This is a genomic window from Hoeflea sp. AS60 (genome assembly GCF_038900115.1).
In the GTDB taxonomy this organism is placed as follows: Bacteria; Pseudomonadota; Alphaproteobacteria; order Rhizobiales; family Rhizobiaceae; genus Hoeflea.
Genome location: NZ_JBBMQP010000002.1, coordinates 967,514 through 1,193,974 on the forward strand (window position 1 = coordinate 967,514; position 226,461 = coordinate 1,193,974).

A 226,461-nucleotide genomic window follows, 5' to 3' on the forward strand; every position below is an offset into this window, starting at 1 on the left:
GAGATGATCGAGAGGACGTCGGGTTCGCGGTGAGGCCATGTGTCAATTCACTCCGTTCGGCCTTCCCTTACCAGCAAGCCCGGATCAGGCGCAACTACGGCGAAGGGTCTTGGCTCAGGAGATATCGGGCAGCGTTACGTCAACTGGCCCGCCCTTGCAGGAATCAGCCTCAGAAGGTAACCAGTTAACGGGCTGTAAACGGGAGTTTCATTTGACTGGGCTGATTGCTGGCACGCTGCGACGCTGCCGCTTGTCGTTATTATTGATCTTGGTGATGGCGGCGGTTTCCGGCTGCGCCTCCTCCAGTGGATCCATTGAGGAAGCTGTTGCGCCGGTCGCGCCGACGACCGAGAAGTATGCTGCGATCGTGGTCGACACCAAATCCGGCGAGATGCTCTACGGCGCCAATATCAACGAGTTGCGTTATCCGGCCTCGCTGACCAAGATGATGACGCTTTATCTGTTGTTTGAAGCCATGGACCAAGGTCGCGTCAGCCGCACGGACCTCATTCCGGTGTCACGTGCTGCAGCAAGCCGGCCACCCTCGAAACTTGGTCTCAAAGCCGGCCAGTCGATCCCGGTCGACACCGCGATCCGGGTGCTGGTGGTCAAGTCCGCCAATGATGTGGCGAGCGCCACGGCCGAATTCCTCGGTAACGGCTCTGAAGAACGCTTCGCCCAGATGATGACGGCAAAAGCCCGTGCGCTTGGCATGAGCCGGACCACGTTTACCAATGCCTCTGGCCTGCCTGACAGTCAGCAGGTGACTACAGCGGCCGACATGGCTCGGCTTTCGATCGCGCTCAGACGCCAGTTCCCGCAATATTACGGCTACTTTGCCCAGAAAGAAGTCACGGTAGCCGGACGCACCATCAAGGGCCACAACAAGGCCATGGACATGATCCCCGGTGCGGACGGGCTGAAAACCGGCTACACCCGCGCGTCCGGCTTCAATCTTGCGACCTCCGTCAATCGTGGCGGCAAGTCAGTGGTCGGCGTGGTGATGGGCGAGAACACAGCCGCGATACGCAATGCAAGGATGGCGGCGCTGATGTCGGCCTATGTGCGGAAAGCCAAGTAGCAACCCCACTCAGCTCAGCTTTCAGTCGCAACGATCAGGGCCCCTCGCAGGTGATGCCGATTGGCGGCTCTTCCTCGATCTGCACAAAGCCGATCTGCAGCGGCGCTTCGTCATGCTCGCCGCGCAGCAGCCTGATCGCCGCCACGCGTCTTGTCACCTGCGGGTCGACAAGATCGATACGGAAGACCTCGCCATCATCATAGGCCTGGGCGATCTCCAGCGGTTCTCCCGGCAGGCCCTGCCCGGTGGTGAACTCCCGTCCGCCAACGGACAGCGACACCGAGAACACGTTTGGAACCGGCCCGGCGCCAAGCACGATCTCGAGACTGGAATCGAACTTCATATCGGTGCAGGAAATAAACACTGTGGCATGGGCTGGAAGTGAGACCGTCAACGCGAGTGCGGTGACTGCTGTGAATTTTGCAAATGTTGATCGAATGGGCATCGTCTGATCCTCCCTGGGCGTCCATCTCCACTCGCCTCTGCCGGCCACTCCGGAAGCCTATGCAGCCCGAGCCAGGCACCACACGGTGAGAGTGTCTCAAATTTGCGGTTTCGCGACAAGGGCGCAACAGGGCGCGCACCGGGGGCGCAGCCGTCAGCGCGCCCGCGCGGAAAACCGCCGGGGTGTTGGATCATGCTGATGTCCGGAGGGCCGCACGCGGGCTTTGCCTCAGGTAGTGAAGTGATAAGGGTGGCGCAACCCGCGCACGGCCCGAACGTCGCCGGATGATGTCCGCATCCGACAGGCGGCACCTGGCCCCACCGCGACAGCCGGACGAGGCCTTGCAGCAAGGTTTGAAACGCGCTCCGGCACGAACCCCATGGCCAACACGGCCATCAAATCCGCCACAGGCCCGGCTCGCTGTCCAATCCATATTTCCGCCCGAGGGCAGAAACCGAATTCGAGGACGATCCGGTGGCTGGCTTGGCCTCTTTATCCCGTGAAGGACAAACAGGCTGCCAGCGGAACCGCGTTGGCTTCCGCCTCCCCTCATTCCCCGCCACACGTTAGGGCGAGGCCCGAGAGGCTTTCCTCCCGCCTGGTCCGTTACGTTCGCGATCCATCCGGCGGCGGGAGTGCGAAGATGATGGCATGGGTGGATAAGGTGGGGATGAAATGTGGGTGGGCTTTGGGCTAATGAGTTGGATTTGCTCAATCCAATGTGGAAAATCTTGCACCGTGATGGCGCGTGTTGCACTGGACTTGACCAGTCGGCAGACCGTTTACAAAACGAAGCAGATAGGTGGTTTGCGGTTTTTGCTCGTAGAGCCCTCACCCGGACCGCGTCCTTCCGTCACGGCTCTGGACGAACCCGCCTGCATCTGCCAAAAGCCATTCCGGGACGCGACTGCCGTTATCTATAGAACGGGGTCGGGCTGTAGATTGACGTCACGCAGCTGCCGCGAGGACACGCTGGCCGTCCTGTATTTTCCCGGATTAAAAGTTCGGTGACAGTTTACTTTGACAAGTCTGTTGTCAGACCAACGACTTATGGGAAGCGTAAACTGTCATCGCTCCTCCCCAACAGTCACACCACCGGACGCTGGCCGAGCTCATCCTTGCCCTTCGAGGTCAGCAGATCGGTGTCGGGTTGCTGCTGGCGTTCGTCGTCGACCTTCTTGAGGACGGCGTCGTCGACGGCTGTGTCGGTGACGGGAACGGCGTCGGTGACTTTTACAGGTTTGGTTTTGGCTTGCGTCTTTTTGGCGGCGGGCTTGGGCTGAGGCACACCGCCGATTGGCAGATCATTGTCGATGAGCAGCCGGTAGATCGGTTCGGGCAGCGCGAAGCCGGCATCCTCGAGCGCGGTCTTGACGGTGCGGATCGCCTCGGAGCGGGCCTTGACGAAATCGGTCTCGGTCTGGTTGATCCAGCCCGAGACGCCAATCAACACGTTGGAATCACCGACTTTTTCAATCCAGGCACCGGGCTCGGGGTCGTCGAGCACGAAATCGAGGCTCTCGAGCGTGTCGTGGCAGACAGCCAAGGCGTCCTGCAGCACGCTGGCCGCATCGATGCCGAGCTCAAACGAGAATCGGCGCTCGGGATTGCGGGTGTAATTGATGATGTTGGCCTTGAACACGGTGGCATTGGGGATGCGGATGTGGTTGCCGTCGACATCCATCAGCAGGGTAGCGCGGGAAGTGAGCCGCACGACGAATCCTTCCATGCCCTCAAGCGCTATGAAATCGCGCGGCTGGAACGGCTGCCGGATCGACAGCAGGATTGAGGCTATGTAGTTCTCGACGGTGTCCTTGACCGCAAAACCGATGGCGAGACCAATGATGCCGACGGCGCCCAGAATGGTGCCTAGCACCGCTGTTGCGCCCAGAATGTCGAGCGCCATCAGTGCACCGAACATCAGGAAAGCGAGCCACACGGTCTGGCGCAGCAGATCGGCAATGAAGGCGTTGGGCGTGAGCCAGTCCCACGGCTGCTTGCGGGTGGTGACGAACCAGCCCAAAAGACCGATCAGCAGCCAGACCATGGCAGCAACCAAGAGCAGTGGCAGGTAATCGAGCGATTGCTGCAGCCGCGTCTCGAACCGGCCGATAACCGGCTTGAGGCGTTCGGTGACTGCGGTCTGTTCCGTGAGCTGGTTTTCGATGGCAACCACACCGGCGACGCGACTGACCAGATCTTCAGCCTTCTTGGCAAGCGCCGCTTCCTCGACCTGGCCGCTGAGTGTGACCACGCCTGACGTCACCGAAATTCGAACCTGGGCCAGCCCGTCGATTTCGCGGAATATGGTCTGGATGCGGTTGCGGATCTCGGCATCAGCGGTAACCGCATTGCCGATCTCGATGGTGGGACCGGACGGGGCGACCGTTTCCTGCGCCCGGGTAACGCCAGACATAGAGGCAATGCCGAAGCTCAACATGACCAGGCTCAAGACAAAACTGGCCACACGCAGCGGACGAAGAAGATTGGGACGGGTTGCGATGTTGCTGACCTCCTGGCCGCCGGTTCGAGGATGCACAGCAGCAATGGCCGGCAGGATTGTATGGCATTCAACCTAACCCGATAAGAACGCATCCGCCAACGGCTTCGTGCGGGCAAAGTTGCCTTTGTGATCACGGCACGTTCAACCGGGGCAAAGGCAACGCCTGTCACACCTGAGCAAAGCATGTATAGGGTGGCCCGTCCGAGGCCTGCAGCGCAACGCAGCGCTGAGCGGGCGGTTCAGGGACACAAGGATTGCAATGATAACCGGCATGACGAAGAAACGACAGTTCTTGAGACTGGCGCTCATAGCCGGTTTCTATCTATGCCTGATTGCCGGCGGTCGATGGCTGGGAATGACTATCGAAGAGCAGCTGCAGCTCTCAAACCTTGCGCAGGCCGACATGCCTTATCTTGGCACGCTAGCAGCGGTGCTCGCGGCTTACATTGTCCTCACGGCCATTCCATTCGTACCGGGAACAGAAATTGGTGTGGCGCTGCTGATGGTGTTCGGGGCGCCGGTTGCCGTGGTTGTCTATCTTTCGACGATCACGGCGCTGACGCTGTCATTCACGCTTGGGCGGCTGACGCCGGAACGGAAGCTGGCGGGATGGCTAAAGCGCCGCGGCCTTGTCCGCGCGGCGGCGCTTATCGAGGCTTTCGCGCGGCTCGGGCCTGAGGGCCGCGACCGCTATCTCACCCAGAATGCGCCGCGATGGCTCAAGCCATGGCTGGTCAATCACCGGATGATCACCTTCATCGCGCTGATCAACCTGCCGGGCAACACCCTGCTTGGCGGTGGTGGCGGCATTGCGCTGGTCACCGGATTGAGCAAGCTGATGTCGTTCCCGCAGTTTTTTCTCAGCGTGGCGGTTGCAGTGGCGCCGGTGCCGATTGCGGTGGTGCTGGCGGGGTGGATCGGCGGGTGACAGATAGGCTGTCACCATCCTTGTGGAAGCAACCCGCTCGCCTGCAATAGACATCAAACCAAGCGGCTTTGCTCCAGCGCTGCCTCGATGAAGCTCGCAAACAGCGGGTGCGGCTCCAAGGGCCTCGACTTGAGCTCGGGGTGGTATTGCACGCCGATGAACCAGGGATGGACGTCTAGCGGATATTCGATGGTTTCGGGCAACAGGCCGTCCGGCGAGATGCCGGAGAAGATCAGGCCGGCCTTTTCCAGCTGGTCCTTGTAGGCGATGTTGACCTCGTAGCGATGGCGGTGACGCTCGGAGACTTCGTTGGAGCCGTAAATCCCCGCAATCAGCGAGCCGGACTTGAGCGGGTGCGGATAGGCGCCCAGCCGCATGGTGCCGCCGAGGTCGCCATTGGCCACGCGCTTCTCAAGCTGGTTACCCTTGAGCCATTCGGTCATGATGCCAACGACGTGGGTGCCGGTGTGGCGGTCAAATTCCGATGACATGGCGTCTTCGATGCCCGCCAGATTGCGCGCGGCATCCAGCACCGCCATCTGCATCCCGTAACAGATTCCGAAATAGGGAACCTTGCGTTCGCGGGCGAATCTTGCGGCTGCGATCTTGCCTTCCGCACCACGCTCGCCAAAACCGCCGGGCACCAGAATGCCGTGGACCTTTTCGAGCCAGGGCGACGGGTCTTCCTTCTCGAAGATCTCGCTTTCGATCCATTCGAGCTTGACCTTGACCCGGTTGGCGATGCCGCCGTGGTAAAGCGCTTCGATCAGCGACTTGTAGGCGTCTTTGAGGCCGGTGTATTTGCCAACGATGGCGATGGTAACTTCGCCTTCGGGATTGTGGATCCGTTCGGAGACGGTTTCCCAGGCTGCCATGCGCGGCGCCGGTGCCGGGTCGATGCCAAAGGCTGCGAGCACTTCGGTATCCAGACCTTCCTTGTGGTAGGCGATCGGCACATCGTAGATCGACGGTACATCAAGCGCCTGGATGACGGCGGAGGCGCGCACATTGCAGAACTGCGAGAGCTTGCGGCGTTCCTCTGACGGAATTTCGCGATCCGCGCGGACCAGCAGGATATCAGGCGCGATGCCCATGGCCTGCAGTTCCTTGACCGAGTGCTGCGTCGGCTTGGTCTTGAGTTCTCCGGCCGCCGCTATCCACGGCATCAGCGTGAGGTGCACATAGACCGCGTTGCCGCGCGGCAGGTCGTTGCCAAGCTGGCGGATCGCCTCGATAAACGGCATCGCCTCGATGTCGCCGACGGTGCCGCCAATCTCGCACAGCACGAAATCATAATCATCGTTGCCCTCAAGCACGAAGTTCTTGATTTCATTTGTGACGTGCGGAATGACCTGGACGGTCGCGCCGAGATAATCGCCGCGGCGTTCCTTGTCGATGATGTCCTTGTAGATCCGGCCGGTGGTGATGTTGTCGGACTTGACCGCAGAACGCCCGGTAAAGCGCTCGTAGTGACCGAGATCGAGATCGGTCTCGGCGCCATCATCGGTGACGAAGACCTCGCCGTGCTGGGTCGGGCTCATGGTGCCCGGATCAACATTGAGATAGGGGTCGAGTTTGCGCAGCCGCACCCGGTAACCACGGGCCTGCAGCAACGCACCAAGGGCGGCCGAGGCAATGCCTTTTCCAAGCGAGGAGACCACGCCGCCGGTTATGAAAACATATCGCGCCATGGGATTGAACCGATACCTTTAGAGAACTGATTCCGCCACCCCAAAATTCGAATGGCGCATTTTAGCGGTGCATAACAGAGCAAATGCCTGCAAAACCACATGAAAAAACCGGCGGAGGCTTTATGGCCAACCGCCGGTCATCTTGAATTCTGGCCTTACTGACCGGACGGAACGTCCGAGGCAGGCGCCGCGGGCGCTGCCGGAATGTCGCCTGCCGTACCAGCGGCGGGCGCATCAGCCGGAGCCGTTGCCGGCGTTGAGGCACCGCCAAGCTGATCGAGAACGCCCGAGCCCGTTCCTTCAGTCTGGGTTGGGATCCGGTCGAGAATGTCAGTCGGGCTTTCGCTGTAACGGGCGAGAATGCCCAGCGCCAGCGACGTGACAAAGAAGGCTGCGGCGAGAATGCCGGTGGTCCGCGTCAGCGCATTGGCCGCACCGCGTGCCGACATGAAGCCGGAACCGCCGCCAATGCCCAGGCCTCCGCCTTCGGAGCGCTGGATCAGCACGATTCCGACAAGCGCCAGCACGATCATGAGATGAATGACAATCAAAACGGTTTGCATCGGGTTCTTTCCTGCCCTTTAGGGGCGCAATCTAAGTCCGGTTTGGCGGCTCTTTACACGAGGGCAGCCAGCTTTCCAAGTCCCGTCTGAATGGAACGAGCACTGTCAGACGTTCAAAATCAGTCTCCGGTCAGCCCAAAAGGCTGCGGCACGCCTTACAGATGGCGAGGAAGTCATTGGCTTTCAAGCTGGCGCCGCCGATCAATGCGCCATCGACATGGGCAACGCCCAGAAGTTCAGCCGCGTTGCCCGGCTTGACCGAACCGCCATAGAGAAGGCGCATGTGAGCCCCCTCACCGGCAAACCGGTTTTCCATTTCAGCGCGGATGAAGGCGTGGGCTTCGGTGACGTCGGCAACGGTTGGCGTCAGGCCGGTGCCGATGGCCCAGACCGGCTCATAGGCGATCACTGTGTCGGCGGCGGTGGCGCCATCGGGGACTGAGCCCGCAAGCTGGTTTTCGAGCACCTTCAATGTATCGCCTGATTTGCGCTCGGCTTCGGTCTCGCCGATGCAGATCACGCGGGTGAGACCGGCAGCCTTGGCGGCTTCGGCCTTGGCGCGCACTGTCTCGTTGCTCTCTTCATGCAGGGTGCGGCGTTCGGAATGGCCGACCAGCACATAGTCTGCCAGGCAATTGGCAATCATTTCGGCCGAGATATCGCCTGTAAACGCGCCGCTTTGCTCAAAGTGGCAATCCTGCGCACCGATGCCGAGCGGCGTCCCATCGGCGATTGCGGTGGCCACATAGAGAAGTGTCGCGGGCGGACAGATCAGCGCGTCGATCTTGTCGGTGAGATCCGAACCGAGCCCATCGGCGATCGCCTTGATCTGGTCAAGGTTTTCGCGCGTGCCGTTCATCTTCCAGTTGCCTGCCACAAGCGGGCGAATGTCAGGTGTCATCGGTTTTCCCCGTTTCAGTGATCGTGGTTGGGGCTTAGCAGACCGGGGGCGAATTGCAAACGCGCGCCCGAGGTGGCTCTCTCGGCGCAAGGGTGCCCGCACCAGGTCACCTGACGCGGAAAGCGCGCAACACAACATATATTAATGACAGATCCTTAGAGCTTGCTTATATTTTCTCCTCAATTCGGAGAACACACTTGCCTGACGCCAATCTCAGACATCATTTACGCCACGCCTCTTCTGCCCTTCACCAGCAACTGGACACCTCGCTTGGCGAGCTCACCACCAAGCTCGACTATTCACGCTACGTGCAGAAAACACATTGTTTCCGGTTTGCTCTGGAGCGGGCTCTTTTATCCGCTGATAGCGTGGATTGGCAGGTAGACCCGATCAGCGATCTGGCGGCTGAGGATCTGGCCGATCTTGAGGTTACCAGCCTGCCGCATGCTAATGTTCCGGTGCGGGAGTGGACGCGCAGTTCCTATCTCGGGGCACTCTATGTGCTGGAGGGTTCATCGCTGGGCGCCCGGCTTCTGTTCAGGCGGGCCGAGGCGCTGGGCATGACAATGGACTTTGGCGCGCGCCACCTTGCCCATCTGGCGGCCGATCATCAGCGCTGGCGCAATTTTGTCGAGATTCTGGAAACGATCCCCGTCGAGCAGCATGAAACAGCGCTGGATGGTGTTCTCGACGTCTTCCGATTCGCTCTCTCCATCTATCGGGAGCCAGCCCATGAATGTGCATAACACAACCAATCTGACCAATTGCGATGTGGAGCCGATCCATATCCCGGGGAGCATACAACCACACGGCTGCCTTCTGGCCTGTGATGCTTCCGCCGGCTCGATCGTGCGTCACTCCGCCAATTCGCAATCCATGCTGGGAATCGATGGCGACCTCAACGGCAGGAAGCTAAGCGACATCACCGGTGCGCCATTCGCGCATGACATTCGCAATGCGCTGTCGCGAACCCAGGACGGCGGAAAGTCAGCTTTGCTTTTCGGGCAGGCTCTTGCGAACGGGCGCCGGTTCGATGTTGCCGTGCACCGCTACAAGGGCTACGCGATAATCGAATTGGAACCGACGGAAAGCGATGTCGCCGAACCGCTTGAGTTATCGCGAACAATGCTCGGGCGAATTTCATCGATGCCAACCACCGAGCGACTTGTGAGCGGCGCGGTTCGGCTGATCCAGGCCATGCTCGGCTATGACCGGGTGATGATCTACCAGTTTGGATCCGACGGCGCGGGCAAGGTGCGCGCTGAGGCCAAGCGCCCTCACCTCGAGAGTTTTCTCGGACAATATTTTCCCGCCACCGACATCCCGAAACAGGCCCGCGAACTCTACCTGAAAAACCCGATCAGGATTATATCGGATGCGAATTTCGAACGCATTCCGGTTGTGCCGGTCATCGACGCGTCAGGCGAGGCGCTCGATTTGTCATTTGCCCACCTGCGCAGCGTTTCGCCGATCCATTGCGAGTACCTGCGCAACATGGGCGTCCGGGCCTCGATGTCGATCTCGATCATTGTTGACGGTGAACTCTGGGGTCTGATTGCATGCCATCATTATGAACCGCGGACCCTCTCGATGGCGCAGCGCGTGGCGGCCGAGATCTTCGGAGAATTCTTCTCCCTTCATCTCAATGCATTGCGGCACAAGCAAACGCTGGACGCTGCGACAACTGCACGTCTGACCCTGGACAACCTGTTGCAGGCAGCAGTCAAGGTTAAAGACATCAATGAACTGTTGAGCAACAGCCTTTCCGATTTCGCCAGGCTCATTCCGGCCGATGGTCTGGCCATCATGCTCAAAGGAAAACTGACTGTCCTGGGCACTGCACCGCCGGAAGCCGAAATCTCGTCTCTCGCGCGGTTTTCGGCCAACATGACTGATGGCAAGATCTGGGCTACCCACAAGCTCTCAAACTTTATCGAGGGTGCCGCGCACTACGCCGATCGTGCAGCGGGCATGCTTGTGGTTCCGTTATCGCAGCGCCCCGGAGATTACGTGTTCTTTTTCCGCAAGGAAATGGTTCAGACACTGAACTGGGCCGGCAATCCCGAGAAGTCCTATGAAACAGGGCCCTTGGGTGACCGCCTGACTCCGCGCAAGAGTTTCGCCATCTGGAAGGAAACGGTTCACCAGCAATCCGAACCCTGGACGGAAGAAGAGCGGCAATTCGGCGAAGCCGCGCGCGCAGCACTGGTGGGAGTCATCCTCGAGCATTCGGAATTGCTGGCAGATGAAAGGGCCAAATCCGAAGTCCGCCAGCGGATGCTCAACCAGGAACTCAATCACCGGGTGAAGAACATTCTGGCGGTCATCAAGTCGCTGGTTACCAACCCGACGGCTCAGGGAACAACGCTCGAGAGTTATGTCGAGGCCCTGCGCGGACGGATTCAGGCGCTGTCGTTTGCGCATGATCAGGTTATTCGTGGCGAAGGTGGTGGCGGTCTTGAGGATCTTCTCAACGCTGAGCTTTCTCCCTATCGCACGGCGTCCACCACTATGGAGCTGCAGGGACCGAATGTGTGGATGGACGCGCGGTCTTTCTCGATCATGGCGCTGGTCCTGCACGAGCTGTCGACCAATGCAGCCAAGTACGGCGCCTTGTCGCGACCCGGCGGCCAGCTTTCTGTATCTTGGAGCGTCGATCCCTTCGGCGCGTGCGACATAAGGTGGATCGAGAGCAATGGCCCCCGGGTCAACCCACCAAGCCGGCAGGGTTTTGGGACAGTGCTCATTGATCGCAGCATTCCTTTTGATCTGGGCGGGGAAAGCAACGTCGAATACAATCCTGAAGGCGTGACGGCGAGCTTCCGGATACCGGCACGATTTGTGTCCACCCGCGCCGAACGCAAGGCTCCGATCCCGGCCAGAGCCCCGGCGACGGTGGATCGTACCGTTGATCGTGGCGGCAAACGGGTGATGATCGTTGAGGACCAGATGCTGATTGCGCTGGAGCTGGAACAAATTCTCGAAGAAGCCGGGCTTGAGGTCGTCGCCACCCTGACCTCCCCGCGGGAATCCATTGCCTATCTTTCCAACAAACCACTGCCGGACGCGGCCATTCTCGATGTGAACCTTGGAGATACCACCTCGGAACAGATCGCGCATGTGTTGAAGCAGAAGGGCGTGCCGTTCATGTTCGCCACCGGTTATGACAACGGCAACGGGGTGCCGGCTGCTTTTGCCGACGTCCCGGTCGTTCGCAAGCCTTACTCGGAAGACTGCATTCTCAAGCAACTCGACACACTGCTCGCGAAAAAATAGCTGCAGTGTCCGGCACACAGAACCGGGGCAAAATGGTTCAACCGTTGCTTGGTCATGTTGATGTGCCTGACGGCTGCCAACCGGTGTGCCATCATTTTTTGGCGAGGAAGCCACAAGCTACCTGCGAGTATTAGGGAGAATGCGGTTGTATTTTTGGGATACTTTCGGTCTCAACCGCCGGGTCGGTCCGGGCTCCAGGCTGGCGATCGATTTGACAAGGTTTTCATTGAGGATTTCATCGAACTGAACTGCGATGATGAAGGAGCCAACGCGCCGGATCCTGCCGGTGCAATGGGTACCGGTCCAGGGAACATAGATGCGGCATGCCTCGTCAATAACATCAAACAGGGAATCGCCTGGCTTGCGCCCTTCCCTGTTGGCCCATGGCATCTTGTCGTTGGAGAACAGGCATCCGGTGACAGAAAGATTCACGATGACACCGGTCAGCGCAATGAAGTGCTTCCTGTCCTTGAAGATCAGTTCAACAATGCCAGGACAATGGGCGCTGTAACGGACATCCGATTTGCGATTGTACCCATCCGTGTCATGATCAGACGTCTTTGCGGCTTGCGAATTCATGCATCATCGCCTCTGTACAGCCAAAGGAGTTTCATTGGGTGTAGTGGAGTACAATGAAAAATGGGTAAACCGACCACACCAGTGCCAAATCGCGCTTTTGGAATCTGCACTGAACAGGAAAAGTCTTGCGCAGAGTTGCAAAGCAGTCTGACCCGACGCAGTTGACCTCAGCGCTTGAAGATATTCCATTCCCTCTTCATTTTCGGGGTGTAGACTTTCAACTGATTGCGACCGGCCTTTTTTGCCTCGTAAAGCACCGTATCAGCCCTTTGATATAGCTCTTCCGGACCGGATGCGTCGCCGGCCATACAGAGACCGAAAGTCATGGTGATGCGCCCGCAATCCACACCGTCGGTGTGGTTTTTCAATGGGGTTGCCTCAATCGCGCGACGAATTTTCTCAGCGGTGTCCCTGGCTGAAGCGAGGCTGGTCTCATCAAGGATAACCGCGAATTCCTCGCCGCCGGTCCGGGCGACGAACACATCCTTGCCCAGCGTGGTCCGCATAATGACCGCGGTCACGCTCAAGACCCGGTCGCCGACCTGATGACCGTAGTTGTCGTTGAACGCCTTGAAATGATCGATATCGGCAACCAGCAGCGCATGATACATCGCACTTTGCTTGTCTTCGTAAATGGCAGCCAGTCGTTCATCAAAGGCCCGACGATTGGACAGCCGTGTGATGGGGTCAATCGTGGCCAGCCGCTTGTACTCTTCAAGCTCCGACTTGAGGCGTGACATTTCCTTGGCGCGCACCACCATCTGGCGGACGATGGCCTGGCTTTTTTCCATGGTGGCGCCGGTTGCCGACGAGAGAACGTCAACAAGATCGTCCATAATGTCCCCACTGGCCGCACTTGTTTCAGAAATGCGTGACGTGGTTTCCCCAAGCACACTTGAGTATTTTTGAAGCGTGGACTGATCCTGCTTGAACAGGCGGATCATGCCCTTCATCTCATCTGAGATGCGTTCTCGGTTCAGCTCAACGGCATTCGATGCATGATGATGAGGCAGAAATTTCTTTCCGATTTCATCCAGCTGCAATTGGGTCGGGCGTTGACCGAGCGCCGCGAATTCTTTGATCAGGACCGCGTTGGACGTGTTCAGAAACTGATAAACGAGCTCATAATTGCGTGGCAGCGAGGAAATTCCCCGCTCTCGCATTGTCGTTATCACCGTCGTTGCGGGATCGACGTTATCAACATTCTGCGACTTGACCACGATCTAAGCTACCTGAAAAATATCAATAATTTCAAATCAAGTTAGACAGCAGATAGGTTGAGATTTCTCTAATAACCGATGACGCGATTCAACCGGGAGAACAACCACGGTTACGCTGCCAAATCCGCGACTTAGGCTGGCCTCGCCGCGCTGGAAATGACCGGCTCGTCTTGTTGTGGGTTCGTGTCGCGAAGTCAGCACCACCCCGGATTCGGGCATCCGCCAAAATGCCAGACTTTGCACGCAGTCCAGAGACAACACGGCGCGCCTTGTCCACCTGCCAAACAACACAGCACGCAGAAACCTGCAGCAGAATGATTGAAACAATACCCGTAACGAGAGGAATCATAGATGCCGATACATTCCGACGACAACTGGAGCTTCAACTTGCCGCATGAGCAGAGCAAGACTTCATTTGGAACGTCAATCGCGTCGCCCACTCTTCATTTCGCCTCAGCTTTGGTCTAAAGGGACGTTTGAGAGGTTTGCGGGAGGTGTTGTTGATCCACCGCTACCGATGTTGTTGATGCCGCAGGAGCTTTGATGCTTGATATTTTGCGTAAGGGTGCCCAGGGCTGGGTTGCCAAATTTCTCCTCGTGATGCTGGTCGCCTCATTCGGCGTCTGGGGCATTTCGGGCTCCATGCTGAATGCTGGCAGCAATGCGGTGATAACCGTGGGTGACACGGTGGTGACACCCAACGAGTTCCGCCTTGCCTATGACCGGCAACTCGCGGTGGTCGGACGGCAGATCGGGCAGCGACTGACCACCGAGCAGGCCCGCGCCTTCGGCATCGAAAACCAGGTCTATTCGCAGCTGGTTGCCGGCGCATTGCTCGACGAGCAGGCGCGCAAGATGAACCTTGGCCTTTCGGACGACCGGCTTGCTGCACTGATTGCCGAAGATCCGGCGTTTCATGATTTCAACGGCCGCTTCGACCGCAACAATTTCCGGCGGGTGCTCAGCTCGGTGGGCATGAGCGAGGAAGACTACCTCAAGAGCCGCGGCCAGGTGGCTGTAAGAACCCAGATTGTCGAAGCTGTTTCAGACGGTTTTTCTGCGCCGGACGCGTTGATCAAAGCGCTGGCCCAGTACGACAAGGAAACCCGCGACGTCGATTATCTGCTCTTGAGCAAATCCACCATCGATCCTGTGGCGGCGCCCAGCGACAGCGAGCTGTCAAACTATTTCGAGGAAAACAAGGCCAGCTATGCCGCGCCTGAGTATCGCAAGATCACCTATGTGAAGCTTCAAAATCAGGACATCGCCGATCCGGCCGCGATCACGGCGGAAGCCGCTCGTGCCGACTACGAGGCGCGCAAGGACCGCTACACGACGCCGGAGACGCGGACGATCGACCAGCTGGTGTTTGCCGACCGCGCCGCAGCCGACGCCGCTGCTGGAGAGCTTGCTAGCGGCAAGAGCTTTGATGATCTGATCACCGACCAGGGCCGTACCGCCCAAGACGTCCGGATCGGCAGCTTTGGCAAGAGCGCGGTGCCTGATCAATCGCTGGCTGATGCTGTGTTTGCCGTTGGTGACGCGGGCGGCACCACCCCGGTTGTCGATGGCCAGTTCGGCCCGGTGATCCTGCGGGTCGCCGAAATCACGCCTGAATCCTCAAAGAGCTTTGAAGAGATGGAGCCGGAGATCCGCGAGCAACTGGCGCTGGCGGAAGCTTCACAGATGCTTCTCGACGTCCATGACGCCTATGAGGACGCCCGCGCGGGCGGCATGACACTGGCCGAGGCTGCAGCACAACAAAAGCTGACGCCGGTCACGATCGAAGCGATCGACCGCAGCGGCCGGACGCCGGACGGCACCGTGGTCACCGATATCCCGGAATCGCAGTCCCTGCTCAGGGACGCGTTCGAGACGGAAGTCGGGGTCGAGACCCCACCGATCAACCTCGGTACGGATGGCTTTGCCTGGTTCGAGGTCATTGACATCACCCCTGCCCGGGACCGCACTCTTGACGAAGTGCGCGATCAGGTTGCGAGTGACTGGACTGTGATGAAAACCGCTGAAGCGCTGGGCGCCAAGGCTACCGAGATCAAGGACCGCCTGACCAAGGGCGCAGAGCTGTCGGTGATTGCCGAAGAGCTTGCCGTCGCGGTCGAAACCAAATACGCGCTGACCCGCAATGGAGCGGACGCGGTGTTTGGCGAAGCGGCCGTCGCTTCCGCCTTCTCGGGCCCCAACGGCCTGGTGGAGGTCGCCAATGACGCGTCGGGCGAGAACAAGATCCTGCTCAAGGTGCGGTCGGTCAATGACGCCTCCACCGTGACAGCCGATTCGATTTCGGCAGACCAGCGCCGTCAGGTGTCGCAGCAGATGGCCGATGACATTCTTGATCAGATGGTGGCACGGCTGCAATCCGACTACGGCGTTTCGGTCAACCGGGCGCTGGCCGAGCGCGCCCTGGCGTTCTAGGGGTCATGAAAACGGGGGCCGATCAACATGGCTGATCTCAAGTCATTCATCGCCAAGGTGGCAAATGGCGAGCCGCTGGACCGGACCGAAGCACGTTCGGCGTTCGGCGTGATGATGTCGGGCGACGCCACACCGTCGCAGATCGGCGGCTTCCTGATGGCTCTGAGAGTGCGCGGCGAAAGTGTTGACGAGCTCTATGGCGCGGTCAGCGTGATGCGCGAGAAGATGCTGCCGGTCAACGCCCCCGCTGACGCCGTCGATATTGTCGGCACCGGCGGTGACGCCTCAGGCACTTACAACGTGTCGACGGCTGCGGCCTTCATCGTCGCGGGCACCGGGGTCAAGGTCGCCAAGCACGGCAACCGGGCGCTGTCATCGAAATCAGGCGCTGCCGATTCACTGGCGGCGCTTGGCGTCTCGCTGGAACTTGATCCAAAGGGCATTGCGGCCTGTATCGAACAGGCTGGCGTCGGTTTCATGTTTGCGCCGGCGCACCACTCGGCGATGCGTCACGTCGGACCAAGCCGCGTAGAGCTTGGTACCCGCACGATTTTCAACCTGCTTGGCCCGCTCTCCAACCCGGCCGGTGTTAAGAAGCAGTTGCTCGGCGTGTTCTCGGCCCACTGGCTCGATCCGCTGGCCCAGGTGATGCGCGATCTCGGCTCGGAAACCGTGTGGGTGGTGCATGGCGATGGTCTGGACGAGATGACCACGACAGGCGTGACACAGGTGTTTGCGCTGGAGAATGGTCAGATCCGCAGTTTCGAGATCACACCGGAAGAAATTGGCCTGCCAAGGGTTTCGCTTGACCAGCTGAAGGGCGGCGATGGCGTCTACAACGCAGCCGCACTCAAGAAGGTGCTGGAAGGCGAGAAGAACGCCTATCGCGATATCGCGGTGTTGAACGCAGCAGGCGCGCTGGTGATTGCCGGCAAGGCCGCCGAGCTTCGCGACGCCATCGGCATCGCCGAGCAATCCATCGACAGCGGCGGGGCGCTTGCAACGCTTAACGCGCTGGTCAGCGTCTCGCAGGCGCATGCACCGGCACCGAAGGCGGTTTGACCCGATGAGCGACATTCTGACAAAGATCGAAGCCTACAAGCGCGACGAGATCGCGGCTGCGAAGTCTGCCATTCCGTTTGCAGACATCATGGCGCGTGCGCGCGACGCGGAAAGCCCGCGCGATTTCACCGGAGCGATCGAAGCCAAGCACCGCAATGGTGGTTACGGGCTGATTGCCGAAATCAAGAAGGCGAGCCCGTCTAAAGGCCTGATTCGACCCGATTTTGACCCGCCATCACTGGCGCGTGCCTATGAAGCCGGGGGCGCTGCCTGTCTCTCGGTGCTCACAGACGCGCCGTCGTTTCAGGGGGCTCCGGAATTCCTGACCGCGGCACGGGCCGCCTGCGCCCTGCCCGCGCTGCGCAAGGATTTCATGTTCGATGTGTACCAGGTGCATGAGGCGCGTGCGTGGGGTGCAGACGCGATCCTGATCATCATGGCTTCGCTTGATGATGATGACGCCAAGCGGCTTGAAGATGAAGCGCATTCCCTTGGCATGGCGGCACTGATCGAGGTGCATGACGAGGCGGAGATGGAGCGCGCTCTGAAACTCGACAGCCGGCTGATCGGCGTCAACAACCGCAACCTGCGGACCTTCGAAGTGTCGCTCACGGTTTCCGAGCGGCTCGCGCCGCTTGTCCCTGATGACCGCATTCTGGTGGGCGAGAGCGGTATCGGCTCGTTTGCCGATTGCGAGCGGCTTTCAGGAAGCGGGATAAAGACCTTTCTGGTCGGCGAAAGCCTGATGCGGCAGACCGATGTGACCAAAGCGACAAAAGCCTTGCTGACTGGTACGGCTTCAAACGCGGCGGCGGAATAAATGGCTGACGAGACCGCACCGCGCCTGACGCATCTCGCCGAGGATGGTTCGGCAGCAATGGTCGATGTTGGCGACAAGGCCGACACTGTGCGCGTTGCCGAAGCCATCGGCCACGTGCGGATGAAGCCCGAGACGCTGGCGCTGATCCTTGCCGGCAACATGAAAAAGGGCGACGTGATCGGAGCTGCGCGGATCGCAGGCATCATGGCAGCCAAGCAGACGGCCAATCTCATTCCGCTGTGTCATCCGCTGGCCTTGACCAAGGTGAGCGTGAACATCGAGGCTGACGAAGCACTGCCGGGACTGAGGGTTCGTGCGCTTGCCAAGCTCACCGGCAAGACCGGCGTTGAAATGGAAGCGCTGACGGCCGTTTCGGTGACTTGCCTGACCATCTACGACATGGCCAAGGCCGTGGACCGCGGCATGGAGATCGACGGCATCAAGGTGTTGGCGAAATCCGGCGGCAAGTCCGGCAGCTGGACAATAGAGACCTAGAGGAAGACACCGATGGCATTGATGCCGGTTGACGAGGCGCTGACACGGATCCTGGACGGCGCGGCAGCTTCAGCCGAGCCGGAGATGCTGCCATTGGCCGAAAGCTTCGGTCGGGTGCTGGCCCGCGATCTTCTGGCGCTTCGAACCCATCCGCCCTTTCCAGCCTCGGCGATGGACGGCTATGCCGTGCGTGCTCAAGAGGCCGTGGCAGGCGCAAGGCTGAGACTGCAGGGCGAAGCTGCCGCCGGTCATGCCTTTGACGGAGCGCTCGCCACCGGTTCGACCATCCGCATATTTACCGGTGCGCCGGTGCCCGAAGGTGCAGATGCCATCCTGATCCAGGAAAATGCCGAGCGGCTTGATGACGGCATGGTGCTGGTCAACGAAGCGCCCGAGGCTGGCCGCTACATCCGCGCTGCGGGCGTTGACTTTACCGAAGGCAAGACCGGGCTTGAAAAGGGCCGGCTGCTTGATCCCGGCGCCATCACATTCGCAGCAGCCATGAACCATGCCAGGCTGCCGGTCGTGCGCAAGCCGCGTGTCGCGATTCTCGCCACCGGTGACGAGCTCCGCCTGCCCGGCCAGACGCTGGGGCCGGGACAGATCATAGCTTCCAACACCTTTGGCGTGGCGGCGCTTGCGCGCGGCGCGGGCGCTGACGTGATCGACCTCGGCATCGCCATCGACCGGATGGAGGCGCTCGACGAAGCGCTCGACGAGGCAATCGCACAAGGCGCCGACGTGCTGGTGACGATTGGCGGGGCGTCAGTGGGCGATCATGATCTGGTGCAGAAAGCACTGACCGGACGCGGCATGGCGCTCGACTTCTGGAAAATCGCCATGCGTCCGGGCAAGCCGCTGATGTCGGGCAAACTCGGTGCCATGCGGGTGCTGGGACTGCCCGGAAACCCAGCCTCCAGCATGGTCTGCGCGCATCTGTTTCTCGAGCCGCTGGTGACGCGCCTTGCCGGGTTGCCGGATCCCAATCGTCAAAAAACAGCCATCCTCACCAAGGACTTGCCCGAGAACGATCAGCGTCAGGACTATCTGCGCGGCGATCTTGAGACCAATGCCGAAGGCGAGCTTCTGGCCACCCCGTCGCCACGGCAGGATTCGTCGCTGATGAAGGTCTTCGCTGACGCCCGCTGCCTGATCATCAGGCCGCCCTTCGCGCCACCGGCCAAAGCAGGCTCACCGTGTCAGGTGCTGGTGTTGCGCGCCTGAGCCGACTTTAGGCCACCAACGCGCATTGGATGCCCTAGCACCCTAATCCGGCCTTCGAGGCCAGCTTTGTCTTTTCCTGAAAACAGACACCGCCAACAACCATTCCAGTACCTTCGACCCGACCGTTCGAGGCCAACGTCCTGGTGGACAATTGTGGTCCGAAAGGACGTTGACCTTCAATCTGAGCGCACAACTCTGGCATTATTCCGGAACATAACCCTGCGAAAGGCCAGATCTGGCTAGGTTCTGTTAAGGCATTGTTACTTATGCGGGCGCACCCTTAAATTAGCAAGACATAAAATCAGCATCAATGCCTCCCTCTCTAAAACAGAGCGCAAGTTTGAAAAGGCGACCCCCATGTCAAGTATCTTTGAGGTATTCAGACCAAACCCGACCCTTGAAGCGTTTAGCAAGTCGATGGCGCTGATCGAGTTCGACATGAAGGGTAACATTCTCACTGCGAATGACAATTTTTGCAAAGCGATCGGATACGATCTAGCCGAAATCAAGGGGAAGCATCATTCGATGTTTGTCGATCCACTTTCCCGAGACACTTCGGAATACACCAAATTCTGGGATAACCTTCGCGAGGGCAAGTTCGATCAGCGCCAGTACAAGCGCATTGCAAAAGGCGGGCGCGAGATTTGGATCGAAGCCTCTTACAACCCGGTTTTTAGTGGCTCAAAACCACTCAAGGTCGTCAAGATAGCCAGCGATATCACCGCTGCAAAAATGAAGGCGATGGATGACGAAGGCAAGATGGCGGCGATTGACCGATCGCAGGCAATCATCGAGTTCACGCCGGAAGGCGCCGTTCTGAAGGCAAATGAGAATTTTTGCAGCACGCTCGGGTATTCTCTGAACGAAATTGTCGGGAAGCATCACAGCATGTTTTGCGACCCGTCATATGTTCAGACCAAAGAGTATGCAGAGTTTTGGGAAACCCTGCGCGCTGGCAAGTTGCTGTCAGACGAGTTCATGCGCGTTGGCAAAGGCGGGCGTGAGGTCTGGATTCAGGCGACTTACAATCCGATATTTGACGACAATGCCAAAGTGATCAAAGTCGTCAAGGTTGCCACCGATGTTACAGTCCGGATGACTGCAATTGGTGCAATTGCGAACAGTCTTGGTGAAGTGGCCAATGGCGATCTGACGCAGAGATTGCCGCAGGCCTTTCCGCCAAGCATGGAAAAGCTGCGTCACGATTTCAACGCCGCCATCACCAAACTGGCTGAGACCCTGGCGTCTGTTCTGTCGGGGATCGGTTCGATCAGCGAGAACACCGGGGCCATCAGCAGCAGCGCGAACGAGTTTTCGAAACGCATCGAAAACCAGGCCGCAGCCCTTGAGGAAACCGCGGCGGCACTCGATCAGATTACCGTCAATGTTTCCAACTCTGCAAAACGGACAGAGGAAGCCCGTGCCCTTACCGGGGAAGCCAACACCAGTGCTGCGGCCTCAAGCCAGATCGTTTCCAATGCAGTCAAGGCGATGGGGCGGATTGAAGACTCGTCGAAACGGATTTCCAATATTATTGGCGTGATTGATGAAATCGCCTTTCAAACCAACCTGCTCGCACTCAACGCAGGCGTGGAAGCGGCCCGCGCCGGAGAAGCGGGACGCGGATTTGCCGTCGTCGCGCAGGAGGTCCGTGAGTTGGCCCAACGTTCTGCGACAGCTGCCAAGGAAATCAAGGAACTGATCGTTTCGTCGGCATCCGAGGTCAAATCGGGCGTCGAACTGGTCACCGAGACCGGGCAATCGCTTCAGGAAATCGACGCGATCATCAGCAAGATCAACGAGCATATGGCTGCAATTGCGACATCGACCAACGAGCAATCCACCGGGCTCTCGGAAGTAAACGTTGCAGTCAATCAGATGGACCAGATCACTCAACAAAATGCCGCAATGTCGGAAGAAAACACAGCTGCCACAAGCTCTCTTGCCGAGGAGGCAAACAGCCTGAGCGAGATTGTCAGGATGTTTGATATCGGACAGCCAGCCAACCAGGCATCTCAGATTCGGAAGGTTGTAACCAGCATGTCAGCACCTGAGCGGTCCAGTTCAAGTCGATTGGAGCAGGTAAAGCCAAAGCTGCTGCGCAATTCGGCCACTGCTGCACCGATGCCAGCCAGCTCTGCCGATTGGTCAGAATTCTAAGTGGGAACTGAGTGCCCCTGTTTCGGTCACGTTTGAATTGCTGTGATAAGGCTGCCATGATGGACTACCCGATACCGAGTAACGAATTGGAAAGGCTGGAAGCGCTTCACCAATTGGGAATATTGTATTCCGGACCCACACCGGAATTTGATGCAGTCGTTGATATGGCCGCTGCGATTTTTGAAGCACCGATTGCTTTGATTTCGTTCATGGACAAGGAAATACAGTGGTTCAAGGCCAGAACCGGCTTGGAAGACGACCGGACATGTCGCGATGCTGCTTTCTGCAACTACACGATCCTAACCAATGAAGTTCTGGTCGTTGACGACGCGACACAGGATGAACGGTTTCGCGACAATCCCTTTGTTACTGGTGAACCGCATATCCGGTCCTATGTCGGCATTCCGATATCCCTCGACGGAAAAACCAACATTGGAACGCTTTGCGTTCTCGATACCAAACCAGGCAAGACCACAGAAGCGAAGATCAGCCTGCTGATGAAGCTTGGAAATGTTGTGGTTGGACTTACCCGTGCCCACACCATCGCCATTGAGGCCAAAATTTCTGAGCGAAATTCCCGCCAACGCGGAAAGTTACTTTCCCAGGTTGAGAGAATATCGAAGATAGGTGCATGGTCTCTGGATACAGAGCGCCTGGTGACCGAATGGTCTCCCCAGGTTTTCGCCATCCACGAACTCGATGGCACTGAACCCCCAAGTCTCGATGGTGCCATATCCTTCTATCCTGAATACGAGCGTGAGAGACTAAGCGCGTCGGTCATTGCATGTATCGAGCAAGGTATTTCCTATGAGATCGAATGTGATTTCATCACGGCCAAGGGAAACAAGCGACGTGTTCGATCGATCGGAGAAATAGAATACGGAGATGATGGCACCAAATTCCTTATCGGCGTCATCAAAGACATCACAGAACAGCACGCGCAGAAACAACAGCTCTGGTGTGCCGCTCATATGGACAGCCTGACTGGGATTGCCAATCGGCTGTCGTTTCATGAGGAAGTCAACCGGTCCATCAATCCAGCGTCTTCTGAAGATGATCAGCTTGCGCTGTTGATGATAGATCTTGATAATTTCAAGGACATCAACGACACGCTTGGTCATTTGGCCGGGGATGAAGTGCTGCGTCAGGTTGCTCGACGCATTGAACAGGCAAGCCCCCCGAATGCATTTTGCGCGCGACTGGGTGGAGATGAATTCGCTGTTCTTCTGAAGACCTCTGCGGATACACATCTTGCAGAGGAGCTCGCAATCAATCTTATCTCTGCGATCAACATTCCAATAATCTTTGAACAACATGAAATTCGTGTTGGCGCATCCATTGGTATTGCCTCGGATTTTTCCAGGACTGCCTCCGCGAACGATCTGTTCCTGAAATCGGATCTGGCCTTGTACCATGTCAAACAGAACGGTCGGGGCAAGGCGAAGGCATACGAGCCAGCAATCACGAATGCATTTGAGGATAAGCGACGGTCCGTCCTTCTCGTCATGTCAGCGATTGCAGATGAAAGACTGGAGCCGCATTATCAGCCGATCATAGACCTCAAAACCCGGGAGCTGCGCGGTGTGGAAGCGCTTGCGCGCATTCGAAATTCGGACGGCACGATCTCCGGACCTGCAGATTTCTGGCATGCCTTGAACGAGCCGCAATGCGCCAACGAGATCGACAAGGTCATGCTTGATCTTGCGCTTCGAGACTTCGGACGCTGGAAGCGTCTTGGGCTCGACATCGATTTCGTCAGCGTCAATGCTTCCTCATCATGCATACAGTCGGATGCATATGTGGATCAGATTTTGAAAGGACTGGCGGAAAACCATCTGTCGCCGCGCAACCTGAAGATAGAAATCGTTGAAAGCGTATTCCTCGGGAATGCGAGCGCCGATGTCAGTAGCGTGCTTCAACGTCTTTCAGCGGAGGGCATCCGGATCGCGCTTGACGATTTTGGTACCGGTTTCGCATCACTTAGCCACTTGCGCGACTATCCGATCGACTGCATCAAGATCGACAAGTCGTTTGTCATGGGGCTTGGTCAGGACGATAGCAACACGGCGATTGTCCACGCTCTCATTGCACTTGGTCGGTCGATGAACCTTGATGTGATTGCCGAGGGTATAGAAACTCAAGGTCAACTGGACTTCGTTTCCGCGCTCGGTAGCCATTTCGGTCAAGGGTATCTTTTCTCAAAGCCAATCCAAGCGACCGCGCTAGCCCAATACGCGGCGGATTTTGTACTGCCACAAAAATTGCAGGCAAACGTCTCCGCCAAATGAGCTTGCTCATTGGTGGACGCCGTGTATTGCAATTCGATTATCGCTGCATGATCGGCACTTGATCCATCTGAACTACGGTTTCGGGCACCGGCAGATGTAGTCCGGTACGCCTCCCAGCCTTGCCAACCGGGAGGCTCTGAGCAGATGCGCGGCTCCGGAAAGGACATACGATCCTTCCGGAGACAGGCATTGCCGATCCGCGCCTCACATGTCGCTTGGATGGTGCGTCTGCGGTTTGTCAGAAGGCCGCGAGATTGGTCTGGGCGCGACCCAGGATCAGCGCATGAATGTCATGCGTGCCCTCATAAGTGTTGACGGTTTCCAGGTTCTGGGCGTGGCGCATGACGTGGTAGCCGATCTGGATGCCGTTGCCGCCGTGCATGTCGCGGGCCATCCGGGCGATGTCGAGCGCCTTGCCGCAATTGTTGCGCTTGATGATCGAGATCACCTCGGGCGCAAGACGGTCCTGATCAAACAGCTGTCCTACACGAAGCGCTGCCTGCAGGCCAAGTGTGATCTCGGTCTGCATGTCGGCGAGTTTCTTCTGGTAGAGCTGGGTGCCTGCGAGCGGGCGTCCGAACTGTTTGCGGTCGAGCCCGTACTGGCGGGCGCGGTGCCAGCAGTCTTCCGCAGCCCCCATCACGCCCCAGGCAATGCCGTAGCGGGCGCGGTTGAGGCAACCGAACGGGCCGGAGATGCCCTGAACGCCGGGCAGCAGCGCATCTTCGCCGACTTCAACATTGTCCATGACGATCTCGCCGGTGATCGAGGCGCGCAACGAGAGCTTGCCGCCGATCTTGGGCGCGGACAGACCTTTCATGCCTTTTTCCAGAATGAAGCCGCGCATCTTGCCGCCGTGCGCTTCGGACTTGGCCCAGACCACGAAGACATCGGCAATCGGCGCGTTGGAGATCCACATCTTGGATCCGGTCAACCGGTAGCCGTTGTCTGTCTTGACCGCGCGGGTTGTCATCCCGCCGGGATCTGACCCGGCATCGGGTTCGGTGAGGCCGAAACAGCCGATGAATTCGCCGCTGGCCAATTTGGGGAGGTATTTCAGCCGCTGTTCTTCCGAGCCGTAAGCGTAGATCGGGTAGATCACCAGCGAGGACTGCACTGACATCATCGAGCGATACCCGCTGTCGATGCGCTCGACTTCGCGCGCAACAAGGCCGTAGGCGACATAGGACGCGCCGGCGCCGCCGTATTGCTCGGGCAAGGTGACACCCAGGAGCCCCGACGCTCCCATTTCACGGAAGATCTCGGGATCGGAGCGTTCCTCCAGATAGGCAGTTTCAACCCGTGGCGCGAGCTTGTCGGCTGCAAAGGCTGCAGCCGCATCGCGGATCATGCGCTCATCTTCGCCCAGTTGATCCTCAAGCAGGAACGGGTCGGCCCAATTGAAGGTTTGTGATTTGCTGGACATGATCGGGGTTCCTCGCTCCATTGCATCGACTGTGCGCCCGGTGCATTTGATGCATGGGATCACTGTTGTATGATTATTATTGCCTGACACGGCGCAGAGGAAACGCTATTGGTTCATAAGATCATGCATTGAGTGAATGATATGCGCCAACGCCGTTTCCTTCCATCCCAAAGCCAGCTGCTGGCGCTCGAGGCTGTCGTTCGGCGGGGCTCGGTGACTGCGGCGGCAGAGGACCTTCACCTGACGCAAAGCACCGTCAGCCGGTTGATCCAGTCGCTTGAGGCGCAGCTCGGAAGGGAGCTGTTCACCCGGCAACGGAAGAAGCTGATCCCCACCGATGCCGCCCTGACCTATCAACGCGACATCTCGCGCGCGCTCGACATGATCCAGCGCGCCAGCATGTCGCTGGTAACCAATCCCGGTGGTGGTGTGTTGTCGCTTGCCGTTCTGCCCACGCTGGCGACCCGGTGGCTGGGGCCGCGCCTGGGTGGCTTTCTCGGATCGCATCCGGGCATCTCGGTCAATATTGCCACCCGGATCGAGAAGTTCAGTTTCGAGACCGAGATCTTCGACGCGGCGATCTATTTCGGCAACCCCGACTGGCCGGGCGCCAGATCATTCAAGCTGTTTGACGAGCGGGTGACCGCCTGCGCCAGCGCGGAGTTCCTGGAACGAAATCCGGTTTCGGAACCCGCCGATGTGGCAGCCTTGCAGCTGTTGCAACTGGAGACGCGGCAAACCGGATGGGACGACTGGTTTGCCGGTCAGAACGCCACATTCACCGGCGCGACAGGCATGCTGATGGATCAGTTCTCGATGATGATCCAGGCGGCAATTTCGGGCCTCGGGATTGCGCTTCTGCCGGATTATCTGGCCCGAACCGAGATTTCAGAAAATCGGCTGGTGCCGATCCTCAAACCGGCGGTGCCAACGAGCGGTGCCTACTGGCTGATCTGGCCCGGGGAAAAAGACAACTACGCGCCGATTATTGCCTTCAGGGACTGGCTCGCCCGCGAAGTGGCCCGCGATCGTAACATGTAAGGCGGGAATGGCCGAGACATCACTGGATGCTTTCGGCTGTGCATCGAGCACACATCCGCCCGGTCGAATTTGGCTCTAGGATTGACGATTTGGAGGCAACGTCGCCTTGAGTTCTGGTCGATCCCAACCTGCACCGGACGCGGGCCGGTCCATCTGCCGTGTGGCTTCAACCGGTTGCGCATCCGGATGCACCAGACTGAAGCCGAGCCAGTTGTTGGGCCGGGCTCTCAGATACTGTGGCGCATAGTCCACATCAACGCCAAGGCTGGCTGCCGCATGCAGGCCCCAGCGCGGATTGTCGAGCATTGCCCGACCGATGGCGACCATGTCTGCTTTTTGCGCGCCAACCACTTCTTCGGCAAGTTCCGGCGTGGCAATCAGGCCGACTGCCATGGAAACCAGACCGGTGTGTGTCTTGATCAGTGTGGCAAAATCGACCTGATGCCCAGGTGTGGCGGCCGGTATCTTCGAGCCCGGCGCCAGGTTGCCAGCTGACATAACCACATAGTCCACGCCAGCCGTCTCAAGATGTTTGGCAAAAACAACGGCATCATCGATGCTTTGTCCCTCCGGGTGCCAGTCGGTTGAATTGACCCGAACGCCGAACGCCTTGTGCCTTGGCCAGACCTCTCTGACAGCACGAACGACTTCGAGCGGAAACCGCATCCGGTTCTCCGGTGACCCACCGTAGTCGTCCTCACGCTGGTTGGTCACCGGTGACAGGAACTGGTGCAGCAGGTACCCGTGCGCCGCATGGATCTCGACCAGATCGAAATCGGCCCGGTCGGCCCGCCCAGCCGCATCGACAAAGGACTGCCTGACCCGGGACATATCATCCGCGTCCATTTCCCTTGGCACATGCCAGGTCTCGTCATAGGGGATCGCGGAGGGACCGAAGGTCGGCCACGCCCCCTCCTCCGCAGGCAGAGATTCGCCCTTGTTGCGATCCCGGATCGAACGACAGGATGCCCTTCGGCCGGCGTGACCGAGTTGAATGCCGAGCGCCGCACCGGACAGTTTTCTGGCTTCCGTAACAAGCGACTTGAGCGCCGTTTCGTTGGCATCGTTGTAAAGCCCGAGACAGCCGTGGGTGATGCGCCCGGCTGCCTCTGTCGCTGTGGCTTCCATGATGACAAGCCCGGCGCCCGAAAGCATCAGCCCGCCAATATGGATGAGATGCCAGGGCTGCGCCGTGCCCTCAACCGCACTATACTGACACATCGGCGAGACCACGATGCGGTTGTCCACTTGGAGACCACCAATGTCTATCGGCTGAAAAAGCTCGCTCATCTGATGGTCTCCAAAAGTCCGGACTGGCCTGGCGTTGCCGCTGCCTTTACATCACGCCCCAGCGTCTTCCCGGGCACGCTCGAAGCTGAGCTCCGCATAGCCGTTGGCCTTTGCCGCCGTGCAGGCCTCGGCATATTTGTTGAAACCGCCGATGAACATGGTCAGGCCCTGGGATTTGCCTTCGACATTGGCGCCGACCCACCAGGTCTTGGCCTTGCGCACCAGCGACATGGCCGCAAGATTGGTGACCACTTCCATCCAGCGCGTCTCGCCCGCCTCCGTTGCCTCGGCGACGGTGTGGCCGGTCTGTTCCATGTGGGTGATCAAATCGGCAATCCAGTCGACATCATGCTCGCTGATGGTGATGATGTTGGCGAGCGCCGCCGGACCGTTTGGCCCGCAGGTCAGGAACATGTTGGGAAAGCCCTCAACCATCAGGCCGAGATAGGACTGGGCGCCGCCCTGCCATTTGTCGTTGATCGAGCGGCCGTCGCGGCCCTCCACCCGGAACGCCATCAGGGCACCAGTCAATGCATCATAGCCGGTGGCGAAGATGATCATGTCGAGTTCAACTTCGCCCGCTTCGGTGCGGATACCATTTTCGGTGATCTCGACAATCGGATCCTTCAGGCAATCCTTGAGATGGACGTTTGGCAGGTTGTAGGTCTCGTAATATTCCGTATCGAGACAGGGTCGGCGCGCAAACACCGGATAGCCGCGCGGCTTGAGAGCTTCGGCAGTTGTCGGATCCTCGACGACGTCGCTGATCTTATCGCGGACGAATTCGGCGACCTGATCATTGGCAGCCTGATTGACCAGAAGATCCGAAAATGAGCCGAGGAAGGTGTGACCGCCATTGACCCAGGCCTGCTCCATGGTCTGCTTGCGCTGCTCGGGCGGCAGGCTGAAATAGGGCCGCGAAGTTACAGGCCGTGTGCCACCGGTGGGATTGAGCCGCATCGCCGCCCGCATGCCGGGATAGTTGGCTTTCATTTCCGCCTGATATTCGTCCGACAGCGTGTGATTGCGCATCGGCAGGCTCCAGCTTGGCGTGCGCTGATAGACGAAAAGCTCGCCGGCCTGACGACCGACTTCCTGCACGATCTGGATGCCGGAGGAGCCGGTTCCGATGACGCCGACGCGCTTGCCGGTGAAATCAACCTTCTCATGCGGCCATTTCTGCGCCCTTAGAATGCGGCCCTTGAACTTGGCGATGCCCGCGATTTCCGGATCCTTTGGAACAGACAGCGGCCCGGTCGCCATGATGCAGTAAGGAGCCTCGACAATCTCTCCATTGTTCAGCGTTGCCCGCCAGAGTTGGGCTTTCTCGTCCCATACGGCGCTTTCAACGCGGGTATTGAAGAGAAAGTTGTCGCGCAGCTTCAGCTTGTCGGCGACAAAGTTGGCATAGGCGAGGATTTCCGGCTGGGCGGCAAACTGTTCGGACCAGCTCCATTCCTGCTGGATCTCGTCGGAGAAGCCATAGCTGTAGTCGACGCTCATCAGGTCACACCGCGCGCCCGGATAACGGTTCCAGTACCAAACACCGCCGACATCGCCGCCGGCCTCGATGCCGACGACGTTCTTGCCCATCTCGCGGAAACGGTAGACGGCGTACATGCCGCCGAAGCCGGCGCCGACAACAATGATGTCAACGCGCCTGGTGGTCGGATGTCCTGTCTGGGAATTCATGTCGATACCTCTCGGCTGATTTTCAAATTTTCGGGTCTGTGAAATGCAACGCTGGTTGGCAGCGACGCGGTCGTTGACGTGGGCTGGACCGGGTGCATCACTTGGAGCCCCCCGCTTTGAGACGGCGCACCAGCGCCCCGAGTTCCCCAACCACGCCGCGCCTGAAGAACAGGATGACCGCGAGCAGGATCACGCCCTGGGAAATCAGCGCCCATTCGGCGAACTGCGCCAGATAATCGTTGAGCGCGATGACGATGCCTGCGCCGACCATCGGACCGGCGAGCGTTCCAAGGCCGCCAAGCAGCGTCATGAAGATCACCTCGCCGGAGACATTCCAGGAGACATCGGTCAGGGTGGCGAACTGGAACACGGTGGCCTTGAGCCCGCCCGCCAGACCGGCCATGCCGGCAGACAGTGTCATCGCAACCAGCTTGTAGCGCTCAGGCTTGAAGCCCAGTGATTCCACTCTCGGTTCGTTGTCACGGATTGCCTTGAGCACTTCACCGAAGGGCGAATGGACCACACGGTAGAAGAACGCCACCGCCAGCACCGTGATCGCCAGCACGAAATAGTAGAACGAGAAATTGTCCGACAGGTCGATGAAGCCGAAGATCTCGGTGCGCGGGATGCGCTGCATGCCATCTTCGCCGCCGGTAAACTCGGACTGCAGCAGCAGAAAATAGACGAACTGGGCGATGGCGAAGGTAATCATGGCAAACTGGATGCCGGTTCTGCGCACCGCCACCAGTCCGACTAAAAACCCCATCACGGCGGCGACCAGAGTACCACCGATGAGTGCTATCTCGAGCGAGACGCCGGTGGTCTTGAGGATCTGACCGGTAATGTAGGCGGCGGTGCCGAAGAACATCGCCTGACCGAAGCTGAGCAGCCCGGCATAGCCCAGCAGAAGGTTGAACGAGGATGCAAAGATGACAAAGACGAGGATTGTCATCAGCGTGACGGAATAGACGAAGAATGGTGCGATCAGCGCCAGAATGAGGATCGCGGCCAGGCCCAGATAGCGGATCATCACGCGCCCTCCTTCTTCGAAAACAGACCCTGGGGGCGCAACACAAGTGCGAAGATCATGATCACGAAGATCACCAGATTGGCGCCTTCAGGATAGAAAACCTTGGTCAGCCCCTCGACCACGCCCAACAGATAACCGGTCAGGATGGCGCCCATGATCGAGCCCATGCCGCCAATCACCACGACGGCGAAGATGACAATCATCAGGCTAGAGCCCATTGACGGAGACACCTGGTAGATCGGTGCAGCCAGGACCCCGCTCAAGCCCGCCAGACCGACGCCGAAGGCATAGGTCAGCGTGATCATGCGCGGCACGTTGATGCCGAAGGATTCGACGATCTCGGGATTTTCGTTGGCAGCCCTGAGATAGGATCCAAGCTTGGTGTGCTCGATCAGATACCAGGTGCCAAGGCACATGGCGAAGGAGAACAGCACCACCCAGAGCCGGTACCAGGGCAGGAACATGAAGCCCAGATTGACGCCGCCGGGGATCGGCGAGGCATAGGGCAACCCCGAAGAGCCATATTGCTGCCGGATCAGCCCTTCGACGATCAGTGTCACCGCATAGGTGGCGAGCAATCCGTAGAGATGGTCGAGATGGTGGATGGGTTTGAGCACAAGCCGCTCCATCACCATGCCGAAAATGGCCACCACGACCGGCGCTATGAAAAGCGCGCCCCAGTAGTTGATACCGAGCGTGTTGAGCAGCAGCCAGGCGATGAAAGCGCCAAGCATGTACTGCGCGCCATGGGCGAAGTTCACCACATGCATCAGGCCGAAGATGATCGCCAGCCCCATGGAGAGCATGGCGTAGAATGATCCGTTTATCAGGCCGATCAGCAGTTGGCCCATGAGGAGTTGAATTGTAATGCCATCAAACATCGCCGCTTACACTCCCAGATAGGTTTTGACGCGGGCCATGTTGGCCTGCAGCTGATCGGCGGCCAGAACATCGACAACCTGGCCATGCTCGACCACGACGTGACGGTCGGCGACCATCTGCGCGAATTTCAGGTTCTGCTCGACGAGCAGAATGGTGTAGCCGCGCTCTTTCAACCGCAGGATCTGCTGGCCGATCTCCTTGACAACGACAGGAGCGAGACCCTCGCTTGGCTCATCGAGCAACAGGAACCGGCTGCCCGTGCGCAGGATCCGGGCGATGGCCAGCATCTGCTGTTCGCCACCCGAGAGCCTGGTGCCCATGCTGTGCTGGCGGGCGCGCAGATTGGGGAACTGTTCAAGCAGCTCTTCGTCGGTGGAGCCGCCCGAACTGAGCACAGGCGGCAGCCCGAGATTTTCGCGAACCGTCAGCGAGGAGAAGATCGCCCGCTCTTCCGGGCAGTAGGCAATGCCCTGCCGCGCGATCTGGAAGGTCTGCTTGCCGATCAGCTCATCGCCCTTGAAGCAGATCGAACCCTTGCGCTTGCGCACGATCCCCATGATCGAACGCAGCGTGGTGGACTTGCCCGCGCCATTGCGGCCAATCAGTGTCACCAGTTCGCCTTCGGGAACCTCAAAATTCATGCCGTGCAAGGCCTGGGATTCGGCGTACCAGGCACTCAGGTTTTCGACCTTAAGCAGCGGGGCCTTTGTGACATCAGAGCTCATCGACGCCTCCCATGTAGGCGGCGATCACTTCCGGATCGCTCGACACTTCGGCATAGGTGCCTTCGGTCAGAACCTGACCCTGCTTGAGCACCGTGATCCGCTCACTGAGACTGGAGACCACCGACAGATTGTGCTCGATGATGACAATGGTGCGATCCTTGCTGACCTTGGCGATCAGATCGGTGATCGGCTTGATATCCTCGTGCCCCATGCCTGCCGTCGGCTCGTCAAGCAGCATGACAGATGGATCGAGCGCCAGGGTGGTTGCGATTTCGAGCGCGCGTTTCTTGCCATAGGACAGATCGGAGGCAGGGACAGATGCGCTATCGCCAAGCCCGACCTCCAATAGTAGCGCCATGGCACGCTCGTTGAGGTCGGAAATGGCGCGCAGCGAGCGCCAGAACCGGAAGGATTTTCCATATTTCGACTGAAGCGCAACGCGCACGTTTTCGAGGCACGTGAGGTTTGGAAACGTAGCGGAGATCTGAAACGAACGCACCAGCCCGAGCCGGGCCACATCCGAGGTCGGAAGCCGGGAGATATCCTTTCCCTCGAGGAAAATCTGCCCGGTTGTTGGCCGCAACGCTTTGGTCAGCATGTTGAAACAGGTGGTCTTGCCTGCACCGTTCGGGCCGATCAGCGCATGCACAGAGCCGCGCCGGATCTTCAGATCAACATCCTTGACCGCATAGAAGCCATTGAAAGACTTGCTGATACCCCTGGCTTCAAGGGCGTAGTCGGTGGCAGGCACGTGTCCGGCCGCCGGCCTCTTCTCGTCAGATAATTGCATCACCCTTCTCTCCTCCCTCGCGGCGCATCAGGATGGCAACCCGAGCACAGCCTTGGCCAGAATTGTCCGCTGGATTTCGTTGGACCCGCCAAAGATCGCCAGCGCACGGGAATCCAGATAAAGGTTCATCGCGTCGACCTGCCCGTCCCCTGCAGGCAGATCATCGAGGAACCGCGCCTCCTCACCAGCGATATCGAGCGTTTCCTCGGTGATGCGCTGATAGAGCTCGGAGCAGAAGATCTTGAGAACGGACACATCCGCACCGAGGCTGCCGCCGTCACGCAATTGCTTGGCAAAGCGTTCAAACGCCGATCCGAGATCGTAGAGATCCAGCCGCAACTGCGCATAGCGCGCCACGAATGCCGCATCCTCGAAAGCACCGCGGGCTTCAGCCAGTGTCTCTAGCCGCGAGAGCGCGATTTCAGGACGCGACGGCGCGCCCAGGAAAATTCGCTCGTGGCCCAGCACCGCCTTGGCCAGCGTCCAGCCCTTGTCGACCTCGCCAACCAGGTTTTCGGCCGGAACGCGGACGTTTTCGAAGAAGACTTCGCAGAAATCAGCTTCCTGGCGCAGATTCTCGATCGGGCGCACTGTGACGCCCGGCGAGGTCAGGTCGACCAGAAGCACGGTGATGCCCTTCTGCTTGACCTTCTCGTCACGCGAGGTGCGGGTCAGCAGCAGGATCCAGTTGGCGCAATGGGCGAGCGTGGTCCAGATCTTCTGGCCGTTGACGACAAAGGTGTCGCCCTCGCGCACCGCAGCGGTGCGCAGGCTGGCAAGGTCGGAGCCCGCGCCCGGTTCCGAGTAGCCCTGGCACCAGACGTCTTCGCCCGACAGGATGCGGGGCAGATAACGGGCCTTCTGCGCCTCCGTGCCGAACTCGATCAGTAACGGCCCGACAAGGCCAATCCCGTGGTCGGGAATGCGCGGGCAACCAAGCCGTGCCCATTCCTCGACATAGATGATGTGCTTGGCGGCATTGAGCCCCATGCCGCCAAATTCCTGCGGCCAGACCGGCGACAGCCAGCCCTTTTCGGCCAACGCGTGATACCAGTCAGCGACTTCATCAAACACCGGCCGCTGCTTGCGCATGTTGCGCAGGCGCGCGGGGCAGTTTTCGTCCACCCAGGTGCGGAAGATCTGCCGGAATTCGGCGTCAGAGAGGCTGTTCCAGTCTTGCTGCTGTTGCATCACAACTCGTCCTTGAACACCGGCGCGCGCTTTTCGACAAAGGCGCGCATGGCTTCCTTGCTGTCTTCGTGTTTGGTCATTTCCACGGTCAGATTCTGCTCGAACCGGTAGCCGTCCTTCAGCCCCATCGTCTCGACGGTGTTGATGGCGCGCTTGGCGAGGCGGATCGCAGCAGGGCTTTTGGAGGCAATGTTGCGGGCTAGATCCATGGCCGTATCCATCAGCTCTTCAGGCTCGACGCAGGCCTCGATCAGGCCGCGGCGATAGAGCTCTTCGGCGGGCGCCCGCCAGCCGGTCAGAACCATGCGTCGGGTCAGGCCCTGCGGGAACACCCGCATGGTGTGCCGGACGCCGCCCATCAGTCCGATGTCGATTTCCGGCAGGCCGAAGGAAGCGTTCTTGGAAGCGACGATCATGTCGCTGCAGATCGCCAGTCCCATGCCTGCGCCAAGGGCGACGCCATTGACGGCAGCAATCACCGGAACGTTCATCTCGATGATGACGAAGCCGACTTCACGGGCACGTCGCAGATGGCGGTTGGTATCACCGGGCGTGCCCTGGCCGACCTTGGCGCGAGATTTGATGTCGGCGCCCGCGCAAAAACACTTGCCGGCGCCCGTGAGTACCACCACCCGTACGCCGGGTGTTTCATTCAACTCGTCAAAGACCGAGATCAGTTCTTCGACCATCTCCCGGCTCTGGGCGTTGACCGGCGGGGCATCCATCGTGACGACGGCGATGTGATCCTCGATGACGGTCTTGATCAGATTGTTTTCCATGTCTGCTCCTTCAGGATGCACGCTCGAGCGCAACAAATTGCAGCCGCAGCTGCGCGGGATTTCCAAGGGTGGCGTTCAGATTGACGGCACGTTTCATGTAAAGTCCGATGTCGCATTCATCGGTGAAACCCATGGCGCCGTGCAGGTGTATGGCCTTGCGCGAGATATCGACGGCCGCATCACCGGCACGGGCTTTGGCAGCCAGAACCGCAAGTGCTGCCGGTTTGCCCGGTTCGTCGACCAGCCGTTCAAGCGCATTGACAATGGCTGCGCAGGCAAATTCGGCAGCGCCCCACATGTCCACCAGACGGTGCTGGATGGCCTGAAAGCTTGCGACCGGCTTTCCGAATTGCACCCGTTCCTTGGTATAGGTGACGGTGTCTTCGAGCGCCTTTGAGCCGGCGCCCGCCAATTCTGCAGCAAGTGTCAGTCGTGTCGCCTGAATGGCGTCCTCGAGCAGGCCGCTTCCGAGAAGCCCACGCGCCAGAACCTGCGCTGCGGCAACCCGGCAGTTGTCAAACCGGATCTGCGAAAGTGTCGCCCCGTCGACTGTCGGCCGCTCGGATAGCGTCAGGCCCGTGGTCTCCTTCGGCACGCTGATCAGCACCCGTTCGTCCTGCAAGCGGGCGACAACAAGGAAAACATCAGCGGAAGCTGCCGCCACGACCAGTTCAGCTGCGCCCGAAAGCGTTACACCATCAGCGTCAACGGTGGCGTTGACTGCAGCAAACCCGCCCGACATGTCCTGCCATGCAGGCGTTACGATCAGGCTGCCTGAAACAAGCCCTTCGGCCAGGCGCGTCCGCTCTTGCCCAGCCTGAGCACCGGCAAGCAATGTTCCGGCAAAGACCGAAAGTTGCGCCAGCGGCTCGGTGATCAACGCCCGGCCCAGCGCTTCGCTCAGAATGGTCTGCTCGGACAGTCCAAGTTCGGCGCCGCCGAGATCCTCGGGAAGCATCAGGCCAAGCCAGCCAGCCTCGGCCATGGCCGACCAGATGTCGCGATCAAGATCCCAGCCCGCATCGCGCCGCGCCCTGAGCGCCTTGGGGCCATCGAAGCGCTGAGCGAAAGCCGCAACGCTGTCGCGCAGCATGGCAAACGTGCCGTCCTGGTCTTCAAGAATGATTTCGGGCATAGGGCCTCCATAAGAAAACGACAGTGTGTCGACGCGGGAACGACGTCAGGCTGGCAGCACGTAATCGGCGAATTGTTCGCGCAATTTCATTTTCTGCAGTTTGCCGGTCGCGGTGTGCGGCAGTTCGTCGACAAAGGCGACGTCATCAGGCAGCCACCATTTCACCACGCGTTCCGACAGGAACTCGAGGATCTCGGGACCGGTCACCTGGGAGCCCTTCTTGCGCACCACGATCAGCAGCGGTCGTTCCTGCCACCTCGGGTGCGGCCGCGAGATAACGGCGGCCTCTTCGATTTCCGGATGCGCCATTGCGGCATTTTCCAGGTCGATCGAACTGATCCACTCGCCGCCCGACTTGATCACGTCCTTGGACCGGTCGGTGATCTGCACGTAGCCGTCGGCGTCGAGCCTAGCGACGTCACCGGTCGAGAACCAGCCGTCCTTGTCGAGAACGTTGCCACCTTCGCCGCGGAAATATCCGGCAGTGACCCATGGGCCCCGTACCTGCAGATCACCGGACTGACCGTTGCCTGCGGGAATTTCAGACCCATCCTCGCCAATCACACGCAGCTCGACGCCGCACATGGCGCGGCCCTGCAGCACCTGGATATCCACCTGCTTCTCGACCGGCAGATCGCGATGCTTGGGCAGCAGGTTTCCAATCGTTGCCACCGGGCTGGTTTCACTCATGCCCCAGGCCTGAATGACGAAGACACCGATCGTATGGAATTTCTCGATCACCGTGCGGGGTGCTGCCGCGCCGCCGATGACAACGCGCTTGAGAGACAGTTTCGCAGGATCCGCAGCCGGGTTGGTTTCGAGGTATTTGAAGAAGCCCATCCAGACCGTCGGCACGCCCAGGCTGAAGCTGCATTTCTCGGCCACCGCCAGATCATAGAGGCTTTGGCCATCAAGCTGCGGGCCGGGCAGAACCAGCTTGGCACCGCACATGGCAGAGGCGTAGGGCACACCCCAGGCGTTGACGTGGAACAACGGCACCGCGAGCAATGTGCTGTCGGCGCTGCTCAGCTGCAGCCCGTCCATCTGACAGACCAACAACGAGTGAAGATAGGTAGAGCGATGGCTGTAGAGCACACCTTTTGGATTGCCCGTGGTGCCAGAGGTGTAACACAGCGACGAGGCTGCGTTCTCGTCAAACACCGGCCATTCGAAATTGCCGTCCTGCGGGGCGATCAGGTCCTCATAGGCCTCAGCCCGCTCAGGCATTCCGGCCATATGATCAGCATCGGTCATGGCGACAAAGCGCCTGACTTTCGGCAAGGCCGGCGTCAGGTCACGGACCAGATCGGCGAAGGTTAAGTCAAAGAACAGCACGCCGCTTTCGGCATGATTTAGAATGTACTCGATCTGCTCGGGAAACAGCCGCGGGTTGACCGTGTGCAACACGGCGCCGATGCCGGAAACGGCAAAATAAAGCTCGAGATGGCGATGGGTGTTCCAGGCCAGTGTCGCAACACGGTCGCCCGGTTTGACGCCCATGGCAAGAAGCGACTGGGCAAGCTGCTTGGCGCGGTGGGACAAGGTCCGATAGTTGCTGCGGACGATTGTCTGCTCGCATGTCTTTGAAACAATTTCAGTATCTGGATGGTATCGCCGCGCATGTTCAAGCAAGCTTGAAATCATCAGCGGATGCCCCTGCATAAGGCCCTGCATACCAATCTCCTCCCATGTAGCCGCGGACAATGCCTCCCAGCCGTCCACATTCAGATTATCGGCACTCTGCCCATGATGAGAAGGAAAACCTTCATCTGAAGGAGAGTTTCACAAATGTGAATTTCCTCGCAGAACATGGATGTATCGCCAGCCTAAGTACGAGCCCTACCGCCCACCATCGGATGCCTGACCTGCCGCACCAAACGAGGTCCAGCCGCCATCGACATAGAGAATGCCGCCGTTGATGTAGGATGCGCCGGGCGACGTCAGGAACAGGGCGGCGTCGGCGACGTCTTCCGGTCGACCCATGTCGCCAAGCGGTATCCGCCGACGAATCGAATCGCTGTCGATCTTGGCCGACTGCTCCAGCGCCGCGACACCCGGGGTGCGGATATAGCCCGGCGCCAGCGTGGCGCTGCGGATGCCTTTTGAGCCAAGTTCAGCGGCAAAACAGCGTGTCAGGATGTCGATCGCAGCTTTCGATGCGCCATAGGCATGACGCGGCGCAAACGGCAGGAATGTGTTGATCGAGCCGACATTGAGGATGAAACCCGCCCTGCCCGTCATCAGTGCCAGCGCCGCCTTGGCGCACATGAATGCGCCGGCGAGGTTAACGTCCATAACCCGCTTGAGATCATTGCTGTCCTGCTCAAGCGCGGGCTTGAACAGATCGGCGATGCCGGCATTGTTGATCATCACGTCGACATGGCCGAAATGTTTGGCGATCTGCGCAAAGGCATCCGTCACCGATTGCTCGGAGCTGATATCGGCCTCAATCGCCATGTGTCCATCACCGAGCGCCTTGGCAGCCTCGCGCACCGCGTCACCGTCATTGTCAATCAGGGCAACATGGTCGCCATTGGCTGCAAAGCTCGAGGCAATCGCCCTGCCGATGCCGTTGCCCGCGCCGGTGACAACGACCACGCGGGGCGCAGAGTCAGCCGCAGGGCGTGCGAGCTCAGTTGCGGGCACGCCGTCGACTGGTGGATGGGCAGTTCCGGGCTGGTTGAACGACATCCAGCCGCCATCAGCCACGACAACGGATCCGGTGACGTAGCGCGCAGCGTCAGACGCCAGGAAACCTGCGACCGAAGCGATCTCGTCTGACCGGCCCAACCGGCCGACCGGAATCCGCTGGCGCACCAGCGAAAGATCCGCTTTACCTTCCTTTTCGAGCGCTGCGACCATCGGCGTGCGGATGTATCCCGGCGCAATCGCCGTCACCCGCACCTTGCGGGCAGCCCATTCGCAGGCCAGCGACTTGGTCATGGAGATCAGCGCTGCTTTCGATGCCGCATAGGCATTGCGCCCGGGATTGCCCAGCACACCTGCAAGCGATGCGGTGTTGACGATCGCTCCACCTGCCTCCGGCATGCGCCTTGCTGCCTCGCGCGCCATGGCGAACGGGCCATAGAGGTTTGTCCGGATGGCTTTCTGGAAACCTGCCATATCGGTCTCAAGCGTCGGCTGCATCGTCGGGCCGACGGCTGCGTTGTTGAGCAGCACATCGACATGATCGACAACACCGTCAATCCGCTCGAACAGCTCGATGATGTTGGCCTCATCCGAGAGATCGCATTCAAAGGCAAAATGCTGATCTCCCAGCGCCTGTACCGCTTCAGTCAATCCGCTTTGCGCCATGTCGACGCCGATCAGCAGATCACCGCGTTCGGCAAATTCTGCCATCATGGCGCGGCCGACGCCGCCAGCTGCACCGGTAATGATTACGACGCGGGGATTGCTCATCTCTGCCTGGTCCTCAATCTGTTTCAATCCTTGGAGACGAGCCGCCGGAAATAACCATCTCCGTACAAAAGCCCCTCGCCCTCGTTGGTAGCCATCGAGACAACGCGCCCGAGAAAAAGGCTGTGACCGCCACAGGAAAAAACCTCGACCAGCCGGCAATCAAAGGCGCCGACGGCGCCCTCTAGAAGCGGAGACCCTGTCACTGCGGTGAGCCAGTTGCCTTCGCTGAAAAGAGCTGACCCTTCTGCTTCCATGCTGGAAAACCGCCGCGCCATCCGCGCCTGCGTGTCGGCCAGAAAACTCACGCCAAAAGCCTGGGAACGGGCCACCATCCTGGCAACGGCAGAGCCCTGCTTGATGCTGACCAGAAGTGTTGGCGGCTCCATCGTCGCCGAACAGACAGTCACTGCCGTCACGCCGTCGCGCTCGTCACCGAATGCCGCGGTGACCAGACCAACGGGCTGCACAATCGCCCGCATGCCTGCAATATAGGCCTCGGTCGAAACGGTCTCGGCTATGTCTGCTGGCACGTTGTTCAAACCATGCTCCCGGTATCATGTCCTGTAAAAGATGCGTTCGTTCTGAAATTCAGTAGCGTCATGCGTAAATTGACGGAGTTCGGCGAAGGGCTCGATCAACCAGCCCTGCCCTTGCCCATGTGATAGACCGGGTCATTGGGGTAATTGCTGCCGATGGGCGTACGTGGCCCGAAGCGAACTTCCTCGCTCTCCTCGGGCACGGCTTGCGCTTCGACCCAGTCAAACACCACCGTGCGCTCAAGCACACGCCATTCGCCATTCCGCTTCTCGAACACATCGCAGTAGCGACCGCTGAGCGCGAACTGACGGACAACGCCATCGGCACCGGCGCCGCGCTGCAGCGCGGAGAAATAGCTTTCCACATGGGCAGTCGTTGCGGACTGCAACTCGATCAGCACATTGCTGATGGCGTGGATATTGCGTGGCCCCTTGGCCCAGACCGCCTTGGCCCATTCGACAAAACCGTCAATCGGGCCGTTGTAGCTGCCGTGATTGTCGATCGCATCGGGCCAATAGGCCGAGCGCAGGGTGGCCTCGTCAGCGCGATCAATGCCACGGCAATAAAGATAGAGACAATCGCGAATGGCCTCACGGTCCATCAGTTCGACAATCCTGGCTTCCATGTCAGTCGCGGTCATTGGCGGTCTCCTCATTGAGAACAATCAGCGCATCCAGTGGCACGACGCCCTGCCCGCGCGGCAAGACACGCACTGGATTGAGGTCAATGCTTTCAACCCGGTCAGCATGGGCGGCGGCAAAACGCGACAGATCCGACAGGAAGCGTGCCAACGCCTCGACGTCGGATGGCGGCGCACCGCGAACACCTTCAAGCATCGCAAACCCGCGGATCTCGCGGATCATCCGCATGGCTTCCGCTTCATCGAAGGGTGCCGCGCGGAACGTCACGTCCTTGAGTACCTCGACGAAGATACCGCCGAGGCCGAACATGACGACAGGCCCCAGCACCGGATCCTGCATCACCCCGACAATGGTCTCGACCCCATCGGGCGCCATCGGCGCAACCAGAATGCCATCGATCCTTGCATCAGGCGCATGTTCGGACGCTGATTTGAGAATGGTTTCTGCCGCCTGGCGTGCCGCATCTGCATCACGCACATTGACAGCCACGGCGCCGACCTCGGTCTTGTGTGCAATATCCGGCGAGCAGATCTTGAGAACGACCGGGAAGCCCAGCTGGCTTGCGGCTTCACCAACGTCCCCGCCTACAGGTACCAGATGCTCGCCAGGGAAAGCCAGCCCGGCCTGCCCGAGAATGGCTTTCGCCTGGGCTTCGCTCAGCGGACCTTTCGGCATGTCGAAACGCTGTCCCTGCGCAACCTCTGCGGCATTGCGGTTCCGCTCGAAACTCTGTTTGAGCCAGACCAGGGCGCCAAGTGCCCGGGCAAGTGCCGAGCCGTCCTCGAACACCAGGAAACCGTCCTGCTCGTACTGGCGCACAACAGTATCGGGCGCCGACATGGTGAGGCCTCGGATCTTGCCGTCCTGCCCGTCCATCGCCGCCATCAGAGCATTGCGCAGCGGGTCGGCAAAGTTCTTCGACGATGGCCCGGTGCCGAGGATGGCGGTAAAGATATCGTATCCGCCCTCGGTGATCATCGCCCGCACATATCTGGTCAGCATGTCCATATCGCTGACCACCTGCGCGGTCGCATCAACCGGATTGCGCGGCGACGAATAGGGCAGCATCTCCTTGAGCTTGCCTTGGGCCGCTTCAGGCATGGGCGCCACATCAAGACCGGCCGCTTCCGCGTCGTCTGCCAACTGGATGCCAAAGCCGCCCGACATCGTGAAGATGCCGACGCGGTTGGAGGGAGGATAGATACCTGACGCGCAGGCATACGCGACATCCAGTTGCTCGGCGGTGGTGGCAGCGCGATAGACGCCATACTGGCGCAACACCGCGTCAAAAACCGCATCCGAACCTGCGAGCGAAGCCGTGTGCGAGGCAGCGGCTTCAGCGCCGACATCAGAGCGGCCGGTTTTCATGAAGATGATGGCTTTCTCAGCCTTACGGGCCCGTTCAAGCGCGGCGATGAAAGTGTCGCGGTCACGCACGCCCTCGGCATAAGCCATGATCACGTTTGTTTCGGGCTGCTGCACCATCCAGTCGATGGTTTCAGCAACGTCGATATCGCACTCATTGCCGGTGGTGACCCAGTGGCTGATGCCGAGGCCACGCTTGCGGGCGAGATGGGCGACGTGGGCTCCATAGGCTCCGCTTTGCGAAACAATCCCGACCGGGCCTGGTGTAATAAGCTGATTGTCGAGCACCACGGAAAACGTGCCAAAATATCCTATCGAAGGATTGAAGACGCCCAGGCAGTTTGGTCCCAGCAGGCGCATGCCGCTGTTCCTGGCGATAGATACCATATCCTTTTGCAACCGTTCGCCGTCTGCGCCCGTTTCGGCAAAGCCGGCCGAAAACACGATGGCGGATTTCACTCCTGCTTGCGCGCAATCCTCGACCGCCTGGCGGGTCAGGTGTGCAGGCACGGCAAGAATGGCGGTGTCGGGGACGACAGGAAGCGCTGCGATGCTGGCGAAGGCTGGCAGCCCCTGCACGGTTTCGCGCTTGGGATTGACCGGAAGCACGGCGCCCTTGAAACCGCCCTCTTTGAGATAGCGCAACGGGCGGCCACCGATCCGTGTTGGATCATCGGATGCGCCAACAAGCGCCACACTGCGCGGGGCAAGCAGGGTCGAGAAATCTGATGTCATGACGGCAGGCCCTGGGTTTGTCCGAAGCGCGGTTCGGGCAGGCCTGTGACGCCAAGGCCCTCGAGCGCATAAAGTGCGCCCCCGTGCGGATGCCGGGAAACGGCGCGGCCAGACCCTGAATCCTTGATGGAGGTTACGAAAAGCGTCGACAGGTCCGGTCCGCCGAATGTCATGCAGGTCGGCATGTCGGTCGGCGCCTCGACGAGACAGTCGAGCTTTCCGTCCGGCGTGAAGCGACCGATCTTGCCGGCCTGGACCAGCGCAACCCAGATGCAGCCTTCGCTGTCGACGGTCGCGCCGTCGGGACCGGAATCAAATTCGGCCGTATCAACATGGATCCGGGGCCTGTCGAGGGTGCCGTCGTCCTTGTCGTAGGAATAGGCCCGCACCTTGCGGTCGAGGCTGTCGGAAAAATACATGGTCGACCCGTCGGGGCTGAAGCACAGGGAATTCGAGATCCGGATGCCGTTCGCCAGCACATCGGCCTTGCCATTGCTGTCGACCCGGATGAGTTCGCCGCAGGACTCCGCAAACACACCCATCGAGCCGCACAGGAACCTGCCCTGGCGGTCAACCTTGCCATCATTGAACCGGATCCGGTCACTGGCCTTGGGCAACTTGTAGAGAGGTGTGCAATCGCCGCTGGCGATATCGACCAGATAGATGCCGTCGACCAGACCGGCCACAAGCTTGCCGTCCTGGCCCAGGCCGATGGACCCGATCGTCGAGGGGACCTCGATCTGGCTGAAGGTGCCCGCCAATGTGTCGTGCACCCTGATCAGTCGCGAAACGCCATCGACCCAGTAAAGCGTCGCGTTCTGCGGATCCCATACAGGACTTTCACCGAGCATGTCGGCTGTCGGAGAAATGCGCCGGGCGGTTACGTTTCTGGCTATCTTGGTCATATCGCACTCTGGAGTGTGTTCGATAAAAGGCGCGGCCGGAGAGCCATCTCCGGCCGCGCTGGTTCCGACTGAACTACTTCAGCAGGGCGCAGGCGCTTTCGCTTGCCGGCCGCCAGGCGTCTTCGGCAGCGATCTCGCCGATCATTTCGTAGTAGTCCCAGTCACCCTTGGATTCCGCAGGCGATTTCACCTTCGAGGAAAGCATGGGCTTCATGACCACGCCATCAGCACGGATTTTCGCATCCTTGATGATCGCGTCGTTGACTGGTGTCGCGCGCATCGATGTCATCACGGAGACGCCGTCATCCGCACCGGCCTCGGCAACGGCCTTGAGGTAATGCATGACCGCCGAATAGGTGATCAACTGCGCTTCGTTGGGCTTCCTGCCGTTAAAGGCATCGCTGAAGCGCTGGGCAAGCGCGCGGCTGTCGTCGTCTCGATCCCAGTAGGCGGCGCTCGAAAACACCAGTCCCTTGGTCGACTCCAGGCCAATGGCATGGACGTTGTTGATCAGGATGCCGAGCGGAGCAAGGCTCTGGCCAGCAGCAGTGATGCCAAACTCATTAGCCTGCTTGATCAGGTTGCCCAGATCCGCGCCAGCATTGGCAATGCCGATGGCCTTGGCGCCACTGGCCTGGGCCTGGAGCAGCTGAGACGAGAAATCGTTTGTGCCGAGCGGGTGCAGCGTCGAGCCGATAACCTTGCCACCGGCAGCTTCGATGAAGCGTGTCGCATCTTCCTGCCAGGCCTTGCCGAACGCGTAGTCGACAGTGATGAAGTACCAGGAGTCCATTCCCTGAGCCATCTGGGCCGCGACCGCGCCCTTGGCCAGGGTATAGGTGTCAAACCCCCAGTTGGTGGTCATCGGAGAACAGGATTCGTTGGTCAGTGCAGCCGAAGCTGTTCCTGCGACAAGATAGGGCTTTTGCTTGTCGCGCATGATGTCGTTCACGGCGAGCGCGATGGACGAAGCGGAACAGCCGACAATCGTGTCGACGCCTTCTTCATCGACCCATTTCAGCGCCTGGGCGGCCCCGATGTCAGGCTTGTTCTGGTCGTCAGCAACCACAACCTCGATAGGTGATCCGTTGACAGTATCGCCAAAGTCCTCGACCGCGAGCTTGACCATGACAACCGAGCCAGGTCCGCAATTGTCGGCATAGGGGCCAGACTGGTCGGCCATGACGCCGATGCGGACCACGTTGTCCGAGTTTTCAGCACTGGCTGGCGACGTCACGAGCGCAGTGGTGAGCATCAGCATGCCTGCCACGCCAGTGGTTTTTCTGAATATATTCATGATTTCCTCCCGTTGAGTTTCAGTCCAGATTTCCTCTCGCGTCCCGCGCATTGGCACTCCTGCCGGCTACGAGAACGCGTACGTAATTCCTCCGTCGACAAACAACATGTCACCTGTGACGTAGGATGACTCCTCAGATGCCAGGTAGACCGCAGCACGGGCGATATCCTCAGGTTCGCCCAGCCGGCCCAGCGGCACACGTTGACGGCGACGCTCCCATGCGTCTTCCGTTACCACCCGCATCGCACCGTCTGTGCGGGTGGAACCCGGAGCAATTGCATTGACCCGGATATTGTCGGCGCCGAACTCTGCGGCGCCGCTGCGTGTTGCCGCTGCAACCGCTGCCTTGATCGCGCTGTACATGATGCCGTGTTTCATCGCGAGAACCGCTGAGGGTGACGCGATATTGACGATCGCTCCACCGCCTGCGGCTCGCATCTGCTCGAGAACCGCCTGGTAGCCCCAGATCACGCCCTTGAACCCGACGTCGATCATCCGACCGATTGTTTCTTCGGTCTGCTCCTCAAGTGGCCCGTAGCGGTTCCACATGGCATTGTTGACCAGCACCGTCACCGGCCCGAAAGCCTCCTGCGTGGCCTCTGCCGCAGCAAAGACCTCATCGCGCTTTGCTGCATTGCCGGCAATTGCGATCGCCCGGCCGCCAGCGGCGCGGAGTTCCTCGGCCGCCTGTTCGGCTGTGTCCTGCTTGATGTCGACGACGCCGACAGCCGCACCTTCACGTGCATAGGCCTCACAGATGGCGCGACCAATACCCTGGCCGCCGCCAACGACGAGCGCCGCACGCCCTTCAAGCCGACCCGTCATAGTGACGTGTTCCGATAGTGCATCTGAAGTCCTCCAACTTGCAGTCCTCCGGCGGCGCGCAAGACAGCCTCCGCTGTCTCCTCCTGTCGCGCCCCAACGAGCCTGCTTCCTGAAAAGAAACTGGCATGTTTCCTCCAATTCCAGTAGAAATATTCTTATGTGGGGTGGAATTTCACAGATGTGAATTTGGGAGGAGAATTGGCCATGGCGAATCCGCAGGTCAAATCAGCGACACGCGCCATTGAAATCCTGGAATATTTCAAGCTGTCGCAACAGCCGCGATCAATGTCGCAGATAGCCAGCGATCTGGGCTATCCGCAGTCGAGCACCACGGTCATGCTCAAGACCCTGGTAAATCTGGGGTATCTCAATTTCGACAGGAGCACGCGCGACTACTTCCCAACGCCGAAGCTCACCGCGCTGGGAGACTGGATTCCGCGGGTGATGTTCGGCTCCGGGCAGATGATCGACGCGCTGAACGATCTGCACGCGGCCACCGGCGAGGGCGTGTTTCTGGGCACCAAGAACGACATTTATCTGCAATATACCCGCACCAAGGAATCCATTCACGCGCTGCGCTTTCACATCGATGAGGGTTTCATGCGTCCCCTCACACTGTCAGCGGCGGGTTGGGTTCTGCTCAGCACTTTGCCGGAAGACAAGATCGACAACATCGTCCGCCGGGCCAATATCGCTACGCCGAACCCTGCTGAGCGAACGGAGACCAAGACGATCCTGGCGCGGATCACGGAGATACGGTCGAACGGTTACGCCTATGCGGAAAACATGCCGCTCGAAGGAGGCTCAACCCTCGCGCTCAGGCTTCCTGCCGAACTTCAGGGGCAGCCAGTGGCGTTGGCGCTAGGCGGCGTCACCGAGCGGTTCAAGAAGAATTTTGCCGCTTACAAGACGGCGCTATTTGCTGCTGCGGAAGCGGTCAAACAGGACAATGACTTCGATCTTCCGGTCCGCATCAGCCTTTGACAACTGGACCGGAAACCCGATAAAAACCGGCACCAGTCGAGCAAGAACTACTTCGCCCGGCTGGTTGGGACTGTCCGGAATTATTTTTCAACCGCATTCAAATCAGCCGCGAGCGCCTGCGGCGTTTGATTCGGAAAAGGAAGAGACTGCCGGGGCAATCCGAGGAAAGAAGCCCTTTGTTCCCAACAACCTGACCTGGCCAACAGGATCCGGAACCAATCAGGGCCGCCGGATGTGTTTGTGTTCGAAATGGCTTGCAATGGGCCCTAAAGCCTAGCCAGTAATCAAATATTCGATTAAATATCAGAAGCTTAGTTCACAATCTGAAGTCGCCGTGCCACACCCATACCATGCCGAGCTCAAAGACAACATTTTGGCTATGGTTTCAGCCAATTAGGCTGCCTGCCGTTGAAATTCGCAGACCCGCAGCGCTCGCGTTCCGTTCCCGTTTATGTTTCGCGCCTCCAATGTTCCTTTATTGTTTCTTTACCACTTGCGGAACACAAATAGAACATGATAGTCAGGTTCTTGGTTTGTTTCATACCGGCGATCGGGCCGCACGCAGGGGTACTGCAACTATGTTGACGCGCAAACAGCACGAGCTTCTTCTTTTCATCAACGAACGGATGAAGGAAAGCGGGATACCGCCCTCATTCGACGAGATGAAGGATGCGCTTGATCTTGCGTCCAAATCCGGCATTCACCGGTTGATCACGGCTCTCGAGGAGCGCGGCTTCATCCGACGCCTTCCGAACCGGGCGCGCGCGCTGGAAGTGATCAAGCTGCCTGACAGCTACCAGGCCAATTTGCAGCCGCGTCGCGGGTTTTCGCCGAGCGTGATTGAAGGCGGACAGGGCAAACAGCCCGAACCGGTGCGCCGTGCCGAACCTGCCAATGACGAGCCGTCCCAGGTTGCAGAAGTGCCTATGATGGGCCGAATCGCGGCTGGTGTGCCGATCTCGGCAATCCAGAACATCACCCACAACATCACCGTGCCTGCGGAGATGATCGGCCCCGGCGACCATTACGCGCTTGAGGTCAAAGGTGACTCGATGATCGAGGCCGGCATTTTTGATGGCGATACGGTGGTTATCCGTAACATAACCACTGCCAATCCCGGCGATATCATCGTGGCGCTGGTCGACGACGAAGAAGCGACATTGAAGCGGTTCCGCCGCAAGGGCGCCTCAATCGCGCTCGAAGCCGCCAACCCGGCCTATGAAACCCGGATTTTCGGACCTGACCGGGTCAAGGTTCAGGGCAAGCTTGTCGGCCTGATCCGGCGTTACCACTAGGCCCGTTTGGCCATGGCGGGTGAGATGCTCATCCGGGCAGATCAAAGGCCCGGGTGCGCCAGTCGTAATAACGCTGAACGGTCCATGGCCTGATCGTACCTTGCAGGGCAGCCTCCATATAGAAGCGAGGCCTCTTTGGACGGCGTGGCGGTCGGCTTGGCTGCAGGGCTTGCGCTTGATCCGTTTTGCTGACGGTGATCGCCAGTGCCCCAGACCGGCGCAGGCTTCGGGATGTGATCAGCGTGGCGCCCGAGCGGCAGGTGCCGAGATAGACCGGGATGGACACGACCACCAGGTCAGCCCGGTCACACGCTGCGCCGATCAGCGCCGCCTCATCTATCACCACAATTGCCGCTTGGGCATGGACTGCGGCGCAGACGCCACGGCTCGCGCAATGGAAGTGTGAGGGTTGCTCTGAGGCTGCCGCGAGCAGTTGATCGAGAATGCTGGCTTCCGGTGGAGCATCAGGTTCCGATGCTTCTTTCAGCCCTTGCAGATTTGTTGGAGGGACATGCGGCGCTCCGCGCATGGCGGTCTGCCATTGGCCAAACACAAATGCAGACGGCCGCGCGGCATTGCTTGCAAGGCCTGCCGGGCTGATCAAACCGACAAGATCTCCGGTTTCGCTGACAAGGACATCTGGGCTGCGGCCGGCAAACTGCGGCAGCGCAAGCCCAAGACCCATAGCGATCAGGGCAAGGCCCGCCAGGCGCAGCCAGCTCCGCAGAAACACCAGGAGCACAAACCCTGTTCCGGCAATCAAGGTAACCGGCAACGGGATCTGTCCGACGCTGACATCGCCGCCGAGAGCATGGACATAATTGGCTGCGGCGATGACGCCCTCGAGCCCCTGCCCCATCAGCCTCAATGGCCATGCATCTAGCCCGAATGGCATCATCAACATCGCCAGAAGGCCCGCGGGCATGACAACAAACGTCACCAGCGGCATGGCCAACAAATTTGCCAGCAAACCGCCGCCGGCCACACGGTGAAAATGATGTGCCGAGAAAAGCCCCGTCGCGAGGCCTGCCACGAGCGAAGTGATCGCCAGACCGAGGATACCCTTGGCTGCAAAAACAATGCCGCGTCGCAGAAGCGATCCGAAAGCCCTGGCACCAGCTGTTTCCGATCTGCTACCGGCTCTGCGCGCAATCGCGGCATAGGCGGAAATCAGGGCAGCAGTGGCTGCAAAGGACATCTGGAAGCCCGGGCCGACAACGGCGGATGGCGATATCAGGATAATCACGCTCGCCGCCAGCGCGACATTGCGCATGGTCAGGGCTGGCCGGTCAAACATCACAGCAACCAGCATCACCGTGAGCATCACCCATGCGCGCTGGGTGGAAACGCTGCCGCCGGAAATCATCAGATAGGCGGTGGCGGTCATCATCGCACCGATGGCGGCAAATTTCTTGACCGGCCAGGCCTCGACCACGGCAGGAAAGGCAGCCAGGCTCTTGCGAATACCGATGTAGAGCGTGCCGGCAGCAAGTGCCATGTGCAGGCCCGAGATCGCCAGAATATGCGCCAGTCCGGTGGCGCGCAGGGCGTCAACTGTCGGCTTGCTGATACCGCGCCGGTCGGAGACCGCAAGCGCTGCAGCGATGCCACCGGGGTCGCCAGGCAGCACGTCGCGAATGCGGGCGGATACATTCTCCCTAACACTGCGCAAACCAAGCCTTAGTGACCGGGCAACTTCGGCAGCGGTGATCGGCTGGTTTGCCACCGGATCGACGAACGCCGGTGCGCGGTAAAAAAAGCCTGGCGCGCCAATGCCATCGACAAAGGCGCGAAAGGCAAAATCATAGCCGCCGGGCATGACCGGACCAGACGGCGCTGACAATCGCGCCCGACCCGAAATGAGAGCGCCAACAGGTGCCACGCGGTGGTTGCTGCGGGCAGTGAGACGAACCCGCGCGGGCGGACGCCGGATTTCGGGATCAGCGGTGGCTACAAGCCTGACAAGATAACGAACCCTGCCATCAGGATCGAATTCACGCGCCTCGACAGTTCCTGCAATCGAGGTTGTCACATCCGAATCAAGCAGAATGGCACCATTGTGAACCTCGATGACGGCAGCCAGCGCGCCTGCGAACACCGCAGCGGCGTAACCGGCGCCACGGGCGGCAACGCGGTGATGTTCACGCGCGAAAACGGCGACCAACACCGCGACAACGAAACCCGCGATCACAAACACCATGGAGGGGTCCGTCGGCGCCATGTAGAAAAGCCCGGCGCCTGTCCCCATGGCCACGGGAAGGAACAGGAATGCAAGCCCCTGGTTCTTTTCGGTCGAGACAGCATTCGAAAACGCAGCGCGCAGCCGGGTCATAGGCAAGCTTCCGCCACGCGCAATCGGCGGCATGGTCAAACGCGGCGTTTGCCGAGGTGCGCCCGGCGCAACCCCGCCGTCGCCCGGCTTGAGGGCCGCTTTAACAGCCTCAAGCGCAACGACTGTATCGTGCTCAAACCTCTTGCGTTCTGCCTGCATCATGCACGCTCCGCCTGAAGCCTGCAAAACTACCACCGAACCGGGTGCAACCGCCACCATAAATTGTATTTGCGCGAATGATGGCGCAACCAGCCATTTGTGGTTCGCGCAGCTTGTTCTGTGACGTTTGTCGCGAAATTCCAGTATGTTAACATTCGCTAAAGGCTGTGGTGGCGGGCTTTTGCCTATCGCCCAAGCCGGGCACAATTAGCCATCCGCATAGCTTGGCACAGTGCAGCAAATCATATAGCTAAATCCGTGACGGTCATCCAAGACGTCGGCCGAGCGCCGATCGACTGCATTTGTGGAAGGACATGCCATGGCAGACAAGAACGCAAAAATCATCATGGACGGTAAAGAGGTCGACCTTCCGGTCAAGACCGGAACCATAGGTCCAGACGTCGTCGACATCGGCGCGCTTTACAAGAACACCGGAGCGTTTACCTACGATCCTGGTTTCACATCCACGGCATCCTGCGAATCCAAGATTACCTTTATCGACGGCGACGAAGGCGTGTTGCTGCACCGCGGCTACCCGATCGATCAGCTGGCCGAGCATGGCGACTTCCTCGAAGTCTGCTACCTGCTGCTTTACGGTGAACTGCCGACAGCCACGCAGAAGGTCGACTTCGATTACCGCGTCACCCGCCATACGATGGTGCACGAGCAGATGAGCCGGTTCTTTACCGGTTTCCGCCGTGACGCGCACCCGATGGCCGTCATGTGCGGCTGCGTCGGCGCCTTGTCGGCTTTCTATCACGATTCAACCGACATCACCGATCCGCATCAGCGGATGGTTGCATCGTTGCGCATGATCGCCAAGATGCCGACGATTGCGGCGATGGCCTACAAGTACCATGTTGGCCAGCCCTTCGTGTACCCGAAGAACGACCTTGATTATGCATCCAACTTCCTGCGCATGTGCTTTGCCGTGCCGTGTGAAGAGTATGAGGTCAATCCGGTTCTGGCCCGCGCCATGGACCGCATTTTCATCCTGCATGCCGATCATGAGCAGAACGCATCAACGTCCACCGTGCGTCTTGCCGGTTCGTCAGGGGCAAACCCGTTCGCATGTATCGCAGCAGGCATCGCCTGCCTTTGGGGCCCTGCTCATGGCGGCGCCAACGAAGCGGCGCTGAACATGCTTGCGGAAATCGGCACGGTCGACAAGATCCCTGAATATGTGGCCCGCGCCAAGGACAAGAATGATCCGTTCCGGCTGATGGGCTTTGGTCACCGGGTCTACAAGAACTACGATCCGCGCGCCAAGATCATGCAGAAGACCTGCCATGAAGTCCTCGACGAGCTCGGCATCAAGGACGATCCGCTTCTGGAAGTGGCAATGGAACTCGAGCGCATCGCGCTCACCGATCCCTACTTCATCGAGAAGAAGCTGTATCCGAACATCGACTTCTATTCGGGCATCACGCTCAAGGCGCTCGGCTTCCCGACAACCATGTTCACCGTGCTGTTCGCACTGGCGCGCACCGTCGGCTGGATTGCCCAGTGGAGCGAAATGATCGAGGATCCGGGCCAGCGCATCGGCCGTCCCCGCCAGCTTTATGTTGGCGAAGCCGCACGCGATTACGTGCCGGTGTCGAAGCGCTGAGCGCGACGCAAGTCGGTTACCAGACAAAGAAAAGCGCCTTCGGGCGCTTTTCTTGATTCCCGGGAGTTATGTGCCAGCCGAGTCCGGAACAGTTCGCAAGATTTTGCCGGCGTGAGCTCACTCTGGTTTGAGCTGTAGGCCATACCAGGCTGGGTCACCTCGACGAAGACGGATTTATCGGCGTTTGATCACTGAAAGCAGCGTTCTGGCGGCCATTACGGATGCAGGCACACCAACTTCCATGCGCGACCGGATCAGGTCAAAATCGGCGAGCATGGCTGCGCGGTACAGCGTGTCAGCAGTCAGTTGCTCAGCCTGACGCGCCAATCGCTCCGGGCGAAGCTGGCCATCGTAATTCTCTGAAATGACGACTCGGTCGGCGATCAGGTTGGGCAGTGCGGCCGTCCATGTGACGATGAGGCTCATCATCGACCGGGAGATCGGGTCGAGCTTGTAGCACGACATATGCGGCACACCGGCGAGCGCCAGTTCGAGGAGAACAGTGCCGGAAGCGGCAATGGCGACATCGGCTTCACCGAAGGCCTGCCATTTGGCGGCATCACCTTTCACAATCCGGCATGGAACATCCCAGCCCAGAACCTCGTCCCGGATCTGTCGGTCCACATGGGCACCGGCAGGCAGCACGAAGGTCATCTCGGGATTGATCAGGCAAAGGGCTCTTGCCGCTTCTCCAAAGACAGGTCCGAGCCGCTTGACCTCGCTGCGGCGGGATCCTGGAAGTAACAGGCACATAGGCGGTCGACCATCTGACGGATCCTGCCTGCGGGCCTTCTGAGCCTGATAAGCAGCATTCAGGCCAGCATCTTCCATTAGCCGGTGTCCGACATAGGTCAACGGCGGGCCATTGAGGCTTTTGACAATCTCGGCCTCAAACGGAAATATCGAGAGCACATGGTCGACATATGCCGTCATCGCCGGCGCTCGTTCAGGCTTCCATGCCCAGACGGTCGGGCAAACATAATTGACGATCTTGAGATCCGGCAGAGCCCGGCGGACCTTGCGGGCAACCCGGTGACTGAAATCCGGGCTGTCGATGATCAGCAGGCAGTCAGGTTTGGCAGCAATGATTGCATCGGCGGTCTGGCGGATGCGCATGATCAGTTTGGGCAACCTGGCAATGACGGCGGAAAAACCAATGAGGGACAATTCCGTGAAGTCGAACAGGGAGTGGAGGCCCTCGGCGATAAGCCGCTCTCCGCCGACACCAATCAATTCAGGCTGCTCGCCGGTTTGATCGGCGACCTGCCTCACCAGTTCTGCGCCCAGGATGTCGCCGGAGGGTTCGCCAGCGACAACTGCCAGCTTCAACGCAGGCATTGTTCCACCTCTTCCTGACGCGGCGTGATGCCTGTAACGAACAGGCCCAACCGGTCTGCTTCCGCGACCACGCGGTCGCGCTCAAGCACCAGTGCGCGACCCGCTTCAATGGCTATGCCGGATAGTCCTGCCGCATGTGCATTGATTACGGTATCGGGCCCGATTGACGGCAGGTCGGCGCGTTCATCCTGCCCCGGCTTGCACAGCTTGACCAGCACACCGCCAACAGGTGATGACAGCCGCCTGCTGGCACGCAGGTCAGCCACCCGCGCAAGCATAGCATCTGTGCCTTCCAGTCCTTCAAGGGCAATCACACGCCCACGCACGGAAACCGCTCCCTGCCCCACATCCAGCCTGCCAAGCAGCAATGCAGCCTGTGATGCGGCTTCGATATCCTTCTGATCCACGGCACTCGGGCTGACATGACCGAGCGCCCCGACCTGGCCCAGGAGATCCGGTGCGACCTGCTGGGCAGCCAACACCTGCACGCCCTCGTTTTCCAGGACCTTGATGGCAAATCTGAGCATCTTGTCATCACCCGCCGTAGCGAAGACGCGAAACGATGCGGCAAATGCAACGAGAGAGCGCCAGGTAGGACGGAGATCAGCCAGATCGGGCCGCCGAGCGATACCTCCGGCAAGCACAACTGAACCAATGGCTTCACGGCGCACGGTCGCGGCGAAGGTCGACAGATCGGCGACGCTGATGCGGCTGCTGTCGAAACCGGACCAGTCCTGATCGGCTTCCGCCTTGATCTGAAAAATATAGGGATCGTGTCCCAGTTTTCGCGCCGCCTGGGCAACCAGCAGCGGAAACAGGCCCTTTCCTGCAAGGATGGCTAGGCGCCCGTTGATGTGCGGCACGTCTGGGGACGCATTCACCGGCTTCAGCCCCGTTGACCCCGGGCGGGTGAAGACAGCGCGCGTTCGCTGTCGGCATCAATGAAGGCAATGATATCGGCGACGGCGGCATTCATGTCGGCCTGTTCGCGGACGCGGGCGATATTTTCGCGAATTGGCGTGGTCGGATTGAAGATCGCCTTGAACGCACGACGGACCGCGTGAATGTCTGCCTTCTCAAAGCCCGAGCGCTGCATGCCGATGATGTTGAGACCCATCAGAATGCCGGGATTGCCGTTGAGCATGCCGTAGGGGATCACGTCATTGCTGACAGCCGCCAGGCCGCCAATAAAGGCGTGGTGGCCAATGCGGGCAAACTGGTGAACCGCAGCCCCACCGCCCATAATGACGCGATCACCGATGGTGACGTGTCCCGCAAGCATGACATTGTTTGACAGGATGACATTGCTTCCGACATGGCAATCATGCGCAACATGCGAATAGGCCAGAAACATGGAATTGTCGCCAACCGTGGTCTTGCCGCCAGCATCAGGCATGCCGGGATGCATGGTCACACCTTCACGGATCGTGCAGGACCGACCGATGACGAGTTCTGTGTCCTCGCCCTTGTAGTGAACGTTTTGCGGGGCACAGCCAAGAACGGCATTTGGGAAAACAACGGACCCATCGCCGATACTGGTGCACCCCTGAATGACGACATGGCTCATCAGCTGCACATTGTCTCCAAGTGTGACCGTGGGACCAACATGGCAAAAAGGGCCAATCTCGACATTCATACCGATCCGAGCGCCGTCTTCGACGACGGCCATGGGGTGAATGCGAGCCGGGTGCAGGGCAGCGGGCGCAGGCGTTGTCATCAGGACTCGCTTTCTCCGGGAGCCAGCATGGCTCCGATATCCGCCTCGGCGGCTTTGGCGCCGGCAACCAGGGCTTCGCAATGGAAGCGCCAAATGTTGCCGCGCTGTTTGATCTTGGTGACATGATACTCAAGCCGATCGCCGGGAACGACCGGCTTGCGGAACTTGGCATTATCAATGGTCATGAAATAGACGAGGTTATTGCCGCCGCCAGTTGCCTTGGCGCATATCGCGCCGGCAGTCTGGGCCATTCCTTCAATGATGAGGACACCCGGCATGATCGGATTGCCGGGAAAATGACCGGTAAAGTGAGGTTCGCTGGCCGTGACGTTCTTGATGCCGATAGCCGAGTTGTCACCGTCTATGGCTTCGATCCGGTCAACGAGAAGAAACGGATAACGATGCGGAAGGAGCTTCATGATCTCGCGGATATCCGCAGATTCCAGTGTTTTCGTCACAGTTTCCGTCATGTGTCGTCTCCGCCTTTTTTCCTGTCTTTCTTGCCAAAGGCGCGCTCGTTGGCTGCAACCGCATCACGGAGAAACCCACGCATCGGGCGTGCCGGCTGCCCCCCCCACAAAGCACCTGCGGGAACGTCCCCGGCAACACCGCTGAGCGCGGTCAGCTGTGCACCGTCGCCTATGGTCACATGGCCTGTGATACCAGACGCCCCGCCAATCATGACCCGATCGCCAATGGTCGCGCTGCCGGCTATACCAACCTGGGAGACAATGACACAATATCTGCCTATGCGGACATTGTGGGCAATCTGCACCAAATTGTCGATTTTTGTGCCCTCGCCGATGACCGTATCGTCCAACGCACCGCGGTCAATGGTCGTATTTGCGCCAATTTCAACGTGATCCTGAATGATCACACGGCCAATCTGCGGGATCTTTTCCAGACCACGAGGGCCGGGTGCATAACCGAAACCGTCCTGGCCAATGCGCACTCCAGGGTGGATGATGACATCATTGCCGATCAGCGCATGCTGGACTGTCGCACCATGGCCGACATGGCAATCGCGGCCGATCCGGGTTCCCGCGCCAATGGCAGCCCCTGCTCCGATGACCGAGCCGGCGCCGATCTCTGCGTCTCGACCAATGATCGCACCGGCTTCAACAACGACCCCATCTTCCAGCAGTGCTGACGGATCGACGAATGCCGTTTCCGCGACACCATCTCCGCTGGTCAATCGCAGGGGCCTGACGGCGGACGGCACCAATGCGGCCACGGCACGCGCGAATGCAGTCTGCGGCGCTTTCACGATCAGAGACGCGACACCGGAGGGCACGTGTTCGGCAAGGTTGGCCGTTACAAATACAGCCGCAGCCCGAGACTTGCCCAGATCCGGCAAGGCCTTACGGGAATTGGCGAAGGTGACTTGCCCTTCGCCGGCGCGCGACAAAGGTGCAACGCCTGTCACCAAGCGACCGGACAAAGACGGGTCGGCAAGTTCCGCTCCGCAGAGACCGGACAGGTCCGAAAGCGACATGCCTTCATGCGGAGGGAAAAAGCGATGATTGTCCATAAAGAGACCAGATGGAGAGACCGGGCGGCGTTGCCGCCACCCGTGCCAAATCAGAAGCGCGTCGAGGCGCCAAAGCCGAATTTCTTGATCTTGTCGTAGCTCTTCTTGACGACCGGCTCGGCGTAGTAGACGCGAAGCGGACCGAAAGGCGAAGCCCACATGATACCGGCGCCAACAGACGTGCGCAGATCCATACTGGATCCACCCAGGGTCTGGGTGCCGAAATCAGCTGCGCTGATGTCGTTGCCATAGAGCGTGGCGGCATCGGCAAATACGTTGAACCGAAGGCCGAAATCGCGGGATATTGCCGGCAGTGGCGCCGAGAGTTCAACCGTACCGTTGAAGTATGTGGTACCGCCGGCTGCACCCACTTCGGTAGCGCCGTTGAACACACGCGGGCCGATACCTCTGGTGTCGAAACCGCGGATGGTTTCCTCACCAAGGAACAGATGGTCAAACACGCGAAGATTGTTGCCACCCGTCGAAACGACGTTTCCGCCGCCGACAGTGACCTGAGCGATCAGATCGGCCGATTCAGACAACATGCCGAAATAGCTGGCCTTGGCAGTGGTCTTTACGTAATTCGAATCGAAGCCAAGTCCCGCATATTCCTGCGTGAACCTTGCTGAAATGCCCTCACGCGGCAGAACATTGTCGTCAAGCGTGCTGTAGGACAACGTGTAGGACAGCGCGCCTATATCGTGGCTGCCGCTGGCGATTGCCCGGTTGATGGCATTACGTTCCGGATTCGAGGTAACGGTGGTAATGCCGCTATACTTGGTCTGGGTGTATTTAAACGCTGTGGTCAAATACAGGTTCTCGGTAATCGGTGCACCAAGGCGCAGGTTGATGCCCTGAACCGCCTCTTCAAAACCTGTGTAGCTCGCGTCAGTCTTCTTGAAGACATCAAATCCGGCTGCCAGGCGATAACCCAGGAAATACGGCTCGGTAAAGGACAGCGAGTATTCGCGCGTATCGACACCGCCGCCCACGGATGCCCGGATGAACTGGCCGCGACCGAGGAAGTTGCGCTCGGTGATATCAACAGTGGCGGTAAAGCCGTCGGTGTTGGAATAGCCACCACCAATACCGAATTCACCGGTTGACTGATCCTTCACATCGACGATCAGAACCACACGGTCAGGCTGCGAGCCAGGCTGGGTGGAGATCTCAACGGAGGAGAAGAACTTCAGCTCTTCGAGACGCTTCTTGGCACGACGCACGAGAACCTGATTGAAGGCATCGCCTTCAGCAAGATCGAACTCGCGACGGATCACGTAGTCGCGGGTACGCGTATTGCCGCGGATTTCAATACGTTCGACATAGGCACGCGTGCCCTCGTCGACCAGGTAGACCACGGAAATGGTGCGATTGTTGTAATCACGATCGCCGCGCGGCGTGATCTGCGCGAATGGATAGCCCTGCGTCGCCACACGATCGGAGATCGACATGATGGTGTCTTCGACGTCCTTGGCGCTGTAAACCGATCCGCTGCGGGTCTCGATCAATCCCTTGAGGGAATCAGAATCGATACCAGGCACAGTGCTTTCGACGCTGACATCGCCAAACACGTAGCGCTCGCCTTCTTCCACCGTGATGGTCACAACATATTCGTTGCTGGTTTCATCAAGCTCGGCGAAGGACGAAATCACCCGAAAGTCGGCGTAACCGCGGTTGTAGTAGAAACGGCGCAGCAGTTCTTCGTCAGCGCGCAGCTTGTCCTCGTCGTAGACGTCCTTGCGGCTCAGGAACGACAGCAGGCCGGACTTCTTGGTAGTAATGACATCGGACAAACGTCCGTCGCCAAAAGCCTGGTTGCCGACAAAGTTGATCGACGAAATCTTGGTGCGGTCGCCTTCGTTGATTTCGAAAGCGATATTGACGCGACCGCCGTCAACAGGAACCAGACGAGTGGTGATTGTCGCATCACTGCGGCCAATCGCCGAATAGGCATCACGGATCGCCTGAACGTCGGCCTGGAGGATCAGATCATTGTAGGCACCAAGCTGGCGGCTTTGAACGACATTCTTGAGAGCCGTATCCTTGAGCTTCTTGTTACCGTTGAAGACCACCTGATTGATGATCTGGTTCTCTGCGACGGTGACGATCAGGGTCGAGCCGGAGACACTGATCTGCACATCGGAAAACAGGCCAGTCGCAAACAACCGCTTCACCGATTCATCGATGTCATTGTTGTTGAAGCTCGCGCCAGGTGAAATCGTGAGGTTACCGCGCACGGTTGATGCATCAACGCGGGAATTGCCCCGCACGTCGACGCGATTGATGACCGCAGCCTCTGCTACCGCAACTCCCGCAAGCGTTACAACGCCTGCGCCTGTCACAACGATCCCCGCCGTCAGCGCAACTGCTGACACTGCGTTCAAAAGGTTTGAACCGGCCTTCATTGATCTTATTACCTTTTTTTTACTCGGATGCCCCAAACGGCGACACACATCGTGAGTCATGACTGGTGCCCGTTTTACCCGCTTTTGCCATACAAGCAAGGGACGGAGTTAATTTCTGTTTACTTCCTTTGCAGACGTGGCGATTTAGCCACTTCTACCCATTATCAAGGTAAACAAACCGTTAGCACAGCCAGCCCCTCAATTTCAACCGATCAACATGGATACGTCGTTCCATGTTGAAAACAGCATCAGCGCCAGAACGACCGTCAGACCGAAGCGGTAGGCCCACTCCTGGGCAACCTCGCCGGGCGGGCGCCCACGGATGGCCTCGATGGCGTAGAAAACCAGATGCCCGCCATCCAGCATCGGAATCGGCATCAGGTTGAGCAAGCCGATGGAGACCGAGAGCACTGCAGCGAGCTGGATCAGCGCACCGATGCCCAGCGTCGACATGTCCTTGGAATATTTGGCTACACGGATCGGGCCACCAAGCTGATCAGCCTTTTCCCGGCCGGTCACGATATTGCCAATGTAATCGAAGGTTCGCGTAACGATGTACCAACTCTGGGCAACGCCTTCGCCGACAGCTTCCAAAGGTCCGTATTCACGGACACGGAAATTGCCTGAATCATTGTTGGTGACAACGCCGATGCGGCCAACTTCCATCTTGTTGCCAAAATTGTCGGAGATCTCGGTCCGCGCAGGCGTCAACGTCACGTCGACCATCTTGCCCTGACGGTCCATGGTGACCGCAATAGGCACTTCCGGACGGACGCTGACATAGCGTTGCACATCATCAAAGATCTCAACCTCAACCCCGTCAATGGCGACAAAGCGGTCGCCTGGCAAAATGCCGGCAGCTTCGGCGGCACTTGCCGGCTGCACCTCGGCAACAACCGGGTCACCGATAACCCGTCCATTGAGGCCAAACATCACCGAGAAGATCGCGATCGCAAGAATGAAATTGGCCACCGGTCCCGCAACAACCGTTGCCGCACGGCGCCAGAGGGCTGCTCCGGGGAAGGATGCTGCCCGGTCGGTCTCGTTCAATGCGTCACCGCCGGCGCCTGTGGGAAGGCTGGTGGCGTTCTCGTCGCCGAGGAACTTGACGTATCCACCCAGCGGCACCAGCGACAGCTTCCACCGGGTTCCGTGCTTGTCCGTCCGACCAATCAGTTCCGGACCAAAACCGACCGAAAAGACCTCAGCCTTGATGCCGCACCACCGCCCGACGAGATAGTGCCCCAGTTCGTGGAAGAAGACCACGATGGTGAGCACCAACAGAAACGGTGGCAACGCGCTAAGGATGCTTCCAGCCGAAGAGGTCAGAAATTCCATATGGTCGGATCCTTTCGTGACGCAGATATGCAGGCGTCCATTTGGTTCAGAGCGTTCAAAGTCGCCCGTCCGGACGACTTATAAACCGAGCAACCTTGCCGCAAGCTCGTCAGCGACACCTGCGTGGTCAGCAAGCGGCAGGATATTGCCCAGCAAGAAGGCTGCAAATGCGGCAAAGACAAGACCATCGACACGGTCCATCACCCCACCATGCCCCGGTATCAGGTGGCTGGAATCCTTGGCGCCAAAGCGACGCTTGACCCAGGATTCGAACAGATCGCCAATTTCGGATGCAACAGAGAGCAGCAATGCGACCAGAGGGATCATCAGTCCGCCGCCCTGGCGAATGATCAGCGCCACTCCGACGCCTGCCCCAACACCTGCAGCCGCGCCGAAAATCGCGCCCGACCAAGTCTTGCCGGGTGATATTCTTGGAGCCAGTTTGGGCCCACCGAGGGCTCGCCCGCAAAAGTAGGCGAGAATGTCCGTGGACCAGACAATGGCAAACAGAAACAGCATGGCAAACAGGCCGAAATGCCCCTCGCCGCGAATTTCAGCAAGCGCAAGACCCGAAAAGCCCGCATAGAGCACCGCCGTGGCAGACCAAAGTCCGCCGCCGCGGGTCACGCCGGCAAGGACCGCACCGCCGCAACCTATAAAGATCGCGGCCAAGGCCATTGAAGGCAGTGACGTGAGGACAAAAACACCAGTCGCGAGGACCGACATCCAGCCAATAGCGTTGGCAAGTGGCGCCTTGGCAGCCGCATTGGTTATCGTGGAAAACTCATAATGCATCAGCACCATGATCAGGACAGCCAGGCTTCTGAACCAGATACCGCCGGCCCAAGTGGTGGCCAGAACCAGAATGCCAAGGATTACCCCGGAAACGATCCGTAACCTCAGCTCCCGCGACATCAGGAGCCGACCGCGAGATCGGGCGCTGACACAGCCCCAAAACGACGGTCGCGGCGGCCGAACTCGTTCAGCGCGTCGTGAAACGCTGCACGATCAAAATCAGGCCACAGGCACGGCATGAAAACAAATTCCGAATAAGCGGCCTGCCACAACAGGAAATTGGACAGCCGCTGCTCGCCACTTGTACGGATCACCAGGTCCGGATCGGGGATGCCGGCGGTGTCGATGTGGGCCGACACGGTCTCTTCGCTGATGGATCCCGCATCGATGTCGCCAGACTGAACGGCTTCTGCGATCTGACGCACTGCGCGGACAAGCTCGTCGCGGGCGCCGTAGTTGAAGGCGATAACCAGGGTAATGCCGGTATTGCCGCGGGTCCGGTCTTCGGCCTCATTGAGAAGCGCGCGAATGTCAGGCTGGATCTTGTGGCGACAGCCAATCACCTTGATGCAGACATTTTCGCGATGCAATTCGGCCAGATCCCGACGGATGAAAAACCGCAGAAGCCCCATCAGGTCGGAGACTTCCTGTTCGGGCCGGTTCCAGTTTTCAGAGGAAAAGGCAAAAAGCGTCAGATAATCGATTTCGGCCTCTGCGGCCGTGCGTACAGCCTCGCGAACCCGCTCGACACCTGCACGATGGCCGGCAGTCCGCGGCAGGCCCCGTGCTTTTGCCCAACGTCCATTGCCATCCATGATGATGGCAACATGCCGCGGCATGATGATGGGAGCTTCGGATCGCATTGTTCTGGCCATTTCCCGATCTCTAACGCGAATCGCGCCTAAACCTGCATGATTTCCTTTTCCTTTTCCGCGAGCAAGTGATCGACTTCGGCAATCGTCTCGTCGGTCATCTTCTGCACAAGCTCGGATTCGCGGCGGCTGTCATCCTGGCTGATGTCGCCATCCTTTTCCGCCTTCTTGAGCGTGTCCATGCCGTCGCGGCGAACATTGCGAATGGCGATACGCGCGTTCTCGGCATAGGTGTGGGACACCTTGACGAGATGCTTGCGGCGCTCTTCGTTGAGTTCGGGCAGCGGAATACGCAGGTTCTGTCCGTCGACGATCGGATTGAGGCCCAGATTGGCCTCACGGATCCCGCGATCGACAGCGCCAACCATCTGCTTGTCCCAGACAGAGACGCCAAGCATGCGCGGCTCGGGAACGGTCACATTGGCGACCTGGTTGAGCGGTACCCGGCTGCCATAGGCCTCGACCATCACCGGATCGAGCACGTTGGCTGATGCACGGCCAGTGCGCAATGATGCAATGTCGCTCTTGAAGGCCGCGATTGCGCCTTCCATGCGACGTTTGAGTTCTTTCAAATCAGCGCCTTCACTCATCGCCAGTCCTTCCTGCAAATAACCCAGTTTTCATTGCGGCGCGCTTATTGCGCATACCGCATCAATGATCGCGAACGATGGTTGCCCGGCCTTCGCCGACCATAATCTTTGCGAATGCGCCCTTTTCATGGATCGAAAAGACGACAATCGGTATCGAGTTCTCACGCGCCAGCGCAACGGCTGCGACGTCCATCACGGCAAGCCCCTTGTTGAGCACCTCGTCATGGGTAATGTTGTCAAAGCGCACTGCGTCAGGAAACTTCTTCGGGTCGGCGGAATAAATGCCGTCAACCTGGGTGCCCTTGAGAATAGCTTCAGCACCCATTTCCGCCGCACGCAAGGCAGCGGCTGAATCAGTGGTAAAGAACGGGTTGCCGGTGCCGCCGGCAAAAATCACCACCCTGCCCTTTTCGAGATGATGCAGGGCTGCGCGCTGGGAAAAGCTCTGGCAAATTTCCGGCATGGAGATGGCCGAGAGCACCTCTGTGTCGATGCCGAGCTTGCGCAACGACGTGGCGAGCGCCAGTGCGTTAATCACTGTAGCAAGCATGCCCATGTGATCGCCGGTGACACGGTCGCCACCTTTGGACGCCACCGCGACGCCGCGGAAAATATTGCCACCGCCGACCACAACGCCCACTTCGACGCCCATGCCCCGAACTTCGGCGATGTCCAAGGCGATCCGGTCGACCACCGCAACATCGATACCAAATCCCTGCTCGCCCATAAGGGCTTCGCCGGACGCTTTAAGAAGGACGCGTTTGAACAGGGGTGCTGATGACATGAAATGATCCGGATCTGATGTGTCAGGCCCGGATACACGAAGGGCACCGCGTTGTCACGCGATGCCCTTCCGGTTTTTTCCACAATACGCCTTGAAGGCGATAAGTGTCAGCCCTTTACAGCGGCAGCAACTTCCGCAGCGAAGTCGCTTTCTTCCTTCTCGATGCCTTCACCGAGCTGGAAGCGCACGAAACCGGCAACTTCGACAGGAGCGCCAGCTTCAGCTGCGGAAGCCTTGACGGCTTCGCCAACAGTCTGGTCGGGGTTCATGACGAAAGCCTGCGAAAGAAGGGCGACTTCCTCGTAGAACTTGCGCATGCGGCCTTCGACCATCTTCTCGATGATGGCTTCGGGCTTGCCCGATTCGCGGGCCTGCTCGATGAACACGTTGCGTTCGCGATCAGCGACCGTCGCATCAACATCGTCAGAGGTCAGTGCAAGCGGATTGGTGGCAGCGATGTGCATGGCGACCTGACGACCGATTGCAGCCAGGGCGTCCTTGTTACCTGTCGACTTGACGGCAACGATGACACCGAGCTTGCCAAGACCGTCGGCAACCGAGTTGTGAACGTAGGTTGCAACAATACCATCCTCGACGGACAGCTTGGCCGAACGGCGGAAATTCATGTTCTCGCCGATATGGGCGATCGCATCCTTGACGGTATCGGTGACCGACTTGCTGGTTGACGCCACTGTTGCAGCGCTGACGGCATCGCTTGAACCATCGGTTGACAGGGCAACCGAAGCGATCGAACGGGCCAGTTCCTGGAAGCCATCGTTGCGGGCGACGAAATCGGTCTCGGAGTTAACTTCGACCACAACGGCCGAGTTGCCTTCCGAAGCGACGGCGATCAGGCCTTCAGCGGCTGTGCGGCCGGACTTCTTGTCAGCCTTTGCAATGCCCTTGGCACGCAGCCAGTCGATTGCTGCTTCCATATCGCCATCGGTTTCGCCGAGTGCCTTCTTGCAGTCCATCATGCCAGCGCCGGTCTTGTCGCGCAGCTCTTTCACCATTGCAGCAGTAATGCTCATAACAGCCTCTTCATTCTTGGGGGCGTCCGGCTCGAGCGCAACCGCGGTATCGAATCCCAAATCGCCTGACGGCATATCAACATGCCATTGAAATGTGACAGCCCGGCAAAGCACGATGGCTTGGCCGGGCCGGTTTTGTCCGAAACCCGGAATTATGCCTGTGCAGGCGCTTCCGCAGCAGCTTCTGGAGCGGATTCTTCAAGCGCAGGCTCGACCGGAGCATCCATTGAGCCGAGGTCGACGCCCGATGCGCCCTGCTGACGGGCGATGCCGTCGATGCAGGCGCGGCTGATCAGATCGCAGTAGAGCGAAATGGCGCGCGAAGCGTCGTCATTGCCCGGGATCGCATAATCGACAACGTCGGGATCGCAGTTGGAATCGATGATCGCAACAACCGGAATACCAAGGCGCTTGGCTTCCTGGATGGCGATGCCTTCCTTGTTGGTGTCGATAACGAACATCAGGTCAGGCGTGCCGCCCATGTCACGGATACCACCAAGTGCGCGGTTGAGCTTTTCACGCTCGCGCTCAAGGTTGAGGCGTTCTTTCTTGGTGAAGCCGGAAGCTTCAGACGCAAGGATCTCGTCGAGCTTGCGCAGACGCTGGATCGAGTGCGAAATGGTCTTCCAGTTGGTCAGCATGCCGCCGAGCCAACGGGCGTTGACGTAATACTGGGCCGAACGGGCGGCAGCATCTGCAACAATCTCGGAAGCCTGACGCTTGGTGCCAACGAACAGCACGCGGCCGCCCTTGGACACGGTGTCGGAAACCAGCTTCAATGCCACGTTGAGCATTGGAACGGTCTGGCCGAGGTCGAGAATGTGAAGATTGTTGCGAGCGCCGAAGATGTACGGCTTCATTTTCGGGTTCCAGCGGTGAGTCTGGTGACCAAAGTGGACGCCTGCTTCTAGCAGCTGGCGCATTGAAAATTCAGGCAATGCCATGCCTTTTACTCCTGTTTCCGGTTGAACCTCCGCAGGGCGTGAGCGCTAAGCGCCACCGGCGGACCAATCCGGATTTCTCCCGGATCAACCCATGCCCCACGTGTGGAATAGGCGTCGCTTACAGGCAACCGCGCGGTATTGCAAGCACGAAGGGTTTGAAAGCCGTAAATCCGACGATGCTTTACCGGACCCGGGGCTCCGCCCGACCGCTCCCGGAACAATAGATCAATCAGGGCCTTGGAATAACCTGGTGAATGACCAGATACAGCGTTCCCGCCTGGAACCGGCGTACCGCAGTCGCGTTGCGCGGGGTACGGCGAAGGGTTCGCTCGATCGCGCACCACCTGCTTTCTCCCTCAAACATAAACTGGACGCATACCGATGAAAATCCTGATGGTACTTACCTCTCACGACAAGCTCGGCGATACCGGCGAAAAGACGGGCTTCTGGCTCGAGGAATTCGCAGCCCCCTATTACGTATTGAAGGACGCCGGGGCCGACGTCATTCTTGCCTCACCCAAGGGCGGTCAGCCACCGATCGATCCGAAGAGCGACGCGGACGACGCCCAGACTGACGCCACCAAGCGGTTCAAGACCGACGCGCAGGCGCAGCAGGCGCTGGCTCAGACCAAGAAGCTTGCCGATGTCGACGCCGATGGCTTTGATGCAATTTTCTATCCCGGCGGTCACGGCCCACTCTGGGATCTGGCGAATGATGCAGACAGTAAACGGCTGATCGAAGCCTTCGCAGGCTCGGACAAGCCGGTAGGTGCGGTATGTCATGCACCGGCCGTGTTCAAATCCACCATGGGTGCCGACGGAAAGCCACTGGTTTCGGGCAAGCGGGTCACCGGTTTCACAAACAGCGAAGAAGACGCTGTTGGCCTGACCAAGGTGGTTCCGTTTCTGGTCGAAGACATGCTCAAGCAGAACGGCGGACACTATGAGAAGGGCGACGACTGGGCCTCGTTCGTCCTCACCGATGGCAAGCTTGTGACCGGCCAGAACCCGGCCTCTTCGGAAGAAGCCGCCAAGGCACTGCTGGCGCTGCTGAAATAGGGTCCAAGACAATCAAACGCGATAAGGGGCGATGCCCCTTATCGCTCCTGGAGATATCCGGTGACGGCTGCCGAAAGTGACCAGCGCCGACCTGTCAGAGTACCAACGGAGACTAACCCGGTTCAAAACAAACCGTTGGCATTCTCGGAGTGGTCGTCAATTGGCTGCAGCACATCCCAGTGTTCGACGATCTTGCCATGCTCATCAAAACGGAAGATGTCGATGCCGGCGTAATCGTCACTCCCGGGCCAGACCTGGTGACAATGCAGGATCACATGATCGGCTTCCGCAAACACCCGTTTGAAATGGGTGATCTTGCCCGGGTATTCGGACGCCATACGCTCAAAATAGGCGATGAAGGCTTCCTTGCCATCCGCAACGTGGGGATTGTGCTGGATGTACTCGTCACCCACGAACTGCTCGATCGCGGCACGTGGCTCACACTGGTTGAACATCATGTCGTAAAACGCGACGGCGTTCTTCTTGTTGATCTGCGGATCTGTCGGCATGGCGTCCTCCTGGTATGCACTGGCCCGAGTCATGTCGGCCCTCCACAGATTACTGACGTTCCCAAAGACTCAAAACTCAAATCAACATCAGCCCCTCGCCCTGCCCGTCATGCGGCCACGGGAACCGTCCATTGCTCGATGTCGTCGCGCTCACCGATCAGCGCCAATCCGTGGGCGATGGAAATCAGTTCTCCGCCGGTCTCAATGCGGTCTGCAGCAAAGCGCTCGGAAAAGATCCGCCTTACAGCTGGCACGAAAGAGGTGCCGCCGGTCAGGAACACCTTGTCGACACTGCCAGCCAGCGTTCCGGTCTTGTCCAGCACGTCATCGAGTGCGGCGGTGATGCTTTGCAGATCCGGTTCGATCCAGGCTTCGAAATCCTGCCGTCTGACAGTTTTCTCGCCAGCAGCACCAAGGGCAGTAAAGCGGAACTCAGCCTCGTCTGAGCCGGACAGTGCCATCTTGGTGGCCGACACCGCCTGGTGCAGCTGATAGCCCTCGTCATGCTCGATGAGGTCAATGAAGCGCTCAAGCTTGTCGGGTTCGACTGCCTGGCGGACCAGGGCCTTCAAGTCAGCATATTCCTTTGTGGTCTTGAAGATCGACAGCTGGTTCCATCGCGAGAAATTGCGATAGTAGCTGGCGGGCACATCCAAACGCTTTCCGAAGCTCTTGAACTGGCTGCCTTTTCCGATCTCGGGCGCCACCAGATGATCGATCATGCGTGCATCGAACTGGTCGCCTGCTACGCCGACGCCTGACTGGCCGACGGGAATCGCCGAAACCCGCCCGGCCTTGGTCTCGAAGCGGATCAGGGAGAAATCGCTGGTGCCTCCGCCGAAATCAGCCACCAGCACGGTAGCGTCATGATTGAGGTTTTGCGCGAAGTAGAAGGCTGCAGCGACCGGCTCATAGACATAGTGCAATTCGGGAAAGCCCAGGCGCGTGAGCGCTTCATCGTAACGCCGCATGGCAAGGTCGGCATCCGGGTTGGCGCCGGCGAAATGCACCGGACGCCCGGTGACGACGCGGCTCACCGGCGATGGCCAGTTGTCGCCCGCATAGTGTTCAAGCCGCTTGAGAAAGACTTCCATCAGGTCCTCGAACTGGAAGCGGCGCGCATGCACCAGCGTGCCTTGGAACAGGGACGAGGCGGCAAAGGTCTTGATCGACTGAAGGAAGCGGCAGTCGCCGGGATTATCGATGAAGGCGCGAATTGCGGCCGCACCGGCTTCCACCTGCAGAGCGCTGGCGCCCAGCTGCGGATCCTTGATGAAGGACAGCGCCGTTCGCATGGTGTTGCCGGTTCCGGCGGACGATTCGAAGCTGATCGAAGCCGTGTCTGACCCTTGGCTCAACTGAGCCAGAACCGTGTTCGTCGTGCCAAAATCTAGCCCAAGCGCATTGGCCATAGCCATTGCTCCATCTGTCTTGCGGTTGAAGTGAGGACGAAATGCCAGCGCCGAAAAGGTCACCAGGAAGCGGGCCTCATGCCACAGGGTGGCGTCACAGTCCACCCGCCGGGGCTGGCTAACTCGCTTTGAAGTTTACTGACGCCTTGCGTCTGTCAGGCGGATCGGCAAAAATCGGTCATGTTGCCCGCAACGGATGAGAGCCAGAATCGGGCACATAAATATATATTTTCAATTAGATATGCATTTATTTCTAATGTTTTAGATTAACATGGATGCGCCACTTCCAAATCGCAATCCCCAGGATGCGAAGCTCTTGTTTCACTTGAACAAATTGAACGTGCGCCGCAACAGGTCGAGGCATGGCGCGCGGAAATGCCGGCGCTGAGACCAAACTTAAACAGCAGCAGCATGACTGCGTTTTCCAAAATATAATCTATATCCAGTCCACTTGGGTTGATCGGTGCCAGGGACACGCCGCATCAATTGGAGAATAGAAATATATCTTTGAGGTTCTTTCGTTCTGTTTTGTCGAACTATAATAGTGCGCACGCAGAGGACAAAGAGCGAGCTCACCCATGGACAACCTCAACTATCATCATCTGCGGTATTTCCGTGAGGTCGCCAACGACGGCAACCTGACCCGCACGGCCGAACGGGTGAACCTCTCGCAATCAGCCCTTTCCAGCCAGATCCGTACACTCGAGGAGCGTCTGGGCCATCCGCTTTTCGATCGGGTCGGCAGGCAACTTGTCCTGACCGAGGTCGGTCGGATCGTGCTCGACCATGCGGACCGAATATTCGGAACAGGAGAGGAGCTGGTCGCCACGTTGCAACGCACCGGCGCTGCATCGCCACCGCTGCGGGTTGGATCGCTCTCGACGCTTTCGCGAAACTTTCAGCTGAATTTCCTGCGACCTCTGCTGGAAGCGCAGACCGTCGACATCATTCTGAAATCAGGAAGTGCCAGCGTGCTGTTCGAGGCGCTCAAATCTCTTGCGCTTGACGTGGTGCTGACCACGGAGCCCCCGCCTGGCGCGTTCGGAAGCGATTTCACCGCCCACCGGATTGCCGAACAATCAGTCGGCATCCATGGCATTCCGCAGCGTTTGCGCCACGCCACCTTGCGGGCGCTGCTTGAGCATGAGCCGCTGATTGTGCCAACCGAAAGCTCGATCAGAACAGGATTTGAAAGCCTGATCGCCCGCCTGGGCGTAACGCCACGGATCGCAGCCGATGTCGACGACATGGCGATGGTGCGCCTTCTCGCGCGCGAAGGCCTGGGACTGGCGATCGCACCATCTGTGGTTTTGGCCGATGAAATCGCTTCAGGGTTGCTTGAGACGGCGCCATTCGACCTGGAGATCGTCGAGAGTTTCTATGCGGTCACTGTACGCCGCAATTTCCCGCATCCGGTGATTGCCGACCTGATCGGCCGGTAGACGCTCACGCACCGCGCCGGCTGTTCCACAGCCCAATGCGCTGCATATCGCGTGCTTCATAATCGCGGATAGCCGTCTCGAGGTCTTGGGATTGCGTCGCCTCCCGATCCTCGCCAATCCCGGTCAAGCGCATTGTGTACCAGGCTGTGACCCCGCCTTCGGGCGGCGAGACGAATCTCGGGAAGTCCGGAGTGGCGGCAGTACCGCGCTGCCAGTGGTTGGCGAGGTCCGGAACGAGCACAAGTGCCCGGGCCAGACCGACAACATCCACATAACCGTCCGACACCGCGTTTCCGGCCTGTTCAAGCGTCTTGAACCCGCCAGTCAGCATCAGCGGCTTGGTGGTCAAAGTCCGGGCGCGTTTTGCGAAGTCGAGAAAATACGGGCCACCGCCCGCACTGTCGGAGGCAGATTTGGCACCGGGAAAATAGGTGCCGCCGCTGATATCGATCAGATCAATGCTGGTCTGGTCGAGCGCCGACATCACCTTCAACGACTCACTTTCCTCGAATCCGCCCTGCAATTGATCAGATGAGTTCAGTTTGAGGGCCACGGGAAAACCGGGACCAACCGCATTGCGCACTTCCTCAATAACGTCCAGCAGCAGCCGCATTCGATTTTCAAGCGATCCGCCATAGGCGTCGCCACGGCGGTTGAACAGCGGCGACAGGAACTGGCTGAGCAGGAAGCCATGCGCGGCATGGATCTGGACGCCGCCAAAGCCGAGGCTCTTCGCCAGAGCAGCGGTCCGCGCGAATTCACCAGGCAGGTCTTCAATCTCCCGGGCGGTCAAGGCAGCGCAAGTGAGGCCGGAAAGATCAAGCGCGCTGGGGCCCTTGGGCGTGCTGATTGGCGGATGGGCCATGGCGCCTGCGTGACCGAGCTGAAGCCAAAGCTTGGCTCCGTTGGTGGCTCCCCGGCGCGCGAGTTTTTCAAATTCGGCTTTATCAGAGTTCGGATCAAGCAGAAGATTGCCGGGCTTTTCGGCATAGTTCGGATTGCCCTGAACCTCGCCGATGATCGAAACGGCAATGCCACCCTCGGCCCAGCGCTCATAAAGGCGGATCTGTGCGCCGGTTGGATTCCCGTACCCGTCGCCGAGTGAATCCGACATGGCCGACTTCGCGATCCGGTTTTTGAGGACTGTACCGCAGGGCAGTTCTAGTGGCTGGAAAAGCATGTGGGCCATGCTGCCACACGATGGCTTCGATTGACAGTCTCACAAGACGTCGATTTCAGAGCGCTTCGCGCCAGAGCAGCAAGAAAGCGTCCTATTCCTTGCAAGGCTCAGCTTCATAGATGTCGAGCTGTGCCAGTTGCCCCTGCAGGACGAAGTCGCCGTAGTCCATGGTTAGGTCGCGGGTGACGCCGTTCTCATAGAGCTTGAAAGCAATGGAATAGACCGGCAGGCCATCGCCTTCGGCAGTTTCCTCGAAATAGGACATCGAGACAGGCCAGAAGGCGTCATCTGCTAGCTCGCCTGCCCTTTCGGCTTCCGTGTCGCTTTTCTCGACCGGCTGTTTGTCACCAAGGATCGTGGTTGTGATCATCGCCTTGTCGCCCTCGTCGGAGCCATCATAGATGCGCGATTCGTAAAACCGTTCGCCCTCGCGGGCCTTGGCTATCAGTTCGATCATGTGTTCGGTGGGAAAGCGCGCCGTGGCAATGTCGAGGGCCAGCTTGTCTGGCTTTTCAAGATCAAGAGCCAGGCCTTCGTCCTTCACTTCGGCCGAGCCGCGAACTTCGTGATCAAGTTTCTGATCCACAAACGATCTGGTGACAAAGCTGAACTTGCCTTTGCGGATATCCTCGAAGGTTGTTGTCTGCTGGTCGGTCAGCCTTGAATCCTCACCGGTGGCAATTTCGGTGACAAAGCGGAAACTGACGGTGTAGCCCTCGCAAGCCGAGCCGTTGAACTCATAGACCATGCGTCCAACCATGCCGGAGATGCCGGAGCGCTCCGAGGCATCCTTGAGCGAGAGATCATAGACCGCGCGGTGAGCGGCAAGGCCCCCAGCTCCTGCGGCCGGAGCAGCTTGCGCCGATGTGGCCGCCAATACGGCGAGTGATACAATTGCTAGCAAGCGCATCAGGTTTTCTCCTGTCGAATCCTGAGCTGATGTTATATGAGCACAGGTGGTAAAAGCGAGGCGGAACTTGCATGAACCGCCAAAACGCTGCAGCAACCCTAACAGAGCCGAATTTGGAGCCTTTGATGACCGACACGATTGAATCCCGCCTGGCCGCCCGCAGCATTGTGCTTCCCGATGCCGCAGCGCCAGCAGCCAATTATGTATCCTATGTCATCACCGGCTCGCTTCTGTTCATCTCCGGCCAGTTGCCGATCGAGAACGGGTCGCTTGCGGTCAAGGGCCTGCTGGGGCGTGATGTCGATGTGGCTGCCGGTCAGAGGGCTGCCGAACTGTGCGCCATCAACATTCTGTCGCAGACCAAGGCTGCACTCGGCGGCGATCTTGAACGCATTGTCCGGGTGGTCAAACTGAACGGATTTGTCGCATCCGAGCCCTCCTTTACCGATCAGCATCTGGTGATCAACGGCGCATCGAACCTGATTGCAGAGATGCTTGGAGAGCGCGGCAAACATGCCCGCGCCGCCGTCGGCATGGCCTGCCTGCCGCTCAACGCGGCAGTTGAAGTCGATGCCGTGATCGAAATCAGGTAACAGCACCATGGCCCAGACCAACCCGGATCTCAGCTGGCTGACTGCCTGCCCCATTGCCCATCGCGGCTACCATGACATGAACCAGACTATCTGGGAAAACACGGCAAGCGCATTCCAGCGTGCGATAGACGCCGGCTATGCGATCGAATGCGACATCCATATCGCAACCGATGGCGTGCCGGTGGTGTTCCACGATGATGACCTGGAGCGTCTGTGCGGCCTTCCCGGCGATGTTCGCGAACGGACATCGCAGGAGCTGGCGCAGCTCAGGGTCGGCGGCACCAAGGACGGTGTCATGTCCCTGCCGGCGCTGCTCAAGATGGTTGCGGGCAAGGTTCCACTTGTCATCGAGCTGAAAGGCCGCCCGGGCGATGATGACGGCTTTGCTGATGCTGTTGTCGAGTGCCTGGAAAGCTATGACGGACCGGTGGCATTGATGAGTTTTGACGATGCCCTGCTGCGGGCGCTCATCGCCAGCGGCGCCACCTGCCCGCTCGGGCTGACCGCGGAAGGCGTCAAGCCCGAGACGTTCTTCGTCCACGAAGAAGCCATGCACCTGGGTCTCAGCTTCATCTCCTATTGCGTGCATCATTTGCCAAACGCCTTCATCGAGGCGCAACGGGCGCAGGGTATTCCCATCATCACGTGGACGGTGCGGGATGCAGAAGCGCGCGAAAAGACAAGAGCCTTTGCCGACCAGATGACTTTCGAAGGCTTTGATCCGAACAGTTTGGAAGACGAGTGACCTTGTCAATCTGAGCCGTGATCATAAGTTTATTGTCAGAGTTGCACCAGGCAAAAGCCTTGCGCTGGACGGAGTGCCATGACCACTGAAACGAAAGACTATACGCTGACGACAATCGAGGGCATGGCCGCAGTCACAGCGGAAGAGTGGAGCGGTCTCGGCGGCGCCGCGCGCGCTTCGCAAACTGATTCAAGTGGCTCGCAATCTGAGTCCGGACTTGTCTATAACCCATTCGTCAGCCACGCTTTTTTGTCATCACTTGAAGAATCAGGTTCAGTCTCTGCGCAGACCGGCTGGCTGCCACGCCACATCGTCTTGCGTGGCCCTGATGGAGCGCTTGAAGGCGCGATGCCCGCCTATATCAAGAGCCACTCGATGGGCGAGTATGTGTTTGACCACGCCTGGGCCGACGCATTCGAACGGGCGGGCGGACGGTATTATCCGAAGCTGCAATGTTCGGCTCCGTTCACCCCGGCAACGGGGCCACGGCTGATGGTGCGGCAGGGGCCGGGAGATGAAAGCCGCAGGCGCGCGCTTGCCGCCGGCGGGAGGTCCCTGTGCACACAGCTTGGCCTCTCCTCGGTGCATGCCACTTTCGTGCCCGAAGCGGAAGTTCCGTCGTTTGAAGCCGAGGGCTATCTGCGCCGGACCGACCAGCAGTTCCATTTCCAGAATGCCGGTTACAAGACCTATGACGATTTCCTCGACACGCTCGCATCGCGCAAGCGCAAGCAGCTCCGGAAGGAACGCAAGGCAGCACTCGAAAACGGCATCACCATCGAATGGCTGACCGGCAGTGACCTCACCGAAAGCGTCTGGGACATTTTCTACGAATTCTATGTCGACACCGGCGGGCGAAAATGGGGACGACCCTATCTGACGCGTCAGTTCTTTTCGCTGATTGGCGAGCGCATGGCCGAGGACGTGCTTCTGGTGATGGCGCGGCGTGAGGGCCGGTTTGTCGCCGGTGCGATCAACTTCATCGGCGGCGATTGCCTTTACGGCCGGCACTGGGGTTGCGTCGAGGATCACCCGTTCCTGCATTTCGAGGTCTGCTACCACCAGGCGATCGATTTCGCCATTGCCAAGGGCCTGGCCCGTGTCGAGGCAGGCGCGCAGGGCGAGCACAAGCTGGCACGCGGCTATCTGCCGGCAACGACCCATTCGGCTCACTACATCGACCATCCTGGCCTCAGGCGCGCTGTCGCAGATTACCTTGAGCGGGAACGGCGCGACGTCGAGCATATCGGTCAGGTGCTCAGCGAGCATGGCCCGTTCCGCAAAGGCCCCGGCAGACCCGAGGATGCGGATGAATGAGGGCGCGAAGCGCTTGACCCTCTGTCCGGGCTCGGTACAAACGAGGTCCATTGATCAACCGGAGACCCGCCCATGACCGCGCCCGATTATGATGACAGCAATGTGTTTGCGAAAATCCTGCGCGGCGAATTGCCGGCCGAGCGGCTGTTTGAGGATGATCATACGCTGGTGATCATGGACATCATGCCGCGCGGAGCCGGACATTGTCTGGTGATTCCCAAAGCCCCTGCCCGCAACATCTTCGACGTCGAGACCGAAAGCCTGGCCCACGTAATGGAAACCACGCAGGTGATGGCGCGGGCGGTGATCAAGGCATTTGGCGCCGATGGGGTGACCATCCAGCAGTTCAATGAAAGTGCCGGCGGCCAAGTGGTGTTTCACCTGCACGTGCATGTGATCCCGCGCTTTGAAGGTGTGGCGATGAAACCGCATACCGGCACGATGGAAGACGCGGACGTTCTGAAAACCAATGCGGATAAGATCCGCGCAGCACTTGGCTAAGACAGCCGGCTTCCTCAAAGCCTGCGGGGATCAGATCCGGGCCAACAGTTCAGACTTCTTGGTCTGATATTCCGCGTCAGTGAGGATGCCCTTGGCGTGCAATGCCGCCAGTCTCTCGATCTTGGCAAAGATATCGGCTTCGTCAGCCGCTTCGGATAACTTGGCCGCTTCCTTCAGTTCGGACTGGAAATCCGGGGTTTCAGCGGGCGCTGCCAGAGTGTCCGATGCAAGATTTTGAGCGGCAGCCTTAAGGAGGACGTCCGACAAGGACGGCGCATTGGCTTTTCCGGCGGATTGAGACTGAGAGACGGCCTGACCATCGATCTCAACTTCACGCAAGTCAGACAGTTTGATCAAGCCGTGCTGCGAGGTGAAGCTGAGCGACTGGTCACCGGCCTGCTGCTGGGAGAAGCCGCCTATGCGATGGTCGGCGGTGTCATAGACACGCACATTGCCATTACCCGGATCGATGGCGAGGCGGGCAGTATCGGGGAACCACGCATACCGCATCTGGTTCTGTGAGCCGGTGGATGCGGCATGGCCGAGATTGCCGGGCCACCAGTTGGACGACGAGCCACCTGAGACAAACAGGCTGACGCTATCTCCCTGAGATTGGGCACCTTGGGATTGGGGCCCCTGGGACTGGGATTGCGAAGACATCTCTGATGGCCGATGCAGCGGCTCCGACTGGCGCATCAGTTGCGATACATCGGAACAAAGCCCGTCGACCCTGGCCTTGAGTGCATTGTTGAACATGTCGCCAACCATTGTCATGCCACCGAGCGACCACTGTCCCATGCCACCCAGATCGGGATGGTTGAACTGGGCCTGCGTGCCCTGCCCCGCCATGAGTGCCATCAGCACATGTTCGACAGCGTCCTGACTGACGCCATGGCGATCGGCAATTTCGGCAAGGGCCTTGCGTGCGTCCTGGGTCAATTCGCTCACGGGATGACATCTCCTGTTGGACTGCATGATGGAAATTGCATCGCAGCAACACATTCAACAATGCGAATTGCTGGATGTCCACAGTTGATAAACGCGGCATAAGGCAGCGTACAGTACCCGCGAAATGCAAAGTCGATGATTACAGGCTTATCATGGCACCAATCTGACGGGCGATTTCCGGCGCCAGAATAACCCCGGGATGACTGACGGCAAGCAACAGTCCTTCAACGTCAGGGGCGACCGACACGAGCGGGCGATCCCCGGCGAGAAACGGGCGGTGGCCGATCTGCACACCGGTTACCCGCGGATTGACGATGGCTGGAAACGTCCGGCGGACTTTTGTGAGCACATCGCGCGCGAGGTTCGCCTTGACCAAGTCCTCCGGCCCGTCCTCAATGCCGCTGGCGACAATCATTGCGCCATTCCTGCGCGAGCGAATTTCGAGACCATCGCCATCAAGGATATGCGCAAACCTGCCGGAATCGACTTGCAACGTAATCAGCGCTGCCGACGACATGTAGACACCGTGCTCAGGCATCACGTCTGCGATCAATGCGGGGCTTTGCACACCAGCGGCGACCACAACCTGATCGGCGGCTACCCTACGGTCAGCCAGTCTCACACCTGCAATCCGTCCGCCAATAATATCAAGGCTCTGCACCTTCTGGCCGATTAGGATCTGCGCCCCGGCTTCACGTGCGGAGCGGATCAGCAATGCGCAGGCCTCGCGCACATCCACCGCCTTTTCGCGCGGGAAATGTGCCGCGAGCGCCGGAGGGGCTGCAATCAGTGGCTCCATCGCGGTGATTTCCTTGCGCGAAACAAGCCGCACCTGACTGCCTCTGGCCTCGTGCCGCTCAGCCCAGTCAAGCGTCTCCACATCGTTAGCGCCCCAGACAAGGGCTCCCTTGGACGGCGCATAGATCTGCCCACCAAACTCGGCATCGAGGTTTTTGTAATTGTCGATGGCTTCAAGCCGAGAACGGTAAACCGCTTCAGGAATATCGGGCTCACCCGCAGCACAGGTGATCCAGCCAAACGACGCAGCGCTGACCCCGAGGCCCGGGCTTTCAAGGGCATCGACCACGGTGACGTTGATGCCATTGTGGCTCAACGCATGCGCGATCGATGCACCGACAATACCTGCACCGACAATGATGACGTGTTGAGCGCCCATGCTCCATGGCTCCCGAACTGGATGAGCAAATGAATAGGCGATCCGAAGTCCAAGCAGATAACAACATGCAGCTTCAAACATGTCTGGATTGTATTTGACTGCCGATCCGTCGCCCAAATGCAACACGTTGTTGACGGCTCGGCCCCTGCCAGATGCATTCGCCTTGTTTTTGCGGTATTGCAAAGGCATGAGCATTTCAGATTTGAATTTATGAGGTTTTCATGCAGGCCGCTCTTATTATCATGACTATTCTCGGGTGCGACGACACCGCAACCCAATGCCACTTTGTCGAAATGCTCGATGATCGCTGGGCCACGGTGCAGGCCTGCGATGCGCAATCGGAAGACAAGCTGAAAACCTATTCCAACCTCGACTATCCGGTGGTGGTGGCGGTTTGCCAGACCCCGGGGGATACAGGCTTGAGCGAACTGGCAGGTGAACCGGCGGCTCCTCCCGCGGGATCGGCAGCCACCGCGGAAAGTGCGCCGCAGGCTTCAGACATACCGGTGCCGAAAGCTGACATCCCGGTCGCGCGAACAGCTGAAGATGCGGAAAGCACAGAGACGGCAGTCAACTCAGGCTTCGCGGCTCTGGTTTTGCAGCGGTTCAAGGACGCACTTCCCGAAGCCAAAGACCTGAAGGCGCTGGTCACCGAACCGGTCCACGTGGTCACGGACAGCTATTCCTGGGTGGCGCAGCGGTTCGATAAGTAGCGAGAGACGATTGTTGTTTGTCCTGTCAGGGCTATCCGCTCAAGACCGCAGACCCGAGCAGCAACTGTCCGCCAATCAGCAGGCCAAGCGCCACGACGATGCCTATCCAGATCCGTTTGCCACCAATGAGGAACGCAGCGAACCCGACGGATGCAGCTATCAGGCGCAGCGCGACCGGAACATTTTTCAACTCTCCTGTCGGATAAAGGATGAGTTTGGCTATGACGGCCGCAAGCAGCGCTGTGGCGACGGCGCGTACCCAGGTAAGAGCCGCCGAATCCTGCTTCAACCGGTTGCCAACAATCACACCCAGCCAGCGCCAGATGTCGGTTGCGAGCCAGCCGGCAATGGCGATGAACACATAGGGCCACCACCAAGTGTCAAACGTCTCGTAGTTGATCATGAGCGCGCACCGCTTTTCCAGAAACGGTCAGCGAAGAACGCCAGCGTGCCGCCCACAATACCGGCATAGAGAATGTCGAATTCCGGTGCGATCTGGTGAAAGATCGGCCCGAGTGCCAATCCTACCAGCATGGCGATATGCCCTGCCCGGTCACGGGTCGACGCCCAGATCGATGTCAGGAAATAGACCGGCGTGAGAAAGAACAAGGCGCCCGCGATCATCGCCGGCAGGTTGGCGACCGTCGAGTAGAGCACCGCAACCAGAATGATGTTGGCGGAGGTGACGGTCATGCCGAAGCCGGCGAAGAACGCTACCCGATGCTCGCGCGGAACGTCGCGGATCCGTTCCATGGTGAAGACATAGGCGGTAATGGCGATAAAATGCGACAGCAGCAGCAACAGCCATGTCGGGGTTTTCTCATTCCGGATCTCAGGTATCAGCGCGGCCACCATCGGCATCAGCCGGATTGAGGACAGCGCCACCGTAATGAAGGCTGCGGGAAGCGAGACGCCTGCAAGGATCGACCCCACCAGCAGCACCTTGGCCGGCAATGCCCAGATCATTCCGGTCATGAACACGGTCTGCCCCAGCGGGATGCCGGCCTCGACGGCAAAACCGCAGAAGCCAACAAAGGCGCTCATCAGAATGATGGCCGGAAGAGATGTGATGCCGCGCGCGCCCTTGAAGAACCAATGAACGCCGCGCTGGCCGGACGGATTGCTCATAGTGTTTTGTTAGATGCTTTGCGCGGCGCTGCAAACTATTTTTGGTGCATGGCTGATGCAGTGGATTTGGCAGAGCTGTGACGCCCAAACGCAAAACACCCCGGCAGGACCGGGGTGTTTTGCATTTTCAGAAGTCCGATGCGCCGACTATTTCTTGCGCGGCACCTTTGGAACAGCGCTTGACGACGGTTTCTTCGCTGCAGGCTTTTCGGCGACCGCCGTCTTTGCCTCGGCTTCACCGGAGCCATCAGGTTCCGGCTTCTTGGCTTTCGACGGGCTCTTGCCGGCAGGCGGCTTGCGCGTGGTCTTGGCGGTCGTCGTCTTGGCCTTGGCCGGCGCACGTTTCTTGGCTGGCGCCTTTTCCTTTTTCGGCTTGACCGGCACTTCCGCCGGGATCGCCTCAAGGATCAGACCCCTGGTGCCATTGTCCTTGTCGCCAACGGTGACCTTGACCGTGCCGCCATGCTTGAGCTTGCCAAACAGAAGTTCATTGGCGAGCTCTTTCTTGATGTTCTCCTGGATCACCCGGCCCAGTGGCCGCGCACCCATGCGTTCATCATAACCCTTCTCGGCAAGCCAGGTGATCGCGTCTTCTCCAAGATCGAAGGTGACGTTGCGCTCGGCGAGCTGGGCTTCAAGCTGCATGACGAACTTCTGCACCACCATGTGGATGACCTGCGTCGGCAGGCTGCCAAACGGGATGATAGCATCGAGACGGTTGCGGAATTCCGGCGTGAACAGCCGGTTGATCGCTTCCATGTCGTCGCCTTCGCGCTTGGAAGAGCCAAAACCGATTGCCGATTTCGCAGCGTCAGCAGCACCCGCATTGGTGGTCATGATCAGGATCACGTTGCGGAAGTCGATCTTCTTGCCGTTGTGATCGGTGAGCGAGCCGTGATCCATGACCTGCAACAGGATGTTGAACAGGTCCGGATGGGCCTTCTCGATCTCATCAAGCAGCAGCACACAGTAAGGATGCTGGTCGACACCATCGGTGAGCAGACCGCCCTGATCGAAGCCGACATAGCCCGGAGGCGCGCCGATCAACCGCGAGACAGTATGACGCTCCATGTATTCGGACATGTCGAAGCGCAGAAGCTCGACGCCGAGTGAGGACGCAAGCTGCTTGGCAACTTCGGTCTTGCCGACACCGGTGGGGCCGGAGAACAGATAGGAGCCGATCGGCTTGTCGGGTTCGCGCAAACCGGCGCGCGCCAGACGGATCGCTGCAGTCAGGGCATCGATAGCTGTATCCTGACCGTAAACGACCGAGCGCAGTTCCTTGTCGAGATTGGCAAGAACAGCGGTGTCGTCCTTCGACACGGTCTTGGCCGGAATCCGCGCCATCGTGGCGATGGTATTTTCGATCTCGATGTCGGTGAGGATCTTCTTGCGCTGTTTCTCGGGCAGCAGCATTTGTGCGGCACCCGATTCATCGATCACGTCGATCGCCTTGTCTGGCAACTTCCGGTCGGTGATGTAGCGCGCCGAGAGCTCGACAGCCGCCTTGATCGCCTCGTCGGTGTAGCCGACCTTGTGATACTCCTCGAAATAGGGCTTGAGCCCCTTGAGGATCTCGATCGCATCCGGAATTGTCGGCTCGGCAACGTCGATCTTCTGGAACCGGCGCACCAGCGCGCGGTCCTTCTCGAAGAACTGCCGGTATTCCTTGTAAGTGGTCGATCCAATGCACCGGATCGCACCCGATGACAGGGCCGGCTTGAGCAGGTTGGACGCGTCCATGGCGCCGCCGGATGTTGCGCCGGCTCCAATGACGGTGTGGATCTCGTCGATGAACAGCACGGCGCCGGGCAGATCCTCGAGTTCCTTGACCACCTGCTTGAGGCGCTCCTCGAAGTCACCACGATAGCGGGTGCCCGCCAGAAGCGAACCCATATCGAGCGAATAGATCACCGCATCCGAAAGAACATCAGGGACATCGCCCTCGACAATGCGCTTGGCCAGGCCCTCGGCGATGGCGGTCTTGCCGACACCAGGGTCGCCGACATAGAGCGGATTGTTCTTGGAGCGGCGGCACAGGATCTGGATCGTGCGGTTGACCTCTTCCATGCGGCCGATCAGGGGATCGATCCGGCCGGTCTTGGCCTTCTCATTGAGATTGACGCAATAGGCCGTCAGGGCGTCCTGGCCCTTTTTCTTGCCCCCCTCCTCGCCCGCAGAATCAGACTTGGCGGAATCGGGTTCCGGCTCCTCGGCACCACGGACCGGACGGCCTTCCTCGGCGCCCGGACGCTTGGCGATACCGTGCGAGATGAAATTGACCGCGTCATAACGGGTCATTTCCTGCTCCTGGAGGAAGTAGGCGGCATGGCTTTCGCGCTCGGCAAATATTGCCACGAGCACGTTCGCGCCTGTCACTTCTTCCCTGCCTGACGACTGTACATGGATCACGGCGCGCTGGATAACGCGCTGAAAACCGGACGTCGGCTTGGAATCCTCATCGTAACCGGTCACCAGATTGCCGAGTTCCTTGTCGACATAGTCGCTCACGGTGCGGCGCAACTGGTCGATATCGACATTGCACGCACCCATGACCGCTGCAGCATCCGGATCCTCGATCAACGCCAGCAACAAATGCTCAAGCGTGGCATATTCATGATGCCGCTCATTGGCATAGGTCAGCGCCTGATGGATCGCCTTTTCGAGACTGTTTGAAAAGCTAGGCAATTTCAGGTCCTCATTTCTTTTCCATCACGCATTGCAGCGGATGATGATTTTCGCGTGCAAAATCCATGACTTGGGTCACTTTGGTTTCAGCCACTTCGTAGGTGAACACACCACACTCTCCGACGCCGTGATTGTGGACGTGAAGCATAATCCGTGTGGCCTGCTCGCGGTCCTTCTGAAAAAAGCGTTCAAGAACATGAATCACAAACTCCATAGGAGTATAGTCGTCATTCAGCAGCAGGACCCTGTACAGACTGGGTTTCTTGACCTGTGGCTTTGTGCGGGTGATGACGGAAGTTCCTCTATCGGAATCACCGTTTCCGCTTTTCTTGTCCGCCTGCAGGCGTATCCGATCCATACTTTCGATCACTCTGGCCAGTTCCTGTCATTTGCGACCGGCGCATATAAAGACGGCGCACCGGGGATTGTCCTTAACTTAGTCTTTCCTGCGGGAATTTTAAGCCCCCTTGAGCACGGAAGAAAGAGATTTCCCGAGCTGGCCCAATTGACGAAAAAACCCGGCTGCACAGGAATGCAACCGGGTTAGCATGAATTCGCTCTCCTGCCGAAGCCGGCAGGAAGAAAAGTATGATCAGGCAGCGACCTTGGCTGCTGCCTTTTCGAAAGGCTTGTAGGCTTCCTTGGCCATATCAGCGTATAGTTCGCTCATCTTGGTGGCCTGGGCAACGAACATTTCGTAGGAATTCTTGGCGTAGTCGGTCTGAATTTCCATGGCCTTGTCGAGGCTCTTGGCCGAAACCAGCTTCTCGACAACAGCTGTGCTGTCTTCATAGGACTTCTTGGAATATTCGGTTGCTTCAGCAGCGATCTGCTGGAAACCCTTGGTCATCGACGAAACCGTGGTCAGCATGCTGTCCATGGCTTCCTTGCTCATTTTAGAAGTGCTGTCAAAGTTCATCATGTCGAAGGATCCTCGCTTTAGGTAAGTTGATGTAACCAATTTATGTGCGCCGCACCATATTGTCAAGTTTATTGTGCACTGCACCAATTCTCAAACATTACACTTTCTTGCATTGGCACACCTAACCCAGCCTTCGCAGCTCGCTTCGGCACAGATTCCGGAAAGGAATAATTCATCATAAACGGATTGGTAACGACGGCGGACTAAGATCGACCACAATGGCTGATCAAGGAGGGCGTCAGTCAGAAATCCTTCCACCCGCCTGATCATGAGTGAGTTATCGTGTACCAGCGTAAATCCAGTGTAATCGACCGGTTTGTCGCCATTTCCTCCACTACGTTCCAACTGTTTGCCCTGATCGGCATCGTATTGGCATTGGGAAGTGCGCCGGCTGCCGCCAATCCGAAATATGCGGGCATTGTGATCGACGCCAAAACCGGCAAGACACTTTATGCCCACGATGCCGATGAGGCGCGCTATCCGGCGTCTTTGACCAAGATGATGACGTTGTATCTGACCTTCGAGGCGCTCGAGCGCGGCAGCATCAACCTCAACACCCGGATCAAGTTCTCCGCCAATGCCGCGAAAGAGCCACCAACCAAGCTTGGCGTCGGCGCAGGCCGTTCGGTCACGGTCGAACAGGTGATCTACTCACTGGTGACCAAGTCGGCCAATGACGCATCCACCGCGATCGCAGAGCACCTTGGCGGCTCGGAAGCGAAGTTCGCCAGCATAATGACGGCCAAGGCGCGCTCGCTCGGCATGTCCCGGACCACGTTCCGAAATGCCCACGGACTGCCGAACTCGGCACAGACCACGACAGCGCGCGACATGGCGACCCTCGGCATTGCCTTGCGTGAGCATTTTCCGCGGCAGTACAAATACTTCTCGACCCGTTCGTTCACGTTCGGCAAGACACGGATGGGCAACCACAATCGCCTGCTCGGCGTCGTGCGCGGCGTCGACGGCATCAAGACCGGTTACACCCGTGCTTCGGGCTTCAACCTGGTGTCATCGGTGGTCGACCGCGACCGCTCGATTGTCGCAGTGGTCATGGGTGGTCGTACAGGCGCCAGCCGCAACGAGCAGATGAAGGACCTGATCGCGCGCTATCTTCCCAAGGCCTCGACCCGCGGTAGAGGCAACCTGATCGCTCGGGGCGCGACTGCGAGCATGCCAATGGCTGTTGCATCGCTTGAACTCCCCAAGGTCGGCCCGGTGCCATCGCAGCGGCATGACGGCAATCAGCGTCTGGCCTTTGCCTATGCGGCACCCACACCCGAGCCGGTTGTCGGACGTGCAGCACTGGTCAATTCGCTGATTGCGCAAAAGGTCGCGATCCCCACGCCTGCCCCCGCCATCGTTCCGCCGATGCCGGTCGAAACAGCTGCAAACGAGGCCATCGATCCTGTCACCACAGCCTCAACAGCTCCAATCAGCGGCTGGATGATCCAGATTGGCGCAATGCCTGACCGCAATGCAGCCATGGCGCTTCTTACCAAAGCGCAGGGCGTTGGCGGCCGTTCACTGTCGGGAACCGAGCCGTTCACGATGGCTTACACCAAGGGAAACGAGCAGCTCTACCGCGCCCGCTTTGGCGGCTTTGATGGCCAGGCTGCGGCCACTCGTGCCTGCAGCACACTGAAGAAGAAGGGCTACGCCTGTTGGGCAACAGCCAACTGAACCGCAATGTTTGTTTAGCGTTGCGGCCGGAACCCAAAGTTCCGGGAACATCCACGTTTTTGTATCGCGTATTCGGGGAATTCAGTCATGTCGACTCAAGAGAACAGCTTTGGCTTCGTTGATCCGGCCAGCAAGAAACGCAGAACCGCCCGTGTCGGGATGCATCCGCTTCATGAGGCGGCGATGCGCCTCGCGGATCTCGGCTTCACTCGCCCCCGGGCCAAGACCAAGGACCTCGTAGGCCTCCTTCTGTGTCATGGCGCCCGAGCCTGGAGAAGCTCCCAGTCCCGCGTCATCGTTCACGTGAAAGCCGGCACGCCAGTCGGGCGCACGGCGGTCAAGATACGCCTCCAGTAAGCCAAGGCTTTCGGGGTCACCAGCCAGTTCGGAATGCAATTGCACCAATTCGGGCTCGTCGAGGTCCTTGAGTTCGCGGCCCTCGAAGCTGCCGGCGAGCACCAGGCCGTTCATTTCTCCTGTATCGAGGTCAAGCTCCATTTCCAGAGCCGCCGAGCGGACATAGGACTGCCCGCCACCCTGTCGCGTCGCCCGGCCAGCAGCGCGGGCACGTGAGTACAGCGCCACAGCAAATGCCAGCAGAGGAATACCTATGCTTGCGCGGCCGATGAGGGTGAGAACGCCTCCGACACCGGCCATGGCTACAGGAAGACCATAACGAAGCGTACTGGCGAGAGCTGACGGTTTGACACTGAGCAAGCCGGCAAACACTGCGAGAAGCACGAGCAGCCCGCCAAAAAACACTGCAATTGCACTCATGGCCGGCTGGTTCCTCCACCACCTGGTTTTCCGGGGCCGAGTTGCTCAAGCAACAGCCGCGCCGCCGATCCGCCCGATTTTTCAAGCGCAGGCCGTCCACCGGTCGCATAGGCAGCAACTGCGCGGAGCAATGCTGCGAGTTCGGATGCCGCGTTCTGATCAAACCGGACATAGGCGCCGCCGGTGACGCGGGCAATTTCGCGAAAGCCGACGGCTGCAGCCGGATCGTGACCTTCATGGAACATGAAACACGGGACTTTTCTCAGCGCCAGCTCGCCGGCAACGACCGCCAGTTTGTCGATGTCTTCTTCCATCGCATCGCCGATGTAGACGAGCGCGCTGACCGGCTTGCTCTTGGCCTCATCGGAAACGTGACGCAGAACCCGCCCGATCTGTGTCTGACCACCACGACAATCGATCCGGGTCATCAGATCAGACAATTGCCGCGTGTCATTGACCCAGCGCGAGGCACGGCATTCGCCAAGGCCGCGGAAATAGACCAGCTGAACCGAAAGCGCGGCGGACTTGTCCACTGCATCAAACATCTCCGCCTGCAATTTGCAGGCACTGTCCCATGTCGGCTGGCGGCTCATCGTGGCATCAAGTGCGAAGGCAAGACGCCCGGAACCAGCTGCAGCGGGCACAACAGCCTTGGCCGCAGACAGGAAGGCGGCAATCTCGGAGGGGGATGATGCGGGCGCATGATCCGGAAGCGCTGTTGCGCCTCGTTTGGTCAGGGCCTTGTCAGATCCGGTCTTATCTTTCGCCATGGCTCCCGCGTATCAGTTCATCAGATGCTGCGTTTAGAAACAATGTGGCGCTTTATCCCGACAACACAAGGGTGCTCGGCGCAGGTTCGCTTCACAGAAGCCCGAGGCCTGCAAGTTCGCGCTTGAGCTCCGGCGGCAAATCATCTTCTCCGGAACCAGATGCGCCAAGGTCCGGTGGCGCGTCATTGGGGTCGAGGTAGCGCCAGCCCTGAAACGGCCTACGCGGTGCCCACGAGGTCTCGTGCAACACAGGCTCGAGAACAAGGTGGCATCGGGAAATGCCGTCCACATCTACGAATGGACGGATCTCCAGAAGGCGCTGGCGGGCTTGGATGTTGCCCTTGATCACCCAGTAGAGCGAGCCACCGTCGAGCAACTCAGTCGTCCTTTTGGGCACCATTCGCGTGGTGTGATACTGCTCGGGCACCTGCCCCGCCGCCGCCATCATGGCCAGACGGCGCTGCATCCAGTCCCGCTGGTCTTCGACGCTTTCAGCGCCAACGCATAATTTGAGAAGATGAAGTGCCATGCGAGATACATCGGGCGCTGGTGGCCCCGGGTCAAGCAGAACACTGCCAGAAGCTGGTATCGTCCACAGGCTCAGAGCCTGCAGGGCTGTTTAAGGCTCAGCGTGAAACGTCTCTTCCCGTTCAGCACTCCACCACATTGACGGCGAGGCCACCGGTGGAGGTTTCCTTGTAGCGCTCGTTCATATCGAGACCGGTCTGGCGCATGGTTTCAATGCAGGCGTCAAGCGGCACGAAGTGCTGGCCGTCGCCCTTCATCGCTAGCGAAGCGGCGGTAACTGCCTTCACTGCCCCCAGCGCGTTGCGCTCGATGCAGGGCACCTGAACCAGCCCACCGACCGGGTCGCAGGTCATGCCCAGATGATGCTCCAGCGCAATTTCGGCTGCATTTTCAATCTGCTCGGGCGTGCCGCCCATGACGGCTGCAAGGCCCGCAGCCGACATGGCGGCCGCGGAGCCAACTTCGCCCTGGCAGCCGACCTCGGCGCCGGAGATCGACGCATTGTGCTTGATGATGCCGCCGACAGCTGCCGCAGTCAGCAGATAATCGCGGATCGACTGCTGGTCGGCGCCATCATGAAACTGCATCACGTAGCGGATGGTCGCGGGGATAACGCCGGCCGCACCATTGGTTGGCGCCGTAACAACGCGGCCACCGGAGGCGTTCTCCTCGTTGACCGCCATTGCGTAGACACTGAGCCAATCATTGGCGAGCAGCGGATTGCGCCGGTTCTGCCGCCATTCCTCCTGTAACTTGTCGTGCAGGATGCGCGCGCGCCGCCGCACCTTGAGACCGCCCGGCATGATGCCCTCGCCTGCGAGGCCCCGGTCGATGCAGCCGCTCATAGCATTCCAGATCCGATCCAGCCCGGCATCGAGCTCTTCACCCGACATGTGGGCTTCCTCGTTGGCACGCTTCATCTGCGCGATTGTCAGGCCATACTTTGCCGCCATCTCAAGCATCTGCTTTGCATTGCGGAATGGGTAGGGCACCGATTTGTCGCCCGCGGCCTTCTTGGCGCCTTTCATGGCCTCAAGTTCCGTGTCGGAGACAACAAAGCCGCCACCCACTGAATAATAGATCCGGCGCAGAAGCATGGCCCCGTCGCGATCAAAGGCTGTAAACGTCATGCCATTGGCGTGCCCCGGCAAGGGCTGTTTCTTGTCGAAGACCAGATCCGTCTTCGGATCGAAGTGGTAGTCCGGGTGGCCGGGTGGGCTGATTCTGCGGCTTTGCTCGACGCCCGCGATAATCGCGTCCATGAGATCCGGGTCGACCTGATCGGGCAATTCGCCGGTGAGGCCGAGCACAACCGCCCTGCCCGTTCCGTGACCGATCCCGGTAAAGGCCAGCGAGCCGTGCAAGCTGACCTTGATGCTGTCGACTTTCGCGCCCGCCGGACGCGGCCAGTCCGGGCCGGCGATCTCGTCGAGGAAGCGTACGGCGGCGGACATCGGCCCCATGGTGTGGGAACTCGACGGGCCGACGCCGATCTTGAAAACATCAAAGACTGAAAGAAACATGGTGGCTGGCAGCTCCGGTAAGAACAGACACATTACATGCGCGGCCTGATCCAAGCCGTCAATCCACCGACTTCCAATGCCGCGACAGCGACAGCGCCTTGCTGGAGCTGTAAGCGGGACAAAGAGAAGCAGCGCCGACCGGTTTGGTCAGGCGCTGCCCATTTCAGATCACTAATTGTCAGACCATACGTTCGCTCAGATGCCGCCGAAAAGGTAGGCCAGTGCGAGAATTCCCGAAAAACCGATCACTGCGCGGGCGGTAATGCCCCAACAGGATTTCTGTGCGGTCTCTTCCATGATCACTCCGGTTATAGAACTTAATCTCAGGCTGCCCATCCAGCAGGACGGGCTCGGCGCAGGACCGGGTGTTTAACGATGTGCTAACCATTTCGCAACTGCAAAAAAGGCGATTCCGTGGCTGAGTTTTCATACCAGCCCAACCGTTCCTGCATGGCTGCATTACAAATCAAATGCTTACGGCTTTAGCAGCAAAACCGTACAGCTGATTTCGCCCACACTTTGGCCACTGACATGAAGAATTCATTACAGTGCGGTGCCGCAACAGAGGCTTTGCGTCCGGCCTCGCTTCGTGGCAAAACCGGTGCATGACAAACTATGATTATCTGGCGATTGCCTGGTTCGCGCTTTCCTGGATCCTTTTTTCGCTGGCGTCGAACAATCACCTGCCCATCAAGCGGGTAAGCCTTACGACCGCGATGAACCAGCACCGCAGGCGCTGGATGCATGTGGCGGCGCGACGGGACCTGCGGATGATTGATACCGCCATCATGGCGGGACTGCAGAACGGCACCGCTTTCTTTGCCTCGACCACGATCTTTGCCATTGGCGGGTGTTTTGCGCTGCTTGGAGCGACAGACCGGGTTCTGGCAATTGCTGTCGATCTGCCGATTCCCCTGGTTGCGGACCCGGTGGCGTTCGAGCTCAAGGTGTTCGGGCTGATCACGATCTTTGCTTACGCGTTCTTCAAGTTCGGCTGGTCCTACAGGCTGTTCAACTATTCTTCGATCCTGTTCGGTGCGATTCCGATGAAGAGCGACCTTCCAGATGACCGTAAAGAACTTGACGCCGCCGCAAATCGAGCCGCGTCGCTCAATGTTCTGGCAGGACGGCATTTCAATGCAGGACTGAGAGCCATTTTTCTGTCAATTGGCTATCTTGGCTGGTTTGCCGGGCCATTTGTGCTTATGGGATCGACCACACTGGTGATCATGGTGCTGTTGAGGCGGCAGTTTTTCTCCAATGCCCGCGACGCAATCCTCAAGGACACCATTATCCCGTGACGCAATCCCGATCGCATGCCCCGGAGGCGCTGCGCGCCGCCATTCTTGATATGCTCAATGACGACAAGGCGCGGAAAAGCATTTCCCCGACCGAGGTAGCCCGCGCGCTGGCCGGATCCGACGAACAGCAGTGGAGCCGGTTGATGAAGCCATTGCGCGCAGTTGCCATCGATATGGCCAAAACCGGCGAGCTTGTCATCCTGCGCAAGAACAAGCCGGCCGACCCAACCGACTTCCGCGGGGTGTACCGCCTCGCCCTGCCCACAGACGTCACAAGCGATACCGGCGGCGCATGAGTTCTGGCACACCAGCAATCAGGACACCGACCCGGCTTGACCTGACCCTCATGGTTGTTACGTCCCTGATCTGGGCCTCAGGGTTTATCGCGATCCGTATCGCAGTGCCTGAAACCGGGCCGGTTTGGCTAGCAGCGATTCGGGTCGGCATCGGATTTCTGGTGCTTCTGCCTTACGCAATCTGGCGCGGCATGGTCTGGCCTGCCGGCCGGGGCCAGTGGGCGCTGATTGTCGGTATGGCGCTTCTGAACGTGGTGGTGCCCTTCATCCTGATTGCCTGGGCCGGCAAGACCATCGACGCTGGCGTGCTGGCGCTGCTGATGGGCACCGGGCCGTTTCTGGCACTGATCGGCAGCCATCTGATGACCGACGATGATCGGATGACACCTCGCAAACTGGTTTCGGTCCTGCTCGGCTTTTCGGGAATCGTTGTGCTTGTGGGGCCAAGCATGTTTGCCGGCCTGGCAGGGGGCGCGTTGATGGCGAAGCTCGCAGCCCTTGCCGCTTCAGTCTGCTATGTGATGGCGGGGCTGCTGATCAGGCGGATCACCATGCCGCCGGTCCGGCTTGCCTGTCTGGCGCTTGCCATCGGCACTGCCACGCTTGTTCCGCTGGCCCTGATGACAGACGGTCTGCCTGCCCAGATCTTTTCCGCTCCCGCTCTCGGAGCCCTTATCTATCTGGGGCTTTTTCCAACGGGCATAGCGTATCTCGTCCGGTTCACGCTGATCCGGGCCATCGGCTATTCGCGGTTCTCGCTCTCCGTCAACCTGGTTCCGGTCTTCGGGGTGGCGTTGGGCGTCATCATCCTGGACGAGCCATTGTCGATCAACCTGATTGCCGCGCTGGCGCTGGTGCTGGCAGGCCTTTTCGTCAGTGGCGGCGGCAAGAAACCTCAACCGGTTTCGCTATGATTGTCTGTTGCCGGGTGATGATGGTCTCCACGCCTGCCCCGAAGTTTCATACGATTCCATTTCAAGGTGATCGGTTCTAGGATACGAGTCGGTGTCATCGCCGATGGATCTCATGGAGAGTTTGGTTTGAGTGATACCGATGGCAGCATGACGCTGCCAAAAAAGACTGGACGACGCATAGAGGTCTTGGACCTTGCAAGAGGTTTGGCCTTGTTCGCGATGGCGAGCTACCATTTCTCGTGGGATCTGGAGATGTTCAGGTATCTCGAGCCGGGCATCACCACACACGGGTTTCTCAAGGCCTATGCCCGCTCGATCGCCGGAAGCTTTCTATTACTTGCAGGCGTCAGCCTCGTGCTCGCCCACGGCAGGGATCTAAGACCGCAAGCCTTTCTGAAGCGACTTGCCATTGTCGCAGGTGCCGCGGCGCTGATCAGCCTGGCGACCTATTTCGCCACGCCGGACGGTTTCATCTTTTTTGGCATCCTGCACGCAATCGCAGCCTGCAGCGTGATAGGGCTCGCTTTCCTGCGTCTGCCGGCGCTGATCACCGTGGTGACTGGAGCATTTTGCGTTGCCTTGCCGTTTTTCTTCAGGTCCGAGGCCTTCAACCCGGTCTGGCTGTCCTGGATCGGGCTTTTCACATCGCCGCCGCGGTCCAATGACTTTGTGCCGCTGATGCCCTGGCTGGGGCCTTTCCTTATCGGCATGGGATTTACGAAATTTGCAGTCTCGCGGGGCCTGACCGAGCGGCTCGGAAAGATTGCGACAGGATCAGGCCCAGTTTCGCGTGCAACCCGCTTTTGCGGCCGTCACAGTCTGGCCTTTTATCTGGTGCATCAACCAGTACTGCTGTCGCTGGTCTGGGTTGCCTCACAGCTCATCCCGGCCACACCGGCTGATCCACTACCCGGATTTGTTTCAGAGTGCGAAGTAGGTTGCGAAGCAAACAACGGCGCGGCATTCTGCAAGAGATTTTGCGGATGTGTTACCGACCAATTGCTTTCACAGGAACTATTTCAGCCGTTTATTTCCGGTCAAATTACTCAGGATTCTGATGCGCGCATTCCAGCCATTGCCGAACAATGCACTGCAACATCGAAATAGAACGGCGCCCATGTAAAAAATTTTGAATGACCTAACCAGATCAGGAATTGCAACTGATGAACGCCTACCGGGAGAGACCGAATTTCATTCCTTGGCCGCCCTTGCTGCTTGTAGGACTGACGCTGACTGCGGTCGGACTCAATTTCCTGGCACCTTGGGCGCTGGAATTCGTCGGCGTCAGATCGCTCGGTGGCCTGATTATTGTTATCGCTCTTGGAATTGACCTTTGGGCGATGAAAACCTTGCACGAAGCCCAGACAGCGATTTTGCCCAATCGCGGATCAAGCCATCTTGTAGCCAATGGCCCGTTTGGCTACAGCCGGAACCCCATTTATCTTGCAAATATGCTGTTGCTAGCCGGGATGGGCTGCCTTTCCATGAATGTCTGGTTTTTGCTGCTGGCGCCGATTGACGGCATCCTGACCCATTTTCTGGCCATCAGGCGAGAAGAAAGCCACCTGCTCGCCAAGTTCGGATATCAGTTCGAAGCCTATTGCCGCAAAGTCCGCCGCTGGATCTAGATCCAGGCTCAGGTGTTGACGCCAATTTCTGCCAACCGGGTCAGGCAGGATTCCTCAATGTGATCGAGTTCGACCAGCGTCTCCTCAATGTCCCGGCGCTTCTGGCGCAAATCCTCGCGTTTTTCCTCGAGCTTGCGCATCAACAGCCGCAATTGGCCAGCCTCACCCGGAGGGTCCTTGTAGACCTGGATGATTTCGCGGATTTCAGCTATTGTGAAGCCAATGCGACGACCGCGCAGAATTTCCTGAATCAGGCGTCGGTCAGCTGATCGGAACAGACGCGTGCGACCGCGACGTTCGGGCTGGATCAGTCCTTCGTCCTCGTAGAAGCGCAAAGTCCGGGTCGAAATCCCAAACTCACGGGTCAACTCGGTAATGGTGTAGTACTTGTCCAATGCGGATCAATCCTGCGGAAATTTCATTACGACTTACGCTTACGTATAAGTCAAAATTCGCATGATGACCACCGCGCAACGGTGACAAATCAGGTCATCGACAACCACCAGCCGGCCAATCCGAGAAACGCGAAAAAGCCGACGACATCGGTGACGGTCGTCACAAAGACGGCGGACGCAATCGCCGGGTCGGCGCCAAGCTTGTCCAGCAGCAACGGCAACAGGATACCGGCAAGGGCCGCTGCCAGCATGTTGACGACCATGGCCGCTGCAATGATGACACCAAGCCCCTGACTTGAAAACCATGCTCCAGCCACCAGGCCGATGATCGCCGCAAACAGGAATCCGTTGATGAGGCCGACCGCGGCCTCACGACGGATGATCCGTCCGGCGTTGTAGATATCGAGATCCCGGGTCGCCAAAGCACGAACAGTCACAGTCATGGTCTGGGTTCCGGCATTGCCGCCCATCGAAGCCACGATCGGCATCAGCACCGCCAGCGCCACCATCTGCTCGATGGTCGCATCGAAAAGGCTGATGACGGCTGACGCCAGAATGGCGGTGCCAAGGTTGATCAGCAGCCAGCTGAAGCGGGAACGCACCGTTGACAGGATACTGTCGGAGAGTTCTTCGTCACCCACACCACCAAGGCGCTTGATATCTTCCTCGGCCTCCTCGTGAATGACGTCCACCACATCATCAATGGTCAGAACACCCACGAGACGCTCGTTCTCGTCCACCACGGCTGCGGACAGAAGGTCGTACTGTTCAAACAGTTGCGCTGCTTCTTCCTGGTCCATTTCCGCATTGATGCGATAGCGTGTCTCGTCCATCACCTCTTCGATGCGAACAAGCCGCTTGGTGCGCAGGATCTTGTCGAGAGCGACAGCGCCGACCAGTTTGAAGGTCGGATCGATGACGAAAATCTGGCTGAAACTTTCCGGCAAGTCCTCTTCATCGCGCATGTAGTCGATGGTCTGCCCCACCGTCCAGAATGGCGGCACCGCGACAAACTCGGTCTGCATTCGGCGACCGGCAGTGTCTTCCGGGTAGTCGAGCGAACGCCGCAGCCTTACCCGTTCGGTAAACGGAAGCGCTGCGAGAATTTCCTTCTGATCGGCCTCATCAAGGTCTTCGAGGATGTAGACCGCGTCGTCGGAATCAAGCTCGCCCAGAGCTTCGGCGATCCTAGCGTTCGGCAACGCCTCAATGATCTCCAGACGGATGGCCTCATCGACCTCGGTCAGCGAGGCAAAATCGAAGTCATTGCCAAGCAGCGATACCAAAGCCTGGCGTTGGCCTGCGTTGATCGACTCCAGCAGATCGCCAAGTTCGGATTCGTGCAGACGAACGACATGTTCGCGCAGGAAAAGGACATCGCGATCCGCGATCGCCGCGCCAATCGCGGTCAGGTAATCCTGCCGGATCGAACCGTCATCACCATAAATATCGTCTTGATCCATTACATCGGACGATACCGGAGTCGCAATGATGTCTTCGTCGCGGTCAGCGGGTTCGGTCATGGACAGGACTCACGGGCAGGTTCTTGCCAGCCGGATGTCCGGCCAACTGGTTTCATGTTTGGTTGGCGTCAGCGCCACCTTTGTATCTATCGCATATGCGCACCAAGTCGAATCGAGACAGGTCCGAACAGGATTATCTATCTATTTCAAGCCCGCACCAAAGGACAGGCGTATTTAACTGTGGACAAATCAGAACGGCATACACCGTACGAATTGCCACCGCTGCGATGGCATGCAAACCTCTTAGGGATCAAACATTGGAGTGTATTTGACCGGAAGCATGCAATGCTGCGGAGAAGAGATTTCGTGGCCATTTTCCGAGAATCGGGAAAATGCTTTCGAAAACAATGAGTACAGGGTCTCAAACCACGTTTGGGGAGGCTGAACTAGACAATATGTTGCGAATCATGGCTTTTATTATGACAAGATTTTTTGGAACAGTAATGTTGAAGCGTGATTTGAGTTTTTCCAACAAAACCTGTCTGGATAATTCGACATGACAGCCTCAATGCGGCTCGCAAACCTTAAGCGAATTCACAACAACTCGGCACCAGAAATAATTCGACTGGCGCAAGACATTCATACCCCAACCCGTCAGAAACAGTTGATTTATGGTTGCCTGAACAATATGTGCCGGATCTCTGCCATCCTTTACGGCGAATTGTCTGCGGAACCAGGAAATTACGATCTGCTTGAAGAAGCAGCTGCACTGGACAACGAGCTTGTGCAGTTGCGCAGCTATGTTGGAAGTCAGATTTCGCTCAGGGTTCATAGCGCGGCCTAATTCAGAAAAACCTTATGCCGACCTGTTTCTGCAGCACGGACAGCTGTGAGGCGGATGGACTTCCATTGACCGGCTCGAACGACATCAGAGACTGACACAGCGGCCAGAACTCCATCCCGAGTAATTCAAGCCTCAGGCAACCGGCGATCAATCCGGCAGATCTCCGACCAGGATCGCCCGGAAATCGTTGACATTGGTGCCTGTCGGTCCGGTCACGAACAGCTCTCCAATTGCATCAAAGGCAGTCCAGGCATCGTTTGCGGCAAGGCTCGCCAGCGGATCGAGGCCCTTTGACCGCATCTCGTCAGCCGTTGCCGGGCCAGCAAAGGCGCCAGCATTGTCTTCCGAGCCGTCGATCCCATCGGTGTCGGCTGCGAGGGCTGCAATTCCTTCGACACCATCGATGGCGCTGGCGAAGGACAACAGAAACTCGGTATTGCGGCCGCCCTTGCCTTTTCCCCTGAGGGTCACGGTGGTTTCTCCACCGGAGAGGATGACAACGGGTTTGGTGAAGGGGCGGTCACGGCCCATCACTTCGCGGGCGATTGCCGCATGCACGAGCCCGACATCACGGGCTTCCCCCTCGATAGCATCCGACAGAATGACGGCGCCAATACCTGCGCTCATGGCCATTTCCGCTGCGGCCTCAAGCGACAAACCGGCCGATGCGATGACGCGAACCTCGTTGTTTGCAAAAACCGGATCCTCGGGACGCGGCGGCAGGTCCCTGCCGCTGCCAAAATGCGCAAGGATCTTTTCGGGCAACGCAATGTTGCGCCCCGCAATCATTGCCCGGACTTCAGACATTGTCAGTGCGTCGGGAATGGTCGGGCCGGACGCGACCTGGCAAGGCTCGTCTCCGGGCACATCGGAAACAACAAGGGACACCACCCGGGCAGGCCAGGCAGCAGCCGCCAGCCTGCCGCCCTTGATAAGGCTTGCGTGTTTTCTGATCGCGTTCATGACCCCGATTGGCGCGCCGGAGGCAAGCAGCGCCCGGTTGAGTTGCTGCTCATCCTCAAGTGTCAGCCCGTCGGGTGGAGCAGGCAACAGGGCCGAGCCGCCGCCGCAGATCAGAGCCACCACGAGATCGTCCTTCGACAGACCCGTCACCGCATCGAACAGAGCCTGAGTTGCCGCAAGCCCCGCCTGATCGGGTACCGGATGGCTCGCCTCGAGCACCTTGATCGATTTGCAAGGGGCGGCGTAGCCGTAACGGGTTACGATCGTCCCGCTCAGCGGTCCGTCCCAGAGATCTTCAAAGGCAGCTGCGAGCTGCGCGGCCCCCTTGCCCGCGCCGATAACCACGGTACGGCCTGCAGGCTTTGCGGGAAGTGCATCCATCAATGCGCGGCGCGGATCAGCGCGTTCGACGGCGGCATGAAACAGCCGGGTCAAGAAATCTCGTTTGCGGGGATCAATCACTCTTTACTACCGTTCCCTTTTCGCCATTCAGTCGGCGGTTATCGCTGACCTCGAGACAGAGCACCGCCATCCCGATGACCGCAGTCTCAACATCAGTATTTCTGACAGCTTGCTCGGTGATGTCAAACCTGTCCGCATGAACATACCCCTAAGCAGTCGGTGGGATATCGCGTTCATGAGTTCCCAGGAATACTGTTCAGCGATCCACAAGAGCGGCGATGACGGATGACTGACCATCGAGGCTTCGGTCAAGGGTGGCCAGAACGAGTTGGGGCACGCAGACTCTCATGGAGGCTGTCTTGTCGCGAAGGATACAAACACATCACGATTTCCCTGAGGGTCAAACGAAGAATCGCCACCGCCCCTGAGATGGAACGATCGCGGTGCTTGCGCGTTAACCATACAGGTTGCGGAAATTGCTGCGCCTACATATTGGCCGCCGCCCAAAAGCAATATCCGGACGGCTAGACTGGCGAAGGAGTTGCGTCATGAATGATATCAGCCCGAGAATCGAAGACGAGCTTTTCGAGTTCGAGACCAGCGCATCGCTGGAGCTTGAAGCGTCAGATGAAGTTCACGACCGGGAAGAACTTCTCGAAAGGTTGGAATTTCAAGCGATCGAGCTGCTCAGGCACTTGAACCTGAGCGCGAGCGAAGATGTGGGCAGTGACCAGGACGGCTTTTCAGCCAAGTCTGAGTGACGGTCACAACTCTGCAGATGCACTTTTCAACGAGTATGGAACGGCGCGTTCGGGATAGTCCCGGCGCGCCGTTTTTGGTGTATTTGCCGCTGGCTCGGAGGTTTCTTCCCGACATGCGAAAGCGGCCGCTTTCGCGGCCGCCAGCTAACATTATCTTGGAGTTTTGGGAGTTATGGTGCCTCAGCGGCCCGGAAACGCCCGGTTGACCAGCGGGCTGGATGTTTCGTCCGGACCATAGTCGCTTTCACCATCCACGGTGAGCAGTTCCTGCAGCTTGACGCGCGCCCGGTTGACCCGGCTCTTGATGGTGCCGACAGCAACGCCTACGATCTCGGCGGCTTCCTCGTAGGAAAAGCCCGAAGCGCCGATGAGCACGATGGCTTCACGCTGATCGTCAGGCAGGCTGTTCAGCGCGGTCTTGAAATCAGCCAGATCGAGCTTGCCATATTGTTCAGGATGAGTGGCCAAATTGCCGGCAAATACACCATCAGGATCTGGCAGTTCCCTGCCCTTGCGCCGCATCTGGCTGTAAAATTCATTGCGCAGAATGGTGAAGAGCCAGGCTCGCATGCTGGTTCCCGGCTGGAAACTTTCTTGCTTGCCCCAAGCCTTCATTACGGTTTCCTGCACCAGGTCATCAGCCTTGTCGTGGCGGCGGGCCAGCGAAACGGCGAACGCCCTCAGACTTGGCAGCACTGCCAGCATTTCCCGTTTGAACGAGAATAAGACAGGAGCTTCCGGCGGAATTGTATCTGGATTACCCATATCAATTTGCGCCATTCGAGCCACCAGAACGTTCCGCATGATCCAGTTGCTCAAGGAGGCTCAACAGATTGTCGGGAATCGGCTCTTCCTCGACTGAAGTGTAATATTGCTTCAGCTGAGACGCGATCGCATCGTTGGATCCGAGTTCCGACCGCCGACCCCGATTTTTCGCTCCACCATTGTCGTCTTGATTGATCATACCCTTGCCAGCCCTTTCAGAATGCACACATATTGATAGATAGAATGCGATAGATGAAAAAAAGTTCCAAGAGGCTGGAACTTTTTTTTGGTTAGCGCGTTTTTTACGAGTTGCCACGCCAAGTGGACTTCAAAAGGGGTATATAATGACGACATTGTCCATGCGCATAGCGCCTCACCTGCCTTACCTCCGCCGCTTCTCGCGCGCGGTTACCGGATCACAGACATCGGGTGACGCTTACGTAGCTGCAACGCTCGAAGCCCTGATTGCTGATCTGAGCATATTTCCCAAGACCGCTGATGACCGGGTTTCGCTCTACCGGCTGTTCTCTCAACTCTTTGACAGCCTTTCGGTTCCAATTCCTGAACACCCGACGCCATTTGGCTGGGAGAGACGGGCTGCGGCCAATCTCGAAGCGGTTACTCCAAAGGCACGCCAGGCGTTCCTGCTGATCGCAGTCGAAGGCTTCAAGCCTGACGAAGCGGCAGAAATTCTGGATGTCGACGGAGCCAGCTTCAACAAGCTGCTCGAAACGGCCTCAATGGAAATTTCCAGACAGGTTGCCACCGACATCATGATCATTGAAGACGAACCGTTGATCGCCATGGACATCGAGGACATGGTGGAAGGACTTGGTCACCGCGTGACAGGCGTTGCGCGCACGCACGCTGAGGCGATCGAGCTCTACAAGCGGACCAAGCCCAAGATGGTTCTGGCCGACATTCAGCTTGCCGATGGCAGCTCGGGAATTGACGCGGTCAACGATATTCTGAAAGACGAGACCCTGCCGGTGATTTTCATTACCGCATTTCCAGAACGTCTGCTTACCGGTGAAAAGCCGGAGCCGGCCTTTCTTGTGACCAAGCCTTTCAATCCGGACATGGTGAAGGCACTGATCAGCCAGGCGCTGTTTTTCAACGCGCCGTTCGAAAAACTCGAAATGACAGGAACCAACTAGGACCTTTGGCGTTGTCGGTACGTCGAACAACAAAGGAGATTTTCGATGCTGTATTACGCTCTCGTGTTTCTGGTCGTTGCCATCATCGCCGGCGTGCTCGGATTCGGTGGTATCGCCGGTGCTTCCGCAGGCATCGCTCAGGTTCTGTTCTTCCTGTTCCTTGCTTTCCTCGTCATCTCGCTGATTCTGAATTTTGTTCGGAAAGTTTGACGCGGATAAGAAACGACATCGCCAGACCGCTTAAGGCGCCGGAGGACATCCGGCGCCTTAAGGCATTTTCCCCAAGGAAACCAAGCAGGTAAAAGCATATCATGAGCATGAGTTCGGTAAACGAGTCCGATCGGTTGAGATTCGTGCTGGCAGGGTTGCGCAGCGCCGGCGTCTCCATGATATATCAGGACACCAATCTGGTGATCCGGTTCGCCGCCAACCTTCCAGATTCCTGGCCCCAAATTACTTCAGTTGAAGGCGGTACTGACGAACTTGTTTTCACAGCCCAGCATGCGGCCAAGGTCATCAATGCCAAACTTGCCGTCTTGGAAACGGGCGAAGCGTCCGATCTCGAGATCCTTCGCGACGCTGAACATGAGCGGCATTGGTATAAGCTCAATCTCGAACCCGACATCGACATTGACGGCAATGTCATAGGGGTCTTTACCACCATCATCGACATCGATGATCTCAAGTACCGCGAAACCGTACTCAAGACGTTGTTGCGCGAACTGAGCCATCGCTCGAAAAACTTGCTGGCGATCATTCAATCGGTGGCTTCCCAGACCGCACGCCATTCGCAAGGGCTTGATGATTTTCTGCTTGCCTTCCGTAACCGGGTCCAGTCAATGGCCCAGTCGCAGGATCTGGTCACCGCATCGGATTGGCGCGGCGCAGAACTCTTCGCTCTCACCGAATCCCAACTGCAGCCCCTCATGGGAGATTTGCCATACGGTTTCAAAATGGTCGGCGAGGATGCCTATCTGTTCCCCAATGCGGCGTTGCACCTGGGGCTGGCATTGCATGAACTCACCATAGATTCCCTGGCAACTGGCGCATTGGGACCTGCAGGCGGCACGGTTGAACTCTCGGCCGAAGAGCGACGCAACGAGCAAGGCGCGCCTGAATTGATCCTGACCTGGAAGGAAACCTTCGCGGTATGGGCGGATGACCCCGAGAAGCCGAGAAAGCCGAAGAACGGGTTTTCGGGCACAGTTCTGGGACGGATCGTGCCTCAGGCCCTGTCAGCGACCGTGCGTCACGAGGTGAAGGCTGATCATATCATCTATCAGCTGACAATTCCCGACACCCAGTATGAAGTCGAACCAAAGCATTAGGCTACTGCCTGCGCGAGCCTCTCATTCATTGGAGAGATCCAGCGTGGGGTAACTGCGCTGCCGAGCACTGCCACAGCGATCGGCAACGCCCTGAAATGCAGACTTTGCATTGTCAGCTTTATCAAATTCTTAACTTTTTCAATTTCGTTGATTCGCTTGCGTGGAACTTACGCGATGCCTTGGCGTTGTTAAGCCAAAGGAGAAGTGTCATGGAACACATTGCCGCATTCATGTTGTTGATCGCCTGCAGCGATGATTTGCAGACATGCAGAGAGTACCCTGCTCCGGCGGAAGCGTACGAAACTGTAGAGCAATGCGAAACCGAGCTTAACCCAGCCGTTCGGATGATGCCTTCAGGCCAGATGAAACCATTCGGCAAATGCGTCGAGATTGATCCGGCGCTGGTTTACGAAGATGTTGAAATCGTCTGGGACGTGACGAAAGCCAACGGCATCGAGGTCGCTCTGGAAGTGATCAATCCTTCAATGGACATTCAGTCTTTGGCAAGCGCCGAATTTGCCACTACAGAAAACAACGTCCACTGACACCATCCTCGGCATTGGCGGGTCAATCATCGATGTCGAAAACCAGTCGCTTGCGCAAGAAGTCGAGATCCGATCCGATCGGATCTCCAGCGCCCGCAGTCTCAAGCAATCCCTTCCCATGGGCACGGATCAGCTCCTTCGCTTCAGGTCCGGCGATTGTATAGAGTGAATTGAGAACAACCCCGAGATGATCGAGCATAAGAATGTTTCCGCGGGCCGCTTGGCGAAGCGGGTGAAGTGTCATGTTCAACAGATCCCCGAGTGATAAACCGGGCACCTTCAGGCGCGGTGTGCCGTCATCATCCGATCGCACATCCCCACGCAACCCCTCCGAAACAGGCTTGACCAGTGCTGCGGCAATCCGGTCCGCGCAGGCGACAGCGGTGAAACTGTCGTTCACGCCCGGCGAAAGAGCGCGCAGCGCGATCTCCAGCAGAATGCGAATAGAGAACCGGATGTCGTCCACTGCCCCTCTATAGGCTTGCAGGATGATTGCCTCGGTGACGACGCCCAAGGCTTTCTTATCGTTCTGATCAAACCCCGTGACCGCGAGGGTTTGCCCGGCGAGAACGAAGTCTCCTGGTGCGACCTTTACTGCAATTGCAGTGTCATGCTCCTTGGCGAGCTGAATCAGCGACGCCTCATCGAGCATCGTGACATATCCAGACTGCTGGGCCTTCAGCACACATTCAAGTTTGTCTTCATCGAAATCCTCGTTGTCCGCATCGGTTTCGACCACCAAAGCGTTGACCTGATTTTCCAGCTGCTCAGAAATCTTGGCCACTTCGGCGTCGATCGTCACGCTGCGCGATACGGCGTGAACGAAATTGATGACCTGCAGCACCGAAATTGCCGCCAGGATGAACGCCGTGGCGATCGAGAATTCCGGATGCAGATTAGGGCCCGTCGCTCTCAGAACCGATAAGGAGTAAAGGAACGTGCCACCCAGAAGGCCCGCAGTTATCTGGTTGACGCGATCGCGCGAGAAACGCTGCAGCAAACGAGGTGCAATGTTGCCGGCGGCAAGCGTGAAAACCACCAGCATGATGGAATAGACCATACTCAAGGTGGTGATGGCTGCCGTGGCAATCGTGGACAAGAGAGATCGCGCAGTATCAGTCGAAATGGCGAGCCAAAAAGGCAGCGGGTCGCCGACAATATTGAAATTCGCATCCACCCAGACCAGCGGGACAGCAAGCAGCCAGAGAAAAATGGCTAGCGCGCCTGGAACGCCCAGCAGGCCGTTGAGCGTTACAATCGACCACAATTTCATTGAACTATCCTTGGACCTGACCGGACAGGTGAACCGGCGCAAACGACTTAGCTGACCGAACCGGGGCATTGGCGGCCCGTGCGGCGCAGAGTTACTGTAGAAATACGCAATCCGATGCCAACCGTCCATGCATCAATGACTCAAAACACGGGAAACGCCCAATAGAAGGCAACCTGTGCCGGGAATCGGGGGCTTTCTCTATCACTGGCGAACAAGCGGCCTGACGCTCAGCTATCCGCTTGTTGCCCAATTACAGACAATCAGGGCTTATTCGACCCGAAAAGGCAGGAACCTGCGCCCGCTTCATGCGTTGGCCCCATAGAAACAACGAAAGGGTTTTCTCATGACAGATCTTAACAAGACACGGCACGAACCCATCGGGCAGCTTTTTGATGTTCTCGACGACACCCATGCGGTGATGGTCGGTCTCGATCAGACTGCGCACTCGATGCAGCCAATGGCGCCTCAGGTTGACGAAGACAGACGTGGCATCTGGTTCTACGCCAAGCGGGATTCTGATATGGGCTCGAATATCGCCAAACATAAACCCAGCCGCGCACGCATCTGCGCCATCAGTCCGGATCACGACTATCATGCCTGCATTTCAGGCACGATGAGCGAAGAAACCGACCGCTCCGTCGTCGACAAGTTCTGGTCTCCGGCAGTTGCCGCTTGGTTTGAAGACGGCAAGGAAGATGCGAACATGATCATGTTGCGCTTTGATGCTGCAGAGGCTGATGTATGGGCTTCGTCGGGCAGCGCGATCAAGTTTGCCTGGGAAATTGCCAAGGCCAACTTGACGGACAATGAGCCGAATGTAGGCGAAAAAGCGCACATCGTGTTTCCCGCCACCGCACAGCAGGCTGCCGAATAACAAAAAACGCCGCACATGTGGAACCGAACATCCGCTAGGGCGTTTTAAAAACAGGCTGGCACGGCACGGACCAAGTCGGCCACCAGATTTGTTGAACAAAGGAGACAAGATATGAATTGGGATATTGTTGAAGGCAAATGGAATGAATACAAAGGTAAGGCACAGGCCCAGTGGGGCAAACTTACCAACGACGACCTCGATGTGATCGAAGGAAACCGCGAAGAACTGGCCGGCAAGATCCAGGCGCGTTATGGCAAGACACGCGACGAAGCAGAGAGCGAAATCGACGACTGGCTCGGACGCCACTAATCACATAAAGTTCAAAGGCCCGGCAATTTGGTTGCCGGGCCTTTTTTTCGTGAAGGTCGGTACATGCCATCCAAGAACCAGAGTGCCATCCCCCAAAATGCAAGCCCGCTTGTCCGCCGACTTGGACGGTCTGTGCTTCTCACCTCCGAAGAGGTTGATTATCTAGAGACCATGCAAGTCAACCAGGCTGCCATCGGCAAAGGGGATGAATTCATCCATGACGGCGAACCGATGCGCGTGACTTTTCTTGTCCGGCGCGGCTGGGTGATCAGGTACCGGATTACGCCGGCAGGACGCCGTCTCATCATCGGCGTGTCCCTGCCCGGCGATTTTATCGGGCTGCATGTGAATTTCAGCCATACCGCGATTTTCTCTGCGGCAGCGCTCACCAACAGCTCGTTGGCCTTGATCGAACCGGTCCGCCTTCTCGAGATCCACCGGCGCTTTCCCGTGCTTGCTTCAGGTCTCGACTGGATGTCGGTGCGTCACTCGAACATTCTGGCCGAACACAAGGTTTCCCTGGGTGCACGCACCGCAGCGCAGAGGATCCTGCATTTCCTGCTCGAACTCTGGGTCCGGCTGGAGCAGGTCGGGCTGGCCAACGCCAAAGGCTTTGAACTTGAACTGACCCAGGAGCAGATTGGCGACTGCATGGGTCTGTCCACGGTTCATGTCAATCGCTCGCTTAGCCGACTGAGCAAGGAAAACCTCATCAGGATCGAAAAAGGCGCGGTGACCTTCCCCCAGGCCTCGCGATCAATCAGTTTCGCAGATTTCGACGAACGCTTTCTGATGGAATTTTCGCCCGAGACTGACCCCTTGGGTGGCGGCAAGGGAATGGTCAAGACCTGATACCGGAACTTAACCTGCTTAATAGACGCGGCCTTTCAAATGCTTAGGGTACATCACTTGGAGCAGCGCGGCCCGCGGTGCGTGATATTGTTTGAAACCGCCTGACCAGGCTACATATTAGCCGGCATGGCCTCGACAATCTTGCAACAACCGCACAAACCGCTTAGCGGGTTGAGGACACACCCATTAGAAAGCACCTGCCCTTGTTTTACCGGCTGCAGCCAGTTCTGGTTTTCGTAGTAGTCACCCTTGTCGGCATGCTGACGGCGGTGGCCTCCTGGTACACGATTGAGCAGGCCAACCGGCTGGCCTTCGTCGGCATCGCTGAAGACGCGATCCAGCGGGTGGGTGACCGTCTTGAAAGCCATATGCTGATGATCAAGTCGGTTGAGGCTCTGTTTCAGGCCACAAATGAAGTCCCGAGTATCGAAGAATTCAAGGTCTTTGTCAGCTATCTGAAAAAAACCGAACAATTCAACGGCGTTCGCGGACTGGGCTTCGCACGTTACGTTCCGTCTGGTGCAGAATCCGATGCCGCCATTTCTGCCGCGCTGAGAAACAACTATGGCTTGTCGCGTTTACCCTGGCCCGAAACCAGCGAGGCTTTCCGCACACCTATCATCATGCTTGAGCCGGAAGATGAAGGCAAACGCGCGGCGCTTGGCTTTGACATGTATTCCGAGCCCGTGCGACGCGCGGCGATCCTTTCCGCGCATTCCGAAAAACGGTTGCGTTCTTCTGGAAGGGTAGAGCTCGTCACTGAGAATGCCCAGGATCCGCAAGCCGGCTTCCTTATGTACATTCCGGTTTTCACCTCCAAATCCGACCAGCCACTGGGTTTCATCTTTGCGCCATTCCGCATTCCCAGCCTTTTTGAGTCCGCCCTTAACCGCCCACCTACGCTTCCGATTCATATAGTAGCCTGGGATGGGGAACCGTCAGATACCAGCTTGATCTACAGGTCCGAAGGTCAGCCCAGTGACCGCATGGACGCCAGGACTCCTGTGGTGAAGTCGATTGAAGTGGCGGGTAACACATGGAATGTCGAAATCAGGGCTTCGAAAAACTATGCCCCGCCGGTAGACCAGACCAGAACCATCATGCTGGCTATAGCTAGCCTTTTGCTGGCCGCCGCCCTGGCCGCATCATCGCGCGCTCAGCAACGCACCATCGAGGTCGGCGAGGCGTTGCGGCTGCAATCCGAGCGGGCCTTGAGTGATCGTGAATTCCTGCTTCAGGAAATGAAGCACCGGATCAAGAACATGATTGCCCGCGTGCTGGCGATGTCGCGGCAAACCGCGCGATCGGCCGATAGCCTCAGCGATTTCACACAATCCTTCGGCGCCCGGCTTCAAGCCATGGCTGCGTCCCAGGACCTGCTGGCGCGGACTTCATGGAAAAGTGCTGACCTGAAGACACTGCTCGTTCAGGAACTCCAGCAGCTGTTCGGAAATGATTTTGATGAAAGCACCCTGAAGGGTCCGAGCGTTGAGCTGAACGAGGTCGCGGTCCAGGCTTTTGGTCTGGCCTTTCACGAACTGGCCACCAATGCTCTCAAATATGGTTCGGCGCAGTCCGACGACGGAAAACTCGATATTTGGTGGCGGTTTGAACCGGGTTCCCAAAAAGAAGAGTTCCTGGTCTTTTCCTGGCAGGAGAGGAGCAAGACGCCACTTGATGAGCAGAATTCGAATGCACTTGCCCGAAAGGGCGGCTTTGGCACCAAGCTCCTGGACGCCACCATGCGCGCAGAGCTCGGCGGTTCGATCATCATCATTCCGGACGAGTACGGGATCGACGTCACCATCAAGGTGCCTTCCAAGCGGGTGATGGCAGATCATCAGCCCACCAAGCCTGGAGCCGGGAAAGATAGTCACGCCCAGCGTTGATCGCCTTTGAACGGACCTGATCCGGCTCAGGTCATTCGATCCAGCACAATCAGCCCAAGCGGGAACGAATGGCCGCGCCCGGCATTGTCCGTGTTTACGGGGGATTGTATATGAGTCGTCTTTATCGGATGGAGCCGCCGGTTGTACGCATAGCTGCAAAGTCCGGCATGGATGCCGGTCTGCAGTCTACTGCCAGAATTGCCATCATCATCACAGGTCTGGTGGCACTCTTCGCTGCCCTTGACTTCGGGCAACCGTTCTTGGCCCCGGTCTGCCTGGCAGTCGTCACCGGATTGATGGCATCGCCGGTTGCATCGGCGCTTGAGCGATTCATACCTGCCGGATTGGCGGCTGCAATTGTTGTCATCCTTTTCCTTGCGTTGATCGGCTCCGCAGTGGCGCTTTTTTCAATGCCGCTGTCGATATGGACCGACCGTTTGCCGGAGATCTGGCATGAGTTGCAGCGTCACCTGATCAACTGGCGCAATGTGTTTGACACTCTGGGCGGCGTGCAGGAACAGATCCGGACAATTGCGGGCGGAAAAGCCCAGATGACGGTCGATATTGCTGATACATCAACAGTGCAGGAAATCGCGACACTGGCACCGGCGCTGATGGCACAGATCCTTCTGTACCTGGCCAGCCTGTACTTCTTTCTGGCAACACGCCATTCCATTCGCACAAGCGTGCTGTCGCTCTGCTTCAGCCGCCGCTCGAGGATCAGAACCGCTCGCATGTTCCGCGACGCCGAATGGTTCGTCTCGAGGTATTTGCTGTCCATCACCGTGATCAACGCAGCGCTCGGTGCGGCGACAGCCCTGGCAATGTGGTTGCTTGGCGTGCCACAGCCGCTGCTTTGGGGAATGCTGGCCTTTATTCTGAATTACATTGTCTATATCGGCCCCGCGGCGATGGCAGTCATTCTGCTTGGCGTCGGCCTGGCGACCTGGGACTCGCCCCCAGCCATCTTCCTGCCGGCTGCTGCATTTCTCACGCTCAACGTGATCGAAGCCCAGTTTGTTACGCCTCAGGTGATCGGTCGTTCGGTGACGCTCAATCCGTTTTTTGTTTTTCTGTCGCTGGCATTCTGGATCTGGATATGGGGCCCCATCGGTGGCCTGCTTGCGGTGCCGTTTCTGCTCATCTGCTATTCGGTGATCCGAAACGCCTTTCCGATTCAAGCCGCCAAGTCACAGGCAGGCAAGTCACAGGCAGGCAAGTCACAGGCCGCCACTTCACAGGCCGATCAAAAATAGCTCAAAAAAAATTGATGCTGTAGGGAACAATGAACAGGGCCCGACGTTTAATCCCTGTAAACGCCGCCGGGCCGGTCCAGCGCTCTCACACACGGTCCAGCCCAGCGGGCACCTTTCGATGCAAAGAGGAAATTATCATGTTTAAGATGCTTTTGGCCAGTACTGCTCTCGCGACAATGGTTACCACGTCTGCGATGGCGGCAAATGAAACCGCAACCACCACCAATGCCACCTCCGAGACCGTCGCGACGACGGACGTAAACGTACAGGTCCACACCGGCGACAATCTCGCCAGCAAGCTGATCGGTTCGTCCGTGTATGGGTCCTCGGCAGAGGATGCCGAAATGATCGGCGACATTAACGACATCGTCATTACGCCTGAAGGCGAAGTGGCTGCTGTCATTGTCGGCGTCGGCGGCTTTCTCGGTATCGGCGAGAAGGACGTATCTGTCAGCTATGACACCATTGATTGGGTCGAGCGTGACAATGATCGCTGGCTGGTTGCCAACATGACACGCGAGCAGCTGGAAGCAGCGCCAGCGTTTGATCGCAACGCGCTCTATGCTGATCGCACTGCAACCGACAACACCATGACGGCTGAAGACAAGACCGCCATGAAGGTCGAAAACGGCACAAGCGCAGTCGACACAGCTGAAAACAAGACAACCAGCATCGACCGTTCGTCGATGACCCAGGTTGCTGCTGCAGACCTCAGCGCTGACAACCTGATCGGTCGCACTGTCTACAGCGCCAATGACGAAAATATTGGTGAAGTTGGCGACGTTTTGCTCACAGCTGACAACAAGGTTGAAGGCTTCATCCTCGACGTTGGTGGCTTCCTGGGTATGGGTGAAAAGCAGGTTGCCATTTCGCCTGAAAACCTCGACATCCGCGCCGATGCCGACGGCGAACTGACGATCTTCACGCCGTTCACCCAGGCACAGCTTGAAGCCCAGAAGGAATACTCGAAGGAAAACTGGGAAGCCGAGCGCGACAGCGTGATCCTCGTTGTTCCGGCTGGCTAAACAAGTCTGAACACTAGTCTTTTCGACTGAAAGGCCGCCGGAAAAGACCGGCGGCCTTTTTTTTGCATTCAACGGAACCTTCCCAGACGAGACGCGTTGAATCCCTGAAATCACAACAGGAGAGTTCTCAAATGGCTGATAGCAGCAAATCCACACGTTCAAATGTCAACCCGGTTGTCGACGATATTGCCGAACGTGCCGCACGTATCCGCGAAGATCTTGCAGCCTTGGGCGAAGCACTTGCAGGCGCCGGCGCGGTCAAATCCGGTGTTGCTCGCGAAGCTGCCGAAAACAAGGTCGAGGATTTGCTCAAGAGCGGTGAGAAGATCGTTGCAGATCTGGCCGATCACTACTCACGAACTGAAAAACAGGTCAGCACGAAAGTTCGCGATAACCCGCTTCAGGCCATCGGCATCGCCGTCGCTGCCGGCTTCTTTGCAGCACTTCTGATGCGCCGCTAAGAACATGTTTTCTGCCTTCCCCCTGACCTCCATAGTTTCGGCCTATGCCGGGGCAAAAGCACGGCAATTGCGCCGCGACGCCATGCTGTTCGGTTTCGTATGCCTGATGGCCTTGATGGCAACCGCAGCGCTGTTCGCCGCATTTGCGCTCTACGTGGCCGAAACTTACGGCCTGATGAACGGTTTGCTGGCCGCAGCCGGCTTGGCGATTGTGTTGGCTCTGTTTGCGGTTGCAATCCGTTCTCTGCTTCGCCGGAGGTCAAGGCGCCGTATGGGGGTGGCGATGGCGCGCAATGCATCGACACTGGCAGTGACGTCAGCTTCAAGCCTTATCGCCCAGAACAAGACCTCCGCGATCATTGCAGGGCTCGTCATCGGTGCAGTCGTCGGCTCCATGGTGCGCTCGGGTCGGGACTGACCGGCATGCATTGCAGCGCCAGCACCATTCACAGAGATCAGAATTAGGAGCATCGACATGAACAAACCAAATGATCCGATCAGCGTCCGCCAGGCCCGCCAAGGCAAGCCAGTGCTTGTAATCCTTGCGATCAGTCTGGTCCTCGCCGTGTTTGCCGGCTTTGTGCTTTGGGGCGTAGTCGCCGAGGAACCACAGCCGGATGTCATTGGAGCAAACACGCCTGCAGTGCAGCATGTTTCGCCTGAGAATGCGCTAGTCGGCTAACCCGGCCACACCTTAAAGACATATCGAAACCCTCAGAAAGGAAAAACATCATGGCTAAATCAGCTATCGCAAGCCTTGCACCCGAGGCATCGAACGACCAGATCCACACCGGCCTGAAGGCCGATTACCGGACAAGCATGTCGAAGGATCTCTCGGAGATCCTGGCGGCAACTTACCGTCTGACGATCAAGAGCCACATCTATCACTGGAACGTTGTCGGCCCGATCTTCAAGCCGATCCATGAACTGACCGAAGAGCACTATAATGCTCTGTTCGGCGCGACAGACATCATTGCCGAACGCATCCGCGCTCTGGGTCATCTTGCGCCCGTCAACCTCGATATGGCCAAGACTTTTGCGCCGTCGAAATCTGACGTTGACCAGTCATCAGCCCACGACATGGTTGCCGACTTGATCAAGGATCATGAGCATGCCGTGCGTGACATGCGCAAGGCTGCCGGCACTGCAGGCGACAATGATGACGTTGTCACCGAAGATATGCTGACCGCACGCCTCACCTTCCACGAGAAGGCGCTGTGGATGCTTCGCGCAGTGATCGCCAAGTAATTCAACGTATTGGCGTAAACACTCAAGGACAGACGGCCATTCAAACGGCCTCTGTCCTTTTTTCATGGCGCAAACACGAAGGCACAAAAAAACCCGCCGAAGCGGGTGATTGTTGGTGCGGTCGAGAAGACTCGAACTTCCACGGGTTTAACCCCACAGCGACCTCAACGCTGCGCGTCTACCAATTCCGCCACGACCGCACGTGGTAGAGCCGAAACCTGTCGGCGCGCTGCATGTAGCAAATGGGATTGGGCAGCACAAGCGCATTCGTCACAAAAACCACATGCAATCTGCACACCTGGAAAATCTGCCAATTCAAGGCGAAAACACCGTTTTCGGTGGCGTATTTTTTCGATTTCCGCGGTCACGGCGCCAAGCTGCGATGCAAGGTGGCGGCCCGATCGCCGCAATGCCTGCCGGCTACACCCGGATTGGCACCAAAGGGGAAGTTCAGAAGGACTGATTCCCGGCCTACCCCATCTGAAAAAACCATCGATAAAAACAACGGTAACCGCGCCGGATCATCATGCCTGTTCCATTTGGATCCGAACGGATCTAGAGAGTGGCGATGAGATCACGCGACACACTTGAGACCCGGTTTTTCGCTCAGCCCGGACACCCGCCAGTCAGATGGCGGATATCGGAGGGACTGACCCCCTACCCCGACGCCGTGGCGTTGATGGAAATGGAAGCCGAGCGCATCGCAGCTGGTGATGCCGATGAACTCGTCTGGCTTGTCGAGCACCCTCCGCTCTATACAGCCGGCACCAGCGCCAAGGCGGAAGATCTCGTCGCGCCGGACCGGTTCGAGGTCCACGCGACCGGTCGCGGCGGGGAATACACCTATCACGGGCCTGGTCAGCGGGTGGCTTACGTCATGATCGACCTCAAGCGGCGACGGCAGGATGTGCGCGCCTTTGTCTCGGCAATGGAGGCCGTCATCATCGGTACTCTGGAGAGCATGAATGTCACCGGCGAACGGCGTGAGGACCGGGTTGGGGTCTGGGTACGCCGTCCAGACAAGCCGCGGCTGGCGGATGGATCAATGGCTGAGGACAAGATCGCGGCGATCGGCATCCGCTTGCGCAAATGGGTAAGCTACCACGGGCTTGCCATCAACATCGATCCCGAGCTCGAGCATTTCTCCGGAATCGTGCCCTGCGGCGTGCGGGCGCACGGCGTGACAAGCCTGGTTGATCTCGGGCTGCCGATCCCGATGCATGAGGCAGACATCAGGTTGCGCGACGCGTTCGAGATGGTTTTCGGACCGACCCGGGATGACCGCCAGAACTGAACCATGATGGGGCTGCACACCTTCGGCTGATGCTGGTGCAACGGATAGGTGTCAAATTTTGGCTGAGCTATCGCATCTCAAGGCTCTCATATGGTCAGGCATACCCAGCTTGCTCCGGCCTAAGCCCTTGAAAAGTGCAGCATCAGCGTCACCCTTTTATGAAGGAATGCGGCTCAACGCACTGGACTGCGTGTGTACAATCGCCGATAATAGACAGGCCGGGACGCAAAAACGACCCCGATTTCATAGATCCGGCCTTCACGTCACAGTGAGATATGATCCAGGGGCGTCGCAATACTGATTGTCGGCGATGGATCACCACTTATGACACGCCGATGCATGTCGAACGACCGACAGTTCACAGGAACGACATGGTCCGTGCATAGGCTTCACATTCGGGACGGGAATTGCCGCCCGCGCATCTACCTGCGCACTCCGGCTGCCCGCTCTCAAAAATCAAAGGGACGACATTGATGAACGACATGACCGCGGAAGCCTATGATGATGGAGATACGCTGGGTGGCAGGATTACCCGCGCACGCGATCTCGCAGGTCTTACACTGGAAGAAGCGGCCTCCCGGATCGGCGTGACGGATGAGACACTGGGAGAGTGGGAGTCTGATCGCTCCGAACCGCGCGCCAACAAGATCATGACGCTTGCGGGCGTTCTCGGCGTATCGCCGGCCTGGTTGATCAGCGGCGTCGGCGAAGCTCCCCAGGCACCTGGCATATCCATCGCCGTGGATGAAATGTCAGGAGAAATCAACCGATTGCGTGAACTTGCCCTGCAGATCACCACATGTGTTGAAACACTGGAAAGCCGACTTGTGACATTGACTCGGGCGGCAAACGACTAGATGCATGAAAATCAGGGTTGAGCCGCCTTTGCCGCTCTGGCAGGGTCGGCTCAATTCATCACACATTATCCGGGAGCATGGGAATGGACGTACGCGCAGCTGTCGCTTTTGAAGCAGGGAAACCGCTGGAAATCACCACTGTTCAGCTGGACGGCCCGCGTGCGGGCGAAGTGCTGGTCGAAATCAAGGCCACAGGCATCTGCCACACTGATGAGTTCACCCGTTCAGGCGCTGATCCGGAAGGCATATTCCCTGCCATTCTCGGCCATGAAGGCGCGGGCATCGTGGTCGATGTCGGCCCCGGCGTCACATCGCTGAAAAAAGGCGATCACGTCATTCCGCTCTACACGCCGGAATGCCGCGAGTGTGAATACTGCCTCAATCCGAAAACCAACCTGTGCCAATCGATCCGCACCACGCAAGGTGCGGGCCTTATGCCGGACGGCACATCGCGGTTCTCGCTCAATGGCAAGCCGATCTTTCACTATATGGGCTGCTCGACATTCGCCAATTTCACCGTGCTGCCTGAAATCGCACTGGCCAAGATCAACCCGGACGCGCCTTTCGACAAGGTCTGCTACATCGGCTGTGGCGTGACCACAGGTATCGGTGCGGTGATCAACACCGCCAAGGTTGAAATCGGCTCCACGGCCATCGTGTTCGGTCTCGGAGGCATCGGTCTGAACGTGCTGCAGGGCCTGCGGCTCGCCGGCGCCGACATGATCGTCGGTGTCGACATCAATTCGTCCAAGGTCGAGATGGCCAAGCGCTTCGGCATGACCCATTTCGTCAATCCGAACGAAGTCGAAGGCGATCTGGTGCCCTACCTCGTGGACCTAACCAAGGGCGGTGCCGATTACACATTCGATGCCACCGGCAACACCAAGGTGATGCGCACCGCACTCGAATGCGCCCACAAGGGTTGGGGTGAATCGATCATCATCGGCGTCGCCGGTGCCGGCCAGGAAATCTCCACCCGTCCTTTCCAGCTCGTGACCGGCCGGTCCTGGCGCGGAACTGCTTTTGGCGGCGCGCGTGGACGCACCGATGTGCCGAAGATTGTCGAGTGGTACATGGAAGGCAAGATCGAGATTGACCCGATGATCACCCACACCATGGGGCTTGAGGGCATCAATGAAGCCTTCGACCTGATGCACAGGGGCGAGAGCATCCGCAGCGTCGTCGTCTACTGACCGGCAGCCGCCAGACCACTGTCGCCATCACACATACAAGACCGGAAGACACACCGATGAAGATCATCTCTGAAGCCAAGGTTCATGGCGGACGCCAGGGCGTCTACACAATGGACTCGGACGCCTGCGGCTGCGAGATGACATTTTCGGTGTTCCGGCCGATCCAGACCAAGGAACAGCTATGTCCGGTGGTCTGGTATCTGTCGGGACTGACCTGCACCCATGCCAACGTCATGGACAAGGGCGAGTACCGGCGGATGGCGGCAGAGCTTGGCCTGATCATCGTCTGCCCGGATACCAGTCCGCGCGGCGATCACGTGCCCGATGAACCGGACAACTGGCAATTCGGCAAGGGCGCAGGCTTTTACCTCGACGCGACAAAATCGCCCTGGTCGCAGCACTACAACATGGAAACCCACATCCTCAACGAACTTTCCGAGCGTGTCGGGGGGCATTTCGCAGCTGACATGGGGCGTCAGGGAATCATGGGGCACTCGATGGGTGGCCACGGCGCGCTGACATTGGCGCTCAAGCATCCGGACAGATTCAAGAGCTGTTCGGCCTTTGCACCGATCGTCCAGCCGTCAACGGCGGACTGGTCGCGACCGGCGCTTGAAAAATATCTGGGGCCCGACGAGACCAACTGGCGGCGTTACGACGCCACGCAGTTGATTGAAGACGGCGCCCGCTTCCCCGAATTCCTGGTGGACCAGGGAACGGCAGACGGTTTCCTCGACAACGGCCTGCGCCCCTGGCTTCTTGAGGAAGTGTGCAAGGGAACTGACATCGCCCTGACCTTGCGGATGCAGGAAGGCTATGATCATTCCTACAATTTCATATCGACCTTCATGGACGATCATCTCGCCTGGCACGCCAAACGGCTAGGATAATCAAGTGAAAGCTGACCGTGGTTTGGCGCAGCAAGACCATGTTCCACTGCGCTCGGAGTTAATGCGATACACAAGAAAACTTGTGTAAGTTTTTGTTATTTAGTGTTTTATATTATTCTAAATTATTCGAATGAGAGCGACTGGCGCGTGTTGCGACCTACCGGTCCTGATCTGAGGCAGTCTTGAACACGGCGGACCTGTTACCGACTATCGGGATCGCTGCAATCATTGTCGAGCGTGATGATGCAGGGTTCGTCGGAGGAACCGGCATCCTCTGTCGTCGTGACCATGCGAGGTTCAGGAGCCGGGATCTTGAGGCTGTTCGGCACCTTGACCAGCGCCGGCGACGTCATTGGCACAGCAGGTACGGACACAGCCGGCACTGTTGGTTTTGCGGTTGGGTTTTCGCCAAGCAAAGGCTTTGAGACATCAATGACCGGGCCGGTATCCGTTTCCACATCGAGATTGACTGTCGTCGGGGTCACCGTTCCGTTCAGCAAGGGATCAGCCGAACGCATCGCCTCATCATTGGCATCGAAGCCATCGGGATTGCCACGCGGCCATACAACATCCCGCTTGGCGCCACTGACTGGATACGGGGTGTAGCCAGAAAGCCCAAGAAGGGCACGAATATCATCGGTCAGCATGGCGATCAGCATGGCGTCAGCGCCGCTTCCATTCAGATCCGAAGACGTTGCGCGCAGGACCTGCGTGCGAAGCAGCTGACCGGTTCTTGAATCGACAAGCGACAAATCCAGGCTGACATTTTGGGCCGTACCTCCGAAGAGATTGACCGGCGACGGCTCTTCCTGAAGTCCCTGCACCACAATTCTGAGCGCCGATGTCTGCCCGACATCGGAGGTGGTCCTGCCTACACTCGCCTCCAACCGCGCTTGTAGACGGCCGGCAAAACCCAAATCCTGAACGCTGCTGGCCATGACCCGGACTTCGGTAACAGTGAAAGGCGTGGTCGGAGCAAGTGGTTTGGGCCTGCCAGCGCATGCCGAAAGACCGGCAGCAACAATGACCAGAAGCATAGCGCGCAAGAAACGCAAAGGATTTCGATTGTCTTGCAGCATGCAAATACTCCGGAAGGGGCGATTCCACTTACCGGAAAATTGCATTTTATAGTTAGCGCACGGTTAAGAGCACTGAAATTCGACCGGGTGAGATCCATGGAAACCAGCTGGACCGAAGCGGATAGAACCCCTGATTATGAAGCTTCATCCCGGCCAAAGGAGCCAAAATCGGCGCCAGGTCTTTTCGGCTGCATCCGGATCAGACGCGAATCGGCTACCGCCGCCTGGCGATGGCGAACGGCCTTACGGTAGTCCGGATCACGCAGCATGGCGACAAACGCATCCTTGTCGGGATACTCCGCAATGAAGGCTATATCCCAGGCCTCGCTCTCCGGGCCAATCAGCATGAGTTTGGGAGTTCCCACCCAGACCTGCCGTCCTCCCAGACGTTTGAAAACCGGCCCGCTCTCGCGGCCATAGCTTGCATAAGCCTCCGCTCCGGTCGCGACCGTCCCATCATCATAGACGGCCTGTTCACGGAACTTCACCAGATTGAGCATGTGGACCGGTCCCGGTCCGTCCATCTCGCGAAAAAGCGCAAACGCCTCTTTGGTCGGATCAACAAAACCGTTCAACGCATCTTCATTCACTCTGTCATTCCTCCAGCCACACGGATCCTTCGCACAAAAAGAGCAAGGCCCGGCACGAATGTCCAGAGGACGTCCGAGCCGATCTTAGCAGCTGCCCGCAAAACCAGGCGCGGCGTCAATCCTGCGCTCAGTCTCAGGACCGGTGCGCTGACAGGATCAGATGGGCCGCCTCAAAATCGATGAGGCGCTTGGCGCGACGTTCGGCGGCGTCGTGGTCTTCACCCCATTGCGCGACATTGAAATCCTCGTCGACATGGGCGGCATCCCAGATCTCTGTGGGCTCGCCCTGTCCCTCGGCCAACGCCAATGCCAGGATCAATGAGCCTGTGAGCGACGTGAGCGTATGAAGCGCAGTGAGTTGCAGAGGCGTGGCGTAGCGGCGAAGCAGAGCTGCAATGGCGCGGATCGCCTCGGGAGGTTGTTCGACATGGACAATGCCTTCTGACAGCACCAGCCGTGCACCCATGCTGGATGCCCAATCAAGATAGGGATCCCAAATTTCGCTTTCACGCGAGACCAGGGCTTCGGGCGCGCTGGCGCGATAGCAGATCAGGTCGGAACCGCCATAACGAAGGATTTCCTCGAAAACCTCTTCCTGCGCTTCCGCAACTCCATCGATCGCCGTGTTGACCATACGGGTCAACGGCATGGTGGCCGGGTCGATCTTGTCGTGCTGTGCCTGCCATTCAGCGGCAATTGCTTCGGCCAGTTTATGATGGGCTACGCCGAGCGGCTTGCGTGATGGGGTCCGGATCGGCTTTCCATCAAGGGCCACGACAAAGTCACCATCGTCACCGGAGACGGCAGTGGCCTCCTTGTAGAAGCGCTTGGGCAGTTGCTTGCGCAAGCCGATCTGGACTTCGCGGACGGGATCGGAAAGCTTCTCGTCTTTCTCTCCCAGATCAAGATCGCTAAGTATGTCGCGCATGAGAACGTCTCCTGTCGTCAGATGAGCGTGGCAATTTCGTCGGCGTGATTGACCACATGGGCCGCACCTGACGCCCTGAGCGCGTCCACAGAACCATAGCCCCAAGACACGCCAACCGCTTTAGCGCCGGCGCTGACCGCCATCTGCACGTCATAAACAGCATCGCCGATAACTGTGGTGCTTTTGGGATCAATGCCTGCTTCCGCGCAGCATTCCAGCACCATCGCTGGATGCGGCTTGGACGGACAATCATCAGCCGTGCGGGTGGTGAAGAAAACCTTTGTCAGATCGTGATGGGCCAGAATGGCGTCAAGACCGCGGCGCGATTTGCCTGTGACCACACCGAGGATCACATCGTCACGGGCGGCAAGGGCCGCAATCAGCGGCAGCAGGCCATCATAGGCTGGTTCAAGTGCGCCACCCTCTTGGCGGTAGAGCATGAAGTGCTCCTTGTAGCGGGCGGTCATGGCGGCAATTTCATCGTCCACAGCGCGGTCGAGCATGCGGGCAATGGCAATATCAAGCGTCAGTCCGATGATCGATTTGGTGAGAGCAAACTCAGGCCGCGCAACGGAAAAATCATCAAACGTGCGTTCCATGCAGGCATGGATGATCGCAGCGCTGTCGACAATTGTGCCGTCGCAATCAAACAGGGCGAGCTTCATTCCTCTGGCTCCCCGCCAGTCACTTCGTCAAACCCGAGCAAATTCCAGCTTTGCACCATGTGCGGAGGCAACGGTGCCGTGACCGAGAGCCGGCCGCCGTCGGGATGGGGAATGGAGATGTGGCGCGCGAGCAGATGCAGCCGGTTCTGCATCCCGCTTGGGAATTCCCAGTTCTTGTCGAACTCGAAATATTTGGGATCACCAATGATCGGATGACCCAGATGCAGCGCATGGACGCGAAGCTGATGGGTACGGCCTGTATAGGGCTCGAACTCCAGCCAGGCCAGGTTCTGGGCGGCCTGGTCGATAATGCGATAGTAGGACACGGCATGATCAGCGCCCTGCTCGCCGTGCTTGGCAACGCGCATGCGGTCGCCATCATCGGTTGCTTCCTTGATCAGCCAGGTGGAGATCTTGCCTTCCTTGATGCGCGGCACGCCCTTGACCAGCGCCCAGTAGGTCTTCTTGGTCGTGCGCTCACGGAAAGCCGCCGTCAGTGCCTGCGCCGCACCACGGGTGCGCGCCACCACCAGAACACCCGCAGTATCGCGATCCAGCCGGTGCACAAGCCTCGGCTTCTCGCCCTTCTTGTTGCGCCAGGCCTCAAGCATCTCGTCGACATTGCGGGTAACGCCGGAGCCGCCCTGAACGGCAAGGCCGGCAGGCTTGTTGAACACCAACACCTTTGCATCTTCATGCAGCAGCATCTGGCTCAGCACTTCATGATCATTGCTGCCGCGCATGGTCTTGGCGGTCAGCGGGCCGGTGGCTTTCTCGTCGACATCCAGAGGCGGAACGCGCACGGTTTGCCCGGGCTGCACCCTTGCATCGGATTTGACCCGCCCGCCATCAACGCGGACCTGGCCGGATCTCAGCAACTTTTGCAGCGGCCCGAAACCGAGACCTGGAAAATGCACCTTGAACCAGCGATCGAGCCGCATGCCCGCTTCGTCCGGATCCACCTGTATGAGCTGTACGCCCGCCATATCGATTATCTCTTTGATCTGCGCATCAGAGCTGGCGCGCCAGCCAGAGCCCGCCAAACAACGCCAGAATGGAAACTGTGACGCTGGCAATCACATAGGCAGCCGCCGCCGTCAACGCGCCGCGCTCGTAAAGCGTCACCGCATCAAGCGAAAACGCCGAAAATGTGGTAAAACCGCCCAAAAAACCGGTTGCAAGCAGTAGCCGAAGGTCGGCGTCACCCGATGATCGGCGCGCAAGCCAGGCAATCAACAGCCCCATCACCAGCGATCCGACGATGTTGACCACCATCGTGCCCCATGGAAATGCGGTGCCCAAGGCACGCACCACCGCCATTGCAGTGATATGGCGCGACACGGCGCCAAGACCACCACCGACAAAAACGAGAACCAGCGCATTCATCCCTGCTGCTTAGCCGAAAACCGGCTACCGATAAAGCCGTTCGGCGCACCGGCGCGCACTTATCTCAGACGGCAATGGAACCGACGCATGTCAGGGCTTTCCGGCCAGGGCGACATCGTCGGCAAAGGACTGCACAAAGGCGTCCAGCGCCACCCAGTCTGTGAACTCATGATCCCGACTGGTGTCGACTGACCCGCCTTCCTTGGCCGCGATGTGGCGCATCAGTGCACGCTTGAAGAAGTCATACTCGAGATATTTGAGCGCGCCGGCAGCATGGTGGACCTTGGGAATATGAAACCCGGTCTTCTTCTCGAGCTTCGCCGGATAGGCTTGCGCCTCCTCTCGTTCCTCGGCGTTTTCGCTGTGAATGCCGAGTGAAACCGAAATCAATGCCGTGGGAACCTGAGCGAGAGCCGCCTTCCAGTCGATCAGGAACTGGGCCACCGGAGAGGGGTAGCGCCCGATATGAATTGGCGCACAAAGCAGCACACCATCAACGCGGCCCGGAATGGCAAAGCCGGGCTCACGAATATCGGTCAGTATCACACCCTGCCCCGCTTGCTCGAGCTTCGCAGCCGCATGTTCGGCAATCTTGCGCGTGTGCCCTTCAATCGATGCGTAAAGAACCAGAACCGTCATATGCGAATCCTCCTTGAACAATGGAGTTCAGCATGCAGCTCTCTGGGGCGACCGGCATTGACGCCAGTCAAACAACGGTGGAATTGAACCGGCCTCTCGGCCTAAGCAACGGCACTGAGTGCCAGCGCCAGAAGTTCACCGCCGGACAGGTGCGGAGATGTCTTGGCCGCAAAGGCCTCATCCACCAGACGACAGATGAGCTGGTTGACCGGAGCGGTGCGGCCATGCGCTTCAGCCAGCGAACAGACAGCGCCATTGAGAAACCGTGTCTCAGGCTCCCCGCCCGCTTTCAGGTCATCCCACGACGAGGACCGGGCCGTGTCATCCATTTTCAACTGCTGGCGCGCTGCGAGCCGGAACAGCCAGGTCGGCAGGCGCAGGACTTTCGGGATCAGGCGCGGATTGGTGCGGGTGGCGCCGATTGCAGTGATGCCTGCGGCATCGAGCGCCTGCAGCAGTTCGTCCATGGCCATGGCAAGGACTGCGCGATAACCCGGATCCTCGAACTGCTCACGCAGCGGCAGGCCGCTCAATACATTGAGCCCGTTGTTGAGGTTGAGCATGAGCTTGCCCCATTGCAGGGCATCCAGATTGTCATGAACTTCGATCTTCAGACGGGAGGCGCGCGCGCGATCGACCAGTTTGCTGGAGGCATCTGACGGGCCGATCAGCACCTTGCCTTCCATCGAGCAATGCACGGCATTGGGCGACAGGCGCACGACATTAAAAGGCACGGTGCCGGCCACGACCTCATGCATTGGCAACAGCGATTTGAGCAGATCGACATTGCCGATGCCGTTTTGCAGGCTGATGACCGTGGCGCCGGGTTTGAGAGTTTTGACGAGCTCAAGCGCCGCGCTCTCGGTGTCGCCGGATTTGGTGCAGAACAGCACCACGTCGCAGTCTGCCAAACCGTCCGCGCCGCCTGCAGAATAGTGCTCAGGCTTCAATTCGGCCTTGAAGCCGTCATAGCGTGAGACCGCCAGCCCGCGGCGGAGCGCTTCCAATGTGCGTCCACGGGCTGCAAAGACCACTCGCGCGCTGGCCTGCGCCAGCATGCCGCCGACATACAGCCCGATTGCCCCGGCGCCCATGATGCCGATTGTGGTGGCCCGATTGGTGTCCGTGCTGTTCACGACGCCCTACCCCTTGCCGCCGCGCTCTTTTCTAAGCCTCGACCAGAAATCGAGACGCTTGCGGATGTCGCGCTCAAACCCGCGTTCGGGCGGATCATAGAAAGTCTTGCGGCCCATGCTTTCGGGGAAATAATCCTGGCCTGAGAAGGCATCCGGCTCGTCATGATCGTAGCGGTAGCCTTCATTGTAACCCTCGGCCTTCATCAGCTTGGTCGGCGCATTGAGAATGTGCTTGGGCGGCAGCAGCGACCCGCCCTCCTTGGCAGCACGCATGGCAGCTTTGTAGGCAACGTACACCGCGTTGGATTTGGGGGCCGTGGCCAGATAGACGCAGGCATGGGCCAGAGCCAGCTCACCCTCGGGCGACCCCAGAAAATCATAGGCATCCTTGGCGGCATTGGCGATGACAAGCGCCTGCGGGTCAGCCATGGCAATTTCTTCGGACGCCATACGGACCAGCCTCCGGCACAAGAACAGCGGATCCTCGCCGGCGTCGAGCATGCGGCAGAGATAGTACAGCGCCGCATCAGGATCGGAGCCACGTACGGACTTGTGCAGGGCAGAGATCAGATTGTAATGGCCGTCCTGGCCCTTGTCATAGACCGGGGCCCGGCGCTGGACGACCTTCACCAGGGCATCGGTGTCAAACATTTCACCCTCGCGGGCTGCGCGCCAGACCTCCTCGGCGAGCGTCAGCACGGCCCGGCCATCTCCATCTGCCATGCCAAGCAGGCTCAACCGGGCCTCGGGCTGCAAGGGCAATGGCTTGCCGGTCTCCTCCTCCGCACGCACCAGCAGGCTTTCCAGACTGTCCTGATCATGGGGTTTGAAGGTCAGAACCCGCGCGCGCGACAAAAGCGCGGCGTTGAGTTCAAACGACGGGTTCTCCGTGGTGGCGCCGACCAGCACGATGGTGCCATCCTCCATCACCGGCAGGAAACTGTCCTGCTGGGCGCGGTTGAAGCGGTGGATCTCGTCCACGAACAGCAGCGTCTGGCGGCCGCCCATGCGCCGGGCACGCGCCGTCTCGAAAACCTTCTTGAGATCGGCCACTCCGGAGAAGATTGCCGAGATCTGATCGAATGCCAGTTCTGTCTCGCCTGCCAGCAACCGCGCGACAGTGGTCTTGCCGGTGCCCGGCGGGCCCCAGAAGATCATCGAGCCCAGACTTCCCGACGCGATCATCCGGGTTATAACGCCATCCTCGCCGGTCAAGTGCGGCTGACCGGTGACCTCGGCAAGTGTGGCGGGCCGCAACCGGTCGGCGAGCGGGCGATGGCCGCTCAGCGCAGCTCCGGGCGTGGCAAACAGATCGCTCATTGCCTCACCTTATGATCTGGCGAATGCGCTGGCCACCGCGCACGATTTCGAACCGCCAGAAGCTGGCGCCATCGGCCAACACCCCTTCGAGAACATCGACATTGGCGATTTCGACGCCATTGATCACGGCGATAACGTCGCCTGGACGAAAACCGTAGCGTCCGGCAATCGCCGGCCCCGGAACATCCGTTACAACGACGCCACGAACCGACGAAGGCAATCTCAGCTTTTGGGCAATCCGCGGCGTGACGTTGGACACAACTGCGCCTGAAAACGGGTTCTGGCCCTCAAGTGTGCGGCGGGCGCGAGGGTCATCCGCGGGCGGTGCCTGCAGCGTGATTTCAACCGTCTTTTGCCCGTTGCGGCTCAATACATCAAGCTCGGCCGTGGTGCCAACGTCAGCGGTGGCAAGGCGGTAGCCGAGTGCATCGGGATGCTCGATCGGCCTGCCATTGAACCCCATGACGATGTCACCGGCGCGCAATCCGGCCTTGTCGGAAGGTCCGTCCTCGGTGACATCAGCAACCAACGCCCCGGTGGCGCGATCGAGGCCAAGGGCTTCAGCGATATCGGCGGTCACCGGATCAAAGGACGCGCCGATGTAAGGCGGCTCGAACACTTCACCGCCAGCTTCAGCGGTATTGGCCACGGCGCGCACCAGATTGGCTGGAATGGCGAAGCCAATGCCGTTGGAGCCGCCCGAACGGGAGAAAATGGAAGAATTTATGCCGATCAGGCGGCCGCTCATGTCAATCAGGGCGCCACCGGAATTGCCCGGATTGATGGCGGCATCGGTCTGGATGAAAGAGCCGAAATCCGACACGCCGACGCTGTTGCGGGCGAGAGCGGAAACGATGCCGCTGGTGACGGTCTGACCCACACCGAACGGATTGCCGATGGCGAGCACAATATCGCCAACCTCAGTGGTGTCGGTGTCGCCGAATTCGACAATCGGGAACGGAGCATCGCCCTTAATCTGCAGAATTGCGAGATCGAACCGCTCGTCCTTGAGCAAGACCTTGCTTTGAAACTCCCTTCCGTCAGCCAGCGCCACACGGATATCATCAGCGCCTTCAATCACGTGGTTGTTGGTGACGATAATGCCGTTGCTCTGAATGATCACCCCGGACCCAAGCGCAGACTGCTTTTCGGTGCGATTGGGCATGCGCTGGCCGAAAAACTGCTCAAAGAACGGATCGCCGCCAAAGGGCGACATGCTGCGCTGGACCAGACGATCGGCATAGACATTGACCACCGCAGGCGCCGTCGCCTTCACCAGTGGCGAGAAGGATTGCATCATGTCGGCGCGTGAGCGGGGCGGCTCGCGGCGCGGTTGCTCGATCGGTGCCGGTAAAGGTTTGGATGCAGCCGTTTCCTCCGAGCCGCCAATGACATCACGGAATATCTTGCCAATGCTATCGGTGAGTGAGTCCCCGGATGTGGTCTGAGCCATTGCCGGCGCAAGAACGGGTAATGTCAGAGCACAAATGGCCACAACAACAAACGGAACGACGCGCAACCGCGAGCGATTTGGAATCATGTCGACAATCCTCAGTGATTTCGGCCACTATGGCCTGACTGCGACATCAAAGTCACCATGAGTTTGACCGCTTCATGGCAGCAAGGCTGGTCATCGGAAATCTTGCCGCCCGAAGATCACGGGAAGGCTCACCTCATTGGCAGTGCCCAGAACTGATCACCAAGTCTACACGAAAATGTGGTTGCGCTGCTCCTTTGCCTCGCCAGACATTCGTATATCTTGATGATCAAACGTCACGCGTCCGTTCTGGTCAGCACATACGAGGAAACCACTCCATGCGCCCATATCGTCCTTTCGCCATACCTGGATCAGAGATCACGCCGGAAGCGAGCTATTTCCGGCGGCGGGATATCCTGCGCATGGCAGCAGCCGGCGGGCTTGCGCTTGCAGCTCCTTCGCTGGCCTTTGGCACCGAAACGCTGGAAGCGAAACCCGGGGGCTATGATCCCAAGGAAGAGCTGACGCCGGAAGCGGATGTGACCAGCTTCAACAATTTCTATGAGTTTGGCACAGGCAAGGCTGATCCGGCAGCCAAATCCGGAGACTTCAATCCCCGCCCCTGGACCATCAAGGTCGACGGCATGGTGGGCAAGCCTGCCGAGTTCGATCTCGACGCGCTGATGGCGCTGGGGCTTGAAGAACGCATCTACCGGATGCGCTGTGTCGAGGCATGGTCAATGGTGATCCCTTGGATCGGGTTTCCGCTTGCAAGTCTTCTCGACAAGGTCGAGCCACTGGGCAGCGCGAAATATGTGGCATTCGAAACGGTTGTCCGGCCCGAGGAAATGCCGGGCCAGCGCGGTGTCTTCCAGCCGCTAAACTGGCCCTATGTCGAAGGTCTCAGGCTCGACGAGGCGCGGAACCCGCTCACCATCCTGTCGATGGGCCTTTACGGCAAGACGCTGCCCAACCAGAACGGAGCACCGGTGCGGCTGGTGACGCCGTGGAAATACGGGTTCAAGGGCATCAAGTCGATTGTCCGCATCACCCTGACCGAGGAGCAGCCACCTTCGACCTGGAACCTGCTGGCGCCGAATGAGTACGGGTTCTATGCCAACGTCAATCCGGACGTCGATCATCCCCGCTGGAGCCAGGCGACGGAAAACCGTGTCGGCGGCGGCGGCTTCTTCGGCTCCAACGACCGTCCGACACTGCCGTTCAACGGATATGGCGATGAAGTTGCCAGTCTCTATGCAGGCATGGATCTGAAAGCGAACTTCTGATCATGGCTCTGCCCGCTTTGCCACGGCGGTTTCATGCCGCATCGATCTGGGCGCTCTACGGCCTTGGCCTGCTGCCTGCACTCTGGACATTCTATCTCGGTGCTACCGGGCAGATCATCGGCAACCCGGTCAAGATCTTCGAACACCTGCTCGGTGAGTGGGCGTTGCGGTTTCTGATCCTGACGCTTCTGATCTCACCGATCAGGGACATCTTCGGCGTCAACTGGGTGCGCTATCGCCGTGCGCTGGGCCTTTTGGCATTCTATTATGTGGCGATGCATTTCCTCGCCTACATGATCCTCGACAAGCGGCTGGCGCTTGGCGTGATTTTCGAGGACATCTACAAACGATGGTTCATCACCATCGGCATGGCTGCGCTGGTTATGCTGATCCCACTGGCGCTGACATCCAACCGCTGGTCGATCCGAAAGCTTGGACCTAAATGGATCAAGCTGCACCGGCTGATCTATCCGATCGCGGCCGCTGGCGCGTTGCATTATTGCCTGTCGGTCAAGGTGATCGGGCCCGAACAGTTGATCTATGCCGGACTGGTGGCGCTGCTCATCGGCTGGCGTCTGGTTCGTCCTCGCTACATGACCTGGAAGCGATCAACACGGCAAGGACGCGGCGGACTGGACGGACGAAGCCCGCAAACCGAGTAAGACAAATTCACATTGGCAGACACGAAAAAGGCCGGGCGCTTGAAGCACCCGGCCTTTTTGATAGTCAGTCTTGCCAGATCAGAGCAGCTTACGCTGCTTCGTCTTCAGCCGCTGCTTCCAAAGCCACGCGAGCGCGGTCCTTGGCGCCACGGGCGTCAACGTCGCGGTCGACAAACTCGACAACAGCCATCGGAGCATTGTCGCCGGTACGGAAACCAGCCTTCATGATCCGGATGTAGCCGCCGTTACGCGTTGCGTAGCGGGTAGCAATGGCATCGAACAGCTTGCGAACGGCATCGTTGTCGCGGATCTGCGAGATCGCCTGGCGGCGAGCATGCAGATCGCCGCGCTTGCCGAGCGTGACGAGCTTTTCGACGATCGGACGGATTTCCTTTGCCTTAGGCAAGGTGGTCACGATCTGCTCATGTTCGATGAGCGAAGCCGCCATGTTGGCGAACATCGCCTTGCGGTGGCTTGAGGTACGGTTCAGCTTGCGACCTGAATTTCCATGGCGCATGGCTAGTCTCCTTCACATGCAGGCGCACACCTGCCGTTTGACGGTTTAATACTGATCTTCGTAACGCTTTGCGAGATCTTCGATGTTTTCCGGCGGCCAGGACGGAACTTCCATACCCAGATGCAGGCCCATGGAAGCCAAGACTTCCTTGATCTCGTTGAGTGACTTGCGGCCAAAGTTCGGAGTCCGGAGCATTTCGGCTTCGGTCTTCTGAATAAGGTCGCCGATATAGACGATGTTGTCGTTCTTCAGGCAGTTTGCCGAGCGGACAGACAGCTCCAGCTCGTCGACCTTCTTGAGAAGCGACGGGTTGAAAGCCAGTTCTGCGACGGTTTCCTCGTGAACTTCCTTCTGCGGCTCGTCGAAGTTGACGAACACACCGAGCTGGTCCTGAAGGATACGAGCTGCATAGGCCACGGCATCTTCACCGCTCACCGAACCATCGGTTTCGATGTTAAGAGTGAGCTTGTCGTAATCAAGAACCTGGCCTTCGCGGGTGTTTTCCACCTTGTAGGAGCACTTCTTGACCGGCGAGTAGAGGCTATCAACCGGGATAAGGCCGATCGGAGCATCTTCTGCGCGGTTACGGTCAGCAGGCACGTAGCCCTTGCCGTTGTTGACGGTGAATTCCATGCGGATTTCAGCGCCCTCGTCGAGCGTGCAAAGAACATGCTCGGGATTGAGGATCTCGATGTCGCCAACAGTCTGGATGTCACCGGCCTTGACGACGCCAGGGCCCTGCTTGCGAACAACCATACGCTTGGCTTCATCGCCTTCCATACGGATAGCGATTTCCTTGATGTTCAGGATGATGTCGGTGACATCTTCACGAACGCCAGGGATCGAGGAGAACTCATGCAACACGCCATCGATCTGTACTGCGGTGACGGCAGCGCCACGCAGTGAAGAAAGAAGTACGCGACGCAGGGCATTGCCCAAGGTCAGGCCAAAACCACGCTCAAGCGGTTCAGCAACCACGGAAGCCTTTGTCCGGCCCGAAGTATTGAACTCGACCTTGCTTGGCTTGATCAATTCCTGCCAGTTTTTCTGAATCATATCAGGTGCCTTCCTGTTGCCGCACTATCCAATCGTGCGGCCAAGTGAGAAGAAGATCGAACGGGCACAGGTTGAACCTGGCCCGTCAAAATCGGCAAATCGCTTAGACGCGGCGCTTCTTGCGCGGACGGCAGCCATTGTGCGGGATCGGTGTGACATCACGGATAGAAGTGATGACCAGACCAGCAGCCTGCAAAGCGCGAAGTGCTGATTCACGACCCGAACCGGGGCCGCAAACTTCGACTTCAAGCGTCTTCATGCCGTGATCCTGTGCCTTCTTGGCAGCATCTTCAGCGGCCATCTGGGCTGCAAACGGGGTAGACTTACGCGAACCCTTAAAGCCCTTCGAACCGGCAGACGACCAAGAGATGGTGTTGCCCTGCGCATCGGTGATGGTGATCATCGTGTTGTTGAAGGTCGAGTTGACGTGGGCTACGCCCGTAGAAATATTCTTGCGTTCGCGCCGTTTGACGCGTGCGGCTTCCTTAGCCATAATTTATCCTTTCGAGATATCAGCACCGCCGTAGCACCAGCGGCTCCACCGGGATCTACCTGCCTGAAAGGCCAAACCTGAAAGCGGTGGTCGAATGAACCACCGCCTCTAAGCCTAGGCCGCCAGTCAGGCGAACCCCAATAATTACTTCTTCTTGCCTGCGATGGCCTTTGCCGGGCCCTTGCGGGTACGAGCATTGGTGTGGGTCCGCTGTCCGCGTACCGGCAGGCCGCGACGATGGCGCAGACCGCGGTAGCAACCAAGGTCCATCAGACGCTTGATGTTCATCGAGTTTTCGCGGCGCAGGTCGCCTTCAACCTGGTAATCGCGGTCGATGGTTTCACGGATCTGCAGAACTTCTGCGTCCGAGAGCTGATTGACGCGGCGTTCAAGCGGAATGCCAACCTTTTCCACGATCTCCTGGGCAAACTTGTTGCCAATGCCGTGGATGTAGGTCAACGCGATCACAACGCGCTTATTTGTCGGAATGTTTACGCCAGCTATGCGGGCCATTTGCTTCTCCATGTGGGCCGGGACAGATCAAATCTGGCCGGCGGGTTATTGTTGACCCGCGTCCGGTGGAGGCCGGCCCTTGCGGGGTACTCTCGACCAAAACCATCTCACGCCCAAAGGCTAGCAGATGGTTCCGGATTTTACCCAACCCGACACACTAAAAGCGACCAGAGCCGTTTCCTCAAGCCTTCGAGGAGACGCGCCGGTCGCTTGGATGTCGCGAGTTGAGCGGGTCTTAGCGGAACGGACAGGCTTTCGTCAACCTCTCCGCAATCTTATTTTGCCCAACCAGCAGATCTGAAGGGCGGCCCCAACCCCAGGAAGCCGTCCATCAGGTTGCCAATTCATTTCAAAGAGACGCCAGAACGCCTTCAATCTCTTCGGTCACTGCGTCGATAGACAGCATTCCGTCTACGGTCCGCAGCGAACCCTTGGCGTAGTAGTAGCCAGTCAGGGGCGCGGTCTTCTTGTAATATTCACGCAAACGCTCTTCAAAAACTTCAGGCTTGTCATCCTTGCGAACCGGCTGACCGGCAGCTGCAGCTTCCGCGGCGCGCTTGACGATGCGACCAACCAAGGCCTTGTCGTCAACCAACAGCTCGATGACAGAATCAAGCTTGATGCCCTTGCTGCTCAGAATGGCTTCAACTGCATCGGCCTGAACAAGCGTACGCGGATAGCCATCCAGAATGAACCCACGGGCACAATCAGGTTGGTCAACACGCTCGGAAACGATGGCGTTGACGATGTCATCAGACACGAGTTCGCCAGCGTCCATTACGGCCTTGGCGCGCTTGCCAACTTCGGTGCCAGCCGCAACCGCAGCCCGCAGCATATCACCTGTCGACAACTGCGGAATGCTGTGCTTCTCCACCAGACGCTGCGCCTGGGTCCCCTTGCCCGCACCTGGCGGTCCCAAAAGAATTAATCTCATCGTCCCTTCTTGCCTCCCCGAAGTTTGGACTTCTTGATCAACCCTTCATATTGCTGGGCGATAAGATGTCCCTGAATCTGCGCAACCGTGTCGAGCGTCACCGAGACGACGATCAAAAGCGACGTACCACCCAAATAGAACGGAACGCCAGTCTGCGCGATTAGAAATTCGGGTAAGAGACAAACAAAAATCAAATACATGGCGCCAATCACTGTGATTCGCGTCAGCACGAAGTCGATGTATTCCGCAGTCCGCTCACCGGGACGGATACCCGGAATGAAGCCGCCATGGCGCTTGAGGTTATCGGCCGTGTCCTTCGGATTGAACACAATCGCTGTGTAGAAGAACGCGAAGAAGCCGATCATCAACGCATACAGAGCCATATAGGCAGGCTGTCCATGGCCGAGCGACGCCAGCAGCGAAGAGGCCCATCCCGGCAAATTGCCAGTGTTGGCGAAGCCGGCAATGGTAGCAGGCAGCAACAGCAGCGACGACGCAAAGATCGGAGGAATAACGCCAGCGGTGTTGAGCTTGAGCGGCAGATGCGACGTATCGCCCTGGAACATCCGCGAACCAACCTGTCGCTTCGGATACTGGATCAACAATTGCCTCTGGGCGCGCTCGATGAACACGATGAAGGCGATGACGCCAATGGCAACGACGATCACCGCAATGATCAATCCGGTCGACAATGCACCGGTCCGGCCCAATTCAAGGGTACCTGCAACGGCTGTCGGCAAGGCTGCAACGATACCCGCGAAGATGATCAGCGAAATGCCGTTACCGATGCCGCGTGCAGTGATCTGCTCGCCAAGCCACATCAGGAACATGGTGCCGCCAACAAGCGTGATGACAGTCGCAATACGGAAGAACCAGCCTGGATCGGTAACGATGCCATTGCCCGATTCGAGGCCAACGGCAATGCCATAGGCCTGCACCGTTCCAAGAAGCACGGTGCCGTAACGGGTGTACTGATTGATGATCTTTCGACCCTGTTCACCCTCTTTCTTGAGCTGTTCAAGAGCGGGGACAACGGACGTCATCAGCTGAATAATGATCGAAGCAGAGATGTAAGGCATGATGCCGAGGGCGAAAATCGCCATTCGCGCGACAGCACCACCAGAAAACATGTTGAACAGGCCGAGAATGCCGCTTGATTGCCCCTGGAAGGCCTGTGCGAATGCTTCCGGATTGATACCGGGCAGCGGAATATAGGTTCCAAGACGATACACAAGAAGTGCGCCAAGGGTAAACCAGATCCGCTTTTTCAGATCTTCCGCCTTTGCGAAAGCACCAAAATTCAAATTGGAAGCGAGTTGTTCGGCTGCAGATGCCATTGCGTTCTCCGCGCGGACCATCCGGCGCCTGATGAACCCGATCATCTCCGGAGGGTCTGAGTTGGTTTCACCGGACGTCGCGACCAGATCGGATCAACCGTATCTGCCGCCTGCCCCAGTCGCAGCGGTTTGCCGCGACAGCTCATCCCATATGGGACGAAAACCGCCCGATGTGAAGCACCGGGCGGTCAAAAACTTGTTATTCAGCAGCTGCTGTTTCAGCGGCTGCAGGCGCAGGTGCCAGCAGCTTGATTGAACCGCCGGCCTTTTCGACCTTTTCAATAGCCGTGCGCGAAGCGCCAGCAACTTCGAGGGTCAGCTTGGCCTTCACATCGCCATCGGCGAGAATGCGAACACCATCCTTGATGCGGCGGATCACGCCGGCAGCCTTGAGAGCTGCTGCATCAACGGTTGCCTTGCCATCCAGCTTGCCCGCGTCGATCGCGGTCTGAATGCGGCCAACCGACACGACGTTGAAGTCGGTCGAGAAGATGTTCTTGAAGCCGCGCTTTGGAAGACGACGGTAGATAGGCATCTGACCGCCTTCAAAGCCGTTGATGGCAACGCCACCGCGGGACTTCTGGCCCTTGACGCCACGACCACCGGTCTTGCCCGAACCGGAACCGATACCGCGACCTACGCGCTTACGGTTCTTGGTCGCACCTTCATTGTCGGTGATTTCATTGAGTTTCATGACAGTTCACTCCCACTCACTTCTCGTCGACGACGCGGACGAGGTGGCTGACCGAACGGATCATGCCACGAACGGACGGAGTGTCCTCGAGGGTCCGGCGGCGGTGCATCTTGTTTAGGCCCAGGCCGATCAGCGTCTGTCGCTGAACGTTGGGACGGCGAATCGGGCTGCCGATCTGTTCGACGGTGACCGTCTTGCCCTTGTTATTGTCAGCCATGGTCTTGGCTCCCTAATACGATAAAGGCGGACGCCCGATTACTCTTCGGCGCCGGCGGATACACCGCGGCGTTCCTGGAGCGTGGAGTACTTCATGCCGCGCTGAGAAGCGATGTCCTTGGGGTGCATCTGGTTCCTGAGCGCGTCAAATGTTGCACGGACCATGTTGTACGGGTTTGAAGACCCGGTCGACTTGGCGACAACATCCTGCATGCCGAGCGTTTCGAAAACCGCACGCATTGGACCACCGGCGATGATGCCGGTACCGGGCTTGGCAGCGCGCAGAAGCACCTTGCCTGCACCATGACGGCCATGCACATCGTGGTGCAGTGTCCGACCGGAGCGCAGCGGCACGAAGATCAGATCGCGCTTGGCGGATTCTGTCGCCTTGCGGATTGCTTCAGGCACTTCGCGTGCCTTGCCGTGACCAAAGCCAACGCGACCCTTCTGATCTCCAACAACCACCAGGGCTGCGAAACCGAAACGACGGCCACCCTTGACGACCTTGGCAACGCGGTTGATGTGTACGAGCTTGTCGACGAATTCGCTGTCGCGCTCTTCGTCTCTACCGCGGTTGTCGCGGCGACCTTCCTTGGCCATTGTCCTGTTCCTTATTCTTTTCCGGAATCAATCGGCTGGTTTTGAATTAGAAGCTCAGACCGCCTTCGCGGGCTGCTTCGGCGAGGGCCTTGATGCGGCCGTGATAGATGAATGCGCCGCGGTCGAAGACCACTTCAGTAACGCCAGCCTTGACGGCACGTTCGGCAACGAGTTTGCCGACCGCTGCTGCCGCAGCAACATCAGCACCAGTCTTGAGGTCGGCGCGCAGGCCGGCATCGAGAGTTGATGCAGCGGCAAGCGTGCGGCCTGCCGCATCGTCGATGATCTGAACGTAGATGTTCTTCGACGAGCGATGTACCGACAGGCGTGGGCGGCCATTGGCCACCACTTTGAGCTGGCGACGAACCCGATTGGAACGACGCGTAAGGGATTGTTTCCTGCTAGCCATTTCGCGTCTTCCTTACTTCTTCTTGCCTTCTTTGCGGACAATCCGCTCTTCAGCATACTTAACGCCCTTGCCCTTGTAGGGTTCTGGGCTCCGATAGGCGCGGATCTCGGCAGCAACCTGGCCAATCACCTGCTTGTCGATGCCGGTGATGACGATTTCCGTCGGCTTCGGGCAAGCAATGTTGACGCCCTTGGGCGGCTGATAGACCACGTCATGGCTGAAGCCAAGCGCGAGCTGCAGGTTCTGACCCTGCATGGCCGCGCGATAACCCACGCCGTTGATTTCGAGCTTGCGCTCGTAGCCGTCCTTCACCCCGGTCAGGATGTTGGCAACCATGGTACGCGACATACCCCATTTGGAGCGCGCATCCTTGGAATTATCCACGGGCGTGACAACAACTGCGTTGTCTTCAAGCTTGAGCGACACTTCATCGTTTGCAACAAAGGACAGCTCACCCTTGGGACCCTTGACGACCACTTTCTGGCCCTCAATCGTCGCGGTGACGCCGGCGGGGACTGGGACGGGCTTTTTACCGATACGAGACATTGTTCAACCTGTCTGTTCGAGTTGGAGGCTCTGCAGGATCAGAAGATCGAGCAGAGAACCTCACCACCAACATTGTGCTCACGCGCAACATGATCGGCCAAAACGCCCTTCGGAGTCGAAAGGATCGTGATGCCGAGACCGTTGGCGACCTGCGGAATGGACTTAACGGAGACGTATACGCGACGGCCCGGCTTGGAAACGCGTGCGATCTCACGGATCACAGGTGCGCCTTCATGGTACTTGAGCTCGATGCTCAACTCGGACTTGCCGTTATCGTATGCAACTTCGGTATATCCGCGAATATAGCCTTCGGCCTGCAACACATCGAGCACGCGAGCGCGCAGCTTGGAAGCAGGAGTCGATACGGAAGACTTACGGCGTGCGACGCCGTTGCGGATGCGGGTGAGCATATCACCCAGTGGATCAGTCATTGCCATATTGCGCGCTCCTTACCAGCTCGACTTGACCAGGCCAGGCACCTTGGCCATAGACCCGAGTTCACGCAAAGCGATACGCGACATGCCCAGCTTGCGGTAGAACGCACGCGGACGGCCGGTAACTTCGCAACGATTGCGAACGCGAATCTTGGCCCCGTTGCGCGGCATTTCGGCCAGCTTCAGGGTTGCACGGAAGCGTTCCTCGATCGGAAGCTCCTGATTTTGTGTGATCGCCTTGAGTGCGGCGCGCTTGGAGGCGTCGCGTGCGACCAGCTTGCGGCGGCGCTTGTTCTTTTCGATTGCGCTGACTTTCGCCATGATCAGATATCCTTTTTACGAATGCCGTTACGTTTACTGACGGAAGGGGAAGTTGAACTCTTTCAGGAGAGCCCGTGCTTCGTCGTCCGTCGGTGCTGTCGTACAAACGATGATGTCCATGCCCCAGATCTGATCAACCTTGTCGTAGTTGACCTCCGGAAACACGATGTGCTCCTTGATGCCCATGGCAAAGTTGCCACGGCCGTCAAAGCTCTTCGGATTCAGGCCGCGAAAGTCACGAACGCGCGGAAGCGCAATAGTGATCAGACGATCCATGAATTCAAACATGCGGGCACCGCGCAACGTGACCTTGGCGCCAATTGGCATCTGTTCACGAAGCTTGAAGCCTGCAATCGAATTGCGGGCGCGGGTGATGACCGGCTTCTGACCGGCGATTGCTGCGAGATCCTCAGCCGCAATAGCAGGCTTCTTGGAGTCGGCAGTCGCTTCACCAACACCCATGTTGATGACGATCTTGTCGAGGCGCGGGATCATCATTTCATTGGCGTAACCAAACTGATCCTGCATCGCCTTGCGAATACGCTCGACGTAATCTTTCTTGAGCCGTGGCTCGTACTTATCAGCCATCGATGACCACTCCCGAACGCTTTGCTACGCGCACCTTCTTCTCGCCTTCGATGCGGAAACCGACGCGAGTCGGCTTGCCGTCCTTCGGATCGGCAATCGCCAGGTTTGAAAGGTGAAGCGAAGCTTCCTTGTTGATAATGCCAGCTTCCTGAGTCTGGGTCTGGCGCTGGTGGCGCTTGACCATGTTCAGACCACGGACAACCGCACGGTCTTCCTTAGGCATCACAGCCAGGACTTCGCCGGAACGGCCCTTGTCCTTGCCGGTAAGAACGACGACCTTGTCGCCTTTGCGGATCTTTTGCATCGGTTCGTTCCTTACAGCACTTCGGGAGCAAGCGAGATGATCTTCATGTGGTTCTTGGCGCGCAATTCGCGCGGAACCGGTCCGAAGATACGGGTGCCGATCGGCTCTTTCTTGTTGTCGATCAGGACAGCGGCGTTTCCGTCAAAGCGGATCACGCTGCCATCGACGCGACGAATGTCCTTGGCTGTCCGTACGACAACCGCCTTCATCACATCACCCTTCTTGACGCGGCCGCGCGGAATTGCCTCTTTGATCGAGACGACAATGATGTCGCCGATAGAAGCATATTTCCGCTTGGAACCGCCCAGAACCTTGATGCACATGACACGACGAGCGCCGGAATTATCCGCGACGTCGAGATTTGTCTGCATCTGAATCATATCAGGCCGCCTTCTTGTTGTTACCGACACGGTTGGGCTTGAAGGCCCCCTATGCCAGCTTGGAAATCAATTCTTTTTTGCGCGGAAAGGGTATTGCCAAGGTGGTTTCCCCTAGAGGACCTTCCGTGCGCTGAAAGCAGAAGAACGCCCTTTACAGGGGCGTTCTGCGCCAATGGCCTGCTTCATACAGGATTCTCGGCAAGGTGCAATAGCCCCTCGCCTGAAAACCTATTCATTAAGCCTGGACAACAGCCTCGACGACTGTCCAGCGCTTGTCCTTGGAAATGGGCGCGCATTCCTGGATGGAAACCTCATCGCCCACTTTGTACTGATTGTTTTCGTCGTGCGCCTTGTAGTTCTTGGTGCGACGAACAATCTTCCGCATGACCGGATGCGCGAAACGGCGTTCCACCCGGACAACCACGGTCTTCTCGTTCTTGTCACTGACAACAGTGCCCTGCAGAATGCGTTTTGGCATTATATTGGTCCTTAGGCCTTAGCTTCAGCCGCCTTCTGGCGGGCAATAGTCTTGATTCGAGCGATATCGCGGCGTACTTCCTGTACACGCGATGTCTTTTCGAGCTGGCCAGTAGCGCCTTGGAAACGCAGATTGAACTGCTCTTTCTTCAGCTTGGCAAGCTCGTCATTGAGTTGGTCGACGCTCAAGGCGCGAACATCAGCGGCTTTCATGATCCGTCTCCTTACTCTGCGATGCGCTGTACGAAGCGGGTCTTGACCGAAAGCTTGGCTGCGCCGAGACGCAGGGCTTCACGGGCGAGTTCTTCGCTGACACCGTCAATTTCGAACATGATCCGGCCGGGCTTAACCTTTGCAGCCCAGTAATCCACCGAGCCCTTGCCCTTACCCATGCGGACTTCTGTCGGCTTGGATGTGACAGGAACATCAGGGAAGATGCGGATCCACACGCGACCGGCACGCTTCATATGACGCGTGATGGCACGACGGGCGGCTTCAATCTGGCGCGCATTCACGCGATCCGGTTCTTGTGCCTTCAGGCCGTAGGAACCGAAATTCAAGTCCGAACCGCCCTTGGCGACGCCCTTGATGCGGCCCTTGAACTGCTTCCGGTACTTAGTACGCTTTGGCTGCAACATTGTTTAATTCTCCGAATTATCTGCCTGGGGCAAAATCAGGCGTTTTCGCGCCGACGATTGCCGCCAGAAGCGTCACCTTCACTGGCACGACGTTCAGACGCCATTGGATCATGCTCAAGAATTTCGCCCTTGAAGATCCAGACCTTGACGCCGCAAATGCCGTATGCGGTCTTTGCTTCGGCTGTGCCATAATCAATATCGGCGCGCAGCGTGTGAAGCGGAACGCGACCCTCACGATACCATTCGGTACGCGCAATTTCCGCGCCGCCGAGACGGCCGCCACAGGTGATCTTGATGCCTTCGGCGCCAAGACGCATGGCCGACTGGACCGAACGCTTCATGGCACGACGGAACGCGATACGGCGTTCAAGCTGCTGAGCGATCGACTGCGCAACCAAGGTCGCGTCAACTTCCGGCTTACGGACTTCAACGATGTTGAGGTGCGTTTCGGAGTTTGTCATCTCGGACAGTTTGCGGCGCAGCTTTTCGATGTCTGCACCCTTCTTGCCGATGATCAGGCCAGGACGGGCAGCATGAATGGTCACGCGGCACTTCTTGTGGGGACGCTCGATGACGACCTTGGAAATGCCAGCCTGCTTCAATTCAGCCAGAAGATACTTGCGGATCTTCAGGTCTTCATGGAGCAGCTTGCCATATTCGGCATTGTCGGCGAACCAACGGCTGTCCCAGGTGCGGTTAATGCCGAGGCGGAAACCGATTGGATTGATTTTCTGACCCATTAGGCGGCCTCCCCTTTTGCTTCCATCTCACGCACGACGATGGTCAGGTGAGCGAAAGGCTTTTCGATGCGCGAAGAGCGACCGCGACCACGAGCGTGGAAACGCTTCATGACGATCGACTTGCCAACGAAGGCCTCTGCGACGACCAGCGAATCAACATCGAGATCGTGGTTGTTCTCGGCGTTTGCAATCGCGGACTCAAGCGTCTTCTTGACGGTCGATGCTATGCGCTTACGCGAAAACTCAAGCTCGGCCAGCGCCTTGTCAACCTTCTTGCCGCGGATAAGTGCGGCAACCAGGTTAAGCTTCTGCGGGCTGATACGAATGGTGCGGGCGACAGCCTGCGCTTCGTTGGTCTTGAGCCGGCGTTCGGTTTTTGCCTTGCCCATGGTTACTTCCTCTTCGCTTTCTTGTCGGCGCCGTGGCCATAATAGGTCCGCGTCGGGGAGTATTCACCAAACTTCTGACCAACCATCTCTTCAGAGACATTGACCGGAATGTGCTTGCTTCCGTTGTAGACGCCGAATGTCAGGCCGACGAACTGCGGCATGATGGTGGAGCGGCGGCTCCAGGTTTTGATCACTTCATTGCGGCCGCCTTCGCGAACCTTCTCAGCCTTCTTGAGAAGATAGCCGTCAACAAACGGACCTTTCCAAACTGAACGAGCCATTGGAGACTTCCTCTCTTATTTCTTACGCTGATGGCGCGAACGCATGATGAACTTGTCGGTCGACTTGTTCGAGCGCGTGCGCTTGCCCTTGGTTGGCTTGCCCCAGGGGCTGACTGGGTGACGACCACCGGATGTACGGCCTTCGCCGCCGCCGTGCGGGTGATCGACCGGGTTCATCGCAACGCCGCGAACATGCGGGCGCTTGCCCTTCCAGCGCGAACGACCAGCCTTGCCGTCGTTGATGTTGCCGTGATCCGGGTTCGAAACCGCACCGACCGTTGCAAGGCACGAGCCCTGAACCAGACGCTGCTCACCCGAATTGAGGCGCAAGATCGCCATGCCCTGGTCACGACCGACCAGCTGGGCATATCCACCAGCCGAACGAGCGATCTGGCCGCCCTTGGCAGGCTTCATCTCGATGTTGTGAACGATGGTGCCGACTGGCATGAACTGAAGCGGCATGCAGTTGCCCGGCTTCACGTCCACGGCCTTGTCCGACGAAATCACCTTGTCGCCAGCAGTCAAACGCTGCGGCGCGATGATGTAAGACTTCTCGCCATCGGCATAAGTGATCAGCGCGATGAAAGCGGTCCGGTTCGGATCGTATTCCATACGCTCGACAGTCGCCTCAACATCGAACTTGCGACGCTTGAAATCGACCATACGATAGGTGCGCTTGTGACCGCCACCAATCGACTGTGCCGTAACGCGGCCGTGATTGTTGCGACCGCCCTTGCTGTGAAGACCCTGGGTCAGAGACTTGACCGGCTTCCCGCGATGAAGACCCGAACGATCAACGATGACCAGCTGACGCTGGCTCGGGGTCGTCGGATTGTAACTTTTCAGTGCCATTTTCCTGTTCCCTTTTGGGGGCTTGTTCCGCGCGGACCTTACAGACCGGTGGAGACGTCGATCGACTGACCTTCGGCAAGCGTCACGTACGCCTTCTTTACATCTGACTGGCGCCCAGCGATGCCACGGAAGCGCTTGGTCTTACCCTTGCGCAGCAGCGTATTGACTGCCGTTACCTTCACACCGAACAGCGCTTCAACTGCAGCCTTGATTTCAGGCTTGGAAGCACGCCGGGCAACATTGAAGACAACCTGGTTCTGTTCAGACACCATGGTCGACTTTTCGGTGATCGCCGGAGAGACGATCACATCATAATGGCGAATATCCGTCATTTGAAGCGCTCCTCCAGAGCCGCGACCGCGTCCTTGGACAAGACCAGCTTGCCGCGACGCAGGATGTCGTAGACGTTGATGCCTTCGACCGGAAGAACATCCACGTTCGGGATATTCTTGGCCGCAAGGCGGAAATTCTGGTCCAGTTCGGAACCGCCGATGAACAAGGCATTTGTCAGGCCGAGCTTCGCAAGCGAACCGGTCAGAGCCTTGGTCTTGGCCTCGGATGCCGACAGATTGTCGATGACAATAATGTCGGATGCCAGGGCCTTGGCAGAAAGCGCATGACGCAGACCGAGGGCACGAACCTTTTTGTTCATGTCATGGGCGTGGCTGCGAACAACCGGACCGTGAGCCCGGCCGCCGCCACGAAACTGCGGTGCACTGGCTGCATGGTGACGGGCGCGACCTGTGCCCTTCTGCTTGAACATCTTTGCGCCGGTGCGAGCGATATCAGAACGGCTGAGGGTCTTGTGACCGCCCTGCTGCTTCTTCGCAAGCTGCCAGCGCACGATGCGCTGGATCAGATCCTGACGCGGTTCGAGACCGAAGATCGCGTCGGAAAGAGAAATCTTTCCTGCGTCTTTGCCCTCGAGTGTGGTGACGGTGAGATCCATTATTCGGCTCCCTCATTCGATACGTTGGCCGCGGCGCGAAGCGCTGCAGGAAGAGGCGCATCAGCCGGGATGCCGGACTTGACGGCGTCGCGAACGACAATCCAGGTTCCCTTGGAGCCTGGTACCGCGCCCTTGATCAAAATCAGGCCACGATCGACATCGGTCGAAACAATTTCGAGGTTCTGGGTGGTTATGCGTGTCTGGCCCATGTGACCAGCCATCTTCTTGCCCTTCCACACCTTGCCCGGATCCTGGTTGGAACCAGTCGAGCCGTGTGAACGGTGCGAGACCGAAACACCATGGGTAGCGCGAAGACCACCAAAACCGTGGCGCTTCATAGCGCCGGCAAAGCCCTTACCCTGGGTGACGCCGGAAACGTCGACCAGCTGGCCAGCAACAAAGTGCTCTGCCGTGATCTCGGAACCAACATCAATCAAGTTGTCTACGCTCACACGGAACTCGACAAGCTTGGCCTTGGGCTCGACATTTGCAATGGCGAAGTTGCCACGCATTGCCTTGGACGTATTCTTAACCTTGGCGACGCCGGCTCCGAGCTGAACAGCTGTGTAGCCATTCTTCTCTTCCGTACGCTGAGCCACGACCTGGCAGTTTTCCAACCGCAAGACGGTTACAGGGACATGATCACCGGCGTCATTATAGACCCGTGTCATTCCCAACTTTTGTGCAATCACACCTGAACGCATCGGTTCATTCCTCTTGAGATGAGCCTGTCGGGGCCCTGCCCCTTCATGCCTCGTTCCCTGTCCTTAAGGCTTAGAGCCTTAAAGCTTGATTTCCACATCAACGCCCGCGGCGAGATCCAGCTTCATAAGCGCATCTACGGTCTGCGGTGTTGGATCAACAATGTCGAGAAGACGCTTATGGGTGCGCATTTCGAACTGTTCGCGGCTCTTCTTGTCGATGTGCGGCGACCTGTTGACAGTGAATTTTTCGATCCGTGTCGGCAGCGGCACCGGGCCACGTACGCTTGCGCCGGTCCGCTTTGCCGTCGACACGATTTCACGCGTGGAGGCGTCAAGGATCCGGTGGTCAAACGCCTTGAGGCGGATGCGGATGTTCTGGCCGTTCATTCGACTTGTCCTTGCTTGTGTGAGAACCGCATGGTCCGGATCAATCCGAACCATGCGCTCTGACGCAGTTTGTTACTCGATGATCGTGGCGACGATGCCGGCGCCGACGGTGCGGCCGCCTTCGCGGATAGCGAAGCGCAGCTTTTCTTCCATCGCGATCGGCACGATGAGTGCCACTTCAGCCGAGATGTTGTCGCCTGGCATCACCATTTCAGTGCCTTCCGGCAGCGTCACAATGCCCGTCACGTCGGTCGTGCGGAAATAGAACTGCGGACGGTAGTTGGTGAAGAACGGCGTATGACGGCCACCCTCTTCCTTGGTCAGGATGTAGGCTTCTGCAGTGAACTTGGTGTGGGGCTTGACCGAACCAGGCTTGCAGAGGATCTGACCGCGCTCGACGTCTTCACGGCCAATGCCGCGAAGCAGTGCGCCGATGTTGTCGCCAGCCTGACCCTGATCGAGCAGCTTGCGGAACATTTCAACGCCGGTGCAGGTGGTCTTCTGGGTGTCGCGGATACCGACGATCTCGATTTCCTCGCCAACCTTGACAACGCCGCGCTCGACGCGACCGGTCACAACCGTACCACGACCCGAGATCGAGAACACGTCTTCGATCGGCATCAGGAACGGCATGTTGATCGGACGCTCAGGCGTCGGGATGTATTCGTCAACTGCGGCCATCAGAGCGCGGATCGCGTCTTCGCCCTGGGCCTTGTCGCCATCGTTGAGTGCGACCAGAGCCGAACCCTTGATGATCGGAATATCGTCGCCCGGGAAGTCGTAGGAAGACAGAAGTTCGCGAACTTCCATTTCAACGAGCTCGAGCAGCTCCTCGTCGTCAACCTGGTCGACCTTGTTCAGGAACACCACCAGCGAAGGAACGCCAACCTGACGGGCAAGCAGAATGTGCTCGCGGGTCTGGGGCATCGGGCCATCGGCAGCCGACACGACGAGAATGCCGCCGTCCATCTGCGCAGCACCGGTGATCATGTTCTTCACATAGTCGGCGTGGCCTGGGCAATCGACGTGGGCGTAGTGACGGTTTTCCGTCTCATACTCGACGTGAGCTGTCGAGATGGTGATGCCGCGTGCCTTTTCTTCAGGTGCTGCATCGATCTGGTCGTAGGCCTTGAATTCACCGAAATACTTGGTGATCGCAGCCGTCAGCGATGTCTTGCCGTGGTCAACGTGACCAATCGTGCCGATGTTAACGTGCGGCTTATTGCGCTCGAACTTACCCTTTGCCATCTTCGGCTCTCCATTCTCATTCAGCCCGCTGGGGGCAAATTACTGTTTCGGTCTCCGGGCCGGACCGGCGTCGTGGGACGCGGATCCGGCTATCCGGCAAATTATGCGTATTTCGCCTGAATCTCCTGGGAGACGTTCGACGGCACCGGTGCGTAATGATCAAATGTCATCGAGTACTGCGCACGGCCCTGAGACATGGAGCGCAGTGTATCAACGTATTTGAACATGTTGGCCAGAGGGACATGGGCGGAGATGACAACGGCGATGCCGCGCATTTCCTGGCCCTGGATCTGGCCACGACGGGAGTTCAGGTCCCCGATCACGTCACCGACGTAATCTTCAGGCGTAATCACTTCAACCGACATGATCGGCTCGAGCAGCTGCGGACCCATGAACTTCGAGTTTTCGCGGAAGCAGGCGCGACCGGCGATTTCGAAGGCGAGAACGCTCGAGTCCACATCGTGGTAAGCGCCATCGATCAAGGTTGCCTTGATGCCCAGCATCGGGAAGCCGGCAAGCGGTCCGGAATTCATCACGCTGTTGATGCCCTTCTGGACACCCGGGATGTATTCCTTCGGAACCGAACCGCCAACAACCTTGGATTCGAAGATGAACTCTTCGGACTCGTCGTTTGGAGCGAACTGGATCTTCACGCGAGCGAACTGACCCGAACCACCCGACTGCTTCTTGTGGGTGTAATCGGCTTCGTAAGCCTTCGTGATCGATTCACGATAAGCAACCTGCGGCGCGCCGACATTGGCTTCAACCTTGAACTCGCGACGCATGCGGTCAACGAGAATGTCGAGGTGCAATTCGCCCATACCGGCAATGATCGTCTGACCGGATTCTTCGTCAGTCTTGACGCGGAACGAAGGATCCTCGGCTGCCAAACGGTTGAGCGCGAGGCCCATCTTTTCCTGGTCGCCCTTGGTCTTTGGCTCAATCGCGATCTGAATCACCGGCTCAGGGAATTCCATGCGCTCGAGGATAACCTGATTGAGCGGATCGCACAGGGTATCACCAGTTGTGGTTTCCTTGAGGCCTGCCAGAGCAACGATGTCGCCTGCAAATGCTTCCTCGATATCCTCACGGGAGTTCGAGTGCATCTGAAGCATACGGCCAACACGCTCGCGCTTTTCCTTGACCGTATTCATCACCGACGAGCCCTTTTCGAGCTTGCCGGAATAGATGCGGGCGAAGGTCAGCGAACCGACGAACGGGTCGTTCATGACCTTGAAGGCGAGCATCGACAAAGGAGCTTCGTCAGTTGCCGCACGAGTAGTTTCCTTCTCGGTCTTGACGTCGATGCCTTCGATGGCAGGGACTTCGGCCGGGCTTGGAAGATACTCGACAACAGCGTCGAGAAGCGGCTGGACGCCCTTGTTCTTGAAGGCAGAACCACAGAACATCGGGAAGAACTGAACAGCAATCGTGCCCTTGCGGACCAGCGAGCGGATCTCGTCGTTTTCAGGCATCTGGCCTTCGAGGTAACGCTCCATGGCAGCTTCGTCAGCTTCCACAGCGGTCTCGATGAGCAGCTCGCGGTATTCCGCAGCCTTTTCCTTGAGATCGTCAGGGATTTCAACGACGTCCCACTGAGCGCCGAGCGATTCATCGCGCCAGACCAGAGCGTTCATTTCAACCAGATCGACAACACCCTTGAACTCTGTCTCAGCGCCGATCGGCAGCTGCATGACAACCGGGGTAGCACCAAGACGGGACTTGATCATCGAAACGGAGCGATAGAAGTCCGCGCCGGTCTTGTCCATCTTGTTGCAGAAGATCATCCGCGGGACGTTGTACTTGTCGGCCTGACGCCAGACAGTCTCTGTCTGCGGCTCAACACCGGCGTTGGCATCGAGAAGCGCGATTGCGCCGTCAAGCACACGCAGCGAACGCTCAACTTCAATGGTGAAGTCAACGTGGCCTGGGGTGTCGATGATGTTGAAACGGCACATCTTGCCGGTACGGCCCTTCCAGAACGTGGTGGTCGCAGCAGAAGTGATCGTGATGCCACGCTCCTGCTCCTGCTCCATCCAGTCCATGGTGGCTGCACCATCATGCACTTCACCGATTTTGTGCGACTTGCCGGTGTAGTACAGCACGCGCTCGGTAGTCGTTGTCTTGCCGGCGTCGATGTGCGCCATGATGCCGAAGTTACGGTAGTCTTCGATTGCGTATTCGCGGGCCATACTGAATGCCTTTCGAGAATGCTTCGCTGATTACCAGCGGTAATGCGAAAATGCGCGGTTGGCGTCGGCCATCTTGTGGGTGTCTTCCCGCTTCTTGACCGCGCTGCCACGGTTGTTGGCAGCATCCATGAGCTCGCCCGAAAGGCGCTCGATCATGGTGGTTTCGTTGCGCTTGCGCGCTGCGGCAATCAACCAACGAATGGCCAGAGCCTGACGGCGCTCAGGACGAACATCGACCGGCACCTGATAGGTGGCACCACCGACACGGCGGGAGCGAACTTCCACGTGCGGGGCAACATTTTCAAGCGCTGTATGGAACTGGGTAACCGGCTCCGACTTGGAACGCGCTTCAACCTGATCAAGCGCACCATAGACGATCTGCTCGGCAACTGATTTCTTGCCGTGCATCATGATGGCGTTCATGAACTTGGAGAGGACCAGATCGCCGAATTTCGGATCCGGGTTGATCTCACGCTTTTCTGCACTGTGACGTCGTGACATACTTTTCGTCTTTCAACTGATGGGTCGAAACGGTCAGCCGCACACATGCGACCAACCGACACAATTACTTCGGACGCTTGGCGCCGTATTTCGAGCGGCGCTGCTTGCGGTTTTTGACGCCCTGGGTATCGAGAACGCCGCGAATGACGTGGTAACGAACGCCTGGAAGGTCCTTCACGCGGCCGCCGCGGATCATGACCACGGAGTGCTCCTGAAGGTTATGGCCCTCACCCGGGATGTAACCGATAACTTCATAACCGTTGGTCAAACGGATCTTTGCGACCTTACGAAGAGCCGAGTTCGGCTTTTTCGGTGTCGTGGTATACACGCGAGTGCAAACGCCGCGCTTCTGCGGATTCTGCTCCAGCGCGGGAACCTTGTTGCGCTTAACCGGCGCCTGGCGCGGCTTACGGATCAGCTGGTTTACAGTTGGCATGTAACCATCCCTTTAGAATTCATGTTTCGCCCTTTCGGACACCTCGCCCGGAAACCGCATGCGCAAAACAAGGGCCGGATCCGGTGTTACCGGAGGGCCCAAAAAAGCAGAGGACACAATAGGCCGTGTCATGCGTGCAGCATTGGCAGTTCACAGTGCAATCAGAAACCTTGTTTGAGACAACTTTCAGGACGTGTCGTCCCGAAGAAAAGCGTCTCACATGGGTTTCGATGGCCGGTAACTACTGATTTCCCCGCATGCCGTCAAGGCCATGGGCGAAATAATCGTACCTTGCCGGTTTCGGGACAAGCTCCGGACAGGCTGGCGACACTTTCTTGCGCGGACCCGCCCTACTCCGGCGTTTAATTTCTCCGCGCCCGATCAGGCAAACGTGCCGGCCACTGAATTTAAGCCGGCACTTCCCAAGGTGCCGGCAAAAGCGAGTCGCATTCACTTTCCGCCCTCAGATTCGAGAATCAGCCTCTACGGACCAATCCGATCAGGAACAGCAGAATCACCGCGCCGATAGTGGCGTGAATGATTGCCCCGAGAATGCCGCCGCCGATCGATATTCCAACCCTAGGCAAAATAAAGCCCGCCACAAACGCCCCGACAATGCCAACTACGATATTGCCCAGCAGTCCGAAGCCGAATCCCTTGACGATTAGTCCAGCCAACCAGCCGGCAATAGCGCCAATAAGAAGAAAAATAATCAGACCTTCGATACCCATTTCGTTTCCCTCATTGTTCCATAAATCAATCTCAATCATTTGCGGCAGAGAGCAGATGACCCACAGCACCGGCAAGACCGTACATGGTGGGACCTTAATGCTCTCAGCCGGTTTGAAAGAAACATGATCACTTCTCGTCTACAAGCGGTGGAAGGGAGGATTCCACTGCTGCAAGTGGATACCCGGTCGGAATATGGATGTTGCCGTCGGTGGCTCGGCACGAACCTGAGTGCCAGACCCTGCCCTGAGGTTCCTGTGCCTGTCGCTCAGGAATGGCTGAACCAACAGGTCGGCAAACGTGACGGGTAGCGTTGCCTTTGCGATGTTCACATGAGATTAAGTCGCCTCAAAGCAGCCCCGGAAAGGACGACCCGATGAACTCAGACAATGACAATTCCCAGGACAGCGGCGACGCACCGGCCATTTTCATCATTATCGGTCAGGTCAGTCAGGAAAAGGGCGGCGACATGGCTCCAGTTCATGTCATGCTGGCAGCACCCGACGAGGACACCGCCGTCCGACTTTGTCTCGACGCACTATCGGCAAAGGGCTACGCCGAAGCAGACCTTGACCAGATCGGGTTGATGGGCGGCATGCCGGATGAAGAGCCTCATGCATCTGCCTATCAGGGCGCACTGGAAGGTGAAGTCGCCGTGGTCACCTTCGATCAGGCCGCGAACGGGCGGTAAACCCTCCACTGATCGCAATCGCCGTTCTCCTGCTTTCACTGAACGCAAAAGGCCGCCCCGAAAGGCGGCCTTTTTAGTATCTATAGCCAATCTGCCTATTCGGCAGGTGTCGGCTCTTCCTTGGCCATGTCGGTCAACATCGGTGCGGCTGTTTCCGCGCCCGAGGTCTTGCGACGCTCGTCAAGGATCAGATCGTCGCGCGATGTGGCGATCCGACGGATCAGGGTCATGGTACCGCCGGTACCGGCAGGAACAAGACGTCCGACGATGACGTTTTCCTTGAGACCCTGCAACGTGTCGACCTTGCCGGCAACTGCCGCCTCGGTGAGCACCTTGGTGGTTTCCTGGAACGACGCAGCCGAGATGAACGACGGTGTCTGCAGCGACGCCTTGGTGATGCCGAGCAGAACCGGCACGCCGTAGGCTGGCTTCTTGCCGACTTCGACCAGACGGTCGTTGGCGTTGTCGAGTTCGATCTGGTCGACATTGTCACCGACGATATAGACGGAGTCACCGGAGTCGGTGATTTCCACCTTCTGCAGCATCTGACGAACAATCACTTCGATGTGCTTGTCGTTGATCAGAACGCCCTGCAACCGGTAGACTTCCTGGATCTCGTTGACGAGGTAGGACGCGAGAGCCTCCACGCCCTTGATCGCCAGGATGTCGTGCGGCGCCGGATTGCCGTCGAGGATGTAGTCGCCCTTTTCGATGTAGTCGCCATCCTGAAGGTGGAAGGGCTTCCCCTTCGGAATCAGATACTCGACAGGTTCGAGACCATCTTCAGCAGGCTCGATCTGGATGCGGCGCTTGTTCTTGTAGTCGCGGCCGAAGCGGATGGTACCATCGATCTCTGCGATGATGGCGTGATCCTTCGGACGACGAGCTTCGAACAGTTCCGCAACCCGCGGCAGACCACCGGTGATGTCCTTGGTCTTGGCGCTTTCGAGAGGGACACGGGCAAGAACGTCACCCTGGCTGACCTTGGAGCCGGGTTCGACCGACAGAATGGCATCCACCGACAGCTGGAAGCGAGCTTCACCGCCACGGGCCAGCTTGGCAATCTCGCCATCCTTGCCCTTGATGACAATCGCAGGCTTGAGATCGATACCGCGTGGCGTCGAGCGCCAGTCGATAACCTGACGCTTGGTGATGCCGGTTGCTTCGTCTGTGGCTTCGAGAACCGAGATACCGTCGACGGCATCTTCGAATTCCACGGTGCCTTCGACTTCCGTCAACATCGGACGTGTGTACGGGTCCCACTCTGCAAGACGCTGTCCGCGTTTGACCGCATCGCCGTCATCGACATAGATCTTGGAGCCGTAAGCGACACGCTGCGACGAGCGCTCGGTGCCGGCTTCATCCAGGATCTGGACAGCCATGCTGCGGCCCATGGCAATCAGGTTGCCATCGGAGTTGCGCAGCATGTTGCGGTTCTTGATGCGGACGGTACCCTCATAGGAGGCTTCCAGGAACGATTGGTCAACCACGGTGGCGGTGCCGCCAAGGTGGAATGTACGCATCGTCAGCTGGGTGCCCGGCTCACCGATCGACTGCGCAGCGATAACGCCGACAGCTTCACCGATGTTGACCGGAGTACCGCGTGCAAGGTCACGACCGTAGCAGGTTCCGCAGATCCCGGTCTGGATATCGCAGGTCAGCGGCGAACGGATACGGATCGACTGAATGCCCGCAGCCTCGACGTCGACCACCTGTGCTTCATCAATCATGGAGCCGGCCTTGACGATAAGCTCGCCGGTGACCGGGTGATTGATGTCGTCAAGCGTGGTGCGGCCAAGGATACGCTGACCAATGGACGCCACAACCTGTCCGGCATCAACGATGGCAGTCATCGTCAGACCTTCGGTCGTGCCGCAATCGACGTGGGTGACGATGCAATCCTGTGCAACGTCCACCAGACGACGGGTCAGGTAACCCGAGTTCGCGGTCTTGAGCGCGGTGTCGGCGAGGCCCTTACGTGCGCCGTGAGTCGAGTTGAAGTACTCGTTCACGGTCAGGCCTTCCTTGAAGTTCGAGATGATCGGCGTCTCGATGATTTCACCCGACGGCTTGGCCATCAGGCCGCGCATGCCGCCCAACTGACGCATCTGGCTCGGTGAACCACGTGCGCCGGAATGGCTCATCATGTAGATCGAGTTCATCTGCTTCTGGCGGCCGTTTTCGTGGAACTCCACGGACTTGATGCGGGCCATCATTTCGTCGGCGACCTTTTCGGTCGCCTTGCCCCAGGCGTCGACAACCTTGTTGTACTTTTCGCCCTGGGTGATGAGACCCTCATTGTACTGCTGCTCGTATTCCTTCACCAAAGTGTCGGTATCGCCGACGATCTTGGCCTTGGAATCCGGGATCACCATGTCGTCCTTGCCGAACGAAATGCCGGCGCGGCAGGCATGACCGAAGCCGAGCTGCATGATGCGGTCGCAGAATATGACCGTGTCCTTCTGACCGCAGTGGCGGTAGACGGTGTCGATCATCCGGGAAATGTTCTTCTTGGTCATTTCCTGGTTGCAGATGTCGAACGGCACGTTGACGTTCTTCGGCAGAAGCTCGCCAATGATCATGCGGCCTGGCGAGGTTTCGAAGATCTTCGAAACCGGGTTGCCTTCGGCGTCAACCGTCTTGAACCGGCCGCGGATCTTGGTGTGCAGGGTGACAACCTTGCTTTCCAGCGCATGGTGCAGTTCGCCCATGTCGGAGAACACCATGCCCTGGCCCGGCTCGTTCTCAGCCTGGATCGAGAGATAGTAGAGACCCAGAACCATATCCTGTGACGGAACGATGATCGGCGCGCCGTTGGCAGGGTGCAGGATGTTGTTGGTCGACATCATCAGCACGCGGGCTTCAAGCTGGGCTTCAAGCGACAGCGGCACGTGAACAGCCATCTGGTCGCCGTCAAAGTCGGCGTTGAAGGCCGTGCAGACGAGCGGGTGCAGCTGGATGGCCTTGCCTTCGACCAGGGTAGGTTCGAAAGCCTGGATACCCAGACGGTGAAGCGTCGGCGCGCGGTTGAGCAGAACCGGATGCTCGCGGATGACCTCGTCGAGGATATCCCAGACTTCCGGCTTTTCCTTTTCCACCAGCTTCTTGGCCTGCTTGACGGTGGACGAATAGCCCTTGGCGTCAAGACGCGCGTAGATGAACGGCTTGAACAGCTCGAGCGCCATCTTCTTCGGCAAGCCACACTGGTGCAGCTTGAGTTCCGGACCGGTCACGATGACCGAACGGCCGGAATAGTCGACGCGCTTGCCGAGCAAGTTCTGACGGAAACGGCCCTGCTTGCCCTTGAGCATGTCGCTCAAAGACTTCAGAGGACGCTTGTTGGCGCCAGTGATCGTGCGGCCGCGACGGCCGTTGTCGAACAGGGCGTCTACGGCTTCCTGCAGCATCCGCTTTTCGTTGCGGATGATGATGCCAGGCGCACGCAGTTCGATGAGCCGCTTGAGACGGTTGTTGCGGTTGATGACGCGACGATAGAGATCGTTCAGGTCGGACGTTGCAAAACGGCCACCATCGAGCGGAACCAGCGGACGCAGATCCGGCGGGATCACAGGAACGACCTTCATGATCATCCATTCCGGACGGTTGCCGGAATCGAGGAAGCTTTCGACGATCTTGAGGCGCTTCATCAGCTTCTTGGACTTCAGTTCCGAAGTCGTTGTGGCAAGCTCTGTGCGCAGTTCGCCGGCGATGCGCTCGAGATCCATCGAGGCCAGCATCTCATAGATGGCTTCCGCGCCGATCATGGCGGTGAAGCTGTCTTCGCCAAACTCGTCAACAGCGACCATGTAGTCTTCTTCAGAGAGAAGCGAGTTCTCCTTGAGCGACGTCAGGCCAGGTTCGGTGACGATGTAGTTCTCGAAATACAGGACCCGCTCGATATCCTTGAGCGTCATGTCCATCAGCGTACCGATGCGTGACGGCAGCGACTTCAGGAACCAGATATGTGCAACCGGTGCTGCGAGCTCGATGTGGCCCATGCGCTCACGGCGAACGCGCGACAGCGTGACTTCAACGCCGCACTTTTCGCAGATGACACCCTTGTACTTCATGCGCTTGTACTTGCCGCACAGGCATTCGTAATCCTTGATCGGACCAAAGATGCGGGCGCAGAACAGACCGTCGCGCTCCGGCTTGAAGGTACGATAGTTGATCGTTTCGGGCTTTTTGATTTCACCGAAAGACCAGGAAAGAATCTTCTCGGGGCTGGCGATCGAAATCCGGATGGAATCGAACGTCTGCGCCGGGACGGCGTTGTTGAAAAGATTCATGACCTCATGGTTCATGCCTGTCTCCTTTTAGGGCTGTTCGCCCTTGGCTTGCGACGGCGCCGGTCTAGACCGGCAACAGGCCATCGCCTGAAATTTGTGTTTACCACGTCAAACGCGGATACAATCCCCTGCCCGCTCACTGCGATCAGGAAGACGGCGCGAGGGATTTTGTCCCCCGCGCCTTCCAGGCTTTATTCAGCCGCGTCCGGAAGTTCATCCGGCTCTGCGATACCGTCGATCTTGTTCGATTCCAGCTCGACATTGAGACCAAGCGAACGCATTTCCTTGACGAGAACGTTGAAGCTCTCCGGAATGCCTGCCTCGAAGGTGTCGTCGCCACGAACGATGGCTTCGTACACCTTGGTGCGGCCTGCTACGTCGTCCGACTTCACAGTCAGCATTTCCTGCAGGGTGTAGGCGGCACCATAGGCTTCCAGAGCCCAGACCTCCATTTCCCCGAAGCGCTGACCACCGAACTGCGCCTTGCCACCCAGCGGCTGCTGAGTCACGAGCGAATACGGTCCAATCGAACGCGCATGGATCTTGTCGTCGACCAGGTGGTTGAGCTTGAGCATGTAGATATAGCCCACGGTCACCGGACGGTCGAAGGTCTCGCCGGTACGCCCGTCATAGAGCGTCGACTGACCCGAGACATTCAAACCCGCCTGAGCAAGCATGATGTTGATGTCGGCCTCAACCGCGCCGTCGAAAACCGGCGTCGCGATGGACACGCCGCGGCGTGTCTGCTCTGCCAGACGGACGATCGATGGATCATCATACTGCTTGATCGGTTCGCCCTTAGGCCCCGTGCCGATGACGCTGTCGATGGTGTCACGCAGCGGCTGGATATCTCCACCCTCATTGTAAGCATCAAGCATGGCGCCGATCTGCTTGCCCATACCGGCGCAAGCCCAACCCAGATGGGTTTCAAGGATCTGTCCGACATTCATGCGCGACGGCACGCCCAACGGATTGAGCACGATGTCGACATGGGTTCCGTCTTCGAGGAACGGCATGTCTTCGCAAGGCAGAATGCGGGAAACCACACCCTTGTTGCCGTGACGGCCGGCCATCTTGTCGCCTGGCTGGATCTTGCGCTTCACAGCGACAAAGACCTTGACCATCTTCATGACGCCTGGCGGCAGTTCATCGCCGCGCTGGACCTTCTCGACCTTGTCCATGAAACGGCTTTCCAGCAGCTTCTTGGAGTCGTCGTACTGGGCCCGCAGCGCTTCGATTTCGCCCTGCAGCTTTTCGTCCTCGACAGCAAACGTCCACCATTGCGACCGCGGATACTCGCTGATGTTTTCGGAACTGACTTCCGATCCCTTCTTGAAGCCCTTTGGTCCGGCAATTGCGGCCTTGCCCACCAGCATGTCTGAAAGACGGCCATAGACGTTGCGGTCAAGAATTGCCTGTTCGTCGTCACGGTCCTTGGCGAGACGCTCGATTTCCTCGCGCTCGATGGCCATGGCACGTTCGTCCTTTTCAACGCCGTGGCGGTTGAAAACACGAACTTCAACGATGGTGCCGTAGGTTCCTGGCGGCATCCGCATCGAGGTGTCGCGGACGTCGGAAGCCTTCTCACCGAAGATGGCGCGCAGAAGCTTCTCTTCCGGCGTCATCGGGCTTTCACCCTTCGGCGTGATCTTGCCAACGAGAATGTCGCCCGGCGCCACTTCGGCACCGATGTAGACAATACCGGCCTCGTCGAGGTTGCGAAGTGCTTCTTCCGAAACGTTCGGAATGTCGCGGGTGATCTCTTCCGGTCCAAGCTTGGTGTCACGCGCCATCACTTCGAACTCATCGATGTGGATGGAGGTGAAAACGTCGTCAGAGACGATGCGCTCGGAAAGAAGGATCGAGTCCTCGTAGTTGTAGCCGTTCCAGGGCATAAACGCGACCAGCACGTTGCGGCCAAGAGCCAGATCACCCAGATCAGTCGACGGACCGTCAGCGATGATGTCGCCCTTGTTCAAGACGTCACCCACGGTGACCAGCGGACGCTGGTTGATGCAGGTGTTCTGGTTGGAACGCTGGAACTTCTGCAGCCGGTAGATATCAACGCCCGAACGCGATGCTTCCATGTCCTCGGTGGCACGGATAACGATACGGGTCGCATCAACCTGGTCGACAACGCCGCCGCGGCGGGCCGCGATGGCCGCACCGGAGTCACGGGCCACGATCGGCTCCATGCCGGTGCCCACAAACGGAGCCTCGGCGCGGACCAGAGGAACCGCCTGACGCTGCATGTTCGATCCCATCAACGCGCGGTTGGCGTCATCGTTCTCGAGGAACGGGATCAAGGCTGCAGCGACCGACACCAGCTGGCGTGGCGACACGTCCATAAGGTCGATATTGTCGCGCGGGGTCATCATCACGTCGCCGGAATGGCGGCAGACAACGAATTCGTCGACAAGCTGACCATCTTCGCTGAGTTCGGCATTTGCCTGGGCAACGAAGTATTTCGCTTCTTCCATCGCAGACAGATAGATCACTTCCTTGGTGACCTTGCCATCGGCGAGCTTGCGATAGGGGCTTTCGATGAAGCCATACTTGTTGACGCGGGCGAAGGTAGCCAGCGAGTTGATCAGACCGATGTTCGGGCCTTCCGGCGTTTCAATCGGGCAGATACGACCGTAGTGGGTCGGGTGCACGTCGCGGACTTCGAAGCCGGCGCGCTCACGGGTAAGACCACCAGGTCCAAGCGCCGAAAGACGGCGCTTGTGGGTGATCTCGGAGAGCGGGTTGACTTGGTCCATGAACTGCGACAGCTGCGAGGAGCCGAAGAATTCACGCACCGCAGCCGCTGCCGGCTTGGCGTTGATCAGATCCTGCGGCATCACAGTGTCGATTTCGATCGACGACATGCGTTCCTTGATGGCGCGCTCCATGCGGAGCAGGCCAAGACGGTACTGGTTTTCCATCAACTCGCCAACCGAACGCACACGGCGGTTGCCGAGGTTGTCGATGTCGTCGATTTCGCCCTTGCCATCGCGAAGCGCGACGAGTGTCCGGACGACAGCGATGATGTCTTCCTTGCGCAGAACGCGCACGGTGTCTTCAGCATCGAGATCAAGACGCATGTTCATCTTGACGCGACCAACAGCCGACAGGTCGTAGCGTTCTGAATCAAAGAACAGCGAGTTGAACATCGCTTCAGCCGAATCGATGGTCGGCGGCTCACCTGGGCGCATGACGCGGTAGATGTCGAACAGCGCTTCCTGGCGGGACGTGTTCTTGTCCGCTGCAAGCGTGTTGCGGATATAGGCGCCGATATTGATGTGATCGATATCAAGAATCTTGATGTCGTCGTAGCCGGCCTCGATCAGATCGATCAGGTTGCCCTTGCGCTCGCCGCTCTTGGCGTCGACCGAAAATTCCAGCTCATCACCGGCCTCGAGATAGACTTCACCAGTCTCGGGGTTGACGATGTCTTCAGCCAGATAGGTACCAACCATGTCTTCATCGGTGGCCTTGATCGACTTGACGCCCTTCTCGACGAGCTGCTTGAGCAGGCGCGGAGTGAGCTTCTTGCCGGATTCGACAACCACTTCGCCGGTATCGGCGTCGATCATGTCGGCCATGGCCTTCTGACCCTTGAGGGTCTCGGGCTGGAACGGAATCCGCCAGCCTTCACCATCACGCGCATAGATCGAGTGGGTGTAGAAGGTCGACAGGATTTCTTCGGCGTCCATGCCGAGGGCCATCAGCAACGACGATGCCGGGATCTTGCGGCGACGGTCGATACGGGCGTGGACGATGTCCTTGGCGTCAAATTCGATGTCGAGCCAGGAACCACGATATGGAATGACGCGCGCCGCGAACAGCAACTTGCCCGACGAATGGCTCTTGCCCTTGTCGTGATCGAAGAACACGCCCGGCGAACGGTGCATCTGGGACACGATAACGCGCTCGGTACCATTGACAATAAAGGTACCGTTGTCGGTCATGAGCGGCATGTCGCCCATGTAAACGTTCTGTTCCTTGATGTCCTTGATCGACTTGGCGCCTGTATCCTCATCAATATCGAACACGATCAGACGCAGCGTCACCTTGAGCGGCGCTGCGTAAGTCAGATCGCGCTGACGGCACTCTTCGGTGTCGAACTTGGGATTTTCGAATTCGTAGGACACGAATTCCAGCATCGCGCTGCCTGAGAAATCGGAAATCGGGAAAACCGATTTGAAAACTGATTGCAGTCCTTCGTCGAGACGGCCACCAACTGGCTCGTCAACCATAAGGAACTGGTCGTAGGACGCCTTCTGAACCTCGATGAGGTTCGGCATCTCCGCCACTTCCGGGATTTTTCCGAAGATCTTGCGTACGCGCCTGCGACCATTAAAAGAGAGGGTCTGAGCCATCGTCGCTCCTTGTCAATTTGCATCCGGGCCTGCAACAGACGAACGCCGCTGGCCAAGCGACTCCGTCATATAAATGAACTCGTTCAATCTCGTCTCAATTCCCAAACGGCGCGGCCGGAGTGCCTGGCGGTCTGGTTCAAGACTATCCTTTTGAAGAACCCATTACCCAAAAGCCGTTTTCAGGCTTTTGGGTAATCCGTTCACCAGCAAATACATCCGGGGGCGAGGCAGCCCCGCCCCCGGATGCGAAAGCGTCTTACTTGACGGTGACCTTGGCGCCAGCGTCTTCCAGCTTCTTTTTGATGTCTTCAGCTTCGCCCTTGGAAATGCCTTCCTTGACAGCCTTCGGAGCAGCTTCGACCAGATCCTTGGCTTCCTTGAGGCCGAGACCAGTGATAGCACGGACTTCCTTGATGACGTTGATCTTGTTTGCGCCGGCTTCGGCGAGGATCACGTCGAATTCAGTCTGTTCTTCAGCAGCTTCAGCAGGAGCAGCAGCAGCAGCAGCGGCAGCAGCCGGTGCAGCGGCGGACACGCCCCAAGTTTCTTCAAGCATCTTCGAAAGCTCAGCAGCTTCCATGACGGTCAGGGCGGAAAGTTCTTCCACGATCTTGGCGAGATTTGCCATATTCATATTCCTTGTATTCGGTTCGAACCGGTTTTGACTTGTTATGCGAAGACCTGCCTATGCAGCCTCGTCCTTGCGGGCATATGCGCCGATGACACGCGCGACGGAACCCGCCGGTGCGTTGACGATCTGGGCAATGCGCGTTGCTGGCGTGACAATCATGCCAAGCAGCTTTGCGCGCAGCTCGTCGAGCGATGGGAGCGTGGCCAAAGCCTTGACCCCGTCGGCGTCGAGCATTGTTGACCCCATCGCGCCACCAAGGATGACCAGCTTGTCGCTGACCTTGGTGAACTCGACAGCAATTTTCGGAGCAGTCACCGGATCATCGCAATATACGATGAGCGTCTGACCGGTGAAGAGATCTGCGACCCCTTCGGACTCCGTGCCCTGAAGAGCGATTTTGGCAAGGCGGTTCTTCGCGACCTTGACGGTGCCGCCAGCCGAGCGCATGCGCGACCGAAGGTCGTTCATTTGCGCAACTGTCAGACCGGCGTAGTGGGCCACGACAACCGAACCGGCGTTGGTGAAAACACCGTTCAGTTCCGCGACGAAATCGCGTTTTTCCGCTCTATCCACTGCGTTTCTCCAGTTGGCAGATGATGCATGCATCACCCGCCGGGTTTGCCTTTGCCGCCAGGGATTCTCATCGAACCCACAAGCGACGCTTGAGGATCCTGTCCCCTTACGCCGGAACCGATTGACGGTAGCGGCACAAGGCAAGCGAGGTTCGAACCGTTGGAGCTTTCACTCCTGAAAACGGATCTTACCCGTCTCATGCAGGTGATAAATTAAGGTGAACCAACAAAGGCGCACCACCCGCAATCTCGGACAGGGAGCCCGGAGTTTCCTCCGGACCTTTCCGGCCCGAAGGCCGAAAACTAAAGAAAACCGGACGGAAATCCGGTTTTCCAAATTTGCTAAATCAGGCGACGTTAAGCGTCGACGGATCAATCTTGAGGCCAGGGCCCATGGTCGAGGAAATAGCCACGCGCTTGACGTAGTTACCCTTGGCACCGGCAGGCTTTGCCTTGATGACCGCATCCGCAAAAGCGCGAATGTTTTCTTCAATCTTGTCGGAGCCGAATGAGGCCTTGCCGATACCGGCATGGACAATGCCAGCCTTCTCGACGCGGAACTCGACAGCGCCACCCTTGGATGCGTTGACCGCAGCGGTCACGTCCATGGTCACGGTGCCGACCTTCGGGTTCGGCATCATGCCGCGAGGGCCGAGAACCTTGCCGAGACGACCGACCAGCGGCATCATGTCCGGCGTAGCAATACACCGGTCGAAATCGATGGTGCCAGCCTGCACGATATCGACGAGCTCTTCCGCACCGACGATATCGGCACCAGCTGCACGGGCTTCGTCAGCCTTGTCGCCACGGGCGAACACGGCGACGCGGACGGTACGACCGGTTCCGTTGGGCAGGTTGACCACACCACGGACCATCTGGTCAGCGTGGCGCGGGTCGACGCCGAGGTTCATCGAGACTTCAATGGTCTCGTCAAACTTGGCGACAGCGCGTTCCTTGATCATAGAAACCGCTTCACCGAGCGAGTACTGCTTGTCACGATCAACGCCTTCGTTGACCTTCTGCATACGCTTTGCAATCTTTGCCATGGTCTTAGCCCGTCACTTCCAGGCCCATGGAGCGGGCGGAGCCCTCTACCATTGCCATCGCGCCTTCGATGTCGGCGGCGTTGAGATCCTTCATTTTTGCTTCGGCGATCGTGCGGACCTGGTCACGCGTGATCGAGCCTGCAACTTCCTTGCCCGGCGTCTTGGAGCCGGACTTGAGCTTGGCTTCCTTTTTCAGGAAGTAGCTCACAGGAGGCTTCTTCATCATGAAATTGAAGGACTTGTCCTGATAGTAGGTGATGACGACCGGAATCGGCATTCCCTTTTCCATTTCCTGGGTGGCGGCATTGAATCCCTTGCAGAATTCCATGATGTTGATGCCGCGCTGACCAAGTGCCGGACCAATCGGGGGCGACGGAGTCGCCGAACCGGCCGGAACCTGCAGCTTGAGTTGACCTGCAACTTTTTTAGCCATTGTTTCTCTGCCTCTTGTTACAGTGTTGCCTAAAGCACCACCTTTTGCCGGAAAACCGGCGGCTGCGGTTGCGTGGTTCGGTTCGACGGCCGGCTACAGCCCCTCGCCTCCCACGCGAATGCACCACCGGCCAAGCCGGCAATGCAAAAGCCCGTCCGCGCTCTCTTCACGAAAACGCAGGCCGGGCATTTTGTCGTCAGACCTTCTCGACCTGACTGTATTCGAGTTCAACCGGGGTTGCCCGACCGAAAATTGAAACCTCGACCTTGAGACGCGAACGCTCCTCGTCGACTTCCTGCACTGTCCCGTTGAACGATGCAAAAGGACCGTCGGATACCCGAACCTGCTCGCCAATCTCGAAAGCGATCGACGGCTTCGGCCGCTCGACACCTTCCTGAACCTGCATCAGAATACGTTCCGCTTCAGAATCAGGGATCGCAACAGGCTTGGAATCACTGCCCAGGAAACCGGTAACCTTCGGCGTGTTCTTGATCAGGTGAAACGCCTCGTCGGTCAGATCGGCGCGAACCATAACGTAACCGGGGAAGAACTTGCGCTCTGCATCCACCTTGCGGCCACGGCGCACTTCGACGACCTTCTCGACCGGTACGAGGATCTTCTCAAAGAGATGGCTCAAACCCTTCTGGCGAGCCTGTTCTTCAATCGAATCCGCTACCTTCTTCTCGAAGTTCGAGTAGGCGTGGACGATATACCAGCGTGCAGTCATGTTTTCCCCTGCCTCAAGCGCCAACGTTCAAGATGAGCCCGATCGCCCATCCCAAAGCCTGGTCGGCCGTAAAAAAGAAAATGGACGCAAGCAGCACCATGACGAGAACCATGATCGTCGAGATCGAGGTTTCACGGCGTGAAGGCCATTTCACTTTCGCAGTTTCGGACCGAACCTGCTGGAGGAATGTAAACGGATTTGTTTTGGATGCCATTGTATATCCACGCTTATACGGCGCGTAAAGCCGGTCTCCCAGCTCCACGCACCGCGTGTCTGTTAACGTCTACATAAAGCCCGATTCTTGAAATCACAAGAGGCGATCGCGCTTTTTTAATTTCACACCAGCAAACTGGCCCGAAGATTGCTAACCAAATCCACCGATCTGATCACCATCCCCGAACCAGCCAAACATGCGCCAAATCCGATTGACCGGACTGGCAGGGGCAGCAGGACTCGAACCTGCGACCTACGGTTTTGGAGACCGTCGCTCTACCAACTGAGCTATACCCCTAGGCCGGTGGCGGACCTGATAGCGTCAAAAGCAAGGGGAATGCAAGAAAGAAGTGACGCCAATCCGTGCGGGATCGTCTTTTTCTCGACAAAGGCCGATTCTGCGGTGCTCTCAGGCGGTTACATTCGCCACCCATCGGCCAGAGCGCCCCTGCCCGTCCGTTCAATCACCCTGCCTTCTGACGCTGAATGGCCGCATCAAACAGACAGTCTCTTTCTCAAGCTGCCCGCTCGAGTGCATCAATATCAGCGCTGGTGATGGTGTCGATGTGGCGTGAGACCTTCTCGATGTCCCAATCCACCAACTTGCCTTGAGCAGGCGCTGCACCACTTCGGCCGGAAAGCGATGCCGAAGCACGCGTCCAGGACTGCCCGCGACAATCGCGTAGTCGGGAACATCGCTGGTGACCACGGTGCGCGCGGCGATGATGGCGCCGTTGCCGATCTGAACGCCCGGCACCACTACCGATTCGAACCCCATCCAGACATCATTGCCGATGACAGCGTCTCACCTGTTGTCGAACGACGCAGCGTAACTGCCGATCAGTTCCGGGTTGAACTCGCCGAATGGGTATGTGGAAAACCCGTCCATGGCATGATTGGCGGAACTGGTGATGATACGGACGCCGTGGGCGATCTGGCAGAATTTGCCAATGGTGAGGCGCTCCGGCGCGCCCGGATAGAGGTCGGGCACGAGTGCGGACGCATAATCTGCGGGCGTTTCAAAGCCAGAATAATAGCTGTAGTCGCCGATTGCGATGTTTGGGGTGGTCGATCACCTAATTGCGGTGAACCGTTCCTGTATGGGGGGCTGCCGTCAGCAAGGATGATGGGATGACGCCAGGCGGCATCTTTTTCAACCCGGCGGCTTGGCGGGCGACCCAAGCGCACACTCCCGGTTCAGTCCTGTTCCCGGCGCATTTTCAAATGTGCACCTGAGTGTCGGTGGATCTCCACACTTGGCTTGCAGAGCCTTGAAGCCCACACATTTGCCTGTCGTGTTGATCCTGTATCCCGGCCCGCCCTTGCAGCCGCACCCCTTGCATGGCGGGCGATCGGGACACGAAGCAAAGGCATAGGGGACTTGCGTCAGCAAGCCACCCAAAGCGAGCGCGACAAGACCATATTTCCCCCAACGCAATTCTCGCCCCCCCAACCAAAGCCCCACCCTTCAACCTCGAGTATGCACGTGGCCCCGCCGGTCCACAACTCGGTTGCGTCATGGCCTGACATGGATCCAAAACAAAAACGCGACCCCGAAAGGTCGCGTTTTGCAGTGTCCAATCTTGCCGTCGGCAGCTTTCGCCATCGACATTCGATCATCGATTACTCGATGATCGTGGCGACGATGCCGGCGCCGACGGTGCGGCCGCCTTCGCGGATAGCGAAGCGCAGCTTTTCTTCCATCGCGATCGGCACGATGAGTGCCACTTCAGCCGAGATGTTGTCGCCTGGCATCACCATTTCAGTGCCTTCCGGCAGCGTCACAATGCCCGTCACGTCGGTCGTGCGGAAATAGAACTGCGGACGGTAGTTGGTGAAGAACGGCGTATGACGGCCACCCTCTTCCTTGGTCAGGATGTAGGCTTCTGCAGTGAACTTGGTGTGGGGCTTGACCGAACCAGGCTTGCAGAGGATCTGACCGCGCTCGACGTCTTCACGGCCAATGCCGCGAAGCAGTGCGCCGATGTTGTCGCCAGCCTGACCCTGATCGAGCAGCTTGCGGAACATTTCAACGCCGGTGCAGGTGGTCTTCTGGGTGTCGCGGATACCGACGATCTCGATTTCCTCGCCAACCTTGACAACGCCGCGCTCGACGCGACCGGTCACAACCGTACCACGACCCGAGATCGAGAACACGTCTTCGATCGGCATCAGGAACGGCATGTTGATCGGACGCTCAGGCGTCGGGATGTATTCGTCAACTGCGGCCATCAGAGCGCGGATCGCGTCTTCGCCCTGGGCCTTGTCGCCATCGTTGAGTGCGACCAGAGCCGAACCCTTGATGATCGGAATATCGTCGCCCGGGAAGTCGTAGGAAGACAGAAGTTCGCGAACTTCCATTTCAACGAGCTCGAGCAGCTCCTCGTCGTCAACCTGGTCGACCTTGTTCAGGAACACCACCAGCGAAGGAACGCCAACCTGACGGGCAAGCAGAATGTGCTCGCGGGTCTGGGGCATCGGGCCATCGGCAGCCGACACGACGAGAATGCCGCCGTCCATCTGCGCAGCACCGGTGATCATGTTCTTCACATAGTCGGCGTGGCCTGGGCAATCGACGTGGGCGTAGTGACGGTTTTCCGTCTCATACTCGACGTGAGCTGTCGAGATGGTGATGCCGCGTGCCTTTTCTTCAGGTGCTGCATCGATCTGGTCGTAGGCCTTGAATTCACCGAAATACTTGGTGATCGCAGCCGTCAGCGATGTCTTGCCGTGGTCAACGTGACCAATCGTGCCGATGTTAACGTGCGGCTTATTGCGCTCGAACTTACCCTTTGCCATCGTCCTGTATCCTGTAATTCTGTTGGCAGACTGTGGATCCGGAAGCGTTTGGCCCTGATCCCGCGAGAAGTTAACGCGACATAAGGCTTTCGATCTTGTTTCGCAAGAGCAAATCTTGATCCAGCAACAGCGTGGAAAATCACGCCCCTGACAGTAATTGCCTGCGGACACCGTCGCACTCAAACAGCACTTGGCGCCCTACTCCGACACGCGACCAGCCATTGATTCCCTGCTGCCAACCCTAGCCGCCCGGCTGATCCCGCAGCGCACGGATCTGCAGGCGGCACAACCCATTGGGCAAGACCAAGCGGGCGACAGAAAAGCCGCGCTGGTATGAATTCCGGTCAATCTTCGGGTGTTGGAAGCCAGTTCATTTTGGAGCGGGTAGAGGGAATCGAACCCTCGTATTCAGCTTGGAAGGCTGCTGCTCTACCATTGAGCTATACCCGCATCTATGACCCGCGACGGTGGTGGAGGGAGTTGGATTTGAACCAACGTAGGCGAAGCCAACGGATTTACAGTCCGTCCCCTTTAACCACTCGGGCATCCCTCCAGACCAGCCGTCAGGGTCATGCATCCAAGATGGACAGCCTGAAAACCTCAGGCATCGCGGGCCGGGCAATTGGTTGGAAAAGCCCCGTCCGCGGTCGGCGTTATGACGGCGTGTGGTTCCCGTGTCAACACGGATTGAGACAAAAACCGACAGTTCTTCAAGGCCCGTCTCCGGCGTGCGGCAGCGGACCCTTGCAGCACATCGCGAAAACCGCCGGGATGGTGCCAATTGCACCCTGCGGCAATTGGGGTATAAGCGCCCCATGAGCAAAGATGAAGATGCCGACGCGGCCGGTTCAAACCGCGATACCCATTATGCCAAGCTGCGCCGCGCCCACCGCGACGCCAAGCGGGACCAGCAGGGTCTGCCGCCGTCACAATCGCGCAGCAAGCGCGACCTGCCTGCGCGCAAGGGTGCGCTTTATGGTGAGCGCGTCGCGCCTGACACGATCTATCTCTATGGCCTGCACACGGTGCGCGCGGCGCTCGACAATGCATCGCGGCGCATCATCGGCATGAAGGCCACGCGCAATGCGCTGATGCGGCTCGAGATCGCGGAAGATGCTGAGCTGCCCTACCCGCTCGAACTGGTGAGCCCGCAGGAAATCGACCGACTGCTGGGCGATGACGCCGTGCACCAGGGCGTGCTGCTGGAAGCAGCACCTCTGACACCGCGACCGCTGTCAGCCCTTGGCGACACGAAGCTTCTGGTCATTCTCGATCAGGTAACCGACCCGCACAATGTGGGCGCAATCATGCGCTCCGCGGTGGCGTTCGGCGCAGGTGCGATTGTGACCACACAGCGCCACAGCCCGCAGGAATCAGGTGTGCTGGCCAAGGCAGCCTCAGGCGCGCTGGAGCTGATCGACCATATCGAGGTTCGCAACCTTGCCGCAGCAATCGAAGAGATCAAGGCGCAGGGTTTTGCGACCATCGGACTTGATTCGGAAGGCCCTGAGCCGATCGAGGCGGGGCTGACCGGTGACAGAATCGCACTGGTTCTTGGCGCCGAGGGCAAGGGACTGCGCCAGAAGACGCGCGAAACGGTCGACATTCTGACCCGTCTCGACATGCCCGGCGCAATCAAATCGCTTAATGTGTCCAATGCCACGGCCATCGCGCTTTATGCCGCGCAGCAGTATCTGACCCGGCAGGACCGGGGCTGATAAAGCGGTTTGCGGGCGTTCACACGCGCTCCTGGACCGTTCAGCTTTGGGACAATTGCCTGCCTGCTGAACGGAAAGACGGCTGATCACACGATTTTCACTTTACAGGCGCGATCAGTATGCTATCCGCATCCCCGCTGCCCTTGTAGCTCAGTTGGTAGAGCACCTGATTTGTAATCAGGGGGTCGCGGGTTCGAATCCTGCCGGGGGCACCACTAATTTGCGTTATTGCATTGAAAAGCCGTCGTAATCTGAAAAGGATTGCGGCGGCTTCTTACTTTTTTTCTTACTTTAATGAAACGGGAAGCATCAATCCCGCCGTATTGGTTCCGATAAGAATCGGATGGAAAAGCGGCCCCGCCGATCAGCAAATCAAGGAAGGCAAATATGCGCTCAAATGGACGTGGCTCTCGTGCATGCGCTTTGCGGCGAACGAAGTCCGTCTTCAGCTTCACGCGCTGGCCTACAACCTTGCCAACTTCCTGTGCACGCTGGCACCCCCCGAAGCCATCGAGCGGTGGTCGCTGACCAGTCTCCGGGAACGGCTGATCAATGCCGGCGTCCGGCTTGTGCGAAACGCCCGCTACGCCGTCTTCCAGATGGCCGAGGCGGCGCTGCCGCGGCAAGTGTTCGCCGGCATCCTTGTTCTATCACCGGGCTGCGCGATCCGGCTTCAGGAACAGCATGCGCATGACCGGGCACGCAGCCAAATCCGCGATATCCGACGCTCGCGACGGGAAAGCTTTGTCCGGCGCATGGTCAAATCACGCCGCTGACTGCCAAGAGAACCGACTTGGCCGTGCCAGCGCCAAAGTGCAGCAGCCAAAGCGAACCACAGCCGGAAAAGAGCTTGGAGAACCGCTATTGGTGCTCTTACCATGCCAAAAGGCAATCCAAATGGGGAATGTCGGCTAAACGTAAAAACCCGGACAGTGCTGCCCGGGCTTTTTTGTCCGTCCTGACATCCGTCGCGTCAGTTGAGGAGGAAGATGCCGAGCAACGGGCGCTTGATGCCCAGCTTCTTTTCCATGGTGCGGATCGTGCGCTTGGAGTGCTTGATGTTGCGCTCGACCGATTTGATCTCGGCTAGGTGTTTGCGAACGTCGGAATTCTTCTTCCAGACCTTTGTCTTGCGCTCCCTTTCGAGCCTTTTGAGTTCCTTTTCGAGGTGCACCACGGTCTTCCTGGCATCGTTCAGGCGTTTCCTGTCCTTGGCCGTCTGCTTCGCCTTCTTGGCCTCGGCCTGGGCTTTCGCCTTGGCCTTTTTCTTCTCAGCCTGCTCGGCCCGCCGTTCCGCGCCGCGCTGCTTGAACGTCTTTTTCGCCTTCTTGGTCGCAGACGACTGGATTTCGCTCAGCGGTGGGCCGCCGCCGTCATTCGCCATTGCGGGGGCGGCAAACTGAATGCCGGCAACGGCGATGGCAAAAGCGAGAGCGGTTTGTGCAATTCGCTTGGCGATCATGGCGTGTCCCCTTCTTCGTTCCTTTGTGAGTCCTGAGGACCGTTGCAATCCTGTCATTGGGTCTTCTGGACTGATCATCTCATCCCTGCCTTCTGTCGTTGCGATACCAGATACTGGTCCACCGGTACTGACGCGTAATCATCAGATGTGATGAGCCGCCAATAACTGACCGACATGGTTCGAACGACCAAAAAGCGTTCAAACGGCCTGGTGAAGTTTCCGCATTAAAGTGAAGTCCGCTTTGCGCGCGTATTGGGCCCCTAATTGCGCATCGCCGCTATTTACCGTTATTAAACGGATCAAGGAGAGGTTGCCGTGTCCTTGGTGGCGTGGCGGCTTTGTTTTGCGTTCCGCTGCCGCCAAGGGAATTTCGACCCCAATTTTTCGATGACCAGCGCCATTGCCCAAGGCCCGGACTTGCGTTCGAGCACGCTTTGCTTGGAACTGAAAGGACCGCCGTGACGGAAGGTTCCAGCAATGATACGCGAAGCAATTTTGATTGCAGGGGCGACTATTGTCGGGAATGTCGTTTCTGTTGCAGCACAAATAGATCCTGACCTTGATCAAACAGGTAAATATGCAGGTGTTTATCTCTGTCTGCCTGAAGCAACTGGTGGCGTTTGGTATGATGATAAGTCGAATAAATGGCTGGGTGTAAAATTCACGCTGGACAATGAGAGAATCCTTTTCAAGATTAAAAAAGGTGAAACGATCGAGAAAATTACATTTTTGGGGAGAAAGACAACAACATTGGGCTATTCTGTTAAACTTGGGTCCGTGGGTAGCTTGGAAGAAAATGGATGTTACCGCTGGGAGGAATTTCGTAGCGCTCTAGTACCAATTTCGAATGAAGGATTTTTTCGCTGCACAAGTAATGTACTCGATTACACATTGAACCTCGACACAATGCGCTATTTGGCTGTTTTTGCGTACGGCTTTGTGGACGGGCGGGATAATAACAATAGCACGCCGTCAATTACCGCCGGTAAGTGCTCGAAAATTAGTGATTGATGGGCACCCATTTCTAGCAGCGGCAATCCATCCCAAGCTCATCATTCATTGGGCAGAAAAGTTCCTGCCGGGGCACCATTTTCTTGAAATTGCATTTTGAACTTTACGACTGATTGGACTTGCACTCCATCGGGTCGGTCGTAACGACAGGTTCCGGTGATCGCTGCTGGCAGGACGCCGGGCGGCCAAGCGAACGCTAGCGACAATCACTCATGTCGACGTTCTTGTGTTGCTTCGGGAGGTAGACCAAGCCCGCCTGGGTAAAGGTACAGGTGAACCGCCGCCCTGCATGCCTGGCGAGGTCTCGGTACTCCTCCTTGTTGTCCTTTTCCCATTTTGTGGCTCGAATGTTGTAGTGACCCGGTTCGCTTTTCTTGTAGCATTTGAGCGTCGCGTATTTCTTGCCGCTGATGGCTCCGGCCGTAATCGTGCACACGCCCCTGAAGGAAATCGTGTCGGCGGTGGCGGTCAGGCCTGAAAGCAACAGCGTCGCTGCGGCCAGAACGGATCTACTCTTCATTGTCAGTCTCTTTCCTGCTTGTTGCCCTCCCACACTAAATTCGATCGCGCGTCCGTAAAGCCAAAATTGAGCCGATGTCTCGATTATGGACATTAAGCATCGGAAATACCCCCATAATTTATGTGGTTATTTCCCGCTTCTGGAACCTCCCCTCTGCTCAGCGGAGGTGACCACCCAGCAGGCGGTCGATGGGGGCGAAGTCATCGGTTAGAATTGCAGGCGCGCTTTTGGCGACCAGACCGTCGGTAAAACTCTTCGCCATGGCAGCAAAGCGTGTCTGTTCGGGGGCTGCTGCCGTGACCACGGAGAAGTCTGTCGGTCGGTCTGCGGCGACCAGAACGAAGACCCTTTGCTCACCCGGGGTGGGCAGGCTTTGCTCGGTCCAGATCTCGACGCTTGCGAACACGGAATTAAGCGTCGCTGTGATGGCGCTGAGCGCCTGCAGCCGGTCGGGGAAATCAATGACATTCATCAGGAAGATGCCGTCGTCGGAGAGCCGCGAGCGGACCAGCCGGAAAAACTCCTGCGTGATCAGATGCGGCGGGATGGCAATATCGCCGAACGCATCCCCGACAATGACATCATAGCGTGCGTCTGGTCGCCTATGTAGAGCGACGCGGGCGTCTTCGTTGAGGATGGTCATGCTTGCGGGCTCAAGCCAGAAATCACGCACCGCGGTGCTGGTCACCTGCGGATCGATCTCGGCAACGGTAATCGGCCCGGTGTTCCGGTCGGCCCATGCGCGCGGCACGGAAAAAGTGCCGCCGCCGATGAAGAATGCGGAAAAAGGGCCTGGCTCCAGCCGTCCCCGCGCGATCTCATCGAACATCGCGGTGAATTCGGAGAACATCGTCCGCGGCAGGTCGCGGGCGCTGGTGCCATGTGACAGGTGATCGAGCACCAGACGCCTGACGGGCGAGCCCGAATCAGCCGAAACATCGAGAACCCGGATGCAAAAATACTGGCTTTCCGTGGTGCAGCTCGACAGGCGCGTGAGTGAGAGCGTGCCCAAGCCGATAACCAGCACCGAGGCCATGAGCGCCACCACCTTATGTTTGATGGGGCGGGCGAGCCAGAACAGAAGCGCCGCAGCAGACAGATAGATCGCGGTGACGATGGCAAGCGTCAGCGACGTGCCTAGCCACGGGATGAAGACAAACCCCGCAAGCAGCGTTCCCGCAATCGCACCCACCGCGCCGGCAGCAAACATGGCACCAAGCGACCGACCGGATTGGGCTTCCTGCTGCATCACGGCAATCTGCGCCAGAACCGGCGCGGGCACTCCGGCAAACAGCGACGGCAAAAAAAACACGCCGGCTGTGAGGATCACGATGTTCCAGACCGGATGCTCCACTGCAGCCAGAACAGGCCCGCCGATCAGGCGGAGCACCAGAAGCGCCGCAGCCGTGGAGATTGCTGCAGCCAACATCACCCAGGCGGTATGGGACAGCGCCTGCCTGGCCGGACGTTCAGCGATATGGCCACCCCACCAGTGTCCGGCTGAAAAGCCAGCCAGCACCACGGCAATGATCGATGTCCAGGTGTAGAGCGACATGCCGACATAGGGCGCAAGCATCCGGCCTGCGACGATTTCAACCACCAGACTGACGCCTGACACCGCAGCCTGCAGGGCAACAAGGAGCCAGAGCGGCACGTGAGTTTGGGGCATCCGCATCCTCCTGCTCCCGGATCAAAAGATGCCGGCATCTTTAGCCTGCCTCAGCCGCAAGACAAGCCATCGATGAAACAGCCAGGGGATTGATCGACAGCAATGTTTCATCTGCTTCAACGGTGTAATCGTGATGTATTCGAGAAGCCCTCCCCCAGACGGATTTCCCTGGATCCGAAGACATTCGGGCGAAAAGACAGAACCACAGGGCGTGCGTATCGACGCAGCGTCCACCCACAAGAGGACGGCATTTCACGTGAGAGATTTTCTTCAGGACCGTTTGAAGGTCGCGCTTCTGGCGATTTCACTCACGGGCCTTGTTGCGGGCCTTGGGCTCAGCCTTGCCGGTCTGCCGCAAGCCGCCCATCTTGCCTGGTCTGCCGGTGTCATTCCTGTCCTGCTCGGACTTGTTATCGAAATCTTCAGGAGCCTGAGACAGGGAGAAGTCGGCCTCGACATCGTTGCCGCACTCTCGATGACGGCCGCACTGCTGTTTAACGAGACGCTGGCTGCGGCCGTTGTCGCGGTGATGTATTCGGGCGGAACATTTCTCGAAAGTTTTGCCGAGGGGCGTGCACGGCGCGAGATGAGCAATCTGTTGTCCCGGGTTCCGCGCACCGCCTCGCGGCGTCTTGATGACACTGTCGAGGAAGTGCCTCTGGACCAGATCGAACCGGGGGATCTGTTGCTGATCCGACAAGGCGATGTGGCGCCAGTCGACGGTACCCTCGCCAGCGATCAGGCAATGCTTGACCAGTCAGCCCTGACTGGAGAATCGCTGCCGGTATGGCTCGACCGGGATTGCGAAGTTATGAGCGGCTCGACCAATGCCGGCGAAGCCTTTGATCTCAGGGCGACACGCCAGGCCAAGGACAGCACCTATGCCGGCATCGTCAGGCTGGTGGAAGCTGCGCAGAACTCGAAAGCGCCGATGGCACGAATGGCGGACCGGTTTTCTCTGGGATTCCTTTTCGTCACCGTCGTCATCGCCGTCGCAGCCTGGTGGTTCACGGGCGATCCGATCCGCGCAGTTGCCGTTCTGGTCGTGGCCACCCCCTGCCCGTTGATCCTGGCTGTTCCTGTCGCATTGGTCGCAGGTCTTTCCCGCGCCGCGCATTTTGGCGTCCTGATCAAGGGCGCAAAGCCGCTTGAGGCGCTGGCACGGATCAAGACGCTGATCCTCGACAAGACCGGCACCCTGACCGACGGCCGGCCGGTGATCGTGGCAATCGAGACCTTTGCCGACCTGAGTGAAGCCGAGGTGCTTCATTTCGCGGCCGCGCTGGATCAGGGCTCAAAGCACCCGATCGCCCAGGCGCTGGTAAAAGAAGCGAAAGCGCGCGGAGGAACCCTGCCTTTCCCTGACAATCTGGTTGAAACGCCGGGCGAAGGCATTTCAGGGAGCGTCAGCGGCAGGAAAGTCGCCGTCGCCGGCTCGGGCTTCATCTCCGCGCAGCTTGGTCTTCCAGCGTCAGCGTCGAAGGCCGGAGAAACCGGAGAAGTCATCGTGGCCCTTGCCGTGGACGGCGAGCTGGCGGGTCATGTCGTCATGGCGGATACATTGCGAGAGGGAACAAAGGAGCTGCTCACCGGACTGCGCAGCCGGGGAATCGGGCGTATCCTGCTTGCAACCGGTGATCGCCGTGCGGTGGCCGAAGCCATAACCGAAGGCCTTGGACTTGACGCCGTTCGCTCTGAAATGACACCGGATCAGAAGGTGCTTCTGGTTCTTACCGAGCGAAAGAACGGCCCGGTGATGATGGTCGGTGACGGGGTCAATGATGCGCCTGCGCTGGCGGCTGCCGATATCGGTGTCGCCATGGGAGCGCGCGGTGCTGCCGCATCGGCGGAGGCAGCTGATGTCGTCCTGCTTGTCGATCATCTCGACCGGCTTTTGTCCGGGCTGGAGGTGGCCCAGCGCTCGCAACGGATCGCACTTGAAAGCGTTGCCGTGGGCATCAGCCTGTCGGTGGCAGGGATGATTGCGGCGGCCCTCGGTTACCTGACACCGGTCCAGGGTGCGCTGGCACAGGAAGTGATTGATGTCGCAGTCATCCTGAATGCGCTCAGGGCATTGAGAATCAACCCGACGGTTCTGAGCAAGAGTGCCGAAACCTGAAGCGCCAATTCCAACTCCATAATGAACGCAGCATTTCGGCAATGACACCAATCCCTGGCCTTGCATCCTGACCTGCCAATCGCCATTGTCACTCAAGGAGTGGGAGTAAGCTCATCACATGACTTGGAAATTCAGTTTCATTGCCTCGCCGACCGACGACGCGCAGGCGGCGGCACAGCACCTGGCAGCGCTATATGGCAACACCCGTCAGCAGGACGCTGACGTCATTGTTGCGCTTGGCGGAGACGGTTTCATGCTGCAAACGCTGCATGACCAGATGAACAGCGGGCGGGCGGTCTACGGAATGAACCGGGGATCGATCGGGTTCCTGATGAATGATTACTCCGACGAGGATCTGCCGGGCCGGATCGACGCAGCGGTGGAAAATATCATTCGTCCGCTCGAAATGATTGCCAAGGATGCCAATGGCGCCACCCACAAGGCGTTGGCAATCAACGAGGTCTCGTTGCTGCGGCAAAGCTACCAGGCAGCGAAGCTGCAATTGTCGATTGACGGGCAATTGCGAATGGAAGAGCTGATTTGCGACGGCCTGATGGTGGCAACGCCCGCCGGATCAACAGCCTACAACCTATCGGCTCATGGACCGATCCTGCCTCTTGACGCACAGCTTCTGGCGCTGACCCCGGTCAGCCCCTTCAGGCCGCGGCGCTGGCGCGGGGCGCTTCTACCCAACAAGGCGATGGTCACGATTGATGTGCTGGAATGCGAAAAGCGGCCGGTCAATGCGGTGGCCGATCATATCGAAGTCAAATCCGTGACCCAGGTTCAAGTGGCTGAATCGCAGGAATCGACGACGCGGATTCTGACCGATTCCAGCCATTCCTGGAACGACCGCATTCTGGCCGAACAATTCCTCTACTAGAGCCATGAACAGGAGATTCTGTTGATGTTCCGTACCATGTCGAAAGTTTTGCTGGTGCTTGCCTGCCTTGTACCGGTGATGCCCCCAGCCGCGTTTGCGCAGGAGGCCACACCCCTAGCCGAAAGCCTGTCTCCCCGCATCCTTTTCGTCACCAGCGGTGGCTATTGGGAGAAGGATGAGGATGCCACAGCATCCAGCGAAGCAAGTTCCGAAAAACAGCGCGGCTATTATCGCCTCGTGGCCATTCGCGGAGAAGACAACCGTTCACTGGTTGAGCTGCAGCAGATCGCGCTTACGCCCGCAGGTCCTGCAATTGCGACATCGACTGGCGTTGAAGCGCTCAACAGTCTTGGCGGCTACGTGACTGACATCAGGCCCGAGGATTCGACCGGGGCTTCTAGCCAGCCTGGTTTTGCGGCCTATATCTACATCAAGACAGATCCTTCGGTGATCGAGCCCGAAACCTGGGCGCTGTTGATCGACGAGTTCGGTGACATTCAGGTGGAAAAATCCAGCAACTGATCCGGAGAGCTGGAGAACCGACATACTCTCTTTCAAGTTAACCGGAACCACTCACGAAAAACGGGGGCCGAAGCCCCCGTTCCTTTCGGTTGACGAAATCAGTTGATGATCTTGACCGTGTCAGCCGCATGCTTGGCGTCCTGCATGTGCCAACTGAGCTCGACCTTCTTGCCCGACTTCAGCCCGGGATCCTTGAACCCTTTCGGCAATGAATAGGCGGTGCCGTCATTCAGCGTCAGCGTCGATTGCTTGGCGTCAAAGGACTTGACCACTCCCGAGGTCATCATACCGGCAGCAAATGCGCCAGCCGAGGACAGAAGGATTGTGGCAGCAGTCAGGGAGGCGAGAACAACACGCATAGATGTCACTCCATAAAATTCCGGCAAGGCATGGCATCTCACGTTGGAGCATTGCCCTTGCGCGGCTCAATCGAAGCCGTCTGGTCAGGTCGCGTCATGGAGCAAGATGGCCTTGTCTCCACCGGCTTGATCCGGCTTCGAGACAAAGAATAGGCCCGCAGGCGCGGGACTTTCAATTTACAAAAACTTAAATCTGTTTTGCAGCATTTCGCCCAACTTTTGCCCATCAAGGCGAGTTCGGAACTACCCTTCAATTGGGCAAATCAGCATGGGCAACATGCGTTTCATCATCAAGACGCGCCGCCCAGACGGCAGTCCCAAAATCCAATTGAGCGATCTTCAGGAACAACTTAAGGTCCTGTCACAACTCGGCTTGCCACCAGCGGCATGAGCCAAACACGGAGCGCAAGACATGGCCGGTTTAGATAATATTCTCACCATAGCGCTGGCATTCTTCGTGGTAACCATTTCGCCCGGGCCAGCCAATATCGCGGTGGCGACGGTGTCGATGAATTCCGGGCGAAAGGCTGGTCTGCTGTTTGGCCTCGGGCTGTCGGTGGGGCTCGGGATTTGGGGGCTTGTAGCTGCTACCGGACTGGGCGTCATTCTTCAGGACACGAGCTATCTGCTGAGCGTTCTGAAGTTTCTTGGCGGTCTTTATCTTCTGTGGCTGGCCTTTCAGTCCAGTCGCTCTGCGATGCGCACGACACACACTCTCGGTGCATCATCCGAGCGCGGACATTGGTTCCGGCGCGGCTTGATACTCAACCTGTCCAACCCGAAAGCTGTGGTGGCATGGATGGCGGCGCTGTCGATGGGGCTCAGCCAGGAGACCAACGCCTCAATCGTTGCTGTAGCAACTCTGATCTGCGTATTTCTGGGTTTCGTCAATTATGCCGGATATGCAGTGACATTTTCCCTTCCGGGCTTCATGTCGGGATACAAGCGTCTGCGCAGAGGAATAGAGGGCATTGTCGCCGGGCTTTTCGCGATTGCCGGACTGAGCCTCATCCGATCCGCTTTTTCCCGTTAGGTCTGGATCACGCCCAGCACGTTCGCCGCTGCCAAGAAGTACTCTCGATCAATCGATATCGGCCACGTCCGTTGCTCCGCCATAGACGCGCTGGGCAAGGGCTGCTTCCATGAAATCATCCAGATCGCCATCCAGCACGCCTTGCGGGTTGGTGCTTTCAGTTCCGGTGCGCAGGTCCTTGACCAGCTGGTAGGGCTGCAGGACGTAGGAGCGGATCTGGTGACCCCAGCCGATGTCCGTCTTGGACGCAGCTTCCTCGTTTGCCGCTTCCTCGCGCTTTTTCAGCTCCGCTTCATAGATGCGGGCTCTAAGCATGTCCCAGGCCGTGGCGCGGTTCTTGTGCTGCGAGCGTTCCTGCTGGCACTGCACCACTATTCCAGACGGAACATGGGTGATGCGCACCGCCGAATCGGTGGTATTGACGTGCTGCCCGCCGGCGCCGGAAGCACGGTAGGTATCGATGCGGCAATCACTTTCCTTGATATCGACTTCAATGCTGTCATCGATAACCGGATAGGTCCAGATACTTGAAAACGATGTGTGGCGCCGGGCCTGGCTGTCATAGGGCGAGATCCGCACCAGACGATGAACGCCCGATTCGGTCTTCAGCCAGCCGTAGGCATTATGCCCCTTGACCAGCAGCGTCGCTGACTTGATGCCCGCTTCTTCGCCATCATGGATTTCGAGCAGTTCCACCTTCATGCGGTGCTGCTCGGCCCAGCGGGTGTACATGCGCAACAGCATGTTGGCCCAGTCCTGGCTTTCCGTGCCGCCAGCGCCGGAATGGACTTCCAGGTAGGTGTCATTGCCGTCGGCTTCGCCGGAAAGCAGCGATTCAATCTGCTGCCGCGTGACCTCGGTCCTCAGTTCCTTGAGTGCACCTTCGGCCTCGGTGATAATGCCGGTGTCGCCCTCTTCCTCGCCCATCTCTATCAGTTCGAGATTGTCCGAAAGCTGCGTTTCGAGGCGTTTCAACCCGTTGATCGAATCGTCGAGATTCTGGCGCTCGCGCATAAGCTTTTGGGCTTCCTGTGCGTCATCCCAGATTGAGGGATCCTCGGCCTTGGCGTTCAGCCATTCCAGACGTTTTTGAGCAGGTTCCCAGTCAAAGATGCCTCCTCAGCAGGCTTATGGCCTGCTTGATTTCGTCGACAACAAACTGGGTTTCTGCGCGCATGGATCTCTGTTTCCGTCATGTTATCAAGCAAGCTTTCTTGCCGAAGCGGGCGGACCATAAGGTCCACTCCCCGCGATGTAAAGGCGTCAGGCGTTCCGATTTTCAGACCGTCAATAGAGGCCGCCGACACCGTTGACCACCGCCTGGTTGGCCTGTGGCGATATGGTGGTGATGGCATCCCCGGTGGCGAAATCCTCAAGACCGATGACCGAATAGACGTCGGATGGTCCTGTGCCGGGCTTGAATGCTTCCATGATCACATCACTCTCGCCTTCAAACGCCTGCATGCCGGTCTTGCGGTTGATCGCAATCAGCTTCATGCCCTGCGGTACGCGGAAATCGGCAGGCCTGGTGCCCTTGAGCGCGCCTTGCATGAACTCGTTGAACACGGGCGCTGCAAGCGCACCGCCGGTGGAGCCGCGGCCCATTGGGGTGGGATTGTCAAAACCGATAAACACACCCGCCACGAGATCGGCGGTGTAGCCCATAAACCAGGCGTCCTTTTCCTCGTTGGTGGTGCCTGTCTTGCCAGCGGTCGGACGGTCCAGCTTGACCTTGCCAGCTGCGGTGCCCCGGGTAACAACGCCTTCCATCATCGAGGTGATCTGGTAGGCGGTCATCGGATCGAGCACCTGCTCGCGGGTATCAACCACTTCTGGCTCTTCCTGCGAGATCCATGCACTGGCGATACAGGCGTCGCAGGTGCGTTCCTCATGCTTGAAGATGGTCTTGCCATAGCGGTCCTGAATACGGTCGATCAGCGACGGCTTGATCTGCTTGCCACCGTTGGCGAGCACCGAATAGGCCGACACCATGCGCATCACAGTGGTCTCGCCCGAGCCGAGCGACATTGCGAGCACGGGCAGCATGTCGTCATAGACGCCGAACCGCTCGGCATATTCCGCCACCAGGTTCATGCCCATGTCCTTGGCGAGACGCACGGTCATGAGGTTACGCGATTTTTCGATACCGAGCCGCAGGGTTGACGGACCGGCAGAACCGCCGCCGTAGTTCTTCGGCTTCCAGAGTTCGCCGCCCGAGACAATCTCGATTGGCGCGTCAAGTACCACCGATGCCGGCGTATAACCGTTGTCGAGGGCCGCCGCATAGACGAAGGGTTTGAAGGCGGAACCCGGCTGACGTTCAGCCTGGGTTGCCCGGTTGAACTCCGACTGGGCGTAGGAGAACCCACCCACCATCGCCAGCACGCGGCCGGTGTGAGGATCCATTGCCACCAGCGCACCCTGGATCTTCGGCGGCTGCCGGAGCCGCAAGCGCTGCGCGCCCTCCTGCTCGTAGGGTTCGACGTAGACAACATCACCGGGGTTCAGTACATCGGCTGCGGACTTGACGTTCCGGCTTTTCTCGCCCGGCAGGTTGAGCCTGAAAGCCCATTTCATGTCGTCGGCAAGGATCGTGCCGGTGAGCCGTTCGGACCCGGTTGCGCCTGACACCTCCCGCCCTGGACGAAGGCCGACGTCAACCTTGCCATCGGAGGCCGAGAGAACAACCGCCAGCTCCCATTCGGGAACATCGCGCAAGGAGTCCACTTCGCTCAGCGGCTTGCCCCAATCGCCGGACACATCGATGCGCGCGACTGGTCCGCGGAAACCGCGGCGCTCGTCATAGCTCATCAGGCCCTTCTGAAGCGCCTTGCGGGCGAGCGCCTGAAGCTTGGGATCAAGCGTCGTGCGGACGGACAGACCACCTTCGTAAAGCGCGTCCTTTCCGTACCTGCCGATAAGTTCGCGACGCACTTCTTCAGCAAAATACTCGGATGCAAACAGGTAGGAACCGGTCTTGCGCGGCGTTACGCCAAGCGGCTGCTGCTTTGCATCGGCGGCGTCTGCAGCCCTGACATAGCCATTCTCGACCATCCGGTCGATCACCCAGTTGCGGCGCTCAATCGCGCGGTCGGGATGACGGAACGGATGGTAATTGGCCGGAGCCTTCGGAAGTGACGCCAGATACGCGGTTTCCGCGATCGTCAGCTCGTTTACCGATTTGTTGAAATAGGTGAGCGCCGCACCGGCGATGCCATAGGCGTTCATCCCGAAGAAGATCTCGTTGAGATAGAGTTCGAGGATGCGGTCCTTCGAATAGGCCTGTTCGATACGGAAAGAGAGGATTGCTTCCTTGATCTTGCGCTCGTAGGTCTGGTCGGCCGTGAGAAGGAAGTTCTTGGCGACCTGCTGCGTGATCGTCGACGCGCCCTGGCGTGCTCCGGTCCGGATATTGTTGACGACTGCGCGGGCCAGGCCGACGGGATCAACACCTGGGTGGGTATAGAAATTCTTGTCCTCGGCAGACAGGAATGCGGCTTTCACCCGATCGGGAATCGCCTGAATGGGAAGGAACAAGCGACGTTCGTTGGCATATTCCGCCATCAGCTCACCAGACGCAGCATGCACGCGCGTGGTAACCGGCGGCTCATAGCTGTTGAGAACCTCGTAGTCCGGCAGGTCCTTGGATACATCTCCGATGTACCAGGCAACGCCGGCCGCAACGATCAGAAACAGCACGGTTCCAATCCCGAAGAAATATCCAATCAGTCGTATCATCAGCCAGCTACCGTTTGCTTGTCTTGTTGACCTGCCTGGCTGACGCCAGAGAATTGGCCAACCATGTCGTCTGCCCGGTTAGCCCGGACAATGTGAATAAAATAGGGCGTTGCCGCACATGCCGCATCATACCTGATCAATAAGAGGCTGTGGGACGCCCTGAGTTTCGCCATGAGCGCCGCCCCAAACCACGACCGGCTCAAAGGCTTACGCAGTGTTTGCGGATCTCGCTTGATGGCCGCCCTTGTCCACCGCACCATTGTCGACCTTCCACACCGATTTTGGTGTATAGATTCGATAATTGCTTTATCGGCCATCATTGCCTGCCCGCCAAGATCATTTCGCGGTAATTCTCAACGGATTGGGCGAGCAGTTGCGCCGTACTTTTCCGCCATTCTTCGTCATTGAGCAGTTTTTCGTCCTCGCGATTGGACAAATACCCCATCTCCACGAGCACCGACGGCACATCAGGGGCCTGCAAAACCCGGAACCCCGCATGACGCAGCGGGTTCTTGATCAGCTTGACCTGCCCTTCAAAGGAGTTGATCACCTGCTGGGCAAGCCCGGAGGAAAACACCCGGGTCTCGGTCCGGGCCAGATCAATCAGGATGGCCGCAATGGCTTCGGGCGCATTTTCCAGACTGGCACCAACAATTGTGTCCTCCCGATTCTCCTGATCGGCCAGCGACTGGGCCAGCGCATCAGACGCCTTGTCGGACAAGGTGTAGACCGTGGCTCCGCGCAAGGATCTCACGGAGATCGAATCAGCATGCAGCGAGATCAGCAGATCCGCCGCCTTGTCTCGCGCGAGTCGCACCCGCGCTGAAAGCGACAGGAAACTGTCATCTGTCCGGGTCATTGCAACCTTGATGCCGTCCTTTGCCTCCAAGGCTGTTTTCAACGCCTCGGCAAAGGCCAGCGTGACATTCTTCTCCATTGAGCCTGAAGGTCCTTCGGCACCGCCATCAATGCCACCGTGACCCGCATCAATCACGATGGTCAGGGTGTCGCCGGGGGTCTCGGCTGATTGTCCGCCAACCGTCTTGTCGTCGGGCTCCCCCCACCCCGAACCGGTAACTTCCGCTGAAAAGCTCGGGAGATCTACGGTGGTGATATCAAACACCATACGATGCACCGCACCTACGGCTTCCTTGCTGGATTCGACAAGCACCATCCTGGCGGGTGCTGCGAATTCGAACACCATGCGCGACTTTCCCTTGCCTGAATTGCCGTAGCGGACAGAGGATACCAGTCCGCGCGACTGCAGGGAGTCTGATGGAAAAGCAAAGACCGTCTCGGGCAGGTCAATCACGGCGCGATAGGGATTTTCCAGATAGTGCAGCTTGAATTCGGGTTCACGTTCGAAATCGAGCACCAGGCGCACACGACTATCGTCACCCGCAAGCCGCGCTGCAATTACGACATATCTCGACTGGTTCGCACTATCCGGCATCGCAACAGACACCCCGGGCCAGGCAACGACCGCCATGAACGCGGCAAGCAGAAACACGGCAAATGAGGACAAGACGCGGGCCGGCGCGAAACCATGGCACCCACCTTCGTCAAATCGCCGGTGTTTCGAAAATAGCGGCATGTGTCTTCTTCCAGCCTTCAAACCTTGATGCCATCACTGCACGGCTCATGCGCCAGTCACTACCGGCAAACAGCGTCAATAGAATGGCACGATTCGACCAGCGAACCGGCAACAAGCATGGCGCAATCGGGTTAACCGTTCGTTCACCATGTTTTTGTGGCGCATATCTGACGCAAGTCGGAACTAGGTAAAGTCGTCAAGGTGAACAACCCGACCTGCGGATGTTTTCAGTTGCCAGATCGCCACACAGCCCATAAAAGCTTTCATTGGGTAAGTATATTGACGGGATAGAACTGTCACCCTTCCGGCCGCCGCCTGCAACAGGCCCAGGGCGCCAGGAGTGCGGATCGTCCGTCGTCTAATAAAATCTCTTCCCCGGAGCAGCCAGCTCATAGTTTCCATGTTGGGAACCCATTCTGACTGCTCCTGCCAGGCAATATGGTCGAGACTGCGCAGAGGCTCATCAGCCTTCGACAGCATCAAGGCCACGATAGTGATTAAACCCGGCGGGCGAGGACTCCTGCCACAACCTTCGCGGCCTTGCTGCCGCATGCTCCTTCTGGGGCTTTCATCGGTCCGCAAGGACTACACGCAAATGAATTTTCGGCCGGCTTTTATGGTGCAAATGCGGATCTCCCCAAGTGTGAACAGGCCCCGGGCATACAATGCCCCGGTTAGCGCCCTGCTGATCACTGCCCCATGCCGAGTACCGGAATGTCTATCATCCGGCGCACTTTCAACAGACTATCCCCTGCCCCGACATTCGGAGCGGCGGTGTCTCAAGTCGAGAGCGCGCCGAGGAGCTTACATTCAATGGCAGAAAAAATGCTTATCGACGCCTCCCATCCTGAGGAGACTCGCGTCGTTGTCGTTCGTGGAAACCGCATAGAGGAATTCGATTTCGAATCGGAGCACAAGAAACAGCTCCGCGGAAACATTTACCTGGCAAAGGTTACACGTGTTGAACCGTCGCTTCAGGCCGCTTTTGTAGATTATGGCGGCAACCGCCACGGTTTTCTGGCGTTCTCGGAAATCCACCCCGATTATTATCAGATTCCGCTGGCTGACCGGCAGGCGCTGCTTCAGGCGGAAGCCGAAGACGCCGAGAATGATCCCGATTTCGAAAGCGCCGACGAAGCCGACCACGGCTCAAGCAAATCCAAGTCAAAGTCAAAATCGCGGGCTAAGCCGGCCGAAGACGAAGATGGCGGCGAAGATGCCAAGTCATCGAAGTCACGGCCACGGCGCAGCCGGCGCGGCAAGAAGTCCGGTGATTCGGCCAAATCCGCAGATACCGACAACGAAGAAACCGCTTCGGAAGACGACGCCGCGAGCGAAGCCAGCGACGCTCCCGCAGAGGCGCTTGTCGCTGCAGCGGATGCTGTCGAAGACACTTCGGCGGAGCATTCCGGATCGAGCGATGACGGCGACGACGATGACAAGCCGACCGAAATGGCCGCCGATGTCGAAGCTGACGAAATCTCGGAGCCGGTCTCGCGCCGCAGGCGCAAAAGCCACGATGACGACGACGCCTCCAATGATGACGAATCGGTCGAATCTGTTGGCTCCGAAGACGCGATGGAAGAAGTTCCGACTCGCTCGCAGCGCAAGCCACGCAAGCAGTATCGCATCCAGGAAGTCATCAAGCGCCGCCAGATCCTGCTGGTTCAGGTGGTCAAGGAAGAGCGCGGCAACAAGGGCGCTGCTCTGACGACATATCTGTCCCTCGCCGGCCGGTATTCGGTGCTGATGCCGAACACTGCACGTGGCGGCGGCATTTCGCGCAAGATCACCAATCTTCCGGACCGCAAGCGGCTCAAGGAAATCGCACGCGAACTCGAAGTGCCGAAGGGCATGGGCGTTATCCTGCGCACCGCAGGCGCCAACCGCACCAAGGTCGAGGTCAAGCGCGACTTCGAATATCTGATGCGGCTGTGGGAAAACGTTCGCAACCTGACACTCAAGTCGACAGCGCCAAGCCTCGTCTACGAGGAAGGCAGCCTGATCAAGCGTTCTATCCGCGATCTCTACAACAAGGACATCTCGGAAATCGTCGTCTCGGGCGAAGAAGGCTACCGTGAAGCCAAAGACTTCATGAAAATGCTGATGCCGAGCCACGCAAAGGTGGTTCAGCCTTACCGGGACCTGCATCCGATTTTCGCCCGCTCCGGCATCGAAGCCCAGCTCGACCGCATGTTGCAGCCGCAGGTGACTTTGAAGTCGGGTGGCTACATCATCATCAACCAGACCGAAGCGCTGGTCGCCATCGACGTCAACTCAGGTCGGTCCACTCGCGAGCACTCGATCGAAGACACCGCGCTACAGACCAACCTGGAAGCAGCCGAAGAAGTTGCCCGCCAGCTGAGGCTTCGCGACCTTGCTGGCCTGATCGTCATCGACTTCATCGACATGGAAGAAAACCGCAACAACCGGTCGGTTGAAAAGCGGATGAAGGATTGCCTGAAGAACGACCGCGCCCGCATCCAGGTAGGCCGGATCTCGCATTTCGGTCTTCTCGAAATGTCGCGCCAGCGGATCAGGGCTTCGGTGCTCGAAAGCACCATGCAGATCTGCCCGACCTGCGGCGGCAACGGACACATCCGGTCGCAGTCATCGGTTGCGCTTCATGTGCTGCGCGGCGTCGAGGAGCACCTGCTCAAGAACACCACGCACGACATCATCGTGCGCACCACGGCTGACACCGCGCTCTACATGCTCAATCACAAGCGTGACACGGTTGTCGATCTGGAGAATCGCTTCGGGGTCTCGATCAGCTTCTCGGCCGACGAGACGGTCGGTGCGAACCACTTCGCTATCGATCGTGGTGCTGCGGTGGAATCACCGGTCAATATCGAGCACATCACCGTCAATTCACCGGCCTATCCGGAAGATGACGACGACCCGGAAATCATCGAGGAAATCGATGACGAGATCGTGGAAGCCGAAGAAACCTCTGAAGCCCAGAGCGATGATCGTCCCGAGCGCGAGGATGGCCAAGGCAAGAAGCGCCGCAGGCGCCGGCGCCGGGGTGGCCGCAAGTCCGAGGGCGAGAACGGCCATGGCGACGACCAGTCGGCGTCTTCCGGTACTGACTCCGGTCAGGACGAGAATGGCGATGACGATGACGCAAACGCTTCATCTGACGAGGACAGCACCGATGCGTCTTCCGATGGCGACAGTGATGAGCAGCGCCGTGGCAAGCGCCGGCGTCGCGGCAAACGTGGCGGACGCCGCAATCGCGAAGATGACGCAAATGGTTCGGCAGATTCAGCTGACGAAATTGCAAAGGCCGACGACGGAACAGCGTCATCTGACGATGCTTCCCCAGAAGCTGAGGTAACTGGCGCAGCGGCAGAGCCTGTCGTGGAGCCCGCGACAGCTGAAGCCGCCCCTGTTGTAGCCGCAGTGGCAACAGAGGAAGAAGCGCCAGCCAAACCGGCACGGAAGAAGCGCCGGACCAAGGCGCAAATCGCTGCCGACAAGGCAGCCGAAGAAGCAGCTGCCGCTGCCGCGGCGGAAGCCGGTTCAGAGGCTGAAGGCAGCGCTGACGCCGAGCCCGAAGCCGATACCGCAGTTGCGGACACCAAGGACGCGGACGAAAAGACCGAGGCACCAGCTGCCAGCAGCAGCGCACGCACCGATATGGCTGCGGTTGCCACGGCTCCGGTTGTCACCTCGTCCAGTGGAACAACCGAAGAAAAGAAGCCGAAGAAAGCCGGCTGGTGGCAGAAACGCGGTTTCTTCTGAGCCAAGCCAAATTAAAAGACGAAAAAACCGGCGGCAACCCCGCCGGTTTTTTCATGCCTGTTCAACACAAGCGCCCTGCTTTCAATTCAATGTAGCCGTTAATTTAGTTTATCAGAATTTTCTTATATGTAATTCTAATGATTGAAGTTATGTCGATCTTCATTGCATTGGAAATGGCTTTACCGGTTGCCAATCCAACCTTCCATGCGATCAAGCGCGCTAACCATGTCGGCGTGGCTCCCGGCATAGGACAACCGCAAGAACCGGCTGCCGTCGACCGGATCGAAATCCCTGCCCGGCGTCGCCGCGACATGAATTTCGGCCAGCATCTGGCGGGCGAAGATCATCGAATCATTGGTGTGACCAGACACATCTACCCAAGCGTAAAATGCGCCGTCCATTGGCGCTGCGAAGGGCAAGGCAAGCGCGGGCAAGCGCTCGGCAAGCAGGGCGCGGTTCTTCTCGTATCCCGCGCGAACCGCTTCCATTTCCGCAATGCCATTCAATGCTGCTTCGGCAGCGATCTGCGACAATTCCGGCGGACTGATATAGAGGCTTTGGGCGAGACATTCGACGGGTCGAACAAGGTCCTCGGGCAACACCATCCATCCGATGCGCCAGCCGGTCATGCAGAAATACTTCGAGAACGAGTTGATCACCACCGCATTGTCGGAGACGGATAGCGCAGTGGTCTCCTCCCCGGCCCAGGTCAGGCCGTGATAGATTTCATCTGAAATGAAGGCCACGCCACGGTCCGCGCACCAGGCATCGAGCGCGGCGATGGCCTGCCTCGAATGAACCGCGCCGGTGGGGTTGGCCGGGCTGGCGATCAGCACGCCCGCAATGCGTGCGCCTGCCTCATGCTCGGCAGCTTCGATTGCCGCGGGCGTCAGCGCATGGCCAGTCTCAGCACCGACCGCGATCTCGATGACCTTCAGGCCGAGGGCGGAGAGAATGTTGCGGTAGGCGGGATAGCCTGGCCGGGTGATCACCACCAGGTCGCCAGGATTGAACAGCTGCAGGAATGCCAGATTGAAACCTGCCGATGACCCCGTCGTTACAGCTACCCGCCGCGGATCCAGATCCGCGCCATATTCACTCCGGTAGCGCGCAGCTATTGCATGGCGCAGGCTTTTGATGCCGAGCGCATCGGTATAGCCGAGACCTCCGGCCTCGAGTGCACGTGCGGCGGCGGTCCTCGCTGCTGCGGGCGCAGGATGGGCGGGCTGCCCCACCGCCATGGAGATAACAGGCTTGCCCTCTGCCTTGAGCCGGGTGGCTTCGGCCAGGACATCCATGGCGTGAAACGGCTCAACCGATGGCTTGCGCTGAATTGTCAAAACCGGAACTCCTGTGGCCGTGAAGCGGTCTTCTGCACCGCCGTTCATTCGTCTATAAAATCGTCAGGCTGACAAGGGTGCGGCAAAATTCCGCCCGCGCCGGGCTTGCCTCACCGCTGATGGCCGCACAAATGCCCGATTGTCGTGGCCATCACAAGAGCGAGAGATGGAAGACTTGTTCCGGCTGGGCGATTGCTTTTCGCGGCATTGCCATTACCTTTCCGCTTCATGACGAGGATATCACGCATCATGACGCAAGTTTCCCCGGCACCTTATGCCGGCACAAGCAGATCAGGCTGGGTCGGCCGCACGTTCACCGCGGCGACCGCAGCATTGCTGTCCCTCTCGCTTGCCGTGCCGGCCCAGGCCCAAGGGAAGGCCGCAGTGGTGCGCGATGCGGAAATCGAAACCCTTCTCAAGGACTATGCAACACCGGTGCTCAAGGCTGCGGGTTTGAAAGCAAGCCGGGTGCAGATCGTCCTTGTCAACGATCCGAGTTTCAATGCCTTTGTCGACGGGCAACGCATTTTCATCAATACCGGCGCGCTTTCAGCGTCCACGGTGCCGAATGAAATCATAGGCGTGATTGCGCATGAGGCCGGTCACCTGGCAGGCGGGCATCAACAAAGACTGCGCGAACAGATTGCCACGGCCCAGACACTCGCCATCGTAGGCGGCCTGCTCGGGGCTGGAGCGATCGCCGCCGGCAGCATCGCTGGCAGCGAGAACGGAGCCCAGGTCGGTGGTGCACTGATTACTGCAACTCCAACCCTCGTTCAGCGCAATCTGCTCAGTTACCGGCGTTCGGAGGAAATGAACGCAGACCAGGCCGCCGCCCGATTTCTCAATGCCACCGGGCAGTCAATGCAGGGAATGCTGACCACATTCCAGCGTTTTTCCCAAAGCCTCTCCTTGTCCGGTGTTCAGGTGGACCAGTACCAGATCAGCCATCCGCTGCCGCGCGAACGCATAGCCCTGCTGGAAGAGCTGGCGCGCAAGAGCAAGTTTTTCGATACCAGGGACCCGCAGAGCCTGGTCGACCGGCATCAACTGATGCGCGCAAAGGTCGCCGCCTATTCGGGTGGCGCTGCCGCAGTGGTCCGACTGTTCTCGAAAGACCGGGGTTCACTGGCTGCGCGTTACGGCGACGCCATTGCAACGGATTTGTCAGGCAACTCCGCCGCAGCACTGAAAAAGATGGATGCCCTGATCCGTGAGCAGCCCGGCAACCCCTATTTCCATGAGTTTCGCGGAGAGATCCTGATCAAGCTTCGCAAGTCCGACGAAGCGATCAAGGCTTTTGCCCAGGCGGTCAAACTTGACCGGACGAAATCACCGCTGATACGTGCCAGGCTCGGATTTGCGCTCGTGGCGTCTGGCAAGAAGGGAAACATGAACCGCGCGATCGAGGAGTTGCGGGTTGCAATCCAGGCAGATCCCGACAATTTCAACGCCTACCGGAACCTCTCTCAAGCCTACGGACAGGCTGGCGACATTGCCAATGCAGAGCTGATCATGGCAGAGGGAAACTTCCGCGCAGGCAATCCCAGGGAGGCAAAGGTTTTTGCTGCCCGCGCGCTGCAGAAGCTGCCAAAGGGCTCGCCGGGCGCCATCCGCGCCAATGACATCTTAACCATCGGAAAATAGAAAGCTTTTGCGGAGTGCCTGACGCGACCCGCATGGACATTTAAAAGGATCGATCGACATGGGATTTCGCAACCGTACCGGCCTGATGGCCGCTGTTCTCATCGGGATGTCTACAGCGCTGCCGCTGCCGGCCGCAGCGCTCGACGACAGCCAGAAGCAGGAGTTCGGCGCATTCATCCGCGAGTACCTGCTGGCAAATCCGGAAATCGTGGAAGAGATGCGACAGGCGCTTGAAATCAAGAAGGAAGCGGAAAGCCGGGTGATGGCGCAGGCGGCGATCACCAACAACAAGGCAGCAATCTTCAATGCGCCCGAAGACATCGTGCTCGGCAATCCAGCCGGTGACGTCACCGTGGTCGAGTTCTATGACTACAATTGCGGCTTCTGCAAACGCGCCATGTCAGACATGACCGCGCTGCTCGAGAAGGACCCGAATGTCCGTTTTGTTCTCAAGGAGTTTCCGATCCTTGGACCGGACTCCTTGGCAGCTCACCGGGTGGCGATGTCATTCCGTGCGCTCGCGCCCGAGAAATATGGTGATTACCACATGAAGCTGCTGGGCGGGGATGTCCGCGCCACCGAGGAACATGCCGTTGAAGTTGCCAAGGAATTTGGCATTGATGAAGCGGCGTTGAGAGCCGGGATGGACGATCCTGCAATCGACAAGTCCATTCGCCAGACCTATGAACTTGCCAATGCACTGGGCATTTCCGGTACGCCCTCCTTTGTGATTGGCGATGAAGCGGTATTCGGCGCAGTCGGCGAGGAAGTCCTGCTTGGAAAGATCGCCAATATGCGCCAGTGCGAAAGCACTGTCTGCTGAGTTATCGCATCGGCTTGCAGTCGCGCTAAAGGCTTGAACGGCCTGATCAAGCCATTGTCACGGCTCAATCGCTTGTGGACAATGCGGCAAGCTCGCGAAAGTTTTCCAATGGCTTGGCCATACAGTGTATGGATGGACGCCGCAGGGCCTGTGCCGAATTGGCGGCAATCAAGCCTATTCTCAGCTGCTTGAACCGTGCGGGCTTGTCACCGGGCGGTTCGGGGCTGTAAAGGACAGACAACCAGCGGATTGGCCGAAACTGCCGTCCGCAACAACATAAACAAAGGCAAAAGTCCGATGGCAACACGAAAACCGTCGATCGACCAGGATCTGATCCGGGATCTGGCCAATATTCTCAACGAAACCGATCTCACCGAGATCGAGATCGAACAGGATGATTTGCGGGTACGGGTAAGCCGTGCCGGAACGCCCCAGATGATCCATGCTCCGATCGCCCAGCCGCAAATGTCCGCGCCTCAGCCTGCCGCAGCTGCTGCCCAGCCGGCGGCCGCTGCTACGCCAGCGCCGACATCGGTGAACGCCGTAACGGCTCCAATGGTCGGCACGGTGTATTTGTCGCCCGCGCCCGGAGCGAAGGCTTTTGTCGAAGTCGGCCAGTCGGTCAAGGAAGGCCAGACCATCCTGATCATCGAAGCGATGAAGACGATGAACCAGATTCCGGCTCCACGCTCCGGCAAGGTTGTCGACATCATGGTCGCCGATGGCGACCCCGTGGAATTCGCCGAACCAATGATCGTGATAGAATAAGTGAGCGAGCCTATGTTCTCCAAGGTTCTCATTGCAAACCGTGGTGAGATCGCACTCCGGGTCCTGCGTGCCTGCAAGGAGCTCGGCATCAAGACCGTCGCGGTGCACTCCACCGCCGACCAGGATGCCATGCACGTGCGCCTGGCCGACGAGAGTGTTTGCATCGGACCTCCACCGTCGCGCGACAGTTATCTCAACATTCACCAAATCGTTGCAGCCTGCGAGATCACTGGCGCTGATGCTGTGCATCCGGGCTATGGCTTTCTCTCCGAGAACGCGAAGTTCGCCGACATTCTGGATGCGCATGGCATCACCTTCATTGGGCCGACGGCGGATCACATTCGAATCATGGGTGACAAGATCACCGCCAAGAAAACCGCTGTAGCGCTTGGTATTCCCTGCGTTCCGGGGTCGGACGGCGAAGTGGTCGATGTGCCGCAAGCGCTCAGGGTTGCCGAGGAAACCGGCTATCCGGTGCTGATCAAGGCAACGGCAGGCGGCGGTGGCCGCGGCATGAAGGTCGCTCACAACTCGGATGAATTGTCTGAAGCGCTGTCGACCGCACGCCAGGAAGCCATGGCAAATTTCGGCAATGACGCGGTCTATATGGAGAAATACCTCGGCCAGCCCCGCCACATCGAGATCCAGGTGCTTGGCGACGGCGAAGGCAATGCTATCCACCTCGGCGAGCGCGACTGCTCGCTGCAGCGGCGTCACCAGAAGGTCTGGGAAGAGGCAAACTCGCCATCACTGAACGAAGATCAGCGGATGGAAATCGGCGAGATCTGTGCTGTGGCGATGCGCAAGCTCAAGTACCGCGGCGCGGGCACAATCGAGTTTCTTTATGAGAATGGCGAGTTCTATTTCATCGAAATGAACACCCGTCTGCAGGTGGAACACACCATCACCGAAGCGATTACCGGCATCGATCTGGTCAATGAGCAGATCCGGATTGCCTCAGGCGCCGGCCTTTCGCTGGCTCAGGAAGACGTCCGCTTCCATGGCCACGCCATCGAGTGCCGCATCAACGCGGAAGATCCCGATACCTTTGTCCCCTCACCCGGCACGATCACCCATTATCACCCTCCGGGCGGACTTGGTGTGCGCGTCGATTCCGGCGTCTATCAGGGCTATAAAATTCCGCCCTACTACGACAGCCTTATCGGCAAACTCATCGTTCATGGCAGGACACGGGTCGAATGCATGATGCGGCTCAGGCGGGCGCTGGACGAGTTCGTGGTTGACGGCATCAAGACCACGATCCCTCTTTTCCGCGACCTGCTGGCCAATCCGGACATCGCAAATGGCGACTACGACATCCACTGGCTGGAAAAATTTCTGGCCGACAAAGCTGGCAAGTAGGAACCTGCTGACTTTGGTCCGGGGAGGCTGACGTGCGGCACGGCGGCCATCCCCAGATCACGCCTGATTTGTTGCTGCGCGCCTATGCGTCGGGCCTGTTTCCTATGGCGGACTCCGCCGACGATCCGGATCTGTTCTGGCTCGAACCGGAATTGCGCGGGGTATTGCCGCTGGATGCATTCCACGTCCCCAAACGGCTTGCCCGTACGGTGCGTCAGATACCTTTCGAGATCCGCTTCAACACTGCGTTTGACGACGTCGTGTCAGCCTGCGCCGAAAGCGTCGAGAACCGCCCTTCGACCTGGATAAACTCCACGATTTCAGAACTCTACAGCAGCCTGCACCGCCTCAATCACGCCCACTCCGTGGAAGCCTGGCATGATGGCCAACTGGTTGGAGGTCTATACGGTGTTTCTCTCAGGCGGGCGTTCTTTGGCGAAAGCATGTTCAGCCGCGTGACCGACGCCTCCAAGGTTTGCCTGGTGCATCTGGTGACACGGCTTCGCGAGCGCGGATTTGTTCTGCTCGATACCCAGTTCACGACCGAGCACCTGAAGCGCTTTGGCGCAATTGATGTGCCGCGCGCAGACTATGCCGACATGCTGGCCGATGCGCTTGAGGGTCCCGATCTGGCTTTTTCCAGCCCGCCCTGAAGCGGCCCCACGCCGCCCCTCAAACCGCCACAGTGAACCGGTAGAGAGCGATCTCCTTCGCGCAAATCCAGCCTCTACAATCCGCCTAAGAGACACCCATAGCCCGCACTCAGGACGCCACGGTGCAGAACCCGGCATCCTCCCGCCAGAGCCATGCAATGAAAGAATGGAACCGTAGCAGGCGTATGAGCGTTTGATGATCGAAGGAACGTTTACCTTACAGGAGTTGCCCTCGTGACATTGACACGAATACTACTTGCCTCGACCGCCATCAGCCTTTCCAGCATTGGCTTTTCCCACGCCGCGCCTTTCAACCATATCCGCTCTCTAAGCCCTGCCCAGCCGGCTGTAACGCAATACCTCAACCGGGTGCAGTTGAGCGTCGCCGATGCAGAACTGAAGCTGGAGGAAGCGCAAGCCCGCAAGGCTGAAGCTGAGGCATCCGGCGGCGATGTTGCAATGGCTCAGGCAGAAATTGATGCTGCTCAAGCCGAGCTTGAAGCGGCTCAGGCCGCAGTGCAAGGAGAAGCGGCGCCAGCGGCGGAAACCCCTGCAGCACCCGAGGCGGCACCAGAAGCCGCTGCTGAACCGGCTCCCGCCGCGGAACCGGTGCCGGAACCCGCAGCAGAGCCTGCGCCGGAGCCCGTAGCAGAACCCGAGGCCACAGCAGAACCTGTAGAGGAACCTGTTGCTGAGCAGCAGCCCGAACCCGCGCAGGAAAAGCCTGCCGCTGAGCCCGAGCCCACGCCAGAACAACCTGCTGCCCCCGCCGTCGAAGAACCGGCACCTGAGACTGCTCCCGCAGTGGAAACTCCGGAAAAGGCACCGGAAGTAGAGGCTGCTCCCGAGGAGCCTGCCGCCACTGCTCCAGAGCCGGAAGCGGCAACACCAGCAGTCGAACCTGAGAAAGCTGCAGAGCCCGAAGCGGCTCCAGAACCAGCACCTGCGGAGGCCGCTGCTCCCGAATCAGAACCCAAGGCAGCTGCAGAACCGGAAGCAACCGCTGCCCCCGCAGAAACAAAGTCCGAAGAAGCGACAGCTGCAGATCCGGCTCCAGCAACGGAAGCTCCTGTGGATGCGGCGAAAGAGCCTGCTGCGACACCGGCGCCAGACGCGGCCGCTTCAGCCGAGCCCGACGCCAAGGCAGAGCCCGCTGCAGCGCAGGAAGAAGTCCTGACCCTGCCGGTCGAGGACGGTGCCCCGGTGCTTGATAGCGCCAAGGAAGAGCCTGCACCAAACGATGGAACCGCCCGGACAGCAGCTCCCGCTGCAACCGAACCTGCTGCCCCCGCTCCGACGTCCGACGCCGAGGCACAGTCGTCGGCTGCGAGAAGTGAACCTGCTCCCCAGGCACTCTCAGAGCGCGGCGAACGCGTGAACACTCGCCCGGAGCGCGAGGCGCAGACCAATGTGAGCATCATCAACCAGATCGACAACCGCACCATCATCGAAGTCGACAACCGCACCATTATCGACCATGACGACCGGGAAAGGCTCGAGGCCGGAAGCGACGAGGTCTATTATGAACGCCTGCGCGGCGGGCGGGTGCGTGAAGTCATCGTCAGGCCGAACGGCGTCCAGCTGGTGACGATCACGAATCGCTGGGGCGACGTCATTCAGCGCACACGGGTGATGCCCGATGGCCGTGAATACGTGCTGTTTTATGCCAGTGCCAACAGTGATGGATCGCGTGAAGCCTTTGTCGATCCGGGCAGGAAACTGCCTGCCTTGAGGTTGTCCATCCCGATTAACGAGTACATCCTCGATTCCACCGATGCCAAGCCGTCGGCATTTCTTGACTTCCTGATGGAACCACCGGTCGAAAATGTCGAACGCCTCTATTCGGTCGAGGAAGTCCGCAGGTCTGCCCGTATTCGCGATAAGGTTCGCCGCATCGATATGGACAGTCTGACATTCGAATTCGGCAAGGCGACGATCGCTGATGACCAGATTCAGCGGCTTTCCGATGTTGCCGGCGCGATGACAAAGATCCTTGATAAGAACCCCGCCGAGACCTTTCTGATTGAGGGTCATACGGACGCGGTTGGCCGCGATCAGGCAAACCTCTTGCTCTCAGACCGGCGCGCGGAAACAATCGCCGTCGCTCTGAGCGATGTGTTTGGCATTCCGCCTGAGAACCTGATCACGCAGGGCTATGGCGAACGCTTTCTCAAGGTTCGGACGGAGGCACCGGAACGCTTGAACCGCAGGGTTACCATCCGTCGGATCACACCCTTGGTTTCCCCTGTCGCGTCCCGCTGATCCGGGTCTGCAAATCTGAAACCCGAAGCGCCGCGCAATCTCATGGTTGCGCGGCGCTTTGCTGTTTGTGCCAGCATAATATGGCCAAGATTTTCCGGACTGTCTCAGGCATTGCCTCGCGGATCCATTTTTATGCCTGCTCAACGACAGCCAACGGCCTGGAGCTTTCGTCGGAGCCTGGCTTTTGCGTTTGGGCTCCATGCGCTCATGATCGTGCTGTTGCTGCTTACGCCCACCGCACGCAGGTTGGTGCCCGAACAGATGGACAGCGTCTCTGTCGAAGTCGTTGTTCAATCCACACAGCCCGCAGTCGCGCGGAGTTCGCCAGTGGTCGAATCACCACCCCAAGACAAGCTGATCTATCCGGCGGTGCTGGCCATTCCTGCCCCGCAGAAAAGCGCCGACGTACTGCCCTCCCCGCCGCGTGATCAGGTCCCCGTCACAACCGAATTGCGGACTGTTACGCGCTTGTTTTCAGCTTCAGTCCTGGCCGAACCACGAAATGCCCAGGCGCGCCAGGGGCTGGGTCAGCTCGCAGGTGACGAGAAAGCCGTCCAGATTTGCAATCTCGAGGCCATGGAGCAAGCTGCACGGCAGCAGGAAAGCCTGCATCCGGACTTTGTCGTCGCCTATGCGACGGCCGACATACTGATGCAGGAAGATCTGGTGATTGCTGAAGGTGCAGCGCTTCGCAGCCGACCGGACTGGCTCACTTTGCGCTATCGTTGCAGGGTTCAGCCTGACCGGACGGGCGTCATCGCCTTCTCGTTCGCGCTCGACGGTGCGATTCCACGCTCGCGCTGGCAGGAGATCAGTCTGCCCTCAGGCAGCGATTGAACATCAGATGCAGATCAGTTGGTTTTTTCCGGCGCAGGAACGTCGGACTCCTGCTTGCAGTCTTTCAGCCAGACGTCATAGACGGCATGGTCAACTGCATTCAGTCCGGGGGAATCAGCGAACATCCAGCCGGTGAACAGGCGTCGGATCTTGCGATCGAGCGTGATCTCGTCGACCTCGACAAACGTGTCAGTCTTCGGCGGCTCTGTCTCGTCGCGGCTGTAGCAAACACGCGGCGTTACCTGCAACGCACCGAATTGCACGGTCTCTCCGACATAAACATCGAATGTGGTGATTCGCCCGGTGATCTTGTCGATGCCAGAAAACACCGCGACCGGGTTTTCAATGCGCGCGGCATTGGCCGGAGCAGCTGCTCCGAACACGGCCAGAGCGGCAAAGACAACCGCGCCTGCGCTTCTTGCAAGATTGTTGAGTTGGAAAATCATTCGCTTCACTCGTCACAATGCCCGATCAGGGCCGTTCCCGGCATGTCATCGGCCGGGAGATTAACCCACCGCCGTCAATGAAGCGTTAACCATGAAATGTGGCATGGCTGCGCCAAGAACTGGCTGGAGATCAGGATTTCGGTGTCCAGGCGTCATAATCGCCGGTCACATGGGGACGCGCGCCCTGATTGAGGATCGAACCCTTGGGGTGGTATGCGCGCCCGGTGCCGGTCATGTTGGCTTCGTGCGCCAGTTCCCAGGGTTTTGCCACATAGGTTTCTGCAGCTGGCGAGACGTCGGTACGATGATGCATCCAGCCGTGCCAACCGGGGGGAATCGCCGACGGTTCAGAAGGACCATTGAATATCACCCAGCGGCGGGTGCGGCCTTCGGAGTCGGAACCACCTTCATAATAGATGTTGCCGCCCGCATCCTCGCCAACCCGCTTGCCATGGCGCCAGGTATGAAACCGGGTCCCCAGGGTTTGTCCGTTCCACCAGGTGAATATCTGAAGAAGTAGCGCCTTCATGAAAGCCTCTCGTCCGTGGACCTGGCGGCCATATTGCAGCCGCGTCACATGTCGCCTTATGGCCCGCTCGGACGGCATTGTCCAGTGTCGGCCAGCTGTTGGTCAGCGCAATTTCATCTTGAAGCCGAGATGGCTCTGGCTGAAGCCGAGACGTTCGTAAAACCGGTGAGCGTCACGGCGAGTGGCGTTTGAGGTCAACTGCACCAGACGCACGCCACTGGCCCTGCCCTCATCAATCGCATGGTTGACCATTGCCTGGCCAATTCCATGCCCGCGCATGTCGCTGCGGGTGTGGACCGCCTCGATGGTCAGGCTTGTGCTGCCCTTGCCGGTCAGCGACGTGATCAGCGTGGTCTGAAAGGTGCCCACCACCTCGCCATTGCGGACGGCCACGAAAAGGCTGTCATTGGGACTATCTGCAATTGCGTCGAATGCAGCGAGATAGGCCGGCAGATCGGCAGGATCTGCGCTGTCGCCGTGTCCGCCAAGAGTATCCTGGGCGAACATAGCCGCGATGGCTTGCACATCACCCCTAGCAGCCGTGCGAATTTCCACGTTGTTTGTCATGCACTCACCTAACCGCCATCTTCGTGCCGTTGGGGATCCCGCTTACAATAAGCGCCGCGCGCCGCAGCTCGCGTCAGGCCCCTGATCGGTGGCGAACTAGCACAGCTTGGCCAACGTGTCGTTCGGCAAACGTGCAGGAAACCATCTTGATGCACCATCCAAGGGCCATACTGTTACACGGGAAAACGCTTCAGGAATGACAGGGGCTAGGAGATAGAGCCGAACTGATCCGGACTTCACCTCACCCGGCAAGCGATTTTGTCATGATCAGAGCGGGGATACCCGACTGGCTCTTGCCGCAATTGTCTGTACGGCCGGTCTCTTTCATGCCGTGCGCCTGATAAAATGCGATCGCCGGCTCGTTGCCGGGATCAACTTCAAGCGTCAGGCTTTGAGCGCCGGGGAAACAGGTCTCGATTTCGGCAAACAGATCCCGCCCGATCCCCAGGCCCTGGCATTCGGGCCGGACATAGAGCTGATGCAGGGAGACCACATGCGTGCCTGTGGCATGACTGGCAAAGGCCACTCCGCCGATCTGATTGCCATCATCGGCCACCAGAAATTCGCCGTCCGGGCGGGCAAGAGCTGCTTTCACCGCAGCTTCCGAATGCCAATCGGCAATGATCTCCTCGACCTTCGCCGCGCCGTAAAACGGCGCATAGGTGGCGTGCCAGGTCTGAGCCAGAACCTCGCGGATGGCTGCAATGTCTTTGGATGAGGCGGATCTGACGAAGAACATGATGCGCGGGTTACTCCACGATGCCGAGCTTGGCCTTGACCAGTTCCTGAACCGCAGCCGGATTGGCCTTACCGCCGGTTGCCTTCATCACCTGGCCGACGAACCAGCCGGCAAGCGCCGGCTTGGCCTGGGCCTTGGCCACCTGATCCGGGTTGGCGGCGATCACCTCGTCGACAGCCTTTTCGATGGCGCCGGTGTCGGTGACCTGCTTCATGCCACGCTTTTCTACGACATCGGCCGGATCGCCACCCTCTTCCCAGATAATCTCGAACAGGTCCTTGGCAATCTTGCCGGAAATCGTGCCGTTCTTGATCAGGTCGATCACACCGCCGAGCTGGGCGGGGGAAAGCGGAGTCTCTTCAATGCCTTTGCCGGATTTGTTCAACGCACCCAGGAGGTCGTTGATGACCCAGTTTGCCGCCATCTTGCCATCGCGGCCGGCTGCCACTTCCTCGAAGTAGTCGGCAATGGCTTTTTCAGACACGAGGATCGAGGCGTCGTAGACGCTCAGGCCCATGTCGCGTACCAGCCGCGCCTTCTTGTCGTCCGGCAATTCCGGCAGGTCTGCCTTCAACGCATCGACAAAGGCCTGACTGAATTCGAGAGGCAGAAGATCGGGATCGGGGAAATAGCGGTAATCATGCGCGTCTTCCTTCGAGCGCATGGAGCGGGTCTCACCCTTGCCGGGATCAAACAGGCGGGTTTCCTGGTCGATGCTGCCACCATCCTCGATGATGGCGATCTGGCGGCGTGCCTCGTAGTCGATGGCCTGGCCGACAAAGCGGATCGAGTTGACATTCTTGATCTCGCAACGGGTGCCGAACTCGCCGCCTGGCTTGCGAACAGACACGTTGACGTCGGCGCGCATCGAACCTTCGTCCATGTTGCCGTCGCAGGTGCCGAGATAGCGCAGGATCGATCTGAGCTTGGTGACATAGGCCTTGGCCTCGTCAGCCGAGCGCATGTCGGGCTTGGAGACGATTTCCATCAGCGCCACGCCGGAGCGGTTGAGATCGACATAGGACATCGACGGATGCTGGTCGTGCATCGACTTGCCGGCGTCCTGCTCAAGGTGAAGCCGCTCAATACCGATCTCGATGTCTTCGAACTGACCCTGGCGGTCCGGTCCGACAGAGATGATGATCGTGCCTTCGCCGACAATCGGATCCTTGAACTGGGAGATCTGATAGCCCTGCGGCAGATCGGGGTAGAAGTAGTTCTTGCGATCGAAAACCGAACGATTGTTGATCTGCGCCTTCAGGCCAAGACCGGTGCGCACTGCCTGGGACACGCACTCCTCGTTGATGACCGGCAGCATGCCGGGCATGGCGGCATCAACCAGGCTGACGTTGGAATTGGGTGCCTTGCCGAATTCGGTCGACGAGCCGGAAAACAGCTTCGAATTGCTGGTCACCTGGGCGTGGACTTCCAGACCGACAATGATCTCCCAATCGCCAGTGGCGCCGGGAACCAGACGTTTCGGATCAGGGGTGCGTGTATCGACGAGGGTCATTGCAGGCTCATTATCTTAGAAGGATCAGCTCCCTGTCGGGTAGAACAAAGCCGGCTCGACTGCAAGGCTTTCCGGGCATTGAGGGCTGCAACTGCTGCGAAACCAAGTGCAAAAAGTTTGATCAAGATCAATGCTGCCATACGGTGCTCATGGAATTCTTGTCGCAACATCGAAGAGGAGCACAGGCCATGAGCGTACTTGATATTTTCAAACGGTTGACGAAACAGGCGGACCTGATGGATGCCATGATGCACAAGCTGGGCGTCGCTGACGAAATCTGGAAACTGCCCGATCACGCCGGCGTGCTGCGCCGGGCTGCCAATCGCTGCCTGACCTGCGACCGGCCTGATTCCTGCCAGCAATGGCTGTCGCACGAAACCCAGCCCGACGAAGCTCCATCCTTTTGTCGCAACCATGACCTTTTCGAGCGGGTGCTCAACACCGCGGAAACGAAGACGCAACCCGCAGCCTGATTTTACATCTCCCTCAAGGCAAAGTCATCTTTGCCCGACTTAAGAACCCGGATCGGACACTCCGCATCCGGGTCTTTTTTTGTCCGGTGACAGCTGGCCCCGGCTTCGAATAACGCACCCGGTGCGGCAGCGATGGCAGTCACATGCTGTAAAGGCCGTATTCGCCTGTTCCCGGATCAACAGGTTCGCTGCCAGGCTCGAATTCCTTGACCATTTCCACCTTGTCGATGTCTTCATCCAGCGGCTCGGAGTACGCGACAAAATAGGTTTTGACGCGGTAGCCCAACCTTTTGTAGAGCCGGATAGCGCCGCTGTTGCGGGCATGAGTGTCAAGCCTTGCGGTTGAGTAACCGCGTTCCCTGATGCCGGATTCTATCTTGTCCAGGAGTGCCGTGCCGATGCCCCTGCCCTGGTATTCCGGCAGCACCCAGAGATCAGTGACGAAGTCATCGGCTTTTTCGCACGCCCCCCAGCCGGCCACGACTCCATCCCATTCGGCGACCAGAATATCGGGCCAGCCTTTTGTGCAGAAATCAAAGTAGGCCTGTTCGGCGTTTGCGCGAAGGCGTTCCGCATCCTCGCCCCAGACGCGGATGGCCTTCTCCCAGGCTGCCAGACCGATCTTGGCGAGGTCCTGAGCTTCGGCGGAAGTGGCAGGCCGGATAGCAAGCATTTTTACCGCTCCGTGATTTCATGCCCCCTGAGACGCGAGCCAATTGTCATGACTTTCGCCGGAATCAGCCAATTCATCAAGCCCCACGGTGTTTCGCACCATTTTCACAGGCCACGGAGCCCATGAAGGGCTGGCTGGCCTCAGAAGATCTCAACCATGAAAATGCAAAAACGGCGCCCACTGGCGCCGTTATCTTGTTGCCGCTATCGTTGAGGCGATCCTACCACCACTGCTTGGGCTCGAACCGGCCTGCCGCCTGCTCGATAACGTGGGCGGTCTTGAACAGGGTTTCCTCTTCGAACGGACGGCCGATCAGCTGCAGACCGAGCGGCAGACCCTTCGGGTCAAGGCCCGCAGGAACTGAAATTCCAGGAAGGCCGGCCATGTTGACGGTGACGGTGAAGACGTCCTGCATGTACATCTTGACCGGATCGCTCGCCAGGCTCTCGTCACCGATGGCAAAGGCCGAGGACGGGGTTGCTGGCGTCAGGATGGCGTCGACGCCGGCCTCGAAGGCCAGCTCGAAATCGCGCTTGATCAGGGTGCGAACCTTCTGGGCACGCAGGTAATAGGCGTCGTAATAGCCGGCGGAGAGCACATAGGTGCCGATCATGATGCGGCGTTTGACTTCCTGGCCGAAACCTTCGGCACGGGTCTTCTCGTACATGTCGGCAATGTCCTTGCCGGGCACGCGCAGGCCGTAGCGGACACCGTCATAGCGGGCCAGGTTGGACGAGGCTTCGGCGGGGGCTACGATGTAATAGGCGGGCAGCGCGTATTTGGTGTGCGGCAGCTCAATGTCGACGATTTCGGCGCCGGCATCCTTGAGCCAGGCAATGCCCTTCTGCCACAGCGCTTCGATCTCTTCAGGCATGCCCTCGATGCGATATTCACGAGGGATGCCGATTTTCAGGCCCTTGACCGAACCGCCGAGTGCCGCTTCGTAATCAGGCACCGGCATGTCCACGGAGGTGGTGTCCTTGGCGTCAACCGAGGCCATCGACTTGAGCAGGATAGCCGCATCGCGCACGTCGCGGGCAATCGGGCCGGCCTGATCGAGCGATGAGGCGAAGGCTGCAATGCCCCAGCGCGAGCAACGGCCATAGGTGGGCTTGATGCCGACCGTGCCGGTGAATGCGGCCGGCTGGCGGATGGAGCCGCCGGTATCGGTCGCCGTGGCGCCGGCGCACAGAAGTGCTGCAACAGCGGCTGCCGAGCCACCCGATGAACCACCAGGAACGAGGTTTGCATTGGAGCCTTCGGCGCGCCAGGGGTTGATCACAGCGCCATAATAAGATGTCTCGTTGGACGAGCCCATGGCGAACTCGTCCATGTTGAGCTTGCCGAGCATCACAGCGCCATCGGCCCAGAGATTGGCCGTGACAGTCGATTCGTAACGCGGCTCGAAGCCGTCGAGCACGTGGGAACAGGCCTGGGTGTGCACACCCTCGGTGGCGTAGAGATCCTTGACGCCGAGCGGGATGCCCTCAAGTGCACCGGCTGTGCCGCCAGCGCGGCGGGCGTCGGAAGCTTTCGCCATCTCGCGCGCCTTGTCAGCGGTGATTTTCACATAGGCGTTGATCGCCGGGTTGGCGGCATCGATAGCAGTCAGATAGGCATCGGTCAGCTCGACGCTTGAGAGCGCTCCCTTGCCCATCTGGTCACGGGCTTCGGCGATGGTCAGGCGGATCAGGTCGGTCATGCGGACAACTTCTTTTCAAGGAACCGGAAATAGCCGGAAACAGGATAATCGAGGACTGCACCACATTCGGTGCAGCCAAGGTGTTCTGAAAGCCGGTCGGCGGCAACGAGGCCCCCAGCCGGGTACGGCGCTTCTATGGCGACCGAAACAGCCATCGTCCTACTCGACGACCTTCGGGACGAGAAAGAAATTATCGGTCGTTTCAGGTGCGTTGGCGACGATGTCATCGGCCTTGGCGCCGTCGCTGACCACGTCATGACGCTTTTTCATCGCCATCGGGCTGACAGAGGTCATCGGCTCAATGCCATCGACGTTGACTTCGGACAGCTGCTCGACGAACCCCAGGATCGTATTGAGTTCGCCTTCCATGCGGGCGGCTTCCTCGTCGGTGACCGCAATGCGGGCAAGGTGCGCAACGCGTTTGACGGTGGCAAGATCTACGGACATCGGGTCCTCATCGGGTGGTGTGAACAGGTGGCCCCGCTATAGCGGCGAGCGGGGACGCGCGCAACTGCGGGGCACGGATTTGTCGGCTTGCGGGTTGCGAATGGCTGCGTCAGACCACAACACTTTCACCGGATTTGGGGGCGGCGACGTTCTTGGCGTCGTCTTCCATGGCTTCCAGGAACGCGTCCGGTGTCTGATCGAGGATCGGGAACGTGCCGTAGTGGCAAGGCAAGACCTTGGCGAAGGAGAAGTACCGTCGGCAGGCAAGGGCTGCCACCGCGCCGCCCATGGTGAAGCGGTCACCTATGGGGACAATGCCGATCTCCGGGCGATGCAGCTCGTTGATCAGCGCCATGTCAGAGAAAATATCGGTGTCGCCCATGTGCAGGAGCCCGGGCTCGTCGTCAAAATGCAGCATCAGGCCGTTGGCACTGCCCAGCGAATGCGACACGCCGTCTGTGGTGATCTGGGCCGAGGAGTGGAATGCGTTGACGAAGGTGGCAGAGAAGCCGTCAAGCGTGATGGTGCCTCCGGTGTTGCCCATATCGAGCCGCTCAACACTCTGATGGCGGCCGAGCCACATGCCAAGATCGTAGTTGCAAACCACGACCGCGCCAGTCTCTTTTGCGATCGCGGCAGTGTCGCCGATGTGGTCTGCATGGCCGTGTGTGAGCAGGATGTGGGTGACATCCTTGACTGCATCCTTGCGGTCATTGCCTTCAAAGCCCGGATTGCCGGTGAAGAAAGGATCGATCAGGATCGTCGATTTGGCGGTTTCGAGCCGGAACGCCGCATGGCCTAGCCAGGTTATCTTCATGGATTGCACTCCCTCGCATTTGTCGAATTTGTTCGCTAAAGCCACCATCTAGCGCGGCTGAGGCTGTGGCGCAAAGGCGGAGAGCGAAAAATGGCGGCTATCACCATCGAAGAGCTGGTCGAACAGATCAAGCCCGGACAGACAATCGCCGGCATCGACCTGGGCACGGAGACCATCGGACTGGCGGTTTCGGACCTGTCGCTCAGGCTTGCCTCGCCGCGGTCGATGATCAAGCGCAAGAAGTTCACCCTCGACGCGATTGCCCTGATTGCAGCGCTTGAGCAGAACAAGGCCGGGGCGGCGGTGATCGGACTGCCGGTCAACATGGACGGCAGCGAAGGGCCTCGCGTCCAGGCCACGCGCGCCTTTGTCCGTAACATGGGGCAAAAGACCGATCTGCCATTCGTATTCTGGGACGAGAGACTGTCGACTGTGGCTGCAGAACGCGCGTTGATCGAAATGGATGTATCGCGAAAGAAGCGCAAGGAGCGGATCGATTCGGCCGCTGCCAGCTTCATCCTGCAGGGTGCGCTCGACCGGTTGACCGGCCTGCGCGCCCAGAAAGCTGTATCAGGAGATTCGTGAATACTCGGCGTCGGCGCTGTTGGATGTCCGCATCTCGTCTTCGTGCTTTTCAGTCCATCCAAGCATCTTGCGAACAGCCGCCCAGATTTGCTTGCGACGGCGTTTGATCACGATAAAACCGACGACCAGAAACGTGTCGAAGATGATCGCCTTCAGCACCAGCGGCGGGATTGATTCGGGCGGAATGCCGAGCAGATTTCCGTAGATTGTGAAAACCAGATCGTGCAGGTCGCGGCTCAGGATCCTGTAGCCGAAATTGATGTCGTAGTAGGACAGGCCATACCAGCTGCCAAGCAGGATAATGGGGACGATCCAGAGGACGAGAAACACCTTCATGGTCGAATTCCATGTCTGGAGAGAGACGCCATCTGCGCGCTGAAGGCCGCATGATTGGCAGCATGATCAGCAATGACCTGTTCAAGCTCGCCCGCCCCCATATCGGCGACCACATCGGGCTCGATCCGCGATTGGCCAAGGGACATGACGGTGAGAAAGAGACCACCCAGGGCGCCGAATTCCAGCGCCAGCAGCGCGCCCGCCTGACCGCCGGCAAAGAACACCAGAGTTGTCAGCATTGCGGCCAGCGCCGTGCAAGCCACTGCCCCTTGCGCCAAAGGACGCGCCTCGTGTTGTTCCCGTTCCTGGCCAAAGACGTAGAATATCATCGCGAACAGAAGCAAACCGGCAGAACCGGCGCTGAACCCGCCGAGAAGCCCGAACACGACGCTTTGCCCGACCGGGGACAGACCGATGGAGTGCATCGCGGCAACAGCCGTATCAACCAGCCCGGCATCTGCGAACAGGGTCAATCCGGCCAGACTGACACCGCCCTGCGGTGCGTAGGTCACAACCAGCGCCAGGAGCGACAGGTAGCATACCCAGAACAGCATCATGGAGGCGTAATACAGGCGGCTTGATATCATCACGGATCCGTCGAAGCTCGTGGGATGTGGTTAATCTCAAGGGACAGCATGACGGTGGCAGCCTGCCCACGCAACGTTAACCTTCCATTAAGGTTAACAGCCGCCATTGCCCAACGCTTCCGAGCCGCTTATGAGGAGGCACACTTCATCCGGCGACACCCATGATCCCCATTTTCGAAAGCATCCTGCCGATTTTCCTGATCGTGCTCCTTGGTGTGGTCCTGCGCCGCGCCCGGGTCATCGACCAGAGCGTCTGGCCGGGTCTGGAAACGCTGGGCTACTACCTGTTCTTCCCGGCCTTGTTGTTCCTGACCCTGGCCAAGGCTGATTTTGCCGGACTTGAACTGGGCACCGTTTCGCTGGTCTCGCTGCTGGCGGTCGCCGTGATGACCGTGCTTCTTGTCGTCCTTCACCCGCTGGCCCGCGCGAGGGGAATGTCGGATGCGAGCTACACATCGCTGTTTCAGACATCCTCGCGCTGGAATGCGTTCATAGCGCTCGCAATCGCGGAGAAACTGTCGGGTCCAACCGGGCTCGCACTCGTTGCCCTGGTCATGGCTGTCATCATCATTCCGCTCAACCTGATCAACGTCACGATGCTGATCTGGTACGGAACCGGCGCGCGCAGCATGCGCACGCTCGCCAAGCGCATCATCGGCAATCCGCTGATCCTGGGATGCATGGCCGGTCTTGTCGTCAATGCCCTGCCCTTCGGTCTCTATGAACCGGTTGCCGAAGCTGTTGACCTGATCGCGCGGGCATCGCTTGGACTGGGGCTGCTGATGGTCGGAGCCGGTCTGAAAATCACCGACGCGCTTCGTCCGGGACCATCTGTGCTGACGCCCGTCGCGCTCAAGCTGATCGTCTTTCCGGTCATCATGGTCGGGGTGGCGGTCGGATTTGGATTGAGCGGCGAGACGGTGATGATCCTGGCTCTCTGCGCGGCTGTTCCGACAGCGATGAACGGCTACCTGCTGGCGCGCCAGATGGGTGGCGATGCGCCGCTCTATGCCGCCATCACCACGGTGCAGACGGTTGCATCTTTCCTGACAATTCCGGCCGTGATGTGGGCCGCCGGGCTGGTTGTGAGCGCTCAGGCAGCCGGCGGATAGAGCATATCGACAATCTGTCGCGCATCAAATCTCGCATCGAGCATGCCATAGGTCGAGCGCCATGACCCGCCAAGTCGGGTCTCGACAAAAGCTTCGGCAACATGGCCGGCTCCCAGACGGGTCAGTTCCGCTGCTGCGGCGGCCAATGCAAGCTGTTCGGTCAAGAGCCTGGCAGCCCCTTCATCGCTTTCGGCAACCGCCATGCAGGCACGCAGCACATCGACGGTGCGCGGCCCGGCGGCGCCAAGGTCCCGATTGATGCTTTCAAGCGCCACATCGCAAAGGTCACGGCCGCGGGTCAGCACTCTCAAGACATCGAGCGCCATGACATTTCCGGAGCCTTCCCAGATCGCGTTGACCGGCGCCTCGCGATAGTGCCGGGCCACGGCACGCTCCTCGACATAGCCATTGCCGCCCATGCATTCCATCACTTCATAGATGACGGATGGGGCGATCTTGCAGACCCAGTATTTGACCACCGGAGTTAGCAGCCTGGCAATTGCGGCTTCGGTCGGGTTTTCGCGCGCGTTGTCAAAGGCACGTGCCAGACGCATCGACAGCGCAGTCGCGGCAGCAATATCGAGCGCCAGATCGGCGAGCACGCGAACCATTAGCGGCTGATCGATCAGCAATTGCCCAAAGACGCGCCGATGGCGGCAGTGATGCACGGCTTCGGCAAGGCTCGCACGCATCATGCCGGCCGAAGCCAGGGCACAATCAAGCCGCGTCAACGTCACCATATCCAGAATGGTGCGCACCCCCTCGCCTTCTCCGCCGAGCAGAAAGCCGAATGTGTCGCTGAACTCGACTTCGGATGATGCGTTGGAGCGGTTGCCAATCTTGTCTTTCAACCGCTGCAGACGCAGACCGTTGAGGTTTCCATCCTCGAGAATGCGCGGCACCAGAAAGCAGCTCAAATCGCCGCTTGTGTCGGTGCCGGTCTGGGCCAGCATGACGAAGGCGTCAGACATCGGTGCCGACAGGAACCATTTGTGACCGGAAAGGCGGTAAACACCCTCGCCGGCACGTGTCGCAACGCTCTGGTTGGCGCGCACATCGGTGCCGCCCTGTTTCTCGGTCATGCCCATTCCGATGGTCACGCCGGATTTCTGCATCGCCGGGCGGTGGCTCGAATCGTAGCGCCGCGACACCACCTGCGGCGCCCAGGCCTTTTCGATGCGTGGCGAGGCCATGATGGCGGCAATCGAGGCGTTGGTCATGGTCAGCGGGCACAGATGGCCGCACTCGAGACCTGCGGTGAGAAAGAACCTTATGGCGCGGGCCTGATGGGCGTAGCCGGCCTCTTCGCGCCGGCCTTCCCAGACCGACCCCTGCAAGCCGGTTGCTACGCCCCGGCGCATCAGCGCATGCCAGCTCGGATGAAAATCGACCTGGTCGATGCGGTTGCCGAAACCGTCATGGGTTCTGAGCTCAGGTATGGCGCGATTGGCAATGCGGGCCAGATCCTGCGCTTCGGCCGAGGCCACGAATTTGCCCACCGTTTCAAAATCGATGCGAAGCGCGCGCGGCATGTCAGCGGCGATGTCCTTCAGCAGCGGATCGGAACGATAGGCATTGTGCCCGGAAAAAGGCGGGCTTTGATTGTCGGCCTGGGGGCCAAAGGCTTGGATCGGGCTCATCGGTCCTCGCTTACAGGGATTCGCGCGGTTTTGCATGGGGACATCGCGCATTTCAGGCTCCGGTATGCTTGCCCCTGCCACAGAACCTTTCTATAGACCGCACTACAGCGCCGCGCATTCATATTTGAAAGCGCAAAGGACGCCGTAGCATATGGAATAAATGCACGTGCGGTATCGTTAAAATGCGTCGGTTTGAACGATACGGTACATGCATGGGACCTCAACCCGATGGGACGCATGATGTCATTTCCGCACCGCCACCTGCTCGGAATCAAGGGGCTTTCGGAGCCGGACATCCACTATTTGCTGGATCAGGCGGACGAGGCGGTCAAAATCTCGCGCCAGCGCGAAAAAAAGACCTCGACCCTGCGCGGCCTCACCCAGATCAATCTGTTCTTTGAATCCTCGACCCGGACGCAAGCCTCGTTTGAGCTGGCCGGCAAACGGCTTGGCGCGGATGTGATGAACATGTCGGTCGCCAATTCCAGCGTCAAGAAGGGCGAAACCCTGGTCGATACGGCCATGACGCTCAACGCCATGCGGCCGGATGTACTGGTTGTGCGTCATTCGTCGGCCGGTGCGGTGGCGCTGTTGTCGCAGAAGGTCGGCTGCCCGGTGATCAACGCGGGCGACGGTGCCCACGAACACCCGACACAGGCGCTGCTTGACGCGCTAACCATCCGCCGCGCCAAGGGCAAGGTCGGACGGCTGATCGTCGCCATCTGCGGTGATGTGCTGCATTCCCGCGTTGCCCGCTCGAACATCCTGCTGCTCAATGCGCTTGGCGCGCGGGTTCGTGTGGTCGCCCCCTCAACGCTTCTTCCCTCAGGGATCGCCGACATGGGCGTGGAAGTGTTCCAGCGCATGGAGGACGGACTGAAGGATGCGGATGTGGTAATGATGCTCCGCCTGCAGCGTGAGCGCATGGCCGGATCCTTCGTGCCATCGGTGCGCGAATATTTCCGCTATTTCGGTCTTGATGCCGACAAGCTGAAATCTGCCAAGGAAGATGCACTCGTGATGCACCCCGGGCCGATGAATCGCGGCGTTGAAATCGCATCTGATATTGCCGACGGGCCGCAGAGCGTGATCGAGCAGCAGGTCGAGATGGGGGTCGCAGTGCGAATGGCCGTCATGGAGACGCTGATGCTGCACGGGGAGCTTGCCCGATGAACGCTCGCCTGCTGAAAAATGTCAGGATTGTCGATCCCTCAACCAATATGGATGAGATCGGCGACATCATCATTATTGACGGCAAGATCGCGGCCTGCGGTGCGAGTGCTTCCGGGTTCAACGCGCCAGCGGATACCGAAATCGAGGATTGCACCGGACTGATCGCCATTCCCGGACTGGTCGATGCCTGTGTGCACATTGGCGAACCAGGCGCCGAGCACCGCGAGACCATCGCGTCCGCCAGCCGGGCGGCCGCCAAGGGCGGCGTCACCTCTATCATCATGATGCCCGACACCGATCCGGTGATCGATGACGTGGCGCTGGTTGATTTTGTCCAGAGACTGGCGCGCGATGAAGCGATTGTCCGCGTCCACCCGGCTGCGGCGCTGACCAAGGGCCTCGACGGCGACGAGATGACCGAATTCGGCCTGCTTCTGGAAGCGGGCGCCGTCATGCTCAGCAACGGACGCCATACAGTTGACAATCCCGCCGTGATGCGGCGCGCCATGACCTATGCGCGTGACTTTGGCGCCGTGATCGCGGTGGCGACGCAAGACCGTCGGCTGGGCGGCGCCGGCGTCATGAACGAAGGCCTGTTTGCAAGCTGGCTCGGATTGCCGGGCATTCCGCGCGAGGCCGAAATCATCCCGCTCGAACGCGATCTGCGGCTCGCAGCCCTGACCCGTGCGCGCTATCACGCGATGAGCATCTCTGTACCTGAGTCCGCCGATATCATTCGCGCCGCCAAGGCACGAGGGCTTGATGTGACGGCCGGAATTTCGATCAATCACCTCACACTCAACGAGACCGATATCGGCGAATACCGCACGTTCTTCCGGCTGTCGCCGCCTCTGCGGACCGAGGATGATCGCAGCGCCATGGTCGCAGCCCTTGCCGATGGCGCGATCGACATCATCGTTTCAGCTCATGATCCGCAGGATGTCGACACCAAGCGCTTGCCCTTCGCGGACGCCGAAAACGGTGCGATCGGGCTTGAAACCCTGTTGTCAGCAGCACTGAGGCTTTATCATTCGGGCGATGTTCCGCTGATGCGGCTCATTGATGCGCTTTCGACGCGTCCGGCGCAAATCCTTGGTCTCGATGCGGGAACGCTGAAGCCCGGCGCACGCGCGGATATCGCTCTCGTCGACCCTGATTATCCTTGGGTTCTGTCCAAGGACGATATTGCCTCGAAGTCCAAAAACAGTGCTTTTGAGGACGCCCGGTTTACCGGCAAAGTATTGCAAACCATGGTTGCAGGTGTCACAGTTTATCAAACCTGACAGCGGTTATGATGCTGCTAGTGCCTGGTCGTGAGGGAGGAAAATCGCGTCGTGCCTGAAATGATCACCTGGACCCTTTCCGCTCCCCTGATGCTCGGGTCACTGCTTTTTGGCTATCTTTGCGGCTCGATCCCCTTCGGTCTGATCTTCACCCGCATGGCCGGGCTCGGGGATGTGCGGACGATCGGGTCTGGCAATATCGGCGCAACCAACGTGCTGCGCACCGGCAACAAGAAGCTTGCAGCTGCGACGCTGCTTGCCGACGCCCTGAAGGGTACAATCGCGGTTGTCGTCGCGCGTCAGTTCCTTGGCCTGGAAGCAGCACTGATTGCCGGGCTTGGCGCCTTTCTCGGACACCTCTATCCGGTATGGCTCAAATTCAAGGGCGGCAAGGGTGTTGCGACCTATCTCGGCGTGCTGCTGGGTCTGGCGCCGCTCATTGTTCTGGTGTTTGCCGCAGTCTGGCTCGGCATGGCCAAGATCTTCCGTTATTCCTCGCTAGCGGCTCTGGCTGCGGCGATCGTGGTGCCGATCTCACTTTATCTTTACGGGCGGCCCGAAGTGGCGTCGCTGTTTGTGGTGATGTCGCTGATCACCATCCTCAAACATCACCAGAACATCAGTCGACTGCTTTCAGGTACTGAAAGCAGGATCGGGGCCAAGGGCTGATGTCCGCCGGCGACGAAGGGAGACGCGGTGTCCCCCTTTCCGATCGCCAACGGCTCAACTGGCTGCGGCTGATCCGCTCCGACAATGTCGGTCCGGCAACCTTTCGCGACCTGATCAATCATTTCGGCTCGGCTGAAACCGCTATCGACCAATTGCCGGAATTGTCCCGGCGCGGCGGATCGGCCCGTTCGATCCGGGTCGCGAGCGTAGATGAAGCCGAGCGCGAACTCGAGGCCGCGCAGAAATTCGGCGCGGTCTTCATCGGCATCGGCGAGCCCGACTATCCACCAGCACTCAGACGCATCGACGGCGCACCGCCGCTGATTACGGCAATCGGCGATCTGGCACTTGCGACACGGGTTTCTGTAGGGATCGTCGGCGCGCGCAATGCATCGGTATCTGGCGCCAAGATGGCCGCGCGCATGGCGCGTGAACTGGGCACAGCCGGATATGTCATCGTCTCGGGCTTTGCACGCGGCATTGACGCAGCGGCACACCGGGCGAGCCTGGAGAGCGGCACCATCGCGGCCTTGGCCGGTGGTCTCGACCAACCCTATCCGCCAGAAAACAACGAACTCTACAAGGATATCTGCGCGGGCAACGGTCTTGCGATCAGCGAAATGCCAATGGGCTGGGAACCGCGGGCGCGGGATTTTCCGCGACGCAACCGGCTGATTGCTGGTATCGGTCTCGGGCTGGTCGTGATCGAGGCAGCCCAGCGCTCCGGCTCGCTGATAACCGCACGGCGCGCAGCCGATTTTGGCAGGCTTGTGTTTGCAGTTCCAGGATCGCCGCTTGATCCACGCGCTGCAGGGGCCAACGGGTTGCTCAAGGACGGCGCGATCGTAACCACCGAAAGCCGCGATGTGATCGATGCGCTGGCGCCCTCAAGCCGACTTTTTCCTGATGACGAGCCCTATCTAGAGGAACCCGACAGCGAGGACGGCGCACCATTCAATGAGCCGCATGATGACGAGCGCACCCGTGTGATCGAGGCTCTGGGCCCCTCGCCTGCCGAAATTGATGATATCATCCGGCACACCGGTGTTGCTGCGCAAACCGTCTACCTGGTGTTGATCGAGCTCGATCTGGCTGGACGGTTGCACCGCCATCCTGGCGGCATGGTGTCGCTGGCCTTTGACGGGGACTAGTTAGATCTCTCAACCCGGCTGATCGGCCTGCTGCCAGCCAGCACATCGCCGGCCTCGAGATAAGCCATTTCGATCAGATAGCACAGCATGTCGGCGTTTTCACTCCGGGCAACAATTCCCAACTCCCCCAGCATCTGCCTGACGTAAGTGATTTTCTGCTCGGATCGAGCTTTCTCCAAATTGCTTTGAGAGGGGTGGGTCGGCATCGTTGCTTCCTTGCATTCTCCCGCGCATATGCTCATTGCGCATGGTGCACAGATCAAGAAAACAAGATAACTCAGATATCTTAAATTGCAATACGGTTGCAATCGCGCAATGGTTGTATTCGGGTTGCGAAATGGCCGTAAATCGGAAGATGGGCTTGACCGCGCCGCATTCGATGTACATTTCGTGGGCCAAATCGGTACGGCGCGAATTCGCGCGGCATGCCGAATCCCATGGCCGAATGCGAGCAACTTATGAATGTAGTGGTAGTGGAATCGCCTGCGAAGGCAAAAACGATCAACAAATACCTTGGCAGCGGGTACAAAGTCCTGGCGTCTTTCGGCCACGTCCGTGACTTGCCAGCCAAGGATGGCTCGGTGCTTCCCGATGAAGACTTTGCCATGTCCTGGGAGGTCGACGCGGCTTCCAACAAGCGGCTCAAGGACATCACCGAAGCACTCAAGGGTGCTGATTCACTCATTCTGGCAACTGACCCGGATCGCGAAGGCGAGGCCATTTCCTGGCATGTGCTGGAAGTTCTGACAAAGAAGAAGGCGCTGAAGGACAAGACAGTCTCCCGCGTCGTCTTCAACGCGATCACCAAGAAATCCGTTCTCGACGCAATGGCGAACCCGCGCGAAATCGATACGCCACTGGTCGACGCCTATCTGGCGCGCCGGGCACTCGATTATCTGGTGGGCTTCAATCTGTCGCCGGTTCTGTGGCGCAAACTGCCGGGCGCGCGCTCGGCAGGCCGGGTTCAATCCGTGGCGCTCAGGCTGGTGTGCGACCGTGAAAGTGAGATTGAACGCTTCATCTCAGAGGAATACTGGCAGATCGCGGCTGATCTCAAGACCCCGCGCGGCGACGGCTTCACTGCCCGGCTGACATCGCATGACGGTGAGAAGATCACAAAGATGTCGGTCACCAACGGCGATCGCGCGACCAGCATCAAGGATATGCTCGAAGGCGCGTCCTTTGTCGCGGACAGCGTCGAGGCCAAGCCGACCCGGCGCAACCCTTCGCCGCCGTTCACCACGTCAACGCTGCAGCAGGCTGCCTCCTCCAAACTCGGTTTCAACGCCTCGCGCACCATGCAGGTTGCGCAGAAGCTTTATGAAGGCATCGACATCGGCGGCGAGACCGTGGGTCTGATCACCTATATGCGAACAGACGGCGTGCAGATGGCGCCCGAGGCGATCGATGAGGCCAGAGCCGCCATCGAAACACGCTTCGGCGCACGCTATGTGCCGGAGAAGGCGCGCATCTACTCGACGAAGGCGAAGAATGCGCAGGAGGCCCACGAGGCCATCCGCCCGACCGGTTTCGAACGCGCGCCCGATGACGTCAAACGCTATCTCGATGCCGATCAGCTCAGGCTTTATGACCTGATCTGGAAGCGCGCGACCGCCAGCCAGATGGCGTCCGCAGAGATCGAACGGACCACTGTCGACATCACTGCCTTCAAGGACGGCAAGACGGCAGGCCTTCGCGCAACCGGATCGGTAGTCCGCTTCGACGGCTTCATCGCCGCCTACACCGATGCCAAGGAAGATGGCGAGCAATCCGACGGCGACGATGACGATGCCCGGCTGCCCGAGATCAATGCGCAGGAAGCGCTGGCCAAGGAAAAGATCAACGCGACCCAGCATTTCACCGAACCTCCGCCGCGGTTTTCGGAAGCCTCGCTGATCAAGAAGATGGAAGAACTCGGCATCGGCCGGCCTTCGACCTATGCCTCGACGCTGGCGACATTGCGCGACCGCGAATATGTGCTCATCGAGAACCGCAGGCTGACACCCGAACCCAAGGGTCGTCTGGTCATCGCGTTCCTGGAGAACTTCTTCAACCGCTATGTCGAATTCGGCTTCACCGCTGATCTTGAAGAAAAGCTCGACCGGATTTCCGCAGGCGAGCTGGCCTGGAAGGACGTCTTGCGCGAATTCTGGACCGAGTTCCATCAGCATATCGACGACACCAAGGACCTTCGCGTCACGCAGGTGCTCGATGCACTCAACGAAGCGCTTGCGCCGCTGGTCTTCCCGGTGCGTGAGGACGGGTCAAATCCGCGGATCTGCCCCACCTGCGGCACCGGAAACCTGTCGCTCAAACTGGGCAAATACGGCGCCTTTGTCGGGTGTTCGAATTATCCGGACTGCAACTTCACCCGCCAGCTCTCCAACGATCAGAGCACTGAAGGCGATGCGGCACTGTCGAACGAGCCTAGGGATCTGGGCAAAGATCCGCACACGGAAGAGCCTATCACCCTGCGCACCGGGCGTTTCGGACCTTATGTCCAGCGCGGTGACGGCAAGGAGGCCAAGCGCGCCAGCCTGCCAAAGGGCTGGGCGGTCGATTCCATCGACCATGAAAAGGCCATGGCGCTTCTGAGCCTGCCGCGCGATGTCGGCCAGCATCCGGAATCCGGGAAAATGATTTCCGCTGGCCTCGGTCGTTACGGTCCATTCGTTCTGCATGATGGCACCTACGCCAATCTCGAGAGCGTCGAGGAAGTGTTCTCCATCGGCCTCAATCGCGCAGTGACCGTGATTGCTGAAAAGCAGGCCAAGGGCCCGGGCCGTGGACGCGGCACCCCGACGGCGCTGAAGAGTCTCGGCGATCACCCTGATGGCGGTGAGATCACCGTGCGCGATGGCAAGTACGGTCCTTACGTCAACTGGGGCAAGATCAACGCCACCCTGCCCAAGGACAAGGTGCCGGCTGAGGTCACTGTCGAGGAAGCGCTCGAAATGATCGCCGCCAAGGCTGCAACGTCGGGCAAGAAGACCAAGGCGCCGGCCAAGAAAGCCACCAAGGCCAAGGCAAAGCCGAAAGCAGCGGCCAAGAAGCCGGCTGCAGCCAAGAAACCCGCAGCCGCCAAGGCAAAGAAGGACTGAATTTGGGACATCCTCCCCGCAAACCAGGGACCAGAAAACCAACATCCGGCAAAGCCGATGGCAATCAGGGCGACACGCGCCCTGCTTTCCGCCGCGGTGACATGCCGGACAAGGAAACGATCCTGCGTTTCCTCAGCGAAAACCCTGACCGTGCATCAAAGCGAGATATCGCCAAGGCCTTCGGGATCAAGGGCGACACACGGGCCGAGCTGAAGGACATGCTCAAGGATCTCGAAGACGAAGGGATGATCGAGCGTGACCGGAAAATGCTGCGGCGGCCGGGCACTCTGCCTGCGGTCACGGTGCTCGAGATCACCATGCGCAACAGCGACGGCGATCTGATCGCCCGCCCGGCGGAATGGCTTGAGGATCATGGCGCAGCCCCCATGGTGACGGTGCGACAGTCCAACGCCGGCCGTGACCGCAGCAAATCCCGCGCTCCATCGACTGCGGCGAGCATCGGCGACAGGGTGCTGGCGCGGATCTTTGCGGCTCCGCATGACAAGGGCACAACCTACACCGCCCGGATCATGAAGATACTCGACCGGCGCGACGGGCTGATCCTCGGGGTCTTCAGGTCAACTGATGGCGGCGGTGGCCGGCTGATGCCGATCGAACGGCGTGGTGATGAATACACAATCGATCCCGATTTCATCGGAGACGCCAAGGACGGCGATCTGGTCGAGGCCGAGGCCGCGCGTCTGGGCCGCATGGGACTTCCGCGCGCCAAGGTTCACGCGGTGCTGGGCTCGGTCGAAGGCGAAAAAGCGATCTCTATGATCGCCATCCATTCGCACGGCATTCCGCACGTGTTTCCGGCAGAGGTGATCGAGGCCGCAGAAAACGCAAAGCCGGCGCCGGTTTCAGGCGGGCGTGAAGACTGGCGGCATATCCCGCTGGTCACGATCGATCCGCATGACGCCAAGGACCATGATGACGCGGTCTTTGCTGAAGAAGACCCCTCCCCGGACAATTTGGGCGGCGTCATCGTTACCGTCGCAATTGCCGATGTCTCCTGGTATGTGCGACCCGGATCTGCGCTCGACCGCGAAGCACTCAAGCGCGGTAACTCGGCCTATTTCCCCGACCGTGTCGTGCCGATGCTTCCCGAGCGGATTTCGAACGACCTTTGTTCCCTGCGCGAAGGCGAGGATCGCCCTGCGCTGGCGCTGCGGATGGTGTTTTCCGCAGAGGGGCGAAAGGTCGGTCATCGCTTCCACCGGGTCATGATCAAGAGTGCCGCCAAACTGTCCTATCAGCAGGCGCAGGCGGCGATTGACGGCAACCCCGACGACAAGTCCGGCCCGCTCATCGACGCTGTCCTCAAGCCTCTGTGGCATGCCTACAGCGTGCTCAAGCGGGAGCGGGACCGGCGTCAGCCACTTGATCTCGACATGCCGGAGCGCAAGATCCTGCTCACGCCTGAGGGCAAGGTCGACAAGGTGATCGTTCCCGAACGGCTCGATGCGCACCGGCTGATCGAAGAATTCATGATCCAGTCGAACGTTGCGGCTGCAGAAACGCTGGAAAAACGCCGGCAACCGCTGATCTACCGCGTCCATGACCAGCCATCGCTGGCAAAGCAGGAAGTGTTGCGCGAGTTCCTTGGTACACTGAACCTGTCGCTGGCCCGCGGTGCGGCCATCCGCGCCAATGCCTTCAACGGCATTCTGGCCAAGGCGGTTGGGGAACCCTATCAGGACATGGTCAACGAGATGGTTCTGCGCAGCCAGAGCCAGGCCATATATTCGCCTGAAAATATTGGTCACTTCGGTCTCAACCTGATGAAGTATGCGCACTTCACCTCACCAATCCGGCGCTACGCAGATCTGATCGTGCATCGCGCGCTTGTCGGCTCGCTGGGACTGGGCGAAGGTGGCATTACGCCCGCGGAAGAAGCTGCTCTGGAAAATATCGCCGCGGAGATCTCGACAACCGAGCGCCGCGCGATGGCTGCCGAACGCGAAACCGTTGACCGGCTGGTGGCGCACCATCTGGCCGGACGCCTCGGCGAAGCGTTTGACGGACGCATTTCCGGGGTTACGAAATCGGGACTCTTTGTCAGCCTGCCTCAATTTGGCGCAGATGGATTTATTCCTGTTTCAACATTGGGATTAGACTATTATCACTATGACGAGGCTCATCAGGCGTTAACCGGCGATAAAACTGGTCTGGGGTATCGTCTGGGGGATGGAGTGGAAGTCAAACTGGTCGAAGTGATCCCGCTGGCAGGCTCAATGCGCTTTGAGATGCTCAGCGAGGGGCAGAACATGCCCAAAGGCACGCGATCGTTTCACAAGTCAGGACGCAGCGGCCGAGGCGGCCCCAAGAAGCCTGGCACACGGCCACCTCGCGGACGGCGCTAAGACAGCAGTGAGCGAACAACGATCCGGCCGCACCCATTGCGACTGATCAGTATCAGGAGAACGCAAATGCTCGAATTTGGCGGCAACAAAGCCGAAGGCGCCCATCAGGAGACGCCAAGAAACATCTGGGGTGCAGTCAAGCGCGGCCTTCTCGGCCGCTGCCCCAATTGCGGCGAAGGCAAGCTGTTCAAGGCCTACATCAAGCCCGTGGATGCCTGTTCCGAGTGCGGCGAGGAAATGTTCCATCACCGCGCCGATGATTTCCCGGCCTATCTGGCGATCTTCGTTGTCGGCCACATTGTTGTTGCCGGGTTCATGGCCACCGACACCTGGCTGGTGCTTGAAAGCTGGCAGCATCTGATGATCTGGATCCCGGCCACGATTGTTCTCACCCTGGCGATGCTTCAGCCGATCAAGGGCGGGGTCATCGGACTGCAATGGGCGTTGCGTATGCATGGGTTCGGCGGTGAGTCGGAAGAGCCCTTGCTCGCCGAGCCCGCTTATGAGGATGCGCGATGAACGACAGCGTTGCCGCCAACACCGCACTCCTGACCGAGGATCATCAGGCCAGGACAAGCGAAAAGCGGCATCCGCCGCGGACCCCACGGGACGCGGCTTCGCTGATTCTCATGGACCGAAGCGGCAAGGTACCGCGCGCCCTTCTGGGCAAGCGTGGCAAGGGCCACGCCTTCATGCCCGACCTCTACGTGTTTCCCGGCGGCCGGCGCGACCCGGGCGATAACAGGGCACCGCTTGCGCATCCGTTGCGCGACGACGTCCTGGACAAGCTTCTGACCCGAACACAGGCCCGGTTTCATGGCCATGCCGCCCGCGGCCTGGCGGTTGCGGCGGCACGGGAAATGATGGAAGAGGCGCATCTTTCGCTCACACCATCCGAATATGCCGGTGCACTGTGCCCGGATGTCTCCAAGTTCCGTTTCCTTGCCCGCGCGATCACGCCTCCCGGCCAGTCCCGGAGGTTCGACACTCGATTCTTCGCCTGCTTTTGCGACGAGCTTGGACTTGAACCAACCGCGGTTCGCGACAGCGATGAGCTGCATGACCTGACATGGCTGCCGATTGATGCCCATGAAAGCCACCCGCTGCCACGCATTACCAGAGTGATTCTCTCAGATCTGGTGCAGGCGCTGGCAGAAGACCCATCTTTACCATTTGGCAAAGCCGTTCCGTTCTACTACTCCCGCAACGGACGATTCGTTCGCGAATTGATTTAAGGCGATCCCAATGGACAGTTCATCCTCCCGCTCCCCCGTGATCCGCGAGGATATTCACTGGCCAGCTCTGATCGCTGCTGTTGCGGCCATTACAGCGGTTGGTATCGCCATCGGGCTCGGACTGCCGCTGCTGTCGATCATCCTTGAAAAACGCGGCGTATCGTCGACCATGATCGGTCTGAACTCGGCGATGGCCGGTGTCGCCGCAATGGTCGCTGCCCCGCTCACAACCATGGTCGCGCAGCGCCTGACCGTGGTGAACACGATGGTGCTGGCGATCATCGCAGCATCTGCCAGCGCGCTGGGATTTTACTACGCCGAAGCACTGTGGATGTGGTTTCCGCTGCGGATCGTGTTCCATGGCGCCATAACCGTCCTGTTCGTTCTCTCCGAATTCTGGATCAACACCGCAGCCCCCCCGTCACGCCGAGGGCTTGTGCTTGGCATCTACGCCACGGTGCTGTCGCTCGGATTTGCCGCCGGGCCGCTGATCTTCTCGGTCATCGGCTCAGATGGCATCCTGCCCTTTGCCATCGGAGCAGGCATTATTCTGCTGGCAGCCATACCCATTCTCATGGCGCGCAAGGAAAACCCGGTGATCGATTCACAGCCGGACCTTCCATTCTTGCGTTACCTGTGGCTGGTTCCCACTGCCACCGCTGCCGTGTTCATTTTCGGGGCGGTTGAATCGGGAGGGCTGTCGCTGTTTCCGATCTATGCCAGCCGTACCGGCTTTACCGAATCACAAGGCGCCCTGCTCCTCGTAATGATGGGACTGGGCAACGTGTTGTTCCAGATCCCAGTCGGCCTGATCGCCGACCGGATGAAAGACAGGCGGCCACTGCTCTCGCTGTTTGCGATTATCGGACTGGTGGGTTCACTCGCCCTGCCCTTCCTGATCCACAACTGGCTGCTGACAGCCGCTATCCTGTTGTTCTGGGGCGGCAGCGTCGCAGGCCTCTATACGGTCGGCCTGGCGCATCTGGGCGACAAACTGCACGGCGCGGATCTCGCTTCGGCCAACGCAGCGTTTGTTTTCTGCTATGCGCTTGGCATGCTGGTGGGTCCGCAAACCATCGGCGTCTCGATGGATATGTTCGGCAATCACGGATTTGCCTGGGCGCTGGCGTTCTTTTTCGCGATTTATGTGGCCCTTACGTTGTTTCGTATAGTGCTACGTCCAAAACGGACTTGACTTTCCCGGCGGCTTTTGTAGTTTCCGCGCAAGTTTCGCCGTGGAGCCTTTTGTGCTGTCCGCGGCTTCATTTTTGAAGAAGGCAAGACACCATGGCCAAGGCGACCACAATCAAGATCAAGCTCCTGTCGACTGCAGACACCGGCTTTTTCTACGTCACGAAGAAGAACAGCCGTACATTCACCGACAAGATGGTGAAGACCAAGTACGACCCGATTGCAAAGAAGCACGTCGAATTCAAGGAAGCCAAGATCAAGTAATCTGGCTTGGTCACCTGCCCAAGGGCAGGTGTTCGACGGTAGACAAAAAAACCCGCCTCCTTCCGGAAGCGGGTTTTTTGTGTCGAGGGCCGATCGAAACAAAGGCGTGGAACGAGGATACCACTGTGCACTCGATCTCGATCGGCCACCCCACGACCCAGGAGATGCGGCGGACCTGAACATCATGGGGTATAGGAAAATGATTGGTGTCACAGCATGTCTAGATGACAGTGCCAAAACGCTTCATATGAAAAACATATGTGTTCCAAAGCTGTAAAAAATCAATAGTTCCTTAACACTTCATTCAGCATATCGCTTGAAGTGGTTAATATTACGAACAATTTTAACTATTATTGCGCCTTGCGTCAGGCGTATAAAATCTATTGTGTATCTTTGATTTAATACCGCAACCGTAGCAACAACATTGCAAAAACGGTCAGGCGGCCTGCCCGACAACACGGTTGCGACCATCGTGTTTGGCCTGATAAAGCGCCTTGTCCGCACGGCGGATCAGGGCGTCTGCGCCCTCGCCATCTGCCTCAAGCGTTGCGATGCCGACGGATGTCGTCACCGGTGCAGAGGCTCCTGTGGCAGAGATCCTGAATGGCGCGCCTGCGACCGCATCACGCAGCCGCTCAGCCACCTGGGCAGCAATCTCGGATGTTGTATCCGGCATCACCACAACGAACTCCTCGCCGCCGTAGCGGCAGGCAAGATCTGCACCGCGCACAGCGCTGCGCACGCGCTTGGCGAACTCACGCAAGACATCGTCGCCACCCTCGTGCCCATAGGTGTCATTGATCGACTTGAAGAAATCGATATCGGTGATCAACACCGACAAGGGGCGTCCGCGGCGATTCGAGCGATCCACCAGCGTTGCCAGATGGGTATCAAGGTAGCGCCGATTGTTGAGACCGGTCAGCGCGTCGGTGACGGCAAATTCAACCGACTCAGAAAGACTTGAGCGCAATTTGTCGGAATAGCGCTTGCGCCGAATCTGGGTGACACTGCGAGCAAGGAGTTCATTGGGATCAAGCGGGCGCAGCAGGTAGTCATTGACGCCCAGTTCGAGCGCGCGGATCACCAGATCCTCCTCGCCCTGTTCCGCAACCACCAGCATCGGGATGAAACGCGTCCGTTCAAGCGAACGCAGCTGCGAGCACAGTCGCAACGGATCATAGTCCTCCAGTGACGAGGATACGATCACAAGTTCATAAGGCTTGTCGGCTGCCTCGAACAGTGCGGCCTGAGGATCGGCCATCGCAGTAATCTCGGCGATGCCGTTGAGTGCCCGCGACATGCGGTCTTGCGTATTGGCGCGGCTTTCAACCAGCAGCACCATGCCCGGCTCCTCCAGCTTGCCCTGGTGAGGCGAGAGAAGCGCTTCAAGGCCAATACTGCGCGCAGTCTCGGCGCGGAGACGCAGCTCATCGCTCAAAGCCTTGAAGCGGATCAGGCTTTTGACCCTTGTCATCAGCTGGAGATCATTGACCGGCTTGGTGAGAAAATCATCAGCGCCGGCCTTGAGTCCGCGAACGCGATCGGCAGGCTGATCGAGGGCCGTGACCATGACGACCGGAATATGCGCAGTGCGCGGATTGTTCTTGAGCCGTTCACAGACCTCGAAGCCGTCAATGCCGGGCATCATGATGTCGAGCAGAATAAGATCGACCTGCGTCTGGTCGCAAATGGAGAGTGCTGTCATGCCGTCGGCAGCGGTCAGCACCTCGAAATACTCGGCCAGAAGCCGAGCTTCGAGAAGCTTCACATTGGCAGGAATATCATCAACCACCAGAATACGCGCGGTCATGTCAGATCTCCAACCTCATGCATCGCCCAGATAGGTCTTGATGGTCTCGATGAATTTGGGCACCGAAATGGGCTTGGAAATATAGGCTTCGCAACCACCCTGACGGATGCGCTCCTCATCCCCCTTCATCGCGAACGCGGTCACGGCAATGATGGGAATCACGTGAAGATCGTCATCCTGCTTGAGCCACTTGGTCACCTCGAGGCCGGAGACCTCGGGCAACTGGATGTCCATCAGGATGAGATCGGGACGGTGCTTGCGGGCAAGATCCATGGCTTCCAGGCCATTGCGGGTCTGAATCGTCTTGTAACCTGACGCTTCGATCAGGTCCCGAAAGAGTTTCATGTTGAGTTCGTTGTCCTCAACAATCATAACCTGCTTTGTCATATCCGATCCAATCCTCGATCCAGCCCGACCATCCGCTCGCCGGATCCCGTCTTCGCCGGTGGCCAGCGACGCGTATCGCAGGCCTTCGACAGCTCCATTCTGCGCAAAACAAGATCCGCAAAACCGGTCATCATCGCCATCTTAGTTCCATTAGGTTGAAAAAGTGGTAATCGGTCATCTCGAATACAGTGCATGATACTTTGGAAGGACAATACAGCGATGGCGGATGCGGAAGAAACAGCGATTGCCGTGCTGGTCTGGCTTGCGGGAGAGCCTGAGCTGATGGGCCGTTTTCTTGCATTGACCGGGCTGGAGGCCTCCAATTTACGTGAAGCGGCCAAAGAGCCCGGGTTCCTGGCAGGCGTTCTTGGGTTTCTGATGAGCCATGAACCGACGCTGCTGGACTTCTGTGCGGCAACCGACACCCGGCCCGAAGCAATATCCCGCGCCTTCCGGACACTGGGCGGCACAGGCGAGGTCGAATGATGCTGATCCCTGACGCCGAACATGATGATCTGTACCTGGGTGATCGCCCATTGATCGTCTGCGACATAGACGAGGTCGTGCTGGAGTTTGTTACGCCATTTTCGGCCTATCTCACCCACAATGGCCACGAGTTGCGGGCCACATCGTTCCGCTTGCACGGCAATGTTTTCAATCGCACCGATGGCAGCGAGACACCGGGAGATCAGGTCAGCGAAATGCTGGAAGCGTTCTTCCAAGCCCAGGATGAGTGGCAGACGCCGGTGATTGCAGCCGCCGAAAGCCTGTCGCGGCTTTCGGACAAGGCGGATATCGTGTTTCTGACCGCAATGCCACCGCGACATCGCGCGGCTCGGCGAAGCCTGCTCACGCAGCACGGGTTCGACTATCCGATGATTGCAACCGAATCCCCCAAAGGGCCAGCGGTTCTTGCCCTGCATGGCGCGCGGGCGCAGCCCGTGGTGTTCATCGATGACATTTTCACCAATCTCCAATCGGTGCGCAAGCATGTGCCTGAAACCCTGCTGCTCAATCTTATGGCCAATGATACGTTCCGCGCGTTGGCTCCGCACCCTGGCGACGGTGTCGACCTCGCCCGAGACTGGCCGCATGCCGAAGAGCTGATCAAAGCCCATTTCGATGCCAACGCCGGCTGAGCGGAACTGCGCCATCTCTGTTTGCACCCAGTCCGCATAGCCGGTCATGCGAGGATTTTTCGCATCAGCGGGCGTCCGGACTTCGCTCTGCGGCGACGTGAAAGCCGGCTTTCTCGAACACCGACACCGAACCAACCAAAAGTCCGACGGATTTGGAATGCTTCGCCTTTTCAATCGGGCAAGCCTCGACAATCCGCGCGCCATTGTCCTGCGCATGGGAGACCGCGGCTTCTACCAGAGCATGGCTGATCCCCTGCCCGCGCCGTTTCGACTGGATAAAGAAGCAGGATATCGCCCAAAGGCCTAGATCTGACGGATCATCGCCGTCCAGCGGCCGGGAGACCGTGCGCGTGGTGTTCCAGCGCGGCACGTGGGTGCGGGGCGTTACCTGCACCCAGCCCACTGGAACGCCGTCATCAAGCGCGATCAACCCCGGCGGCAACGGCGCTGCGGCAGCCTCTTTCAGAAGCAGTTTCTTGTCATCACGGCTCAACGCCTCACGGTGTTTTGGTGCCAGCCGGAAATAACTACACCAGCAACCGTAACAGGCACCCTGCGGCCCGAACAGGGTTTCCAGCGATGGCCACAAATCGGGCGTGACAGGGCGGATATCAAGGGTCACGTGGTTCGGGCTCCGGCTGCTCAGGCAGGCTTGTGAGTCCAAAGATTATTGCGTAATCTGGAAATGTTCAACCTTTGTTCTCATATGCGAACCCATGCCCCAAACCCCGTCTTCTCCAGCTCCCATACCCGGCTTTTGCCGCGATTGCCTGACGCCTGCCGGTGCGGGACGACGGTGCGTGAGCTGCGGCAGCCCGCGCATCGTCCGCCATGCCGAGATCAACGAGCTGACCTTGGCGCATGTGGACTGCGACGCATTTTACGCGACAGTGGAAAAACGCGACAATCCGGAGCTTGCCGACAAACCGGTGATCATCGGCGGCGGCAAACGCGGTGTTGTCTCCACCTGCTGCTACATTGCCCGCATTCACGGGGTGCGCTCGGCGATGCCGATGTTCAAAGCGTTGGATGCCTGCCCGGACGCTGTGGTGATCAAGCCCGACATGGAGAAATATGTCCGGGTCGGGCGCGAGGTGCGGCGGATGATGGAGGAACTCACCCCGCTGGTGCAGCCCATCTCGATTGACGAAGCGTTTCTCGATCTTGCCGGCACCGAGCGATTGCACAAGGACACCCCTGCCCGCACGCTGGCGCGCTTTGCGGCGCGGGTGGAAGCCGAAATCGGCATCAGCCTGTCGGTCGGCCTGTCCTATTGCAAGTTCCTCGCCAAGGTTGCTTCCGACCTCGACAAGCCACGCGGGTTTTCGGTGATCGGCAAGCAGGAGGCGATGGCGTTCCTGGCGCCGCGACCCGTGTCGCTGATCTGGGGCGTCGGCAAGGCCTTCACGGCAACGCTGGAACGCGACGGCATCCGTACCATTGGACAGTTGCAGACGATGGAAGAGACCGCGCTGATGCGCAGCTATGGCGTCATGGGCAAGCGGCTCTACCACCTGGCGCGCGGCGAGGATGAGCGCACCGTGCACGCCAACGAGGGTGCCAAGAGCGTGTCTGCCGAAACCACCTTCAACTCGGACCTCTCGGAAGCCAAGGACCTTGTCCCGGTTCTGAGGCGCCTGGCCGAGAAAGTGTCGTTCCGCCTCAAGGCGTCCGGCATTGCCGGGCAGACGGTGGTGCTCAAGCTCAAGACCGCCGATTTCAAGAGCCGGACGCGCAATTTCAAGCTTGAAGACCCGACGGTTCTCGCCGACCGGATCTTCCGCACCGGCCTGCACCTGCTGGAGCGCGAACTTGGCCAGGACCGATTCCGGCTGATCGGCATCGGCGTATCCGATCTCACCGATGCTGCGCGTGCCGACCCGCCCGACCTGGTCGATCCGGCCGCGGCGAGGCGCGCGGTGGCCGAAAGCGCCATCGACAAGGTGCGGCAGAAATTCGGCCGCGACATCGTCGAGACCGGCTACACCTTCGGAACTTCGCGCAAGATGCGGCAGGCGGACGAAGACTAAAGCCTGCAGCGCTGAGGACGGTTGCGGGGGCAAGCCCGATACAGGCTCTGCCCGGACTTGCAACTCATGGCGCCAGCCGTCCCATACAATCCGTGGTGTGACCGCGCATCTCATCTGATGCAAAACGCCTGCTTGCCCACCGCTGGCCTGAAATGTCATTGCCTCGCAGACGCGCGAAAAAAATGACGCCCGCAATGGTTCCAGTGAATGGCCCAAAAGACCCCCTGAACTTCTTTGCATATTTTTCTCCTATGGTTGATTATTTTCCTATATCTCGCATAGGTTGCACTCACGTGAGGAATGTTGTTCGCCATATCGTTTTCTTCCGCACGACTACGCACCGCGGATTGGAGACCTTCAGGCTTCTGGTCGACTCTGACGACCGGGGCCTTGACCGGCTGCTGCGCAACAACATCCACAACACCGCAAATCTCGACTTTTTTGAAACGTCCCCCGAAAAAGGCATCGTCGACAACCAGATCGTCATCTTTGATTGCCGGCACCGCTTTTCAGGCGCCGGGCCAGAAGCCCTGCCCAGCTTCAGCAATGCGTTTTCTAACATCGCCCTCATCAACCCGGAAACCACCAGCCGCCAAAACGCCTATATGACCGGGTTCGCTGACTTTCTCAGCTGGCCCATTCTCGCACCAGAACTCTATGCACGCCTTCTCGCTCAATCCCGGGCCTATTCACTCAAGGATCCCAATCACCGGTTTTCGCGCGTCGCTCTCGTAGAGCGTTGTTGCGCCTTCATGGCGGACCAGATCGCTTCGTCCATCTCGGTCAGATCACTGGCGCAAATGTTCAACACCAACCACAACACCCTCAATGAGGCGTTCAAACGGGAAATGGGCCTTCCGCCGCTCGCCTGGCAACGCAAGCTGCGCCTCGAGAGCGCTGCGCGCCAGTTGCGGCTCACAGACGCTCCGATCAACGTGATCGCGGCTGATCACGGCTATGACCTGCCCGCCAATTTCACAACAGCATTCAGACGCCACTTTGGCTTGACACCTTATGATTACAGAAAGCCTGAATCAATCAACAATATTCCTGAATGACTAAAGATCATCCTTTTCCAATTTTCGTATTATATAAACATGATTTTCTTCATATAAACTGCTGAATGCGTCAAACTATACGCACTTCCTCGATTTATATAAATGAAAATCGTGCTTCTAAATCCTGAAAACCGAACATGGCCTTTATATTTACAGGTCATTTGTTCGATCAAAACTTAAAAGGACGATCATTATGCCGACCTACCAACTGGACATCTCTTTTGACACCGCCGGCCTGAACGCTCTGAATGCGACAGGTCAGAAAGTCACCATCGTCAAGCAAAGCTCCGGCGCCAAACAGACCGCATGGATCACCTTCACGCCGCAACTGGCCAATTCGGTCACGTGGACCGAGCAGTATTCCGTCTACTCCTCGACCACCAATGCCCAAGCAGGTGCAAAGATCATCACCAGTTCCGAAGCAACTGCGATCGGCGGCAGCAGCTACACCCTCAACACGGCAGGCTATTTCGATCCGGGCGTTTCCGGTTCGGTCGGGCCGACCCAATACCAGCTTATCAACAGCGATCCGAACCTCGTTATTGGCACGACGGCCATGGTCACCGGCGGACTGGTGCAGGGCGCAAGCGTCAACGGCACCACCGTTTCTGCCCCCATGTGCGCGGTGGGCATTCTCTATAACCAGACCGCCCTGTTCACCCCGATCGAAACCATCCTGGTCTACACGTCGTTTTACTCCGACAACGGCATCGTGATCTCCAGCGTCGCGGGCAATGCCTTGACCGTTCAGTACACCACCAACACGACGGCAAGTATCGCCTACAACGATCAGAACAACCAGTTCATCATGTCCTAGGCCCGTCCGAGGAGGACCATCCCTTCTCGAAGACCCATGACAGATTGAATACAACCATCGTCGACAATGGGAGAATACCATGCCCAATCAGGCACTTCCCCGCGGTCACACGGCAAATATCGGAGCCAATGTGATCGCAGGCGACCTTCACATCATCGGTGTCGGAACGCCCTATACCATTTCGACCAATGGCGGAGCGGCAGCCGCTCATGTTGCGGCGGTTGGCGTGGTCGACACCTACCATATCAACAGCCACACCGTATCGGTGACGAACACCACAGCCGTGCCCGGTCCGGACAATCTGACACTGAGCTGGTAGGCCCGGCTCAGCTTCCGACAAGCGTTTGCCCGGAGTGATCTGCTTTCCACTCCGGGCATATGCCTTCGTTGTCGATGAAAGGATCATTCGCGATCCATCGCTTTCCAACTCCGGGGCCGGACAGCACAATGACGGACTATTTCCTCGAAATCCAAATTGACCAGGCCGGACTGCAAACGATTGCCAATTCCGGGATGTCAGTCGCATTGTTGCAGCCGCAGCAAAATGCGACCTATCAAATCGTTGCGGTGCTCACCTCAGCCACCGGAACCATGCAGATCAGATGGACAGATGACGAGTTTGTCTATGCTTCAGCCTACGGCCTGTCAGCCTATTCGGTGCCGCAAATCAACTCTTCCAATTCCGCCCTTTCAGGGCAGGTGTTTACCTATAACGGCAGCTTGATAACCCAGACTGGTTCAACCAGCATGGCAAAGACCATTCAGGTATCAAACGGTTCGGGCAGCTCGGCGACCTGCGGACTTGCCAGGGTCTTCACGGTCAATGGGCAAGCCCAATCTCTCGCCATCACCTGCGCAGCCTCGCTGCTGGCTAACGGTCTCGGCAGTTTCGAGATCTCAAATCAGATATTGTTGACCCTGCTCGGCAACGCACAGCTCGGCATGGCGCTGCCAAGTGATGCGATTCCCAACTTCAAGGTAAGCCGGATGCGCAAACGCAGCATGGCGGTGGTCACGGTTCAACCACCACTGATTCTCGATTTCGACGCGAGCCATGCAGCTCAAAACGTCCATTTCGATGACCAAAACGGGTCTTTTGTGGCTGGCCCCCTTCCCTAGTCGTCAGATTAACCCGACTGGAGAGGAACAGGAGAAATGTGCCGGCGCGCGACTGGCAAAAACCTTTCGACAGCACAAAGCCCAGGAAGACTGTCACAACGGATTTCCCTGCCCGGGATCGAAATGGCTAGACCAGTTCGACGTCAAGCACACCCGGCGCCGCCTTTAGAGCAGAGGCCAGTTGCGGCGAGATCTTGTAGCGGTCAGGCAAGGTGACTTCGATTTCGCGACGGCCATCATCCTTGATCATGACGAAGGAGACCTGGCCCTCGCCACGGGACTTCAGATGGGTCGATACCGAATTGAGCGGGCGTGCATCACGCATATAGACCCGGAGCGCCGACTGCCCCCGCGCCGCGCGGTCCTCAAGCGAATCTGCAGTCTGGATGCGCAGTCCGATGCCTTCCGGTCGTTCCTCGGCGGTAACGGTAATGACGATGGATTTGCCGGGCTCAAGCAATTCACGGTAGAGCGCCAAGCCTTCGGAAAACAGCACCGCCTCATACTGGCCGGAGCTGTCGGAAAAGGCCACGATGCCCATCTTGTTGCCAGTACGGGTCTTGCGTTCCTGCTTGCTGGTTACAGTGCCTGCGAGCCGGCCCGCGGTGGCCCCCGCCTTCACTGCAAGCGAGAAATCAGCCCAGGTCTGAACCCGCATTTTTGCGAGAAGATCATTATAGGAATCAAGCGGATGGGCGGAGAGATAAAAGCCGAGTGCTTGATATTCGCGGTGCAGCTTCTCGGCCGGCAGCCATGGCATCGTGGCAGGCAACTGGATGGTTTCGGCTTCCGTCGCACCACCGCCACCGATGCCGAACATGTCGCTCTGGCCGCTGATACGGTTTTCCTGCGCGCGCTGGGCGAAGCCGAGAACGCGGTCAAGTCCACCGCTCAGCATTGCCCGGTCGTGGCCGAAACTGTCAAATGCACCGGCGGCAATCAGGCTTTCCAGCACCCGGCGGTTGACTTGGCGCGGATCGATGCGGGTGCAAAAATCTTCAAGCGAGGCAAACGGCGTGTCGCCACGGACCTCGACGATATGCTCGACAGCCGCGTCGCCCACACCCTTGATGGCAGCGAGCGCGTAGTAGATCTTGTTGTCGCCGGTCTCGAAATGGCGGAAGCTGGTCTGAACCGACGGCGCCACGACCTCAATCCCCAACCGTCTGGCATCCTGACGGAAATCCACCAGCTTGTCAGTGTTCGACATATCAAGCGTCATGGACGCTGCAAGGAACTCGACCGGATAGTGCGCCTTCAGATAGGCCGTCTGGTAGGAAACGATGCCGTAGGCTGCGGCGTGGGACTTGTTGAAGCCGTAATTGGCGAACTTGGCCAAGAGATCGAAAATCATGTCGGCCTGCGGCTTGGAGACGTCGCGCTCCACCGCGCCCTCGACGAAGCGGGCGCGCTGCTTGTCCATTTCCTCCTTGATCTTCTTGCCCATCGCGCGGCGCAGAAGGTCGGCTTCGCCGAGGGAGTAACCGGCCAGAACCTGGGCGATCTGCATCACCTGCTCCTGGTAGACGATCACGCCTTGCGTCTCGGCCAGCAAATTGTCGATCTTGGGATGGATCGATGCGAGTTCTTCCTCGCCGTGCTTGCGGGCGTTGTAGACGGGGATGTTCTCCATCGGGCCCGGACGGTAGAGTGCCACAAGCGCAATGATGTCCTCGATCCGGTCGGGACGCATGCCGATGAGCGCCTTGCGCATGCCAGCCGATTCCACCTGGAACACGCCGACAGTCTCGCCGCGCGAGAGCATCTCGTAGGTCGGCTTGTCATCCAGCGGCAGGGCTTCGAGATCGATCGTGATGTTGCGCTTGGCAATGAAACCGACCGCGGTCTTGAGCACGGTGAGAGTCTTGAGGCCCAGAAAGTCGAACTTGACCAGGCCCGCCTGCTCGACCCATTTCATGTTGAATTGCGTAACCGGCATGTCCGAGCGCGGATCGCGGTACATTGGCACCAGTTGCGACAGCGGCCTATCGCCAATCACGATACCGGCAGCGTGGGTGGAGGCGTGGCGGTAGAGGCCTTCGAGCTTCTGCGCGATGTCGAGAAGACGTCCGACGGCGGGCTCCTTCTCGACTTCCTCGTTGAAACGCGGTTCTTCCTCGATTGCCTTGTGCAATGGCGTCGGGCTGGCCGGGTTGTTGGGCACCAGTTTGCAGATGCGATCGACCAGGCCGTAGGGCATTTCCAGCACCCGGCCGACGTCGCGCAACGCCGCGCGCGCCTGCAGGCTTCCGAAGGTGATGATCTGGCCAACCTGCTCGCGGCCATACTTCTTCTGCACATACCGGATGACTTCTTCACGCCGGTCCTGGCAGAAGTCGATGTCAAAGTCAGGCATCGACACGCGGGCGGGATTGAGAAAGCGTTCGAACAGCAGCGAGAAGCGCAATGGATCGACATCGGTGATGGTGAGAGCATAGGCCACGAGCGAACCCGCGCCCGAACCACGGCCAGGTCCCACCGGGATGTCGTGATCCTTGGCCCACTTGATGAAGTCGGCCACGATCAGGAAGTAACCCGGAAACTTCATGTTCTCGATGATATCGAGTTCAACCTGAAGCCGCTCGCGGTAGTCGGTTTCCGAATATCCCTCGGCCAGACCAATCCGTGCCAGCCGACGATCAAGGCCCTCGATCGATTGGCGCCTGAGTTCGGCGGCTTCCGCGGCAAGCGCTGCCTTGGGATCGTCCTCTCCACCGCCGGTAAAGCGCGGCAGAATCGGTGCCCGGCTCTCGACAATGGCGCTGCATCGCCGGGCAATTTCGATCGTGTTTTCCAGGGCTTCCGGGATATCAGCGAACAGTTCCGTCAT

General features: G+C 58.7%; 225 protein-coding genes, 5 tRNA genes and 1 pseudogene (2 of these 231 only partly in view). 87 read left to right on the forward strand and 144 right to left on the reverse strand.

All coding sequences use genetic code 11. The annotated features are described in order from the left end of the window. On the reverse strand, positions 1-39 hold the beginning of the coding sequence (locus WNZ14_RS14915; protein WP_342869431.1) for a VOC family protein. The gene continues 855 nt to the left of window position 1, outside the view; the window shows 39 of its 894 coding nt (coding positions 1-39); the start codon lies at positions 37-39; the stop codon falls past the left edge of the window. A gap of 235 nt (positions 40-274) precedes the next feature. Here WNZ14_RS14915 and WNZ14_RS14920 point away from each other — a divergent pair, with 235 nt between their 5' ends. Continuing rightward, positions 275-1,081, forward strand: coding sequence for a D-alanyl-D-alanine carboxypeptidase family protein (locus tag WNZ14_RS14920; RefSeq protein WP_342869432.1), 807 nt, complete (start codon positions 275-277; stop codon positions 1,079-1,081). Positions 1,082-1,115: 34 nt separating this feature from the next. Here the strand turns inward: WNZ14_RS14920 and WNZ14_RS14925 are convergent, their stop codons facing one another. Further along, complete coding sequence (locus WNZ14_RS14925; RefSeq protein WP_342869433.1) at positions 1,116-1,526, reverse strand: hypothetical protein; 411 nt, start codon at positions 1,524-1,526, stop codon at positions 1,116-1,118. A gap of 1,087 nt (positions 1,527-2,613) precedes the next feature. Then, the gene (locus tag WNZ14_RS14930) at positions 2,614-3,966 is read right to left on the reverse strand and encodes a mechanosensitive ion channel domain-containing protein (RefSeq protein ID WP_342869434.1); all 1,353 of its coding nucleotides are present in this window, start codon (positions 3,964-3,966) and stop codon (positions 2,614-2,616) included. A gap of 334 nt (positions 3,967-4,300) precedes the next feature. Here WNZ14_RS14930 and WNZ14_RS14935 point away from each other — a divergent pair, with 334 nt between their 5' ends. Further along, a complete protein-coding gene (locus WNZ14_RS14935) occupies positions 4,301-4,957 on the forward strand; it encodes a hypothetical protein (protein ID WP_342869435.1) in 657 nt (218 codons plus the stop codon). 53 nt (positions 4,958-5,010) lie between these two features. On the opposite strand, the gene WNZ14_RS14940 is transcribed toward WNZ14_RS14935, so the two are convergent. The 3 genes from WNZ14_RS14940 to tpiA form a co-directional block, all read right to left on the reverse strand. Continuing rightward, positions 5,011-6,648 carry a CTP synthase gene (locus WNZ14_RS14940; protein ID WP_342869436.1) on the reverse strand — a complete coding sequence of 546 codons (1,638 nt, stop codon included), beginning with the start codon at positions 6,646-6,648 and terminating at the stop codon, positions 5,011-5,013. A gap of 155 nt (positions 6,649-6,803) precedes the next feature. After that, entirely contained in the window at positions 6,804-7,211 is a 408-nt protein-coding gene (gene secG / locus WNZ14_RS14945) for a preprotein translocase subunit SecG (RefSeq protein ID WP_342869437.1), read from the reverse strand. A gap of 130 nt (positions 7,212-7,341) precedes the next feature. Next, the gene (gene tpiA / locus WNZ14_RS14950; RefSeq protein WP_342869438.1) at positions 7,342-8,112 is read right to left on the reverse strand and encodes a triose-phosphate isomerase; all 771 of its coding nucleotides are present in this window, start codon (positions 8,110-8,112) and stop codon (positions 7,342-7,344) included. 197 nt (positions 8,113-8,309) lie between these two features. Between tpiA and WNZ14_RS14955 the strand changes: the two genes are divergently transcribed. Next, positions 8,310-8,858, forward strand: coding sequence for a biliverdin-producing heme oxygenase (locus WNZ14_RS14955; RefSeq protein WP_342869439.1), 549 nt, complete (start codon positions 8,310-8,312; stop codon positions 8,856-8,858). After that, positions 8,845-11,388, forward strand: coding sequence for an HWE histidine kinase domain-containing protein (locus WNZ14_RS14960; protein ID WP_342869440.1), 2,544 nt, complete (start codon positions 8,845-8,847; stop codon positions 11,386-11,388). The genes WNZ14_RS14955 and WNZ14_RS14960 overlap by 14 nt, the downstream gene beginning before the upstream one ends. Before the next feature lie 117 nt (positions 11,389-11,505). Here WNZ14_RS14960 and WNZ14_RS14965 read toward each other — a convergent pair whose 3' ends face one another. Next, positions 11,506-11,967 carry a hypothetical protein gene (locus WNZ14_RS14965; protein ID WP_342869441.1) on the reverse strand — a complete coding sequence of 154 codons (462 nt, stop codon included), beginning with the start codon at positions 11,965-11,967 and terminating at the stop codon, positions 11,506-11,508. A gap of 167 nt (positions 11,968-12,134) precedes the next feature. After that, complete coding sequence (locus WNZ14_RS14970; protein WP_342869442.1) at positions 12,135-13,187, reverse strand: GGDEF domain-containing protein; 1,053 nt, start codon at positions 13,185-13,187, stop codon at positions 12,135-12,137. A 543-nt stretch (positions 13,188-13,730) separates the two neighbouring features. Here WNZ14_RS14970 and WNZ14_RS14975 point away from each other — a divergent pair. From WNZ14_RS14975 to WNZ14_RS15005, 7 genes are all read left to right on the forward strand, one after another. Further along, positions 13,731-15,620 carry a SurA N-terminal domain-containing protein gene (locus WNZ14_RS14975; RefSeq protein WP_342869443.1) on the forward strand — a complete coding sequence of 630 codons (1,890 nt, stop codon included), beginning with the start codon at positions 13,731-13,733 and terminating at the stop codon, positions 15,618-15,620. Positions 15,621-15,647: 27 nt separating this feature from the next. Further along, a complete protein-coding gene (gene trpD, locus WNZ14_RS14980; protein WP_342869444.1) occupies positions 15,648-16,682 on the forward strand; it encodes an anthranilate phosphoribosyltransferase in 1,035 nt (344 codons plus the stop codon). 4 nt (positions 16,683-16,686) lie between these two features. After that, positions 16,687-17,502: an indole-3-glycerol phosphate synthase TrpC gene (gene trpC / locus WNZ14_RS14985; protein WP_342869445.1), complete on the forward strand. Its 816-nt coding sequence runs from the start codon at positions 16,687-16,689 to the stop codon at positions 17,500-17,502. Continuing rightward, a complete protein-coding gene (gene moaC, locus WNZ14_RS14990) occupies positions 17,503-17,997 on the forward strand; it encodes a cyclic pyranopterin monophosphate synthase MoaC (protein ID WP_342869446.1) in 495 nt (164 codons plus the stop codon). Positions 17,998-18,009: 12 nt separating this feature from the next. Then, positions 18,010-19,221: a gephyrin-like molybdotransferase Glp gene (gene glp, locus WNZ14_RS14995; protein WP_342869447.1), complete on the forward strand. Its 1,212-nt coding sequence runs from the start codon at positions 18,010-18,012 to the stop codon at positions 19,219-19,221. A 357-nt stretch (positions 19,222-19,578) separates the two neighbouring features. Further along, complete coding sequence (locus WNZ14_RS15000; protein WP_342869448.1) at positions 19,579-21,381, forward strand: methyl-accepting chemotaxis protein; 1,803 nt, start codon at positions 19,579-19,581, stop codon at positions 21,379-21,381. Between the two features lie 56 nt (positions 21,382-21,437). Continuing rightward, positions 21,438-23,669, forward strand: coding sequence for an EAL domain-containing protein (locus WNZ14_RS15005; RefSeq protein ID WP_342869449.1), 2,232 nt, complete (start codon positions 21,438-21,440; stop codon positions 23,667-23,669). A 238-nt stretch (positions 23,670-23,907) separates the two neighbouring features. Here WNZ14_RS15005 and WNZ14_RS15010 read toward each other — a convergent pair whose 3' ends face one another. Beyond that, a complete protein-coding gene (locus WNZ14_RS15010; protein WP_342869450.1) occupies positions 23,908-25,095 on the reverse strand; it encodes an acyl-CoA dehydrogenase in 1,188 nt (395 codons plus the stop codon). 141 nt (positions 25,096-25,236) lie between these two features. Here WNZ14_RS15010 and WNZ14_RS15015 point away from each other — a divergent pair, with 141 nt between their 5' ends. After that, positions 25,237-26,136: a LysR family transcriptional regulator gene (locus WNZ14_RS15015; protein ID WP_342869451.1), complete on the forward strand. Its 900-nt coding sequence runs from the start codon at positions 25,237-25,239 to the stop codon at positions 26,134-26,136. A gap of 75 nt (positions 26,137-26,211) precedes the next feature. On the opposite strand, the gene WNZ14_RS15020 is transcribed toward WNZ14_RS15015, so the two are convergent. From WNZ14_RS15020 to WNZ14_RS15100, 17 genes are all read right to left on the reverse strand, one after another. Continuing rightward, positions 26,212-27,426: an NADH:flavin oxidoreductase/NADH oxidase gene (locus WNZ14_RS15020; RefSeq protein ID WP_342869452.1), complete on the reverse strand. Its 1,215-nt coding sequence runs from the start codon at positions 27,424-27,426 to the stop codon at positions 26,212-26,214. A 51-nt stretch (positions 27,427-27,477) separates the two neighbouring features. Beyond that, on the reverse strand, positions 27,478-29,118 hold the full coding sequence (locus WNZ14_RS15025; RefSeq protein ID WP_342869453.1) for an NAD(P)/FAD-dependent oxidoreductase: 1,641 nt from the start codon (positions 29,116-29,118) through the stop codon (positions 27,478-27,480). A gap of 97 nt (positions 29,119-29,215) precedes the next feature. After that, positions 29,216-30,148, reverse strand: a complete 933-nt coding sequence (locus WNZ14_RS15030) for a branched-chain amino acid ABC transporter permease (protein ID WP_342869454.1) — start codon at positions 30,146-30,148, stop codon at positions 29,216-29,218. After that, positions 30,148-31,029 (reverse strand): branched-chain amino acid ABC transporter permease, encoded by an 882-nt coding sequence (locus tag WNZ14_RS15035; protein ID WP_342869455.1) that lies wholly within the window; start codon positions 31,027-31,029, stop codon positions 30,148-30,150. The genes WNZ14_RS15030 and WNZ14_RS15035 overlap by 1 nt, the downstream gene beginning before the upstream one ends. Positions 31,030-31,035: 6 nt before the next feature. Next, the gene (locus WNZ14_RS15040) at positions 31,036-31,755 is read right to left on the reverse strand and encodes an ABC transporter ATP-binding protein (protein WP_342869456.1); all 720 of its coding nucleotides are present in this window, start codon (positions 31,753-31,755) and stop codon (positions 31,036-31,038) included. Continuing rightward, the gene (locus WNZ14_RS15045) at positions 31,745-32,470 is read right to left on the reverse strand and encodes an ABC transporter ATP-binding protein (RefSeq protein WP_342870242.1); all 726 of its coding nucleotides are present in this window, start codon (positions 32,468-32,470) and stop codon (positions 31,745-31,747) included. Before WNZ14_RS15045 ends, WNZ14_RS15040 begins: the two co-directional genes overlap by 11 nt. A gap of 102 nt (positions 32,471-32,572) precedes the next feature. After that, on the reverse strand, positions 32,573-33,736 hold the full coding sequence (locus tag WNZ14_RS15050) for an acyl-CoA dehydrogenase family protein (protein WP_342869457.1): 1,164 nt from the start codon (positions 33,734-33,736) through the stop codon (positions 32,573-32,575). Next, positions 33,736-34,515 carry an enoyl-CoA hydratase/isomerase family protein gene (locus WNZ14_RS15055; RefSeq protein ID WP_342869458.1) on the reverse strand — a complete coding sequence of 260 codons (780 nt, stop codon included), beginning with the start codon at positions 34,513-34,515 and terminating at the stop codon, positions 33,736-33,738. The genes WNZ14_RS15050 and WNZ14_RS15055 overlap by 1 nt, the downstream gene beginning before the upstream one ends. Positions 34,516-34,525: 10 nt before the next feature. Then, positions 34,526-35,650, reverse strand: a complete 1,125-nt coding sequence (locus WNZ14_RS15060; protein WP_342869459.1) for an acyl-CoA dehydrogenase family protein — start codon at positions 35,648-35,650, stop codon at positions 34,526-34,528. 45 nt (positions 35,651-35,695) lie between these two features. Continuing rightward, a complete protein-coding gene (locus tag WNZ14_RS15065; protein WP_342869460.1) occupies positions 35,696-37,324 on the reverse strand; it encodes a long-chain fatty acid--CoA ligase in 1,629 nt (542 codons plus the stop codon). A gap of 165 nt (positions 37,325-37,489) precedes the next feature. Beyond that, entirely contained in the window at positions 37,490-39,070 is a 1,581-nt protein-coding gene (locus WNZ14_RS15070; RefSeq protein WP_342869461.1) for a glucose 1-dehydrogenase, read from the reverse strand. A 23-nt stretch (positions 39,071-39,093) separates the two neighbouring features. Then, a complete protein-coding gene (locus WNZ14_RS15075) occupies positions 39,094-39,600 on the reverse strand; it encodes a flavin reductase family protein (protein WP_342870243.1) in 507 nt (168 codons plus the stop codon). A 104-nt stretch (positions 39,601-39,704) separates the two neighbouring features. Then, the gene (locus WNZ14_RS15080; RefSeq protein ID WP_342869462.1) at positions 39,705-40,247 is read right to left on the reverse strand and encodes a nuclear transport factor 2 family protein; all 543 of its coding nucleotides are present in this window, start codon (positions 40,245-40,247) and stop codon (positions 39,705-39,707) included. Then, entirely contained in the window at positions 40,234-42,348 is a 2,115-nt protein-coding gene (locus WNZ14_RS15085; protein ID WP_342869463.1) for an acetate--CoA ligase family protein, read from the reverse strand. The genes WNZ14_RS15080 and WNZ14_RS15085 overlap by 14 nt, the downstream gene beginning before the upstream one ends. After that, complete coding sequence (locus WNZ14_RS15090; protein WP_342869464.1) at positions 42,345-43,253, reverse strand: SMP-30/gluconolactonase/LRE family protein; 909 nt, start codon at positions 43,251-43,253, stop codon at positions 42,345-42,347. The genes WNZ14_RS15085 and WNZ14_RS15090 overlap by 4 nt, the downstream gene beginning before the upstream one ends. Before the next feature lie 73 nt (positions 43,254-43,326). Next, positions 43,327-44,550 carry an ABC transporter substrate-binding protein gene (locus WNZ14_RS15095; RefSeq protein ID WP_342869465.1) on the reverse strand — a complete coding sequence of 408 codons (1,224 nt, stop codon included), beginning with the start codon at positions 44,548-44,550 and terminating at the stop codon, positions 43,327-43,329. Positions 44,551-44,616: 66 nt separating this feature from the next. Next, positions 44,617-45,375, reverse strand: a complete 759-nt coding sequence (locus tag WNZ14_RS15100; RefSeq protein WP_342869466.1) for a glucose 1-dehydrogenase — start codon at positions 45,373-45,375, stop codon at positions 44,617-44,619. Positions 45,376-45,579: 204 nt separating this feature from the next. Between WNZ14_RS15100 and WNZ14_RS15105 the strand changes: the two genes are divergently transcribed. Continuing rightward, the gene (locus WNZ14_RS15105; RefSeq protein WP_342869467.1) at positions 45,580-46,359 is read left to right on the forward strand and encodes a helix-turn-helix domain-containing protein; all 780 of its coding nucleotides are present in this window, start codon (positions 45,580-45,582) and stop codon (positions 46,357-46,359) included. A gap of 578 nt (positions 46,360-46,937) precedes the next feature. Further along, a complete protein-coding gene (gene lexA / locus WNZ14_RS15110; protein ID WP_342869468.1) occupies positions 46,938-47,654 on the forward strand; it encodes a transcriptional repressor LexA in 717 nt (238 codons plus the stop codon). Positions 47,655-47,682: 28 nt separating this feature from the next. On the opposite strand, the gene WNZ14_RS15115 is transcribed toward lexA, so the two are convergent. Then, complete coding sequence (locus tag WNZ14_RS15115) at positions 47,683-50,148, reverse strand: ComEC/Rec2 family competence protein (protein ID WP_342869469.1); 2,466 nt, start codon at positions 50,146-50,148, stop codon at positions 47,683-47,685. Between the two features lie 316 nt (positions 50,149-50,464). Here WNZ14_RS15115 and gltA point away from each other — a divergent pair, with 316 nt between their 5' ends. Continuing rightward, positions 50,465-51,754 carry a citrate synthase gene (gene gltA, locus WNZ14_RS15120; protein WP_342869470.1) on the forward strand — a complete coding sequence of 430 codons (1,290 nt, stop codon included), beginning with the start codon at positions 50,465-50,467 and terminating at the stop codon, positions 51,752-51,754. Between the two features lie 174 nt (positions 51,755-51,928). Here gltA and lpxB read toward each other — a convergent pair whose 3' ends face one another. From lpxB to rpsB, 13 genes are all read right to left on the reverse strand, one after another. After that, on the reverse strand, positions 51,929-53,092 hold the full coding sequence (gene lpxB / locus WNZ14_RS15125) for a lipid-A-disaccharide synthase (protein ID WP_342869471.1): 1,164 nt from the start codon (positions 53,090-53,092) through the stop codon (positions 51,929-51,931). Further along, positions 53,080-53,973: a UDP-2,3-diacylglucosamine diphosphatase LpxI gene (gene lpxI, locus WNZ14_RS15130; RefSeq protein ID WP_342869472.1), complete on the reverse strand. Its 894-nt coding sequence runs from the start codon at positions 53,971-53,973 to the stop codon at positions 53,080-53,082. The genes lpxB and lpxI overlap by 13 nt, the downstream gene beginning before the upstream one ends. 5 nt (positions 53,974-53,978) lie before the next feature. Further along, positions 53,979-54,809 (reverse strand): acyl-ACP--UDP-N-acetylglucosamine O-acyltransferase, encoded by an 831-nt coding sequence (lpxA, locus tag WNZ14_RS15135; RefSeq protein ID WP_342869473.1) that lies wholly within the window; start codon positions 54,807-54,809, stop codon positions 53,979-53,981. Beyond that, positions 54,809-55,279 (reverse strand): 3-hydroxyacyl-ACP dehydratase FabZ, encoded by a 471-nt coding sequence (gene fabZ / locus WNZ14_RS15140; RefSeq protein ID WP_342869474.1) that lies wholly within the window; start codon positions 55,277-55,279, stop codon positions 54,809-54,811. The genes lpxA and fabZ overlap by 1 nt, the downstream gene beginning before the upstream one ends. Then, a complete protein-coding gene (lpxD, locus tag WNZ14_RS15145) occupies positions 55,276-56,340 on the reverse strand; it encodes a UDP-3-O-(3-hydroxymyristoyl)glucosamine N-acyltransferase (protein ID WP_342869475.1) in 1,065 nt (354 codons plus the stop codon). Before lpxD ends, fabZ begins: the two co-directional genes overlap by 4 nt. A 50-nt stretch (positions 56,341-56,390) precedes the next feature. Then, positions 56,391-58,745 carry an outer membrane protein assembly factor BamA gene (gene bamA, locus WNZ14_RS15150; protein ID WP_342869476.1) on the reverse strand — a complete coding sequence of 785 codons (2,355 nt, stop codon included), beginning with the start codon at positions 58,743-58,745 and terminating at the stop codon, positions 56,391-56,393. A gap of 204 nt (positions 58,746-58,949) precedes the next feature. Beyond that, the gene (rseP, locus tag WNZ14_RS15155) at positions 58,950-60,083 is read right to left on the reverse strand and encodes an RIP metalloprotease RseP (protein WP_342869477.1); all 1,134 of its coding nucleotides are present in this window, start codon (positions 60,081-60,083) and stop codon (positions 58,950-58,952) included. 78 nt (positions 60,084-60,161) lie between these two features. Further along, on the reverse strand, positions 60,162-60,998 hold the full coding sequence (locus tag WNZ14_RS15160; protein ID WP_342869478.1) for a phosphatidate cytidylyltransferase: 837 nt from the start codon (positions 60,996-60,998) through the stop codon (positions 60,162-60,164). Beyond that, entirely contained in the window at positions 60,998-61,741 is a 744-nt protein-coding gene (locus WNZ14_RS15165; RefSeq protein ID WP_342870244.1) for an isoprenyl transferase, read from the reverse strand. Before WNZ14_RS15165 ends, WNZ14_RS15160 begins: the two co-directional genes overlap by 1 nt. 38 nt (positions 61,742-61,779) lie before the next feature. Next, positions 61,780-62,340: a ribosome recycling factor gene (frr, locus tag WNZ14_RS15170; RefSeq protein WP_342869479.1), complete on the reverse strand. Its 561-nt coding sequence runs from the start codon at positions 62,338-62,340 to the stop codon at positions 61,780-61,782. A gap of 61 nt (positions 62,341-62,401) precedes the next feature. Further along, positions 62,402-63,124 (reverse strand): UMP kinase, encoded by a 723-nt coding sequence (gene pyrH / locus WNZ14_RS15175; protein WP_342869480.1) that lies wholly within the window; start codon positions 63,122-63,124, stop codon positions 62,402-62,404. A 107-nt stretch (positions 63,125-63,231) separates the two neighbouring features. After that, positions 63,232-64,155, reverse strand: coding sequence for a translation elongation factor Ts (tsf, locus tag WNZ14_RS15180; RefSeq protein ID WP_342869481.1), 924 nt, complete (start codon positions 64,153-64,155; stop codon positions 63,232-63,234). A gap of 152 nt (positions 64,156-64,307) precedes the next feature. Continuing rightward, positions 64,308-65,099 carry a 30S ribosomal protein S2 gene (rpsB, locus tag WNZ14_RS15185; protein ID WP_342869482.1) on the reverse strand — a complete coding sequence of 264 codons (792 nt, stop codon included), beginning with the start codon at positions 65,097-65,099 and terminating at the stop codon, positions 64,308-64,310. A 381-nt stretch (positions 65,100-65,480) separates the two neighbouring features. Between rpsB and WNZ14_RS15190 the strand changes: the two genes are divergently transcribed. Continuing rightward, complete coding sequence (locus tag WNZ14_RS15190; protein WP_342869483.1) at positions 65,481-66,158, forward strand: type 1 glutamine amidotransferase domain-containing protein; 678 nt, start codon at positions 65,481-65,483, stop codon at positions 66,156-66,158. A 122-nt stretch (positions 66,159-66,280) separates the two neighbouring features. On the opposite strand, the gene WNZ14_RS15195 is transcribed toward WNZ14_RS15190, so the two are convergent. Together WNZ14_RS15195 and WNZ14_RS15200 are read right to left on the reverse strand one after the other, a co-directional pair. Beyond that, complete coding sequence (locus WNZ14_RS15195; RefSeq protein WP_342869484.1) at positions 66,281-66,667, reverse strand: ester cyclase; 387 nt, start codon at positions 66,665-66,667, stop codon at positions 66,281-66,283. Positions 66,668-66,774: 107 nt separating this feature from the next. Continuing rightward, positions 66,775-68,079, reverse strand: coding sequence for an Hsp70 family protein (locus WNZ14_RS15200; RefSeq protein ID WP_342869485.1), 1,305 nt, complete (start codon positions 68,077-68,079; stop codon positions 66,775-66,777). A 578-nt stretch (positions 68,080-68,657) separates the two neighbouring features. Here WNZ14_RS15200 and WNZ14_RS15205 point away from each other — a divergent pair. Then, the gene (locus tag WNZ14_RS15205) at positions 68,658-69,521 is read left to right on the forward strand and encodes a LysR family transcriptional regulator (protein ID WP_342869486.1); all 864 of its coding nucleotides are present in this window, start codon (positions 68,658-68,660) and stop codon (positions 69,519-69,521) included. A 4-nt stretch (positions 69,522-69,525) separates the two neighbouring features. Here WNZ14_RS15205 and WNZ14_RS15210 read toward each other — a convergent pair whose 3' ends face one another. Next, positions 69,526-70,710, reverse strand: a complete 1,185-nt coding sequence (locus WNZ14_RS15210) for an NADH:flavin oxidoreductase/NADH oxidase family protein (protein ID WP_342869487.1) — start codon at positions 70,708-70,710, stop codon at positions 69,526-69,528. Positions 70,711-70,792: 82 nt separating this feature from the next. Beyond that, positions 70,793-71,611: a cell envelope integrity EipB family protein gene (locus WNZ14_RS15215; RefSeq protein WP_342869488.1), complete on the reverse strand. Its 819-nt coding sequence runs from the start codon at positions 71,609-71,611 to the stop codon at positions 70,793-70,795. A gap of 125 nt (positions 71,612-71,736) precedes the next feature. On the opposite strand from WNZ14_RS15215, the gene WNZ14_RS15220 reads away from it, so the two are divergent. From WNZ14_RS15220 to WNZ14_RS15235, 4 genes are all read left to right on the forward strand, one after another. Continuing rightward, positions 71,737-72,204, forward strand: a complete 468-nt coding sequence (locus WNZ14_RS15220) for a RidA family protein (RefSeq protein WP_342869489.1) — start codon at positions 71,737-71,739, stop codon at positions 72,202-72,204. Positions 72,205-72,211: 7 nt separating this feature from the next. Beyond that, entirely contained in the window at positions 72,212-72,949 is a 738-nt protein-coding gene (locus WNZ14_RS15225) for a glycerophosphodiester phosphodiesterase (protein ID WP_342869490.1), read from the forward strand. Between the two features lie 78 nt (positions 72,950-73,027). Next, positions 73,028-74,266: a GNAT family N-acetyltransferase gene (locus WNZ14_RS15230; protein WP_342869491.1), complete on the forward strand. Its 1,239-nt coding sequence runs from the start codon at positions 73,028-73,030 to the stop codon at positions 74,264-74,266. Between the two features lie 72 nt (positions 74,267-74,338). Further along, positions 74,339-74,767: an HIT family protein gene (locus WNZ14_RS15235; RefSeq protein WP_342869492.1), complete on the forward strand. Its 429-nt coding sequence runs from the start codon at positions 74,339-74,341 to the stop codon at positions 74,765-74,767. A 30-nt stretch (positions 74,768-74,797) separates the two neighbouring features. On the opposite strand, the gene WNZ14_RS15240 is transcribed toward WNZ14_RS15235, so the two are convergent. Both WNZ14_RS15240 and WNZ14_RS15245 read right to left on the reverse strand, forming a co-directional pair. Then, positions 74,798-75,715, reverse strand: a complete 918-nt coding sequence (locus WNZ14_RS15240; protein WP_342869493.1) for an SHOCT domain-containing protein — start codon at positions 75,713-75,715, stop codon at positions 74,798-74,800. Between the two features lie 139 nt (positions 75,716-75,854). Next, on the reverse strand, positions 75,855-76,892 hold the full coding sequence (locus WNZ14_RS15245) for an FAD-dependent oxidoreductase (protein WP_342869494.1): 1,038 nt from the start codon (positions 76,890-76,892) through the stop codon (positions 75,855-75,857). 221 nt (positions 76,893-77,113) lie between these two features. On the opposite strand from WNZ14_RS15245, the gene WNZ14_RS15250 reads away from it, so the two are divergent. Then, a complete protein-coding gene (locus tag WNZ14_RS15250) occupies positions 77,114-77,605 on the forward strand; it encodes a hypothetical protein (RefSeq protein ID WP_342869495.1) in 492 nt (163 codons plus the stop codon). A 31-nt stretch (positions 77,606-77,636) separates the two neighbouring features. On the opposite strand, the gene WNZ14_RS15255 is transcribed toward WNZ14_RS15250, so the two are convergent. The 5 genes from WNZ14_RS15255 to WNZ14_RS15275 all read right to left on the reverse strand — a co-directional run bounded on the left by WNZ14_RS15255 (position 77,637) and on the right by WNZ14_RS15275 (position 82,343). Further along, a complete protein-coding gene (locus WNZ14_RS15255) occupies positions 77,637-78,008 on the reverse strand; it encodes an AzlD domain-containing protein (protein WP_342869496.1) in 372 nt (123 codons plus the stop codon). After that, positions 78,005-78,733: an AzlC family ABC transporter permease gene (locus WNZ14_RS15260; protein ID WP_342869497.1), complete on the reverse strand. Its 729-nt coding sequence runs from the start codon at positions 78,731-78,733 to the stop codon at positions 78,005-78,007. The genes WNZ14_RS15255 and WNZ14_RS15260 overlap by 4 nt, the downstream gene beginning before the upstream one ends. 147 nt (positions 78,734-78,880) lie before the next feature. After that, on the reverse strand, positions 78,881-81,421 hold the full coding sequence (gene clpA, locus WNZ14_RS15265) for an ATP-dependent Clp protease ATP-binding subunit ClpA (RefSeq protein WP_342869498.1): 2,541 nt from the start codon (positions 81,419-81,421) through the stop codon (positions 78,881-78,883). Between the two features lie 10 nt (positions 81,422-81,431). Then, positions 81,432-81,779: an ATP-dependent Clp protease adapter ClpS gene (clpS, locus tag WNZ14_RS15270; RefSeq protein WP_342870245.1), complete on the reverse strand. Its 348-nt coding sequence runs from the start codon at positions 81,777-81,779 to the stop codon at positions 81,432-81,434. Positions 81,780-82,013: 234 nt separating this feature from the next. After that, entirely contained in the window at positions 82,014-82,343 is a 330-nt protein-coding gene (locus WNZ14_RS15275; protein ID WP_342869499.1) for a phasin family protein, read from the reverse strand. Between the two features lie 306 nt (positions 82,344-82,649). Between WNZ14_RS15275 and WNZ14_RS15280 the strand changes: the two genes are divergently transcribed. Continuing rightward, positions 82,650-84,026, forward strand: coding sequence for a D-alanyl-D-alanine carboxypeptidase (locus WNZ14_RS15280; RefSeq protein WP_342870246.1), 1,377 nt, complete (start codon positions 82,650-82,652; stop codon positions 84,024-84,026). 81 nt (positions 84,027-84,107) lie between these two features. Here the strand turns inward: WNZ14_RS15280 and WNZ14_RS15285 are convergent, their stop codons facing one another. From WNZ14_RS15285 to WNZ14_RS15300, 4 genes are all read right to left on the reverse strand, one after another. After that, positions 84,108-84,803: a DnaJ domain-containing protein gene (locus tag WNZ14_RS15285; RefSeq protein ID WP_342869500.1), complete on the reverse strand. Its 696-nt coding sequence runs from the start codon at positions 84,801-84,803 to the stop codon at positions 84,108-84,110. Then, positions 84,800-85,573, reverse strand: coding sequence for a VWA domain-containing protein (locus tag WNZ14_RS15290; RefSeq protein ID WP_342869501.1), 774 nt, complete (start codon positions 85,571-85,573; stop codon positions 84,800-84,802). Before WNZ14_RS15290 ends, WNZ14_RS15285 begins: the two co-directional genes overlap by 4 nt. A gap of 91 nt (positions 85,574-85,664) precedes the next feature. Beyond that, positions 85,665-86,102 carry a DUF1489 family protein gene (locus WNZ14_RS15295; RefSeq protein WP_342869502.1) on the reverse strand — a complete coding sequence of 146 codons (438 nt, stop codon included), beginning with the start codon at positions 86,100-86,102 and terminating at the stop codon, positions 85,665-85,667. Between the two features lie 121 nt (positions 86,103-86,223). Then, a complete protein-coding gene (locus WNZ14_RS15300) occupies positions 86,224-87,624 on the reverse strand; it encodes an L-serine ammonia-lyase (protein ID WP_342869503.1) in 1,401 nt (466 codons plus the stop codon). A 605-nt stretch (positions 87,625-88,229) separates the two neighbouring features. On the opposite strand from WNZ14_RS15300, the gene WNZ14_RS15305 reads away from it, so the two are divergent. The 5 genes from WNZ14_RS15305 to WNZ14_RS15325 all read left to right on the forward strand — a co-directional run bounded on the left by WNZ14_RS15305 (position 88,230) and on the right by WNZ14_RS15325 (position 91,763). Next, on the forward strand, positions 88,230-88,925 hold the full coding sequence (locus WNZ14_RS15305; protein ID WP_342869504.1) for a DUF599 family protein: 696 nt from the start codon (positions 88,230-88,232) through the stop codon (positions 88,923-88,925). After that, positions 88,922-89,221 carry a DUF3253 domain-containing protein gene (locus WNZ14_RS15310; protein WP_342869505.1) on the forward strand — a complete coding sequence of 100 codons (300 nt, stop codon included), beginning with the start codon at positions 88,922-88,924 and terminating at the stop codon, positions 89,219-89,221. Before WNZ14_RS15305 ends, WNZ14_RS15310 begins: the two co-directional genes overlap by 4 nt. Further along, a complete protein-coding gene (locus WNZ14_RS15315; protein WP_342869506.1) occupies positions 89,218-90,135 on the forward strand; it encodes a DMT family transporter in 918 nt (305 codons plus the stop codon). The genes WNZ14_RS15310 and WNZ14_RS15315 overlap by 4 nt, the downstream gene beginning before the upstream one ends. A 126-nt stretch (positions 90,136-90,261) precedes the next feature. Beyond that, a complete protein-coding gene (locus WNZ14_RS15320; protein ID WP_342869507.1) occupies positions 90,262-91,242 on the forward strand; it encodes a heparan-alpha-glucosaminide N-acetyltransferase in 981 nt (326 codons plus the stop codon). 56 nt (positions 91,243-91,298) lie between these two features. Continuing rightward, entirely contained in the window at positions 91,299-91,763 is a 465-nt protein-coding gene (locus tag WNZ14_RS15325) for an isoprenylcysteine carboxylmethyltransferase family protein (protein ID WP_342869508.1), read from the forward strand. Between the two features lie 8 nt (positions 91,764-91,771). Here the strand turns inward: WNZ14_RS15325 and WNZ14_RS15330 are convergent, their stop codons facing one another. Together WNZ14_RS15330 and mgtE are read right to left on the reverse strand one after the other, a co-directional pair. Continuing rightward, positions 91,772-92,158 (reverse strand): MerR family DNA-binding transcriptional regulator, encoded by a 387-nt coding sequence (locus WNZ14_RS15330; protein ID WP_342869509.1) that lies wholly within the window; start codon positions 92,156-92,158, stop codon positions 91,772-91,774. 89 nt (positions 92,159-92,247) lie between these two features. Further along, entirely contained in the window at positions 92,248-93,621 is a 1,374-nt protein-coding gene (gene mgtE, locus WNZ14_RS15335) for a magnesium transporter (RefSeq protein ID WP_342870247.1), read from the reverse strand. Between the two features lie 556 nt (positions 93,622-94,177). Between mgtE and WNZ14_RS15340 the strand changes: the two genes are divergently transcribed. Next, positions 94,178-94,465, forward strand: a complete 288-nt coding sequence (locus WNZ14_RS15340; protein WP_342869510.1) for a hypothetical protein — start codon at positions 94,178-94,180, stop codon at positions 94,463-94,465. Between the two features lie 147 nt (positions 94,466-94,612). Here the strand turns inward: WNZ14_RS15340 and WNZ14_RS15345 are convergent, their stop codons facing one another. Next, positions 94,613-95,887 (reverse strand): glycerate kinase, encoded by a 1,275-nt coding sequence (locus WNZ14_RS15345; RefSeq protein ID WP_342870248.1) that lies wholly within the window; start codon positions 95,885-95,887, stop codon positions 94,613-94,615. A 491-nt stretch (positions 95,888-96,378) separates the two neighbouring features. On the opposite strand from WNZ14_RS15345, the gene WNZ14_RS15350 reads away from it, so the two are divergent. Continuing rightward, positions 96,379-96,591 (forward strand): hypothetical protein, encoded by a 213-nt coding sequence (locus tag WNZ14_RS15350; RefSeq protein WP_342869511.1) that lies wholly within the window; start codon positions 96,379-96,381, stop codon positions 96,589-96,591. A 180-nt stretch (positions 96,592-96,771) separates the two neighbouring features. On the opposite strand, the gene WNZ14_RS15355 is transcribed toward WNZ14_RS15350, so the two are convergent. Both WNZ14_RS15355 and WNZ14_RS15360 read right to left on the reverse strand, forming a co-directional pair. Further along, positions 96,772-97,356, reverse strand: coding sequence for a sigma-70 family RNA polymerase sigma factor (locus WNZ14_RS15355; protein ID WP_342870249.1), 585 nt, complete (start codon positions 97,354-97,356; stop codon positions 96,772-96,774). A 1-nt stretch (position 97,357) separates the two neighbouring features. Then, positions 97,358-97,672: a NepR family anti-sigma factor gene (locus tag WNZ14_RS15360; protein ID WP_342869512.1), complete on the reverse strand. Its 315-nt coding sequence runs from the start codon at positions 97,670-97,672 to the stop codon at positions 97,358-97,360. A 28-nt stretch (positions 97,673-97,700) separates the two neighbouring features. Between WNZ14_RS15360 and WNZ14_RS15365 the strand changes: the two genes are divergently transcribed. From WNZ14_RS15365 to WNZ14_RS15380, 4 genes are all read left to right on the forward strand, one after another. Beyond that, a complete protein-coding gene (locus WNZ14_RS15365) occupies positions 97,701-98,513 on the forward strand; it encodes a response regulator (protein WP_342869513.1) in 813 nt (270 codons plus the stop codon). 45 nt (positions 98,514-98,558) lie between these two features. After that, the gene (locus tag WNZ14_RS15370; protein ID WP_342869514.1) at positions 98,559-98,723 is read left to right on the forward strand and encodes a DUF1328 domain-containing protein; all 165 of its coding nucleotides are present in this window, start codon (positions 98,559-98,561) and stop codon (positions 98,721-98,723) included. Between the two features lie 107 nt (positions 98,724-98,830). After that, the gene (locus WNZ14_RS15375; RefSeq protein ID WP_342869515.1) at positions 98,831-99,841 is read left to right on the forward strand and encodes an HWE histidine kinase domain-containing protein; all 1,011 of its coding nucleotides are present in this window, start codon (positions 98,831-98,833) and stop codon (positions 99,839-99,841) included. A 209-nt stretch (positions 99,842-100,050) separates the two neighbouring features. After that, complete coding sequence (locus WNZ14_RS15380) at positions 100,051-100,386, forward strand: hypothetical protein (protein ID WP_342869516.1); 336 nt, start codon at positions 100,051-100,053, stop codon at positions 100,384-100,386. 22 nt (positions 100,387-100,408) lie between these two features. Here the strand turns inward: WNZ14_RS15380 and WNZ14_RS15385 are convergent, their stop codons facing one another. Next, positions 100,409-101,659, reverse strand: coding sequence for a DUF2254 domain-containing protein (locus tag WNZ14_RS15385; protein WP_342869517.1), 1,251 nt, complete (start codon positions 101,657-101,659; stop codon positions 100,409-100,411). A 343-nt stretch (positions 101,660-102,002) separates the two neighbouring features. Between WNZ14_RS15385 and WNZ14_RS15390 the strand changes: the two genes are divergently transcribed. The 10 genes from WNZ14_RS15390 to WNZ14_RS15435 all read left to right on the forward strand — a co-directional run bounded on the left by WNZ14_RS15390 (position 102,003) and on the right by WNZ14_RS15435 (position 109,573). Then, positions 102,003-102,533 (forward strand): pyridoxamine 5'-phosphate oxidase family protein, encoded by a 531-nt coding sequence (locus WNZ14_RS15390; RefSeq protein WP_342869518.1) that lies wholly within the window; start codon positions 102,003-102,005, stop codon positions 102,531-102,533. Between the two features lie 111 nt (positions 102,534-102,644). Next, on the forward strand, positions 102,645-102,842 hold the full coding sequence (locus tag WNZ14_RS15395) for a CsbD family protein (RefSeq protein WP_342869519.1): 198 nt from the start codon (positions 102,645-102,647) through the stop codon (positions 102,840-102,842). Between the two features lie 63 nt (positions 102,843-102,905). Further along, positions 102,906-103,694, forward strand: a complete 789-nt coding sequence (locus WNZ14_RS15400; RefSeq protein WP_342869520.1) for a Crp/Fnr family transcriptional regulator — start codon at positions 102,906-102,908, stop codon at positions 103,692-103,694. Between the two features lie 203 nt (positions 103,695-103,897). Continuing rightward, positions 103,898-105,583: a CHASE domain-containing protein gene (locus WNZ14_RS15405; RefSeq protein ID WP_342869521.1), complete on the forward strand. Its 1,686-nt coding sequence runs from the start codon at positions 103,898-103,900 to the stop codon at positions 105,581-105,583. Positions 105,584-105,693: 110 nt separating this feature from the next. After that, positions 105,694-106,839 (forward strand): AI-2E family transporter, encoded by a 1,146-nt coding sequence (locus WNZ14_RS15410; protein WP_342869522.1) that lies wholly within the window; start codon positions 105,694-105,696, stop codon positions 106,837-106,839. 137 nt (positions 106,840-106,976) lie between these two features. Then, the gene (locus WNZ14_RS15415) at positions 106,977-107,864 is read left to right on the forward strand and encodes a PRC-barrel domain-containing protein (RefSeq protein WP_342869523.1); all 888 of its coding nucleotides are present in this window, start codon (positions 106,977-106,979) and stop codon (positions 107,862-107,864) included. 131 nt (positions 107,865-107,995) lie between these two features. Continuing rightward, complete coding sequence (locus WNZ14_RS15420; protein WP_342869524.1) at positions 107,996-108,325, forward strand: DUF883 C-terminal domain-containing protein; 330 nt, start codon at positions 107,996-107,998, stop codon at positions 108,323-108,325. 4 nt (positions 108,326-108,329) lie between these two features. Beyond that, positions 108,330-108,743, forward strand: a complete 414-nt coding sequence (locus WNZ14_RS15425; RefSeq protein ID WP_342869525.1) for a hypothetical protein — start codon at positions 108,330-108,332, stop codon at positions 108,741-108,743. Positions 108,744-108,800: 57 nt separating this feature from the next. After that, positions 108,801-109,007 (forward strand): hypothetical protein, encoded by a 207-nt coding sequence (locus WNZ14_RS15430; protein WP_342869526.1) that lies wholly within the window; start codon positions 108,801-108,803, stop codon positions 109,005-109,007. Between the two features lie 50 nt (positions 109,008-109,057). Beyond that, a complete protein-coding gene (locus WNZ14_RS15435; RefSeq protein ID WP_342869527.1) occupies positions 109,058-109,573 on the forward strand; it encodes a DNA starvation/stationary phase protection protein in 516 nt (171 codons plus the stop codon). A 113-nt stretch (positions 109,574-109,686) separates the two neighbouring features. Here the strand turns inward: WNZ14_RS15435 and WNZ14_RS15440 are convergent. Continuing rightward, positions 109,687-109,773 (reverse strand) — tRNA-Leu (locus WNZ14_RS15440). Between the two features lie 368 nt (positions 109,774-110,141). Here WNZ14_RS15440 and lipB point away from each other — a divergent pair. The 4 genes from lipB (at position 110,142) to fghA (ending at position 113,807) form a co-directional block, all read left to right on the forward strand. Further along, positions 110,142-110,867, forward strand: a complete 726-nt coding sequence (gene lipB / locus WNZ14_RS15445) for a lipoyl(octanoyl) transferase LipB (RefSeq protein ID WP_342869528.1) — start codon at positions 110,142-110,144, stop codon at positions 110,865-110,867. A gap of 473 nt (positions 110,868-111,340) precedes the next feature. Next, entirely contained in the window at positions 111,341-111,724 is a 384-nt protein-coding gene (locus WNZ14_RS15450; protein ID WP_342869529.1) for a helix-turn-helix transcriptional regulator, read from the forward strand. Between the two features lie 83 nt (positions 111,725-111,807). Further along, positions 111,808-112,917, forward strand: coding sequence for an S-(hydroxymethyl)glutathione dehydrogenase/class III alcohol dehydrogenase (locus tag WNZ14_RS15455; RefSeq protein WP_342869530.1), 1,110 nt, complete (start codon positions 111,808-111,810; stop codon positions 112,915-112,917). 56 nt (positions 112,918-112,973) lie between these two features. Continuing rightward, the gene (fghA, locus tag WNZ14_RS15460; protein WP_342869531.1) at positions 112,974-113,807 is read left to right on the forward strand and encodes an S-formylglutathione hydrolase; all 834 of its coding nucleotides are present in this window, start codon (positions 112,974-112,976) and stop codon (positions 113,805-113,807) included. A 200-nt stretch (positions 113,808-114,007) separates the two neighbouring features. Here fghA and WNZ14_RS15465 read toward each other — a convergent pair whose 3' ends face one another. The 10 genes from WNZ14_RS15465 to WNZ14_RS15510 all read right to left on the reverse strand — a co-directional run bounded on the left by WNZ14_RS15465 (position 114,008) and on the right by WNZ14_RS15510 (position 123,003). Next, positions 114,008-114,886 (reverse strand): hypothetical protein, encoded by an 879-nt coding sequence (locus WNZ14_RS15465; protein WP_342869532.1) that lies wholly within the window; start codon positions 114,884-114,886, stop codon positions 114,008-114,010. Between the two features lie 134 nt (positions 114,887-115,020). Further along, entirely contained in the window at positions 115,021-115,461 is a 441-nt protein-coding gene (locus WNZ14_RS15470; RefSeq protein WP_342870250.1) for a DUF1330 domain-containing protein, read from the reverse strand. 148 nt (positions 115,462-115,609) lie between these two features. Next, entirely contained in the window at positions 115,610-116,404 is a 795-nt protein-coding gene (locus WNZ14_RS15475; protein ID WP_342869533.1) for an ATP12 family protein, read from the reverse strand. Between the two features lie 17 nt (positions 116,405-116,421). Further along, positions 116,422-117,069 carry an HAD-IA family hydrolase gene (locus WNZ14_RS15480; protein ID WP_342869534.1) on the reverse strand — a complete coding sequence of 216 codons (648 nt, stop codon included), beginning with the start codon at positions 117,067-117,069 and terminating at the stop codon, positions 116,422-116,424. After that, positions 117,066-118,055: an RluA family pseudouridine synthase gene (locus WNZ14_RS15485; protein ID WP_342869535.1), complete on the reverse strand. Its 990-nt coding sequence runs from the start codon at positions 118,053-118,055 to the stop codon at positions 117,066-117,068. Before WNZ14_RS15485 ends, WNZ14_RS15480 begins: the two co-directional genes overlap by 4 nt. Positions 118,056-118,080: 25 nt before the next feature. Then, entirely contained in the window at positions 118,081-118,455 is a 375-nt protein-coding gene (crcB, locus tag WNZ14_RS15490; RefSeq protein WP_342869536.1) for a fluoride efflux transporter CrcB, read from the reverse strand. A 90-nt stretch (positions 118,456-118,545) separates the two neighbouring features. Further along, positions 118,546-119,094 (reverse strand): flavodoxin domain-containing protein, encoded by a 549-nt coding sequence (locus WNZ14_RS15495; RefSeq protein WP_342869537.1) that lies wholly within the window; start codon positions 119,092-119,094, stop codon positions 118,546-118,548. Between the two features lie 101 nt (positions 119,095-119,195). Continuing rightward, entirely contained in the window at positions 119,196-120,230 is a 1,035-nt protein-coding gene (locus WNZ14_RS15500; RefSeq protein WP_342869538.1) for a 2-dehydropantoate 2-reductase, read from the reverse strand. Between the two features lie 6 nt (positions 120,231-120,236). Continuing rightward, on the reverse strand, positions 120,237-121,550 hold the full coding sequence (locus tag WNZ14_RS15505; protein WP_342869539.1) for a replication-associated recombination protein A: 1,314 nt from the start codon (positions 121,548-121,550) through the stop codon (positions 120,237-120,239). 4 nt (positions 121,551-121,554) lie between these two features. Further along, entirely contained in the window at positions 121,555-123,003 is a 1,449-nt protein-coding gene (locus WNZ14_RS15510; RefSeq protein WP_342869540.1) for a DegQ family serine endoprotease, read from the reverse strand. A gap of 362 nt (positions 123,004-123,365) precedes the next feature. Here WNZ14_RS15510 and msrP point away from each other — a divergent pair, with 362 nt between their 5' ends. Continuing rightward, positions 123,366-124,313 carry a protein-methionine-sulfoxide reductase catalytic subunit MsrP gene (msrP, locus tag WNZ14_RS15515; RefSeq protein ID WP_342869541.1) on the forward strand — a complete coding sequence of 316 codons (948 nt, stop codon included), beginning with the start codon at positions 123,366-123,368 and terminating at the stop codon, positions 124,311-124,313. Then, complete coding sequence (gene msrQ, locus WNZ14_RS15520) at positions 124,313-124,975, forward strand: protein-methionine-sulfoxide reductase heme-binding subunit MsrQ (protein ID WP_342870251.1); 663 nt, start codon at positions 124,313-124,315, stop codon at positions 124,973-124,975. The genes msrP and msrQ overlap by 1 nt, the downstream gene beginning before the upstream one ends. An 88-nt stretch (positions 124,976-125,063) precedes the next feature. On the opposite strand, the gene rplQ is transcribed toward msrQ, so the two are convergent. From rplQ to WNZ14_RS15680, 32 genes are all read right to left on the reverse strand, one after another. Then, on the reverse strand, positions 125,064-125,492 hold the full coding sequence (gene rplQ, locus WNZ14_RS15525) for a 50S ribosomal protein L17 (RefSeq protein WP_342869542.1): 429 nt from the start codon (positions 125,490-125,492) through the stop codon (positions 125,064-125,066). Between the two features lie 45 nt (positions 125,493-125,537). Then, positions 125,538-126,548: a DNA-directed RNA polymerase subunit alpha gene (locus WNZ14_RS15530; RefSeq protein WP_342869543.1), complete on the reverse strand. Its 1,011-nt coding sequence runs from the start codon at positions 126,546-126,548 to the stop codon at positions 125,538-125,540. A 103-nt stretch (positions 126,549-126,651) separates the two neighbouring features. Further along, positions 126,652-127,041, reverse strand: a complete 390-nt coding sequence (gene rpsK, locus WNZ14_RS15535; protein WP_342869544.1) for a 30S ribosomal protein S11 — start codon at positions 127,039-127,041, stop codon at positions 126,652-126,654. A gap of 144 nt (positions 127,042-127,185) precedes the next feature. Then, the gene (rpsM, locus tag WNZ14_RS15540; RefSeq protein ID WP_152009036.1) at positions 127,186-127,554 is read right to left on the reverse strand and encodes a 30S ribosomal protein S13; all 369 of its coding nucleotides are present in this window, start codon (positions 127,552-127,554) and stop codon (positions 127,186-127,188) included. Between the two features lie 349 nt (positions 127,555-127,903). After that, on the reverse strand, positions 127,904-128,488 hold the full coding sequence (locus WNZ14_RS15545; protein WP_342869545.1) for an adenylate kinase: 585 nt from the start codon (positions 128,486-128,488) through the stop codon (positions 127,904-127,906). Beyond that, positions 128,485-129,825 carry a preprotein translocase subunit SecY gene (gene secY, locus WNZ14_RS15550; RefSeq protein ID WP_342869546.1) on the reverse strand — a complete coding sequence of 447 codons (1,341 nt, stop codon included), beginning with the start codon at positions 129,823-129,825 and terminating at the stop codon, positions 128,485-128,487. The genes WNZ14_RS15545 and secY overlap by 4 nt, the downstream gene beginning before the upstream one ends. 199 nt (positions 129,826-130,024) lie before the next feature. Beyond that, positions 130,025-130,519, reverse strand: coding sequence for a 50S ribosomal protein L15 (rplO, locus tag WNZ14_RS15555; protein ID WP_342869547.1), 495 nt, complete (start codon positions 130,517-130,519; stop codon positions 130,025-130,027). 16 nt (positions 130,520-130,535) lie between these two features. Beyond that, positions 130,536-130,736 carry a 50S ribosomal protein L30 gene (gene rpmD / locus WNZ14_RS15560; RefSeq protein WP_342869548.1) on the reverse strand — a complete coding sequence of 67 codons (201 nt, stop codon included), beginning with the start codon at positions 130,734-130,736 and terminating at the stop codon, positions 130,536-130,538. Positions 130,737-130,774: 38 nt separating this feature from the next. Then, complete coding sequence (gene rpsE / locus WNZ14_RS15565) at positions 130,775-131,335, reverse strand: 30S ribosomal protein S5 (protein ID WP_342869549.1); 561 nt, start codon at positions 131,333-131,335, stop codon at positions 130,775-130,777. A 46-nt stretch (positions 131,336-131,381) separates the two neighbouring features. After that, a complete protein-coding gene (gene rplR / locus WNZ14_RS15570; protein WP_342869550.1) occupies positions 131,382-131,744 on the reverse strand; it encodes a 50S ribosomal protein L18 in 363 nt (120 codons plus the stop codon). A 12-nt stretch (positions 131,745-131,756) separates the two neighbouring features. Then, a complete protein-coding gene (gene rplF, locus WNZ14_RS15575; protein WP_342869551.1) occupies positions 131,757-132,290 on the reverse strand; it encodes a 50S ribosomal protein L6 in 534 nt (177 codons plus the stop codon). 38 nt (positions 132,291-132,328) lie between these two features. Further along, positions 132,329-132,727 carry a 30S ribosomal protein S8 gene (gene rpsH, locus WNZ14_RS15580; protein ID WP_152009044.1) on the reverse strand — a complete coding sequence of 133 codons (399 nt, stop codon included), beginning with the start codon at positions 132,725-132,727 and terminating at the stop codon, positions 132,329-132,331. A 12-nt stretch (positions 132,728-132,739) separates the two neighbouring features. Continuing rightward, positions 132,740-133,045: a 30S ribosomal protein S14 gene (gene rpsN, locus WNZ14_RS15585; protein WP_342869552.1), complete on the reverse strand. Its 306-nt coding sequence runs from the start codon at positions 133,043-133,045 to the stop codon at positions 132,740-132,742. 33 nt (positions 133,046-133,078) lie between these two features. Next, the gene (gene rplE, locus WNZ14_RS15590) at positions 133,079-133,633 is read right to left on the reverse strand and encodes a 50S ribosomal protein L5 (RefSeq protein WP_342869553.1); all 555 of its coding nucleotides are present in this window, start codon (positions 133,631-133,633) and stop codon (positions 133,079-133,081) included. After that, complete coding sequence (gene rplX, locus WNZ14_RS15595) at positions 133,626-133,937, reverse strand: 50S ribosomal protein L24 (protein WP_342869554.1); 312 nt, start codon at positions 133,935-133,937, stop codon at positions 133,626-133,628. The genes rplE and rplX overlap by 8 nt, the downstream gene beginning before the upstream one ends. Positions 133,938-133,948: 11 nt before the next feature. Further along, positions 133,949-134,317, reverse strand: a complete 369-nt coding sequence (rplN, locus tag WNZ14_RS15600; RefSeq protein ID WP_342869555.1) for a 50S ribosomal protein L14 — start codon at positions 134,315-134,317, stop codon at positions 133,949-133,951. A 235-nt stretch (positions 134,318-134,552) separates the two neighbouring features. Then, positions 134,553-134,795 carry a 30S ribosomal protein S17 gene (rpsQ, locus tag WNZ14_RS15605; RefSeq protein WP_342869556.1) on the reverse strand — a complete coding sequence of 81 codons (243 nt, stop codon included), beginning with the start codon at positions 134,793-134,795 and terminating at the stop codon, positions 134,553-134,555. 11 nt (positions 134,796-134,806) lie between these two features. After that, on the reverse strand, positions 134,807-135,007 hold the full coding sequence (rpmC, locus tag WNZ14_RS15610) for a 50S ribosomal protein L29 (protein WP_290776080.1): 201 nt from the start codon (positions 135,005-135,007) through the stop codon (positions 134,807-134,809). Between the two features lie 11 nt (positions 135,008-135,018). Then, positions 135,019-135,432: a 50S ribosomal protein L16 gene (gene rplP / locus WNZ14_RS15615; protein WP_097109094.1), complete on the reverse strand. Its 414-nt coding sequence runs from the start codon at positions 135,430-135,432 to the stop codon at positions 135,019-135,021. A 35-nt stretch (positions 135,433-135,467) separates the two neighbouring features. After that, positions 135,468-136,172, reverse strand: a complete 705-nt coding sequence (gene rpsC, locus WNZ14_RS15620) for a 30S ribosomal protein S3 (RefSeq protein ID WP_342869557.1) — start codon at positions 136,170-136,172, stop codon at positions 135,468-135,470. Continuing rightward, the gene (gene rplV, locus WNZ14_RS15625; RefSeq protein ID WP_342869558.1) at positions 136,172-136,561 is read right to left on the reverse strand and encodes a 50S ribosomal protein L22; all 390 of its coding nucleotides are present in this window, start codon (positions 136,559-136,561) and stop codon (positions 136,172-136,174) included. The genes rpsC and rplV overlap by 1 nt, the downstream gene beginning before the upstream one ends. A gap of 2 nt (positions 136,562-136,563) precedes the next feature. After that, entirely contained in the window at positions 136,564-136,842 is a 279-nt protein-coding gene (rpsS, locus tag WNZ14_RS15630) for a 30S ribosomal protein S19 (RefSeq protein WP_342869559.1), read from the reverse strand. A gap of 15 nt (positions 136,843-136,857) precedes the next feature. Next, entirely contained in the window at positions 136,858-137,694 is an 837-nt protein-coding gene (gene rplB / locus WNZ14_RS15635) for a 50S ribosomal protein L2 (RefSeq protein ID WP_342869560.1), read from the reverse strand. Positions 137,695-137,732: 38 nt separating this feature from the next. Next, positions 137,733-138,026, reverse strand: coding sequence for a 50S ribosomal protein L23 (locus WNZ14_RS15640; protein ID WP_047030250.1), 294 nt, complete (start codon positions 138,024-138,026; stop codon positions 137,733-137,735). Next, entirely contained in the window at positions 138,023-138,643 is a 621-nt protein-coding gene (gene rplD / locus WNZ14_RS15645) for a 50S ribosomal protein L4 (protein WP_342869561.1), read from the reverse strand. The genes WNZ14_RS15640 and rplD overlap by 4 nt, the downstream gene beginning before the upstream one ends. Then, on the reverse strand, positions 138,643-139,347 hold the full coding sequence (gene rplC, locus WNZ14_RS15650; RefSeq protein WP_342869562.1) for a 50S ribosomal protein L3: 705 nt from the start codon (positions 139,345-139,347) through the stop codon (positions 138,643-138,645). The genes rplD and rplC overlap by 1 nt, the downstream gene beginning before the upstream one ends. A gap of 78 nt (positions 139,348-139,425) precedes the next feature. Further along, complete coding sequence (gene rpsJ / locus WNZ14_RS15655; RefSeq protein WP_003547547.1) at positions 139,426-139,734, reverse strand: 30S ribosomal protein S10; 309 nt, start codon at positions 139,732-139,734, stop codon at positions 139,426-139,428. Between the two features lie 72 nt (positions 139,735-139,806). Next, entirely contained in the window at positions 139,807-140,982 is a 1,176-nt protein-coding gene (gene tuf, locus WNZ14_RS15660; RefSeq protein WP_342869563.1) for an elongation factor Tu, read from the reverse strand. A 101-nt stretch (positions 140,983-141,083) separates the two neighbouring features. Next, on the reverse strand, positions 141,084-143,174 hold the full coding sequence (gene fusA / locus WNZ14_RS15665) for an elongation factor G (protein WP_342869564.1): 2,091 nt from the start codon (positions 143,172-143,174) through the stop codon (positions 141,084-141,086). Between the two features lie 30 nt (positions 143,175-143,204). After that, complete coding sequence (gene rpsG, locus WNZ14_RS15670) at positions 143,205-143,675, reverse strand: 30S ribosomal protein S7 (RefSeq protein WP_342869565.1); 471 nt, start codon at positions 143,673-143,675, stop codon at positions 143,205-143,207. Positions 143,676-143,739: 64 nt separating this feature from the next. After that, positions 143,740-144,111 (reverse strand): 30S ribosomal protein S12, encoded by a 372-nt coding sequence (gene rpsL, locus WNZ14_RS15675; protein ID WP_007197105.1) that lies wholly within the window; start codon positions 144,109-144,111, stop codon positions 143,740-143,742. Positions 144,112-144,587: 476 nt separating this feature from the next. Further along, positions 144,588-144,842: a GlsB/YeaQ/YmgE family stress response membrane protein gene (locus WNZ14_RS15680; RefSeq protein ID WP_342869566.1), complete on the reverse strand. Its 255-nt coding sequence runs from the start codon at positions 144,840-144,842 to the stop codon at positions 144,588-144,590. Positions 144,843-145,216: 374 nt separating this feature from the next. On the opposite strand from WNZ14_RS15680, the gene WNZ14_RS15685 reads away from it, so the two are divergent. Then, positions 145,217-145,531 (forward strand): transcriptional regulator, encoded by a 315-nt coding sequence (locus WNZ14_RS15685; protein ID WP_342869567.1) that lies wholly within the window; start codon positions 145,217-145,219, stop codon positions 145,529-145,531. Between the two features lie 95 nt (positions 145,532-145,626). Here the strand turns inward: WNZ14_RS15685 and rpoC are convergent, their stop codons facing one another. From rpoC to WNZ14_RS15755, 14 genes are all read right to left on the reverse strand, one after another. Then, positions 145,627-149,835 (reverse strand): DNA-directed RNA polymerase subunit beta', encoded by a 4,209-nt coding sequence (rpoC, locus tag WNZ14_RS15690; RefSeq protein ID WP_342869568.1) that lies wholly within the window; start codon positions 149,833-149,835, stop codon positions 145,627-145,629. 176 nt (positions 149,836-150,011) lie between these two features. Then, complete coding sequence (rpoB, locus tag WNZ14_RS15695) at positions 150,012-154,184, reverse strand: DNA-directed RNA polymerase subunit beta (protein WP_342869569.1); 4,173 nt, start codon at positions 154,182-154,184, stop codon at positions 150,012-150,014. Between the two features lie 256 nt (positions 154,185-154,440). Beyond that, positions 154,441-154,812: a 50S ribosomal protein L7/L12 gene (gene rplL / locus WNZ14_RS15700; RefSeq protein ID WP_342869570.1), complete on the reverse strand. Its 372-nt coding sequence runs from the start codon at positions 154,810-154,812 to the stop codon at positions 154,441-154,443. Between the two features lie 57 nt (positions 154,813-154,869). Further along, complete coding sequence (rplJ, locus tag WNZ14_RS15705; RefSeq protein WP_342869571.1) at positions 154,870-155,388, reverse strand: 50S ribosomal protein L10; 519 nt, start codon at positions 155,386-155,388, stop codon at positions 154,870-154,872. A 346-nt stretch (positions 155,389-155,734) separates the two neighbouring features. Beyond that, on the reverse strand, positions 155,735-156,433 hold the full coding sequence (gene rplA, locus WNZ14_RS15710; protein WP_342869572.1) for a 50S ribosomal protein L1: 699 nt from the start codon (positions 156,431-156,433) through the stop codon (positions 155,735-155,737). Between the two features lie 4 nt (positions 156,434-156,437). Continuing rightward, on the reverse strand, positions 156,438-156,866 hold the full coding sequence (gene rplK, locus WNZ14_RS15715; protein ID WP_342869573.1) for a 50S ribosomal protein L11: 429 nt from the start codon (positions 156,864-156,866) through the stop codon (positions 156,438-156,440). A gap of 196 nt (positions 156,867-157,062) precedes the next feature. After that, positions 157,063-157,593, reverse strand: a complete 531-nt coding sequence (gene nusG / locus WNZ14_RS15720) for a transcription termination/antitermination protein NusG (protein ID WP_342869574.1) — start codon at positions 157,591-157,593, stop codon at positions 157,063-157,065. Between the two features lie 13 nt (positions 157,594-157,606). Further along, positions 157,607-157,807, reverse strand: coding sequence for a preprotein translocase subunit SecE (gene secE, locus WNZ14_RS15725; RefSeq protein ID WP_269385515.1), 201 nt, complete (start codon positions 157,805-157,807; stop codon positions 157,607-157,609). A gap of 221 nt (positions 157,808-158,028) precedes the next feature. Then, positions 158,029-158,104, reverse strand: a tRNA-Trp gene (locus tag WNZ14_RS15730). Between the two features lie 162 nt (positions 158,105-158,266). Beyond that, positions 158,267-158,584, reverse strand: coding sequence for a hypothetical protein (locus tag WNZ14_RS15735; RefSeq protein WP_342869575.1), 318 nt, complete (start codon positions 158,582-158,584; stop codon positions 158,267-158,269). Between the two features lie 27 nt (positions 158,585-158,611). Next, on the reverse strand, positions 158,612-158,797 hold the full coding sequence (locus WNZ14_RS15740) for a hypothetical protein (protein ID WP_342869576.1): 186 nt from the start codon (positions 158,795-158,797) through the stop codon (positions 158,612-158,614). A gap of 632 nt (positions 158,798-159,429) precedes the next feature. Further along, on the reverse strand, positions 159,430-160,605 hold the full coding sequence (gene tuf, locus WNZ14_RS15745; RefSeq protein ID WP_342869563.1) for an elongation factor Tu: 1,176 nt from the start codon (positions 160,603-160,605) through the stop codon (positions 159,430-159,432). A gap of 376 nt (positions 160,606-160,981) precedes the next feature. Next, positions 160,982-161,055: transfer RNA gene (locus WNZ14_RS15750), tRNA-Gly, on the reverse strand. An 18-nt stretch (positions 161,056-161,073) separates the two neighbouring features. Then, positions 161,074-161,158, reverse strand: a tRNA-Tyr gene (locus WNZ14_RS15755). Positions 161,159-161,420: 262 nt separating this feature from the next. Between WNZ14_RS15755 and rlmB the strand changes: the two genes are divergently transcribed. The 3 genes and pseudogenes from rlmB to WNZ14_RS15770 form a co-directional block, all read left to right on the forward strand. After that, entirely contained in the window at positions 161,421-162,323 is a 903-nt protein-coding gene (gene rlmB, locus WNZ14_RS15760) for a 23S rRNA (guanosine(2251)-2'-O)-methyltransferase RlmB (protein WP_342869577.1), read from the forward strand. 139 nt (positions 162,324-162,462) lie between these two features. Further along, a tRNA-Thr gene (locus WNZ14_RS15765) sits at positions 162,463-162,538 on the forward strand. Between the two features lie 132 nt (positions 162,539-162,670). Then, positions 162,671-162,967: pseudogene (locus tag WNZ14_RS15770) on the forward strand (transposase); the annotation flags it as partial. 329 nt (positions 162,968-163,296) lie between these two features. Here the strand turns inward: WNZ14_RS15770 and WNZ14_RS15775 are convergent. After that, positions 163,297-163,785 (reverse strand): hypothetical protein, encoded by a 489-nt coding sequence (locus tag WNZ14_RS15775; RefSeq protein ID WP_342869578.1) that lies wholly within the window; start codon positions 163,783-163,785, stop codon positions 163,297-163,299. A gap of 477 nt (positions 163,786-164,262) precedes the next feature. Here WNZ14_RS15775 and WNZ14_RS15780 point away from each other — a divergent pair, with 477 nt between their 5' ends. Next, entirely contained in the window at positions 164,263-164,796 is a 534-nt protein-coding gene (locus WNZ14_RS15780) for a hypothetical protein (RefSeq protein WP_342869579.1), read from the forward strand. Between the two features lie 196 nt (positions 164,797-164,992). On the opposite strand, the gene WNZ14_RS15785 is transcribed toward WNZ14_RS15780, so the two are convergent. Together WNZ14_RS15785 and WNZ14_RS15790 are read right to left on the reverse strand one after the other, a co-directional pair. Beyond that, on the reverse strand, positions 164,993-165,316 hold the full coding sequence (locus WNZ14_RS15785) for a hypothetical protein (RefSeq protein WP_342869580.1): 324 nt from the start codon (positions 165,314-165,316) through the stop codon (positions 164,993-164,995). Positions 165,317-165,473: 157 nt separating this feature from the next. Next, on the reverse strand, positions 165,474-166,985 hold the full coding sequence (locus WNZ14_RS15790) for a fused MFS/spermidine synthase (protein WP_342869581.1): 1,512 nt from the start codon (positions 166,983-166,985) through the stop codon (positions 165,474-165,476). 256 nt (positions 166,986-167,241) lie between these two features. Here WNZ14_RS15790 and WNZ14_RS15795 point away from each other — a divergent pair, with 256 nt between their 5' ends. The 3 genes from WNZ14_RS15795 (at position 167,242) to WNZ14_RS15805 (ending at position 170,509) form a co-directional block, all read left to right on the forward strand. Further along, positions 167,242-169,104 carry a heavy metal translocating P-type ATPase gene (locus WNZ14_RS15795; RefSeq protein WP_342869582.1) on the forward strand — a complete coding sequence of 621 codons (1,863 nt, stop codon included), beginning with the start codon at positions 167,242-167,244 and terminating at the stop codon, positions 169,102-169,104. Between the two features lie 118 nt (positions 169,105-169,222). After that, entirely contained in the window at positions 169,223-169,987 is a 765-nt protein-coding gene (locus WNZ14_RS15800) for an NAD kinase (protein ID WP_342869583.1), read from the forward strand. 24 nt (positions 169,988-170,011) lie between these two features. Next, the gene (locus WNZ14_RS15805; protein ID WP_342869584.1) at positions 170,012-170,509 is read left to right on the forward strand and encodes a hypothetical protein; all 498 of its coding nucleotides are present in this window, start codon (positions 170,012-170,014) and stop codon (positions 170,507-170,509) included. Positions 170,510-170,607: 98 nt separating this feature from the next. Here WNZ14_RS15805 and WNZ14_RS15810 read toward each other — a convergent pair whose 3' ends face one another. Next, the gene (locus tag WNZ14_RS15810) at positions 170,608-170,868 is read right to left on the reverse strand and encodes a DUF1344 domain-containing protein (RefSeq protein ID WP_342869585.1); all 261 of its coding nucleotides are present in this window, start codon (positions 170,866-170,868) and stop codon (positions 170,608-170,610) included. Between the two features lie 412 nt (positions 170,869-171,280). Here WNZ14_RS15810 and WNZ14_RS15815 point away from each other — a divergent pair, with 412 nt between their 5' ends. Beyond that, positions 171,281-171,901 carry a LysE family translocator gene (locus WNZ14_RS15815; protein WP_342869586.1) on the forward strand — a complete coding sequence of 207 codons (621 nt, stop codon included), beginning with the start codon at positions 171,281-171,283 and terminating at the stop codon, positions 171,899-171,901. Positions 171,902-171,949: 48 nt separating this feature from the next. Here the strand turns inward: WNZ14_RS15815 and prfB are convergent. The 3 genes from prfB to WNZ14_RS15830 form a co-directional block, all read right to left on the reverse strand. Further along, positions 171,950-173,078, reverse strand: a protein-coding gene (prfB, locus tag WNZ14_RS15820; RefSeq protein ID WP_342869587.1) for a peptide chain release factor 2 whose coding sequence is annotated in 2 segments (ribosomal slippage) — positions 171,950-173,008 and positions 173,010-173,078 — 1,128 coding nt in all. Because the reading frame shifts where the segments join, the coding sequence is not laid out codon by codon here. A gap of 110 nt (positions 173,079-173,188) precedes the next feature. Then, the gene (locus WNZ14_RS15825; RefSeq protein WP_342869588.1) at positions 173,189-175,639 is read right to left on the reverse strand and encodes a penicillin-binding protein 1A; all 2,451 of its coding nucleotides are present in this window, start codon (positions 175,637-175,639) and stop codon (positions 173,189-173,191) included. A 316-nt stretch (positions 175,640-175,955) separates the two neighbouring features. After that, positions 175,956-177,233, reverse strand: a complete 1,278-nt coding sequence (locus WNZ14_RS15830) for an N-acetylmuramoyl-L-alanine amidase (RefSeq protein ID WP_342869589.1) — start codon at positions 177,231-177,233, stop codon at positions 175,956-175,958. An 813-nt stretch (positions 177,234-178,046) separates the two neighbouring features. On the opposite strand from WNZ14_RS15830, the gene WNZ14_RS15835 reads away from it, so the two are divergent. Next, the gene (locus WNZ14_RS15835; protein ID WP_342869590.1) at positions 178,047-180,980 is read left to right on the forward strand and encodes a ribonuclease E/G; all 2,934 of its coding nucleotides are present in this window, start codon (positions 178,047-178,049) and stop codon (positions 180,978-180,980) included. 179 nt (positions 180,981-181,159) lie between these two features. Here WNZ14_RS15835 and WNZ14_RS15840 read toward each other — a convergent pair whose 3' ends face one another. Beyond that, entirely contained in the window at positions 181,160-182,278 is a 1,119-nt protein-coding gene (locus WNZ14_RS15840; protein WP_342870252.1) for an aminotransferase class I/II-fold pyridoxal phosphate-dependent enzyme, read from the reverse strand. 291 nt (positions 182,279-182,569) lie between these two features. On the opposite strand from WNZ14_RS15840, the gene WNZ14_RS15845 reads away from it, so the two are divergent. The 7 genes from WNZ14_RS15845 to WNZ14_RS15875 all read left to right on the forward strand — a co-directional run bounded on the left by WNZ14_RS15845 (position 182,570) and on the right by WNZ14_RS15875 (position 190,672). After that, on the forward strand, positions 182,570-183,967 hold the full coding sequence (locus WNZ14_RS15845; protein WP_342869591.1) for a M48 family metalloprotease: 1,398 nt from the start codon (positions 182,570-182,572) through the stop codon (positions 183,965-183,967). A gap of 58 nt (positions 183,968-184,025) precedes the next feature. After that, the gene (locus tag WNZ14_RS15850) at positions 184,026-184,790 is read left to right on the forward strand and encodes a DsbA family protein (protein ID WP_342869592.1); all 765 of its coding nucleotides are present in this window, start codon (positions 184,026-184,028) and stop codon (positions 184,788-184,790) included. A gap of 297 nt (positions 184,791-185,087) precedes the next feature. Continuing rightward, positions 185,088-185,558: an acetyl-CoA carboxylase biotin carboxyl carrier protein gene (gene accB / locus WNZ14_RS15855; protein ID WP_342869593.1), complete on the forward strand. Its 471-nt coding sequence runs from the start codon at positions 185,088-185,090 to the stop codon at positions 185,556-185,558. Between the two features lie 12 nt (positions 185,559-185,570). Further along, on the forward strand, positions 185,571-186,920 hold the full coding sequence (gene accC, locus WNZ14_RS15860) for an acetyl-CoA carboxylase biotin carboxylase subunit (protein WP_342870253.1): 1,350 nt from the start codon (positions 185,571-185,573) through the stop codon (positions 186,918-186,920). A gap of 32 nt (positions 186,921-186,952) precedes the next feature. Beyond that, the gene (gene aat / locus WNZ14_RS15865; RefSeq protein WP_342869594.1) at positions 186,953-187,573 is read left to right on the forward strand and encodes a leucyl/phenylalanyl-tRNA--protein transferase; all 621 of its coding nucleotides are present in this window, start codon (positions 186,953-186,955) and stop codon (positions 187,571-187,573) included. Between the two features lie 234 nt (positions 187,574-187,807). Further along, on the forward strand, positions 187,808-189,835 hold the full coding sequence (locus WNZ14_RS15870; protein ID WP_342869595.1) for an OmpA family protein: 2,028 nt from the start codon (positions 187,808-187,810) through the stop codon (positions 189,833-189,835). A 132-nt stretch (positions 189,836-189,967) separates the two neighbouring features. Next, on the forward strand, positions 189,968-190,672 hold the full coding sequence (locus WNZ14_RS15875; RefSeq protein ID WP_342869596.1) for a DUF930 domain-containing protein: 705 nt from the start codon (positions 189,968-189,970) through the stop codon (positions 190,670-190,672). Positions 190,673-190,686: 14 nt separating this feature from the next. On the opposite strand, the gene WNZ14_RS15880 is transcribed toward WNZ14_RS15875, so the two are convergent. From WNZ14_RS15880 to gatB, 5 genes are all read right to left on the reverse strand, one after another. Continuing rightward, on the reverse strand, positions 190,687-191,118 hold the full coding sequence (locus WNZ14_RS15880) for a DUF2155 domain-containing protein (protein WP_342869597.1): 432 nt from the start codon (positions 191,116-191,118) through the stop codon (positions 190,687-190,689). Between the two features lie 130 nt (positions 191,119-191,248). Then, positions 191,249-191,647 (reverse strand): NADH:ubiquinone oxidoreductase subunit NDUFA12, encoded by a 399-nt coding sequence (locus WNZ14_RS15885; RefSeq protein WP_342869598.1) that lies wholly within the window; start codon positions 191,645-191,647, stop codon positions 191,249-191,251. Positions 191,648-191,749: 102 nt separating this feature from the next. Further along, positions 191,750-192,214, reverse strand: a complete 465-nt coding sequence (locus tag WNZ14_RS15890; RefSeq protein ID WP_342869599.1) for a GNAT family N-acetyltransferase — start codon at positions 192,212-192,214, stop codon at positions 191,750-191,752. A 241-nt stretch (positions 192,215-192,455) separates the two neighbouring features. Continuing rightward, the gene (locus WNZ14_RS15895; protein ID WP_342869600.1) at positions 192,456-192,953 is read right to left on the reverse strand and encodes a GNAT family N-acetyltransferase; all 498 of its coding nucleotides are present in this window, start codon (positions 192,951-192,953) and stop codon (positions 192,456-192,458) included. Positions 192,954-192,963: 10 nt separating this feature from the next. Further along, positions 192,964-194,466 carry an Asp-tRNA(Asn)/Glu-tRNA(Gln) amidotransferase subunit GatB gene (gatB, locus tag WNZ14_RS15900; RefSeq protein WP_342869601.1) on the reverse strand — a complete coding sequence of 501 codons (1,503 nt, stop codon included), beginning with the start codon at positions 194,464-194,466 and terminating at the stop codon, positions 192,964-192,966. A 188-nt stretch (positions 194,467-194,654) separates the two neighbouring features. Here gatB and WNZ14_RS15905 point away from each other — a divergent pair, with 188 nt between their 5' ends. After that, positions 194,655-194,939 (forward strand): DUF6455 family protein, encoded by a 285-nt coding sequence (locus WNZ14_RS15905; RefSeq protein WP_342869602.1) that lies wholly within the window; start codon positions 194,655-194,657, stop codon positions 194,937-194,939. Between the two features lie 139 nt (positions 194,940-195,078). Here the strand turns inward: WNZ14_RS15905 and WNZ14_RS15910 are convergent, their stop codons facing one another. The 4 genes from WNZ14_RS15910 to WNZ14_RS15925 all read right to left on the reverse strand — a co-directional run bounded on the left by WNZ14_RS15910 (position 195,079) and on the right by WNZ14_RS15925 (position 198,578). Then, positions 195,079-195,612: a GNAT family N-acetyltransferase gene (locus WNZ14_RS15910; RefSeq protein WP_342869603.1), complete on the reverse strand. Its 534-nt coding sequence runs from the start codon at positions 195,610-195,612 to the stop codon at positions 195,079-195,081. Positions 195,613-195,832: 220 nt separating this feature from the next. Beyond that, positions 195,833-197,314 carry an Asp-tRNA(Asn)/Glu-tRNA(Gln) amidotransferase subunit GatA gene (gene gatA / locus WNZ14_RS15915; RefSeq protein ID WP_342869604.1) on the reverse strand — a complete coding sequence of 494 codons (1,482 nt, stop codon included), beginning with the start codon at positions 197,312-197,314 and terminating at the stop codon, positions 195,833-195,835. A 159-nt stretch (positions 197,315-197,473) separates the two neighbouring features. Further along, positions 197,474-197,761 (reverse strand): Asp-tRNA(Asn)/Glu-tRNA(Gln) amidotransferase subunit GatC, encoded by a 288-nt coding sequence (gene gatC, locus WNZ14_RS15920; RefSeq protein ID WP_342869605.1) that lies wholly within the window; start codon positions 197,759-197,761, stop codon positions 197,474-197,476. A 109-nt stretch (positions 197,762-197,870) separates the two neighbouring features. Then, positions 197,871-198,578 (reverse strand): metal-dependent hydrolase, encoded by a 708-nt coding sequence (locus WNZ14_RS15925; RefSeq protein ID WP_342869606.1) that lies wholly within the window; start codon positions 198,576-198,578, stop codon positions 197,871-197,873. Positions 198,579-198,668: 90 nt separating this feature from the next. Here WNZ14_RS15925 and ruvX point away from each other — a divergent pair, with 90 nt between their 5' ends. Further along, complete coding sequence (gene ruvX / locus WNZ14_RS15930; RefSeq protein WP_342869607.1) at positions 198,669-199,163, forward strand: Holliday junction resolvase RuvX; 495 nt, start codon at positions 198,669-198,671, stop codon at positions 199,161-199,163. On the opposite strand, the gene WNZ14_RS15935 is transcribed toward ruvX, so the two are convergent. Then, positions 199,149-199,499, reverse strand: a complete 351-nt coding sequence (locus WNZ14_RS15935; protein WP_342869608.1) for a DUF6105 family protein — start codon at positions 199,497-199,499, stop codon at positions 199,149-199,151. The genes ruvX and WNZ14_RS15935 overlap by 15 nt on opposite strands. Continuing rightward, positions 199,496-200,086 carry a hypothetical protein gene (locus WNZ14_RS15940; protein WP_342869609.1) on the reverse strand — a complete coding sequence of 197 codons (591 nt, stop codon included), beginning with the start codon at positions 200,084-200,086 and terminating at the stop codon, positions 199,496-199,498. Before WNZ14_RS15940 ends, WNZ14_RS15935 begins: the two co-directional genes overlap by 4 nt. Before the next feature lie 161 nt (positions 200,087-200,247). Here WNZ14_RS15940 and WNZ14_RS15945 point away from each other — a divergent pair, with 161 nt between their 5' ends. Continuing rightward, positions 200,248-201,198 (forward strand): AEC family transporter, encoded by a 951-nt coding sequence (locus WNZ14_RS15945; RefSeq protein WP_342869610.1) that lies wholly within the window; start codon positions 200,248-200,250, stop codon positions 201,196-201,198. On the opposite strand, the gene WNZ14_RS15950 is transcribed toward WNZ14_RS15945, so the two are convergent. After that, positions 201,180-202,838, reverse strand: a complete 1,659-nt coding sequence (locus tag WNZ14_RS15950) for an acyl-CoA dehydrogenase family protein (RefSeq protein WP_342869611.1) — start codon at positions 202,836-202,838, stop codon at positions 201,180-201,182. The genes WNZ14_RS15945 and WNZ14_RS15950 overlap by 19 nt on opposite strands. 237 nt (positions 202,839-203,075) lie before the next feature. On the opposite strand from WNZ14_RS15950, the gene WNZ14_RS15955 reads away from it, so the two are divergent. From WNZ14_RS15955 to dprA, 4 genes are read left to right on the forward strand one after another with little or no spacing between them, the layout of a single operon-like run. Continuing rightward, positions 203,076-204,011: an aspartate carbamoyltransferase catalytic subunit gene (locus tag WNZ14_RS15955; RefSeq protein ID WP_342870254.1), complete on the forward strand. Its 936-nt coding sequence runs from the start codon at positions 203,076-203,078 to the stop codon at positions 204,009-204,011. Further along, a complete protein-coding gene (locus WNZ14_RS15960) occupies positions 204,008-205,294 on the forward strand; it encodes a dihydroorotase (RefSeq protein WP_342869612.1) in 1,287 nt (428 codons plus the stop codon). Before WNZ14_RS15955 ends, WNZ14_RS15960 begins: the two co-directional genes overlap by 4 nt. A 60-nt stretch (positions 205,295-205,354) precedes the next feature. Then, positions 205,355-205,963, forward strand: a complete 609-nt coding sequence (gene plsY / locus WNZ14_RS15965; RefSeq protein WP_342870255.1) for a glycerol-3-phosphate 1-O-acyltransferase PlsY — start codon at positions 205,355-205,357, stop codon at positions 205,961-205,963. Continuing rightward, positions 205,963-207,114, forward strand: a complete 1,152-nt coding sequence (gene dprA, locus WNZ14_RS15970) for a DNA-processing protein DprA (RefSeq protein WP_342869613.1) — start codon at positions 205,963-205,965, stop codon at positions 207,112-207,114. Before plsY ends, dprA begins: the two co-directional genes overlap by 1 nt. Here the strand turns inward: dprA and WNZ14_RS15975 are convergent. Then, positions 207,111-207,320, reverse strand: a complete 210-nt coding sequence (locus WNZ14_RS15975) for a hypothetical protein (RefSeq protein ID WP_342869614.1) — start codon at positions 207,318-207,320, stop codon at positions 207,111-207,113. The two genes, dprA and WNZ14_RS15975, sit on opposite strands and share 4 nt — an antisense overlap. A 252-nt stretch (positions 207,321-207,572) precedes the next feature. On the opposite strand from WNZ14_RS15975, the gene topA reads away from it, so the two are divergent. The 6 genes from topA (at position 207,573) to rpmG (ending at position 215,271) form a co-directional block, all read left to right on the forward strand. Continuing rightward, entirely contained in the window at positions 207,573-210,215 is a 2,643-nt protein-coding gene (topA, locus tag WNZ14_RS15980; RefSeq protein WP_342869615.1) for a type I DNA topoisomerase, read from the forward strand. After that, positions 210,212-212,581: a ribonuclease R gene (gene rnr / locus WNZ14_RS15985; RefSeq protein WP_342870256.1), complete on the forward strand. Its 2,370-nt coding sequence runs from the start codon at positions 210,212-210,214 to the stop codon at positions 212,579-212,581. Before topA ends, rnr begins: the two co-directional genes overlap by 4 nt. A gap of 66 nt (positions 212,582-212,647) precedes the next feature. Then, a complete protein-coding gene (locus WNZ14_RS15990; protein WP_342869616.1) occupies positions 212,648-213,100 on the forward strand; it encodes a DUF983 domain-containing protein in 453 nt (150 codons plus the stop codon). Continuing rightward, a complete protein-coding gene (locus WNZ14_RS15995; RefSeq protein ID WP_342869617.1) occupies positions 213,097-213,816 on the forward strand; it encodes an NUDIX hydrolase in 720 nt (239 codons plus the stop codon). Before WNZ14_RS15990 ends, WNZ14_RS15995 begins: the two co-directional genes overlap by 4 nt. 10 nt (positions 213,817-213,826) lie before the next feature. Further along, positions 213,827-215,011, forward strand: coding sequence for an MFS transporter (locus WNZ14_RS16000; protein WP_342869618.1), 1,185 nt, complete (start codon positions 213,827-213,829; stop codon positions 215,009-215,011). 92 nt (positions 215,012-215,103) lie between these two features. After that, the gene (gene rpmG, locus WNZ14_RS16005; protein ID WP_007197024.1) at positions 215,104-215,271 is read left to right on the forward strand and encodes a 50S ribosomal protein L33; all 168 of its coding nucleotides are present in this window, start codon (positions 215,104-215,106) and stop codon (positions 215,269-215,271) included. 436 nt (positions 215,272-215,707) lie between these two features. On the opposite strand, the gene WNZ14_RS16010 is transcribed toward rpmG, so the two are convergent. Genes WNZ14_RS16010 through WNZ14_RS16020 form a run of 3 tightly spaced genes read right to left on the reverse strand, consistent with a single transcriptional unit; the run spans position 215,708 to position 217,608 of the window. After that, a complete protein-coding gene (locus WNZ14_RS16010) occupies positions 215,708-217,081 on the reverse strand; it encodes a PleD family two-component system response regulator (RefSeq protein ID WP_342869619.1) in 1,374 nt (457 codons plus the stop codon). Positions 217,082-217,096: 15 nt separating this feature from the next. After that, on the reverse strand, positions 217,097-217,468 hold the full coding sequence (locus tag WNZ14_RS16015) for a response regulator (protein ID WP_152009157.1): 372 nt from the start codon (positions 217,466-217,468) through the stop codon (positions 217,097-217,099). Continuing rightward, positions 217,465-217,608 carry a hypothetical protein gene (locus WNZ14_RS16020; RefSeq protein ID WP_342869620.1) on the reverse strand — a complete coding sequence of 48 codons (144 nt, stop codon included), beginning with the start codon at positions 217,606-217,608 and terminating at the stop codon, positions 217,465-217,467. Before WNZ14_RS16020 ends, WNZ14_RS16015 begins: the two co-directional genes overlap by 4 nt. A gap of 79 nt (positions 217,609-217,687) precedes the next feature. Here WNZ14_RS16020 and WNZ14_RS16025 point away from each other — a divergent pair, with 79 nt between their 5' ends. Together WNZ14_RS16025 and WNZ14_RS16030 are read left to right on the forward strand one after the other, a co-directional pair. Next, positions 217,688-217,954 carry a DUF3572 domain-containing protein gene (locus tag WNZ14_RS16025; RefSeq protein ID WP_342870257.1) on the forward strand — a complete coding sequence of 89 codons (267 nt, stop codon included), beginning with the start codon at positions 217,688-217,690 and terminating at the stop codon, positions 217,952-217,954. Then, the gene (locus WNZ14_RS16030; RefSeq protein WP_342869621.1) at positions 217,951-218,607 is read left to right on the forward strand and encodes a hypothetical protein; all 657 of its coding nucleotides are present in this window, start codon (positions 217,951-217,953) and stop codon (positions 218,605-218,607) included. The genes WNZ14_RS16025 and WNZ14_RS16030 overlap by 4 nt, the downstream gene beginning before the upstream one ends. A gap of 64 nt (positions 218,608-218,671) precedes the next feature. On the opposite strand, the gene WNZ14_RS16035 is transcribed toward WNZ14_RS16030, so the two are convergent. Beyond that, positions 218,672-219,229 carry a GNAT family N-acetyltransferase gene (locus tag WNZ14_RS16035; protein ID WP_342869622.1) on the reverse strand — a complete coding sequence of 186 codons (558 nt, stop codon included), beginning with the start codon at positions 219,227-219,229 and terminating at the stop codon, positions 218,672-218,674. A gap of 94 nt (positions 219,230-219,323) precedes the next feature. Between WNZ14_RS16035 and WNZ14_RS16040 the strand changes: the two genes are divergently transcribed. The 5 genes from WNZ14_RS16040 to WNZ14_RS16060 all read left to right on the forward strand — a co-directional run bounded on the left by WNZ14_RS16040 (position 219,324) and on the right by WNZ14_RS16060 (position 223,631). Then, complete coding sequence (locus WNZ14_RS16040; protein ID WP_342869623.1) at positions 219,324-220,637, forward strand: DNA polymerase IV; 1,314 nt, start codon at positions 219,324-219,326, stop codon at positions 220,635-220,637. A 182-nt stretch (positions 220,638-220,819) separates the two neighbouring features. Further along, a complete protein-coding gene (locus tag WNZ14_RS16045) occupies positions 220,820-221,695 on the forward strand; it encodes an AraC family transcriptional regulator (RefSeq protein WP_342869624.1) in 876 nt (291 codons plus the stop codon). 193 nt (positions 221,696-221,888) lie between these two features. After that, positions 221,889-222,512 (forward strand): hypothetical protein, encoded by a 624-nt coding sequence (locus WNZ14_RS16050; protein ID WP_342869625.1) that lies wholly within the window; start codon positions 221,889-221,891, stop codon positions 222,510-222,512. Between the two features lie 79 nt (positions 222,513-222,591). Continuing rightward, the gene (locus tag WNZ14_RS16055; protein WP_342869626.1) at positions 222,592-222,831 is read left to right on the forward strand and encodes a hypothetical protein; all 240 of its coding nucleotides are present in this window, start codon (positions 222,592-222,594) and stop codon (positions 222,829-222,831) included. Between the two features lie 128 nt (positions 222,832-222,959). Further along, a complete protein-coding gene (locus tag WNZ14_RS16060; RefSeq protein WP_342869627.1) occupies positions 222,960-223,631 on the forward strand; it encodes a hypothetical protein in 672 nt (223 codons plus the stop codon). A 127-nt stretch (positions 223,632-223,758) separates the two neighbouring features. Here WNZ14_RS16060 and dnaE read toward each other — a convergent pair whose 3' ends face one another. Then, positions 223,759-226,461, reverse strand: partial view of a DNA polymerase III subunit alpha gene (dnaE, locus tag WNZ14_RS16065; protein ID WP_342869628.1) — the 3' portion only. It continues 861 nt past the right edge of the window; the window shows 2,703 of its 3,564 coding nt (coding positions 862-3,564); the start codon falls outside the window, past its right edge; the stop codon is at positions 223,759-223,761.

Excerpts from the sequence above, each read along its gene's own strand:
- WNZ14_RS14920 (WP_342869432.1), top strand. The coding sequence starts at position 275 with ATGGCGGCGGTTTCCGGCTGCGCCTCCTCCAGTGGATCCATTGAGGAA.
- WNZ14_RS14925 (WP_342869433.1), bottom strand. The coding sequence starts at position 1,526 with ATGCCCATTCGATCAACATTTGCAAAATTCACAGCAGTCACCGCACTC.
- WNZ14_RS14930 (WP_342869434.1), bottom strand. The coding sequence starts at position 3,966 with ATGTTGAGCTTCGGCATTGCCTCTATGTCTGGCGTTACCCGGGCGCAG.
- WNZ14_RS14935 (WP_342869435.1), top strand. The coding sequence starts at position 4,301 with ATGACGAAGAAACGACAGTTCTTGAGACTGGCGCTCATAGCCGGTTTC.
- WNZ14_RS14940 (WP_342869436.1), bottom strand. The coding sequence starts at position 6,648 with ATGGCGCGATATGTTTTCATAACCGGCGGCGTGGTCTCCTCGCTTGGA.
- secG (WP_342869437.1), bottom strand. The coding sequence starts at position 7,211 with ATGCAAACCGTTTTGATTGTCATTCATCTCATGATCGTGCTGGCGCTT.
- tpiA (WP_342869438.1), bottom strand. The coding sequence starts at position 8,112 with ATGACACCTGACATTCGCCCGCTTGTGGCAGGCAACTGGAAGATGAAC.
- WNZ14_RS14960 (WP_342869440.1), top strand. The coding sequence starts at position 8,845 with ATGAATGTGCATAACACAACCAATCTGACCAATTGCGATGTGGAGCCG.
- WNZ14_RS14965 (WP_342869441.1), bottom strand. The coding sequence starts at position 11,967 with ATGAATTCGCAAGCCGCAAAGACGTCTGATCATGACACGGATGGGTAC.
- WNZ14_RS14975 (WP_342869443.1), top strand. The coding sequence starts at position 13,731 with ATGCTTGATATTTTGCGTAAGGGTGCCCAGGGCTGGGTTGCCAAATTT.
- trpD (WP_342869444.1), top strand. The coding sequence starts at position 15,648 with ATGGCTGATCTCAAGTCATTCATCGCCAAGGTGGCAAATGGCGAGCCG.
- trpC (WP_342869445.1), top strand. The coding sequence starts at position 16,687 with ATGAGCGACATTCTGACAAAGATCGAAGCCTACAAGCGCGACGAGATC.
- moaC (WP_342869446.1), top strand. The coding sequence starts at position 17,503 with ATGGCTGACGAGACCGCACCGCGCCTGACGCATCTCGCCGAGGATGGT.
- glp (WP_342869447.1), top strand. The coding sequence starts at position 18,010 with ATGGCATTGATGCCGGTTGACGAGGCGCTGACACGGATCCTGGACGGC.
- WNZ14_RS15000 (WP_342869448.1), top strand. The coding sequence starts at position 19,579 with ATGTCAAGTATCTTTGAGGTATTCAGACCAAACCCGACCCTTGAAGCG.
- WNZ14_RS15005 (WP_342869449.1), top strand. The coding sequence starts at position 21,438 with ATGATGGACTACCCGATACCGAGTAACGAATTGGAAAGGCTGGAAGCG.
- WNZ14_RS15010 (WP_342869450.1), bottom strand. The coding sequence starts at position 25,095 with ATGTCCAGCAAATCACAAACCTTCAATTGGGCCGACCCGTTCCTGCTT.
- WNZ14_RS15015 (WP_342869451.1), top strand. The coding sequence starts at position 25,237 with ATGCGCCAACGCCGTTTCCTTCCATCCCAAAGCCAGCTGCTGGCGCTC.
- WNZ14_RS15020 (WP_342869452.1), bottom strand. The coding sequence starts at position 27,426 with ATGAGCGAGCTTTTTCAGCCGATAGACATTGGTGGTCTCCAAGTGGAC.
- WNZ14_RS15025 (WP_342869453.1), bottom strand. The coding sequence starts at position 29,118 with ATGAATTCCCAGACAGGACATCCGACCACCAGGCGCGTTGACATCATT.
- WNZ14_RS15030 (WP_342869454.1), bottom strand. The coding sequence starts at position 30,148 with ATGATCCGCTATCTGGGCCTGGCCGCGATCCTCATTCTGGCGCTGATC.
- WNZ14_RS15035 (WP_342869455.1), bottom strand. The coding sequence starts at position 31,029 with ATGTTTGATGGCATTACAATTCAACTCCTCATGGGCCAACTGCTGATC.
- WNZ14_RS15040 (WP_342869456.1), bottom strand. The coding sequence starts at position 31,755 with ATGAGCTCTGATGTCACAAAGGCCCCGCTGCTTAAGGTCGAAAACCTG.
- WNZ14_RS15050 (WP_342869457.1), bottom strand. The coding sequence starts at position 33,736 with ATGCAACAGCAGCAAGACTGGAACAGCCTCTCTGACGCCGAATTCCGG.
- WNZ14_RS15055 (WP_342869458.1), bottom strand. The coding sequence starts at position 34,515 with ATGGAAAACAATCTGATCAAGACCGTCATCGAGGATCACATCGCCGTC.
- WNZ14_RS15060 (WP_342869459.1), bottom strand. The coding sequence starts at position 35,650 with ATGCCCGAAATCATTCTTGAAGACCAGGACGGCACGTTTGCCATGCTG.
- WNZ14_RS15065 (WP_342869460.1), bottom strand. The coding sequence starts at position 37,324 with ATGCAGGGCCTTATGCAGGGGCATCCGCTGATGATTTCAAGCTTGCTT.
- WNZ14_RS15070 (WP_342869461.1), bottom strand. The coding sequence starts at position 39,070 with ATGAGCAATCCCCGCGTCGTAATCATTACCGGTGCAGCTGGCGGCGTC.
- WNZ14_RS15080 (WP_342869462.1), bottom strand. The coding sequence starts at position 40,247 with ATGACCGCGACTGACATGGAAGCCAGGATTGTCGAACTGATGGACCGT.
- WNZ14_RS15085 (WP_342869463.1), bottom strand. The coding sequence starts at position 42,348 with ATGACATCAGATTTCTCGACCCTGCTTGCCCCGCGCAGTGTGGCGCTT.
- WNZ14_RS15090 (WP_342869464.1), bottom strand. The coding sequence starts at position 43,253 with ATGACCAAGATAGCCAGAAACGTAACCGCCCGGCGCATTTCTCCGACA.
- WNZ14_RS15095 (WP_342869465.1), bottom strand. The coding sequence starts at position 44,550 with ATGAATATATTCAGAAAAACCACTGGCGTGGCAGGCATGCTGATGCTC.
- WNZ14_RS15100 (WP_342869466.1), bottom strand. The coding sequence starts at position 45,375 with ATGACGGGTCGGCTTGAAGGGCGTGCGGCGCTCGTCGTTGGCGGCGGC.
- WNZ14_RS15105 (WP_342869467.1), top strand. The coding sequence starts at position 45,580 with ATGGCGAATCCGCAGGTCAAATCAGCGACACGCGCCATTGAAATCCTG.
- lexA (WP_342869468.1), top strand. The coding sequence starts at position 46,938 with ATGTTGACGCGCAAACAGCACGAGCTTCTTCTTTTCATCAACGAACGG.
- WNZ14_RS15115 (WP_342869469.1), bottom strand. The coding sequence starts at position 50,148 with ATGATGCAGGCAGAACGCAAGAGGTTTGAGCACGATACAGTCGTTGCG.
- gltA (WP_342869470.1), top strand. The coding sequence starts at position 50,465 with ATGGCAGACAAGAACGCAAAAATCATCATGGACGGTAAAGAGGTCGAC.
- lpxB (WP_342869471.1), bottom strand. The coding sequence starts at position 53,092 with ATGCCTGCGTTGAAGCTGGCAGTTGTCGCTGGCGAACCCTCCGGCGAC.
- lpxA (WP_342869473.1), bottom strand. The coding sequence starts at position 54,809 with ATGACAACGCCTGCGCCCGCTGCCCTGCACCCGGCTCGCATTCACCCC.
- fabZ (WP_342869474.1), bottom strand. The coding sequence starts at position 55,279 with ATGACGGAAACTGTGACGAAAACACTGGAATCTGCGGATATCCGCGAG.
- lpxD (WP_342869475.1), bottom strand. The coding sequence starts at position 56,340 with ATGGACAATCATCGCTTTTTCCCTCCGCATGAAGGCATGTCGCTTTCG.
- bamA (WP_342869476.1), bottom strand. The coding sequence starts at position 58,745 with ATGAAGGCCGGTTCAAACCTTTTGAACGCAGTGTCAGCAGTTGCGCTG.
- rseP (WP_342869477.1), bottom strand. The coding sequence starts at position 60,083 with ATGGAATTTCTGACCTCTTCGGCTGGAAGCATCCTTAGCGCGTTGCCA.
- WNZ14_RS15160 (WP_342869478.1), bottom strand. The coding sequence starts at position 60,998 with ATGTCGCGGGAGCTGAGGTTACGGATCGTTTCCGGGGTAATCCTTGGC.
- WNZ14_RS15165 (WP_342870244.1), bottom strand. The coding sequence starts at position 61,741 with ATGCGATCCGAAGCTCCCATCATCATGCCGCGGCATGTTGCCATCATC.
- frr (WP_342869479.1), bottom strand. The coding sequence starts at position 62,340 with ATGAGTGAAGGCGCTGATTTGAAAGAACTCAAACGTCGCATGGAAGGC.
- pyrH (WP_342869480.1), bottom strand. The coding sequence starts at position 63,124 with ATGTCATCAGCACCCCTGTTCAAACGCGTCCTTCTTAAAGCGTCCGGC.
- tsf (WP_342869481.1), bottom strand. The coding sequence starts at position 64,155 with ATGAGCATTACTGCTGCAATGGTGAAAGAGCTGCGCGACAAGACCGGC.
- rpsB (WP_342869482.1), bottom strand. The coding sequence starts at position 65,099 with ATGGCATTGCCTGAATTTTCAATGCGCCAGCTGCTAGAAGCAGGCGTC.
- WNZ14_RS15190 (WP_342869483.1), top strand. The coding sequence starts at position 65,481 with ATGAAAATCCTGATGGTACTTACCTCTCACGACAAGCTCGGCGATACC.
- WNZ14_RS15195 (WP_342869484.1), bottom strand. The coding sequence starts at position 66,667 with ATGCCGACAGATCCGCAGATCAACAAGAAGAACGCCGTCGCGTTTTAC.
- WNZ14_RS15200 (WP_342869485.1), bottom strand. The coding sequence starts at position 68,079 with ATGGCCAATGCGCTTGGGCTAGATTTTGGCACGACGAACACGGTTCTG.
- WNZ14_RS15205 (WP_342869486.1), top strand. The coding sequence starts at position 68,658 with ATGGACAACCTCAACTATCATCATCTGCGGTATTTCCGTGAGGTCGCC.
- WNZ14_RS15210 (WP_342869487.1), bottom strand. The coding sequence starts at position 70,710 with ATGGCCCACATGCTTTTCCAGCCACTAGAACTGCCCTGCGGTACAGTC.
- WNZ14_RS15215 (WP_342869488.1), bottom strand. The coding sequence starts at position 71,611 with ATGCGCTTGCTAGCAATTGTATCACTCGCCGTATTGGCGGCCACATCG.
- WNZ14_RS15220 (WP_342869489.1), top strand. The coding sequence starts at position 71,737 with ATGACCGACACGATTGAATCCCGCCTGGCCGCCCGCAGCATTGTGCTT.
- WNZ14_RS15225 (WP_342869490.1), top strand. The coding sequence starts at position 72,212 with ATGGCCCAGACCAACCCGGATCTCAGCTGGCTGACTGCCTGCCCCATT.
- WNZ14_RS15230 (WP_342869491.1), top strand. The coding sequence starts at position 73,028 with ATGACCACTGAAACGAAAGACTATACGCTGACGACAATCGAGGGCATG.
- WNZ14_RS15235 (WP_342869492.1), top strand. The coding sequence starts at position 74,339 with ATGACCGCGCCCGATTATGATGACAGCAATGTGTTTGCGAAAATCCTG.
- WNZ14_RS15245 (WP_342869494.1), bottom strand. The coding sequence starts at position 76,892 with ATGGGCGCTCAACACGTCATCATTGTCGGTGCAGGTATTGTCGGTGCA.
- WNZ14_RS15250 (WP_342869495.1), top strand. The coding sequence starts at position 77,114 with ATGCAGGCCGCTCTTATTATCATGACTATTCTCGGGTGCGACGACACC.
- WNZ14_RS15255 (WP_342869496.1), bottom strand. The coding sequence starts at position 78,008 with ATGATCAACTACGAGACGTTTGACACTTGGTGGTGGCCCTATGTGTTC.
- WNZ14_RS15260 (WP_342869497.1), bottom strand. The coding sequence starts at position 78,733 with ATGAGCAATCCGTCCGGCCAGCGCGGCGTTCATTGGTTCTTCAAGGGC.
- clpS (WP_342870245.1), bottom strand. The coding sequence starts at position 81,779 with ATGGATCGGATACGCCTGCAGGCGGACAAGAAAAGCGGAAACGGTGAT.
- WNZ14_RS15275 (WP_342869499.1), bottom strand. The coding sequence starts at position 82,343 with ATGATGAACTTTGACAGCACTTCTAAAATGAGCAAGGAAGCCATGGAC.
- WNZ14_RS15285 (WP_342869500.1), bottom strand. The coding sequence starts at position 84,803 with ATGAGTGCAATTGCAGTGTTTTTTGGCGGGCTGCTCGTGCTTCTCGCA.
- WNZ14_RS15290 (WP_342869501.1), bottom strand. The coding sequence starts at position 85,573 with ATGGCGAAAGATAAGACCGGATCTGACAAGGCCCTGACCAAACGAGGC.
- WNZ14_RS15295 (WP_342869502.1), bottom strand. The coding sequence starts at position 86,102 with ATGGCACTTCATCTTCTCAAATTATGCGTTGGCGCTGAAAGCGTCGAA.
- WNZ14_RS15300 (WP_342869503.1), bottom strand. The coding sequence starts at position 87,624 with ATGTTTCTTTCAGTCTTTGATGTTTTCAAGATCGGCGTCGGCCCGTCG.
- WNZ14_RS15305 (WP_342869504.1), top strand. The coding sequence starts at position 88,230 with ATGACAAACTATGATTATCTGGCGATTGCCTGGTTCGCGCTTTCCTGG.
- WNZ14_RS15315 (WP_342869506.1), top strand. The coding sequence starts at position 89,218 with ATGAGTTCTGGCACACCAGCAATCAGGACACCGACCCGGCTTGACCTG.
- WNZ14_RS15325 (WP_342869508.1), top strand. The coding sequence starts at position 91,299 with ATGAACGCCTACCGGGAGAGACCGAATTTCATTCCTTGGCCGCCCTTG.
- mgtE (WP_342870247.1), bottom strand. The coding sequence starts at position 93,621 with ATGGATCAAGACGATATTTATGGTGATGACGGTTCGATCCGGCAGGAT.
- WNZ14_RS15340 (WP_342869510.1), top strand. The coding sequence starts at position 94,178 with ATGACAGCCTCAATGCGGCTCGCAAACCTTAAGCGAATTCACAACAAC.
- WNZ14_RS15350 (WP_342869511.1), top strand. The coding sequence starts at position 96,379 with ATGAATGATATCAGCCCGAGAATCGAAGACGAGCTTTTCGAGTTCGAG.
- WNZ14_RS15355 (WP_342870249.1), bottom strand. The coding sequence starts at position 97,356 with ATGGGTAATCCAGATACAATTCCGCCGGAAGCTCCTGTCTTATTCTCG.
- WNZ14_RS15365 (WP_342869513.1), top strand. The coding sequence starts at position 97,701 with ATGACGACATTGTCCATGCGCATAGCGCCTCACCTGCCTTACCTCCGC.
- WNZ14_RS15370 (WP_342869514.1), top strand. The coding sequence starts at position 98,559 with ATGCTGTATTACGCTCTCGTGTTTCTGGTCGTTGCCATCATCGCCGGC.
- WNZ14_RS15375 (WP_342869515.1), top strand. The coding sequence starts at position 98,831 with ATGAGTTCGGTAAACGAGTCCGATCGGTTGAGATTCGTGCTGGCAGGG.
- WNZ14_RS15380 (WP_342869516.1), top strand. The coding sequence starts at position 100,051 with ATGGAACACATTGCCGCATTCATGTTGTTGATCGCCTGCAGCGATGAT.
- WNZ14_RS15385 (WP_342869517.1), bottom strand. The coding sequence starts at position 101,659 with ATGAAATTGTGGTCGATTGTAACGCTCAACGGCCTGCTGGGCGTTCCA.
- WNZ14_RS15390 (WP_342869518.1), top strand. The coding sequence starts at position 102,003 with ATGACAGATCTTAACAAGACACGGCACGAACCCATCGGGCAGCTTTTT.
- WNZ14_RS15395 (WP_342869519.1), top strand. The coding sequence starts at position 102,645 with ATGAATTGGGATATTGTTGAAGGCAAATGGAATGAATACAAAGGTAAG.
- WNZ14_RS15400 (WP_342869520.1), top strand. The coding sequence starts at position 102,906 with ATGCCATCCAAGAACCAGAGTGCCATCCCCCAAAATGCAAGCCCGCTT.
- WNZ14_RS15410 (WP_342869522.1), top strand. The coding sequence starts at position 105,694 with ATGAGTCGTCTTTATCGGATGGAGCCGCCGGTTGTACGCATAGCTGCA.
- WNZ14_RS15415 (WP_342869523.1), top strand. The coding sequence starts at position 106,977 with ATGTTTAAGATGCTTTTGGCCAGTACTGCTCTCGCGACAATGGTTACC.
- WNZ14_RS15420 (WP_342869524.1), top strand. The coding sequence starts at position 107,996 with ATGGCTGATAGCAGCAAATCCACACGTTCAAATGTCAACCCGGTTGTC.
- WNZ14_RS15425 (WP_342869525.1), top strand. The coding sequence starts at position 108,330 with ATGTTTTCTGCCTTCCCCCTGACCTCCATAGTTTCGGCCTATGCCGGG.
- WNZ14_RS15430 (WP_342869526.1), top strand. The coding sequence starts at position 108,801 with ATGAACAAACCAAATGATCCGATCAGCGTCCGCCAGGCCCGCCAAGGC.
- WNZ14_RS15435 (WP_342869527.1), top strand. The coding sequence starts at position 109,058 with ATGGCTAAATCAGCTATCGCAAGCCTTGCACCCGAGGCATCGAACGAC.
- lipB (WP_342869528.1), top strand. The coding sequence starts at position 110,142 with ATGAGATCACGCGACACACTTGAGACCCGGTTTTTCGCTCAGCCCGGA.
- WNZ14_RS15450 (WP_342869529.1), top strand. The coding sequence starts at position 111,341 with ATGAACGACATGACCGCGGAAGCCTATGATGATGGAGATACGCTGGGT.
- WNZ14_RS15455 (WP_342869530.1), top strand. The coding sequence starts at position 111,808 with ATGGACGTACGCGCAGCTGTCGCTTTTGAAGCAGGGAAACCGCTGGAA.
- fghA (WP_342869531.1), top strand. The coding sequence starts at position 112,974 with ATGAAGATCATCTCTGAAGCCAAGGTTCATGGCGGACGCCAGGGCGTC.
- WNZ14_RS15465 (WP_342869532.1), bottom strand. The coding sequence starts at position 114,886 with ATGCTGCAAGACAATCGAAATCCTTTGCGTTTCTTGCGCGCTATGCTT.
- WNZ14_RS15475 (WP_342869533.1), bottom strand. The coding sequence starts at position 116,404 with ATGCGCGACATACTTAGCGATCTTGATCTGGGAGAGAAAGACGAGAAG.
- WNZ14_RS15480 (WP_342869534.1), bottom strand. The coding sequence starts at position 117,069 with ATGAAGCTCGCCCTGTTTGATTGCGACGGCACAATTGTCGACAGCGCT.
- WNZ14_RS15485 (WP_342869535.1), bottom strand. The coding sequence starts at position 118,055 with ATGGCGGGCGTACAGCTCATACAGGTGGATCCGGACGAAGCGGGCATG.
- crcB (WP_342869536.1), bottom strand. The coding sequence starts at position 118,455 with ATGAATGCGCTGGTTCTCGTTTTTGTCGGTGGTGGTCTTGGCGCCGTG.
- WNZ14_RS15495 (WP_342869537.1), bottom strand. The coding sequence starts at position 119,094 with ATGACGGTTCTGGTTCTTTACGCATCGATTGAAGGGCACACGCGCAAG.
- WNZ14_RS15505 (WP_342869539.1), bottom strand. The coding sequence starts at position 121,550 with ATGAGCGATCTGTTTGCCACGCCCGGAGCTGCGCTGAGCGGCCATCGC.
- WNZ14_RS15510 (WP_342869540.1), bottom strand. The coding sequence starts at position 123,003 with ATGGCTCAGACCACATCCGGGGACTCACTCACCGATAGCATTGGCAAG.
- msrP (WP_342869541.1), top strand. The coding sequence starts at position 123,366 with ATGCGCCCATATCGTCCTTTCGCCATACCTGGATCAGAGATCACGCCG.
- rplQ (WP_342869542.1), bottom strand. The coding sequence starts at position 125,492 with ATGCGCCATGGAAATTCAGGTCGCAAGCTGAACCGTACCTCAAGCCAC.
- WNZ14_RS15530 (WP_342869543.1), bottom strand. The coding sequence starts at position 126,548 with ATGATTCAGAAAAACTGGCAGGAATTGATCAAGCCAAGCAAGGTCGAG.
- rpsK (WP_342869544.1), bottom strand. The coding sequence starts at position 127,041 with ATGGCTAAGGAAGCCGCACGCGTCAAACGGCGCGAACGCAAGAATATT.
- rpsM (WP_152009036.1), bottom strand. The coding sequence starts at position 127,554 with ATGGCCCGCATAGCTGGCGTAAACATTCCGACAAATAAGCGCGTTGTG.
- WNZ14_RS15545 (WP_342869545.1), bottom strand. The coding sequence starts at position 128,488 with ATGAGATTAATTCTTTTGGGACCGCCAGGTGCGGGCAAGGGGACCCAG.
- secY (WP_342869546.1), bottom strand. The coding sequence starts at position 129,825 with ATGGCATCTGCAGCCGAACAACTCGCTTCCAATTTGAATTTTGGTGCT.
- rplO (WP_342869547.1), bottom strand. The coding sequence starts at position 130,519 with ATGAAACTCAATGAAATCACCGACAATGAAGGTGCGACCAAGAACCGT.
- rpmD (WP_342869548.1), bottom strand. The coding sequence starts at position 130,736 with ATGGCTGACAATAACAAGGGCAAGACGGTCACCGTCGAACAGATCGGC.
- rpsE (WP_342869549.1), bottom strand. The coding sequence starts at position 131,335 with ATGGCCAAGGAAGGTCGCCGCGACAACCGCGGTAGAGACGAAGAGCGC.
- rplR (WP_342869550.1), bottom strand. The coding sequence starts at position 131,744 with ATGGCTAGCAGGAAACAATCCCTTACGCGTCGTTCCAATCGGGTTCGT.
- rplF (WP_342869551.1), bottom strand. The coding sequence starts at position 132,290 with ATGTCTCGTATCGGTAAAAAGCCCGTCCCAGTCCCCGCCGGCGTCACC.
- rpsH (WP_152009044.1), bottom strand. The coding sequence starts at position 132,727 with ATGGCAATGACTGATCCACTGGGTGATATGCTCACCCGCATCCGCAAC.
- rpsN (WP_342869552.1), bottom strand. The coding sequence starts at position 133,045 with ATGGCGAAAGTCAGCGCAATCGAAAAGAACAAGCGCCGCCGCAAGCTG.
- rplE (WP_342869553.1), bottom strand. The coding sequence starts at position 133,633 with ATGGCTGATAAGTACGAGCCACGGCTCAAGAAAGATTACGTCGAGCGT.
- rplX (WP_342869554.1), bottom strand. The coding sequence starts at position 133,937 with ATGCAAAAGATCCGCAAAGGCGACAAGGTCGTCGTTCTTACCGGCAAG.
- rplN (WP_342869555.1), bottom strand. The coding sequence starts at position 134,317 with ATGATTCAGATGCAGACAAATCTCGACGTCGCGGATAATTCCGGCGCT.
- rpsQ (WP_342869556.1), bottom strand. The coding sequence starts at position 134,795 with ATGCCAAAACGCATTCTGCAGGGCACTGTTGTCAGTGACAAGAACGAG.
- rpmC (WP_290776080.1), bottom strand. The coding sequence starts at position 135,007 with ATGAAAGCCGCTGATGTTCGCGCCTTGAGCGTCGACCAACTCAATGAC.
- rplP (WP_097109094.1), bottom strand. The coding sequence starts at position 135,432 with ATGTTGCAGCCAAAGCGTACTAAGTACCGGAAGCAGTTCAAGGGCCGC.
- rpsC (WP_342869557.1), bottom strand. The coding sequence starts at position 136,172 with ATGGGTCAGAAAATCAATCCAATCGGTTTCCGCCTCGGCATTAACCGC.
- rplV (WP_342869558.1), bottom strand. The coding sequence starts at position 136,561 with ATGGGCAAGGCAAAAACCGAACGCCGGCTCAAGACCAACGAAGCGCAG.
- rpsS (WP_342869559.1), bottom strand. The coding sequence starts at position 136,842 with ATGGCTCGTTCAGTTTGGAAAGGTCCGTTTGTTGACGGCTATCTTCTC.
- rplB (WP_342869560.1), bottom strand. The coding sequence starts at position 137,694 with ATGGCACTGAAAAGTTACAATCCGACGACCCCGAGCCAGCGTCAGCTG.
- WNZ14_RS15640 (WP_047030250.1), bottom strand. The coding sequence starts at position 138,026 with ATGACGGATATTCGCCATTATGATGTGATCGTCTCTCCGGCGATCACC.
- rplD (WP_342869561.1), bottom strand. The coding sequence starts at position 138,643 with ATGGATCTCACCGTCACCACACTCGAGGGCAAAGACGCAGGAAAGATT.
- rplC (WP_342869562.1), bottom strand. The coding sequence starts at position 139,347 with ATGCGTTCAGGTGTGATTGCACAAAAGTTGGGAATGACACGGGTCTAT.
- rpsJ (WP_003547547.1), bottom strand. The coding sequence starts at position 139,734 with ATGAACGGCCAGAACATCCGCATCCGCCTCAAGGCGTTTGACCACCGG.
- tuf (WP_342869563.1), bottom strand. The coding sequence starts at position 140,982 with ATGGCAAAGGGTAAGTTCGAGCGCAATAAGCCGCACGTTAACATCGGC.
- fusA (WP_342869564.1), bottom strand. The coding sequence starts at position 143,174 with ATGGCCCGCGAATACGCAATCGAAGACTACCGTAACTTCGGCATCATG.
- rpsG (WP_342869565.1), bottom strand. The coding sequence starts at position 143,675 with ATGTCACGACGTCACAGTGCAGAAAAGCGTGAGATCAACCCGGATCCG.
- rpsL (WP_007197105.1), bottom strand. The coding sequence starts at position 144,111 with ATGCCAACTGTAAACCAGCTGATCCGTAAGCCGCGCCAGGCGCCGGTT.
- WNZ14_RS15680 (WP_342869566.1), bottom strand. The coding sequence starts at position 144,842 with ATGGGTATCGAAGGTCTGATTATTTTTCTTCTTATTGGCGCTATTGCC.
- WNZ14_RS15685 (WP_342869567.1), top strand. The coding sequence starts at position 145,217 with ATGAACTCAGACAATGACAATTCCCAGGACAGCGGCGACGCACCGGCC.
- rpoC (WP_342869568.1), bottom strand. The coding sequence starts at position 149,835 with ATGAACCATGAGGTCATGAATCTTTTCAACAACGCCGTCCCGGCGCAG.
- rpoB (WP_342869569.1), bottom strand. The coding sequence starts at position 154,184 with ATGGCTCAGACCCTCTCTTTTAATGGTCGCAGGCGCGTACGCAAGATC.
- rplL (WP_342869570.1), bottom strand. The coding sequence starts at position 154,812 with ATGGCAAATCTCGCCAAGATCGTGGAAGAACTTTCCGCCCTGACCGTC.
- rplA (WP_342869572.1), bottom strand. The coding sequence starts at position 156,433 with ATGGCAAAGATTGCAAAGCGTATGCAGAAGGTCAACGAAGGCGTTGAT.
- rplK (WP_342869573.1), bottom strand. The coding sequence starts at position 156,866 with ATGGCTAAAAAAGTTGCAGGTCAACTCAAGCTGCAGGTTCCGGCCGGT.
- nusG (WP_342869574.1), bottom strand. The coding sequence starts at position 157,593 with ATGACTGCACGCTGGTATATCGTCCACGCCTACTCGAACTTCGAGAAG.
- secE (WP_269385515.1), bottom strand. The coding sequence starts at position 157,807 with ATGGCATCCAAAACAAATCCGTTTACATTCCTCCAGCAGGTTCGGTCC.
- WNZ14_RS15735 (WP_342869575.1), bottom strand. The coding sequence starts at position 158,584 with ATGGGGTTCGAATCGGTAGTGGTGCCGGGCGTTCAGATCGGCAACGGC.
- tuf (WP_342869563.1), bottom strand. The coding sequence starts at position 160,605 with ATGGCAAAGGGTAAGTTCGAGCGCAATAAGCCGCACGTTAACATCGGC.
- rlmB (WP_342869577.1), top strand. The coding sequence starts at position 161,421 with ATGAGCAAAGATGAAGATGCCGACGCGGCCGGTTCAAACCGCGATACC.
- WNZ14_RS15775 (WP_342869578.1), bottom strand. The coding sequence starts at position 163,785 with ATGATCGCCAAGCGAATTGCACAAACCGCTCTCGCTTTTGCCATCGCC.
- WNZ14_RS15780 (WP_342869579.1), top strand. The coding sequence starts at position 164,263 with ATGATACGCGAAGCAATTTTGATTGCAGGGGCGACTATTGTCGGGAAT.
- WNZ14_RS15785 (WP_342869580.1), bottom strand. The coding sequence starts at position 165,316 with ATGAAGAGTAGATCCGTTCTGGCCGCAGCGACGCTGTTGCTTTCAGGC.
- WNZ14_RS15790 (WP_342869581.1), bottom strand. The coding sequence starts at position 166,985 with ATGCCCCAAACTCACGTGCCGCTCTGGCTCCTTGTTGCCCTGCAGGCT.
- WNZ14_RS15800 (WP_342869583.1), top strand. The coding sequence starts at position 169,223 with ATGACTTGGAAATTCAGTTTCATTGCCTCGCCGACCGACGACGCGCAG.
- WNZ14_RS15805 (WP_342869584.1), top strand. The coding sequence starts at position 170,012 with ATGTTCCGTACCATGTCGAAAGTTTTGCTGGTGCTTGCCTGCCTTGTA.
- WNZ14_RS15810 (WP_342869585.1), bottom strand. The coding sequence starts at position 170,868 with ATGCGTGTTGTTCTCGCCTCCCTGACTGCTGCCACAATCCTTCTGTCC.
- WNZ14_RS15815 (WP_342869586.1), top strand. The coding sequence starts at position 171,281 with ATGGCCGGTTTAGATAATATTCTCACCATAGCGCTGGCATTCTTCGTG.
- WNZ14_RS15825 (WP_342869588.1), bottom strand. The coding sequence starts at position 175,639 with ATGATACGACTGATTGGATATTTCTTCGGGATTGGAACCGTGCTGTTT.
- WNZ14_RS15830 (WP_342869589.1), bottom strand. The coding sequence starts at position 177,233 with ATGCCGCTATTTTCGAAACACCGGCGATTTGACGAAGGTGGGTGCCAT.
- WNZ14_RS15835 (WP_342869590.1), top strand. The coding sequence starts at position 178,047 with ATGGCAGAAAAAATGCTTATCGACGCCTCCCATCCTGAGGAGACTCGC.
- WNZ14_RS15840 (WP_342870252.1), bottom strand. The coding sequence starts at position 182,278 with ATGGATGTCCTGGCCGAAGCCACCCGGCTCAAGGCAGAGGGCAAGCCT.
- WNZ14_RS15845 (WP_342869591.1), top strand. The coding sequence starts at position 182,570 with ATGACGCAAGTTTCCCCGGCACCTTATGCCGGCACAAGCAGATCAGGC.
- WNZ14_RS15850 (WP_342869592.1), top strand. The coding sequence starts at position 184,026 with ATGGGATTTCGCAACCGTACCGGCCTGATGGCCGCTGTTCTCATCGGG.
- accB (WP_342869593.1), top strand. The coding sequence starts at position 185,088 with ATGGCAACACGAAAACCGTCGATCGACCAGGATCTGATCCGGGATCTG.
- accC (WP_342870253.1), top strand. The coding sequence starts at position 185,571 with ATGTTCTCCAAGGTTCTCATTGCAAACCGTGGTGAGATCGCACTCCGG.
- WNZ14_RS15875 (WP_342869596.1), top strand. The coding sequence starts at position 189,968 with ATGCCTGCTCAACGACAGCCAACGGCCTGGAGCTTTCGTCGGAGCCTG.
- WNZ14_RS15880 (WP_342869597.1), bottom strand. The coding sequence starts at position 191,118 with ATGATTTTCCAACTCAACAATCTTGCAAGAAGCGCAGGCGCGGTTGTC.
- WNZ14_RS15885 (WP_342869598.1), bottom strand. The coding sequence starts at position 191,647 with ATGAAGGCGCTACTTCTTCAGATATTCACCTGGTGGAACGGACAAACC.
- WNZ14_RS15890 (WP_342869599.1), bottom strand. The coding sequence starts at position 192,214 with ATGACAAACAACGTGGAAATTCGCACGGCTGCTAGGGGTGATGTGCAA.
- WNZ14_RS15895 (WP_342869600.1), bottom strand. The coding sequence starts at position 192,953 with ATGTTCTTCGTCAGATCCGCCTCATCCAAAGACATTGCAGCCATCCGC.
- gatB (WP_342869601.1), bottom strand. The coding sequence starts at position 194,466 with ATGACCCTCGTCGATACACGCACCCCTGATCCGAAACGTCTGGTTCCC.
- WNZ14_RS15905 (WP_342869602.1), top strand. The coding sequence starts at position 194,655 with ATGAGCGTACTTGATATTTTCAAACGGTTGACGAAACAGGCGGACCTG.
- WNZ14_RS15910 (WP_342869603.1), bottom strand. The coding sequence starts at position 195,612 with ATGCTTGCTATCCGGCCTGCCACTTCCGCCGAAGCTCAGGACCTCGCC.
- gatA (WP_342869604.1), bottom strand. The coding sequence starts at position 197,314 with ATGACCGACCTGATCCGCCTGACCATCGCCGAAGCCCGTGACCAGATG.
- gatC (WP_342869605.1), bottom strand. The coding sequence starts at position 197,761 with ATGTCCGTAGATCTTGCCACCGTCAAACGCGTTGCGCACCTTGCCCGC.
- WNZ14_RS15925 (WP_342869606.1), bottom strand. The coding sequence starts at position 198,578 with ATGAAGATAACCTGGCTAGGCCATGCGGCGTTCCGGCTCGAAACCGCC.
- ruvX (WP_342869607.1), top strand. The coding sequence starts at position 198,669 with ATGGCGGCTATCACCATCGAAGAGCTGGTCGAACAGATCAAGCCCGGA.
- WNZ14_RS15935 (WP_342869608.1), bottom strand. The coding sequence starts at position 199,499 with ATGAAGGTGTTTCTCGTCCTCTGGATCGTCCCCATTATCCTGCTTGGC.
- WNZ14_RS15940 (WP_342869609.1), bottom strand. The coding sequence starts at position 200,086 with ATGATATCAAGCCGCCTGTATTACGCCTCCATGATGCTGTTCTGGGTA.
- WNZ14_RS15945 (WP_342869610.1), top strand. The coding sequence starts at position 200,248 with ATGATCCCCATTTTCGAAAGCATCCTGCCGATTTTCCTGATCGTGCTC.
- WNZ14_RS15950 (WP_342869611.1), bottom strand. The coding sequence starts at position 202,838 with ATGAGCCCGATCCAAGCCTTTGGCCCCCAGGCCGACAATCAAAGCCCG.
- WNZ14_RS15955 (WP_342870254.1), top strand. The coding sequence starts at position 203,076 with ATGATGTCATTTCCGCACCGCCACCTGCTCGGAATCAAGGGGCTTTCG.
- WNZ14_RS15960 (WP_342869612.1), top strand. The coding sequence starts at position 204,008 with ATGAACGCTCGCCTGCTGAAAAATGTCAGGATTGTCGATCCCTCAACC.
- plsY (WP_342870255.1), top strand. The coding sequence starts at position 205,355 with ATGATCACCTGGACCCTTTCCGCTCCCCTGATGCTCGGGTCACTGCTT.
- dprA (WP_342869613.1), top strand. The coding sequence starts at position 205,963 with ATGTCCGCCGGCGACGAAGGGAGACGCGGTGTCCCCCTTTCCGATCGC.
- WNZ14_RS15975 (WP_342869614.1), bottom strand. The coding sequence starts at position 207,320 with ATGCCGACCCACCCCTCTCAAAGCAATTTGGAGAAAGCTCGATCCGAG.
- topA (WP_342869615.1), top strand. The coding sequence starts at position 207,573 with ATGAATGTAGTGGTAGTGGAATCGCCTGCGAAGGCAAAAACGATCAAC.
- WNZ14_RS15990 (WP_342869616.1), top strand. The coding sequence starts at position 212,648 with ATGCTCGAATTTGGCGGCAACAAAGCCGAAGGCGCCCATCAGGAGACG.
- WNZ14_RS15995 (WP_342869617.1), top strand. The coding sequence starts at position 213,097 with ATGAACGACAGCGTTGCCGCCAACACCGCACTCCTGACCGAGGATCAT.
- WNZ14_RS16000 (WP_342869618.1), top strand. The coding sequence starts at position 213,827 with ATGGACAGTTCATCCTCCCGCTCCCCCGTGATCCGCGAGGATATTCAC.
- rpmG (WP_007197024.1), top strand. The coding sequence starts at position 215,104 with ATGGCCAAGGCGACCACAATCAAGATCAAGCTCCTGTCGACTGCAGAC.
- WNZ14_RS16010 (WP_342869619.1), bottom strand. The coding sequence starts at position 217,081 with ATGACCGCGCGTATTCTGGTGGTTGATGATATTCCTGCCAATGTGAAG.
- WNZ14_RS16015 (WP_152009157.1), bottom strand. The coding sequence starts at position 217,468 with ATGACAAAGCAGGTTATGATTGTTGAGGACAACGAACTCAACATGAAA.
- WNZ14_RS16020 (WP_342869620.1), bottom strand. The coding sequence starts at position 217,608 with ATGGCGATGATGACCGGTTTTGCGGATCTTGTTTTGCGCAGAATGGAG.
- WNZ14_RS16025 (WP_342870257.1), top strand. The coding sequence starts at position 217,688 with ATGGCGGATGCGGAAGAAACAGCGATTGCCGTGCTGGTCTGGCTTGCG.
- WNZ14_RS16030 (WP_342869621.1), top strand. The coding sequence starts at position 217,951 with ATGATGCTGATCCCTGACGCCGAACATGATGATCTGTACCTGGGTGAT.
- WNZ14_RS16040 (WP_342869623.1), top strand. The coding sequence starts at position 219,324 with ATGCCCCAAACCCCGTCTTCTCCAGCTCCCATACCCGGCTTTTGCCGC.
- WNZ14_RS16045 (WP_342869624.1), top strand. The coding sequence starts at position 220,820 with ATGACGCCCGCAATGGTTCCAGTGAATGGCCCAAAAGACCCCCTGAAC.
- WNZ14_RS16050 (WP_342869625.1), top strand. The coding sequence starts at position 221,889 with ATGCCGACCTACCAACTGGACATCTCTTTTGACACCGCCGGCCTGAAC.
- WNZ14_RS16055 (WP_342869626.1), top strand. The coding sequence starts at position 222,592 with ATGCCCAATCAGGCACTTCCCCGCGGTCACACGGCAAATATCGGAGCC.
- WNZ14_RS16060 (WP_342869627.1), top strand. The coding sequence starts at position 222,960 with ATGACGGACTATTTCCTCGAAATCCAAATTGACCAGGCCGGACTGCAA.